This is a genomic window from Streptomyces sp. HNM0575 (assembly GCF_012726265.1).
Lineage (GTDB): Bacteria > Actinomycetota > Actinomycetes > Streptomycetales > Streptomycetaceae > Streptomyces.
On record NZ_JAASAG010000003.1, the window covers coordinates 405208 to 635893 of the forward strand.

A 230686-nucleotide genomic window follows, 5' to 3' on the forward strand; every position below is an offset into this window, starting at 1 on the left:
TCCCGCTGCCCGTCTCCTTGCCCTGGTCCTTGTCCGTCGCGGACTTGCCAGCGGGCTCCGGCTCCTCGTTCATGCCGCAGCCGGCCACGGACAGTGCGCCCGCGACGAGCAGGGCGGTGAGGGCTGTACGGGTTCGGGTTCGACCGGCACGCATCATCTGAGTCCTCTGGTCACGGATCGGGCCCATCACGCTAGGACGCGCCGCCCGGCACCAGTCGGTCTTTAGCGGCAGCTGACTAATCCGCGGCGGGCGACGGCTTCCCACCGGAGTGCGGGCCGAGAGTCAAGCAGCGGCAGGAACGGCGAAGCCCGGTCCCCTGTGCATGCGCTTGCTCGGCTGCATGCCGTGCCCGGCTCGTCCGTGCACTGTGCCCGGCGGCTGCGCGCCGGAATGGACTTCGTGCGCGAGCCGTCTCAACGCCACCCCGACCCCACCCCGACCCCACGCAACGCCTGGGCGCCCCGGCGGTGTTGGGGCCCGACCGGCCGCGGAGAGCGGCGCGCGGCCGGTCACGGCCGCCGCGTATCCGGCCGTGACCGCCCGTCCCCGGCGGTCCGTCCCCGGCCGTTCACTCCATCCGCGTGACCGCCACGGCGCGGGAGGCGGGTTCCCGCGAAACCGGCACACGAGGCGGAGCACGATGCGCCAGACCCTGCCTGCCCCGGACGGGGCCCGGCGCACACCCCGGGCCCCCGAGGGGCAGGCCGCGCCGCACCGCGGCCCGGCGCTCCCCCTCCTGTAGCGCCGGGCCGCCCGGAAGGGACGACGGGGATGGACACCCACTGGCACGCCTTCGGTTACACCGGCCACGAGAGACCCCGCGACGGCGAGGCCCGCGATCCGGAGTCGGCCACACCGCCCATCGAGCTGGACGCATGGTTCGCCAAGCCCCGCTCGATGATGGACGGCACCTTCACCGAAGCCGCCGCGGCGGCGGACTGGCTGGAGCGCGAACTCGACGAGTCCCCGCCACCCGCCGCGGCGCTCCCCGTACGGCTGCACATGCGTCACGCCCGCGACGCCCTGAGCCGTGGCGCCGACGCCTACGTCGGCTACTACACGGCACACGGCGGCTTCCTCGTGCGGGCGCTCCTCGCCTGCCCCCGCCGGGGGCGACGCTGCCCGGCACCCCCGAGGTAGCGGCACGCGGCGGTACCGCCCCGTGCCGGTACCGCCGCGTGCGTCCCGGGGACTCCCGGTCAGTTCCCGGTCACTTCCCGGTCAGCCGAGCTGGCCGGGCTGATAGTCGCCGGCGGGCTGCCGGATGATGACGTTCAGCCGGTTGAAGGCGTTGATGAGGGCGATCTGGGCCACGAGGGCGGTGAGTTGCTCCTCGTCGTAGTGCTTGGCGGCGTTCTCCCAGGCCTCGTCCGTGACGCCGCCCGCCGCGTCCGCGATGCGGGTGCCCTGCTCGGCCAGCTCCAGCGCCGCGCGCTCGGCCTCCGAGAAGACCGTGGCCTCCCGCCACGCGGCGACGAGGTTGAGGCGCACCGAGGTCTCACCGGCGGCTTCGGCGTCCTTGGTGTGCATGTCGGTGCAGAAGCCGCACCCGTTGATCTGACTCGCGCGGAGGTTCACCAGCTCCCGGGTCGAGGCCGGCAGCGGCGACTCCGACACCACCTGGCCCGCGGAGACGAGGTGCTTCAGAAGCTTGCCGGAGATGGGGCTGCCGAAGATGTTCAGACGGGCTTCCATGGTGGGCTCCTCTGCCGTTGTCGGTGGCTTCACACCTACGACGGGACGGCGGGACCCGATGTGACACGGAGGGCTGTGACGTGCGTCTCCCGGCTCGCGCCGAAGGCGGCCGGGTCCGGGAGGGCGCCGGCGCCGCGTTCACATGTCGTCGGGCAGGAGCCGGAAGGCGGAGTGGCCCGTCAAGGGCCGCACCATCCGGAAGTGGCGGCGGTCCAGTGTCAGTAGCGAGTCGGTGTGGTATTCGGCCGCCATCACCATGTTCATCGTGTCGGTCAGCCCGATCTGCGGATACCTGCGCATCGTGACCAGCGCCGTGGACAAGTGCTGCTCGGTCTCCGGGACCCCGTAGCGTCGTACTGCGGTGCGGTCTCGGACGTGCGCCAGCGCGCCTTGCGCTGCCTCCGCGCCGATCCGGGTACTGAGGAGATAGTCGAGTTCGGCGAGTACGAGCGGTGTGACGACCAGATGGGAAGAGGCCGCAACTGCCTTGCGGCATGCCGCATGTTCGGGTGCGCTGCCGTCGAAGTATGCATACAGGCCCGAGGTGTCCGCGATGAGGATCGTCACGCGCCGAACCCTTCCAGGTAACTTCCTCGTCCCGCCGACCAGTCGACGGTGGATCCGCTGTAGAAGACAGGGCCTTCCTCGTCGTCTCCCATGGGGTCGGTCGGGTACGCGGCAACCGTTTCGGTCGTGACCGGCGACAGTGTGGCGACCACTCGTCCGTTCTTGGTCACGGTCACGCGTTCACCGCGCTCGGCCGCGGCGAGGATCCTCGACGCGTTCTGATTGAACTCTCGTGCAGTGGCTTCCATGTAGTACAACTTACTACACGTCTGGAGTGGCCGGTGACCGCTACCGCTCCGGTAGCGCCCTCGCGGGGACGGGCGCCCGACGGTCGGCTCGTGGCACGTTACGAACGGTGCGTTCCGTCTCACGGACCGTCACCGCCGCCAAGCGCTTCCGGGTGCATATATTGCCCCATGAGCCACGAAACGATCACCTTGTCCCTGTGCGGTGACGTGATGCTCGGGCGGGGCGTCGACCAGATCCTGCCGCATCCCGGGGACCGGGAGCTGCGTGAGGCGCACATGCGGGACGCGCGGTCGTACGTCGAGCTCGTGGAGGCGGTGCACGGGCGCATCGGCACCCCGGTCGACTACTCCTGGCCCTGGGGCGAGGCCCTGCGGACGCTGGACGAGGCCGCGCCCGACGCCCGCGTGCTCAACCTCGAGACAAGCGTCACCCGGCACGGCGGCTTCGATCCCGGCAAGGGCGTCAACTACCGCATGAACCCCGCCAACCTCGGCGCTCTCGCCGCCGTGCGCCCCGATGTGTGCGTACTCGCGAACAACCACGTGCTGGACTTCGGCAGGCCCGGTCTCGAAGAGACCCTCGACGCCCTCGCGGCCGCGGGCCTGCGGACGGCCGGTGCCGGGCGGAGCGCCGACGAGGCCCGCAGACCGGCCGTGGTGCCGGTGGACGGCGGGCACCGGCGGGTGCTGGTGCTGTCCCTCGGCACGCCCTCCAGCGGCATCCCCGCCGCCTGGGCGGCGCGACCGGACCGCCCGGGGGTCAACTTCCTGGAACGGCCCGGCCGTTCGGCCGCCGCAGCGATCTCGCACCGCATGCTGGAGTCGCGACGGCCGGGCGACATCGTGGTCGTGTCCGTGCACTGGGGATCCAACTGGGGCTACGGAGTGGCCCGCGACCAGACGGCCTTCGCGCACGCGCTGATCGACGGCGGCGGCGTCGATGTAGTACATGGACACTCCTCGCACCACCCGCGCCCCGTCGAGATCTACCGCGGCAAGCTCGTGCTCTACGGCTGCGGCGACTTCGTCGACGACTACGAGGGCGTCGAGGGATTCGAGGAGTACCGGGACGAACTGCGGCTGCTGTATCTCGCATCGGTCGAGGCGGACTCGGGCAGGCTGGCCGCGCTGCGCATGGTGCCGTTCCGCTCCCGCGGTATGCGGCTGGAGCGAGCGGAAGCCGAGGACACCGAGTGGCTGCGTGCCGTACTCGACCGGATCAGCAGGGAGTTCGGGGTACGGGTGGGGACCGGCGGTGACGGCACGCTGACCGTGCGGACCGCGGAGCGGCTTCGGGACTGACGCCGGGGGCGGCCCGGCCGCCGGGCCTCACGCTCGCCCAGCCGCGACCGGTCCCCGAGCCCGCTCACCACTCCGCGAACGCCCCGTCCCCGTGCCGCCAGAGCGGGTTGTGCCAGCTCTCCGCGGCGCCGTCCGCCGCCCGCACCGCCTTCTCGTCGATCTCGACGCCCAGCCCCGGTCCCGTAGGACGCAGCAGATGCCCCTCGTCGAAGCGGAACACGGAGCGGTCCGCGACGTAGTCGAGCAGCTCCGCGGCCTTGTTGTAGTGGATGCCGACCGACTGCTCCTGGATGAGGAAGTTCGGTGTGACGAAGGCGAGTTGGAGGGACGCGGCGAGCGCCAGCGGGCCCAGCGGGCAGTGCGGTGCGATCGCCACGTCGAAGGTCTCGGCGAGCGTCGCGATGCGCCTGGACTCCGAGATGCCGCCCGCGTGCGACAGGTCCGGCTGGAGCACGGCGATCCCCGCACGGAGCGCGGGCAGCACGTCCGTACGGGAGTAGAGCCGCTCGCCCGTGGCGACCGGCAGCGCCGTCGACTCCGTGACGCGGCCGAGCAGATGCGTGTACTCGGGCAGCACCGGCTCCTCGACGAACATCGGCGCATACGGCTCCAGCACGCCGGCGGCCCTGATCGCGCCCGCGGTCGAGAAGCGGCCGTGGAGGTCGACGGCGAAGTCCCGCCCGGGGCCGAGGACTTCGCGTACCGCCTCCGCCCTCGCCGCCACCTCGTCCAGCTCCGCGACGGTGGGCAACCGGCTCGTCCGGCCCGAGGCGTTCATCTTCACCGCGGTGAAACCGGCCTCCACCTGCGCCGCGACCTGGTCCCGTACCGCCGCGGGCTCGTCGCCGCCCACCCAGCTGTAGGCGCGCGCCCGGTCCCGCACGGGCCCGCCCAGCAGCCGGTGCACGGGAACGCCCAGCGCCTTGCCCGCGATGTCCCACAGCGCCTGGTCGATGCCCGCCACGGCGCTGGAGAGCACCGGACCGCCCCGGTAGAAGGACCCCTTCGTCATCACCTGCCACAGGTCCTCGATGCGCGAGGGGTCGGCACCGACGAGGAACTGGGAGGCGAGTTCGTGCACGGCGGTACGCACGGTCTCCGCGCGGCCCTCCACCACGGGCTCGCCCCAGCCGACGAGCCCGTCGTCCGTCTCGATACGGCAGAAGAGCCAGCGCGGCGGTACGGCGAACGTCTCGACTCGGGTGATCTTCAAGTGGTGCTCCAGGTGGTGCGGTTCGGGACTCGGGCGGCAGCGGCACGGGCTCGCCGGCGCGCGCTCACCCCTTGAGGCTGCCCTCGGTCAGACCGGTCCTCCAGTAGCGCTGGAGGACCAGCATCGCGACGGCCAGCGGTATGACGGAGAGGAAGGCGCCGCCGACGGTGTACTGGACGAGCTGCGGCACCCGGTCGGCGGCGGTCTGCCAGGTGGCGAGGCCCAGGGTGATCGGATACTTGTGGTCGTCGGAGAGCATGACCAGGGGCAGGAAGTAGTTGTTCCAGATGCCCACGAACTGGAAGAGGAAGACCGTCACCAGCGCCGGCGACATCAGCCGCAGCACCAGCTGGAAGAAGATCCGCCCTTCCCGCGCCCCGTCCACGCGTGCCGCCTCCAGCAGCGTGTCGTCGACTGCCGACTCGGCGTAGATCCGCGAGAGATAGACGCCGAACGGGCTGACGACGCCGGGGATCAGCACCGCCCAGTAGGTGTTGGTCAGACCGATCTGGTTGAAGAGCAGATACAGCGGGAGGGCGAGCGCGGTGTGCGGCAGCAGTACGCCCGCGAGCACGGCCTTGAACGCCGCCTCCCGGCCCCGGAAGCGGTACTTGGCGAGCGCGAAGCCCGCGGCGGCGGCCAGCAGGGTGGCGAGCAGCGCCCCGACTCCCGCGTACAGCAGCGAGTTGAGCGCCCACTGGAGATAGATGTGGCCGTCGTAGCTGAGGATCTTGCCGATGTTCGCGAGCAGTTGAGGACTGTCGAACCACAGCCCGTTGCTGCCGTACAGCCGCTCCGTGGACTTGGTGGCGGCGATGATCAGCCAGTAGACGGGCAGCAGGAAGTAGCCGGTGGCGATGGCGAGCACCGCGATCAGCAGGATGCGGCCGGGGCCCGGCAGCCTGCGCGGTGCCGCCGTGGCGGGGGAGGGCGCGGGCAGCGGACGGGCGGCGGGGGCCGCGTCGCTCGTGCCGGTGGTGAGGCTCATCGGCCCCTCCGTTCCTTGCGGGTGACGAGGCTGAGGAACCCGAAGGACAAGGCGCAGGCCACGAGGGCGAGCAGCACGGCCTTCGCAGCGGCCAGATAGACGTTGGCGTTGGCGAACGCGTCGTTGTACGCGCTGAGGTTGGGCGTGAAGCTGGCGGTCACCGCGGGCGAGAGCACCCTCATCACCAGCGGCTCGGCGAACAGCTGCATCGTGCCGATGATGGAGAAGACGCAGGTGAGGACGAGCGCCGGGCGCACCAGCGGGATCTTGATCCGCAGCGCCGTCTGCCAGGGCCCGGCGCCGTCGATGCGTGCCGCCTCGTACAGCTCCTGGGGTATGGACTTCAGCTGGGCGACGATGATCAGCATGTTGTAGCCCGCGAACTCCCAGACGACGATGTTCGCGATGGACCACAGCATGTTGTCGTAGCTGAGGAATTCGGGTGAGGCGCTGCCGAGTGCCTCGGTGATGGGGCTGATGCCCGGCACGTACAGGAAGCCCCACAGGATGGTGGCGATGACGCCGGGGATGCCGTACGGCAGGAAGTACGAGGCACGCAGCAGGCCCGCCCAGCGGCTGGAGAGCTGGTCGAGCAGCAGCGCGAGCACCAGTGCCAGCAGCAGCATCACGGGGACCTGTACGACGCCGAAGAGCAGCACGCGGCCGAAACTCTCGATGAAATCGGCCTGTTGGAGCGCGAGCCCGTAGTTCTCCAGGCCGGCGAAGCCGACGGTGGGCTTGCCGAGGCCGAGCGGCCCGTGCCGTTCGACCTTGAGCAGGCTCTGGTAGACGGCGTAGCCGATGGGGAGGACGAAGGCGAAGACGAAGAGCGCGAGGAAGGGGCCGAGGAAGAACCACGCGGCGCGGTCCGGCCGCGGCGAGCGTGCGCCCTGCGCGTAGGTCCGCGCGGAAGCCCGCGCGGGGGAGGTCCCTTCGGGCGGGGTGCCCGCAGGGGAGGCTCCCGCGGCGTGAACTCCCGGCGAGGGGACCGCGGTTGCGGAGGCGTCCTTTCCGGCCGCACCGGCTCCAGTGGCCATCACGCGCTCCTCGCCTTGAGTCCCTTGGCCTGCAAGTCGTCGACGACACGGCCCTGTACGTCGTTCATGGCGTCCACGAGGCTGCCGTCGCCGGCGGTGGCACGGCCGAAGGCGTCCTTGATGTGCTCGAAGGACTGGATGGTGGTCGGCGCCCACTTCCAGGAGGTGTCGACGTGGCTGTCGGAGTCCTGGAAGACCTCGTTGTAGCGCTGGCCGCCGAAGAACGGGTCCGGCTTGCCCAGCGCGGACTTCTTCAGGTCGATACGGGCGCCCGGCCAGCCGTACCCCGCGGCCACCAGCAGGTCGATGCTCTCCGGGTCGGTGTTGAGCCAGTGCGCGAACTGAAGGGCCTCCGCCGGGTGTCGGGTGCCCTGGAGGATCGCCGTCGACGAGCCGCCCCAGTTGGCGGAGTCCGTCTGCCCGGCCTCCCACTGCGGCAGCGGGGCGACCCGCCACTTGCCCTTGGTGCCGGGGGCGTTGCCGCGCAGCAGGGCGTCGCCCCACTGCGCCGCCGGCCAGCTCACCAACTGGCCCGACTGCACGGCCTTGTACCAGGCGCTCTGCGTGTCCGGCATGACGGCGAGGAGCTCGTCCCGCAGCAACCCGTCCCAGAAATCGGCGACTTCGAGCGACGCCCTGCTGTTGACGTCGACTATCCACGTGTCGCCCTCGGAGCGTATCCACCGCGCGCCGCGCTGCCACGGGAACGCCGCGTACCACATGGCGTTGTTGGGCGGGAACGCGCAGATGCGGGAGCCGTGCTTCTTGATCTTGAGCGCGGCCGTGCGGAACTCGTCCCAGGTGCGCGGGACTTGGATGTCCCAGCGTTCGAAGAGGTCCTTGCGGTAGTAGTACGCCATGGGTCCGGAGCCCTGCGGCACCGCGAAGACGTCCTCGCCGAACACCCCTTGCTTCCACTGCCAGTCGACGTAGGAGCCCTTGAGCTTTTCGGCCCCGTACTCGCTGAGGTTCGTCAGGCCGTTGACGAGCATGAACTCCGGCAGCGCGTAGTACTCGACCTGGGCGAGGTCCGGGGGAGATCCGGCCTTCAGCGCGGAGTGCATCTTCTGGTAGCCGCCCTGGGTGTTGGCGGGCACGATCTGCACCTCGACGTGGATGTCGGGGTGCGTCCTGTTCCACAGGGCGACCGCCTTCTGGAGCGGTACCCACGTCCAGAAGACCAGCCTCGTCTTGCGGCCCTCGGTGCGCGGCGCCTGCTCGGTGAGCCGGGCGGCGCCCGCCGACTCGCCGCACGCGGCGAGGGCCGGGGCCGCGGCTGCCGCGGCGCCCCACGCGAGGACCTTTCTACGGACGGGCATCCGACCTCCTTGTCAGATCTGCCGGCTCCTTCTCGGACCTGCCTGGTTCTCAGCGCTCCAGCAGGGCTCGGCGCTCCGGTACGGTTCAGCGCTCCGGTACGGTTCAGTGCTCCGGTACGGCTCAGCGCTCCAGCACGGCGACGCCGCGCGGCGGCAGCGTCACGGTTGAGACCGGCCCGGAGCCGTCGGGGCCCAGCCGGTCGCGCATCGGCTCGGGCAGCCGGACGACCGCCTCGCCGTCGCCGTGGTTGAGCAGGAACAGAAAGCGGTGCTCGTCGTCCTCGCGCACCGTGGCCTGGACGCGGGCGGGCAGCCCCGGAAGCACGGGCCGCACATCCGCCTCCTCCCGCACGTGGTCCAACAGGCCCCGCAGCGCGGCCGGTTCGAGCCGGGTGCCGATGTACCAGGCCGCACCGGAGCCGTAGGAGTGCCGGGTGACGGCGGGACCTCCCGCCAGTTCGCCGTCGCCGAAGACCGCCACGGTCTCGGCGCCCTCCGTCTCGATGGACTCCGACCACAGGTCGCCGGTGACGCCGGAGCCGGGCACCGCGCCCAGCGGCCCCGCGCCCTGGACGGAGACGCTCGCACCCTCGTCCAGCGGCCAGAACTCCTCCACGCGGAGCCCGAGCAACTGCCGCAGCGGCGCCGGGTATCCGCCGGGATGCACGCGGTCGCACCCGTCGACGATGCCGGAGAAGAACGAGACGACCAGGTGCCCGCCGCCCTCGACGTACTCCTCAAGACGCCGCGCGTCGTCCTCGCCCAGCAGATACAGGTTCGGCACGATCACGAGCCGGTAGCCCGACAGCTCACCCCACGGCGGCAGTACGTCGCAGGCCACGCCCGCCTCGAACAGGGCCCGGTGATGGGCACGGTTGATCTGCGTCTGGTCCAGCGCCGTGGAGGGACGCGAGTCGAGCTCCAGCGCCCACCAGCTGTTCCAGTCCGTCAGCAGTGCCGCGCCGGCGTGCGAGCGGGTGCCCGCGATCTCCGGTACGGAGGCCAACTCCCGGCCCAGCTCGCTCACTTCGCGGAAGATCCGGGTGCCGGTGCCGCCGTGCGGAACCATCGCCGAGTGGAACTTCTCGGCGCCGCCCAGTGACTGACGCCACTGGAAGAACATGATCGCGTCGGCGCCCTGCGCGATCGCCTGCCAGCTCCACAGGCGCATCGCGCCGGGCGGCTTCGGGCTGTTGCGCGGGCGCCAGTTGACGGCACTGGGCGCCTGCTCCAGCAGCAGCCACGGCTGTCCGCCGCGCGCCGAGCGCATCACGTCGAAGCTCAGCGCCGCGCCCTGGTGCGTGTCCGGGTCGTAGGGGTCCTGGTAGAAGTCCAGTGACATCACGTCCTGGTGGCGCGCCCATTCGAAGGCGTCGACGGGCTTGTGATGCGGCATCAGGTTCGTCGTCACGGGCACGCCGGGCGTGACGCGGCGCAGCACCGCCAGTTCCGCGAGATAGCACTGCCGCAGCGCGTCGTCGCTGAAGCGCCAGTAGTCCAGCTGTTGTGAGGGGTTGGCGAAGGTCGGCGCCAGCCGCGGCGGCAGCACCTCGTCGAACGAGCCGTACTGCTGGGACCAGAAGGCCGTGGACCAGGCCTCGTTGAGGGCCTCGACGGTGCCGTAGCGCTCACGCAGCCAGCGCCGGAAGTCGGCGGCCGACTCGTCGCAGAAGCACTGGCGGATGTGGCAGCCGTACTCGTTGCCGACGTGCCACACCTCCAGGGCGGGGTGCTGTGCGTAGCGCGTCGCGAGCCGCTCGACGAGCCGGGTGGCGTACTCGCGGTAGACGGGGCTGGAGGGGCAGTAGTGCTGCCGGCCGCCCGGCCACTTGCGGCGGCCGTCCGCCGTCTCCGGCAGGATCTCCGGGTGCAGCCGCGTCAGCCACGGCGGCGGTGACGCGGTCATCGTCGCCAGGCATACGCGCAGACCGGCCTGCGAGAGATTGTCCAGTACGCGGTCGAACCAGCCGAAGTCGTACTCGCCGGGCCGCGGTTCGACCTTCGCCCACGCGAAGACGCCCGCCGTCACCATGGTGACCCCGGCCTCCTTCATCAGCCGGGTGTCCTCGGCCCACACCTCCTCGGGCCACTGCTCCGGGTAGTAGTCGCCGCCGAAGTGGATCCGCCTGTCCGGCCTGTCTGCCCTCATGCCTGTGCGCACCTTCGGGTCGTCGGTTGCCGTCACATGCCAAGCCATGGTCAATCCATTAATTATGAATTAACGTAAGGGCGGCCCGTGGAGGGGTCAACCCTTCCCGCGCCGGTCCGTGCAGCCGGTCCTCGCGGCCGGTCCGCGCGGCGTCACGTACGGCGGCGTGCGGCGGTTGCGCGGCGCGGCCGGGCACAGCAGCGAGGAGCCCGAGGAGCGGCACGATGACAGGGCCGACGCCAGACCATGACAGCGGCGGACGCCGCGAGCCCGGGGAGTCCCGGGGCTCAACCGGCGGGCGTGACACCGGCGTTGGGGCCGACGGCCGGGTCCCCGCGGGACGCTTCCATGCCCGTACCGCCGTCGTAACCGGCTCCGCCGCCGGCATCGGCGCGGCCACCGCACGCCGCCTCGCCGAGGAGGGCGCCGCCGTCGTGGTCGCCGACGTCGACGAGCGGCACGGCGCACAGGTCGCGGCGCGGATACGCGAGAGCGGCGGCGAGGCCGCCTTCGTGCACGCCGACGTCGCGCGGGAGGACGCCTGGCGGCGCATCGTCGAGGCCGCCCACGCCTACGGGCCGGTCGGCGTGCTGGTGAGCAACGCCGTGAAGGTCGAGATCGCCCCCGCGCACGAGACCACGCCCGAGTCCTGGGAGCGGCAGATCTCCGTCGGACTCACCGCCGCCTACCTCGGTGTACGGGCCTGTCTGGACGATCTGCGCGCCGAGCGCGGAGCGGTGGTGCTCGTCTCCTCCGTGCACGCCCACCGCGGCATCCCGGGCCACCCCGCCTACGCGGCGGCGAAGGGCGGACTGCTGTCGCTCAGCGGCCAGTTGACCGTCGAGTACGGGCCGGAGGTGCGCTTCAACACCGTGCTGCCGGGCCCCGTGCTCACCGGGCTGTGGGACCGGGTGCCCGAGGACGAGCGCGCCGCCAGCGTCGCGGAGACCGCCGCCCGCCGCTTCGGCACGCCGGAAGAGGTCGCCTCGGCCATCGCTTACCTCGCCTCGCCGGAGGCGTCGTATGTGACGGGGGCGAGCCTGCTCGTCGACGGCGGATGGAGCGTCATGAAGTCCTCGGCGTGACAGGGGAGTTCAGAGTCCGGCGGGGGAGCGGGCGGGGGACCGGGGGGCCATACGGGCCGTACCGACCAGGAGAGAGAAGGTTCAGGGCATGTCCGGTTACGCGCGCCGCGGGGTCCACGGCCAGACCGTCGAGGCCATCGCGCACCGGGTGCTCGGCGGCCGCATCGGCGAGGGCGACACGCTCGACCTGGGCGCGCTCCAGGCCGAACTGGGCGTCAGCCTCACGGTGTTGCGCGAATCGCTGAAGGTGCTCGCCGCGAAGGGCATGGTCGACGCCCGCCAGAAGCGGGGCACGTTCGTACGGCCGCGCTCCGACTGGCACTTCCTCGACGCGGACGTGCTGCGCTGGCAGTTCGAGTCCGCGGAGGGACCGGAGGCGGGCGCGGGCAACCCGCTGCTGCGCGACCTCGGCGAGGTGCGCGGCATCGTCGAACCGGCGGCGGTACGGCTGGCGGCGCAGCGCCGTACGGACGACGACCTCGCCGCCCTGGACACGGCACTCGACGCGATGACCCGCGCCTCCGTGGTCGGCGACGAGGCCGTGGACGCCGACCTCGCCTTCCACGGGGCGCTTCTGGCCGCCTCGCACAACGAGATGCTGGAGCGGATGGAGATGGTCATCGCCACGGGTCTCGCCTTCCGCGACCGGCTCGTGCACGCCTCCGGCCACCGCCCGCAGGACCCCGTGCCCAGCCACGGCGCCGTACTCGACGCCGTACGGGCAAGGGACGCGGACGCGGCGGAGAGCACGATGCGGGCCCTGCTCCAGCAGTCGGCCCGCGACCTGGAGGAGATCCACCGCGCGGGCGGGGGGTGAGGGCCGGCGGCGAGGTGGCCGCCCCGGCCTCACCGGGCGGCGCGGCCCGCCGCGTACGCCAAGAACGCCGCCCACTGCCGAGGCTGCACGCACAGCACGGGCCCGGGCAGGGACTTGGAGTCCCGCACGTGCACGGTGCCGCGCAGCGCGGCGACCTCGACGCAGTCGCCGCCACTGGAGCCGCTGTAACTGCTCTTGAACCAGACCGACTTGTCCGTGTCGACGACGTTCCGCTCAGCGTTCATTGCTCCCTGCCAGCTGCTCGATGAACCTCGCGGACTCTCCGGCATGCAGAGCCTGCGACCGCAGCTTGCCATACCGCAGCCCGAAGACGCTCACCTGCGCGGGGTCGCTGACCACGTTGCCGACGCCCTGCGACTCGAAGTAGCCGAAGTGCTGGTGCTCAGCGGTCTCCACCAGGACGATCGGCCCTTCGAGACCGGGGTGGTACCCGTGCTCCGAGGGCATCACCTGGATCTCGACATTGCCCAACCGGCCCTGCTCCAGCAGTTGTTGCAGCTGACGTCGCATGATCTCGCGGCCCCCGACGGGGTTGCGCAGCGCGGCCTCGCCGATGATGAACGCCAGCTCGACCGTCGGGTTCCTCGTCAGGAGGGTCTGTCTGCTCATCCTGGCGTCGACGCTGTATTCGACGGCGTCTTCGGAGAGGCGCGGGCAGTGTCCTTCGAAGAGGGTGCGTGCGTAGCCCTCTGTCTGCAACAACCCGGGGATCATCAACGGATCGTACGAACTGCGGCTCACCGCTTCCATCTCGATCAGGACGAAGTCCCGGAAGAACGCGGGCAGTTTGGCGAAGTCGACTTCGTCCTGGAGGACTTGGAGCGCACCGCCCGCCTCCAGCGCCCGCTCGGCCGCCGCCGTGAAGGGAGCCTTCGCCGGGCGGCGGCCCTGTTCCACCGACGACACGGACTCGGCCGAATAGCTGATGCGGTCGGCCAACTCCTCCTGAGTCAGCCGGGCGTTCTCGCGGAAGAGCTTCAGCAGCTTCCCGTAGCCGACCCAGATCGCGGGCCGGTCGTCGTTCTTCCTGCCGGACTGCTTGCCGTTCGTGCTGCCCATGCGCGCCTCATGTCGTCAACGTCGATGAAAGGACCAACGCCGGTGCGTGCGCGGGGGCACGGTCAGCGGGCCGTACAAGACGGGGCGCCGCTCGTACAGGACCGTACGGGGCCGGTTCAGTACGTTCAGTACGGTGCCGCCGCGCCCGGCACCCCCAGTGCCAGCAGCGCCGCGTCGTCCTCCAGGCCCTCGCCGAACGCGTTCAGCAGCTGTGCCATCGCGGTGACGGTCTCGTCGGCGGGGCAGGGCGCGAGGACGTCGGCGTAGCCGAGCAGCGCGTCGTCGCCGTATCGGTCGCCCGCGGCGGTCGCGGTGTGCGCCTCGGTGAGTCCGTCGGTGTAGAAGAGCAGCGTGTCCCCGGCGTTCAGGCGCACCGTCGTGGTGGCCACCCGCGGCGCGGCGAGCGCGCCGATCAGCTGACCGCCCGGGGTCGGCACATACGTGGCGCTGCCGGAGCCGCGCAGGAGCAGCGCATTGGGGTGCCCGCCGCTGGCCAGCGTGACCTCGAAGCCGCCCCTCTCGGGTGTGAGCAGCCCGAACAGGACCGTGCAGAACCGCGGGTCGTGTTCGTAATCGGCCGTGTTGAGAACGGTGTTGAGGTTGTTGAGCACGGTCACGGGATCCGGGTTGTAGACGGCCGCGGCCCGCAGCGTGTAGCGGGCGAGCGAGGTCAGCACCGCGGCGGGCGCGCCCTTGCCGCACACGTCGCCGATGAACAGTCCCCAGGTGTCCTTGCCGAGGGGGAAGAGGTCGTAGAAGTCTCCGCTGACCTCGTCGGGCGAGGCGATGTGGTAGTAGGCGGTGACTCCGAGGCCGGGAGGCGAGGCCAACGCAGGGGGCACCAGCGTCTGCTGAAGGGTGCTCAGCAGCCGCTGGGAGTGCTCCCGTTCCTGCTCGGCCTTCTCCCTGGAGTGCAGCAGTTCGCTCTCGTAGGCGCGGCGGTCGCGGGCGTCGTTCACGGTCGTACGGATCAGCTGCGGCTGGCCCGCGACGTCCCGCTTGACCACGGAGCTGATCAGCACGGGCAGCCGCGACCCGTCGGCGGTCTTCAACTCCAGTGCGACGCCGCTGACTTCACGCTGGAGGTGGAGCAGCGGCGCGAAGTGGGTCTCGTGGTAGAGCTTGCCGCCGACCGTCAGCAGATCGACGAAGCGCATGCGGTCGACGACCTCGTCACGCGAGCGGCCCAGCCAACTGAGAAGCGTGCGGTTGGCCTTCACGATCAGCCCGTCGATCCGGGTGGAGAGATAGCCGCACGGCGCGTTCTCGTACAGATCCTCGGGGTCCTCCCGCGGTTCGGCGGCCGCGGGCGTCTCCTCCTCCCGCGCGCTGTCCGCGGAAGCACGGCCGTGCTGCCACATCGGCTCATGCGCCCTGCGCTCCGCCCTCCCCGCCCAGTCGGCGCCGGACATCATCGGCCGCCGGACGCGAACTCGGCGATGGCCCGGGCCGTGGTCGCAGGCGAGCTGAGCTGGGGACAGTGGCCCACGGCGTCGAGCGTCACCAACTCGCTGCCGGGGATCGACCTGTGCACGTACGCACCGACCTCCCGCGGCGCGATCACGTCCTGAGCCACCTCGATCACCCGCGTCGGCACGGTCACGCGGCCCAGGTCCGCGCGGTTGTCGGAGAGGAAGGTCGCGCGGGCGAAGACCCTGGCCACCGCCGGGTCGAGCCGGCAGAAGCTGTTGGTCAACTCCTCGGTCAGCTCCGGGCGTTCGGGGTTGCCCATGACGACGGGCGCCAACGACTGCGACCAGCCGAGGTAGTTGCTGTCCAGGGACTCCAGCAGCTCGTCGATGTCCTCGGCGCTGAACCCGCCGCGGTATCCCTCGTCGTCGACGTATCGCGGCGAGGGCGTGAGCAGGATCAGCCTCTCGAAGAGCTCGGGCCGCCACGAGGCGGCCAGTACGGCGATGACGCCGCTCACCGAGTGCCCGACGAGTACGAGCGGCCCGAGGCCGAGTTCGTCGCAGATCGCCAGCAGGTCCTCGGCGTAGGCGTCGAGGGTGGAGTACCTCTGCTCGCTCCATGTGGAGACGTCCGCCTTCCCCGTCCCCACGTGGTCGAAGAGCACGAGTCTGAAGTGCCGGGCCAGTTCGGGTGTCACCAGGCGCCACATGTTCTGGTCGCAGCCGAAGCCGTTCGCGAGCATCATCACCGGCCCGTCCTCGCGGCCGGTGATCACGACATTGTTCCTGGTCACCACATCCATATCGCCTCTATTGTCCCACTTCGCCCTTGTTCGGGCCGGGTCGGAGCGGGGACGGAGAACGGGCGGAGAACGGGCGGAGAACGGGCGCAGGGCCCGGCGGACTCTGCGCCGGGGCATTGCGTCCGGCGCGGGGGAGGGGATATGCATGAGTCATGCATGACGCAAACCGCACGGCCAATCTCCTCGGCGCCACCGCCCTCGCCGTCAGCGACCTGGCCCTCACCGGAGCCACCCGGGCCGCCGGAGTCAGCGCCAGCGGCGCCGCCGCCCTCGTGGTGCTCTCCGCCTCGCCCGGCCTGAGCGTCACCGAACTGGGCCGCCGCGTCGGCCTGTCACAGCCCGCCGCCGCGCGCATGGTCGACTCGCTTCAGTCGGGCGGCCTGGTGGAGCGCCGCCAGGGCCCCGGCCGCTGGGTCTCCGTGAAGGCGACCGCCGCAGGCCGCCGTACGGCGCGGACGATGCTCGCCGCGAGGGGCACACCGCTCAGCGGGATCGTCGAAGCGCTCGACGAGGGGGAGCGGGAGACCCTGGACGCCCTGCTGGAGAAGCTGCTGACGCGCCTGTACGGGGAGGTCGGCGACGCCGACCTGGTCTGCCGGCTGTGCGACCGCGAAGGTTGTGTGCGCGGCGGCGCCGTCTGCCCGGTGGGGCAGGCGGAGCGCGACGAGCGGAGCGAAGGCGGCGACGACGGGCGCCCCGAGCCGGGCGGCGGCTGACGGGTACGCGATGCCCCGCGCCGCGAGCCTGCTGCCCTGTGAGTCTTCTGCCCTGCGACCCCTCGCGCCGCGAACCTCCTGCCTCCGAGCCTTCTGCCCTCCGACTCCTCGCGCCGTGCGGGCCGCCATGTGACGGGAGTTGATCCGGCGTGACGGGCGCTCTGCTCGCGCTCGCCTCGGCCGCCTGCTACGGCGTCGCCGACTTCACCGGCGGGCTCCTCTCGCGCCGTGCCGACTTCGTACTCGTCGCGCTCGCCGGGCAGGCAGGGGGCCTCGCCTTCACCGTGGTGGCCGCCGCGCTGCTCCCGGCGCCCGCGCCCGCGGGCGGCGACCTCGCATGGGGCGCGCTGTCCGGGGCGGGCACCGGCCTCGGCATGCTCTTCCTCTACCGGGGGCTGAGCCGGGGCGCGATGAGCGTCGTCGTGCCGGTCAGCGCCGTGGGAGGCGTGGCCCTTCCCGTACTGGCCGGGGTCGTACTCCTCGGGGACCGGCCGGACCCGCTGTCGTGGCTGGGGATCACGACCGCCGTGCCCGCCCTCTGGCTGGTGTCGCGCAACGGCACGGGCGGCACCGCGTCCCATGCCGCGCGGGGCGCCTCCCTGGACGGGCTGGTCGCCGGTGCCGGCATCGCGCTCCAGTACGTGGCGCTGGCGCAGGCGGGCGAGGGCTCCGGCGTCTGGCCCGTCGCCGCCGGGCGCGTGGCCGCCCTCGCAGTGATCGCCGTGATCGCGCCCGCCGTGCTGCGTTCACCGGGTCCGCGGCGCGGGAGCCCTCGGGGGAGCGGACTGCCGCGGCCGCACGCGGCCGGTGCCGCTGCGACCGGGCTGGTCGCCGCGCTCGCCCTCGTGCTCTACCTCTCGGCCGTACGGGAGCAGATCGTCACCGTCGCCGTCGTGCTCTCCTCCCTCTACCCCGTGATCCCCGTGCTGCTCGGGCTCACGTTGCTGCACGAGCGGCCCGCCCCGCTCCAGACCGTCGGACTGCTCGCCGCCGCCGTGGCCGTCGTGCTGCTGACCGCCGGCTGACCGCACGGGCGGCGGCCCGCTGCCGGTCAGCCGCCGGTCACATCGCCGGTCACATCGCCGGTCACATCGGCGGACGTCGTCCGTAGCCGCCCGGCACCGCCCGCCCACGTGTCGTGCGGCCGTACGAGGGAACCCCGCACCGGAAGCTTGATGCAGCCGACACAGCGTGGCCCGGTGAGATCGGGTCAGCGGGACGGACACCTATGACCAGCGGGTACATGGGTCCCGAGGACTTCGGCAGGGACCCGTTCGGAGACTTCATCGCGCGCTTTCTGGGGGGCGCCGAGTCGCCCGGCGGAAGCGGCAGGCGCCGTGACCCCCGCTACTACGACTTTCTCCGTCTGATGAGCGAACCGGCGAGGGAGCTCGTCTCCGAAGCGGCCTCGTACGCCGCGGAGCACGGCAGCAGCGACCTCGACACCGAGCATCTGCTCCGCGCGGCGCTCACCACCGAACCGACCCGCACGATGATCGACCGGGCCGGTGCGGACGTCGACGCGCTCGCCCGGAACATCGACCGGGAGGTCGGGGACGGCACGCCCCGCAAGTCCATCTCCGTCAGCCCCGCCGTCAAGCGTGCGCTGCTGGACGCCCACGACATCGCCCGTACCAGGGGCGCCTCCTACATCGGCAGCGAGCACGTGCTCATCGCGCTCGCCGCCAACCGCGACTCCACGGCCGGGCAGATCCTCAACGCGGCGCACTTCGACCCGCGTTCGGCCTCCTCGGGCCCCTTCCCCGGCCAGCCCGGCCAGGGCGCACCCGGATACCCGGGCGCGCAGGGCGCGGGAGGCGAGGGTGCTCCCGGCCGCGGACAACAGGGCAAGCCGCCGCGCACCGAGACGCCCAACCTCGACAAGTACGGCACCGATCTGACGGAGATGGCCCGGGACGGCCGCATCGACCCCGTGATCGGCAGGGACGTGGAGATCGAGCAGACCATCGAGATCCTCGCCCGGCGCGGCAAGAACAACCCGGTGCTCATCGGAGAGGCCGGCGTCGGCAAGACCGCGATCGTGGAGGGCCTGGCCCAGCGCATCATGGAGGCCGACGTGCCGGACAACCTGGTCGGGCGCCGCGTCGTCCAGCTCGACGTCTCCGGCGTCGTCGCCGGCACCCGCTACCGGGGCGACTTCGAGGAACGGCTCAACGGCATCATCGACGAAATCCGCGAGCACTCCGAGAAGTTGATCATCTTCATCGACGAGCTGCACAACGTCGTCGGCGCGGGCGGAGGCGGCACCGAAGGCGGCTCCATGGATGCCGGCAACATGCTCAAGCCGCCGCTCTCCCGCGGCGAGCTGCACGTCATCGGCGCCACCACCCTGGAGGAGCACCGCCGGTACATAGAGAAGGACGCGGCGCTCGCGCGGCGCTTCCAGCCCGTGCTCGTACCGGAGCCGAGCGTGCCCGACGCGGTGGAGATCCTGCGCGGACTGCGCGACCGCTACGAGGCGCACCACCAGGTCCGCTACACCGGCGACGCGCTGATCGCCGCCGTCGAACTCTCCGACCGCTATCTCACCGGCCGCTACCTGCCCGACAAGGCCATCGACCTGCTGGACCAGGCCGGCGCCCGCGTACGGCTGCGGAACGCCACCCGCGGCACCGACGTGCGCGCCCTGGAGCGGGAGGCCGAGCAGATCAACCGGGACAAGGACCAGGCCGTCGCCGCCGAGGACTACGAGCGGGCCACGCAGCTGCGCGACCGTCTCGCGGAGGTCGAGAAGGAGATCAGCCGCGACGACCGCAAGCAGCATCCCAACGGCCGGATCGCCGAGGTCACCGTCGAGGACATCGCCGACATCGTCTCCCGCCAGACGGGCATCCCCGTCAGCAACCTCACGCAGGAGGAGAAGGAACGCCTGCTCGGCATGGAGGAGCGGCTGCGCGAGCGCGTCATCGGCCAGGACGAAGCCGTCTCCGCCGTCTCCGACGCCGTGCTGCGCTCCCGCGCCGGGCTCTCCAGCCCGTCCAGGCCCATCGGCAGCTTCCTCTTCCTCGGTCCCACCGGCGTGGGCAAGACCGAACTGGCCCGCGCGCTCGCGGAGTCGCTGTTCGGCACCGACGACCGGATGGTGCGGCTCGACATGAGCGAGTACCAGGAGCGGCACACCGTCAGCAGGCTCGTGGGCGCACCTCCCGGCTACGTCGGACACGAGGACGCCGGGCAGCTCACCGAGACCGTGCGCCGCAACCCGTACTCCCTGCTGCTCCTCGACGAGATCGAGAAGGCCCACGCCGACGTCTTCAACATGCTGCTCCAGGTGCTCGACGACGGGCGGCTGACGGACTCGCAGGGCCGCACCGTCGACTTCACCAACACCGTCGTCGTGATGACCAGCAACCTCGGATCCGAGGCCATCGCGGGACGCGGCGCCGGCATCGGCTTCGGCGGCGGCGACGAGGAGGACGAGGAGGACGCGCGCCGCGAGCGCGTGATGCGTCCGCTGCGCGAGCACTTCAGGCCGGAGTTCCTCAACCGCATCGACGAGATCGTCATCTTCCGCCGGCTCTCCGACGAAGAGCTGCGCACCATCACCGACATGATGCTGGACGAGACCCGGCACCGGGTCCACGCGCAGGACCTGGCCATCGAGTTCGCGCCCGCGGCCATCGACTGGCTCGTGCAGCGCGGCTACCAACCCGAGTACGGGGCACGGCCGTTGCGCCGCACCATCCAGCGCGAGGTGGACAACCAGCTCTCGCGGATGCTGCTCAGCGGCGAACTCAAGCCGCACACCAGGCTGCTGGTCGACGTCGAGTCCGGGGAGCTGGTCTTCCGCACCGACGGCGAGCAGGCCGCCCAGGTCGGAGGGGACACGGGCGGAGGCGGCACGGGCGGTGACGGCTCCGCCTCGGAAGGGTAGTGAACTCCCAGGCACCCGCCGGGCGTTGCACCGCCCGCCCGGGCCGCCGCCCGGTCACCGCCCGGCCCTCCGTCCGGGCTCATGTACGTACGACACGGGTCCCGTCGGGCCCCGCCGAGGAGGCGATGATGCCGCTGACCTTCCGCCGGAGCATCCGGATACTGCCCGGGGTCCGGCTGAACATCAACCGCAGGTCGTGGTCGGTGACCACGGGCGGCGCCTGGGGACCGCGCCGCACGTTCAGCTCCACGGGGCGCCGCACGACCTCGATGGACCTGCCGGGCCCTCTCGGGTACCGGCACACCACCGCCCGCGGCAGCCGTCGGCGCAGCAGGAGCAGCAGCGGGTACGGAGTTGGGGACGGGGGCCGGAGCACCGCGGGCCGCATCCTCGGCCTGCTGGGCAGGCGCGGGCGCGGCTGACGGCTCAGGACCGGCTGACGGCTCAGGGCCGCTGCTTCGCGCCGGGGATCTCGCCGGTCTCGGTGACCGTGCGCACGATCTCGCGCAGCTTGGTGTTCCGGTCCTGCGAGCTCTTCTTCAGCACGGCGAACGCCTGGTCCTCGTCGAGCTTGTAGCGCTCCATGACGATGCCGATGGCTTCGCCGATGTTGTGGCGCGACTCCATCGCGGAGTGCAGCTGCGCGTACGTACGGGCGCTGGAGAAGGCGACGGCCGCGTGCGAGGCGAGCAGCCAGCCGACGTGCTCGGAGCGCTCGGTGAAGGCGTTCGGGACGGAGGAGTAGAGGTCGAGAGCGCCGAGTTCGTCGTCGTCGGTGTAGAGCAGGAAGCCCATCATGGAGCCGACGCCCAGCTTCCGTGCCTCGGGGGCGTAGCGGGGCCAGCGTCTGACCCTCTCGGTCATGTCCGCGACGCGGTAGACCTCCTCCGGCTGGCGGGCGGCGTCGAAGCACGGCCCCTCGCCCAACTCGCCCTGCAACCGGTCCGAGGCCCGCACCACCTGGCTGGTCGTGGCCAGCGTGCTGACCTTCTTGTCCTCCACCGTCATCACGCCCGCCGCCTCACAGCCGGGCACCAGGTCCACCGCGTGCGCCACGACGCTGTCCAGCGTCTTCTGCACCGACCCCTGTGAGAGCAGGTCGCGGGCCATATGGGCCAGGCCTGTGGCGAACTCCTCCAGCTCCTCGTTCGTCACTCCCGTCCCCTTCTCGCTCGTCACCGGCGGACCCTCCCCGGCCGTGCCACGGTACGCCCTGCCCGGGAGCGGCCCCGGCGGGGAGCCGTGCGCTGCTTCCTGCGCTACTTCAGCAGCCGTGACATCCGGCGGTCCGCGAGCGGCTTGCCGCCGGTCTGGCAGGTCGCGCAGTACTGGAGAGAGCTGTCGCTGAACGAGACCTCGCGCACGGTGTCGCCGCACACGGGGCACGGCTGCCCCGTACGCCCGTGCACCCGCAGCCCCGTCTTCTTCTCCGCCTTCAGCTCGCCGGCGGCGAGCCCGCGTGAGCGCTCGACGGCCTCGCGGAGCGTGGTGCGCAGCGCCTCGTAGAGCCCGGTGACCTCCTCCTCGGAGAGCTCACCGGCGATCTTGAACGGTGAGAGGAGGGCGGCGTGCAGGATCTCGTCGGAATAGGCGTTGCCGACGCCCGCGATCACGCTCTGGTCACGCAGCAGCCCCTTGATCCGGTGCCGTTCGCCGCGCAGCAGACCGGCGAAGACCTCCCGTGTGAAGCCGTCCGCGAGCGGGTCGGGGCCGAGCCGTGCCACACCCGGCACCTGGGACGGATCGTGTACGCAGTAGACCGCGAGGCGCTTGCGGGTGCCGGCCTCCGTGAGGTCGAACCCGCCGCCGTCGCCGCCCTGTTCGGGCCCGGCCAGGGACAGCCGCAGCGCCAGCGGGCCCTTGCCCGGGCGGGGCGGCCCCGGCGGCACCGAGTCCCGCCAGCGCAGCCATCCGGCCCTGGCCAGGTGCACGACCAGATGGAGACCGCCGGCCTCCATGTCGAGGAACTTCCCGTGTCGGGAGACACCCGTGAAGACCTGGCCCTCCAGCGCGGACGGCTGCGGCTCGTAGGTCTTGAGGACGCTGACGGCCACCGGCGTCACGCGCTCCACCGAGCGCCCCTTGAGGCGGTCGTCGAGGAAGTCGCGCAGCGCCTCGACCTCGGGCAGTTCCGGCATGTCTCCTCCTGGACTTCCCCGCGCCGTGCGGTGCGGGCCGGCCGGCACCGGCCGATCCGGTCGAGCCGGACCGGCCGGTGCCCGCCCCCGGCGTCAGCCGAACTTGGCGGTCAGGGTGATGGTCGTGCCCGAAAGGGCCTGTGAGACCGGGCAGTTGGCCTTGGCCTCCTCGGCCGCGGCGACGAAGGCGGCCTCGTCGATGCCGGGAACCTCGCCCTGCACGGTGATGTGGATGCCGGTGATCCCGGTGCCGGGCTGGAAGTCCACGTCGGCCTGCGTGCTGAGCCGGGTGGGAGGGGTGCCCGCCGAGTTGAGCCCGTTGGAGAGCGCCATCGAGAAGCAGCTGGAGTGCGCGGCCGCGATCAGCTCCTCGGGGCTCGTCCTCCCGTTGGGCTCCTCGGCGCGCGACGCCCATGTGACCGCCTGCGTGACGATTCCGGACGAGTCGAAGGTGACCTCGCCCGAGCCGTTCTTCAGATCCCCGTGCCACACGGTGTGTGCGGTGCGTGTCGTCGCCATCGTCGTACTCCTCGTCGACTGTCTGTCCTTACCAGTGTGCAGGGTGCGTCAGCTGCCGCGCCCGGCCCCGATCCTCCGTCGGCGGGCGCCGTCGGCGCCGGGGCGACGCGCCGGTGCGGGGCCCGGGCGCGCACGCCGCGCGATGCACTCGTGCGGTGACCCGCTGCGACCGACCGGTGCCCGACAGCGGTCCGTTCACGGTACTGTGCGCCGCGTTACGGGTATCGGAACGAATGAGCGATACGCGACCGGACGGCAGAAGGAGTGCATCGTGATCAAAGGCGTCGACGTCTCGTCGTACCAACCTTCCGACTACAGCACGAAAGGGCTCGACTTCGTCTTCATCAAGATCACGGAAGGCACCTCGTATGTGAACCCGAAATGGGTCGACCAGCGCCAGACCGCTCGTGACGCCGAACTCGTCACCGGCTTCTACCACTTCGGCCGTGCCGGCAGCATGAAGAAGCAGGCCGACTACTTCATGTCGAAGATCAACCTGGTCAAGGGCGACATGCTCGTACTGGACTGGGAGGACTCCGAGGTCACCAACGCCGAGAAGGACGAGTGGATCAAGTACGTACAGAAGGAGCGCCCACACACCAGGGTGCTGCTGTACTGCAACACCAACTTCTGGTTCAACCACGACACCACGTCGTTCGCCGGCGACGGCCTTTGGATAGCGCACTACAACGGCAAGCCGGGCAAGCCCGGGATCGAGCACTCGTGGCGCTTCCACCAGTACACGAACGACCCGATCGACACGAACACGGGACACTTCGACAGCCGTGCCGACTTGCGCAAGTGGACGCACAAGGAGCCCTAGCCGTACGGGAGTCGAGCGGGGAGCCGGGCCGCGGGCCGGCCTTCGCCCCCGCCGGGTCCGGATGAGCCGGGGCCTCTCGGGGCTCCCGCTCACCCGGGCGCGACAGGCGGTGCCGAATGCGGATAACCTCCCGTCATGCCGGAAGCCAACATAAGCCCGCCGACCGACGACGAGACGACCGCACGGGCGGCCGGGGAGTTCGGCGAAGCCGGGGATTCAGCAGACCTCGACAACGCGACCGACGTCGGGAACGCGGCTGACTTCGAGAACGCGACCGATGTCGAGGACGCGACCGACGTTGAGGACGCAGCCCACGTCGACGACGACACCGCCGACGTCGGGGATGCCGAGGACGTGCATGAGGACGCGCACACGGGCCTGACGCCGCGGCAGGCACGCAGGATCCGCATCGTCGTCTCGGGCGTCGTCATGGTGGCGGTGGCCGTCGCCCTCGTCGTGCGGCTGCGCAGCGCACCCTCCGTACTCACCGTCGGCTTCTACGGGATCGCGCTCATCCTCTCGGGCGTCGCCATAGGACTCAGCCGCCGCGGCCGCACCCGGGTCGCAACGGGCGTGCTGGCACTGGGATTTGCGGCGGTGGGCCTGGCCGAATGGCTTCTCGCGTCCGTCGAGTGACCCGATGATCCGGGGTGCGGGCGCCACGGTGCGTAATAGGGTGACCGCATGAGCGACGAGCTGCCCGAGATGCGCGCTTCGGATGCGGAGCGAGAGCGCGTCGCCGAGGTACTGCGCGAGGCGCTGGCCGAGGGCCGGCTCGGCATGGAGGAGTTCCAGGAACGGCTCGACGACACCTACCGGGCCCGCACGCGCGGTGAGTTGGTCCCCCTCGTACGGGATCTGCCGCACTACGAGAGCCAGAACGCCGCCGCGAGCGCGGTGCCTCAGGAGGCGCGGGCGGCGGAGGGCTCCGCGGCTCCGTCACTGCGCAAGAAGCGCCGCTGGGCCGAGCGGATCGGCGGAAGGGCCACGTCACGCTGGGGCGTCGGCATCATGGGCGGGTTCGGGCGCAAGGGGGAGTGGACGGTCCCGCGTGTCTTCACGGGCGTCGGCCTCATGGGCGGCGGCGAACTCGACCTGCGGGACGCCCGGTTCGAGGAACGGGACGTGGTGATCCGCTGCTTCGCGCTGATGGGCGGCTTCAGCGTCACCGTGCCGCCGGGGGTGGGCGTCGAGGTGCGCGGCGTGGGCATCATGGGCGGATTCGACTCCTCAGCCTCCGGACTCGCCGAACCCGAGGCACCGCGAGTGGTGATCACCGGCCTCGCGGTGATGGGCGGCGTCGGAGTCGAGCGGAAGCTCCCGCGCGACGAGAAGCTTCAACTGCGCGCCGAACGACGTGAACGGCGCGAACTGGAGCGCAGGGAAAGGCGGGAGGACCGCCGGGAGAGCCGGGAGCGCAGGCGCGGACACGGCGGCCCGCACGGTCCGCACGGCGAGTACCGCGGAATCGAAAGGCACCACGGAAGCGAGAGGCGCCGCGCGAGCGAAAGGCGTCGCGGGGGCGAAGGGCGCGACGGAGACGACGGGTACGGGGGACGGTCCGGCGGCAAGTCGCTGTAGAGCGGGCCGACCGCCCGCCCGTCACGACCGCAGGACCGTCACAACCGTCAGGACCGCACGTCCGGCAGCCCGTCCCGCCTGTGCCGCTCTCCGCCACGCCGCTGGTGTCACCACCAGGCGGCCGGATCGGCTCCCGGAGCACCGGCCGGCCGTGACCAGTCGGAGGCCGAACCCTCGTAGCCGACCGGCGGCAGCACATAACGCAGCCTCCCCAGCGGGCTGTCCGTCTCCCTCAGCCAGGCAGCCGGGTCGGCCTCGTCGGCGGTGCCGGGCAGGTGTCCGGGGTCCTCGTCATGGGTGCCGGGCCCGGATGTGGCGGCCCGGGTCTGTGCTGCCGGGTCTCCCAGCAGCCAGCCGGCGGTCTGCGCGAGCGCGGCCCGTACGAGCCTGGCGCCGGACCGCCCGCGCCGCTGTTCGGTGAGGGCCCTCATCACGGCGGCGGCGAGCAGATAGCCGGTGCCGTGATCGAGGGCCTGCGCGGGCAGCGCTCCCGGGATCTCCTCGCCCGACTCGTCCCGCCGGCCTTCGAGCAGCGAGATTCCGGTCGCCGCCTGTACGAGGCTGTCGAAACCGCGCCGCCGGTGCCACGGCCCGTAGGCGCCCCACGCGCTGAGCTGGCCGACGATCACTCCGGGCCGCCGGTCGGCGAGCGATTCCGGGGCGAGCCCGAACCGGTCGAGCGCGCCGGGGCGGTAGCCCGTGACGACGACGTCCGCTGCCGACAGCAGCTCCTCGAAGGCCGCCTGCCCGGAGCGGGAGGACAGGTCCAGCAGCGTGGAACGCTTTCCCGAGCCCGTATCGGCGTGCGTATCGGGGTCCTCCGGAAGCTGCGGGGCGTCGATACGGAGCACGTCCGCACCGAAGAGCGCGAGAACCCGGGTGGCGACGGGGCCCGCGAGCACCCGCGTGAGATCCAGTACGCGAACCCCGTGCAGCGGGCCCCGCCCGGCCGGCTCCGGCATCGGGCGCGGCGGGGTCTGGTCCATGCACACCGTGGTCAGCAGTGGGCGCTGCGAGATCTGGGCGCCTTGAGGATGCTCCGCCCATTCCTGCCGGGTGCGGACGGCGATGGCGAGGCCCCCGTTCGCGAGGACCGTCTCCTCGACGTCCGCGGTGTGGCGCCCGCCCAGTTCCGCGGCGACGATCTCCGCGAGCGCGTCGTCGTCGCGGCCGCCATCGGGGACGCCGAGGGCGGAGAGCAGCCGTGCCCGGTGGTGCGGGTAGTTGGCGTGGGTGCGCACCCAGCCGTCCCGCGTGCGCCAGAACCGCGACAGCGGGGAGAACCCCGCCGCTGCGCGCCCGTCCGTTCTCAGCAGACGCTCGCTGGTGAACGCGGCGGCCACCGCCCCGTCGTCCACGCGCACCTGCGGAACGGACGCCGTGCCGTCCCCGTCCCCTTCGGACCGTACGGACGACAGCTCCGCCGCCGCCAGCGAGCACACGGCGACCGATGCGCGGGCCAGCTCCAGCACGGGCAGCCGGGCCGGCAGTCCCGCACCCGATGTGTACGAGATCCGGTCGAGCAGTGCGCCGTCACCGCCGAGCGCGGCCCAGGCGTGCGCGCTGCCGGGCAGCGCGGAAGCGGAACCGGCCGTATCCGCGGGTGCCGGTGCCTCGGGCAGGTCCGCCGCCAGGGCGTCACTGCCGAGGCGGTCCGCCGGGCCGGCGGGGGCTGCTGTACCGACTGCCGTTGGTGAAGATCGTTCCATGACCGGCATTCTGGCACCGGTCCAGTGCTCTCCGGTGGTAACGGAGGCTGAGGTCAGCCGCGCCGCCGCGCACGGCCTGCCGGAGCCACCGGGTCGGAGCCCCGTGGGCGTACGGACTCGCTCGTGCCCTCAGCCGCTTGCCATCGGCGGGGCGGCTGCCAGCACATGCAGCCCTTGGTCGGTGAACTCCTGCCGTGACTCCTCATCCATCCCCGTGTCCGTTATCAGCGTGTCGAAGACGTCCGCGCCGCCGACGCGGGCGAAGCAGCGAAGCCCCAGCTTGGAGGAGTCCGCGACCATCACGGCACGCGCCGCCCGCTCGGCCATCAGCCTGTTCGTCGTCGCCTCGGCCTCGTCGTGGACGGTGCCGCCCCACTGCGTGTCCACGGCGTTCACGCCGATGAAGGCGATGTCCAGGGTGAGTTGGCGGAGCACCGACTCGCTGTAGGGGCCGGTGAGTTCGAACGAGCGGGAGTGCGCGACACCGCCGGTCAGCACGATCTTGATCTGCGGGCGGACCGCCAACTCGTACGCGATGTTGAGGGAGTTGGTGACGATCGTCAGACACGGGTCGGGCCCCGTCTCCGCGAACTCCGGTCTCGTGGCGACAGCGCGGGCGATCTCCGTCGTCGTCGTGCCGCCGCTGAGCCCCACGGCGTCGCCGCGCGCGACCATGCCCGCCGCAGCCTCGGCGACGGCGTGCTTCTGCACGGCGTGGTGCCCCTGCTTGTAGCGGATCGGCAGGTCGTAGGTGACGGAGCTGAGCACCGCGCCGCCGCGGGTACGCGTCAGCAGCTGCTGCTCGGCCAGGGCGTCCATGTCACGGCGCATCGTCGCCACCGACACCTCCAGCGACGTCGCCGCCTCGTCCACATCGAGGCGTCCCCTCTCACCGAGCAGTTCCAGCAGGGCGTTGAGCCTTTCGTGCCTCTTCATGACGCCTCCGCCCCCAGCACCCGCAGCAGCCGCTCGGCCTCCGCCGACACCGCCTCCCTGGCAGGCCCCACGTACTTGCGCGAGTCGATGAGCGACGGGCTGTCCGCCAGCGTCCTGCGCACCTCGCCGGTGAAGACCGACACCAGATGAGTCGAGATGTTGATCTTCGTCATGCCGGCGGCGACGGCGGCGCGCAGCTCCTCGTCCGGCACCCCCGAGGAGCCGTGCAGCACCAGCGGTACTGGGAGGCGCCGCCGCAGGGCCCGGATCAATTCCTTGTCGAGCACCGTCGTGCGCGCCCGCATCGCGTGCGAGGAGCCGACGGCAACCGCCAGCGCGTCCACGCCGGTGGCGTCCACGAAGGCCATCGCCTCACCGGGGTCCGTACGGGCGCCTGGCGCGTGCACCCCGTCCTTTCCGCCCACCTCTCCCAACTCGGCCTCCACATAGGCCTCGTGGGCATGGCACCAGCCCGTCAGCTCGGCCGTGACGGCGACGTTCTCCTCGTACGGCAGCGCGGAGGCGTCGATCATCACCGAGCGGGCCCCAGCTTCGACGCCCTCGCGCAGCAGGCCTGGATCGGTGATGTGGTCCAGGTGCACGGAGACGTCTGCGCCGGAGGACTCGGCCAGGGCGAGAGTGGCGAGCAGCAGGGGCCGCAGACTCCCGTGATACCGGACGCAGTTCTCGCTGATCTGGAGTATGAGCGGTATGCCCGCCCGTTCCGCCGCCGCGACGAGCGCCTCGGCGGTCTCCAGATGCAGCACGTTGAAGGCGGGGGCACCGGCACCGGCCGCCCGCGCCCGGTCGACGACTGACGCGGTGGGGACAAGGGGCATGCTGCGGCCTTTCGTTTGAGCAGAAGCGCGTTTGAGCAGAAGCGTCTTGAACAGAACCCGTGTTGAGTAGCAGGCGCGTTGAGCGGAGGGCATGTCGAGCAGACGACGCGATGAGCGCGGGGTGCGTTGAGGACAGGGCCCGCTGGGGGCACGACCCGTAGAGCACAGGGCTGTTGAGCCGGACGACCTCGGGCGGCGGTGGCCGACGGTCAGGGCGCTTCCAGCATGACCGAACGCGTCAGGCTGCGCGGGGCGTCGGGATCGAGGCCGCGGGCCTGTGCCCGGGCGAGGGCCACGCGCTGCACCAGCACAAGCTCGGCCAGCGGATCGCGCCGCTCGTGATGCACGAACAGGCCGCCGGTGCGGGCCACTTCCGCGGCCAGCCCCTCCGGTGACGGCCCGAACATCCACGTCACGCGCCCGGGGGCGGCGATGGATATGGGACCGTGCCGGTACTCCATGGCCGGATAGGACTCCGTCCACGACTGCGATGCCTCCCGCATCTTCAGCGCCGCCTCATGCGCCAGTCCGACCGTCCAGCCCGCGCCCAGGAACGTGAACTGCTCGGCGTCGACCCACTCCTGCTCCATCTCCGACGTCAGGGCCTCCTCGGCGTCCCTCGCCGCCGCTGCCATGTCGCCCCCGAGGTGGGCGCGCAGCAGAGCGAGCGCACTCGTGGCGAACCGCGTCTGCACCACGGACCGTTCGTCGGCGAACGGCAGGGCGACCGTCTCGTCCGAGAGACCCACCGCCGGGGTGTCCGGATCGCCCACGACGGTCACGGTGGGGATGCGGCCGCGCACCGCCTCCAGCAGGCGCAGCACTTCGGTCGTGGTGCCGGAGCGGGTGAGGGCCAGCACCCGGTCGTAGCCCCGGTCCGCTCCGAGCAGCGCCTCGGACGCCGCGAACGCGTCCGTCACGCCGAGTCCCGCCGCCTCGCGCAGGGCCGCGTACGCCTGAGCCATGAACCACGACGTGCCGCACCCGACGACGGCCACCCGCAGCCCGTGTCCGGGCAGCGCAGCCGCACCGGCGAGCTGCGCAGCCTCGCGCCACGTCTCCGGCTGGCTGCTCAACTCCCGCTCCATGTATGTGGTTTCGCCCATCGGGCCCCTCCCTTTCCGTGCCTCCCCGGCACCGTCGTCGCTCCGCCGTCGCGCCCGCTCGTGCGGCCTGCGAGGCACCGACCGCGACGACGGACGGCCGCGGGACTGATTGCATGAAGCTGCTCGATATCCCCTCGCTGCAATCAGTATCGCGCAGTCGCCGTCAGCCGCGCCATTGCCCGTACGGATGGATCGAGGTGCCCCGTGTTGACGCCCGCCCGGCCCGAGCCTCAACCCCAACCCCAAGTCCAACCCCAACTCCACTCCCGGCCCCGGCCCGACCTCGCCCCGCAGCCCCGAGCGATGGCGCCCGGCCGGGCCCGTTCCCCTGTGGTGGCCTGTGGTTCCCCTGTGGTGCACGCCACGCCGCGGCCGTGCCCCGCGCGGTCCCTCCGGGCTTGTGGAAAGGGCCCGGCCTCCTTAGCATCCCTGGTGTTACATCAGTTGTGTCAAAGTGTCTGGGGACGGCGTGACGACAGCAGCGGCGCGGCGGGACGGGGGTCGCGACGGTCCGCTCCGCGGGGTGCGCGTCGTAGAGCTGGCCGGGATCGGGCCGGGGCCCTTCGCCGGGATGCTGCTCGGCGACCTGGGCGCCGACGTCGTACGCGTCGACCGTCCCGGCGGTGCCGTGCTCGGCATCGACCCCGCCGGCGACATCACCAACCGCAACAAGCGCTCCGTCACCCTCGACCTCAAGGACCCGGCGGGTCTCGCGACCGTGCTCGACCTCGTCGAGCGTGCCGACGTCCTCATCGAGGGCAACCGGCCCGGTGTCGCCGAACGCCTCGGCGTCGGACCCGAGGCGTGCCTCGTGCGCAACCCCTCCCTCGTCTACGGCCGCATGACCGGCTGGGGCCAGGACGGTCCCCTCGCCCAGCGCGCGGGACACGACATCGGCTACATCGCACTCACCGGCGCCCTCGGGATGACCGGCCCCGCCGAGGGCCCGCCGTACGCGGCGGCGAATCTGCTCGGTGACTACGCCGGAGGCTCGCTCTACCTGGTGGTCGGCGTGCTGGCCGCCCTGCACCACGCACGCACCCCGGACGGCCGGGGCCAGGTCGTCGACGCCGCCATCGTGGACGGCACCAGCCATCTCTCCGCCATGATCCACGGCATGCTCGCCGCCGGCTTCTGGCAGGACAAGCGGGGCGCGAACCTGCTCGACGGCGCCGCGCCCTTCTACGGCACCTACGAGACCGCCGACGGCGGACACATGGCGGTGGGCGCCCTGGAGCCGCAGTTCTACCGGGAGTTCGTGCGTCTGCTCGGGCTCGGGGGTCCCGGCGGGGACGGCGACGGCGGCGAGAAGGAGCTGCCCTCCCGTGACGACCCGGCCGCCTGGGGCGAGTTGCGCGCCCTCGTCGCCGAGCGCTTCAAGACCCGTACGAGGGACGAGTGGGACGAGGTCTTCCGCGACTCGGACGCCTGCGTCGCCCCCGTACTGTCCCTCCGGGAGGCACCGGGCCACCCTCATCTCGCCGCACGCGGCACCTTCGTCGAGCACGGCGGCATCACCCAGCCCGCGCCCGCGCCCCGCTTCTCCGCCACCCCCGCAGCCGTCTCGCGTCCGCCCGCGGTGCCCGGTGCCGACTCCGCCGAGGTGGCGCGCGACTGGCAGGTGCCCGCGCTCGCCGAGCCGCCCGCGCGGGGCACCGCCTCCGGCACCGTGTCCGGCACCGCCTCCCCATCTGACTCCGACTCCCGCCCCGACCCCGCCAAGGACAGTGACGCATGAAGATCGCCACGCCCCTCCAGTACGCCGACAACCCCCGCAGCGCCGCCGAAGAGGTCGTGAAGCTGGAGGCCGCCGGTCTCGACGCGGTCTGGGTCGCCGAGGCCTACGGCTTCGACTCGCCCACGGTGATGGGCTACATCGCCGCCCGCACCGAGCGCATGCTCATCGGCGCCGGCATCCTCAACGTCTACTCCCGCACCCCCGCGCTCATCGCCCAGACCGGTGCGGGCCTCGACGTGCTCTCCGAGGGGCGCGCCCTGCTGGGCCTCGGCGCCTCCGGGCCGCAGGTCGTCGAGGGCTGGCACGGCAAGGCGTACGACAAGCCGCTGGGCCGCACCCGCGAGACCGTGGAGCTGTGCCGGCGCATCTGGCGGCGGGAGGTCATCGACCACCACGGCATCACCGACATGCCGTTCCCCGCCGAGAAGGGCGGCAAGCTCGGCAAGCCGCTGAAGTTCCTCAACCGGCCGCAGCGCCCCGAGATCCCGCTCTACATCGCCTCCCTCGGGCCGGCCAACGTCCGCATGACCGCCGAGATCGCCGACGGCTGGCTGCCGCATCTCTTCGTACCCGAGAAGGCGAAGCAGGTATGGGGCGAGGCGCTGGAGGAGGGCACCGCGCGGCGCGACCCCGAGCGCGGCCCCCTGGAGATCTCCGCGGGCACGCTGCTGGCCGTCGGTGAGGACGCGGCGGCCGTACGGGAGCACGTGCGCCCCCTCATCGCGCTCTACATCGGCGGCATGGGGGCCAAGGGGAAGAACTTCTACAACGACGTGGCCCGGGCGTACGGTTACGAGGAGGCGGCCGAGAAGGTGCAGGACCTCTACCTCGCGGGCAAGAAGCGCGAGGCGGAGGCCGCGGTTCCCGCCGAGTTCTGTGAGCTGGTCTCCCTCTGCGGCCCCGAGGGATATGTGCGCGAGCGCATCGAGGCGTTCCGCGAGGCCGGGGTGACGATGCTCAACGTCACGCCCGTCGGGCCCGACCCGGCCAAGCTGATCGAGAAGGTCAAGGGCTGGCTCTGACGCAGGCGCCCGCCGGGCGCTGCGCCCGGCGGGAGAAGAGGCGAGAACCAGGACGCGAGGCTCGAAGGGGAGCACCGACCACATGAAGCGCCAGATCTTCACCGAGGACCACGAAGCGTTCCGGCAGACCGTCCGCACCTTCCTCGCCAAGGAGGTCGAGCCCCACTACGAGCAGTGGGAGAAGGACGGCATCGTCTCCCGCGAGGCCTGGCTGGCCGCCGGTCGCCAGGGGCTCCTCGGGCTCGACGTCCCCGAGGAGTACGGAGGCGGCGGCACCGCCGACTTCCGCTACGCGGCCGTGCTCGCCGAGGAGTTCTCCCGCGCGGGCGTCGCCGGGCTGGCCCTCGGGCTGCACAACGACATCATCGGCCCGTATCTGACCTCCCTCGCCACCGACGAGCAGAAGCGCCGCTGGCTGCCCGGCTTCTGCTCCGGTGAGATCGTCACCGCCATCGCCATGACCGAGCCGGGCGCGGGCTCCGACCTCCAGGGCATCCGCACGACCGCGGAGGACAAGGGCGACCACTGGGTGCTCAACGGCTCCAAGACCTTCATCTCCAACGGCATCCTCGCCGACCTGGTGATCGTCGTGGCCCGTACGAAGCCGGAGGGCGGCGCGAAGGGCCTCAGCCTCCTCGTCGTCGAGCGGGACACACCCGGCTTCGAGCGGGGCCGGAACCTCGACAAGATCGGTCAGAAGTCGCAGGACACGGCCGAGCTGTTCTTCAACGACGTGCGCGTGCCGAAGGAGAACCTGCTCGGCGAGCTGCACGGCGCCTTCCTCCACCTGATGACCAACCTCGCGCAGGAGCGGCTGGCCATCGCCGTAGGGGCCATCGCGGGCGCCGAGGAGATCCTGGAGCAGACGACCCGGTATGTGAAGGAGCGCGAGGCGTTCGGCCGTCCCCTCGCCAGACTCCAGCACGTGCGGTTCGAGATCGCCGAGCTCGCCACGGAGTGCGCCGTCACCCGCGCCTTCCTCGACCGCTGCATCGAGGACCACTCGGCGGGCCAACTGGACGCCGCGCATGCCTCCATGGCGAAGTGGTGGGCGACGGAACTCCAGAAGCGCGTCACCGACCGCTGCCTCCAACTCCACGGCGGCTACGGCTACATGAACGAATTCCCGGTCGCCCGTGCCTACACCGACGGGCGGATCCAGACGATCTACGGCGGCACGACCGAGATCATGAAGGAGATCATCGGCCGCTCGATCCTCGACTGACCGGACCTGCCCCCGACTTGCCCGACCCGTACGCACCGAAAGGCTGACGGTCCATGAGCACCGAAGCGTATATCTACGACGCGATCCGCACCCCGCGCGGCCGCGGCAAGGCCAACGGCGCCCTGCACGGCACCAAGCCCATCGACCTCGTCGTCGGCCTCATCCACGAGATGCGCCGCCGCTTCCCGGACCTGGACCCGGCAGCGGTCGACGACATCGTGCTGGGCGTCGTCAGCCCCCTGGGCGACCAGGGCTCCGACATCGCCAAGACCGCGGCCATCGCCGCCGGACTTCCCGAGACCGTCGCCGGCGTCCAGGAGAACCGCTTCTGTGCCTCGGGCCTGGAGGCGGTCAACCTCGCGGCGGCGAAGGTGCGTTCGGGCTGGGAGGACCTGGTGCTCGCGGGCGGCGTGGAGTCCATGTCCCGGGTGCCGATGGGCTCCGACGGCGGCGCCTGGGCCATGGACCCGATGACGAGCCTCGAGACGGGCTTCGTGCCGCAGGGCATCGGCGCCGACCTGATCGCCACCATCGAGGGCTTCAGCCGCCGCGACGTGGACGAATACGCTGCCCGCTCGCAGGAGTTGGCGACGGAGGCGTGGAAGGACGGGCGCTTCGACCGCTCCGTCGTCCCCGTGGTCGACCGCAACGGTCTGACCGTGCTGGACCGCGACGAGCACATCCGTCCGGGCACCACCGCCGACTCCCTCGCCGGGCTGAAGCCGTCGTTCAAGGACATCGGCGAGATGGGCGGCTTCGACGCGGTGGCGCTTCAGAAGTACCACTGGGTCGAGCAGATCGACCACGTGCATCACGCGGGCAACTCCTCGGGGATCGTGGACGGCAGCGCCCTCGTCGCCGTCGGCAGCGAGGAGACCGGCAAGCGCTACGGGCTGCGGCCCCGCGCCCGCATCCTCTCGGCCGCCGTGTCCGGCGCGGACCCCACGATCATGCTCACCGGTCCCGCGCCCGCCTGCCGCAAGGCCCTCGCCAAGGCCGGTCTGACGGCGGCCGACATGGACCTGGTGGAGATGAACGAGGCCTTCGCCGCCGTCGTGCTGCGCTTCGCCCGCGACTTGGAACTTCCGCTGGAGAAGGTCAACGTCAACGGCGGCGCCATCGCCATGGGCCACCCGCTGGGCGCGACCGGCGCGATGCTGCTGGGCACCGTCGTCGACGAACTGGAGCGCCGCGATCAGCGCTACGGCCTGGTCACCCTGTGCGTCGGCGGAGGCATGGGCAGCGCCACCGTCATCGAACGGCTCTGACGGACCCGGTCTTCGCGGACCCGGTCTTCGCGGACCCGCTTTCGCGGACTCGCCTTCGCGGACCTGTCTTCGCGGAACCGCCTGCGCGGGACCGGCCGTTCAGTGCCGGTCCCGTACGGGCCACGCCGCTCGTGCCACCGCCCCCCGCCTCACGTACGTACGGAGAACACCCACATGCCAGAGTCCACGACCATCCGCTGGGAACAGGACGACACCGGCGTCGTCACCCTCGTACTGGACGACCCGGACCAGTCCGCCAACACGATGAACGCCGCCTTCAAGGAGTCGCTCGGCGTCATCGCCGACCGGCTGGAGCGGGAGAACGAGGCGGGCAACGTCCGCGGCGTCGTCTTCACCTCCGCCAAGAAGACCTTCTTCGCCGGCGGCGACCTCAACGACCTCATCCGCGCACGCCCCGAGGACGCCCAGGACGTCTTCGAGGGAAGCATGCAGATCAAGCGCGACCTGCGCCGCATCGAGACCCTGGGCAAGCCCGTCGTCGCCGCGATCAACGGCGCGGCGCTCGGCGGCGGTCTCGAGATCGCGCTCGCCTGCCACCACCGAGTGGCCCTCGACGCGAAGGGCTCCAAGATCGGCTGTCCCGAAGCCACCCTCGGACTGCTGCCGGCGGGCGGCGGCGTGACCCGCACGGTCCGCCTCCTGGGCATCGCCGACGCGCTGCTGAACGTACTGCTCCAGGGCCAGCAGTACTTCCCCGCGAAGGCCAAGGAGAAGGGCCTCGTACACGAGGTGGTGGACAGCGAGGAGGCGATGCTGGCCGCCGCCCGCGCGTTCATCGACGCCCACCCGGAGTCGGCGCAGCCCTGGGACGTCAAGGGCTACAAGATCCCCGGCGGCACACCCTCGAACCCGAAGTTCGCCGCCAACCTCCCCGCGTTCCCCGCCAACTTGAAGAAGCAGACCGGCGGCGCCCCCTACCCCGCCCAGCACAACATCCTCGCCGCGGCCGTCGAGGGCTCGCAGGTCGACTTCGAGCTCGCCCAGGTCATCGAGGCCCGCTACTTCGTCGAGCTGGTCACCGGGCAGATCTCGAAGAACATGATCCAGGCGTTCTTCTTCGACATGCAGGCCGTCAACGCGGGCCGCAGCCGCCCCAAGGGCATCGAGTCGCGGCCCGTGCGGAAGGTCGCGGTCCTCGGCGCCGGCATGATGGGCGCGGGCATCGCCTACTCGTGCGCGAAGGCCGGCATCGACGTCGTGCTGAAGGACGTTTCGCAGGAGGCCGCCGACAAGGGCAAGGCCTACTCCGAGGGCCTGCTGGAGAAGGCGCTCAAGCGCGGCCGTACGACCGAGGCCAAGCGCGACGAGCTGCTCGCCCGCATCACTCCCACCGCCGACCCGCAGGCGGTCGCGGGCTGCGACGCCGTCATCGAGGCCGTATTCGAGGACCCGGCGCTCAAGCACAAGGTCTTCCAGGAGATCCAGGACATCGTCGAACCGGACGCCCTGCTGTGCTCCAACACCTCCACGCTGCCCATCACCGCCCTCGCCGAAGGCGTCGAGCGCCAGGGCGACTTCATCGGGCTGCACTTCTTCTCACCCGTCGACAAGATGCCGCTGGTGGAGATCATCAAGGGCCGTGCGACGGGGGAGGAGGCGCTGGCACGCGCCTTCGACCTGGTGCAGCAGATCAAGAAGACGCCGATCGTCGTCAACGACTCCCGCGGCTTCTTCACCTCCCGCGTCATCGGCCACTTCATCAACGAGGGCGTCGCCCTCGTCGGCGAGGGCGTGGAGCCCGCGACCGTCGAACAGGCCGCCGCGCAGGCCGGTTACCCGGCGAAGGTGCTCTCCCTCATGGACGAGCTGACCCTCACCCTGCCCCGCAAGATCCGCGAGGAGACCCGGCGCGGACTGGAGGCCGAGGGCGTCGAGTGGCAGCCGCACCCGGCGGACGCCGTCATCGACAGGATGGTCGACGAGTTCGGACGCACGGGACGCAGCGGCGGCGCGGGCTTCTACGACTACGCCGAGGACGGCACGCGCGCCGGTCTCTGGCCGGGCCTGCGCGAGCACTTCACGAAGGAGGGTGCCTCCGGCGAACCCGGCATCCCCTTCGAGGACATGAAGGAGCGAATGCTCTTCGCCGAGGCGCTGGACACCGTGCGCCTCTTCGAGGAGGGCGTGCTGACCTCCGTCGCCGACGCCAACATCGGCTCCATCATGGGCATCGGCTTCCCGCCCTGGACGGGCGGCGTGATCCAGTACATCAACGGCTACGAGGGCGGTACGGGCGGATTCGTCGCCCGCGCCCGCGAGTTGAAGGAGCGCTACGGCGACCGCTTCGACGTGCCGGAGCTGCTCGCGGAGAAGGCCGCCAAGGGCGAGGTCTTCAAGGACTGACGCCTTCGCCCTCGTCGCCGTCGCCGTCGCCGCTGCCGGACCCGTCACCGGCGGCGGAGGAGCGCGGGGCGCGCTCCTCGGAGAACGCGCCCCGCAGCTCCTCCTTCAACGACCGCTGGAAGGCGGTCATCAGGGCCTGCACCACCATCGGCTGCATGTGGGCCGACAGCGACTTCATCCGCTCCACCTGATCCGGATCCGCCTCACGCGCCCGGTACGGCTCCCACACCTCGTCCTTGAAGAGACGGCTCAACTCACGCGCCGCAGCCCGCGCGTGCTCCAGCATCGCCTCCCGCGCCGCGATGATCGTCTTCTGCGACAGCGGTACGTCCAGCAGCCGCACCCCCAGGTGCAGCAGCGCCGGATCGACCAGGAAACGGGCGGGGTCGCCGGTGGACTCCAGCACGCCCATCGCCGTGAGCCGCTCCAGATCGTCGCCGGTCAGCTCGCGGCCCACCCGGCGCTCCATCTCCTCGCGTCCCGCCTCGTCGACGGTGTCGGGCATCCAGGAGGCGACCATGGCGCGGTGGATGGCCAGATCGTGCGGATCGGTGTCCTCCGGCAGGCGGCGCAGATAGCGCTCGATCGCCGCCAGCGTCATGCCCTGGTTCTGAAGCTCCTCGATCAGGGCCAGCCGCGAGAGATGTGCCGGGCCGTAGCGGCCGACCCTGCGGGGCCCGATGGCGGGCGGCGGCAGCAGACCGCGGGTGCTGTAGAAGCGGATCGTACGGACCGTGACGCCCGCCCGCGCGGCGAGCTCGTCCACGGTCAGGCTCTCCATGCCGCCCTGGCCGTTCGGCTGCTGCTGCTCCATGCGCGATTCTCCTGACACCGTCCGGTCGAACTACGTTCAACAGTATTGCTGTCTCACCGGGCATGTACTGCAATGCCCCCGGAGGGGACTCCCGTGCGGGGCCTCCTGCCGCGGGGCCGCCCGCCGGCCCATGACCGGTACGGCCCGTGCACGCACCCAGGAGGCCGCCTTGACCACGACCCCCACGACCCTTCGACTTCCCGGAACCGACCCGGGCCGGCTGACCGTTCAGGCCCTGCTGCTGCGCAACGCCGAGGACCACGGAGACCTGCCCGCACTGTCGTGGCGGGAGAACCGCGACGGCGCCGGCCCCCGCTGGACCACGCTGACATGGGCGGAGGTGCGTGAGCGCGTGGCCCGGCTCGCCGCCGGACTCGCCGCCCTCGGCGCGGGCCGCGGCGACCACGTACTGATGATGATGGGCAACCGCCCCGAGCACTGGCTGACCGATCTCGCGCTCATGCATCTCGGCGCGGTGCCCGTCTCCGTCTACGGCACCGCCGCGCCGGAGCAGGTGGCCCACATCGTGCGGCACAGCCGCGCACGGCTCGCCGTGGTCGAGGGAGCGGCCGGGGTGGCGCTGTGGGAACCGCTCGTGGAGCGCCTCGTGGTGGCCGGGCCGGAGTCCGAAGCGGCGGGACACCTGCCCTGGTCATGGCTTGAACGCCCGTATGACCAGGCGCAGTTCGAAAGCACGTGGCGTGCCGTGCGGGCCGGTGACCCGGTGACCGTCGTCTACACCTCGGGCACCACCGGCGACCCGAAGGGGGTCGTCGTCTCGCACCGCAACGTCGTGCTCAACGCGATCGCACTGGACGCGGTCGTCGAACTGCCCGACCACGTCGAGCACATCTGCTACCTGCCCTTCGCGCACATCGCGGAGCGGATGCTCGGCATCTATCTGCCCGTCTACCGTGCCTCACACGTCCATCTGTGCGCCGACCCGGGCCAAGTGGCCGCGACGGCCGAGGAGTTGCACCCGGCGCAGTTCTTCGGGGTGCCGCGCGTGTGGGAGAAGCTCGCCGCGACCCTGCGGGCCGCGCTCTCCCGGCTTCCCGAGGAGCAGCGCCGCGCCGTCGACGACGCCGGGGACATCGCCCGCGAGTACATCAGCCGGCGCGAGCGGGGGGAGGAGCCCGAACCGGCCCTCGCCTCCGCGTACGAGCGCGTCCGGCGTGAGGTCCTACAGCCGCTGCTGGCGCCGGCCGGCTTCGACCGGCTGGTCTGGACGGGAAGCGCATCGGCACCCATGCCGCAGGAAGTGGTCCGGTTCTGGGCCGGGTTCGGGATCGTGATCATGGACGCGTGGGGTCTCACGGAGACGGTGGGCGCGGCCACCGCCAACGGTCCCGGTGCCTTCCGGCTCGGCTCCGTCGGCAGGCCCATACAGGGCGTCGAGGTGCGTACGGCCGGGGACGGCGAGATCGAGGTGCGCGGTCCCACCGTCTTCGAGGGGTATCTCGGCGCGGACGGCACGGTCGAGCCCGCGGTCGACGACGAGGGCTGGTTCGCCACGGGCGACCTCGGGTGGACCGACGAGGACGGGTTCCTGTGGGTCGCCGACCGCAAGAAGGAGATGATCGTGACCTCGACGGGCGTGAACATCTCGCCCGCCCTGGTCGAGAACACGCTCAAGGAGCACCCGCTCGTCGGGCAGGCGTACGTGCACGGCGACGGCCGGTCGTATCTCGTCGCCCTGCTGGTGCTGGACGCGGAGACGGCTCTTGGGTGGGCGGTCGCGAACGGCGTCGACGCGGGCGGCGCGGCCCCGGCGCGGCTGGCCGCGCATCCCGCGGTCCTCGCCGAGACCGACCGCGCGGTGGCGGCGGCCAACGCCCGCCTGAACCGCACGGAGCAGATCAAGCGCTACCGGCTCCTCGGTGCCGAATGGGGCCCGGAGACGGGCGAGTTGACGCCCTCGCTGAAGGTGCGGCGGTCGGTCGTACGGGAGAAGTACGGGCAGCTCGTCGAGGAGCTGTACGCGGCAGGCGGGCGCGCTCCCGCCGAGGACACGGGCGGCGCAACCGCCGCCGGGGGCACGCCCGTTGACGGTACGGCCCCGGACCGTACGACTGCGGGTTGTACGGCTGCGGACCGTACCGCTGCCGAAGGTACGACCGCCGACCGCGCGGCCGCCGACCGTGCCGTCGCGGACCGTACGACCGCTGAACGGCCGCCCGGAGGCTGACAGTTGCGGCTCCTGCGAGGGAGCGGCAGGCCCCGGCATGCCGCCGGGGCCACGACGTCACCGCCTGCCGCCCACCGCGGAGGTCGGCGTGAAGGTGACGGGCAGCGACTCCAGACCGCGCAGGAAGGGGGAGGGGCGCCACACCAACTCCTCCTCGCCGACGGCCAGATCGACGTCCGGCAGCCGGTCGAGCAGCACCTCGATGCCCGTACGCGCGACGCCCTCGGCGATCTCCTGCGCCGGGTACGGGCAGCGGTGCGAGCCGTGCCCGAAGGAGAAGAAGGCGCTGTTGCCCCCGGTGAAGGAGTGCTGGTCCGGGCGGATCTGGGGGTCGGCGTTGGCGGCGGCGAAGCTGAGGACGAGCAGATCGCCGCCCTGGACGCGGCGGCCGCCGAGCTGTGCGTCGCGCGTGGCCCAGCGCCCGGCGATGTTCTGCGTCGGGGTCTCCTCCCACAGCACCTCGTTCATGGCCTCGCCGACGCTGGCCCGCCCGCCGGCGAGGGAGGCGGCGAAGCGGTCGTCGGTGAGCATCAGGCGCAGCGAGTTGCTGATCCAGTCGGCCGTCGGCTGATGGCCCGAGACGATGTTGACCATCATGTCCTCGAGGATCTCCTCGGAGGAGAACTCGCCCGAGTTGGGATGGGTCTGCATCCGCGTGGCGACGTCCCCGGCGGGCGCGATGGCACGGGAGCGCAGCAGCGAGCCCATCGCCTGCTGGAGGTGCTGTCTGCCCTCCAGCGCGCCCTCGGCGCCGTCGGCGACCGCGTTGATGCTCGGCACGAGCCGGGAGCCGTCGTCGTCGGTGAAGCCGAAGATGCGCGCCAGCACCAGGGCGGGGAGCTGCATGGCGTACTGGCCGACCAGATCGCCCTCGCCGCGTGAGCAGAAGGCGTCGATCAGCTCGTCCGCGTGCTGTTCGGAGTGCTGGCGCAGCTCGAACGGGTCCACTCCGCGCAGCGCGTCGCCGACGAGGGCGGAGCGGCGCTCGTGGCGTTCCCCCACCTCGTAGAGGATCGAGGGCTGGCGGCCCACCATCGGCATCAGCGGCCAGTCCTGCGGAATCCGGTCCCACATGTTCCACACCGACGAATCCCGCGTGTACAGCTCGGGGTTGGCGGTGATCTGGTGCAGTTCGCGGTAGCCCAGCACCAGCCACGCCGGTACGTCGCCGATCAGCGTCACCGGAGCGACCGGCCCGTGCTCCTCGCGCATCTCGCGGTAGAGCCGCCCGCGGTCCCCAGAGATGAAGCCGGGCCCGAACATCGCGACGGCGTCGGGGTGCACGGGGCAGCCGTACGACGGTGCGGCCGTCCGCGCTTCGTCCGGGTCGTCCTTCCCGCCGTCTTCGCCGCCCTCCTCGCCGCCGCTTCCGGGCCCGCCTCCGCCGTCGTACTCGCCGTCGCGCGCGGCGTCCTGGGCGGTGTCCTGGGCGGTGTCCTGCTCGTCGCTGTGCTCGCCGCCGTGCTCGCGGAACTCGTCGTCGAAGGCTGACAGCGGGCGTGGGTCGGTCACTTAGCGCTCTCCCGGGCGGAGGACAGGGTGTACAGGTGGTTGACGAGCGTGATCAGCACTTCCTTGCTGGACTCACGGGAGCGGGCGTCGCAGTCGATCAGCGGGATGCTGTCGGGCAGGTCGAGCGCCTCGCGCACGTCGTCGGCGGAGTGCTCGGGTCCGCCGAAGTCGTTACGGGCCACGATGAACGGCATGCCGTGGTGTTCGAGGCGGTCGATGGCGTACCAGGAGTCGGTGAGTCTGCGGGTGTCCACGAGTACGACCGCGCCGAGCGTGCCCGTGAAGAGCCGGTCCCACAGGAACCAGAAGCGCTCCTGGCCGGGCGCCCCGAACAGATAGAGCACCGTGCGCTCGTCGAGGCTGATGCGTCCGAAGTCGAAGGCGATCGTGGTGGTGGTCTTGGTGGGCACGTCGTCGGCGTCGTCGACGCCCTCGCCCGCCCGCGTCATCGTCTCCTCCGTGTTGAGCGGGCGGATGTCGCTGACGGAGCGGACCATCGTGGTCTTGCCGACACCGAAACCGCCGACGACGACGATCTTGAGGCCGTTGTCGGCGGTGCTGCGCAGCGGCGGGCGGGTTCCGGTGGTCGGGTCAGAGGTTGCGGAGTCCAACGAGCACCTGCTTCAGGATTTCTGGATCGGGGAGTTGATCCGCGGCTGTGGCCGTACGCGGATGCCTGGCGGTTATCCGTCCTGCTGCGTGCAGGTCGCCGAGCAGGATCCGCACGATGCTCACCGGCAGCCCGAGATCCGATGCGATCTCCACGACGGCCGTGGGCGACCGGCAGATCCGCAGGATGGAGGCGTGCTCCGACTGCATCCCGGGGGTCGGCTCGGACTCGCTGACCACCAGCGTCACCAGGTCGAAGGCGTCGGTGCCGGACCGGCTGCGCCCACCCGTGACGGTGTACAGACGGTCCGGGTCGTCGTCCCGGCCCGGCCGTTTCATGCGGGGTCTCTGGTCTCGTCCTGCTGCCTGGGCGGAGTGGTGAGGTACTCGCTCAGCTGCTCGACGAGCTCGTTCATGTTGTGACCGATGAGGCCGACGTCCGAGTCCTCCGTCGCCACGACGGCGAGATGGGCTCCGGAGCCGGCCTCGACGACGAAGAGGATGCCGCCGTAGAACTCGGCCATCGCCTGGCGCACGCCTCCGCTGCCGTTGCCGAACTCCACGGACGCGCCGTGGGAGAGGCTCTGGATGCCGGCGGAGATGGCGGCCAGCTGGTCGGCCTGGTCCATGTCGAGGTCGGAGGAGCTGCACAACTTGAGTCCGTCGCGGGACAGCACGAGGGCGTGGCGTGCCCCCGGTGTCCGCCGCAGCAGACTCTCCAGCAGCCAGTCGAGTTTGCCGTCGGTGATCATTCGCTGTTGTCCTCCGGGCGGGACGAGGAGGGGGAGGGTGACACGGAAGTGGACGCGCCGTCAGGGTCGTCGGGTTTCTGCTCCGCAGCGGCCGAACCGCCCTGCACGGCGCGGCGGAAGGCGCCGAACCGCGATCCCGACTGCTCGGCCGACCTGGCCGGCTCGGGCCCCTTGTCCTTGTCGGACGACGCGCTGCGCTGCTGGGCCGCGGCGAGCGTCTGCCCGCGCCGCCGCTTGGGCAGGCCGCTGGGGCTGGTCTCCGTGGCCGAGGCGTGCTCGGGGGAGGGCTCGGCCGGTCCGTCGGCGGCGGGCCCGGACGGGACGTCCGGCGCGGTGCCCGCGGGGGCTGCCTTCTCCTCGCCGGTCGTGGCGGTGTCCGGGCGCCTGCGCCGGGGCAGGCCGCTCGTCCCCTCCGGGGCGCCTCCGGCCGGCGGGGTGCCCGTGATGCCGAGCGGTTCGGAGGGCCGCGGGCCCGGGGTCGCGGCGGGCGACGGCCGCGGTCCGGAGTCCGTGGCGGAGCCCCTGGACTGGGACGGGATGGGCGTCGGAGCCGAGGACGGCGCCGAGGACCGGGCCGATGAGGGTGCCGGCGACCGGGTCGGTGAGGGCGCCGGTGCCGGGGCCGGAGAGGGCGCCGGGCCCTCGGTCTCCCGCTTCGCCTGCGTGATCAGCGTCTGCGGGATCATCAGCAGCACCCCGGTGCCTCCGTGCGCGGAGGGCCGGAAGGACACCGAGAGGTTGTGCTTGTGGGCCAGCCGTCCCACGACGGCGAGCCCGAGCCGCGTACCGGAGAGGTTCGTCAGGTCCAGCGACTCGGAGGAGACCGCCTGCTGGGCGCGTTCCAGGGCGACTTCGCCCATGACGAGTCCGCCGTCCTCGACGGTGATGATGACGCCGGCGGAGGCCTCTTCGACGTACACGTGCACTTCGGACGTCGGCGGCGAGAAGTTCGCGGCGTTGTCCATGAGTTCGGCGAGCGCGTGCATCACGCCCTCGGCGGCGTGGCCGGCGACGGCCAGCTCGCACGAGGAGTGCAGCCGTATTCGCTGATAGCCGCTGATGCGCCCCATCGCGCCGCGCAGGATGCTCTCCATGACGATGGGCTTGGCCCAGCGCCGCCCGGTGCGTGCGCCCGTCAGCACGGCGATGGAGTCCGCGAGGCGTCCCGTCTGTGCCGTGCGGTGGTCCAAGTGCAGCAGGTCCCCGAGCACTTCCTCGTCCGAGTACTTGTGCTCCAGCTCCCTCAGGTCGGCCGCCATGCTCGTGGCCAGCGCCTGCACGCGGCCGGCGGCGTTGGCGCACGCGGCCATCGCGGCGGCGCGCATGCCCTCGCCGCGGTGCACCTCGTTGGCCAGCGAGTGCAGTACGCGCTGGTGCGTGTTGTTGGCGACCGTCGGTACGGCCGCGAGGGCGGTCTGCGCGGAGGCGCCGGAGCGCAGCCGCTCCACCAGGATCGGGACGATGACGTCGGCGAAGTGCGCGGCGACCGCACGCTCGGCGTCGGCTTCGGCGTTCTGCCGCTCGATCACCGCACGCAGCCCGCGGGCCACGAGGATGGTGCGCGTGGCGACAGCGACCGCGACGCTCAGCAGCACGGCGGCCACACCGCTGCCCCAGGCGATGCCCGGACGCATGGACTGCGGCGCCGAATAGACCGCGATCAGGCAGGCCGGGCCGGTGACGAGCACCGCTATGAGCAGAGCGAGAGCGGTGCCCGTGCCCGCTCTCGGCTTCTCCGGCGGCTGCTCGGCGCCGGGAGCCGGGGCGCCGCTGGCGGAGCGTTTGGGCGGTGAGGAGGTCTCGGGGGTCATCAATCAGGGTCCTTGTGGACAGGTCCGGGCAGGGAGGGCATGAGCCGCGACAGTCCGATCAGCGCCGCACCAATATAGGGGAGTCGGCGATCATTTAAAGCCGCAGGTCGAAAACATTTGATCAATCGCTCACCTACGTCCGGCCGTTCGGATCCCCGGAGTGCGCAGGACGGGCTCCAGTGGCCGAAACTCCCGCATGTGACGCCCCGTTGGACCTCTTCCGTGCCGCCGCGGACCGTGGAGACCCCCGGGACCGCCGCCGCACGTGGTGCCGTTCCTGTCGTATTCCGTTCGAATGCACGAAAACGCCCGCACGCTGCATGCCCTGCCGAAGCGTAGCGGCCGGTTCCGTCGTGCTCAGTCTGGCCATGGAAGCCGCCCGTGGGAAGGGCTTGTCATGTTCCGCGTGACGTTGCCGGGCGCTCTCGTACGCCAAAGCACGGGGCTGTCCGATTCGGTGGCCGAATCGGCCGGACGGTGGCGCAATGCCGGGAAAGAACCGGCGGGTGGAGGCGGCCGGCGGCGGGCGGAGTGGCCATGCGGACGGGCAGCGGCGGTCCGCCGGGAGCATCATGAACGGCGTGAGCAGTACGAGCAGCGGGGGCCGCCGCGACGGCACCGACGACGGGTACGAGGGCGAGCGCGGAGACGGCCACGGAGACGGCCACGGAGGAGGAAACGGGGCCGGTGCGGCCCGCGACGGGCACGTGCGCCACGTCGCCGAGGAGGAGCCGGAGCCCCAACCGCCGCCTCCCGGCGGCATGCTGTGGGACCTCGCGGGCGAGGCGCGGATGCTGCTGACGCTCCCGGCCGCCCTGACGATGCAGGTCGCGCATCCCGCCGTCGGCGCGGGCGTCGACGAGTACTCGGTCTTCCGCACCGACCCGTGGGGCCGTGCCGTGCGCTCGCTTGAGAGCGTGCAGCTGTGGGTGTACGGCGGCGCGGACGCGGCGCGTGAAGGACGGCGGCTGCGGCGCCTGCACCGGGTGATCCAGGGGGTCGACGCGCACGGCCGCGGATACCACGCCCTGGCCCCCGCCAACTACGCCTGGGTGCACGCCACGGGCTTCCCCGTCTACCGGCACGCGCAGCGCTATCTCGGCCGCCGCCCCTACACCGGTGCCGAGGAGCGGCGGCTGTACGCGGAGTGGCTTCAGGTGGGCAGGATCCTCGGACTGCGGGACCGGGACATGCCGCAGACGCTGGAGGAGTTCTGGCCGTACTACCGGCGGGTGCTGTACGAGGAGCTGGAGCGGACCGTCGTCGTCGACGAACTGATCGCACCCGGGGCCGAGGTGCCCCCGCCGGACCGCGGTCCCCGGTACGTGCGCGCGCCCCTGCGGCTGCTGTGGCCCGTGCTGCGGCCCGCGTTCACACGCTTCCGGCGCTTCGTCACCATCGGGTTCATGCCGCCCGACGCCCGTGAAGCCATCGGCCTGCCCTGGACGCGGCGGCAGGAGCGGCGCCTCGTACGTCTGAGTCGGGTGGCGCGCGCCGTGGTGCCGAGACTGCCGGAGCGGCTGCGGTATCTGCCCATCGCGTACGAGGCCCGCAGGCGGTACGGGCAGGAGCGGTTGCGACGTACGCGGGGCTGACGGCCGCGGGCCAGCAGGAGGGGCGTACCGCCGGAGCCGGACGCCGTACCGCCGTACCCGCCGTGGCAGCGGCGGGCGTGCCCGCAACGCGGCGGGATGCGGGTGAATTCGCCGCCGCCCCGGCACCGGAGGCGGCGTGGCGGGAGCGGCCGGGACGGGCTGTCTCGGCACAGTGACCGGCACCGAGTCCCGACAAGGAGCAGCCATGCCCGAGGTAACTGAGAGGTACGAGCCCGGCGTCCCGTGCTGGGTCGATCTGATGGTCCCCGACCAGCAGGCGGCCCTCGACTTCTATAAGGATCTCTTCGGCTGGCAGGGCGAGATCGGACCGCCGGAGAGCGGCGGATACTCGGTCTGCACCCTGCACGACAAGCCCGTCGCGGGCGTGATGGCCACGATGGCCGGCGAGGGGGAGGCCGCGCCGCCGCCGGCGTGGACGATGTATCTGGCGACGGACGACGTCGACGCCGCCGCGCATCGCGTCACCCAGAACGGCGGCACGATGATCGTGGAGCCCGTGGACGTGATGGACCTGGGACGGATGGCGGTCGCCGAGGATCCCACGGGCGCGGTGTTCGGCCTGTGGCAGGCGAAGGACTTCAAGGGCTCGCAGATCGTCAGCGAGCACGGTGCCGTCGTGTGGAGCGAGTTGAACACCTCCGGCCTGGACGAGGCCAAGTCCTTCTACCGCAACCTCGGCATCGAGACCACGCCCATGGAGGGCGCGCCCGGCTACAACGGGCTCGCCGTGGGCGGCCGTACGGTCGGCGGCATGCAGGGCCTGGAGAACTCGCCCCCCGGGACGCCCTCGCACTGGATCACGTACTTCGCCATCGACGACACCGACAGCGCGGTCGACGCGCTGATCAGGAGGGACGGCTCGGTGCTTGTGCCGCCGTACGACATGATGGCGGGCCGGATGGCGGTCGTTCAGGATCCGCAGGGGGCCGTCTTCGCGCTCATCAAGCCCGTGCCGATGCAGAACGCCTGACCGCCTCGGACCCCGGAAACCGGGGACGGCCCAGGGACGGGGACGGGGGACGCAGAACGCGGTACGGGCCCGGAGCGGAATCCGCTCCGGGCCCGTACCGCGTTCGTGCGCTGCACGCGCCGCGAGCACGGAGAGCCGCACCGGTCGGCCGACGGCCCCGGTGCCGCCGCTCAGCGCCGGTGTGCGTGGTGCAGGGTCTGGATCTCCTTCCAGGACTCCGGGCGCTTGTGCACGCTGCCGGCCGCGCCGTTCCGCTCGCCGCCGAGCGCAGCCTTCGAGGGCTTGGAGGTCTTGCGCAGCCAGGTGTCGAAGAGCGAGGAGAGGGGCTTGCCGGAGATCTTCTCCGCGTACTTCTCGAAGTCCCGCACGTGGGCGTTGCCACCGCGGTACTTCGCGGGCCAGCTCTTGAGGATCTTGAAGAAGTCCTTGTCGCCGACCTTGTTCCGCAGGGCCTGGAGGGCCAGCGCGCCACGGTCGTAGACGGCGTCGTGGAACTGGTTCTTCGCGCCGGGGTCGGCCGGCTTGACCTTCCAGAACCCATCGTCCGCGGGGTGCGAGGAGTAGACCTCGTCGGCGAGCTCCTGCGCCGTGCCCTCGCCCTCCTTCTCCGACCACAGCCACGCGGCGTACGACGCGAAGCCTTCGTTCAGCCAGATGTCACGCCACTCGCGCACCGAGACGCTGTCCCCGTACCACTGGTGCGCCAGCTCGTGCACGACGACGGAGACGTTCGAGCCGTCCTCGAAGAAGGCGGGGCTGTAGAAGGGCCGTGTCTGTGTCTCCAGCGCGAAGCCCGCTTCCACGTCGGGGACGTAGCCGCCGACCGACTCGAACGGGTACTTGCCGAAGACGCTCTGGAGCCAGTCGATGACCTCGGCCGTGCGCTCCACGCTCGCGCGCGCGGCGCCGTCCTTCTCGCCGAGGCTCTTGCTGTACGCGTTGAAGACGGGGATGCCGCTGTCGGTACGGCCCTTGGTGACGTCGAACTTCCCGACTGCCAGCGTCGCGAGGTAGGTGGCCTGCGGCTGGCGGGAACGCCATGAGTCGCGGACCCAGCCGTTCGCCGCGGGGTCGTGCGCGAGCTGGTCGCCGTTGCTGACCGTCTTGTAGCCCTTGGGCACGGTGACGCTGATGTCGTACGTCGCCTTGTCGCTGGGGTGGTCGTTGCTCGGGAACCACCACCACGCCGACTCCGGCTCGTTGGCCGCGACCGCTCCGTCGGGGGTGCGCTGCCAGGAGGTGAAGCCGTCCACCTCGACCTTGGAGGGGACGCCGGAGTAGCGCACCACCACGCTGAAGTGCGCGCCCTTCTTGAGGGGTTCGGCGGGTGTGACCTCCAGTTCGTGGGCCCCGGAGACGGCGGTCTTCGCCTTGCGGCCGTCGACCCGCACCTCCTTCACGTCGAGCGCGAAGTCGAGGTTGAAGCGGCTGAGGTCCTGCGTGGCCTTGGCCAGTACGGTGGCCGTGCCGTTCAACTCGTCCGTCTTCGGCTGGTACTTCAGCCCCAGGTCGTAGTGGGAGACGTCGTAGCCGCCGTTGCCGTAGTCCGGGTAGTAGGAGTCCCCGGCCCCCGGAGCGCCCGGCTCGGGGCCGGCACCGGCCGCCGACGCGGGGGCGGCAGTGAGCGCGAGGGCGGTCACCATCGCGCCCGTAACGATGAGTCTTTGACGCACGAGTCCTCCAACTCCTTTGCGACAACGTCGAGATGCGTGATCGACGAGATGTGCGGTCGAGGTGAAGGGTATGTACTCGGCCGGGCACCGGGATCGGATTGGTATGGATCTACATCCGAATGTCATACGCGCGGCATCCGGCGTCGTACGCGGGCTCGTCAGCCGAGCCCTTCGGCGTCCAGCAGCCGTACGGCCTCCAGCGCACACCCCCAGGAGACCGTGACCCCCGCGCCCCCGTGCCCGTAGTTGTGCACGCACAACGCGCCGCCCGGCAGCGTCTCCGCCTCCAGCCGCACCCGCGGACGGTACGGCCGCAGCCCCACCCGCACATCGAGGATCCGGGCCCCGGCGATCCCGGGGTGCACCCGGGCGCAGCGCTCCACGACGGCGCGGGTGACGGCCGGATCGGGCGTGGTGTCCTCCGCGCCGTCGTCGGCGGTGCCGCCGAGCAGCAGGCCGTACGGCTGCGGCAGTACGTACGTGGTCTCGGCCGCGCCCTCCTCGGAGGAGAGGTACCACTCCTCGATGCCCGGGTTCTCCACGACCACCAACTGGCCCCGCACGGGCCGCATTCCGCTGTCCCCGGCGAGCTCGCGGGCGCCGAGCCCGGTGCAGTTGACCACCACCGGGGCCTCGGCCGCCGCCTCCGCGAGAGAGGCGGCCGAGCGCTCCTCGCAGCGGCCGCCCGCCGCCGCCAACCGGCCCCGCAGATAAGGGAGATAGGCCTGCATGTCCGCGATCGGGGTGCGCGGCGGCGAGCCGATCAGGGAAAGCCACTCCGGTGGCACCGTCCCTGACGCGGCGCCCTCCAGCCTGCCGCGCACCAGACGCACCCCGGTCTGCCGCGGCTGCTCGGAGAGCCATGCGAAGTGGCGGAACGAACGCACCGCCCACTCAAGCGCTTTCTCCTGCGGTTCGATGCGGTACGGCCAGCACAGTCCGCCGGAGATCCCCGATGCCGTCTCCCGGTCGGGATCGCGGCTCCACACCCGTACGTCCTTGCCTCGCTCGGCGAGGAGCACGGCGGTCGTCAGCCCGCTCACCCCGCCGCCGACGACGATCACTTCATCCATGGAGCGACGTTAGCGCGGCGCTCCCGGCGGGCAGCGTCCAGCGGGAAGGGATACCTCGCGGGACGCCTGTGCACACTCACCGGCCGCAAAACACTCACGTCCTGCACATTCCTGCGAGGAACCCTTACTCGCCGCACATGCAGCGGGCAGAATCCAGGCCATGTCCCGTGCAGCCGCCACCGAACTCCTCGACATCCTCGAGCCGCTCGCGTACCCGCAGCGCACCAGGCAGATCGCCGCACGCGCGCGAGCCGCCGACGGCGACGAGCTGACGGGGCTTCTGGAAGGCCTGGAGGAGTACGGGATCTACGGCAGGAGAGTCGCCGTGATCGCCGCGTGCGCCGCGCAGGCCACCGTCTATCTCTCCGCCCGGCTCGCCCACCCCGACCCGTACATCCGCGGCCACGCCCAGCGCGCCGCCGCCGCGCGCTCCTCCGGAATCAGCGACGACGCGCTGTGGGTGGCGCTGCACGACGCCCCGTCGGCGGTCAGGGCCCAGCTCTCGCGCACCATCGTCCGCGGCGGGCGCACACAGCTCGCGGACGGACTCGTCGACGCCGTCCGCACCCGCTGGGGCGACGTGGAGGCCGCCCGGCTGCTGCCCGGATGCGGTGCGGAGACCGTGGCCCGGCTGCTGCCCGCTCTCTTCCACGCGGTCACGGCCTGGGGTTCGCTCGCGGCGCGGCACCCGGACGCCCTGCTCGCCGAGGCGGGACGGCAGTTGGAGGACCTGCCGCACGTGCTGCGCGAGCAGTGGTGGCGCCAGTACGGTGCGGGCGTCGCGCGGACCGCGGGCGACCGGCCGCGGCGCGTACTGGACCTGCTGGAGCAGTACCGCGAAGCGGGCCTGCTGGCACCGGAGTTCAGACACCGTCTCGGTCCGCTCGCCGCCGCCGACGCGGGCCGCGCCCTGCGGCTGCTGCTGCGTCCCGCACAGGTCGGCCCGCTTCGCGAACAGGGCCTGCCCGCACCGGTGTTGAGGCGTCTGGTCGATGCCGGACCGCCGGAGCTCGAGGACCTGGGACGGGTGTGCAGCGCGCATCCGGCGCGCTTCGCGGAGCTGCTGCACGCACTGCCGCCCGGGCGGCGCGCGGAGTTCTACGACGCGGTGACCGACGCCGAGGAACGCGCACACGGGGCCCTCCACGAGGACGTGCTCGAAGCACTCCCGCACAGCCGCCGCGAGGAGGAGGCGCGGCGGGTGGCACAGCAGGCGCGCGCACGCGGAGCGCACTGGTCCGGCGTGCTGGAGGCGCTGGCACACCTGCCCGACGAGTCCGCGTACGCGGAGATCACCGCCGCCACGCGGCGCCCCTCGGCCGAGGACCGGGCGTGCGCCTGGCCCCCGCTGGTCCGCCAGGCCGCGTACACAGCGGAGCGGCACGGCGGCAACACCACGGTCATGACGGCCCTCGTCGCCGACATGGCGCGGCTGCGCGACGAGCACGAGTCCGTACGGGCCGCGGCCCTCGGCGCACTCGCGGACGTGCCGGCGCGGCTCTTCGACGACGACGCGGTCGACCACCTCGACCGCGTGGCGGGCGACACGGTACGGGCCTCCGGTTCCACCCACGACAGCCGCGGCGCGCTCGGGCGGCTGGCCCGCTCGGTGCTGCGCGAACACGTCGTCGGCGGCCGGCAGGGCCTCACCGGCTGGGCGCTGCGCACCATCGTGCGCCTGTCAGGCAACACCGACGGCGCCGACCTCGGACGGCTCGACCGCAGACTGCCGCACGGCCAGGAGCACGCCGTACACGAGGCGTTGCGCTACTGGCTGGAGGCCGGCGCCGAGAACGACGACCACGGGCTGACGTTCGCGCTCGCGCGTGCCGTCGGCAGGCGTGCCGTCGGAATGCCGGAGTTGCAGCAACTGCTGTGGCAGGCCGTGCAGTTCGGCACCGAGCCGACCGCACGCACCGCCGTCGACCTGTGGCTGGAGAACCCGGCGACGCGGGACGAGCGGGCCGAGCGGGTGCTCGCGGTGGACGGCTCCGCGGCGCTGCTGCCCAGCGTCTCGCGGACGATCACGATGCGGCGCACCGATCTGCTCGACCCCGTACTGGACGCCACTCCGCCCTACGGCCGCTTCCTCAGCGAGGACAGCCGCAGGCCCCAGCCGCCCGTCGGACCGTGGACCGCGCGCTGGCTGCCCCGCCAGCAGCGCGCCGCCGCGAAGCTGCTGGCGCAGGAGGCCGACGACGACGGCAACGCGATGGACGTGCGGCGCGCGGCCCTGCGGCAGCTGGCGGAGATCCCCGGAGAGGGCGCGCGGGAACTGCGGCTGTGGGCGAACGACCCCGTCGAGGCCGAATCCGAGCTCGCGGACACGGCGCTGGCCGCGACGGTGCGGACCGAACGGCCCGAAGAGGCACTGGCGTTGCTGCTGGAGCACGCCCGCGACGGGCGCGCCCGCGTGGCCGTCCCGGCGCTGGCCCGTGCGTTCCGCTACACCGATCCGTGGCGGCTTTCGGACGTGCTGCACCGCCTGCTGCTGCCCGGGACGCCGGGCAAGCAGGGGACCCAGGGCAGGGCGGGTGAGCCGTCCGGCGCCGGGGGATCCTCCGGGGCGGCGGAACCGCAGGAGACCGCGGGCGACGCCGCCCGGTCGGCACCGGCCGAGTCGGGTCCGGCCGAGTCGGCACCGGCGGAGTCGGTCCCGGCGGATCCGGCCGAGTCGGTCCCGGCGGAGTCGGCACCCGGAGAACCCTCCGCGGACGAGAGCACGGCCGCCTCCGCGACGCTCACCATGCGCAGGGCGGCGGTACGGCTGGCCGCCGGCTGCCTCCCGCTCGCCGAGGCCGCCGAACTCCTGCTGAACGTCTACTCGTTCCCGAACCAGCACCCGGACGTCAAGGCGGCCTGCGTCGTGTGCGCACCCCGCCTGCTGGACGACGACCGCGCGTGGGAGATCGTCGAGTCCGCCGCGGAGGGAGTGCCCACGCTGCGCCACGCGCTGCTGCGCGTACGCCCCCTCGCGCTGCCCGAGCGGCACAGGGAGCGGTACGCGCGGCTGGTCACCGGCCTGTGCCACAACGACGACCGCGGCATCACCGAGGCCGTCTACTGCGCGCTGCCCGACTGGGCGCTGTGGGCACCGGACGCACCGGCCGTGCTCTCCTCGGCCGTCACCGACCTCGGCAACCGCGGCACGTGGCGGCAGGCCGCCGAGGGCCTCGTCGAACTGGTCATCACCCTCCCCGGCACCTGCCGCACCCTCGAACAGGTGCTGTCCGGGCTCATCGCCGCGGACTCCGCGCCCGACACCCCCGACGCGAGCGCGGACCGCGACCGCCCGGCGCGGCGGCGGGTCGAGTACATCGCGCTCACCCTCGGCGAGCAGGCCCGACGGCGGCCTCTCGCCCGCCGCCACGCGGGCCGTACCGGCGTACTCCTCGCCGGATACGAGGAGTTCGTGCCGGTCGCCGCCCGGCTGCTCTGCTCCGCGGTGACCCTGGAGAACGACGCGGAGACCCTCGGCCGCCAGATGCGCGGCATCGCGGGCCTGCACACGGACCGGCCGGGCCTGGCCTGGCGCACGGCCGGAGAGCTGCGCCGCTCGCTTCCCGCGGTCCACCGCCCCGCCGAGACACGGGAGCGCGTGCTGCCCGTGGCTCGCGAACTCGCCGACGAGGGCGGTACGGCGACGGGACTGCTGGCCGTGACGCTGGCCGCGGCGGTCAACCCGTCGGGCGGCTGGCCGGAGCCGTGGCGCGAACTACTGCGCGCCGTACGCCGCCACGAGCAGCCCGACGTACGGGCCGCGGCACTGGACCTGGCGACGGACGCGGGCGAGTGACGGGGCGGGCCGGCCGGCCCGCCCCCGCCCGCTCACCGCTTCTTGTTCTTGCCCTCGCCGTCCAGCAGCCCGGCCCGGCGCAGTGCGTCCGCCATCTCACTGTTGGCCGGGGCGGATTCGCGGCGCTGCTGCCTGCCGCCGCTGCCGCCACTGCCGCCGCCCTGCTTCCGGCCGTCCTGGCGTCCGCCGCCCTGGCGCTGACGGGGCGCACGGTCCGCGCCGCCCTGGCGCCGGCGGCCCTCACCGCGGCCTCCGCCGGACCCCGACGCGCCGCCCGGCCTGGATCCGCCGCCCGATTCGGACCCGGACCCGGAGCCCGACGTGTCGTCGTCCAGCCGCATCGTCAGCGAGATCCGCTTACGCGCCGCGTCGACCTCCCGGACTTTCACCTTGACGATGTCGCCGGGCTTGGCGACGTCCCGCGGGTCCTTCACGAACGTCTTCGACATCGCCGACACGTGCACGAGCCCGTCCTGGTGCACGCCGACGTCGACGAACGCGCCGAACGCCGCCACGTTGGTGACCACGCCCTCCAGGACCATCCCCGCTTCGAGGTCGGTGAGTTTCTCGACGCCTTCCTTGAACTCCGCCGTCCTGAAGGCGGGACGCGGGTCGCGCCCGGGCTTCTCCAGCTCCCGCAGGATGTCCGTGACGGTCGGCAGCCCGAACGTGTCGTCCACGAAGTTCTTCGGGTCGAGCGAGCGCAGCACCGAGGCGTTGCCGATGAGCGTGGGCACGTCGGTGCCCGCGGAGCCGACCATCGTACGGACCAGCGGGTAGGACTCCGGGTGAACGCTGGAGGCGTCCAGCGGGTCCTCGCCGCCGCGGATGCGCAGGAAGCCCGCGCACTGCTCGTACGCCTTCGGACCCAGTCGTGCCACGTCCTTCAGCTCGCGGCGGCTCTTGAACGGGCCGTGGCCGTCGCGGTGCGTCACGATGTTCTCCGCGAGCACGGTGCCGATGCCGGAGACGCGTGAAAGCAGCGGCGCGGACGCGGTGTTGACGTCCACGCCGACGCCGTTGACGCAGTCCTCCACGACGGCGTCCAGGGAGCGCGACAGCTTCACCTCGGACAGGTCGTGCTGGTACTGGCCGACACCGATCGACTTCGGGTCGATCTTGACCAGCTCGGCGAGCGGGTCCTGGAGCCGGCGTGCGATGGAGACGGCGCCGCGCAACGAGACGTCCAGCTCGGGCAGTTCCTGCGAGGCGAACGCCGAGGCCGAGTAGACCGACGCCCCGGCCTCGGAGACCGTCACCTTCGTCAGCTTCAACTCCGGCTGCTTCGCGATCAGTTCACCGGCGAGCTTGTCCGTCTCGCGGGACGCCGTGCCGTTGCCGATCGCGATCAGCTCCACGGAGTGCTCGCGCGCGAGCGCCGCCAGCTTCGCCAGCGACTCCTCCCACTGCTTCTGCGGCGCGTGCGGGTAGACGGTGTCGGTGGCCGCCACCTTGCCCGTGGCGTCGACGACGGCGACCTTCACGCCCGTACGCAGGCCGGGGTCGAGACCGAGCGTCGCACGGGTGCCGGCGGGCGCGGCGAGCAGCAGATCGCGCAGGTTGGAGGCGAAGACCCCGACCGCCTCGTCCTCGGCGGCCGTACGCAGCCGCAGCCGCAGATCCAGGCCGAGCCGGACCAGGATGCGCGTGCGCCACGCCCAGCGAACCGTCTCCGCCAGCCAGCGGTCGGCGGGGCGGCCCTCGTCGCGTACGCCGAAGTGGTGCGCGACTGCGTTCTCGTACGCACTCGGCACGCCCGGAGTCTCCTCGGAGCCGTCCTCCGGCTCCAGCACCAGGTCGAGGACCTCTTCCTTCTCGCCGCGCAGCATGGCCAGCACGCGGTGCGAGGGCAGCTCGGTGAAGGCCTCGGCGTAGTCGAAGTAGTCCTTGAACTTCGCGCCCTGCTCCTCCTTGCCCTCCCGCACCCTGGCGACGAGCCGGCCGCGCAGCCACATGCGTTCACGCAGCTCGCCGATGAGGTCCGCGTCCTCGCTGAAGCGCTCGGCGAGGATCGCGCGGGCGCCCTCCAGCGCGGCGGCCGCGTCGGCGACGCCCTTCTCCTCGTCGGTGAACGCCGCTGCCGCCGCCTCCGGCTCCACGGACGGGTCGCGCAGCAGGCCGTCGGCGAGCGGTTCGAGGCCGGCCTCGCGTGCGATCTGCGCCTTGGTGCGCCGCTTCGGCTTGAACGGCAGATAGATGTCCTCGAGACGGGCCTTCGTCTCGGCCGTCCGGATCTGCTCCTCCAGCTTGGGATCGAGCTTGCCCTGCGACCGTACGGATTCGAGGACAGCCTCGCGCCGCTCCTCCAACTCCCGCAGATAGCGCAGCCGTTCCTCCAGGGAACGCAGCTGCGCGTCGTCGAGCATCTCGGTCGCTTCCTTGCGGTAGCGCGCGATGAACGGCACGGTCGAACCGCCGTCGAGCAGCTCGACGGCGGCCTTGACCTGGCGCTCCCGTACGCCGAGCTCCTCGGCGATCCTGCCTTCGATGGTCGTCGTCACGATGGTTGGTCCGCCTTCTTGGTGCTGGGTGTCCCCGGTGAGCCTGCATTGTGGCAGGTGGCACCTTCGGGCGGAGGCACGGACCGGGGCACGCGCCGACGGGCTTGCGGCGCGTGCCCCGGATACGTGCGTACGTCTCCCCGTCCTTACGCGGGGCGATACGGGGGAGTCGGGAGCTGTCTCAGACCCTGCGGCCCGCCCTCGAGGCACCGCCGAACAGGCGCGCCAGCAGGCGGAAGGGCAGGGTCACCACGGTTGCGATGGCGCCTCCGATCATGCGGAGGCCGTCTGCGATTGCACGGAACATGCGGCCCGGGTGACCGCTGCCTCCAGGACTAAACAGGGCCCCAACGCCCGGCGCGCCGCGCCCTGTTCGCGGTACGCGGTCCCGCGCTGCCCGGTCCGTGCCCGAGCCGGGCTCAGCCCTTGCCGAACAGATCCGCCGGGAAGGCGCCCGCGTTCGAGGCCGAAGCGGCGAAGCCGCCCGCCAGTTCCGTGAGCCGTGCGACGCCCTCCGCACCGAGGTGTTCGTACGGGCCGCTGTCGAGACGGTCGGTGTCGTACTCCAGCTGCTTGCGCAACGCCCCGCCCTCCTCGGTGAGTTCGCCCTCGGAGTCCACGATGCCGCGCTCCCGCAGCCGCTCCAGGGCCGCCGTCCAGTCCTGCTGGTTGTAACCCCGGGTCGACAGGACCCACTTGGGCGCCATGCCGCGTCCGCTCGCGGTGTGGCTGACGAGCGCCTCCAGTGGATCCAGACCGGCCGAGAGCAGCACGGCGATGTGCGCGTCGCCGCGGTGCTCGCGCAGCAGCGTGGCCGCGTGCCAGTAGGCGAGGTGCGGAGCCTCCGGCACGGGCAGGTCGGCGTTGGCGGCGTAGAGCGGGCGCCCGGGGCGGGTGCACGCCTCGGCGGCCTTGAGCGCGAGCCCCGCCGCCTCCGCCATCTCCGGGGAGGCGACGGCCTCTTCGCCGAGCAGCTCGCGCAGCATCGTGTCGACCGCGCGCAGCCGCGCGGCGAGCACCGTCGCGGGAGAGGCGGACTCCCACACCGCGGGCAGGAAGCGCGACACGAGGGAGTGGCTGAAGTTGTAGAAGGTCGCCGTGACGGTGCCGGCGCTCGCGGCGCCGAGCGGCGCGGCACGCCCCGCGAAGTAGACGGCGCTGGGGTCCTCGATGCCGTACGGGGCGAGTTCCTTGCCGAGGGCGGGGGAGAAGTAGACCGCCGAGTGGAGCGGGTTGACCATGTTGTGACAGCGCCGGGCGGCGCGTTCCGGGAGAGACGTCATGGCCACACGTTACCGGGAGGTAATCGAAGTGTCCCGGCTGCTGCCGCGATGGCGCCGGTCCGCCGCCCGTACCGTACCCCGTACCCCGTACCGGCTCACCGTCCGGTCACGGCGCCCAGCGGAAGCGCGGGGCACGCCGCTCCAGGAACGCCGCGGCACCCTCCGCCGCCTCGCCGCTCTCCGCGGCCACCCGCCGCCAGTGCTCGGTGCGGGAGGCGTCGGTGGGCTTGTCCGCGCTGAACTCCTTCGCCGCCGCCTGCGTCAGCTGCGAACGCTCCACCAGCGTGCTTGCGAAGGCGGACACCCGGGCGTCCAGTCCCTCGCCGGGGTGCACCTCGTCCACGAGACCGGTCCGCAGCGCGCGGTCCGCGTCGATCAACTCCCCTGAGAAGAGCAGGTACTTGGCGGTCGCCGGGCCCACGAGCCGCACCAGCCGGCGGGTCGAGGACGGCGGGTAGACGATGCCGAGCTTCGCCGGCGTCACCCCGAACAGCGCGTCCTGTGCGGCGAATCGCAGATCGCACGCCGCCGCCAGCTGAGCGCCGCCTCCCACGCAGTGGCCCCGTACCGCCGCCAGCGTGGGCTTGGGAAAGGTGCTCAGCGCCTCCTCCGCCGCCACCGCCAGCGACTGTGAGGACTCCACGGAATCACGCAGCGTGGCGATGTCGGCGCCCGCGCAGAAGGTGCCCTCCGCGCCCGTGACGACCAGGACCCGTACGGATGAGTCGTCCGAGAGCCCCGCCAGCAGTCCGGGAAGCTCGCGCCACATGGCCTCGGTCATCGCGTTCCGCTTCGCCGGGTTGTGCAGAACGAGGGTGGTGACGCCGCCGGAGTGCCGGGTGAGGAGGCAGGGTTGCGACCCCTGTGACCCCCGCGTCCCCTGCCGCCCGTGCGGTCCGTCCGGCCCGTCCGGTTCCCGTGACGGCGGCATGTGCTCCTGCGGCTGGGCCGGACGCTCCGGCTCCGAGGGGTGTGCTGGCTCCATGTACGGATCGTAACCGGGCACTGGCCATGGCCCACGGGACGGCAGATGCAAGCTCTGTCACACAGCCGTCCCCGGCGTAAGTCTTCTGTCAAATGCCATCGATAAGTGCCGACTTGCGGTCAGTGGGCCGGACCTGGCCGCCGGCATACCAACACTCGATGCACGTACATCTGCAAGAACGCTGCAATGCAAGAACACTCGGAGGAGAGCAGGGGTGGGGGAGATGGAGAGCCACGGGAGTCATCCGCCCGGTCCTGGCAGAAGGTCCACGGTGGCGCTGCCGCCCTACGAGCGGACCGATTCCCGTGTGTGCGAGGGGACTTGGCGCTTCACGGCTCCGGCGCTGGACTCCTCCGTGCCCCGGCTGCGCCATGCCGTACGCGATCTCGTCCGGCGCCAGGGCGTCGTGCCGGACGAGATCCTCCAGAGCCTGCTGCTGATCCTCTCCGAGCTGACCACCAACGCCGTACGTCATGCCGCGCTGCTGTCACCCGAGATCGGGGTGGAGGTGGCGCTGCGGCCCGGACGGCTCCGGGTCTCCGTCGAGGACAGTCACCCCTACCGTCCCAAGGCCCTGGCCGCCGCTCCCGACGAGGAGCACATCGGCGGACGGGGCCTTCTTCTCGTCAAGACGATCACGTCCGAGTCGGGCGGCCTCTGCGACGTCGAACAGACAGGCACGGGAGGGAAGGTGATCTGGGCCGAGCTGCCGCTGCCGTTCGCCGACGGTGCGCTGCCCGCCGCGGTCACCAGCCCCCGGCCCCTGCCGTGATCTCAGCGATCGCGGGCCGAGCCGCGTCGAGCACCGTCATGAACCAGGCGGAGAACGCCCCTTCGGCATGCCGGCGCTTGAGCTCCGCGGCGGTGACGAAGGCCGTCTCCGCGATCTCCTCGGGATCGGGGCGCAGTTCGTCGCGTACGACACCGGCGAAGAGGTGGTTGTACTCCTGCTCCACCAGGCCCGAGCGCGGGTCGGGGTGGTTGTAGCGGACGGTGCCCGCCTCCCGCAGCAGGAACGGCGCCACGCCCAGCTCCTCGCTCACGCGCCGTGCCGCGGCGGCGAACGGCGCCTCGCCCGGGAAGGGATGGCCGCAGCAGGTGTTGGACCACACACCGGGGGAGTGGTACTTGCCGAGCGCCCGGCGCTGGAGCAGCAGCCGGCCCTCGTCGTCGAAGAGGAAGACGGAGAACGCGCGGTGCAGCCGGCCCGGTGCCACATGTGCGGAGAGCTTCTCCGCGGTACCGATCGTGGTCCCGTCCTCGTCGACCAGTTCGAGCATGATCGGTGCCGCTGAGCTGTTCGCCATGTTGATCCTTCTGTCGGGGCTGTCCGGGTCCGTGTGGTCCGCCCTCCGGCGTCCGCCGCGTACCGTCCGCCGGCGGCCTCCGCCGCGTGCGTCGCCGGCCTCCGGCCGACGGTGCGCCCCAGTCTGCCGCAGATCAGTGGCACAACTTCGCTTCGTGAGCCGCATGTCCGCGCGGCTCCAGCTGGAACGTGCAGTGCTCCACGTCGAAGTGGTCGCCGAGGCACAGCTGAAGATCGTGCAGCACCCGCTCGTGCTCCACGGAGCCGAGGGTCGGCTGCGTGACCACCACGTGCGCCGAGAGCACCGGCATGCCCGAAGTGATCGTCCACACATGCAGATCGTGCAGCCCGACCACGCCCTCCACGGCGAGGATGTGCTCGCGTACTTCGGCCATGTCGACGTCCCGGGGAGCGGCCTCCAGCAGCACGTCGACGGCCTCGCGCGCGAGGCGCAGCGTACGCGGAACGATCATCGCCCCGATGATGAGCGAGGCGGCGGGGTCGGCCGCCTGCCAGCCCGTGGTCGCGACGATCACGGCGGAGATCAGCACGGCCAGCGACCCGAGGGCGTCCGCCAGCACCTCCAGGAAGGCACCGCGCACATTGATGCTCTCGCGCTGGCCGCGCAGGAGCAGCGAGAGCGAAATGACGTTCGCCACAAGGCCGATGGCACCGAAGAGCGCCATCAGCGCGCCGTCGGTGTCCGCGGGCTCGATGAAGCGCTCGACCGACTCGAAGAGGACGTAGCCGCCGACTCCCAGCAGCAGCAGGCAGTTGGCGAGCGCGGCGAGGATCTCCGCGCGGGCGAAGCCGAAGGTGCGCCGCTCGCTCGACGGCCGGTTGGCGAAGTGGATGGCGAGCAGCGCCATGCCCAGGCCCAGCGCGTCCGTCGCGACGTGTCCGGCGTCGGCCAGCAGCGCGAGGGAGTCGGCGAGCAGCCCGCCGACGATCTGCGTGACCAGCACGGCGAGCGTGATGAACAGCGCGACGCGGAGCCGCTTGCGGTACGCGGCGGCAGCGGTGCCGCCCGCCGCCGGAGCAGGCCCTCCGTGAGCGTGCCCAGCGCCCATCGCTGCGAGCCTCCGCGTCCTCGGTCCGGTGCGTCACGCGCCTGTCGATCGCAAGTCAACTACGCCGCGGGGACGGGTGCAACGCGACGCTGAACACCGTTGTCATGTGCCGTGACCTGCGATTTCGAATGCGGTTTCCCTTCGGGGCGCGGACGCGGTGCGCGGCGGGCCGCAGGCCCGAGGGGCAGCCGTCAGCGGGCCTCCGGATGGCGAAGGCACCAGCCCTCCCAGGCGGAGGCGATCATGTCGCGCACGCTGTGCCGTGCCGTCCAGCCCAGCTCCTTCTCCGCCAGCGCCGCCGAGGCCACCACGCGTGCCGGGTCGCCGGGCCGCCTCGCGGCCACCTTCGCCGCGGGCTCGCGCCTGCCCGTGATCTCGGCGACGAGGTCCGCCATCTCCCGCACGGACAGGCCCTTGCCCGTACCGATGTTCACCGTCAGGTCCTCGGCCACGGCACCTGAAACGGCACCTGCTGCGACGCCCGCCGTGGCACCTTCCGCGGCACCGCCCGCGGTGCCGTCCCCGGCGGCCGCGCTCCCGGAGAGCCGCCGGGCGGCGGCCAGATGCGCCTCGGCCAGGTCCTGGACGTGGATGTAGTCGCGCACGCAGGTGCCGTCCGGCGTCGGATAGTCGTCACCGAAGATCAACGGCGGCTCTCCGCGCGTGAGGGCGTCGAAGAACATCGGCACGATGTTGAACACCCCGGTGTCCGCCAGCCGCGGCTCGGCGGCACCGGCGACGTTGAAGTAGCGCAGACAGACCGTCGTCAGGCCCTCGGCCCTGCCGGTGGCGCGGACCAGCCACTCACCGGTGAGCTTCGTCTCACCGTAGGGATTCATCGGCACGCACGGGGTCGTCTCCGTGACGAGGTCCACGTCGGGGGTGCCGTATACCGCCGCCGAGGAGGAGAAGACGAAGCGGCGCACGCCCGCGGCGACGACCGCCTCCAGCAGCACCGTCAGCCCGTGCACGTTCTCCCGGTAGTAGCGCAGCGGTTGCTCGACCGACTCGCCGACCTGCTTGCGGGCCGCGAGATGCACCACACCCGTGACCTCGTGCTCGGCGAACGTACGGTCCAGCAGCGCGCGGTCCGGGACCGAGCCCCGCACCAGCAACGGCTCCCGGCCCGGCCCCGGCATCCCCTCCAGCCGCTCCGGCACCCCCGCCGAGAGATCGTCCAGGACGACCACCCGCTCCCCGGCCGCCGCCATCGTCCGCGCCACATGCGCCCCGATGTAGCCCGCCCCACCTGTGATCAACCACGTCATGCGGGAACCCTATCCGCCGCCGCGAAGGGGCCGTACGGCCGCGGAATCCGTTCTGCGGCACGGTGATGGGGCCGGCCCGGCACGGCCCTCCGGCGCGGTCACCCGATCGAGTCCGCGGGACGGGCACGAGGCGCGGTGCCTCCGGGCGCGGAACGCCGCCGGGTGTGCTCCCGTACCGAGCCCGCCCCGCATTTGGCGCTCCGTCCAAGATCGACCATGCTGTGCTGCGGCAGTGCAACGCCCGCCCGGTGAACGCGCGATGAAGGCCCGGCTGTTCGATCCGATAGCCTCTGCCGACGCGCCGCCCGCCGACGAACGGGCCGTGCGCGCCCTGCCCGCTGCCCGGCCGTGCCCCGGCCGGAAGACGCGCTGTGCCAGCGTCCAAGGAGTGAGTTCGACTGTCGACCGCCATCCTCACCGGTCCGCCGGTCGCGGGGTCGCCGCTGGAGGGCGACCTGCGGTCGCTGGGGTTCGACGTGCGCACGGCGGACGGGCCCGCACAGGTCCCCGCGGAGGTGGCCGCCGCTCCCGCCGGCGCACGGATCGCGCTCGTCGACCCGCACTTCGTCGGCCACGTACACGCCCTGCGGCTCGCACTGACCGACCCCCGTTTCGCGGCCGGAGCCGTCACGGGGGCGCTGTCCGTACAGCCGCAGGCGCGCGGCGCGCTCACCCGGGCACTGCACGAGGCGGAGAGCGCGGCGCCCGCCGCCTCCGCGGTCTCCCCGGGCTCCCCGGCAGGCGGTACGGGAGCCGAGACGGCGGCCCGTGCGAACGGCGACGAGGGCGGGGTCGCCGCACCGCCGCGCACGCTGCCCGACGCCGTGGCCGCCGCCCTGGAGGCGGGCGACGTGGCAGTGCACCGTCCCGAACTGGGCCCGCTCGTCGCATCCGTCCCCGCCGACGAGGAGGCCCGCGCCGCGGCGCGCACCGCCGTCGACGGCGTGGACGACGAGGCGGTGCGGCTGCGCAACGCCGTGAAGGCACGGGACGGCTTCTTCACCACCTTCTGCGTCAGCCCCTACTCGCGCTACATCGCCCGCTGGTGCGCACGCCGCGGCCTCACTCCCAACCAGGTCACCACCGCGTCCCTGGTCACCGCCCTGATCGCCGCCGCCTGCGCCGCGACCGGCACCCGCGGCGGCTTCATCGCCGCCGGAGTGCTGCTGATCGCCTCCTTCGTGCTGGACGCGACCGACGGCCAGCTCGCCCGCTACGACCTCCAGTACTCCACCCTCGGCGCGTGGCTCGACGCCACCTTCGACCGCGCCAAGGAGTACGCCTACTACGCGGGTCTCGCCCTCGGCGCCTCCCGCGGCGGCGACGACGTGTGGGGGCTGGCGCTCGGCGCGATGGTGCTCCAGACCGTGCGCCACGTCGTCGACTTCTCCTTCAACGAGGCCAACCACGACGCCGCCGCCAACACCAGCCCCACCGCCGCGCTCTCCAGCCGCCTCGACAGCGTCGGCTGGACGGTCTGGCTGCGCCGCATGATCATCCTGCCGATCGGTGAACGCTGGGCGCTGATCGCGGTGTTGACCGCCTGCACCACTCCCCGCATCACCTTCGTCGTGCTCCTGATCGGATGCGCGCTCGCCACCTGCTACACCACCGCGGGCCGCGTGCTGCGATCCCTCACCAGGAAGGCCCGCCGTACCGACCGCGCCGCACAGGCCCTGGCCGACCTCGCCGACAGCGGACCGCTCGCCGGGAGCTTCGCGGCCCTGACCCGCCGCGCGCACATCCGCTTGCCGGGGTTCGGGCCTCCGGCCGTCGCCCTCCTCGGCACGGCCGTGCTGTTGGCCACCGCGCTGTGGACGCCCCTGGGTAGCGTCTGGACGTGCCTGGCCGCCCTCTTGTACGCCCTGACCTCGGGCATCGCCGTCGCCGCCCAACTGCGGGGCGCACTGGACTGGCTCGCGCCGCCCTTCTTCCGTACCGCGGAATACGTGCTCGTGCTCGTCCTCGCGCTACGCGCGGACCAAGCAGGGGTGAACGGCGCGCTGCCCGCCGCTTTCGGCCTGGTGGCGGCGGTCGCCTACCATCACTACGACACGGTGTACCGCATTCGCGGCGGCACCGGCGCGCCTCCGCACTGGCTTGTACGTGCGACCGGGGGTCACGAAGGACGAGCCCTGGCCGTAACCCTCGCCGCGGCCCTCTGGGCGGCCGGCGACGGCGGCACGGACCGGGCGGGGCCGGGCCAGAGTCCGGTCCAAGGACCGGGCCAAGGTTTCACCATCGCGCTGACCACGCTCGCCGTGGCCATCGCGGCAGTGGTGCTCGTCGAGAGCATCCGCTTCTGGGTGTCCTCCAAAGCACCCGCCGTACACGACGAAACAGGAGAACCCGCATGATCGGCCTCGTGCTGGCCGCCGGCGCCGGACGGCGTCTGCGCCCCTACACCGACACTCTCCCCAAGGCCCTCGTGCCGGTGGGCCCCGAGGGCGACGAGGAGTCCCAGACCGTCCTCGACATCGCCCTCGCCAACTTCGCCGCCGTCGGCCTCACCGACGTCGCCGTCGTCGTCGGCTACCGCAAGGAGGCCGTGTACGAGCGCAAGGAGGCCCTGGAGAAGAAGCACGGGGTCAAGCTCACCCTCGTCGACAACGACAAGGCCGAGGAGTGGAACAACGCCTACTCCCTGTGGTGCGCCCGCGACGTCATCAAGCAGGGCGCGCTGCTCGCCAACGGCGACACCGTCCACCCCGTCTCCGTGGAGAAGACCCTCCTCGACGCCCGCGGCGGCGACCAGAAGATCATCCTCGCCCTCGACACGGTCAAGCACCTCGACGAGGAGGAGATGAAGGTCGTCACCGACCCCGAGAAGGGCGTCCAGCAGATCACCAAGCTGATGGACCCGGCCACCGCCGACGGCGAGTACATCGGTCTCACCCTCATCGAGCCCGAGGCCGCCGAGGAGCTGGCCGACGCCCTGAAGGCCACCTTCGAGCGCGACCCGCAGCTGTACTACGAGGACGGCTACCAGGAGCTGGTCAACCGCGGCTTCAAGGTGGACGTGGCGCCGATCGGCGACGTGCAGTGGGTCGAGATCGACAACCACGACGACCTCGCCAAGGGCCGGGAGATCGCATGCCGGTACTGACCCGCCTCATCCCGTCGCCCGTCGTCGTCGACATCAGCCGCGGCGCCCTGGACGACCTGGCGGGCCTGCTGGCCGATCAGCGGATCTCCTCGAACGGCAAGCTCGCCTTCGCCATCAGCGGTGGTTCGGGCGCGGCTCTGCGTGAGCGCTTCGCCCCCGCCCTTCCCAGTGCCGACTGGTACGAGGTCGGCGGCGGCACCATCGACGACGCCATCAAGCTCGCCGACTCCATGAAGTCCGGGCGCTACGACGCGGTCGTGGGCCTGGGCGGCGGCAAGATCATCGACTGTGCGAAGTTCGCGGCCGCGCGCATCGGACTGCCACTGGTCGCCGTGGCCACCAACCTCAGCCACGACGGCCTGTGTTCGCCGGTCGCCACGCTCGACAACGACGCCGGCCGCGGTTCGTACGGCGTGCCCAACCCGATCGCCGTCGTCATCGACCTCGACGTCATCAGGGAGGCGCCCGCCCGGTTCGTACGCTCCGGGATCGGCGACGCCGTCTCCAACATCTCCGCCGTACGGGACTGGGAGCTCGCCCACACCGTGCGCGGCGAGGACATCGACGGCCTCGCCGCCGCCATGGCCCGTCAGGCGGGAGAGGCGGTGCTGCGCCACCCCGGCGGCGTCGGCGACGACGCGTTCCTCCAAGTCCTCGCCGAGGGCCTGGTGATGACCGGGATCTCCATGTCGGTCGCCGGCGACAGCCGCCCGGCGTCGGGCGCCTGCCACGAGATCAACCACGCCTTCGACCTGCTCTACCCCAAGCGCGCGGCCAGCCACGGCGAACAGTGCGGTCTGGGAGCGGCGTTCGCCACGTTCCTGCGCGGCGACCGGGAGATGTCGATGCTGATGGTCGAGGTGCTCAAGCGCCACGGCCTTCCCGTATTGCCTCACGAAATCGGCTTCGACGAGGACGAGTTCGTGAAAGTGACGGAGTACGCACCGGACACCCGGCCCGGGCGGTACACCATTCTCGAACACCTCGACCTGTCCGCCGACCAGATCAGGGACGCATACCGCGACTATGCACAAGCCATCGGTAGCTGAACTCCGCCCGGTCGTTCACCCCGAGGGCGTGAAGGACCGGCGCAGCGGTGAGCACTGGGCCGGGCGGCTCTACATGCGCGAGATCTCCCTGCGCATGGACCGGCATCTGGTGAACACGCGGGTCACGCCAAACCAGTTGACCTACCTGATGACAGTCGCGGGCGTCCTCGCCGCCCCGGCCCTGCTGGTGCCGGGGGTCGGCGGGGCGGTGCTCGGGGTGGTCGCGGTCCAGCTCTACCTGCTGCTCGACTGCGTGGACGGGGAGCTGGCCCGCTGGAAGCAGCAGTTCTCGCTCGGAGGCGTGTACCTGGACCGGGTCGGCGCCTACCTGTGCGACGCCGCGGTGCTGCTGGGCTTCGGCCTGCGCGCCGCCGACCTGTGGGGCGGTGGCCGGATCGACTGGCTGTGGGCCTTCCTGGGCACGCTCGCCGCGCTCGGCGCCGTACTGATCAAGGCCGAGACCGACCTGGTCGGCGTCGCCCGCCACCAGGGCGGGCTGCCGCCCGTGAAGGAGGCCGCGAGCGAGCCGCGTGCGTCCGGTGTGGCGCTGGCCCGCAAGGCCGCCGCGGCGCTGAAGTTCCACCGGCTGATACTCGGGATCGAGGCCTCGCTGCTGATCCTGGTCCTGGCGGTCGTGGACGAGATCAGAGGGGACCTCTTCTTCACCAGGCTCGGTGTCGCCGTGCTCGCGGGCATCGCCGTCGTGCAGACGCTGCTGCATCTGGTGTCCATCCTCGCCTCCAGCAGGCTCAAGTGACGGAGGGAGCCCTCATGCCGCAGCAGGGCCCGGAGCGTTCCGCGCAGACGCCGAGGCTGGGAGCCGTCGTGCTGACGATGGGCAACCGGCCGGAGGAGCTGCGGGCGCTGCTCGACTCCGTCGCCAAGCAGGACGGCGACCGCATCGAGACCGTCGTGGTCGGTAACGGCGCGCCGCTGCCCGCCTTGCCTGAAGGTGTACGGACGGTCGAGCTTCCGGAAAATCTCGGCATCCCCGGAGGCCGCAACGTCGGCATCGAGGCCTTCGGCCCGTCCGGCGCCGAGGTCGACGCGCTGCTCTTCCTCGACGACGACGGCCTGCTCCCCGAGACGGACACCGCCGAGCTGGTGCGCGAGGCCTTCGCCGCCGCCCCGTCGCTGGGCATCATCAGCTTCCGCATCGCCGACCCCGAAACCGGCGAGACCCAGCGCCGCCACGTGCCCAGGCTGCGCGCCGCGGATCCGCTGCGCTCCTCCCGGGTCACGACGTTCCTGGGCGGCGCCAACGCCGTGCGTACGAAGGTCATCGCCGAAGTCGGCGGCCTGCCCGACGAGTTCTTCTACGCACACGAGGAGACGGACCTGGCCTGGCGGGCCCTGGACGCGGGCTGGTCGATCGACTACCGCGCCGACATGGTGCTGCACCATCCGACCACCGCCCCCAGCAGGCACGCGGTCTACCACCGCATGGTCGCCCGCAACCGGGTCTGGCTGGCCCGCCGCAACCTGCCGGCCCCCCTGATCCCCGTCTATCTCGGTGTCTGGCTGCTCCTCACCCTCGCCCGCCGGCCCTCGCGCCCGGCCCTGCGCGCGTGGCTCGGCGGATTCCGGGAGGGGTGGACCAAACCGTGCGGGGCCCGCAGGCCCATGCGGTGGCGTACGGTGTGGCGCCTGACCCGACTAGGTCGCCCGCCGGTGATCTGACAAGCTCGTCTCCAGCACCACCCTCTCCCTGTTCAGCTGCGCGTGTGAGGACGAAAGTTTCCAACGTGACCGAGACAACGCACGGTGGTGCGGTGGGCGTGAAGCCCCCGCCCACACCGGACGACCGTCTGTCCCCGGCCGAGCTCGCGGCCAAGTACGGCTTGTCGGTGAGCGGGGCGCGCCCCTCGCTGGCGGAGTACGTGAGCCAGTTGTGGGCCCGGCGCCACTTCATCCTCGCCTTCTCCCGGGCGAAGCTCACGGCCCAGTACACCCAGGCGAAACTGGGGCAGCTGTGGCAGGTCGTCACGCCTCTGCTCAACGCCGCGGTCTACTACCTCATCTTCGGGCTGATCATGGGCGGCCGTAAGGGCATCCCGGGCGGTCAGGACAACTACATTCCGTTCCTCGTGACGGGTGTGTTCGTCTTCACCTTCAGCCAGACCTCGGTGCTCAACGGCGTCCGCGCGATCTCCGGCAACCTGGGCCTGGTCCGAGCGCTGCACTTCCCGCGGGCCTCGCTGCCGATCTCCATCTCGCTACAGCAGCTCCAGCAGCTGCTGTACTCGATGATCGTGCTGGTGGTCATCCTCGTGGGCTTCGGGCACTTCCCGGCCTGGTCATGGATCCTGGTCCTGCCGGCTCTGGCCTGCCAGTTCCTGTTCAACACCGGCCTGGCCATGATCATGGCGAGGCTGGGCAGCAAGACCCCGGACCTGGCGCAGCTGATGCCGTTCATCACGCGGACCTGGCTGTACGCGTCGGGCGTGATGTTCTTCCTGCCGTACCAGCTTCAGTCGAAGGCCCACGCCGATCCGTGGCTCGTCGACATGCTCCAGGCGAACCCGGCCGCCGTGTACATGGACCTGATCCGCTTCGCCTTCATCGACGGATACCCGGCCTCGACCCTGCCGCCGCACGTCTGGACGCTGGCCCTCGGCTGGGGCCTGATCTTCGGGATCGGCGGATTTGTTTTCTTCTGGAAGTCGGAGGAGCGTTATGGCCGTGGCTGAGGACACCCAGGAGGAGACGAAGACGGTCCAGCAGCAGGCGGCTCCCGCTCACCAGGAGCCGTGGGTTCCCACCGTCATCGCCGAGGACCTGCACATCGTCTACCGCGTCTACGGCAGCGCGAAGGGCAGGGGCAGCGCGACAGCGGCTCTGAACCGCATCGTGCGCCGCAAGCCGGGCGGCGGCAGCGTCCGCGAGGTGCACGCGGTCAGGGGCGTCAGCTTCACCGCCTACCGCGGCCAGGCCGTCGGCCTCATCGGCTCCAACGGCTCGGGCAAGTCGACGCTGCTGCGCGCCATCGCGGGTCTGCTGCCCGCCGAGAGCGGCCGCGTCTACACCAACGGCCAGCCGTCGCTGCTGGGCGTCAACGCGGCGCTGATGAACGACCTCACCGGCGAGCGGAACGTCGTGCTCGGCGGGCTCGCGATGGGCATGTCCCGCGACGAGGTCGCCGAGCGCTACCAGGGGATCGTCGACTTCTCCGGGATCAACGAGAAGGGCGACTTCATCACGCTCCCGATGCGCACGTACTCCTCCGGTATGTCGGCGCGGCTCCGGTTCTCCATCGCCGCCGCCAAGAACCACGACGTGCTGATGATCGACGAGGCGCTGGCGACGGGCGACAAGAAGTTCCAGCGGCGCTCGGAGCAGCGCGTCCGCGAGCTGCGCGAGGAGGCGGGCACCGTCTTCCTCGTCAGCCACAACAACAAGTCGATCCGCGACACGTGCGAGCGGACGCTGTGGCTGGAGAAGGGCGAGCTGGTCCACGACGGGCCGACCGAGGAAGTGCTCAAGGAGTACGAGAAGTTCACGGGCAAGTAGCGCCCGGCTCCCTCCTCCCCGGACGGCAGCGGCCGGCCGGGACCTCCACGGGTCCCGGCCGGCCGCTTCTCGCGAAGGTGCCGCGTCAGACGCCCGCGCCCGTACGCGGCTGCGCCTCCTCCCGCTCCGCTCCGGCGCCGGCTGCCGCCCCCGGTTCCTCCTCCGGACTCGTACGCGGCGGAACGGCCGACTCCGCGAGCCCCACCCTGCCGTGCAGCCTGCGCAGCACGCGGGGCGCGTACCAGGCACCGCGGCCCAGCAGCCGCATCGCGGCGGGTACGAGCACCCCGCGCACGGCGACCGCGTCGATGAGGATGGCCAGTCCGCTGCCCAGCCCGAACATCTGGAGGAAGCCGATCTCGCCGGTGGCGAAGGCGAAGAAGCTCACCGCCAGCAGCCCCGCCGCCATCGTCACGATGCGCCCGGTGCGCGAGAGCCCGCGTGCCACGGCCGTCGCGTTGTCCGCCCCCGCGTCGTGCAGCTCCTTGATGCGGCTGGTGACGAACACCTCGTAGTCCATGGAGAGTCCGAAGACGATGCAGAACATCAGCACCGTCATCGAGGTGTCCATGGGCATCGCCGTGAAGCCCAGCACCCCGGAGAGATGCCCGTCCTGGAAGATCCACACCATCGCGCCGATGGACGCGGTGAGGCTCACCGTGTTCAGCACCAGCGCACGCAGCGGCTGTACGACGCTGCCCGTGAAGAGGAAGAGCAGCACGAAGGTCGTGCCGACGACCATGCCGATCGCGCCCGGCAGCCGGTCGCCGATCGACGCCTTGGTGTCGACGAGCTGGGCGTCCCTCCCGCCGACCAGCGCCTCACCGCTGCCGGGGGCCTCCAGGGCTCGGATGCCGCGCACCAGGTCCTGGCGCTTCCCGGCATCCGAGCCCGCCTCCGGAACGACGTTCAGCAGCTCCGCGTCCGGCTTGCCCAGCGCGGACTGTGCCCGTCCGGCCGGTGCGGCCCTCCCGTCGGCGTAGACGCCGCTGCTCGCCTCGACACGGGCCACGCCGTCCAGCCGCGAGATCCGTCCCGCGTACTCGTCGAGCCCGTCCCGCGGCACCCCCGCCGTGGTCACGATCTGCACGGACTCGGTCGAACCGCCGGGGAAGTCCCTCGCCAGCGCGGTGCTCACCTGCCTGCTCTGCGCGTCCTCGGGGAGCACGCGCTCGTCCGGCATCCCGAAGCGGGCGCCCAGCAGCGGGCTCGCCGCGAGCAGCAGCACCGCGAGCACGGGCAGCGCCGTGAGCGCCGGGCGGCGCATGGCCGTACGCGCGAGCCGGCCCCACACCGGTGCGTCCGGGCGCCGTACGGCATCGGCCCACGGCAGCCGCCCCTTGTTCACGCGGTGCCCGAGCACCGCCAGCAGCGCCGGTACGAAGATGAGCGCCGCGAGGGCCGCGACGGCGACGACCCCGATTCCGGCGTAGGCGAACGAGCGCAGGAAGAAGGGCGGGAAGAGCAGCAGCGCCGCCAGCGCCGCGACGACCGTGGCCGCGGAGAAGGCGATCGTGCGCCCGGCCGTCGTCACGGTCGTACGCAGCGCGTCCCCGACCTGGTCGCCCGCCGAGAGCCGTTCGCGGAAGCGGCTGACGATCAGCAGTCCGTAGTCGATCCCGAGGCCGAGCCCCAGTGCGGTGGTGAGGTTGACGGCGAAGACCGAGACGTCCGTGACACTGCCGAGCACGAACAGCTCGGCGAAGGTGCCGAGGATCGCGATCAGCCCGATCGCCAGCGGCAGCAGTGCCGCCACGAAGCTGCCGAAGGCGATCACGAGCAGCACGAGCGTGAGCGGCACCGCGATCGACTCCGCGACGGCGAGGTCCGCGGAGACCTGCCCGGAGATGTCGTTGTTGAGGGCCGCGCCGCCGCCCGCCCGCACATGCACCGGTCCGCGGTCACCGCTCCACTTGTCGGTGATCTCCTCGGTGCGGTCGGCGACCTGGCTGCTGTCGCCCTTCACGTGCGCAAGTACGAGCGCCTGCGAGCCGTCCCGTGAGGTGAGCGCCGAGCCGCCCGCGTCCCAGTAGGAGGAGACGTGGGAGAGCTGCGGCGCCTCCCTCAGCTCTTCCGTCAGCTTCTCGCCGGCCTTGCGCACCGGGGCCTGCTTCAGGCTCCCGTCTCCGCTGTCGGCACTCACCAGCAGTACGAGGTTCTGCTCGCCCCCGAACTCGTCGGCGATCAGAGTCCGCGCGCGGCTCGACGGGGCGTCGGGATCCTCGAAGCCGCCCGCCTGGAGCTTGCCGAAGGCGCCGAACCCGACGGCTCCCATGGCCACGACGGCGACGAGGCCGAGTACGAGCAGGGCTCTGGGCCGGCGCAGGGCCAGTTCCGCGATTCTTCGTAGCACTGTATTGCTCCCCCCTGAGGCGTGAACACCGATGTTTACGGCGTAAACTTGGACTCTTGCAGGGGATGTTAATGCTGTCAACATCGAGCAGGATGAAAGCATGGCGGACATGGAGGCGAAGACCGGCGCGAGTGCCGCACGGACCGGAGGGGACGTGCCGGAAGAGGAGCGGCCCGCACGCGGCGCCGGCAGCGGCCGCAAGGGAGGCAAGGGCGCCTACCACCACGGAGACCTGCGCAACGCCCTGATCGGCGCGGCCACCGACCTCGCCCGTGACGGCGGCCCCGAGGCCGTCGTGCTGCGCGCCGCCGCCCGGCGCGTGGGCGTCTCGCCCACGGCCGCCTACCGGCACTTCGCCGGCCAGGCGGAACTGCTCCACGCCGTGAAGGAGTTCGGCCAGGAGCGCCTCGCCGACCGCATGGAGGCGGGCGGCCGTGCCGCTTCCGACGACGGCGACACTCCGGAGGCGGCCGAAGCGCGCATGCGGGCGCTCGGACACGGCTATCTCTCGTTCGCACTGGCCGAACCGGGCCTCTACCGCGTCGCGTTCTGCCGCGATCCGCTCCCGCTGGGTCCGCCGCCAGGCGTCGCCGTCCCCGGAGCTGGCGGGGGAGAGCAGGACGCCGGCCCCGCCTGGGAGTTCCGCTCCTTCGAGATCCTCGTCCGCGCCCTGGACGACCTCGTCGAGCAGGGCCGCATGCCCGCGGAGCGGCGTACGGGAGCGGAAGTCACCGCCTGGGCGACCGTGCACGGACTGGCGATGCTCTGCCTCGACGGACCTCTCGCACAGGCCTCGCCCGAGGAGATCGACGCCGTCGCCGAGCGTGCCTTCGACGTCCTCATCGCGGGATTCACCGCGCCTTCGGCGCCGCCCGCTCCGTCCGCGCGGCACTGAGTACCGCGGGTCCGGCACACGTCCGGAGCCGCCCTCACCGCCGCCCGGCCACGCGTGCCCGAGGCCGCTGTGGGTGACGTCCCGTCGGGTGCGCGATCCCCGTCTCCGCCCGCCTTTTCACGCCTTCCGAAGTGGCCCGTGAGGCCGCCCCGCCGCCGCCGTGCCGGAGCGGCGTGTCCGAAATAGGATGTTTTCGCCCAGCGGTGTAGAAACGGAGATGTGACGGCAATGGCTTCTGGCAGCACGTGGTGAGCGCAGAGGCGGACGCGCATGCGCGTGCCGTCCTCGCCAAGGCCACGCGGGAGAACTTCCCAGTGGCGCCCGGATTCCTGCCGCGCGAATGGCGCTACGACCTGATGGCCGTGTACGGCTACGCCAGGCTCGTCGACGACATCGGCGACGGCGACCTCGCCCCCGGCGGACTCGACGCGCAGTACCTGGGGCTCGGCCCCGGAGAGGAAAGCCGGCCCGGCCCCGACCGCCTCTCGATGCTCGACGCACTGGAGGCCGATCTGCTCGCCCTCTTCGACGACGCCCGTCCCGCGCCCGGCCACCCGCTTCTGCGGGCCCTGGTGCCGACGCTGCGGCGCCGAGATCTGACGCCCGAGCCGTTCCTCGCCCTCATCGAGGCCAACCGCCAGGACCAGAAGGTCCGCCGCTACGCCGACCACGCCGAACTCCTCGGCTACTGCGAGCTGTCCGCGAACCCCGTGGGCCACCTCGTACTGGCCATCACCGGCGCCGCCACCCCCGAGCGCATCCGGTACTCCGACGACGTCTGCACCGCCCTCCAGATCGTCGAGCACCTCCAGGACGTCGCCGAGGACCTCGGCCGCGACCGCATCTACCTTCCCGCCGAGGACATGGCCCGCTTCCACGTCACCGAGTCCGACCTGGCCGCCCCGCGGGCCAACGCCTCGGTCCGCGCCCTGCTGGCCTACGAAGCCGACCGTGCCCGTGCCCTGCTCTCGGCGGGCGACCCCCTCGTGGCCAGCGTCCGCGGCCGTCTACGGCTGCTGCTCGCGGGCTTCACCGGCGGTGGACGCGCAACCCTCCGCGCCATCAGCCGCGCCGGATACGACGTACTCCCAGGACCTCCCCGGGCCACCACGCGCGGGCTGCTGCGCGAGGTGGCCGCAACCCTGCGACGAGAGGGGTGAGCGGACCGTGGACAGAGCCCGGCCCGTACCGTACGTACCGCCGCCGGTGGCAGCCGCGTACGACTACTGCGAGTCCGTCACGGGCCAGCAGGCCCGCAATTTCGCCTACGGCATCCGGCTGCTGCCGAGCGGCAAACGCCGGGCGATGTCCGCGCTCTACGCCTTCTCCCGGCGGGTCGACGACATCGGCGACGGTCCTCTCCCGCGCTCGGTGAAGGTGGCACGGCTGGAGGAGACGCGGGAGCTGCTCGGCCGCATCCGCGACGGCGGGATCGAGCAGGACGACACCGACCCCGTGGCCGTCGCGCTCGCGGACGCCGCGCGCCGGTACCCCGTGCCGATGGACGGGCTCGACGAGCTGATCGACGGCGTCCTGCTGGACGTGCACGGCACCGCCTACGGCAGCTGGGAGGAGCTGGAGGTCTACTGCCGGTGCGTGGCCGGAGCCATCGGCCGTCTCTCGCTCGGCGTCTTCGGCACCCTCCCCGGGGTGAGCGACACCGACCGCGCCTCCGAGTACGCCGACACTCTCGGCCTCGCGCTCCAACTCACCAACATTCTCAGGGACCTTCGGGAAGACGCCGAGCACGGGCGCACGTATCTGCCCGCGGAGGACCTGGAGAAGTTCGGCTGCTCCGCGGACTTCCGCAACGGGCAGGCGCAGCCCGGCAGCGACTTCCGCGGGCTGATGCATCACGAAGTCCAGCGCGCCCGCGCCCTGTTCGCCCGTGGATACCGGCTGCTGCCGTTGCTGGACCGCAGGTCCGGTGCCTGTGTCGCCGCCATGGCCGGGATCTACCAGCGTCTGCTGGAACGTATCGCCGCCGATCCGTACGCGGTGCTGAGCGAGCGCGTGTCCCTGCCGAACCGGCAGAAGGCGTACGTGGCGGTGCGCGGACTCACCGGCATCGACGCCCGGTTCGCCGCGAGGCGGAGCACGCGCACATGACCGGAGGCGAGCGCACCACTCACTCACGCCGCGACGTCCACGGACCCCGCGGCGCCGTCGTGGTCGGCGGCGGCATCGCCGGAACCACCGCAGCGCTCCGGCTGGCCGACGCCGGCGTGCCGACCACCCTCCTGGAGTCGCGCCCGCGCCTCGGCGGCCTCGCTTTCTCCTTCCACCGCGACTCCCCGGCGGGAAGGCTCACCGTCGACAACGGCCAGCATGTGCACCTGCGTTGCTGCACGGCCTACACATGGTTCCTCGAACGGATCGGCGGTGCGGGGCTCGCACCGCTCCAGCGCCGTCTCGACGTGCCGGTGCTCGATGTGGCCCCGGAGAGGCCCCGGTTGGCGAGGCTGCGCCGCAACTCGCTGCCCGTACCGCTGCACTTGGCCTCGGGGCTCGCCTGCTACCGCCACCTGACGGCGGGGGAGCGGAGCCGCGCGGCCCGTGCGGCACTCGCCCTGCGCGGACTCGATCCGGCCGATCCCGCCCTGGACGACGTGGACTTCGCGACCTGGCTGCACGGGCAGGGACAGAGCGACCGCGCGATCCGCGCGCTGTGGGACCTGGTGGGCACCGCGACGCTCAACGCCCGTGCCCCGCATGCCTCGTTGGGCCTCGCCGCGAAGGTCTTCAGAACGGGCCTGCTCTCGGAGCCGGGCGGCGCCGACATCGGCGTCTCACGCGTACCGCTCGGGCATCTGCACGACACCCTCGCCGGCAGGGCGCTGCGGGCGGCCGGGGTCCGCGTCCGGACCCAGGCCCGCGCCCGTGCGGTCACCGCGGCGCCCGGCGGCGGATGGACCGTACACGCCGAGCACGGTCAGGGGTCCGCGGCGCAGCACCGCGAGCACCGTGCCGACGCCGTCGTGCTGGCCGTGCCCCAGCATGAGGCCCACGATCTGCTGCCCGAGGGTGCGCTGCCCGCGCCCGGCAGACTGCTGGAGATCGGCACCGCACCGATCCTCAACCTCCATGTCGTCTACGACCGTCCCGTGCTGCGCCGCCCCTTCTTCGCCGCGCTCGGATCGCCCGTCCAGTGGGTCTTCGACCGTACGGGGCCCGCCGGGCTCGGCCGGGGCCAGTACCTCGCCGTATCGCAGTCGGCCGCGCAGCAGGAGATCGACCGGCCGGTCGCGGCGCTGCGCGAGCGCTATCTCCCGGAACTGGCACGCCTGTTGCCCGCCGCACGCACGGCTCGCGTGCTCGACTTCTTCGTGACCCGGGAGCGCGCCGCCACCTTCGACCCCCGTCCCGGCGTCGGCCGGCTGCGCCCCGCGGCCCGTACCTCGGCGCCCGGTGTCTGCCTCGCCGGAGCTTGGACCGATACTGGCTGGCCCGCGACCATGGAGAGCGCCGTGCGGAGTGGGACGACCGCCGCCCGGGAGGCCCTCACCGCCGTGGGCAGCACGTACGACAATGATCCGGTGCCCGGCACCACACGAAAGGGCGGTGGCATGAGCAGCGCCGATCAAGGCGGCACGTCCGGAGGACCCAGACGGACGGCACAGCACCAACCCCCCACACCAGCACCGCGAGCAGCCGTACCCCCACGAGCGGCACCCAACGCAGAGGAGACCCCGTGACCACGGCGAACCAGCACTCCGTCGTCGACAACGCGAGCGTCAGCGCTCTGCTGGAGCGCGGGCGCAGGCTCGCAACTCCCTTGCTGCGCGCCGCCGTCGACCGGCTCGCACCTCCGATGGACACCGTCGCCGCGTACCACTTCGGGTGGATCGACGAATCCGGCCGCCCCTCCGAGGCGCACGGCGGCAAGGCCGTACGGCCCGCACTCGCGCTGCTCTCGGCCGAGGCGGCGGGCGCCGCACCGGAGACGGGCCTGCCCGGAGCCGTCGCCGTCGAGCTCGTGCACAACTTCTCGTTGCTCCACGACGACCTGATGGACGGCGACGAGCAGCGGCGCCACCGCGACACCGTGTGGAAGGTCCACGGCCCGGCCCAGGCGATCCTCGTCGGCGACGCGCTCTTCGCCCTCGCCAACGAAATACTGCTGGAGCCCGGCACCCCCGAGGCCGGCCGCGCGACCCGGCGCCTGACGCGGGCCACCCGCAGGCTCATCGACGGGCAGGCGCAGGACATCTCCTACGAGCACCGTGAAGAGGTCACGGTCGAGGAGTGCCTGGAGATGGAGGGCAACAAGACCGGCGCGCTGCTGGCCTGTGCCGTCTCCATCGGGGCGGTGCTCGGCGGCGCCGACGACCGCACGGCCGACGCCCTGGAGTCCTACGGCTACCACCTGGGACTCGCCTTCCAGGCCGTCGACGACGTGCTGGGCATCTGGGGCGACCCGGAGGCCACCGGCAAACAGGCCTGGAGCGACCTGCGGCAGCGCAAGAAGTCGCTGCCCGTGGTGGCCGCCCTCGCCTCGCCGGACCCCGCCGCCACGCGGCTCGCCGAACTGATGAGGACCGACGCGAAGAAGAGCCAGGCGGAGTTCGAGGACTTCGACGAGGCCGAGTTCGCCACGCGGGCCGCGCTGATCGAGGAGGCCGGCGGCCGCGAGTGGACCTCGGCGGAGGCACAGCGGCAGCACTCCACCGCACTCGCCGCCCTCGGACCGCTCGACATGCCGGGTCATGTGCGCGATCAGCTGACCGCGCTGGCCGACTTCGTCGTCGTACGACAGCGATGACCATCTGCCCCGGCGTTCGGGCCGTCGCCGGAGCATCCGGAAGGGAATGAGATGACAGCGACGACGGACACCGGCACCGGGGCCACCGCACCCGCCACCGCCACGACACCCCCCACGGACGGCGCCGAGCAAGCGCGAGAGGCCGGCAGCCTGGCCGACCGCGCCGCGCGTGCCGCCGCGCTCGCCTCGGAGCATCTGCTCGACAGACAGGACGCGGCGGGCTGGTGGAAGGGCGACCTGGAGACCAACGTCACCATGGACGCCGAGGACCTGCTGCTGCGCGAGTTCCTCGGCGTCCGCGACGAGACGACCACGCGCGAGGCGGCCCGCCACGTACGTGCACAGCAGCGCGACGACGGCACCTGGGCCACCTTCCACGGCGGGCCGGGGGACCTCTCCACCACGATCGAGGCGTACGTCGCGCTGCGGCTCGCGGGCGACGACCCCCACGCGCCGCACATGGAGCGGGCGTCGGCGTGGGTGCGCGAGCAGGGCGGCGTCGCCTCCAGCCGGGTCTTCACGCGGATCTGGCTGGCGCTCTTCGGCTGGTGGCGCTGGGCGGACCTGCCGGAGATGCCGCCGGAGATGATCTGGTTCCCGAAGTGGTTCCCGCTGAACATCTACGACTTCGGCTGCTGGGCCCGGCAGACGATCGTGCCGCTGACCGTCGTGTGCGCGAAGCGCCCCGTACGGGCGGCGCCGTTCTCCCTCGACGAGCTGCACCGCGACCCCGGGCGCCCCAATCCGCCGCGGCCCATGGCACCGGCGGCAAGCTGGGAGGGCTTCTTCCAGCGCCTGGACCGCACGCTCCACGCATACCGCCGGGTCGCCTCGCGCTCGCTGCGCAGGGCCGCGCTGCGCAGCGCCGCCCGGTGGATCGTCGAGCGGCAGGAGAACGACGGCTGCTGGGGCGGCATCCAGCCGCCCGCCGTCTACTCGCTGATCGCCCTGCGGCTGCTCGGCTACGACCTCGATCACCCGGTGATGCGGGCGGGGTTGGAATCCCTGGACCGGTACACGGTGCGGTATGAGACGGCGGGCGGTGAGGACGGTGGCCAGAAGGCGGAGGGCGGCACGGCGCGCATGGTCGAGGCGTGCCAGTCCCCGGTGTGGGACACCTGCCTGGCCACCATCGCCCTCGCCGACGCCGGGCTTCCGGCGGACCATCCCGCGCTCGTCAAGGCCGCGGACTGGATGCTCGGCGAGCAGGTGCTGCGGCCCGGCGACTGGTCCGTACGCAAGCCTCAACTGCCGCCCGGCGGCTGGGCGTTCGAGTTCGAGAACGACAACTACCCGGACGCCGACGACACCGCGGAGGTCGTGCTCGCGCTGCGCCGCGTACGCCACCACGACCAGGCGCGGGTCGACACCGCCGTGCGCAGGGCCGTGCGCTGGAGCCTGGGCATGCAGTCACGGAGCGGCGCGTGGGGTGCCTTCGACGCCGACAACGACAGCCCCTTCCCCAACCGCCTGCCGTTCTGCGACTTCGGCGAAGTGATCGACCCGCCGTCGGCCGATGTCACCGCGCACATGGTGGAGATGCTCGCGGCCGAGGGCCGCGGCGACGATCCGCGGGTGCGCAGGGCCGTGTCCTGGCTGCTGTCCGAACAGGAGGTCGGCGGCGCCTGGTTCGGCCGCTGGGGCGTCAACTACGTCTACGGAACGGGCTCCGTCGTGCCGGCGCTCGTCGCCGCCGGGCTGCCCGCCTCCCATCCGGCCGTGCGCCGCGCCGTCGGCTGGCTGGAGAGCGTGCAGAACGGCGACGGCGGCTGGGGCGAGGACCTGCGCTCCTACCGCCCCGGGCACGAACGAGAGTGGGCCGGACGCGGCACCTCCACCGCCTCGCAGACCGGCTGGGCGCTGCTCGCCCTGCTCGCCGCGGGGGAGCGGGAGTCCATGGCCGTCGAGCAGGGCGTCAGCTGGCTCGCACGCACGCAGCGGGAGGACGGCTCCTGGGACGAGCCGCACTTCACCGGCACCGGCTTCCCCTGGGACTTCTCCATCAACTACCACCTCTACAGGCAGGTCTTCCCGCTCACCGCGCTCGGCCGGTACCTGTACGGCACGGGCACCGGGCCGCAGGAAGAGAGATGACCGACTCCGGCGACCGCGGCCCGCTGCTGATCGCCTGCGCGCTGGGCATCGAGCGGCTCGCGCTGCGGCGCCTCGGCGTCTCCCCGTACGGGGCGGACGCGGCGGACGGCACCGGGGGCCCGGTCACCGTGCTGCGCACCGGCATGGGTCCCCGCGCCGCGGAACGCGCGGTGGAACGGGCGCTGCGGGACGAGCGCGAGCCGGGCGGCACCGCAGTGGTGGCGACGGGATTCTGCGCCGGGCTCATGCCCGGACTGCACCCCGGCGACCTCGTCGTCGCCGACGAGACACGGGACGCAGCCGGCCGTACGCAGTGCACCGGCACACAGCTGCTTGCCGACGCGCTGCGCCCGTACGGAACCGTTCACGTAGGCCCCCTCGCCGGCTCCGCGCACATCGTGCGCGGTCCCGCGCGGGCCGCCCTGCACGCCGCGACCGCCGCCGTCGCCGCCGACATGGAGTCCGCCGCGACGCTCCGGACCGCCGCACGCACGGGCCCGGCGGGGCGGCAGCGCCCTGTTGCGGCCGTACGGGTGGTGGTCGACGCCCCCGGACATGAACTCATCCGTCCCGGGACACTGCGAGGTGGAATATCGGCATTCCGCGTTCTTCGCGGCGTTATGCCCGCATTCCTCGAATGGCACCGATCCTTGCTGCTCCCCTGGAGGTGAGCGAGTCATGGCCATGCCTCTGCGCCAGACCGTCCGAATCGGCAGCTATCTCTTCCAGCAGAAGCTGCGAGGCCGCGAGAAGTTCCCGCTGATCGTGGAGTTGGAGCCACTGTTCGCATGCAACCTCAAGTGCGAGGGCTGCGGGAAGATCCAGCACCCGGCGGGTGTGCTCAAGCAACGGATGCCGGTAGCGCAGGCGGTGGGGGCCGTTACGGAGTCGGGGGCGCCGATGGTGTCCATCGCGGGCGGGGAGCCGCTGATGCACCCGCAGATCGGGGAGATCGTCCGACAGCTCGTGGCGAAGCGGAAGTACGTCTTCCTCTGCACCAACGCCATGCTGCTGCGCAAGAAGCTGGACGAGTTCACCCCGTCCCGGTACTTCGCCTTCGCCGTGCACATCGACGGGCTGCGGGAGCGGCACGACGAGTCCGTGGCGAAGGAAGGCGTCTTCGACGAGGCCGTCGAGGCGATGAAGGAGGCCAAGCGGCGCGGCTTCCGCGTCACCACCAACTCCACCTTCTTCAACACCGACACCCCGCAGACCGTCATCGAGGTGCTCGACTACCTCAACGACGAGCTGAAGGTGGACGAGATGATGGTCTCGCCCGCCTACGCCTACGAAAAGGCCCCGGACCAGGAGCACTTCCTCGGCGTCGAGCAGACCCGCGAACTCTTCCGCAAGGCCTTCGCCGGCGGCAACCGGCGCCGCTGGCGCCTCAATCACAGCCCGCTCTTCCTCGACTTCCTCGAGGGCAAGGCCGACTTCCCGTGCACCGCGTGGGCCATCCCCAACTACTCCCTCTTCGGCTGGCAGCGGCCCTGCTACCTGATGAGCGACGGCTACGTGCCCACGTACAGGGAGCTGGTCGAGGAGACCGACTGGGAGGCGTACGGACGCGGCCGCGACCCGCGCTGCGCCAACTGCATGGCGCACTGCGGCTACGAGCCCACCGCGGTGCTGGCGACGATGAGTTCGCTCAAGGAGTCGCTGCGCGCGGCACGGGACACCGTGCGCGCCTGAGACGGCCGCCGGACGGCCGCGGCCGCCGGGCCGTACGCCACGGGCCGCACATCGCGGGCCGCAGATCACGACGGGAATCCGACACCGGGAAGGGGGCCGGGGGATGAGCGACTTCGACCTCAAGGAGCTGCTCGCGCAGCGCGCGGCCGAACGGTACGAGCTGCACGCACGCCACCTGAACCACCAGCAGCCGCGGATGCTGCGCACGATCGGCTTCGACAAGGTCTACGAACGGGCCGAAGGCGCCCTCCTGTTCGACGCCGACGGCAACGACTACCTCGACATGCTCGCCGGCTTCGGCGTGATGGGGATCGGGCGTCACCACCCCGTGGTGCGGCAGGCGCTGCACGACGTGCTCGAAGCGCAGCTCGCCGACCTCACCCGCTTCGACTGCCCGCCGCTGCCGGGCCTGCTCGCCGAGCGGCTGCTCGCTCTCGCGCCGGGAATGGAACGGGTCTACTTCGGCAACAGCGGTACCGAAGCTGTCGAGACGGCGCTGAAGTTCGCCCGCTGCGCCACCGGCCGGTCCCGGGTCCTCTACTGCGACCACGCCTTCCACGGGCTCACCGCCGGGTCGCTGTCCGTCAACGGCGAGGCGGCCTTCCGCCGCGGCTTCGGCCCGCTGCTGCCGGACACGGCCGTGCCGCTGGGCGATCTGGCCGCTCTGGAACGGGAGTTGAGGAAGGGAGAGGTCGCGGCGCTCATCGTCGAGCCGATCCAGGGCAAGGGCGTACACGCCGCACCCCCCGGCTATCTGGCGGCGGCCGGTGAACTGCTGCGCCGGCACGGCGCGTTGCTGATCGTGGACGAGGTGCAGACCGGGCTGGGACGCACCGGGGACTTCTTCGCCTACCAGCACGAGCCCGACGTCCGGCCGGACCTGGTGTGCGTGGCCAAGGCCCTCTCGGGCGGCTACGTGCCCGTCGGTGCGACGCTCGGCAAGGAGTGGATCTTCAAGAAGGTCTACTCGTCGATGGACCGGGTGCAGGTCCACTCGGCGAGCTTCGGTGCCAACGCCCAGGCGATGGCCGCCGGTCTGGCGACGCTGGCCGTGCTGGAGAACGAGGACCTCACGGCGAGGGCGCGCCGCACGGGCGAGAACCTGCGCGACCGGCTCGCGGCGCTCGTGGGGGAGTACGAGATGCTGCACGAGGTGCGCGGGCGCGGACTGATGATCGGCATCGAGTTCGGCAAGCCCAAGTCACTCGGGCTGCGCGGCCGTTGGACGATGCTCCAGGCGGCGCGCAAGGGCCTCTTCGCACAGATGGTGGTCGTGCCGCTGCTCCAGCGCCACCGCATCCTCACCCAGGTCTCCGGCGACGAGCTCGAAGTCATCAAGCTCACACCGCCGTTGGTGATCGGCGAGGCCGACGCCGACCGGTTCGTCCGCGCGTTCAAGGAGATCATGGACGAGGCGCACGACGGCGGCGGACTGATGTGGGAGTTCGGGCGCAATCTGATCAGGCACGCCGCGGCGAACCGCTGAGCACGCCGGCCGCGCCCCTGCTCAGCCGTCCCTCAGCCGTCCTCCAGCATCCTCTCCTGAAGGCGCTCACGGGTGGCCCGGTCCAGGCCCAGCCCCTCGGTGAGATACCGCTCGACGCCGCCCCACGTCTCCTCGATGGTGGTCATGGCGGCGGCGAGGTAGGCGGCACGGGCGTCGAAGAGCGGTGAGAGCAGCTCCGCCACCTCGGGAGACACCTCGCCCTTCGCGCCCCGGTGCATCTTGTACCTGCGATGGGGCGAGTTGGAGCGCAGATAGTCGGCCTCGATCGCCTCCTGGTCCACGCCGACGGCCATCAGCGTCACCGCGACCGAGAGACCCGCGCGGTCCTTGCCCGCCGCGCAGTGCATCAGCGCGGGCACGCTGTCCTCCGCGAGCGTGTGCAGGATCCGGCTGTGCTCAGCGGTGCGGTTCTTGATCATCGAGCGGTACGAGGCGATCATGCGGGCCGCGCCCTGCCCGTCCGCGAGCACGGTGCGCAGCTGGTCCAGCTCGCCGTCGCGCACCATCTTCCAGAACTCCGCGCCGTCGGCGGGGTCGGAGAGCGGGATGTTGAGGTTGCGCACGCCCGGCAGCTCCACGTCCGGGCCCTCCAGGGCCTGGTCCGCGGAGTTGCGGAAGTCGAAGACCGTGTGCAGTCCCAGGCCGCCCAGGAACCGGGCGTCCTCCGGGGTCGCGTGCGCGAGATGGCCGCTCCGGAAGAGCACGCCGTGCCGGAGGCGCCGCCCGTCCGCCGTCGGCACTCCGCCGACGTCGCGGAAGTTGCGCACCCCGGTCAACGTGGGTTCGGTGGACTGCTGGCTCACGGATGCTCCTCGTCTGTGCGACGGCGTGCTGCCCGCACCGACGATACGACATGGTCAGGGTGCGGCCGGTGTGCCCGAGTGCGCCCATCACGCACGGTCTCGCGGCGCCCGCCGTGGGTGTCCGTCCGTTTCGTCACTCGTGGTGCCGTGTGTGCCGCGAGGGTCGAATTCAGGCCCCATATCGGGGTTGCGGCCTGAACGCCGCCGGGGGCGACGTGAGGGGCGCTCCGATGCGCATATGCCGGTGTCAGCGAACGGACCCGGTCCTGCATGCATGCGTATGCGCTGTTCGTCCGTATCGGATCACGCGGTGTGCCGGACAGGGGGATTCCGGTTGTGAATCGGTTCATGGGGAACGTGGCGCAGGCCGTCCGCGCGCGGGGCCGTGGTCTTGTGAACTCGCCTGTTCCGTCCGCGAGTTCGCAGCTCATCGGTGATGAATCGGTGAACTCGGTGACGGCCGGGCCGACTTGAGGGGGCTCCGGTCCGGTGTCCGCCGCCCCCGCCGCCGGGTGGCGAGCAAGTGGCTAAGAGTAACTGAGGGGCTGCACAAGGCAGTTACGCTCACCTCGCGTGACCCTGTGACTACGACAGCGATCTTCACTCGTTAGGAGCTGGCGAAGGGTGGCGAATATGTCATCCGCGTCCGTGATGAGTGGTTGTGCGCATTAGCTTGGCCGAGGCGCTGCCAGAGCTGACGTGCCCTGTGCCCGTGCTTCGAAGAAGCCCACCAGCCGACCTTGCGATCAACCGAGGAATCCGATGTCTGAACCCCCGAACCATGCGGTGCATACAGGAAGGGGAAGATCCGGCCCGGCACCGACGTCAGGGCCCCACCCCGGGAACGCCCCGCTTCCGGTCGCAGCTCAGGGGCCCCGCGACTCCGCCACGCAGGCCGCCACGGCAGCGCTCGCAGGGCACGCGGCGGCCGCGGCATCCGCAGCGCCCTCGGCCAACGGTTCCAGGCGACGGCACGGCCGCACTCCCGTACGTCAGAGCCCGGGCGACGCGGCGCTCAGGCTCCGCATGGTGCGCCTGGCCGTCTTCCCCGCGTCCGTCATCGCCGTCGCGGGCGCAGCCGTGGTCGCGTACGTGATGACCGCCGAGGGCAGCATCCGCGCCTCGGGGGCGCCCGCGCGGGGCGACGGCGGGCTCGTGCTCTGGATCGTCCTCGCCGCGGCGCTCTTACTCGTGTGCGGCGTCATCGTCGTCGCCGCGCACTCCGCCACCGTCCAGGCCCGTCGCGCGCTGGAGCGCCAGACCGAGCTGCGCCGCTCCGTGGCACGCGGGCGGTCCGACATCCGCGCCCTGCTGAGCAGCCTCGAACAGGGCGCCCGCCCCCGTCCCCGCCCGCTGCCGGCGCTGCCCGAACCCGACGTGCAGGCAGACGCGTTCGAGCTCCTGGCCCATGAACTCGCCCACGCCCAGCACTCCGCGGAGACCGCCGTCACCGAGGCCGTGGCGCTCGTACGCAGCAACTCCAGCGGCAGCGAGGAGAAGGTCGAGGTCTTCGTCAACCTCGCCCGTCGCCTCCAGTCGCTCGTACACCGCGAGATCGAGCTGCTCGACGAGCTGGAGAACGAGGTCGAGGATCCCGATCTGCTCAAGGGGCTCTTCCACGTCGACCACCTCGCGACCCGAATCCGGCGGCACGCGGAGAACCTCGCCGTGCTGGGCGGTGCCGTCTCCCGCCGCCAGTGGAGCCGCCCGGTCACCATGACCGAGGTGCTGCGCTCGTCCATCGCGGAGGTCGAGCAGTATCCGCGGGTCAAGCTCGTGCCGCCGATCGAGGGCACCCTGCGCGGTCACGCCGTGGCCGACGTGATCCACCTGCTGGCCGAACTCGTCGAGAACGCAACGGTGTTCTCCGCTCCGCAGACCCAAGTGCTGCTCCGTGCGCAGCATGTGACGGCGGGTCTGGCCATCGAGGTCGAGGACCGCGGCCTGGGCATGCCCGCCGCCGAGCAGAACCGTATGAACGCCGTGCTCTCCGACCCCGAGCGCATCGACGTCGGCGAGCTGCTACAGGACGGACGGATCGGGCTGTTCGTGGTCTCGGCGCTCGCCCAGCGGCACGGCATCGTCGTACAGCTTCAGAGCAACATCTACGGGGGCATCCAGGCCGTGCTGGTGCTGCCGCGCGAGGTCCTCGGCGACGAGCCCGCGAGCCCGGTGGAGCAGTCCGGCGCGGCCGTCGCCACCGGTACGGCCGCGGCCCGGAACGGGGCGGCCCGCATGCCGCATGCCCGTACGGAGAGCACCGAGCATCCGCTGCCGGCGGCCCCGGAGGGAGCGCGTCAGCCGCAGCCGCCACTCCAGCCGCAGGCCTCGCTCCACTCGCAGGACCCGCTTCAGTCGCAGGCCTCGCAGGATCCGCTTCAGTCGCAGGAGGGGGCGCATCCGCAGTCCCGGCCCCTGCCGGAGCCGCGGTCCCGGTCCGAGGCGCACGCTCACGCCCAGTCCCAGTCCCAGTCCCAGCTCGGGTCGCGGGCGCAGTCCGGGGCGGACGACTCGACGGCCCCGTCGCCCGCCGCGGCCTCGTACTCCCCGCCGCGGCCCGGCGCGGAGCCCCGCCTCCCGGGGCACTCACGGCGCCAGACGTCCGCGCCCGCTTCCCAGCCCGCAACCGCCGCCGTGAACGGCGAGCGTCCCGAACTGCCGCGGCGCCGGCGCCAGGAGCATCTCGCGCCCGAGCTTCGTGAGGCACCGCCCGCGCGGGGCGGTGAGCCGGGCGGCACCTCCTGGGACGCGACGACGCAGGGCCACGATCCCGGCCTGATGGCCGCCTTCCAGCGCGGTACGAGCCGCGCCGAGGAATCCGACGGCGACGCCGCAGGCCCCGGCCCGGGTCCCGACGCCGGCGCGAGCACAGGCATGAGCACAGGCACGAGCACCGGCAACGAAGCTCCCCACCCCGCCGACTGAGGCCGGGCCGGTGCGTTTTCCGCGATCCTCCGGCCTGCGGCACGGGCGTTCCCACCTGCCCACCGTTGCGGCGGATCAGACGTCCCCGAGCTCGCGGCCGTACGCATTCGCCGCGGGCCTGATTCCGAGATTCCGACGGACCGGTACGGGCACGGCCTCGTCCCGCCCGCTCCGCGGTTCCCGCCCTGAAGGAGAAGAACGCGATCATGGTGAGCGAAGCCCCCATCGGCCACTCGGCAGACCTGTCGTGGCTGTTGACCGGACTCGTACAGCGCGTGCCTCACACGCGCAGTGCGCTCCTGCTGTCCTCCGACGGTCTGGTGAAGGCCGTGCACGGCCTGGAGACCGACACCGCCGACCACATGGCGGCCCTGGCGTCCGGGCTCTACTCGCTCGCACGCAGCGCAGGCGTGCGCCTCGGCGACGGCGGTGACGTGCGCCAGGTCGTCGTGGAGCTCGACACGTCGCTGCTCTTCGTCTCGACGGCGGGCCAGGGCGCCTGCATCGCCGTCCTGGCCGGGCGGGACGCCGACGCCGCCGTGCTCGGATACGAGATGGCGATGCTCGTCAAGAGCGTCCGCCCCTATCTGGGCACGCCCGCACGCCAGCCGGCCGGCCACTGAGGCGCCGGATGAGAAGACGGCAGCCGTCAGAGGTGCCGTTGCTCGACGACGACGCGGGGCGGCTGATCCGCCCGTACACCGTCAGCAACGGACGTACGAAGCCCTCGGCCCAGTTCGACCTGCTGACCATGGTGATGGCCACCGGCGACCGCCCGTACAGCTATCTCGGACCGGACCACAGCCATGTGCTCAAGCTCTGCGGCGGCCCCGTCTCGGTGGCCGAGATCGCCGCGCAGATAGCCCAGCCCGCAGTGGTCACCAAGGTGCTGCTGTCCGACCTGGTGGACTGCGGAGCGATCACTTCGCGTGCTCCGGGACGTGCGCCGCTGGGCAACGACCCGACCGATCGACAACTGCTGGAGGCGGTGCTGGATGGGCTCCGTAGACGACTCTGAGGCGAGCCGTGCCGATCCGTTCCCTGCCGCGCTGAAGATCCTCATCGCCGGCGGCTTCGGCGTCGGCAAGACGACCTTCGTGGGCGCGGTGAGCGAGATCGAGCCGCTCAGTACGGAGGAGCTGCTGACCCAGGTCAGCGCGGCCACCGACAGCCTCGAGGGCGTCGAGGACAAGGCCACCACGACCGTGGCCATGGACTTCGGGCGCATCACGCTCAGCGCCTCGCACATGCTCTATCTCTTCGGCACGCCGGGCCAGGAGCGCTTCTGGTTCATGTGGAACGAGCTGTCCGAGGGCGCGCTGGGCGCCGTGGTGCTCGCCGACACCCGGCGCCTCGAACACTGCTTCGCCGCCGTGGACTTCTTCGAACGGCGCGGGATCACCTTCATCGTCGCGGTGAACGAGTTCGACAACTCCTACCACTACGGGCCCGACGAAGTCCGCGCGGCGATCGACCTCAAACCCGATGTGCCGGTGGTGCTCTGCGACGCCCGGGAGTCCAGATCGGCCACACAGGTTCTCGTCTCCCTTGTCCAGCATCTGATCAACACGAGGAGCTCCCATGGCACCGATGTCGTTTGACCCCACCAGCCATCTGCTGCTGACACCCGAGGACACCGAGGCGCCCAACAGGGTCGTGCGGCTGCGGGAGTTGGGCCTCGGCGAGGCGCCCGTCCCCGAGTTCGACGACTTCGCACGCCATCTCGCGCGGGTCACCGGCGCGCCGTACGCCATGGTGAACTTCATCGACGAGGAGCGTCAGTACTTCGCGGGGCTGTACGCGCCCGGCTCGGACCAGGCGGTCGAGCTGAACCCGGGCTCGGGGGCCGGCGCCGACGCGTCCGTCGGCCGCGTCATGGCCCGCGATCACGGCTACTGCCCCCATGTCATCGTGCGGCGCAAGGCGCTCGTGCTGGAGGACGTGTGCGACTATCCGCGCTTCGCCGGGAATCCGGTGGTCGACGAGATCGGTATCCGCTCCTACCTCGGTGCCCCGCTGATAGACCGCACGGGCATGGCCCTCGGCACCGTGTGCGTGGTCGACCAGGAGCCCAGGCCGTGGGGGCGGCAGGGGCTGGAGACCATCAAGTCGATGGCCGCTGACCTGGTGGAGCAGATCCACCGGCGGGAGCACCAGGGACCCTGAACGGCGGCCGGCCGGCCGCGTATCGGTGAGGTGTCCGTGGTGCTCCCGCGTGCTTCCGCGCTGCCCGCCCTGCCCGCGCTCCTCAGCCCGCGGGCTCCGGCTCCAGCCGCACCAGTTCGCTCAGCCGCTCGGACCAGGAGCCCTTGGCCGTCCCGAGGGCGACCTCCCCGAGCCGAAGCCGCTGGACGTCGGAGGTGCCGGCCGGGGCGAAGATGTGGTGGGCGTCGCGGAGATAGCGCTCGACGGGCCGGTCGGTGAAGAGCCCGCAGGCCGCGTGGATCTCCATGGCGTCCCGCGCGGAGTCCAGGGCGTACTCCACGTTCACGAGCTTGGCGTTCATCAACTCCGCGTCGCACGGCTGCCCTTGGTCGAGCAGGTGCACGGCGTGGTACGCGGCGAGGCGTGCCGTCATCAGGCGGGACTGCATCTGGCCGAGTTTCAGCTTGACGGAACCGAGTTCGCCGAGCGGAGCCCCGTAGCGCCGGCGTTCGGCGCAGAAGGCGGATGTCTCGTCGAGGATCGCCTGGTGAATGCCGAGCGAGACGGCCGTGAGGTTCGCCCGCCCGTACAGGACGCTGGAGGAGTAGGCGACCGCGAGGCCGTCGCCCTCCTCGCCGAGCCGGTTGGCGGCGGGCACGCGGCAGCCGTCGAAGACCAGCTCGCCGAAGCTGAAGCCGTGCAGGCCCATGGCGGGGCGCTGGCGGCCCAGGGAGAAGCCGGGGGTGTCCGACTCCACGAGGAAGGCCGTGAGGCCCTTGGAGCCGGGGCCGGTGCGGACCACGACGCCGTGGAGATCTCCGACGTGTGAGTTGCCGACGTAGACCTTGCTGCCGTTGAGGATGTAGTCGTCGCCGTCCCGCACGGCGGAGGACGTCATTCCGAGTACGTGGCCGCCGGACTCCGGCTCCGTCACGGCTATGGTCGGCAGGCAATCGCCCGAGGCAATTGCAGGCAGCCACGTTTTCTTTTGCTCTTCGTTGCCAAAGTGAATGATCTTGGCAACGCCGAGCTGTGAGGCCTGGACCATGGCGCCCATCGCGCCGCTCACCCTGGACAGTTCCTCGATCACCACCGTCTTGCCGACATGGCCCATGCCCATGCCTCCGTATCCGGGCGGCACGGTGGCGCCGATCCACCCCTGACGTGCGATGAGACGGGACAGGCCCACGGATGCCGCCCGGGTGGCCTCCATGTGTGCTATTCGGGGTTTGACCTCGGTGTTCGCGAACTCCCGGACCGCTGTGCGTAATTCCTCGTGGCTATGGTCCGTGAAGTAGCGTTCCATGACGAGCCCTTCTCCGCGGGTGCCTCCGCTTCCGGTTGGGCGGAGGTCGTGCACCGGCTTCCGACCCGCCCCTGGCATAGGCCGACCGCAATATCCTCCCTCGCGGCGCGGCCAGTTCAAGATCGCTCGCGCCTTTTGGCCGAAACCCTCCCTTTTGCAATCTCAACTGGCTTGTGTGGCAGGGCGGATGGGTCGTGAACGATCGGCACATGCGTGGGGCACCCCGCCAGCGTTACCCACTGGCATAGCATCGTTACCGCCTGCGCTCAGCAAAACAGGCCAATTGGCGGCAACTCGACACGGCCGTTACCGATGAGGATTCGTGGGGATGCGGCGTCCATCGTCGAAGTGTGCTGCGATTTGTACCGGCTGGTGACGCTGTGTACCGGCTGGAAGAGCCCTCGCCGGCGATGCGCCGCCGCCGGGTGCGGCGCACCCGGCGGGAGCACGAAGGCGGGCGTGCGCCGTATATGTCTCCGAGTGCGCTCGCCCCTCCGTGAGAGCCGCGAACTCCCCGGCGAGTAGCGGCGGTACGGCGTGGAGCGGACGGTTCCGGTCCGCGCACGCCGTACGTGCTCTCACTCCCGGAGCGCCGGGTCCCAGGCGCCGGCGCTCCGGCGTCCGAGCCGGGCGACCTTCACGCCGGACGCACCGGACAGTACGGTTACCGTCTGCAAGCGAACCAGCGGATGCGAGGAGGCAGACACCGTGGGCGGCGTACGGCAGGACCACACGACGGCAGCGGACGGCACCCTCCTCGCCACCTACACCTGGCATCCCGACGACGCGGAAGGCGCGGGCAGACTCCCGCGGGCCCTCGTCCAGATCGCCCACGGAGCGGCCGAACACGCCCAGCGCTACGACCGGTTCGCCCGCTTCCTGGGCCGCTTCGGCTACACCGTCGTCGCCTCCGACCACCGCGGCCACGGAGCGACCGCGGAGCACACCGGCGGATACGGGGTGGTCGGCGACAGCGGCTGGCGGGCGACGGTCGACGACCTCAAGGCCGTGGGCGACCGCGTGCGCGCCGAACTCCCCGACGGCACGCCCTTCGTCTTCCTCGGACACAGCATGGGCTCCCAACTGGCCCGTGACTACGTGCAGGAGTACGGGGACGGGGTGGCCGGGCTCATCCTCTCCGGCACCTTCCGCTCCCTGCCCGGCTGCGAGTCCGAGACGGCGATCAGGCAGCTGGAGAAGGAGATCGACAAGGGCGGCAGGGACGCGGTCTCCGACTTCGTGCCGGACCTCTTCAGCTCCTTCAATGACCCGTACACCCACCGCACCGGGTTCGAATGGCTCTCCCGCGACGAGGACGAGGTCGACGTCTACGCGGGCGACGAGCGCTGCGGGTTCGCCTTCAGCGCCGGGCTCTCACTGGACTGGGTGCTCGGCAGCCGTAAGATCAACGACCCGGAGCAGCTGGGACGGATCCCGCGCGACCTTCCCGTGCACATCGCCGTCGGCGACCAGGACCCGTGCAACCAGGGCATGACGCTGGTCTACGAACTCCTGGAGGACTTCCGCTACTTGGGGATGCGGGAGCTCGGCTGGAAGGCGTACGCCGACGCGCGCCACGAGATCCTCAACGAGACGAACCGCGACGAGGTCCACACCGACCTGCTCCAGTGGCTCAACGCGCACGTGTGAGGCGCCGTCAGGCGTGACGCCGGCGCGACGCGCCGGGCACCGGCCGACGCGGCGCGGTGTGCCCCAGCGCGGCGCCGGGCCCGGTGGGCTCACGGCACGACGGCGAAGCCCTGCTGGAACGTGGAGGCCGGGCCGGGGCGGGCGTAGTACCAGCCCTGAGCGGTGTCGCAGCCCAAGTCCCGCAGTTTCGCCGCCTGATGCTCGGTCTCCACGCCCTCCACCGTCACCGCGAGCCCCAGCGCGTGCGCGAGCGTCACGATGCCCTCGACGAAGGTGACGTCGGCCGGGTCGGCGGGATGCTGCTGGAGGCCCTGTGTGAAGGAGCGGTCCAGCTTCAGCGTGGTGGCGGGCAGCCGGCGCAGATTGGCGAGGTTGGAGTAGCCGGTGCCGAAGTCGTCGAGCGCGATCTCCACGCCCAGCTCGGCGAGTTGGCGCAGCGGCTTCAGCTCGTCCTCGTCCGCGCCGATCAGCGCGCTCTCCGTCACCTCCAGGCAGAGTGAGGAGGGCTCCATGCCGGCCGCCTCCAGCACCGCCACCGTGTCCGGCACCAGATCGGGGTGGTGGAGCTGGCGAGGGGAGAGGTTCACGTTCACCCGGAGCGGCCTGGACTCGACGCCGGCCGCGGCATCGGCACCCTGACCCTTGCCCTTCCCCTTGCTCCTGCCCTTCCCCTTGGCCTTCGAGGCGGCGGAGTTGCGCTCCTCGTGCCAGGCGCAGGCCTGCCGTACGGCCTGTTCCATCACCCAGCGGCCCAACGGGACGATGAGACCGGTGTGTTCGGCGAGCGGGATGAACCGGTCGGGGCCGAGCAGGCCGTGCACCGGATGCTTCCAGCGCACCAGGGCCTCCGCGCCGTCGACGTGGCCGTCGCTCATGCGGATCAGCGGCTGGTACTCCAGGAAGAACTCGTCCCGCTCCAGCGCGGAGGGCAGCCGGTTGGTGAGGCTGTGCCGGTCGATGGCGCGTGCGTCGGAGTCGGGGTCCGCCAGCTCGTAGCGGTTGCCGCCGGCGTCCTTGGCCCGGTACATGGTGATGTCGGCGCTGCGCATGACGTCTTCGGGGCGCAGCTCGCCGCTCGGGCCCTCGACGATGCCGATGCTCGCCCGTACCGACAGCTCGCGCCCGTCGACCCCGATGGGCGTCGCCAGGGCGGCCAGCACCTGCCGGGCCAGCTCGGTGACCTCTTCCGGGCCGGACGGGTCGGTGACCAGCGCCGCGAACTCGTCGCCGCCGATACGGGCCACGAGGTGCCCGGAGCCCGCCGTGCAGGACTGGAGGCGTTCGGCGACGGCGATGAGCAGCTGGTCGCCCACGGCGTGGCCGAGGCTGTCGTTGACGGCCTTGAAGCCGTCGATGTCGAGATAGCACAGCCCGAACCGCTTGACCTCGCCCGTCGCGGACAGCAGCCGGTCGAGCCGCTCGGCGAACAGCGTGCGGTTGGGCAGCCCGGTCAGCTCGTCGTGGGTCGCCTCGTAGCGCAGCCGCAGATGCAGCAGCCGGCGTTCGGTGATGTCCTCCAGCAGCGCCAGCTGGTAGCGGGGCTCGCCGTCGGCGTCGCGCAGCAGCGAGACCGTGAGGTTGGTCCACAGCACCGTGCCGTCGGGCCGCTGGTACGGCTTCTCCACACGGAAGTGGTCCCGTTCGCCGCGCACCAACTGCCGGTGCATGCGCCAGACTTGGGGCGCGTCGTCCGGGTGCACCCACTCGTTGACGTTCCGCCGGCGCATCTCCTCCTCGGAGCGGCCGAACATCCGGGCGAGCGCGCCGTTGGCGTCCCGGATGCGGCCGTCCATGTCGGCGATGGAGATGCCGATGGTGGCGCCGTTGAAGACGGCGCGGAAGCGGGTCTCGCTGGCGTGCAGCGCCTCCTCCACGGCGGTCTGCGCGGCGAGCGCGGCCCGGGAGAGGGACTCCTGCTCGCTGAGGGTGCGGTCGCGCAGCGCACGCGTGAAGCCCGCGGCGATGGAGTGCTGGAGGCGGGAGCAGCGGGCCCGTGCCTCGTCGACGTCGAGCGTGCTGCTCTCCGGGTCGCGTCCGTAGAGGACGAGGTAGGAGTCGACGACGCCGAGCAGATGCGGCAGCGCGTCGGGGCTGGTGCAGTGGCCGTCCACGAGGGCGGCGCCCACCTCGCGCCCGACGGCCGGGGTGAAGGGGTGGGCGTGCAGCGCGTCGCAGAGCTGCACGGCCAACGGGTAGAGGTAGTCCTCCAGTTCGGCACGCGTCATCGAGGTCTGCGTGACCGGGTAGACGGCGCGGCTCCAGATGGTCGCGAAGCGCCGTAGTCCGTCCTTCTCTAGCCCTTCGGGCTCGTGCGGCTCCGAACTCACCCGAGGCTTCCCGCCTTGTGGCCCACCCCTGCGTAGCCGCTGAGGAGGAGCGGATCCTCCGACTCGGGCATGTCCTCGGGACGCCAGCGGGCGAGGGGGACCAGGCCCGGGTCGACGAGCTCGAAGCCGTCGAAGAACTGCTTGATCTCGGAGCGGCCGCGCGTGATCAGCGGTGAACTCGTCTGTCTGTACACGTTGCGGACGTCGGCGCCGACGTTGCGCATCGGGCCCTCGTCGGCCGAACTGTGCGACACCACGAGGAGACTGCCGGGCGCCAGGCGGTCGCCGATCTCCCTGACCGTCTTCCAGGGATCGTCCTTGTCCTCGACGAAGTGCAGCAGCGCGACCAGCAGCAGCGCGACGGGACGCTCCAGGTCCAGCAGCCTCTCCACCTCGGCGCTGTAGAGGATGTCCTGCGGGGAGCGGAAGTCGGCCGAGACGACGTCGGCGCGCTCGTCACCGTCGAGCACCGCGCGGCTGTGCGCCACGGCCACGGGGTCGTTGTCGACGTAGACGACGCGGGCGGAGTCGTCGGCCTGCTGGGCCACTTCGTGTACGTTGCCGAACGTCGGTATGCCCGAGCCGATGTCGAGGAACTGGGTGACGCCCTCGCCGATCGCGTAGCGGACGGCCCGGCGCATGAAGGCACGATTCGCCTGGATGATTTTCGGCAGCCCCGGCCAGGCCTCGACGGCCCGCTTCCCGGCTTCCCTGTCCACCTCGAAGTTGTGCGAGCCGCCCAGATAGTAGTCGTACATCCGGGACACGCTCGGCACCGTCAGGTCTATGCCCTGCGGGGCCCAGGCAGGACGTTCCATCTGGCTCTCCAGCTCGTTCAGCTCCACGGCTGCTTGCCGTCGGTCATGAGGCTACTGACAGGTGCGGGGCAGTTGGAAGGAATCGGAGACTCCCGGGCTTGATCTTGCCCCGCCGGTGCGGAGTTTCCGGGGCATAGCACCCTGGCAATTCGCCCCTGGCCGGAAGAGGGCGCCCGAGAACGGGATGAACTGGGCGGCCCTGCCCCTGCGTTGGCTTCCATGGCGTCCGGCGGCGCGGACGCGTCGCACGGATGAATGGCACCGTAACCCTCTTCGGTACGTGAGCGCTCAATAACGGCGGACCTTCTGCGCAAATCACGTACGGGCCGGGCCGTCTCGTGACACGGATCAGCACCGGCAGGACATCGGCGGTCCCCAACTTGGCCTGCCGTCCCGCGGCAACTGGGCCTGCCGCGCCGCGCGTTGGCGGCACCGGGCGGGCGCACCGCCGGCGGCTCCGGGGCGCCTGCCTCCATGGTCGCGCACCGTGCCGCGCACCGTCCCGCGCTCCGGAGCGTCAATCGTTTCCACGGCGCCGGCGGTGGCACCCGGAGCTGACGGGAGGGCGGCGAGTCCGTGTCCCGCCGCGGCCCGCGAGAGGAGGCCGATCATGAACTGCTATGACTGCCTGACACTTCAGGAGACCAACGCGGCGGTGGCGGTGTGCACCCGCTGCGGCGCGGGGCTGTGCCTCGAGCACGCGCACGTGGCGCCGCAGATCGTGCACGAGACCGCGGGCGTGGGCAGGTCCACGCACAGCCCGGACGCGCGCAGGCTGACGTGCGGGGTGTGCCACGAGGCCGAGGTCTGAGCGGGAGATCCGAGCGCTCGGGGCGGTGTGCAGGGGCTTGCGCGGGTGCCGTGGCGCCCGGCCGGTCCGCCGCCCGGCGGCCGTGAGGGCGCGGCCTGGAGGACACTGGAAGTGGCACACCCGATAGCGGGAAGAGGCGAGAGAGATGACGCTTCGCCGTCCCGGACAGCGGGCCGGTACGACGCACACCCCGCGTCCCCCACGCCCCGAGCCGCCGCAGCCCTTCGAGCGCTACTGGTCACGTACGGGCACCGAACCCGTCACGGCCCGTAGTGCGATGGGCGTACGGCTGGTCCTCGCGGTGCTGTTCACCCCGGTGTTCCTCGCCGCGACGGGGCTGTTCTGGTTCTGGATGACGCAGTCGGGGGCCGGAGACGTACCGGGCCCGGACTCGCTGCGCACCCTCACCGCGATCTGCGGAGGACTCGCGCTGTTCGCGGTGACCGATCTGATCGTCCTGCTGAGGCGGAGGCGCAGGCGGAAGCCGCCGCAAGCCTCCTCGTGAGGCGGTGCGCGAACGTTTTCGGCAGACCCACACGGGTACCGCCGGGTGGCATGACGGAGGATGCGGAATGACCGAGGACGAAGGCCACGACCCGGGGGCGGAGCCGGAGGACGAGGGGATCCCGGACCTTCAGGACGGCTCGCCCGAGGCGGAGATGGCCAGCGACCCCCAACGGGCGCCCGTGCCGGGGGACGAGCCCGTGGCCGTCGAGAGTTACGGCACGACCTTCACCGAGCAGGTGGAGGGTGAATCCCTCGACGAGCGCCTGTCGGAGGAGGAGCCCGACGTCGGGGACGAGGAGGCCGAGCAGCTCGCCGACGAGCAGGCGGGACAGCTCAGCGACGACCCGCTGTCGTGGCGGGCGGCCAACCAGGACACCTTCTCCACGGCGTCACCGGCGCAAGGGCTGTCGGGGGAGGAGACAGCCATGCATGTGGCGGAGGACGACGAGCGCGAACTCGGCCTGGATCTGGAGGAGATCGAGTCGGCGGCGGAGGGGCCGGACCACCGGCCCGCCCGTGTGGAAGGGCCGCAGCAGGTCGACCTGGACACCGACGAGGACCAGTAACGGCACTGGGGCCCGCGGGAGTTCGTCCCGCGGGTTCCGCTGTGCGGTGCTCTCGCCGTCGCACTCTCCGCGGGAGCACTCTCCGTTGGGCACTCTTCGCGGGAGCACTCTCCGCGGGTGTCACAGGCGGACGCCGCGCCCCCGCAGATAGCCGAGCGGATCGATGTCCGTGCCGTAGCCGGGGCCCGTACGGATCTCGAAGTGCAGGTGCGGGCCCGTCGCGTTGCCGGTCGAGCCGGAGCGGCCCAGGCGCTGCCCCGGAACGACGTTCTGGCCCGCGCGTACGGAGATCGCCGAAAGGTGCCCGTACTGGCTGTACTTGCCGTCGCGGTGGCGCAGCACCACTTCGTATCCGTACGCGTCGGCCCAGCCCGCCGAGACGACCCTCGCCGCTGAGACGGCCTTCACGGACGTGCCCGTGGGAACGGGGAAGTCCACGCCGGTGTGGTGACCCGAGGACCAACTGCCGCCCGAGGCGCGGTAGGCGGTGCTCGGGGCGACGCCGCTGACGGGCGCGGTCAGCGCGGAGGAGGCGGGTTTGCGTGCGGGGGAGGCGGCCTTGCGCTCCGGCTTCGGCGCGGTCTTCTGTCCTGCCTTCCGCTCCGCCTTCTGGTCCGCCTTCTGGTCCGTCTTCCGGGCGGTCCCGGCCCCTGACTTGGGCCCGGTCTTGGGCCCGGTCTTGGGCCCGGTCTTGGGCCCGGTCTTGGGCCCGGTCTTGGGCCCGGTCTTGGGCCCGGTCTTGGGCCCGGTCTTGGGCCCGGTCTTGGGCCCGGTCTTGGGCGCGGCCTTCGACCCTGACTTGGACCCGGCGCCGTGCTCCCCGCTCCCCTCCGGCCGCGGCTCGTCCGTACGGTGCGTGCCGTCCAGGTGCAGACGCTGACCGGGCAGGATCAGGTCCGGATCGCCGCCGACGGTGCGGCGGTTGCGCTCGTACAGGCCCGGCCAGCCGCCCTCCACATCGTGTTCCTCGGCGATGGCGGAGAGGCTGTCGCCGCCCACGACCTCATAGGTCGTCGCCTTCTTGGAACGGTCCGCCCTCGCCCGTTCCGCTCTCTCCGCGCGCTCGGCCTGCTCGGACTGCTTCGCCTGCCCGAACTGGCCTGCCCCTTCGGCCCGTTCGGCCCGCTCGGCGTCCTCCTTCCGGGCCGTGCGTCCCGCATCCGCCGCCGCCCGCGCCGGGCTCGCCTGTGCCCCTCCGCGTGAAAGCCCCGCCCGGGGACCGCAGTTGGGCCACGCCTTCGGGCCCTGACCAGTGAGCACCTTCTCGGCCACGGCGATCTGCTGGCCCTTCGTCGCGAGGTCCGCACGCGCCGCGTACGCGGTACCGCCGTACGCTTCCCAGGTGCTCTGCGAGAACTGGAGCCCGCCGAAGTAGCCGTTGCCGGTGTTGATCTCCCAGTCGCCGCCGCTCTCGCACGACGCGACCTTCTGCCAAGCGTCCTCGGGGGCGGCGTGCACGAGCTGCGCACCGACCAGGGGTAACGCGACGCCTGCTCCGCCCGCCGTGACCTTGAGCGACGTGCGGGACAGGGCGCCGGTACGGGTACGGCGGTGGCGTCCGCGAGCGGCCATGGCGGGACCTCCGGTCAAATGCGCGCCCCGTCAAGGGAGTTACGGAGCGTCAGTGGGGTTTACGGAGCGCGCCCACGATACGTTCGGCGCCGAAAAGGTCACAAGGGGTCACGAGAAGTCGCACAGAGGCACACAGCGTCGCAACAGCACGGACGGCTCCGGCGAAGAGGGCAGCGAGAGAGTGCCAACGGGGCAGCGGGAGCCGCGGCAGAAGCCGGGCGGGGACGGTCAGGAGCCGAGGTCGCGCTCGCGCACCAGGCGGTTGACGGCCCGGTCGGCGAAGCCCTCCTCCAGATAGACCTCGCACACGAGCGCGCCCGTGCCGGACAGGTCGTGCTCCACCTCGTAGAGGCTGATCTCGGAGCCGTCGGCCAGCAGGAACGCGTGCTCGTAGACGGTGCACCACACCTGCCACTCGTGCGCCAGCACCTGCGGCTTCGGCACGGGCAGGATCTCGTGGCCCCTTGCGCTCTCCAGCAGGCGGGCGACGTCCTCGCCGGGGCGGTCGTCGTTCTCGGCGCGGCGCAGCAGCCGTCGTGCGTGATCGGGGGAGCCGGTCTCGCTGTAGGTGCGGCGGCCGAAGGGATGGTCGGCCGTCAGCAGGAGTTCGACGGGCACCTCGCGGGTGGTGCCGTACCGCCTGCCGCGCGGCCCGCGGGCGGCGGCCCTGTGCGACTGCTGCACCCGGCTCTCGGAGCGGACCAGCGCCTCTTCGCTCTCGTACACCTCGTGCAGGACGCCCTCGCCGCCCGGACCCTCGTCGTAGCTCAGCTCCCACAGCGACAGCAGCTGTCCGTCGGGAAGCAGGAAGACGTGACGGTGGCTGCTGCACCGCAGGCTCGGTGCGGGCGCCTTGCGCTGCCGCCAGCCGTGCAGCTCGACGTGGCACAGCAGCGCCCCGTCGAGGCGGGCGAGGACGGCGTCGGAGACGTCGAAGGGATTCCGGGCACGCGCCAGCAGTTCCCGCACATGCTCAGCAGGCGTCGGAACTGCTTCCATGCCCATGGCGGAGCCCCTCCCCGGCATATACCACCTGACGATCCCCGCAGGCACACACCGTAGTCCGGGGAGCACTCTCACGGGAGAGGATTCGATGGAATTCCGGTGCGGGAAGCGGAACTTCCCTGGCGAGTGCTGTGTAGCTCCTTTGAAGGCGGGTACCGCGCCTCGCACAGCCCCTCGGCAGCGAGAGGAGGCCGCCATGCAGTTCCGTGACCGCCGCGAGGCCGGAAAGGCCCTCGCGGAGAAGCTGAGCGGACGGCGCGAAGACGGACGGCTGCCGGATCCCGTGGTACTGGCCCTGCCGCGCGGCGGAGTCCCCGTGGCCGACGAGATCGCCCGGGTGCTGGGCGCACCGCTCGACGTGGTCGTCGCCCGCAAGATCGGTGCTCCTTTCCAGCCGGAGCTGGGCGTCGGCGCCGTGGCGGGCGACGCGCCCCCCGTCTACGACCCTGTTCTGCTGGGGCAGTTGGGGCTGAGCGAGCACGAACTGGCGCCCACGGCCGAGCGCGAGCAGGCCGAGCTGAAGCGGCGCGAGGAGGCGTACCGGAAGGGCAGGGGTCCGCTGGACCTGGCCGGGCGCTCTGCCGTGCTCGTCGACGACGGGGTCGCCACGGGGTCGACGGCGCGTGCCGCGCTGCGGGCCGTACGCCGGGCCGGTCCGGTGCGCACCGTGCTCGCCGCGCCCGTGTGCTCCCGCGAGGCGCTGGAGCAGCTGTCCGGGGACGCCGACGAGATCGTCTGCGCGTACGTGCCGCCGGCCTTCGGGTCGGTGGGCTTCTGGTACCAGGACTTCCCGCAGTTGAGCGACGAGGAGGTGCTGGACATCCTGCACGTCACCAAGTGACGTCCGCACCAAGTGACGTCCGCACCAAGTGACCTCCGCGCGCGGTGCCGCGGGCCGATTCCGTACCGGCCCGCGGCACCGCGCCTCGTACCCCCGGCTACGGCTTGAACACCACCTTCACCGCACCGTCGGCCTTCTTCTGGAACATCTCGTATGCCTCGGGCGCCTGCGCGAGGGGCAGATGGTGCGTGGCGAAGTCGTCCACCCCGAGCACGTCCTCGTCCGTGAGCAGCGGGAGGATGTCCGGCACCCAGCGCTTGACGTTGGCCTGTCCCATGCGCAGCTGGATCTGCTTGTCGAACAGCGTCATCATCGGCAGCGGGTCGGCGGCGCCGCCGTAGAGGCCGGAGAGCGAGATCGTCCCGCCGCGGCGCACGATGTCGATCGCGTGCTGGAACGCGGCCAGCCGGTCGACTCCGGCCTTCGCGAGGGCCTTCTCGGCGAGCTTGCCGGGCAGCATCCCGCCCACGGACTGCGCGACCTTGCCCGCGACGTTGCCGTGCGCCTCCATGCCGACCGCGTCGATGACGGCGTCGGTGCCCCGGCCGTCGGTCAACTCCCGTACGGCCGCGCCGATGTCGTCGTGCTCGGTGACGTCCAGCACCTCCACTCCGCGGGCGCGCGTCCGTGCCAGCCGCTCGGGAACCAGGTCGATGCCGATGACCTTGCGGGCGCCGCGGTGCAGCGCGATACGGCACGCCATGTCGCCGATCGGGCCGAGCCCGATGACGGCCAGGGTGCCGTCCTTGGGGACGTCGGCGTACTCCACGGCCTGCCAGGCGGTGGGCAGCACGTCGGAGAGGAACAGGAAACGGTCGTCCGCGGGACCCTCGGGGATCTTGACCGGGCCGTACTGGGCCTGCGGTACGCGCAGATACTCGGCCTGCGCGCCGGGCACCGCGCCGTAGAGCTTGGTGTAGCCGAACAGCGGCGCACCCATGCCCTGTTCACGCACCTGGGTCGTCTCGCACTGGGTCTGAAGCCCCTGATCGCACATGAAGCAGGAGCCGCACGCGATCTGGAACGGCACCACCACGCGGTCGCCGGCCTTCAGCCCCTGGACCTTCGTGCCGACCTCCTCGATGACGCCCATGGGCTCGTGTCCGAGGATGTCGCCCGGGGTCATCATCGGTGTCAGCACCTCGTAGAGATGCAGGTCGGAGCCGCACAGGCCGCTCGACGTGATCCGTATGACCGCGTCGGTCGGTTCCTTGACGGCGGGGTCGGGCACCTCCGTGACCTGCACATCCCGCTTGCCCTGCCAGACGGCAGCCTTCATTCGTCATCACCTCCGTCGAAGGGCGCCCGGGTGCCCTTGGCGGCGCGGGCGGACACGTGGGTGAGGGCCGGAAACCCGCTGTCACGCGTGACCCGTGCGGCGACGGGCATCACAGCAGGGTCGGACAGCACGACGGCGGGCGGGAGCCGCAGCAGGAGCGCGGCCCGCGCCGAGTCACGGGGGACGGACGGCCACGCACGTGCGCGCAGCGGGAACGGGGGCGCGCGCACCGGCGTGCCGAGCCTGGGCGTGCCCGGCAGCACGCCCATGCCCAGCAAGACCCGGACGAGCCGGACCGGCCGGCGAGCCGCGGACCACACGAACGAGGAGCAGCGGTGACCACACTGCCCGTCGGTTACGAGTCCTACTGGATGCTGTCCGCGGGGGCCGCCCCCCATACCCCGCTTCCGCCCGGGAGCGTCACGGAAGTTGACGTCGCGGTCGTCGGCGGCGGAGTCGCGGGCCTGTCCGCCGCGTGGGAGCTGGCGCGCGCCGGCCGTGGCGTCGCGGTGCTCGAATCCGACCGCATCGCCGCGGGCGTCACCGGCCACACCACCGGGAAGGTCTCCGCCCTGCACGGCATCGTCTACTCGTATCTGCGCGAGAGACGCGGAACGGAGGACGCCCGGCTCTACGCCGGCTCGCAGCAGCAGGCCATCGACCATCTGGCCGATGTGGCAGGGGAGTTGGGGATCGACTGCGACCTGGAGCGGGTCCCCGCGTACACGTTCACCGAGTCCGAGCACCACGCCGACGAGATACGCGCCGAGGCCGAGGCCGCCCGCGAGGCCGGTCTGCCCGCCTCCTTCGTCACCGAGACGGGACTGCCCTTCCCGGTGCGCGCCGCCGTACGGGTCGAGAACCAGGCCCAGTTCCACCCGCGCAAGTACCTGCTGGCCCTCGCGGAGGATCTGCTGCGCCGCGGCGGCCGCATCCACGAGCGGACCCGCGTGACGGCGCTGGACGAGGGAGAGCCGTGCCGGGTGGTGACCGAGAACGGCGCGGAGGTCGTCGCCCGGGACGTCGTGGTGGCCACCCATTACCCCGTATTCGACCGGGCGTTGATGTTCTCCCGGCTGGAGCCCCGCCGCGAACTGGTCGTCTCCGCGCTGCTGCCCGCCGGGCAGGACCCGCAGGGCGCGTACCTCACTCCGGAACGCGGCACCCGGTCGGTGCGCACCGCGCCCTATCCGTTCGGGGAGGGGAAGCGGCTGCTGATCGTCACCGGTGAGAAGTTCACTCCGGGGACCGCCGGGCAGGGCTCGGTGAGCGCCGGGTACGAGCGGCTGGCGGCGTGGACGTACGAGCGCTTCCCCGACGCCCGCCTCGTCCACCGGTGGGCGACCCAGGACAACGACACCACGGACCGCGTGCCGTACATCGGCGCCTTCCACCCGGCCTCGCAGCACACCTGGGTGGCCACCGGGTTCGGCGGCTGGGGCATGTCCGGCGGCGTGCTCGCCGGGCAGCTGCTCACCGACTGCATCACCGGCCGGCCGCTGCCGCCCTGGGCGAGGCTGTACGAGCCGCGGCGGCTCAGCCCCCGTGAGGCGCCGGCGGTGCTGCGCTTCCAGTCGACGGTCGCGGGACGGTTCGTGGGGGACCGGCTGCGGTCGTCGTACGCCGACTCCGTCGACGAGATCGCTCCGGGGACGGGGGCGATCGTGCGGGTACGGGGGCGGCGCTGTGCCGTGCACCGCACGCCCGAGGGCGAGGTGCGGGCGCTCTCGCCGAGGTGCACTCATCTGGGCTGCCTGGTGCGGTTCAACGACGCGGAGGGCGCGTGGGAGTGCCCCTGCCACGGATCGCGCTTCGACACCGAGGGCAGGGTGATCCAGGGTCCGGCGACGAGACCGCTGGAGCGGCGGGAAGACGTGAGGTAGGGCGTACGGGAGCGGGGCGGAGACGGGGGCCCGGCTGAGGCGGGGGCGGGGCGGGAACGCGAGCGGATCTGCGGGCGGTCCGCGGGCGGACGCGAACCGGAGCGGAGGCGAACCGGAGCGGAGGCGAACCGGAGCGGCCGGGAACGAGGGCGGCCGGGAACGGGAGCGCCTCGTGGACTCCGGCCGCGGACCGCTTGTTCATCTGACCGGGTTAGCCGTGCGGGTGAGCCCGACGTAGCGCCGGGATCGGGCCACGGGCCGTGCCTAGCATGCGGAATCCCACATTCCGCGGAGGTGTACAGGCCCATGTCCTCGTCCTCTTCGTCCCGCCCCACTCGCCCCACTCGCCCCGCTCCGCTCGCCGCGGAGCCGTCGCGTCCGTGCCGGAATCCGTCTCAGCGTCCGCGCCCGCGCCCGCGTGCGCGCCGCATGCTCGCCGTCTCCTGTGCCGTCGTCGCCGCCCTCACCTGCGGGGCAGGTGCCGGGGTGCAGGCACGGCCGGGCGCCGGCGACGTGTCCGCGCCGCCCGGCGGTTCCGACCTCGTGAGCGACGTCTTCGACAAGATCCCCGAGTCCGGCCGCCCCGCACGCGGCCCCGGCGTCAACATCCTCATCGCCGGACTCGACCGGCGGGAGGGCCTGTCGAAGGAGACCAGGGACCGCCTGCACGTGAACGGGCAGCAGTGCGACTGCACCGACGTGCTGATGCTGCTCCACATCTCCGCCGACCGTGACCGCGTGAGCGTGGTCGGCATTCCCCGCGACTCCTATGTGCGCTTCGCGCGCCACCGCGACCACGGGAAGGGCTTCGGAAAGATCACCGGACGCACCACGCGCCACCTCGGCAAGATCAACAGCACATACGCACACGGCGGTCCGGCCCTCACCGTACGCACCGTCGAGCAGGTCACCGGCGTTCGCGTCGACCACTACGCCGAGACCGACTTCGCCGGGTTCGAGAAGGCCGTCGACCGCCTCGGCGGCGCGCAGGTGTGCACGGACGAGCCGCTGGTGGACGAGAACAGCGGCCTGCGGCTGGCGAAGGGCACGCATCTGCTGGAGGGAGACGAGGCGCTGCACTATGTGCGGGCACGGCATGTCGCGCCGCCCGGCGACCTCGGCCGGATGCGCCGTCAGCAGCATGTGCTCGGAGAACTGCTGCGCACACTGACGAGCGACCGCACGGCGAGCCACCCGGCCGAAGTGGTGCGCGCGGCCCTGGCGTTGCGCGGTTCGGTGCGCTGGGACAAGGGCTTCACCATGGAGCGCCTGGCGCGGCTCGCCCGCGAACTGCACGGACTGACGCCGCGGCGCACGGAGTTCGCGACGGTGCCGATCAGCGACTTCGACCACCGTGCGCCCGTATGGGGTTCGACCCTGAGATGGGACGAGCCGCGTGCACGGGGCCTGTTCGCGGATCTGCGTGCGGACCGGCCGGTCACCGGCGACCCCGTGACGGGGCCCGCGCCGGGAGCGACCCCCGTGCCGTACCGGCCCGAGGAGGTCACCGTCCGCGTGGCCGGCAGCGGCGAGACGGCGGCGCGCATCGCACAGGACCTTCGCGACAACGGCTTCAACGTCCTCGGCGCGCGCGGCCGTACGCCCTCCGGACCACGCGCCGGACGTACGGAGATCACCTACGACTCCTACTGGGAGCGCAAGGCGAGCACCATCGCGGCGGCTATGCCCGGTGCCGTGCTGCACGCGGAGAAGGTGGCGGGCACCAAGCACTCGGCGGTCTTCACGGTGCGGCCCGGCACCGAGGGCACCGGCGTCGCCGATGTCGTCTACGACCGCAGCAGCGTCGAAGGCGCGCCGGTGCGGGGCGACCAGCTCGACTGCGACGGCAGCACGCCGCACGACCGGCCTGGGCGGTCGGACAAGTCCTGACCCCTCGGGAAGTCCCGGGAGTCCCGGGAGTCCCGGGAGTCCCGGGAAGTCCACGCGTGCGGACCCGGCGTCCGCACGCGTGGGGGAGGGGAAGGAGAGAGGATCAGAACCAGTCCGGCTCTGCCTCCAGCGTCGTGGTGTCGAGCGAGTCCAGCAGGTCGAACTGCGGCCCTGTACGCGGCAGTTCGTGACGGAAGAAGTACCTGGCCGCCTGCCGCTTGCCCTGGTGGAAGGCGTCCTCCTCGCCGGCCGCGGCCAGGAACTGGCCGAGCCATATCCAGGCGACGACCACATGGCCGACCGCCTCCAGATACACGGTGGCGTTGGCGAGCGCCACGGCCGGGTCGCCCGTGCCCCACACCCTCGCCGTGACCCGGGTGACCCGGTCCCACGACTCCTGGAGGGCGGCGCCGAGTTCGGCCGCCTCGCCCGCGGTGTTCAGCGCCCGCTCCACCGTCTGCCCGATGGTCTCGCCGAGGGCAACGAGACCCGCGCCCTGGTCCATCACCGCCTTGCGGCCCAGCAGATCGAGGGCCTGTATGCCGTGGGTGCCCTCGTGGATGGGGTTGAGACGGTTGTCGCGGTAGTGCTGCTCGACGTCGTACTCGCGGGTGTAGCCGTATCCGCCGTGCACCTGGATCGCAAGGCTGTTGGCCTCCAGGCACCACTGCGAGGGCCAGCTCTTGGCGATCGGAGTCAGCACGTCCAGCAGCAGCCGGGCGTGGTCGCGTTCGTCCTCGCGCTCGGCGGTCTGCTGCTCGTCGACCAGCCGCGAGCAGTACAGCAGCAGTGCGAGCGCGCCCTCGACGTACGACTTCTGAGCGAGCAACATCCGCCGCACGTCGGCGTGTTCGATGATGGGGACCTGCGGAGCGGTGGCGTCCTTGGCGGCGACGGGCCGGCCCTGCGGACGCTCGCGGGCGTACTCCAGTGACTTCAGATAGCCGGTGTAGCCGAGGGCCATCGCTCCGGCCCCGACGCCGATGCGTGCGCCGTTCATCATGTGGAACATGTACTTGAGCCCGCAGTGCGGGAGGCCCACGAGATGGCCGACGGCGCCCGGCGCCCCGTCCGGACTGTGCGCGCCCTCACCGAAGTTGAGCAGGGCGTTGGTCGTGCCCCGGTAGCCCATCTTGTGGTTGAGCCCGGCGGTCACGACGTCGTTGCGCTCGCCGACGGTGCCGTCCGCGCCGACGAGGTGCTTGGGCACGATGAACAGGGAGAGCCCCTTGACTCCGGGCGGTGCGCCGGGAATCCGTGCGAGCACGAGGTGGACGATGTTCTCCGCGAGCTCGTGGTCGCCCGCCGAGATCCACATCTTGCTGCCGAACAGCCGGTATGTGCCGTCCTGTTGGGGTTCCGCACGGGTGGCGACGTCCGCGAGCGAGGAGCCCGCCTGCGGTTCGGACAGGCACATCGTGCCGAAGAAACGGCCGGCCATCATGGGCCGTACGTAGGTGTCGATCTGCTCGCGCGATCCGTGCTCGCACAGGAGCCGGGCGTTGCCGAGGGTGAGGAAGACATAGGCCGACGTCCCGACGTTCGCCGCCTGGAACCAGCTGAAGCACGCGGTGGTCACGAGCTGAGGCAGCTGCATGCCGCCCAGGTCCTCGTCCATGGGCGCGGCGAGCAGATCCGCCTTGGTGAACGCGTCGAGTGCCTGCTTCGCCTCCGGCAGGGTGTGCACGCGCTCACCGTCGAAGTGCGGCTCCTGCTGGTCGTTCTTCTTGTTGTGCGTGGCGAAGTGCCGGGTGGCGATCTGCTCGCTGAGGTCGAGGACCGCGTCGAAGGTCTCGCGGGAGTGCTCGGCGAAGCGCGGGCGCCGGGTCAGTTCCTCCGCGTCCAGCCACTTGTGGAGCAGGAAGTCCAGGTCACGGCGGGAGAGGAGAAGCGACGAGGTGGCCATGTGGCGTGATCCGATCACGGTCGGCGGCGTACGGGCGCATAGCTAAGCGCTTGCTTATCGTGCGCCCGCACGGTGCCGGCTGTCAACGGCTCCCAGGAACCGCCCCGGTCGGCCCTGGGGCCGGCCCCGGGTCAGCCCTGGGAGAGCAGGAAGTCGGCGTCACCGCGCTTCGCGCCGCGTACGAACGTGTCGATCTCCGCGGGGTCGTAGATGAGCGCCGGGCCGTCCGGGTCGCTTGACTGCCTCAGCGCTATGCGGCCGTCGCCGAGCTTCTTGGCCTCCAGGCAGTTGCCGCCGTTCGGGCCGCTCCACGGCTTGTGCCAGCCCTCGGTCCCCAACTCGCGTGAGGGCATGCCGTTGTAGATGTGCTGTGCTGTGTCGCGGCCCATGCGGTCAGAACTCCTCGCGGATCTCACCGAGTATCGCCTCGGTGCGTTGTGCGGGTGCGGCCTGTGCGCCCATGCGGTCCAGTGCCTCCAGGAAGACGGTGGTGTCGCGGCGTTCGTCGTGGTACACGGCGCCGCTGAGACTCTCGGCGTAGACGATGTCGGGCAGCTCCGGAATCTCGAACCGGAAGAGCTGGAACGGCCCGAACATGGCGGGGTGCGGGCCCGAGGTGTACTGGATGAGCTGCACGGTCACGTTCGGCAGGGCGGCACACTCGATGAGCCGGTCGATCTGCTCGCGCATCACGTGGGGTGCGCCGATGTGCCTGCGTACGACCTGCTCCTCCAGCAGCACCCACAGCCGCGGCGCGTCCTTGCGGCGCAGCAGTTCCTGGCGCTCCATGCGCAGGGCGACGCGTCGGCCGAGCTCCTCGTCGCTCGCCCGGGGAAACCCCGTGCGCAGCAGCGCCCGTGCGTAGTCCGCGGTCTGGAGCAGGCCGTGCACGCAGTGCGGCTCGTAGGCGCGGAGCATGCTGGCTTCGCCCTCGAGGCTGATGTAGAGGCTGAACCAGGGCGGCAGTACGTCGCGGAAGCCCTGCCACCAGCCGGGTCTGTTCGCGTCGTCGACCAGTTCCAGAAAGGCGCTGATCTCGCCCTCGGATATGCCGTACGTTTTGAGCAGTTTCTCCACATACGGTGGTTTCAGGCTGACTTCTGCCTTTTCCATGCGCCGCACCGTCGTGGTGTTGACGCTGAGGGCTTCGGCGGCCTCGCCGAAAGAGCATCCGGCGGCTTCGCGCAAGTCGCGCAGGCGGAGGCCGAGGACCATCTGGCCCACTGTCGGTGCGGTGCGGCCGTCAGCCAAGACGCCTCCCTTCCACCGGACTTGCTGCGCTAGAAGTGTGCCATGCGATCAGTGCACCGGCCACATTGTGCTTCCGATTCTGCAATTCGCAGACCGAGTCTTGCCAATTGTCAGGAGCGCGGAGCATAGTGATGTACGTGATACAGCTCATGACCCGCATTGTGCTGCCACTGCACGCTGTCCCCTCCCGCGGGTAGTCGGAAGGCGTCTCCCCACCGTGGCCCTCTCGCGCCCCGCCATACCGCTCACCCCGTCCGGACCGGCCGGGGCTTCCGTGCGTCATGAGGGCTTCGAGCTGCCGGCGCATGCGACGGCCGTCGCGGACGCGAGGGAGAAGGTGCGCGGTCAGGTGCGCAGCTGGGGGCTGCCGGAGGAGCTGGAGCACGCCGCACAGCTGGTCGTCTCGGAGTTCTTCACCAACGCCGTTGTGCACACGGACAGTTGCCGAGTGCGGTGCCGCCTCCAGGTGTGCGAGCGGTGGCTGCGCATAGAGGTCTGCGACGAGGGCGCCGGCCGCGGCGAGGTCCTGCCGCGCAGCGCGGCCCCGGGCGATGTCAACGGCCGGGGGCTCCAGTTGGTGAACGCGGTCGCGAAGACGTGGGGGGTGCGCTCCGAGGAGGCGGACTCGGGGCGCGTCGTGTGGGCGGAGCTGTCCCTTCCCGGGCTGTGACCACTTCCCGGGCTGTAACTGTGGACCGGTGGTGACCGCGAACACCGCGAACCGGCTGCGGCACCGGAACGGGCTGTGACCGCGGAGGCACATCCGTCACCGCTGCAACTGCTGACGCAGCATCCGCTCCTCTTACGAATTTCCTTTCCCTACTGGGCAGTTGAGGTGCTATGCGCCACATCGCCGTGGGATGCTCCACCGTAACGGATCGTGTACGCGGGGGTACGCGTACACCCAGCGAGACGGTGAGGCACGCATGCGCGAAGACGAGGTCGCGGCAGGGCAGGAAGTGGACGTCAACACGCCGAGCGTGGCGCGTATGTACGACTACTACCTGGGCGGCAAGGACAACTACTCGGTGGACCGCCAGGCCGTCGAGGAGCTCGACAAGGTCGTCCCGAGCACCCGGCCGCTGGCGGTCAACAACCGCCGCTTCCTGAGGCGCGCGGTGCGTGTGCTGGCGGAGGAGTACGGCGTACGGCAGTTCCTCGACCACGGGTCAGGCCTGCCCACCCAGGACAACGTGCACCAGGTCGCGCAGCGCGTCGACCGCGAGGCACAGGTGGTGTACGTCGACAACGATCCGATCGTGCTGGCCCACGGGCGCGCGCTGCTGGAGGAGAACGCCGAGACCGCCGTCATCCAGGCGGATCTGCGCGACACCGAGGAGATCTTCGGCCACTCCGAGGTGCGCAGGCTGATCGATCTGTCGAAGCCCGTCGCGGCTCTCTTCGTCTCCGTCATGCACTGCATCCCCGACTCCTCCGACCCCGCCGCCGTGCTGCGCCGGGTCGTCGACCGGCTGCCGTCCGGCAGTTTCCTGGTCATCAATCAGCTGGTGAGCGAGGACAAGGCCACCCGCGACTTCGTCACGGACTTCATGGCCAAGAGCACGGGCGACCGCTGGGGCAGGGTGCGTCAGGCCGAGGAGGTCGAGAGGTACTTCGACGGCCTGGAGGTCCTGGAGCCGGGCCTGGGCGAGATAAACGACTGGCGGCCGGACTCGGAGATCGGACCGCGCCAACTGACCGACGAGTGGTACGAGTTCGGCGGGGTCGCGCGCAAGCCCTGACCCGCCGGGCGGGACCTCGCCCGGAGTGCGGTGCGGCGGAGGCGGTGCTCCGCCGCCCGTCGCCGACGCCGTGGGGCGCCGCCGGTCAGCCGGCCTGCCTCTCGAAGCGGTTCAGCAGCCGTTCCAGGAACTCGACGGTCATCGAAGGCGGTTCGGCGGTGGCGCACAGGCGGTCCATCACCACCATGTAGTTCTCCACCTCTTCGCGCTTCTCCATGTACAGCGAGGAGGTGAGCTGTTCGAGATAGACGATGTCCGGCAGGTCGGGCTCCTGGAACCGGAGTATCGTCACGGGCCCGCCGGCCGCGGCGAGGCCGCCGATCGCGAACGGGGCGATCTGCACGGTGATGTTGGGCTGTTCGGTAGCCCACAGCAACTGTTTGATCTGCTCCCGCATCACGTCCGCGCCGCCGAGGGGGCGTTGCAGCGCCGCTTCGTCCACGACGGCCCAAAGCTTCGGGCCGTGGCGCCTGGTGAGGATCGCCTGCCTGTCCTGGCGCAGCTCGACGCGGCGCTCGATCTCCTCAGTCGAGGCACGCGGATGGCCCAGATGCATGACCGCACGTGCGTAGTCCTCCGTCTGCAACAGGCCGGGCACGAACTGCACTTCGTACATGCGGATGACGGAGGCTGCCTCCTCAAGACCGATGAGCCTGTCGAACCACGGCGACATCACATCGCTGTACTTCTGCCACCAGCCCGGGGTGTTGGCGTGCCGCGCGAGCACCAGATACTCCTCGCGCTGCTCGCGGTCGTCGATCCCGTAGAGCGTGAGCAGGTCGGCGACGTCCCGTTCCTTGCAGCCCACCCGGCCCAGTTCGAGACGGCTGATCTTGGCGTGGGAGCCGCGGATCGCATCCCCTGCCTGCTCCCGGCTGATGCCGCACTCCTCGCGGAGCCTCCGCAGCTGCGTCCCGAGGACGATCCGCAGAATCGTCGGCCCGCCGCGGGGATGGTCGAGGATCCGCCGGACCGACGAGTCGCCTTCCTGCTGTGCTGACATCAGGTCTTACCTGCTCCCGTTTAGTAACGAGTCGAGCGCTCAGTGTCCCACTCGGCGAACGACCCGTACAGTCATGCTCTTTGCACATACCCCGGCCATGTGCTGATGCCATTGTCGGCCCGGACACGGCCGGGGGACCCGTGCCCCCCGCTGTTGTCTCCGGCTGGGAAACCGGTGTGCCGGATCAGCCGTCGGCGGTCAGCAGATCGTCGAAGTCGCCGTCCTTGGCGCCCTGTACGAACGCGGCCATCTCCGAGGGCGTGTAGACCAGCGCGGGGCCGGAGGGATGACGGGAGTTGCGCACCGCGACATGACCGCCCGGCAGGCCGGCCAGCTCGACACAGTTGCCGTTGGGGTTGCTGCGGGCGCTCTTCCGCCAGGTGACGTTCTCGAGGCTGTTCGCCTCGATGCCGTTCTCTATCCGCATATGGCCTCTCCGTCTCAGCTCATCTGACAGACGTACGGGGGGTGTTGGCTCGTACTGTCTCACAGCCGAGCGTTCTTGCATCTGTAATTGCAGATGTACTTGCAGGAGTAAGTGCACGCATGGAGAATGGCCAATCGCAGCGGTACTTGAGCGGTGAACATGCCCTGGTGGCACCGCAGTTCGGCTCGGTCCGGCTCGTCTGTCGCACACTCTGGAGTCCTGGTGACCTCATACGGATTCGAACACCCCGCCGCGGCAGGGCCGGTTGACGACCGGACCTCCGTAGCGGAACTCGAACACTGCGACTGGGACGATCCGTTGACGCGCCTTCTGCTGCTGCTGGAGATCGCCGACCGTCCCGCATGGCTGCGCGAGGTCGCCCGCACCGCCCGGCACGGCGCCGCGGCCCGCCCCTCGGAGGGCTGACACCCGCAGGCCCGCACGGCCCCGCTGTCCCCGCGTTCGCGGACCGTCGACGCGACGGGCGGCACCGTCCCGTTCCTCGTACGCAGGGTCACTCCGGCGTGCCCGAAACCCCGTCATCTCGGGGCGCCCCGCCTTCTCCCGGCGTTCCCGCGAATCCCGCACACTGGGACATACGGACGACCCGACGCGAGGAGAGCCCCCAGATGAATGACCCCTCCGCAGCCCCTGCCGCCGAAGGCCGCGTGGTCGTCGGCGTCGACGGATCGGAACCTTCGCTGCGTGCCCTCGACATGGCCGCCGAGGAGGCGGGCCGGCGGGGAGCGACCCTGGAGCTGGTGTACTCGGCCGGATGGCCGCGCCGTTCGCGTGTCCCCGTGACCGCGGCCGACACCGAGCGCATGCGGGTCGCCGGGGCGGCCGTGCTGGACGACGCGGGCCAGCGCGCCCACGAGCACGTGCCCGGACTGCGCATCGTCGCCCAGGTCCACACGGAGGCGCTCGCCGACGACGTCCTCGTCAAGGCCAGCCGTACGGCGGCTCTGACCGTGGTCGGCACCCGGGGGCACGGCGGCTTCGCCGGGCTGCTCGTCGGCTCCGTCAGCCTCCGGGTCGCCACCCACTGCCAGGGCCCGCTGCTCGTCGTGGGCGACAGCCGCAAGTCCGGGGCCACCGAACGCGGCAGCGTGCTCGTGGGCATGCACACCCAGAGCGACGAACCCGCCCTGCGTTTCGGCTTCGAGGAGTCGGCGCGCAGGGACGCGTCCCTGCGCGTGCTGCACGTCTGGAACCAGCCGCGCATGCCGGGCAGGCTCCAAGTGCCGCCCAACGAGGCGAAGAAGGCGCGTACGGCGGCCGCGGAGCAGGTGAACAAGCTGGTCGATCCCGTGGCCAAGGACCATCCCGGCGTGGAGGTCAGCGCCGAGGAGCAGGGCGGCAGCCCCGCCGCCAGCCTCATCGAGGCCAGCCGGGCCGCCGACGTCCTCGTCACCGCCGTGCACCGGCGCCGTCCCCGCCGCCTCGGCTTGCAGCTGGGGCCCGTGGCGCACGCGGTGCTGCACCACGCGCACTGCCCGGTCGTGCTGGTGCCCACCTCGGTGGGCTGACACCCGCCCCGGCGACGCACGCACCGGGCACGGTCGGCGCGGCAGTGCCCGGCGCCCGCCGCCAGGCGCAGGCACAGGCGTAGGCACAGGCGTAGGCACCCGAGGGGCTGCGTGGGTGCGCCGAGTCCCCTGTGCGTACTGCGACGGCCACCCGGACCGTTTACGAGCAGCGCTCGCGCGCACCCGCAGCACCCCAGCACCCAGCATGTGGAGGCCGACATGACACGTTCCGAGGCGACCGCTTCGACCACCGGCAGCGACCGGACCGACGAGTACGACGTGATCGTGATCGGAGCGGGTCCCGTGGGCGAGAACGTCGCCGAGCGCGCACACGCCGCGGGTCTCAGCGCGGCCCTCGTCGAGAGCGAGCTGGTCGGCGGCGAGTGCTCCTACTGGGCGTGCATGCCCAGCAAGGCGCTGCTGCGTCCCGTGGCCGCGCTCGCCGACGCCCGCCACGTCGGGGGTTCCGCCCAGGCCGTACGTGGCCCGCTCGACGCCGAAGCGGTACTGGCCCGGCGGAACTCCTTCACCTCGGACTGGGAGGACGGCAGCCAGGTCGAGTGGCTGGACTCGGTCGGGTTGGATCTCGTACGCGGGCAGGGCCGCCTGGACGGTCCCCGCCGCGTGAAGGTCGAGACCCCGGACGGCTCGACGCGCACCCTCAGTGCCCGCCATGCCGTCGCCGTCTGCACGGGCAGCCGCGCCGCCCTGCCCGACCTGCCCGGCATCGAGGAGGCGCGGCCGTGGACCAGCCGCGAGGCGACCGCCTCGAAGGAGGTTCCGGGACGCCTCGCCGTCGTCGGCGGGGGAGTGGTCGCCGTCGAGATGGCCACCGCATGGCAGGCGCTCGGCGCCGAGGTGACCGTGCTCGTACGGGGAGACCGGCTGCTGGCCCGCATGGAGCCGTTCGCCGGAGAACTCGTCTCCGAGGCGCTGACGGAGGCCGGTGCCAAGATCCGTACCGGCGTCTCCGTCGAGAGCCTGCGGCGGCCCTCCCCGGACCGTCCCGTGACCCTCACGCTCAGCGACGGCGGCGAGCTGGAGGCCGACGAGGTCCTTTTCGCCACCGGCCGCAGGCCGCGCACCGAGGACCTGGGCCTGGAGACGGTCGGCTGCGAGCCGGGCGACTGGCTGACCGTGGACGACAGCTGCCGGGTGAAGGGCGTGCAGGGCGGCTGGCTGTACGCCGTGGGCGACGCCAACGGACGCGCGCTCCTCACCCACCAGGGCAAGTACCAGGCGCGGATCGCGGGCGCGGCCATGGGCGCGCGGGCCGCGGGCGTCCCGCTGCTGGAGACCGACCCCTGGGGCGCGCACGCCGCGACCGCCGACCACGAAGCCGTGCCCCAGGTCGTCTTCACCGACCCCGAGGCGACGTCCGTGGGGCTCACGGCGGCAGAGGCGGAGCAGCGCGGGCTGCGGGTGCGCGCGGTCGACCTCGACATGGGCGGGGTCGCCGGTGCCGCACTCTTCGCGGACGGCTACCGGGGACGCGCCCGCATGGTCGTCGACCTCGACCGCGAAGTCCTCGTGGGCGTCACCTTCGTGGGGCCGGGAGTCACCGAGCTGCTGCACTCGGCGACCGTCGCCGTCGCCGGCGAGGTGCCGCTGGAGCGGCTGTGGCACGCCGTTCCCTCGTACCCCACGATCAGCGAGGTGTGGCTGCGGCTGCTGGAGGTCTACCGGGGCTGACGTCGCCGGCGACGTCATGCGCCGCCCGCACCGCCTCCGGCTTCCCTGCCTCCCCGCCTGCCGTCCGCCTCCCGTATCCCGCGCTTCCGCGCTCCCGCGCCTCCGCGCCCCCGCGCTGATCCTTCAGAATCGGGCCGACAGGCGCCGGTCCGCCGCGCGCACCGACCTGCCGCGGGCGCTGACGTCCGCCCACGGATCGTGCCGGCGGAGCCGGTCGGCGATGTTGCGCAGGTTCCAGCGGTCGGGGCGCAGCTCCGGGTCGTCCAGCTCCGACCAGGCAACGGGCGTCGCCACGGGTGCCCCCGGCCGTGCACGTACCGAATAGGGCGCCACGGCGGTCTGCGCATAGGCGTTGCGCTGGATGTCGAGATAGACGCGGTCGCCGCGGCCGGCCTTGCGGGCCTCGTCGGTGAGCCGGTCCGGGTGGCGCGAGACGAGCAGCCGGGAGATGCGGCGGGCGAAGGCCCGCACGGTGTCGAAGTCCGACCTCCGGTCCAGGGGAGCGATCACATGCAGTCCGCGCGAGCCCGTCGTCATCAGCTGCGACGGCAGCTCCACCTGCTCCAGCAGCCCGCCCACACACGACGCCGCCCAGCGCACGTCGTCGAAGTCCGCGCCGCCGCTGGGGTCGAGATCGAAGATCAGCAGATCCGGGTTGTCGGGGCGGTCCGTCCTGGACAGCCAGCGGTGCGGGGTGATGCACGCCTGGCCCGCGAGATACACCAGAGTGTCCGCGTTGTCGCAGACCGGATGAAGCACCGTGCCGCCCTCCTTGGGCAGTTCGGCCGTGTGCACCCAGTCCGGGAAGTAGCCCGGGACGTTCTTCTGCATCAGCGGCTTCCCGCCGATGCCGTCCGGATGGCGTTCCATCATCAGCGCACGCCGCCGCAGCCGCGGCACCGCGCGTGGCGCCACCTGCCGGTAGTGGCGGGCGAGTTCGCTCTTGGTGATCCCGTCGTCGGGGAAGAGCACCTTCTCGGGTCTGCTGATCTCGATGTCCTTCACACCGCGACGAGTTGACCGCTCCCAGCTGCGCAAACCGGCCGTCGCCGCGGGCCTGGCGTGCCGTCGCAGCCCGCGCCGGGAGGCCGTTGCGCGTGCGCCGGGGCTTCACCCCGGCCGGCACTGCCGTCTTGCGCGAGGCGCCTCGGCGAAGGAGGCTCGGACTCTCAGGACTTACGCATACGCACCGCTCCGTATCCGACAGGAGGCACCGGATTCCGTGGATGCCGTGCTGAACGAGGACGAAGCAGCCGCGTACGTCGGCGGGATCTGTTTCAAGACGGGTCCGCCCCGCCGGGTCGGTGTGGAGCTGGAATGGCTCATCCGTGACCGGTCCGCGCCGTCCCGCGCCGTGCCCGCCGGCCGGCTGGAGAAGGCGCTCGCCCCCCTGTGGTCCCGTGGTCTGCCCGGCGGCAGCAGACTCACCCGGGAACCGGGCGGGCAGCTCGAAGTCTCCTCACCCCCGGGCGAGACACTCGCCGAGTGCGTCGCCACCACCGCCGCCGACCTGACCGTGCTGCGCAACCGCGTGCGCCACTGCGGCGCACTGCTCTACGGGCGGGGACTCGATCCGTACCTCAGCCCCCCGAGGGTGCTGGAGGATCCCCGCTACCGCGCCATGGAGGCGCACTTCGACCGTTCCGGCCCCTGGGGCCGGATGATGATGCGGGCCACCGCCGCCGTCCAGGTCAGCGTGGACGCCGGTGACGACTCCGACGGGACCACCGGCTACCGCCACCGCTGGCGGCTGGCCCACCGGCTGGGCCCCGTACTGGTGGCCGCGTTCGCCAACTCCCCGCTGTGGCGCTCCCGTCCGACCGGCTGGGTCTCCACCCGGCAGAGCGTGTGGGCGCGCGCCGACCCGGGGCGCACCAGCCCCCCGAGGACGCACAGCGACCCCCGCGAGAGCTGGGCCCGTTACGCGCTCGACGCCGAACTGCTGTGTCTGCGCCGGGATCCGCCCGCGGAGTGGACGGCACCGCCGAGCCTCTCCTTCCGTGAATGGCTGCGCGGTGCCCACCGGGAGCGGCCGCCCACACGCGACGATCTCGACTACCACCTGGGCACGCTCTTTCCGCCGGTGCGCCCGCGCGGCTGGCTGGAGCTGCGGATGATCGACGCCCAGTGCGGCGACGGCTGGATCGCGGCGACCGCCGTCGCGGCGACGCTGCTCGACGATCCGAAGGCCGCCGAGGCCGCGTGGAGCGCTACGGAGGTCCTGGAGCGCGACACGGCGGTGTGGGAGCGGGCCGCACGTGACGGGCCCGCCGATCCGCTGCTCGGGCGGGCCGTACGCGAGTGCGTGGCGGCGGCCGAGTCCGCGCTGTCACGTCAGGACCACGGCGGCCTGATCCACAACTCCGTACTCGAATTCGCGGAGCGCTACTCCGAGCGCGGGCGTTGCCCGGCGCACGACCAGCTGGAGGCGATGCGCGGCTGAGACGGGAGGCCGCAACGGGCCCTGCCGCCCCACCGGTTCGGCGGTCTTGCCCACCGGTTCGGCGGCCCTGCACCGGGTTGTGACCCGGCAAGGCCGGCGGCCTCGGCCGGAACGTTCCGGCCGGGAGCCGCGAGCCGAACGGTCCGGGAGCCGAACGGTCCGGGAGCCGCGACCGGGACACGCGGGGAGTCGTGGTCACCGAGCCGGGCACCCGTACCCGTGCACACCAGGAGAGGAGAGATCCGAACATGTCCGATCACCCAGCCGCGGCGGCCACCACCGCCCACACCGCCGACGCCGCGGCGACCGGCGGCCGTGAGCGTGCGCTTGCCGCGCTGGAGCGCGCACGGCGGCGCACCACGGCCCTCACGGACTGTCTCGACGAGGCCGGACTGACCGCGCAGCACTCCGAGTTGATGTCGCCGCTCGCCTGGGACCTGGCACACGTCGGGAACCAGGAGGACATCTGGCTGGTGCGCGCGGCCGGCGGCATGAGCGGGGTGCGTCCGGATCTCGACTCCGTGTACGACGCGTTCCGGACTCCGCGCGCGGACCGGCCCGCCCTGCCGATGCTCCCGCCCGACGCGGCCCGCGAGTACATCGCACGGGTACGCGCCCGCGCCCTGGAGGTGCTGGCCGGTCCGGTGCCCGACGGCGTGGACCCGGCCCTCTTCGAGGGGGACTTCGTCTTCGGCATGGTCGCCCAGCACGAGCAGCAGCACGACGAGACCATGCTCGCCACGCACCAGCTGCGCCGGGGGCCCGCCGTGCTCGACGCCCCCGATCCGCCCGCGCCCACCTCCAGGGCCGTCGACGAGCGGCACGGCCAAGTCCACGTACCCGGGGGCCCGTTCACGATGGGCACCTCCACCGAGCCCTGGGCGCTGGACAACGAGCGGCCCGCGCACACCATTCATGTGCCGGCCTTCGACCTGGACGAGGTGCCGGTGACGAACGGCGCCTATCAGCGCTTCGTCGAGGACGGCGGCTACCGGGACGAGCGCTGGTGGCATCCCGAGGGCTGGGCGTACGTGCAGCGGACGGGGCTGAGCGCGCCGCTGTTCTGGCGCCGGGACGGCGGGAACTGGGTGCGGCGGCGCTTCGGGTACATCGAGCGCGTGCCGCCCAACGAGCCCGTGATGCACGTGTGCTGGTACGAGGCCGACGCGTACGCACGCTGGGCCGGCCGGCGGCTGCCCACGGAGGCCGAGTGGGAGAAGGCCGCGCGCCACGACCCGGAGACCGGCGAGTCCCGCCGCTATCCGTGGGGGGACTCCGCACCCGACGAGGGCCGCGCCAACCTGGACCAGCGCCACCTGCGTCCCGCGCCCGCCGGCTCCTACCCGGCCGGTGCCGCGCCGTGCGGTGCGCGGCAGCTGATCGGCGACGTGTGGGAGTGGACGTCCTCCGGCTTCACCGCCTACCCCGGCTTCACGGCGTTCCCGTACCGCGAGTACTCCGAGGTCTTCTTCGGTGGCGACTACAAGGTGCTGCGCGGCGGCTCGTTCGGCACCGACCAGGTCGCCTGCCGTGGCACGTTCCGCAACTGGGACCTGCCGGTGCGCCGCCAGATCTTCGCGGGGTTCCGCACCGCCCGCGGCAGCGGGGAAGCGGACTGATGTGCCGCCATCTCGCCTATCTGGGGCCGCCGTCGACGCTGGCCGACGTCGTGCTCGCTCCGCCCAAGGGGCTGTACGAGCAGTCGTGGGCGCCCCGGATGCAGCGGTACGGGACGGTCAACGCCGATGGTTTCGGGCTGGGTTGGTATCCGGAACCCGAGCAGTCGCAGTCGGAGTCTCGGTCGCGGCCGGATACGGAGACGGAGACGGAGCCGGAGCCGGACACGGGGCCGCAGCCCGAGCCCGCGCGCTACCGCCGCGCCGTCCCCGTCTGGGCGGACGTGAACCTGCGCGACCTGACACGCGCCGTACGCAGCACGGCGGTTCTCGCCGCGGTGCGCGACGCCACCGAGGGCACGGCGCAGGACGAGACCGCGGCGGCGCCGTACGCGGACGGGCGGCTGCTCTTCAGCCACAACGGCGCCGTGAGCGACTGGGAGCGCCTCGTCGACGACCTGGGCGCGCAGTTGGAGCCGGCCGCGCTTCTCGCCCTGGAGGCCCGCTGCGACTCGGCGCTGCTGTGGGCCCTGCTCACCCGGCGCATCCGCGACGGGCATCCGGCCGAGGAGGCGCTGGCGTGGCTCGCGGTGCGCGTCGCGGAGATACGCCCGGGCGCCCGGCTCAACTTCCTTCTCACGGACGGCCGCACGATCTGGGCCACCCGCCGCGGCGACACCCTCTGGTACCGCACGGGGCCGGGAAGCGTGCGCGTCGCATCCGAGCCGGACGCCGCGGCGCACGAACCAGAGTCCGCGCACGCCTCCGTCCCCGCGCATCAGGAGGGGAGCACGGCGCCCGAGGCCGAGGCCGAGGCCGAGCCGGGCTGGCAGGAGGTGCCCGAGGACTCGCTGCTCGTGGCCACCGTCTCGTCCGTACGTACCGTCCCGCTGGTCCACGCCGCCGGACGGGCCCCGGACCGCGTGTCCGGAGGCGCCGACGGCATCCACGCAAGGAGAACCTGATGACGGGCCGATTCGAGCTCGACCGCCGTCTGCCCGACGGCTACTTCACCGACGCGCTCCACACCGACGTGCTGAAGGGCCTCACGGGCCGCCCCAAGTCGCTGCCGCCGAAGTGGTTCTACGACGCACGGGGAAGCGAACTCTTCGAAGAGATCACGCGGTTGCCCGAGTACTACCCGACGCGGGCCGAGCACTCGATCCTCGGCGAGCGGTGCGACGAGATCGCCTCGGCCACCGGCGCCCGCACTCTCGTCGAGCTGGGATCCGGCTCGTCCCGGAAGACACGGCTGCTGCTGGACGCCCTGCTGCGGCACGGCACCCTGGAGGCCTACGCCGCGCTCGACGTGAGCGCCGACGCTCTGCGGGAGGCGGGCGGCCGACTGCGCCCGGAATACCCGGAGTTGAAGATCACGGGCTGCGTCACCGACCTGGAGAGCGATCTGGGGCTGCCCTCCGACGCCCCGGGGCCGCGCCTCGTGGCCTTCCTCGGCGGCACCCTCGGCAATCTCGACGGTGACGCGCGGCCCGCCTTCTACGCGGCGCTGCGAAGCGAACTCCGCCCCGGGGACGCCCTGTTGCTCGGAGCGGACCTGGTGAAGGACCCGGCGGTGCTCGTACCGGCGTACGACGACGCGCAGGGCGTGACCGCGGAGTTCGACAAGAACGTACTGCGGGTGCTGAACCGTGAACTGGGCGCCGGATTCGACCCGGACGCCTTCGAGCACGTCGCGGTGTGGAACGCGGACGAGGAACGCATCGAGATGCGGCTGCGCTCGCTGCGCCGGCAGGCGGTCGAAGTGCCCGCGCTGGAGTTGACGGCCGAGTTCGAGGCGGGCGAGGAGATCCTCACGGAGATCGCGGTGAAGTTCCGCCGTGCCCCGCTCACCGCCGAACTGGCCCGCGGCGGCTTCGGGTTGAGGCATTGGTGGACCGACGAGGAGGAGCGCTTCGCACTCCTCCTGGCCGAGCCGGTGCCCGGCCGCTGACCCCCCACCTCCGGCAGCTCCCTCGGTCCGGTGGCCTCCGAGCGCGGCCGGTCAGCCGGTGATGCTCCAGGAGAAGGTCTGGTCGGCCGCGGTGACGGCGGCGAGGACGACGAGGTCCGCGGCGCCGAGCGTCAGCCCGAGTACGGCGCGTCCACGGCGCGTCGTACCGCGCGCCAGCGACAGCCCGGCGAGCACCAGGGCGCACGGGCCGAGCAGGAGATTGAAGACGAGGAGCCCGGCCAGGCCCATCAGGAACGAGGCGACGGCCATGCCGTCGGCGTCCCGCACGCGTGCGGCGAAGGCGGCGCGCGGCGCGCGGTTCTCGCCGGTCACGCCGGGGGCCTCGGTGCCGGAGGCCGCGGCGGGGCCGGTGCCGTTGTCTGCGTCCTGGCCGTGCGGCCGCGAAGTGCCGGGCCGGACAAGGGTGTTGATGGCGTTCATGGGTCAGCTCCCTGCACGGTGGTGCTTGCGCTCACGGACGGCGAAGACCAGCAGCCAGGCGCCGATGGCGGCGGCTGCGGCGAGTGTCGCCGGGAGGGGGATGTGCGCCGCGGTGCCCACCAGGAATCCCAGCAGGAGGAACGCGGCAACGATGAAGAGCATGTGTGGCCTTTCGTTTGAAGGACCGGGTCGTTTGAAGGACCGGGTCGTTTGAAGGACCGAGTTGTTCGGAGGAGGAAGGCCGCGGTGTGCCTCTGCCTCCTCAGGTCTCAGTGAACAAGTGGGATTACAACTGTTCACTGAGAACAGACTACCTTGGCGGAGAGCCGCGAACACCTGTTTACTGAATGACATGAGCCACACCCCTGCACCACCGGAGACCGCCCGCGAGGCCCAGAAGGCAAAGACCCGCCGCGCGTTGCTCGACGCGGGGCTGAGGCTGCTGGAGCACCAGAGCCTCAGCAGCCTCGGACTGCGCGAGGTGACCCGCGTCGTGGGAGTGGCGCCCGCCGCCTTCTACCGTCACTTCAGAGACATGGGCGATCTGGGTGTCGCCCTCGTCGAGGAGTCGCTCGGCAGCCTCCACGGAGTCGTACGGGAGATCCTCGCCGGCCCCGCCGACGAGGACGCCCGCATCGACCGCACCGTCACCGTCATCGCCCGCTACGTGCGCGAGCACCCCATGCACATCCGCTTCGTCGTACGGGAGCGCCACGGCGGCGTCCCGGCCGTACGGGCCGCCATAGGCGAGGAGTTGGACCGTTTCGCGGGCGAGGTGGCGGACGCGCTGACGGCCGACGAGGTCTCCGACGGCTGGAGCGCGCAGGACATGCGGATGCTCGGTGAACTCTTCGTCGACCACATGGTGATGACCGCGTCGGCGTTCCTGGACGCCACGCTCGGCGAGGGCCCGGACGAGACGAGCGTCGCCGGCACGGCACGCCGCCAGCTCCAGCTCATCAGCCTCGGCCGCAGGCACTGGCAGGCCGGAGACTGACCGGCGTGCGGCGTGCGGCGTGCGGCGCGCGGCGTGCGGAGTGCGGCGCCCGGTGCCCGGTGCCCGCGGCGCGACGAGGCGGACGCCGGCGGAGGTGAGTCCCCCCAAGTCGCCCGGTACGGCTGCAAGTCACCCGTAACGGCCGCCGCCCGGAACGGCGGCCGTCCACCCGGTACGGCCGCCCGTCAGCCTCTCGGGGCGGTGCGGAAGGTCTTCACCGCCATGTCGAAGTGCCGCTTCGCCTTGGCCCAGTCGGCGTCCGGCGCCGAGAGGTAGAGGGCGTAGTGCCGCCCGCCCTCCTTGCCGAAGCCGAGGTCGACGGCGTGGTACATCCGGGCACGGCCCTGCCACGTGTACTCCCAGATCGCCGCCTTGCGGCCCTGGTAAGTCGTGGCGTTCATGCGGAGGTTGCGGTAGCCGGGGGACTTCGCCCGTACCTCGGGCTCCAGTTGGCGCCAGTGTTTCAGCGGACTTCCGCCGGCGAAGTCCAGCACGCTGAACTTCAGGTCCGTACGCCGCGTGGGACCGAGGTAGTCGACCTGCTGTCCGCCGGGCGCCGCCTGCCGTAGCCAGCCCTTGGGCACGTCGACCGAGAAGCCGAGTGCGTCCTTGACGCGGTGATAGCCGTCGGCGACGGGCGGACGGGGCGGTGGACGCGTATGCGACGGGCCCCCGGAGTGGGAGGCGGAGGGGCCCGGCTTGCCCGGACCCTGGCCGCCGCCCCGCTCTTGCGTCAGCCACCACGCGCCGCCCGTGACGGCCGCGAGGGCCACCACGGCGAACGCGGCCCAGGCGGCGGCACGCCGGCCGCGCCGCCGCGCGGGCGGAGGGGCGCCGGGCGTGGGCGCGGTCCCCGGCGCGGAAGGCGAAGCCGGGCCGTGTCCGTTCGCCGTTCCCGGCCCCTGCGGGTGGTGAGGCCCCTGCGGGCGGTGGGGATCCTGCGGGCCGTCGGCCATCGGGGGCGGCGAATCCTGCCCGGTGCCTTGCCCCGTCCGCGCCTGCCCACCGGCCTGTCCACCGCCGTGCCCGTTGCCACGCCCGTTCCTGTGCCCGTTCCCGTGTCCATGTCCGTTTTCCGGCCCGCCCCACGGAGGCGCGGACGGCAGCGCCAGCGTGCCGGCGGCGCCCGCCAGCCACTCCGCGGCCTGCTCCAGCGTCAGACGGTCCTGCGCGTCCTTGCGCAGCAGACCGTCGATCAACTCGCCCAGCGCACCGGCCCGTTCCATCGGACGGGGCGGCTCGCTCGCCGTCGCGTACGCCGTCTCCACCCATGTGCTCCTGCGGAACGGCGCGACGCCCTCGACCGCCTCGTAGAGCGTGGCGCCAAGTGCCCACGCGTCCGCCGCGGGCCCGGACTCGCCGCCCTGCATCCGTTCCGGCGCCGCGTAGTTGATGGAGCCGACGAACTCGCCGGTGCGGGTGAGCGTCGTCGTACCGGAGGCGGCGGCGATGCCGAAGTCCGTGAGCACGATGCGCTCTCCGTCCTCCGACAGCAGCACGTTGGCGGGCTTCACATCGCGGTGGAGCACGCCCGCGGCGTGAGCGGCACGCAGCGCCGAGGCCATCGCCGCTCCCGTACGGGCCGCCGCTTCGGGCGCCAACGGCCCGTCCTCACCCAGCACATCGCTCAGGGAACGCGAGCGCACGTACTCCATGACGATGCACGGCAGCCCGTCGTCCTCGACCACGTCGTGCACGACGATGACGCCGGGGTGGCTTATCCGTGCGGCGCTGCGCGCCTCGCGTCGCGTGCGCTCGTACAACCGCGCTCGCTCGTCGTCCTCCAGGTGCGGCGGCACATGCAGCTTCTTCACCGCGACGCGGCGGTCCAGCAGTGCGTCGTCCGCAAGCCACACCGTGCCCATGCCCCCGCGGCCGAGCTGCCGTGAGAGCCGGTACCTCCCCGCCAGCAGCCGGTCCTCGTCGGTCACCTCGAACTCCCGGTCCCCCTCGTACACCCGTTTCAGAGGTGAACCCTAGCCGCCCGCGCCGGAGTTGTGACCGTGGAGTACCAGCGGGGGGCGCAGTACCGGGCCGCGGCGGGGTTCGCAGCCGGCCGGGAGCCGGGCCCGGGACCGGCCCGGCTCCCGGCCGACCTCCGGCCTCTCCTCGGGGTCAGGCCCCGGTGCGCTTCGCTCTGCTCGGCTGCACACGCTTGGGCTCGCCCTTCACCTTCGGGTGCTCGGGCGGATAGGGGAGGTCGCCGAGGCCGTGCTCGCGCTCGTCCCTGTCGGCGAGTTCGAGCACGGCCTCCAGGCGGCACGGGTGGGCGTCCATCTCCGCGTGTACGTCGCCGACTTCGGCGTACCGCAGCGGCATCGTCACCACGTCGAAGTCGTCGGGATGCGCCCGGTCCAGCTCCTCCCAGCGCAGCGGCGCCGACACGGTGGCCCGCTGATTGGGACGTACGGAGTAGGCGCTGGCGATGGTGCGGTCCCGCGCCGTCTGGTTGTAGTCGACGAAGATGCGATCGCCGCGCTCCTCCTTCCACCACGCGGTGGTGACACGGGACGGGTCGCGGCGCTCCAGCTCCCGGCCGACGGCGATGGCCGCACGCCGTACCTGGGCGAAGTTCCACTCGGGGACGATGGGCACGAACACGTGCAGCCCGCGCCCGCCCGATGTCTTCGGCCAGCCCCGCAGCCCCAACTCCTCCAGCAGCGGCCTCAGTTGCTGTGCGGCCCGCACGGCGTCCGCGTAGTCCGTGCCCGGCTGCGGGTCGAGGTCGATGCGCAGCTCGTCGGGGTGGTCGGTGTCGGCGCGGCGCACGGGCCAGGGGTGGAAGGTCAGACAGCCGAGATTCGCCGCCCACAGCACCGCCGCGGGCTCCGTGGGGCAGATCTCGTCGGCGTACCGTCCGCTGGGGAAGCTGATGCGCGCGGTAGGAATCCACTCGGGGAGGTTCTTCGGCGCCCGCTTCTGGAAGAAGGACTCGCCGCCGACACCCTCCGGATAGCGCTCCAGCGTCGTGGGCCGCTCGTGCAGTGCGCGGGCGATGCCGTCCCCGACGCTCAGGTAGTAGCGGGCGACGTCGAGCTTGGTGAGCCCGCGCTCCGGGAAGTAGATCTTGTCCGGGCTGGACAGCCGTACCTGCCGCCCGCCGACCGTCAGCTCCACCGCCTCACCCATGCCGCCACGCTATGCGGGCGTGCGCCGCACCGCCTCCCGACGGCAGGTAAAGCTTCGGGGAGCGGAGAGAACAGGCGCACGCGCCCGCACCCGAATAGAGTTCCGGCATGGACCTGCCGGTGATGCCGCCCGTCAAGCCGATGCTCGCCAAGCTCGCGTCGAAGATCCCGGCGGGCATGCAGTACGAGGCCAAGTGGGACGGCTTCCGCGCCATCGTCTTCCGCGACGGCGACGAGACCGAGATCGGCAGCCGTACGGGCAAGTCCCTCAAGCGCTACTTCCCCGAGCTGGTCACGGCGCTGCTCGCGAACCTGCCGGAGCGCTGCGTGGTGGACGGCGAGATCGTCCTCGCCAGGGACGACCGGCTCGACTTCGACGCCCTCCAGCAGCGCATCCACCCCGCGGACTCACGCGTACGGATGCTCGCGGAGGAGACGCCCGCGTCCTTCGTCGCCTTCGACCTGCTCGCGCTCGGCGACGACTCCCTCCTGGAGACCCCGCTGGGGGAGCGCCGCGACATCCTCGAACGCGCCCTGCGCCCCGCACGCGACCCGGTCTTCGTGGCTCCCGCGACGACCGACATCGAGCTGGCCAGGCAGTGGTTCGACGAGTTCGAGGGCGCCGGCCTCGACGGCCTGGTGGCCAAGGCCCCGAACCTGCCGTACCGGCCGGACGAACGGCTCATGGTGAAGATCAAGCACGAGCGCACCGCGGACTGCGTGCTCGCCGGACTGCGCCCGCACAAGAGCGGCGAGGGCGTCGGCTCGCTGCTGCTCGGCATGTACGACGACTCCGGCACCCTTCAGCACGTCGGCGTGTGCGCCGCGTTCACCATGAACCGCCGCCGCGAGCTGATGGCCGAACTGGAGCCGCTGCGCATGTCCGACCCCGAGCAGCATCCGTGGGCGCGCTGGCAGAGCGAGGAGGCCCATACGCAGAGCCGGATGCCGGGGGCGCCGAGCCGCTGGACCGGCACGAAGGACCTGTCGTGGGTGCCGCTCCGCCCGGAGCGCGTCTGCGAGGTGGCGTACGACCACATGGAAGGCGACCGCTTCCGGCACACGACCCGTTTCCGGCGCTGGCGCACGGACCGCGACCCGCGCGGATGCACCTACGCGCAGCTCGAAGAGCCCGTCAGTTACGACCTGTCCCGCATGCTGACCGAGTCTCCCCGATCCCCCGAGACCGCCTAGCCGCCGACCGGTACCGGTTCGCCCGGCTCCGCCATCTCACCGTTCCCGAGGCCCCCGCGCCCCGGGGTTCCCGGAGTTCCCATAGTTCCCGGATCTCCCAGAGTCCTCTGACCCTCTTCAGCACGTGAGAAGGGAAGACGCATGGGCCACACGATGTTCTGCGGCAGACGCCACCGCCACAGCCACCGCGTTCACAGCACCCGGCACGACCTCGGACTCCTCGCGCTGCGCCTCGGCACCGGAGGCGTGCTCTTCGCGCACGGCACGCAGAAGCTCTTCGGCTGGTTCGGCGGCTACGGCCTGGAAGGGACCGGCAAGGCCATGGAACAGCTCGGCTTCCGGCCCGGGACCCGCGTGGCGCTCGCCTCGGGCCTGGGCGAGGCGGGCGGCGGGACGCTGCTCGCCATGGGCCTGGCGACGCCGGGGGCGGGTGCCGCCGTGGCGGCCGCGATGGCCGGGGCCGCCTCGGTCCATGTGCCGGCAGGCTTCTTCAATGACAAGGGAGGGCTGGAGTTTCCGGCGTTCCTGGGATTCGCCGGTGCGGCCCTGGCCCTCTCCGGTCCGGGCGCCTGGTCGCTCGACCATCTGCTGGGGCACAGGACGAACCGGCCGTGGATGCTGCCCGTGACCTTCGCGGGTGCGGCCGCCGCCGCGGCGTTCGTCATCACCCGGCGCCTGGCCGTCCAGCGGGAGCAGCAGGGAGAGGGCTCCGGGGCGCAGTGACCGCGGCGGCCGGCACAGCCCCGATCCGGCTCAGCCGCGGAGACCGCCCCGGCCGCCTCGCCTCTCAGCCGGGCTGACCCGCCCCGCCGTTCTGGCCGGACTGTTCCTCCGGGGTGCCGGCGGACTCGCGCACCTCGTCCATGTCCAGGCCGCGTGCCTGGCCGATCAGGTCCTCCAGGGCGGCCTCGGGCAGCGCACCCGGCTGGGAGAAGACGACGATGCGGTCCCGCACGATCGTCAGCGTGGGGATCGACTGGACCTCGAACGCCGCGGCCAGCTCCTGCTCGGCCTCGGTGTCCACCTTCGCGAAAGTCAGATCCGAGTGGCGCTCGGCAGCCGCCTCGTAGACCGGCGCGAACTGCCGGCACGGACCGCACCAGTCCGCCCAGAAGTCGATCAGCACGAAGCCGTCGTCCGCGACGACATCGTCGAAGTTGTCCTTGGTGAGCTCCGTGGTGCTCATGTGCTCTCCTGCTGTTGAGGACGGTGTCGGACCGTGAACGGCCCTCGTCGGCCCGACGGGTGTGCTGATGCCGGGAACCCCGGGTCGCGTTCCCACCGTCGCGCGCTGCGTAAACCGCTCGTCCGGCCCCGATGTTCCGCAAGCGCTGTCATCAATCACTCCCGACATCTTGACCGGGAAGAGACAATCGGTAAGGTCTAGACTAATGGCGAGCGTGAACGGGTCCCCCAGCTCGAAGCCGTCAGAAATTCCCCCGCGGCTGGTACTCGCCGCTGGCGGGCGTGCATTCACATCGCCCCGCGTTTCAAGCAGGCCGTCGTCGATGGTGTGCGGCACGCGTGTGCGTGCCCTCCCCTCCTCGCCGCTCGCCGGCGGCCGGACCGTGAAGGAGTTGGCATGCACTTCAAGCGAAAGCTCGCGGCGAGCCTCGGGGCGGGTATCGCTCCGCTACTCGTGCTGACGCTGCCGGCCTCACCGGCCAGCGCGCACGGATACGTCGACTCGCCGCCGAGCAGGCAGGCCCAGTGCGCCGCGGGCACCGTCGAGTGCGGGGACATCAAGTACGAGCCGCAGAGCGTCGAGGGCCCCAAGGGGCTGACGAGTTGCAGCGGCGGCAACCAGAAGTTCTCCGAGCTGGACGACGACAGCAAGGGCTGGACGGTCACGCCGGTCGGCAAGTCCACGGAGTTCAAGTGGCACCTGACGGCCCGTCATTCGACGAGCACCTGGCAGTACTTCGTCGGCGGCTCGAAGGTCGCGGAGTTCGACGACGGAGGCGCGCAGCCCGGCGAGACCGTCACGCACCAGGTCGACTTCGGCGGTCTGAGCGGCAAGCAGAAGGTGCTCGCCGTCTGGAACATCGCCGACACCGCCAACGCGTTCTACGCCTGCATCGACGTGAACATCGGGGGCTGACGGACAGCTGCTTCGTCCGCTCCGCACGCTGCGCCGCCGGAGGTCACCTCCGGCGGCGCCGTCGCGTCCGTGCCCGACCTACCGCGATCCGGTCCGCGACCTGGCGTCTCGTGCCGCGCTCTCCCCGCGCGTGACCAGGGAGAAGGCGGCGTGGGAGACTGTCGGCGAATGTAGTTCAAAAGTGAACTAGTAGTCGCCTGCCGCAGCGCACGAGAGGGTGAGAGTGGTGCAGTTCGGGATCTTCACCGTCGGGGACGTCACGACGGATCCCACCGACGGCCGCACGCCGAGCGAGCACGAGCGGATCAAGTCGATGGTCGCCATCGCGCTGAAGGCCGAGGAGGTCGGACTCGACGTCTTCGCCACCGGCGAGCATCACAACCCGCCGTTCGTGCCGTCGTCGCCGACGACCATGCTCGGGCACATCGCGGCACGCACCGAGCGCCTCGTCCTGTCCACCTCGACGACGCTGATCACCACGAACGACCCGGTGAAGATCGCCGAGGACTTCGCGATGCTCCAGCACCTGGCCGACGGGCGGGTCGACCTGATGCTGGGACGGGGCAACACCGCGCCCGTCTATCCCTGGTTCGGGCAGGACATCCGTCAGGGCATCCCGCTCGCCGTCGAGAACTACGCGCTGCTGCACGCGCTTTGGCGCGAGGACGTCGTCGACTGGGCGGGCCGCTTCCGCACCCCGTTGCAGGGCTTCACCTCCACACCGCGCCCGCTGGACGGTGTGCCACCGTTCGTCTGGCACGGCTCCATCCGCAGCCCCGAGATCGCCGAGCAGGCCGCGTACTACGGCGACGGCTTCTTCGCGAACAACATCTTCTGGCCCAAGGAGCACTTCATGAAGCTCATCGGGCTCTACCGCGAGCGCTTCGCCCACCACGGGCACGGCACCCCGGAGCAGGCGCTCGTCGGCCTCGGCGGCCAGGTGTTCATGCGGAGGAACTCCCAGGACGCCGTACGGGAGTTCAGGCCGTACTTCGACAACGCACCGGTGTACGGGGGCGGGCCCACGCTGGAGGAGTTCACCGAGCAGACGCCGCTGACCGTCGGCAGCCCGCAGGAGGTCGTCGACAAGACGCTCACCTTCCGCGAGTCCTTCGGCGACTACCAGCGGCAGCTGTTCCTCATGGACCACGCCGGGCTGCCGCTGAAGACCGTTCTGGAGCAGCTGGACATGCTCGGGGAGGAGGTCGTGCCCGTGCTGCGCAAGGAGTTCGACGCGCTCCGGGCCCCCGGGGTGCCCGATGCGCCGACGCACGCGTCGCTGCTCGCGCAACGCGGCTGAGGCGCCCGGGAATTGGTTCCGACCAATCCCCGCACGCGCATTGTGAGCCGGGTCACGGAGTGACATGCTCGACGGGCAGTTACCGGGAAGTAGCCCGACCGAGGAGCACCCGTTGAGTAGCACCCACCCCCACACCCCGCCGTCCGCCGCCGGAACACCGGAGGAGGACGGCCAGGCTCCGGCCGCCACCACGGCCACCCCCGCATCCCCGGCACGGGGCCCGAACAGCAGCAGGCGCAACGTACTTCGCGCGGGCGCCGCGCTGACGGGACTCGGCCTGGCGGGCATCACGCCGAGCGCGCAGGCGGCGCGCGCCGCAGGGCCCACGTCCGCCGCCGCGCCGGCGGCCGGCTATCTCGTCGGCCGCGGCGTCTCCGACGCCACCGGCGAGATAGCCGAGGTCGGAATGATGGGCTACGGCCGCATCGACCAGCAGGCACAGGGACTCCATACCCGCCTGCGCGCCCGCGGGTTCGTCTTCGCCGACCGGGAGACGGACGAGCGCGTCCTGCTCGTCGTCGTCGACAGCGCCATGATCTTCGAGAGCGTGCACCAGGCCGTGCTCAAGAGACTCGGCGAGAAGTACGGCGACCTCTACACGCACCGCAACGTGATGATCGCCGCCACCCACACCCACTGCGGGCCCGGCGGCTCCTCGCACCACCTGCTCTACAACCTCACCACGTTCGGCTTCCACAAGAAGACGTTCGAGGCCATGGCGGACGGCATCACCGAGGCCGCCACCCGCGCGCACGAAGACCTCGCGCCCTCCGAACTCACCCTCACCCACGCGGAGTTGAAGAACACCAACGCCAACAGGTCCCGGGAGGCCTTCGAGCGCAACCCGGCGGAGCTGCGGTCCCACTTCCCCGACGCCGTCGACAAGCAGAGCACCCTGCTGCGCATCGAGCGGGACGGCCGCGCGGCGGGAGCCGTCAACTGGTTCCCCGTGCACGGCACGAGCATGTCCGGCGACAACAAGCTGATCAGCGCGGACAACAAGGGGTACGCCGCGTACCACTGGGAGCGGGAGGTCGAGGGCGGGGACTATCTCGCCGACGAGCCGCCCGGCTTCGTCTCCGCGTTCGCTCAGACCAACTCGGGCGACATGTCCCCGAACCTGGATCTCAAACCGCCGACGACGCCCGCCGACTTCGACAGCACCCGCAAGTCCGGTCTGCGGCAGTACGAGGCCGCGGCCGGCCAACTCGACCAGCGCGGCACGAAGATGAGCGGCGGAGTCGACTCCCGGCTCGTCTACATCGACCTCTCCGACGTGACCGTCGACGCGAAGTACACCGGCGACGGCAAGCAGCACAAGACGTCCAAGCCCGCGATCGGCGCGTCGATGGCCGCCGGAAGCCTGGAGGACGGCCCGGCCTTCCCCGGCTTCGACGAGGGCGAGAACCCGCTCTGGGACAAGATCTCGGACTCCGTGATCTACGAGGCGTCACCCGAACTGCGCGAGGCGCAGGCGCCGAAGGGCATCTTCGTGCCGATCGGGGAGATGAACGCGATCTACCCGTGGGTCCAGGAGCAGGTGCCCGTGCAGCTGCTGCGCATCGGACAGCTCTATCTGGTGGGCGTGCCCGGCGAGGTGACGGTGTGCGCGGGCCTGCGGCTGCGCCGTACCGTCGCGGAGACGGTCGGGGCCGACGTGCGGGACGTCCTCGTCGCCGGCTACGCCAACTCCTACTTCCACTACCTCACGACGCCCGACGAGTACGACTCGCAGCAGTACGAGGGCGGAAGCACCCTCTTCGGGCGCTGGCAGCTTCCGGCGATCCAGCAGACGGCGGACCGGCTCGCACGCGCCATGCGGGACGGCGAGAGCCTGCCGATCGGGCCCGTCGCCCCCGACATCTCCGACAAGACGATCTCGCTCCAGCCGGGGATCGTGCTCGACGCGCCGCCCATCTCGCACGAGTTCGGGGACGTGCTCACCGCGCCGCGCGCCAACTACCGGCCGGGGGAGCGGGTGACGGTGGTCTTCGCGGGTGCCCACCCCGGCAACGTGCTGCACCGGAACGGGACTTACCTGCGGATCGAGCAGCACAAGGACGGTGAATGGCGCACCGTCGCCGACGACGGCGACTGGTCGACGACCTTCCACTGGGAGCGGTACGGCGTCGCCGCCTCGAAGGTGACCGTCACCTGGGACATCCCCGACGGGACGGCCTCCGGTGACTACCGGATCACCTACGAGGGCGAAGCGAAACCGGTCGCGGGCGCCCCGAAGGCCATCTCCGGCAACAGCTCCGGATTCACCGTGAGCGGTTGACGGGACGGCCGACGGGACGCCCGCGGGGCGGCCGGACGGCGGTCAGGGCAGCAGCTGCTGCTCCTGTTCCTGCTGCTGCCCGGCCTCCCCGCCGCCGCCGTCGCCGATCTGGGCACCGGTGGCCTTGAGCGCGTCGGTGACCGGCTGGAAGAAGGTCTCACCGCCCTGCGTGCAGTCGCCGCTGCCGCCGGAGGTCAGGCCCACGGCCTTGTCCTCGGAGAACATCGCGCCGCCGCTGTCGCCGGGTTCGGCGCAGACGTCCGTCTGGATCAGGCCGTTGACGACGTCGCCGCCGCCGTAGTTCACCGTGGCGTCGAGGCCGGTGACCTCGCCGTCCGTCACGCCCGAAGTGCTGCCGCTGCGTTGCACCTTCATGCCCACGGCGGCCTCGGCGGCACCGGTGATCTCCTGCGTGCCGCCCTGGCCCGCGCCGAGCGGGTCGAGGTTCACGGCGCTGGGCGCCTCGGCCTGCGGGTCGTCCAGCGTGGCGATGGCGAAGTCGGTCTCCGGGAACTTCGAGTCCTGGATGGTGCCGAGGGCCTGCGCACCGGCCTCGTCGGACGTCCAGCTCTTCGCCTCGTTGCCGCAGTGGCCCGCGGTGAGGAAGCCGGGCTTACCGTCCACCTGGACGTTGAAGCCGAGCGAACAGCGGACGCCGTCTGCGAAGATGGCGTCGCCGCCCGCCACGCCTCCCGCGGCGGCCTGGTCGCTCGCGCCGGCGCCGTTGCCCGCGCCCTGCTCGCCCGCGTCGCTCTGGCTCGCGCCGTTGCCGTTGCCGTTGCCGTTGCGGGAGTTCATGCCCGCACCCGGGTTGCCGTGCAGCCTCTTGAACTCGCCCTTGGAGCGCTTGACCGTCATCATGCCGCTCATGGTGTCGGCGGTCTTGTTCAGCGAGGCCCACTCGCCGCTGTCGACGGTGCTGTCGGCCAGCACGGAGACCTTGTTCGTACGGGGGTTGACGGACCACGCCGTACCGGCCATCGAAGCCCCGCCGGCCAGGGTGTCGCTGACCTTCTTCAGCTCGGCCTTGGAGTTCTGCACCATTCTGGCCTGGGCGCCGCTCTGCTCGACGCGCTTCGCGGTCTCCTCGTCGAGCACGTTCATCACCAGCCGCTTGGACTTGCTGTCGATGAACCAGCCCGCCGTGCCGGACCCGTTGGCGTCCGCGAGCTTCGTCCCCATCGCGGCGGCGGTCTTCGCGCTCATGGTGCGCGGAGCGACCTGCTCCTGCTGCCCCGCGTTCGCGTACGGCAGCACGATGGCAGCTGTCGCCAGTGCCGCGACGCCCGAGCCGGCTATCACGTACGCCCGCGTCTTGTCCTTGCGTCGATGGCTCAACTCACTGACCTCCCTGGGTGGTGGACCGGCGCCTCGTTGCCGGCTCGGCGCAGTGGCACGCCATGGTTTCTCCACAGTTTCTCGCGCATGTGCGTGCGTAGTTGAGAGCGCTCAATGTCCGTGACTTTCCACCGCCGCAGACCCGGAAGCGGTAGGGTCAGCGGGTTCCAGCGGGAACGGGCGGGCAGCCACCGGACCGCACGGGGGAGCGCCTCACAGCGCATCGCATCACACGCCACCACGCCTGAACTGCCCCTATCTCAGGGCCCATTGGGTCACGGGGGCCGGGCGCGACCAGTGATGCACCGGGGAGTACCGTGCTGTCCTCGCACGACATCCGCTCTGCACCACTTCTTCACCTTCAGAGGGAGACCATGACCGCTATACGCCAGAGATGGCACCGCTCCGCCGCCGTCGCCACCGGTGCTGCCGCTCTCCTCGGCACGGGGATGTTCGTCGCTTCTCCCGCCTCGGCGCACACGCCGGGCTGGGAGGCGGACTGCTACACGACGAGCATCCACCTGGAGAACTACAACGACCAGGTCACGAACACCGTCAAGATCACCGCGGGCGATAAGACCCTGGTGGACGAGAAGTTCGGCCGTGCCTTCGACAAGAAGGTCGATCTGCCGAAGCACACCTCGCCGCTCGACCTGCACCTGGTCATCAAGGCCGGTGACGACGACAAGTTCTCCCGCGACGAGCACAAGCAGTCGCCGGTGTGCGAGGAGTCCCCGTCTCCCTCGCCCTCGCCCAGCGACAGCAGCGAAGCCCCGGCGCCGTCCGAGAAGCCCAGCAGCGCCGCGCCCGCTCCCAACGGCGGAGGCGACGACCTCGCCGAGACGGGTGCCTCCAGCGCCACCCCGATGATCGCCGGCGCTGCCGGTGTCGTCCTGGTCGCGGGTGCCGGCCTCGTCGTGGTCGCGCGCAAGCGCCGCTCCGCGCAGGACTGAGCCCGCCCGTAGCGCGCTCTTCACGCACAGCAGGTCGAGGGCCCGTCGGCGAAGTGACCGCCGCCGGGCCCTCGTTGTGCGTACGGAGTACGGACGCGGGTGCCGGACACCGCACCCCGCGGCGCGGTCCGGCACCGCCGCGCCGGATCCGTTCGTCCGGTCCGCCGGATCCGTTCGTCCGGTCCGCCGGATCCGTTCGTCCGGCCCGCGCTCAGTCCACCACGCGCTCGAAGACGGCGGCCAGGCCCTGCCCGCCGCCGATGCACATCGTCTCCAGCCCGTACCGTGCCTGCGTGCGGCGCATGTGGTGCGCCAGCGTCGTGAGGATGCGGGCACCGGTCGCGCCGACCGGGTGGCCCAGTGAGACGCCGGAGCCGCAGACGTTGATCCGTTCCTCGTGGTCCTTCTCCGTCCAGCCCAACTCCCTTGTACAGGCGAGGACTTGAGCGGCGAACGCCTCGTTCAACTCGATCAGGTCCAGGTCGGACGAGGAGAGCCCGGCGCGCTCCAGGGCGGTACGGGTGGCGCCGACCGGGCCGATGCCCATGGTCTTCGCCGGCACGCCCGCGCGCGCGAAGGAGACCAGCCGCACCAGCGGTTCCAGACCGAGGCGTTCGGCTGTGGCGGCGGTGGTGACCAGGCACGCCGCTGCGGCGTCGTTCTGTCCGCTGGCGTTGCCCGCGGTGACCGTCGCCTCCGGGTCGGACTTGCCCATCACCGGGCGCAGCGCGGCCAGTTGCTCCGCCGTGGTGTCCGGCCGCGGGTGCTCGTCGACGGAGACGGTCGTCTCGCCCTTACGGTCCCGCACCGTGACGGGCACGATCTCCTCCGCGAACCAGCCCTCCTCCATCGCGCGGGCGGCACGCTGCTGCGAGCGCAGCGCGAGGGCGTCCTGATCGGCGCGGGAGACGCCGTACTCGCGGCGCAGGTTCTCCGCGGTCTCGATCATGCCGCCGGGTACGGGATGGTGCTCGCCGCCCGCCGTGACACGGCCGCGCGCGAGGGAGTCGTGGAGCTGGAGGCCGGGGCCCTTGATGCCCCAGCGGCCCTCGTGCGTGTAGTACGGCGCCGCGCTCATCACGTCGACGCCGCCCGCGATCACGATCTCGCTGAAGCCGGCCCGTATCTGCATCGCCGCGTCCAGTACCGCCTGGAGGCCGGAGCCGCAGCGCCGGTCGGTCTGGATGCCCGTCACCGTCTCCGGGAGGCCGGCGTCCAGCGCCGCCACGCGCCCGATGGCCGGAGCCTCCGAGCTGGGGTAGGCGTGGCCGAGGATCACCTCGTCGACCTGCGAGCCGTCGACGCCGCTGCGTGCGACGACCTCGGCGATGACGCGTGCCGCCAGCGCGGCGGGCCGCTGTCCGGCCAGGGAGCCGCCGAAGCGCCCGATGGGGGTGCGCAGCGGCCGGCAGACGACGACATCGCTCGGGGACGGCGAAGAGGCAGACATGGGAAGGGCCTTCCTGGCTGACCGGCGCGCGGCTCTCGGGTCTCGGGTCTTGGGCGGTGGGTCTCGGGTCTTCGGTGGTGGCGGGTCCGGCGGTCGCGGAGGGGCGGGCCGTGGGGCCCTGGTCCGTGACGCTGACGTACGTTACGACCCTTCCACCGCGCACTTTTCCGGTCCAATATCCGGTTCGCCTCGCACTGATACGTGCACGCACTCAATCGGCACCGGACTCGGAATCGGCGCCGGACTCGGGATCCGCGCCGGACTCGGGTGCGGGCAGCGCCTCCGCCGCGACCTCCAGGACGCTGTGAAGTGCCGCCGACGGGTTGTCCGTACGCCAGGCCAGCGCCGCCTGAAGCAGCACGGGCGGCCCGGCCAGCGGCCGGTAGACCAGGCCCGTCTGCTGGATGTGCATGCAGGAGGTGAGCGTGAGGGTCACCCCGACGCCCATCGCCACCAGCGCCAGGATCGTGTACGAGTCGGGAGCCTCCTGAACGATCCGCGGGTGGTATCCGGCCCGCTCGCACGTCTCCAGCGTCACGTCGCGCAGGCTGGACCCGGTGCGCGCGGGAAAGCTGACGAACGGCTCCTCCGCGAGGTCGCGTACGTCGATCCGCTCGTGGCGGGCCAGCCGGTGGTCGGAGGGGAGCACGCACACCAGCTCCTCCTCGCCGATCACCCGGTGCTCCACGCCCGGCAGATCCGCGGGCAGCCGTACGAATCCCAGGTCCAGCGAGCCGTCGGCGACGCGCGCCAGCGCACGGTTCGCATAGGTCTGGCCGAGCATCACCAGCTCGATGCCGGGGTGCGCCGCGCGTACGGCACGGGTGAGGCGGGGGAGGCTGGCGTGGCTCGATGCCCCCGCGAAGCCGACGGTGACCCGTCCGTACTCGCCGCGTCCGGCGGCCTTGGCGACACGGGTGGCGATGTCGAGGTCCTCCAGGACGGTGCGCACGGGCTTGAGGAAGGCCTCGCCGGCGCTGGTCAGCCGCACCGAGCGGGTGCTGCGCTCGAAGAGCTGCACGCCGAGCTCCTTCTCCAGCTGCCGGATCTGCTGGCTCAGCGGCGGCTGTGCCATCTGGAGCCGCTTGGCGGCTCGGCCGAAGTGCAGTTCCTCGGCGACGGCGACGAAGGAGGAGAGATACCGCAGTTCCACGTCGGGCAGTGATCCCTTCAGGCGGCCCGGGAGCAGCCTGGCGGCAGGTCCGGGCTCGATTACTTATCAGCTACGCGTCTCAAACTGACCTTAATTCGGTATTGGACGCCAATCAATGGGGGGTGGGAGCGTGGTCCCGGACCCTGCCCCCGCCGGGGCGAGCGAGCCCGGACGAGCCGCACCGAGGAGCTGGCGAGATGGCCGTGGAGAGCGCGACCGGTACGAGCGATGCGCCGCGTACGACGGACAGGACACGTGCGAGCGACAAGACGATGACGATGCGGGAGGCCGTCGCCGCGCACGTACGCGACGGCGACACCGTCTCCCTCGAAGGCTTCACGCACCTCATCCCGACCGCCGCCGGACACGAGATCATCCGCCAGGGCCGCCGGGACCTGACGGTGATCCGCATGACCGCCGACATCGTCGTCGACCAGATGCTCGCCGCGGGGTGTGTCTCCCGGCTGGTCTCCTCCTTCGTCGGCAACTCCTCGGCCGGTTCGCTCGGCGAACTGCGCCGCCGGGTCGAGCACGCGGACCCGGAGCCGCTCGCCTTCGAGGAGTACAGCCACTACGGGATGATCTGCCGCTACATGGCCGGTGCCCAGCGGCTGCCCTTCTATCCGCTGCGCAGCTACGGCGGCAGCGACCTGCCGGACGTCAACCCCGCGCTGCGCAAGGTCACTTCGCCCTATCCCGGTCCGGACGGCGAGCCCGAGGAGATCTACGTCGTGCCGCCCGTCAACCCGGACGTGACGATCGTGCACGCACAGCGCGCCGACCGCTCCGGCAACACCCAGGTGTGGGGCCTGACCGGCGTGCAGGCCGAGGCCGTGTACGCCGCCCGCAAGGCCGTCGTGGTCGTCGAGGAGGTCGTCGAGGACGAGGTCGTACGCTCCGACCCGAACCGCACCCTCATCCCCGCGCACGCCGTGGACGCCGTCGTCGTGTGCCCGCGCGGCGCGCACCCCTCCTTCGCGCAGGGCTACTACGACCGTGACAACGCCTTCTACCGCGCCTGGTCGGGCATCAGCAAGGACAAGGAACGGCTGACCGCGTGGCTCGACGAGTGGGTGCACGGCACCGGTGACCACGCCGAGTACGTGGCCAAGCTCGGCGAGGAGTTCTGGGACGGGCTCGCCGTCGGCGAGGCGATGAGCCTCCCGGTGAACTACGGGCGGCGGCTGTGAGCGGCGGTCGCGCGCGGGCGCCGCGCTCCACACACGTAGCGGGCCGGATGCGCGGCAGTCTCCATTACGTCCGCGGCCTGCCCCGCACAGCCGGCAGCACGGAGGCCGGAAGCCCCGAAGCCGCGACCGTGGAAGCCGAGAGCATGGAAGTGGAAGTGAGCCGCTGATGGCCGCAGAGACCGTGACCTCCTCCGAGCTGCTCTCCGTCGTCGCGTCCCGTGAACTGGCGGGCAGGCACGCGGTGTTCGCCGGTATCGGGCTGCCCACGCTGGCCGCCTCGCTCGCGCATCTCACCGTCGCGCCGGACCTGGAGATCGTCTACGAGTCCGGAGTGTGCGGCGCCCATCCCTCGCATCTCCCGGAGACCATCGCCGACGCCGTGCTCATCACCGGTGCCGAGGCGGTGATACCGATGCCGACGCTCTTCGGATCCGTGCTCCAGGGAGGCCATATCGACGTCGGCTTCCTCGGTGCCGCACAGATCGACAAGTGGGGAAACCTCAACTCGTCCGTCATCGGCGACGACTGGCACCGTCCCAAGACGCGGCTGCCGGGATCGGGCGGCGCGAACGAGGTCATGGCGAACTCCGCCGAGGTCTTCGTCGTCATGCGCCGTCACGACCTGCGCTCCTTCACCGAAGAGCTCGACTTCTGCACCTCCCCGGGCCCCGACCGCGCCCTCGCGGACGGCATCCGGCCGCTGGGAGCCGGAGTCACCCGCGTCATCACGGAGTTGGGCATCCTGGCTCGCGAAGGCGTGGGCGAGGAGCTGAAGCTGGCCGCCCTTCATCCGGGGGTCACCGTCGAGGACGTGAAGGCCAACACGGGCTGGGAGCTGAGGACTTCGGGCGACCTGAGCGTGATCGAGCGGCCCAGCGACGCCGAACTGGCCCTGCTGCGCGAGGATGTGGATCCCGAGCGCGTCTATCTGCGCTGACCGCCGGTGCGGCGCCGCGGAAGGCCGGGAGGCCGGAGAGCCAGGAGGCCGGAGAGCCGGAGGACCGGAAAGCCGGGAGGCACGCGGTGCGGGCGACCGGGGGAGAGGCTGGAGAGGACACGCGCATGCGCATCAGAATCGTCGGTACGGGAGTGATGGGACGCGGCGTCGCCCAGTGGGCGGCCACCGCGGGTCACACCGTCGAACTCGCCGACGCCCGCGAGGAGTCGGTCGCCGAAGCCGTCGGCTTCGTGACGGGCATGCTCGACCGTGCCGTGCAGAAGGGGCGCATGAGCCGGGCCGAGGCCGACGCCGCCCGCGCGCGGCTGGTGCCGCTGACCTCGCCGTTCGCCGCGCCCGAGGACCCGGGCTCCGCTCCGGGCGTCGTGATCGAGGCCGTGAGGGAGGACCTGGAGACCAAGGCCGCCGTCTTCACGGAACTGGAGAAGGTGCTGCCCGCGGCGACCGTCTTCGCCACCAACACCTCCTCCCTCTCCGTCACCGAGATCGGTGCACGCCTCGCCGACCCGTCCCGCCTCGCCGGGCTCCACTTCTTCAACCCCGTACCGCTGATGAAGATCGCGGAGGTCGTGCCGGGAGCGGCGACCCGCGAGGACGTCCCCGGCCTCCTCACCGGCCTCGTCGAGGGGTGCGGGCACCGGGCGGTCACCGTCGCCGACACCCCCGGCTTCCTCGTCAACCACGCGGGCCGCGGCCTGGTCACCGAGGCGCTGGCGCTGCTGGAGGGGTCCGTCGCCGCGCCGGCGGACCTCGACGCCGTCGCACGTGACGTACTCGGCCTGCGCATGGGCCCGTTCGAGCTGATGGACCTCACGGGACTCGACGTCACCGCGTCCGTCATCGACACCGTCTGGCGCGGCTTCCGCCACTCCGAACGGCTGCGGCCCTCGTACCTGACCGCGAACCGCGTGGCCGCCGGACTGTACGGCCGCAAGAGCGGACGCGGCTTCTACCCCTACGGCCCCGACGCGCCCGCGGACGCCGCCGCACCGTCGCCGGCGCCCGGCGGAGGCGACGCCGCCCGCCCGGTGACGGTCGCGGGAGAGGGCCCGTACGCCGACGCCGTGCGCGCGCTGCTCGGTCCACCTCCCGGGACGGAGAGGACGGAGAGGACGGAGACCGGGGCCGGGAACGGCGCGGACACGGCGGACACGGCGGACACGGTGGACGCGGGGCGCGGTCCGGACGCCGAGCCGGTGCTGTTCGTGCCCACCTGGGGCGGCACCGTCGCGGACGCGGTCGCGCGGCAGGGCCTGCCCGCTGCCCGTACCGTCGGCGTCGACCCGCTCTCCGTGGCGGCCGGCCGCCGGTTCGTGCTCGCCGTGACACCGGCCACCAGCGCCGACGTGGTACGGGACGCGGCAGCGGTCCTCGCGGCCCGCGGCGCACCCGTCACCGTCGTACGGGACACCGCGGGCTCCGTCGCGCAGCGTCTGCTCGCGTCGATCGTCTCCGTCGCGGCGTCCATCGCCGAGCGGCACATCGCCTCACCCGGGGACATCGACCTGGCGGTCACCGCCGGTCTGGGCTATCCGTACGGGCCGCTGGCCTGGGGCGAACGGGTGGGCGCCGCCCGGCTGCTGGAGCTCCAGCGGGCGCTGCTCGCCGCCACCGGCGACCCCCGCTACCGGCCCACGCGCTGGATCACCGAGCGCGCACAGCTGGGTCTGCCGCTGACCGCCCCCGACAGTCCGCTCCCCGGCGCCGGGGGCGGCGGCACGGGCAGCACCGACCAGGAGAACTCCCCATGACCACCCGGGACTTCGGGCTCACCGAGACGCAGCGCGACATCCGCGCCATGGCTGCCGACTTCGTCGACGCGGAGATCGCACCGCACGCCCGCGAATGGGACCGCGCCGAGGCCGTCGACCCGGGCGTGGTCCAACGCCTCGGCGAACTGGGCTTCCTGGGCCTGACGCTTCCCGAGCGCTACGGCGGGGTCGAGGCCGACTTCCTCTCCTACGCACTGGTCACCGAGGAGCTGGGGCGCGGCGACTCGGCGGTGCGCGGCATCGTCTCGGTGTCGCTGGGCCTGGTGACCAAGACCATCGCCGCGCACGGCAGCGAAGCCCAACGTGCCGAGTGGATACCGAGGTTGGCGAGCGGTGAGGCCCTGGGGTGCTTCGCGCTGACCGAGCCCGGCACCGGTTCCGACGCGGGTTCGCTCAGCACGCGCGCCACCCGGGACGGCGGCGACTGGATCATCGACGGCGCCAAGATGTTCATCACCAACGGCACGGTCGCCGACGTGGCGCTGACCTTCGCCCGTACCGGCGAGGACGGCATCACCGCGTTCCTCGTGCCCACCGGCGCACCCGGCCTGACCGCCACTCCCGTACACGGCAAGCTGGGCCTGCGCGGTCAGGCCACCGCCGAACTCGCCTTCGAGGGCGTACGGGTGCCGGACTCCGCCCGCCTCGGCGAGACCGGCCGCGGACTGGGCATCGCGCTCGGGGCGCTCTCCCGCGGCCGGGTCTCCGTGGCCGCCGGCGCGGTGGGCCTCGCACAGGGCGCGCTCGACGCGGCGGTCCGATACGCCACGCAGCGCGAGCAGTTCGGCAGGCCGGTCGCGTCCTTCCAGCTCGTACAGGAGCTGCTGGCCGACTCTGAGGTGGACATCCGGGCGGCCCGGCTGCTGACGCATCAGGTGGCGCGGATGGCCGACGCGGGCATGTCGCCGAAGCAGTACGCGACGGATGCGTCCATCGCCAAATACCACGCGAGCGAGGCCGCCGTGCGGGTCTCGAACAATTGCCTGCAAACCTTCGGGGGTTACGGCTTCATAGACGAGTACCCCGCCGGCAAATACCTGCGAGACGCACGGGTGCTCACTCTCTACGAGGGCACCAGCCAGGTCCAGAAACTGATCATCGGCCGTGCTCTGACCGGTCTCGACGCGATGACGTGACAGGCGCCGCCGTGCGCTGCGCTTCCGGCCGGAACACGCGCTGTTTGAAAACGCCCTCGGTGAGAAGGTGTGTCGTCGGCGACCGCGCGCTTAGGGGAGAGCAGTGACCGCGAAAGACGAGATCGACGCCAGCAGGCCCCACCCGGCCCGCGTCTACGACTACTGGCTGAACGGGGAGAGCCACTACGAGGCCGACGCGGTCGCGGCGGAACGGGTCGTGCGGGTGTGGCCCGGAGTCGTGATGGGGGCCCGGCTGAATCGCGAGTTCATGCACAGGGTCACGCGCTGGCTCGTCGGCGAGGCGGGCGTGCGGCAGTTCCTGGACATCGGCACCGGCATACCGACGGAGCCCAACCTCCACCAGGTCGCCCAGGCGATCGCCCCCGAGACCAGGGTCGTCTACTCCGACAACGACCCGATCGTGCTCCGGCACGCGAAGAAGCTGCTGGCCGGCGCCCCGGAGGGCCGTACGGCGTATCTGCACGCCGACTTCACCGAGCCGGGCGCCATCCTCGACGCGCCCGAGCTGCGCGAGACCCTCGACCTGAACCGTCCCGTGGCGCTGTCGCTGATCGCGCTGCTGCACTTCATCACCGACGAGCGGGGCGCGTACGAGATCGTCCGTTCGCTCATGGACGCGCTGCCGTCCGGGAGTTATCTGGTGGTCTCGCACGCCACCGCCGACTTCGATCCGGATCTGCTCACGCGTGTCGCCGAGGCCTACCAGTCGACGGTCGCGGAGGGGCAGATCCGTTCCAGTTCGGAAGTGAACCGGTTCTTCGACGGGTTGGAGCTCGTCGACCCCGGAGTGGTCGTGGCGCACCGCTGGCGGCCCGAGGGCGGCGAGGCGCAGCCGGACATCACGGACGCGGAGTTCCCCGTCTACGGCGGGGTCGCGCGTAAGCCCTGAGCACGAGGGCGCGGCCCGGAAGGGGCCCGCGCATGCTTCGTTCCGCCTGGGGTAACTGCTGGCCAGACAGTACCGAGGCCCTCCGGGGGTGCAAGCAGGTGCAGAACTTTCTGAGCGGAATGGCCGCGAAGACGAAGGCCGCGGTGGGCGGTCAGCAGACCGGCGGCAAGAAGCCGGCGGCGAAGAAGTCCGCCGCGAAGAAGTCCTCGGCCAGGAAGCCCACGGCGAAGAAGCAGTCGTCCGCGAAGGCGGCGTCCGGGAAGGCGTCACCGGGGAGCAAGTCCACGGCTAAGGCGTCCGGCAAGAAGACGTCCGGCAAGGCCGCGAAGAGGCCGGCGGCGAAGAAGTCGGCGGCGAAGAAGGCCGCGACGGTGAAGAGGGCCGTCGCCGGCGGTGCCGACGCGGCCCTCACGGAGCAACGGCTGCCCCTGGTCTGGCGGGTGCTGATCCTGCTGGCGGCGTTCGTCGCGATGGTCGGCTTCGCCGTCGCCCTGTCGAAGGTGACGCTGGCCCCCTCGGCCGCGTCCGAGTCGCTCGTGCACAGCAATCTGCGGCCCGGCGACTCGATCCGCGCCTATCTCGCGCAGCCCGCCATCCAGGACACCCTGAAGCAGCTGGGCGGCAACATCGTGCTCGGCATGCCGTTCGGCGTGCTGCTGCCCGCCCTCGTGCCGCGCACCCGCGGCCTGCTGCGCGTGATGGCGGCGACCGCGCTGGTCATGCTGCTGGTGGAGCTGGTGCAGGGCGCGCTGGTCCAGGGCCGTGCCTTCGACATCGACGACGTCATCCTCAACACCACGGGCGCCATGCTCGGATATCTCATCCTGGGCCGCCGCATCGGCCTCGCCGTGCACCCGCGCCGCCGGCACTGGTGGCAGCGGCCGGCGCTCAGCTCTTCCCGCCGCCGTTCGTGAAGGTGACCGACACCTTCTCGTAGCCCAGCGACCGCAGCAGCTCCTCCAGCATCGACCTCGTGTTCTTCTCCGCCCGCGCGGTCAGATCGCTCTTCTCGGCGGCGGCGCCTATGTGGCGCACGGCCAGCTTGTGCACCTGGCGCTCGTCGTTGGGGTTGTCGGAGAAGAAGTCGCCGAGCCGGTCGAGCAGTCCGCGCTGCTTGGCGACCGCGTACGAGTGCTCCGCGTCCAGCGCGGGCTTCTCCAGCCGGGCGTGGGGGAGCCGTACGGTCGCCTCCGTACGGTCGGAGTTGACCTGCACCGCGTCCTCGCCGACGTTCCCCAGGTCCACGTACGCACCGACCTCGCCCTTGCCGACGAAGAGGGTGCGCTTGCCGCGTACCGCGTCGGGCAGGAACTTCGCGTCCTCGTCCAGGTCGACGACGACCTGGAAGGTGCCTGAGGCCGCCTCGTAACGGCTCATGTCCTGGATCGACTTCAGCAGCACGGGGCCGCTGCGGTCCTTCGTCTCCGTCGCGAAGGGGTTGGCGGTCTTGGGCAGGAGACCGAACATCCCTCCCAGCAGCAGCACGAGGAGGACCAGGACCATGGCCATGGAGACCACGACCCACCACGGCGGACGCTTGCGGAGTTCGGCTTGACGCTTCGGGGCTGACATCTGACCGTCCCTTCGGGCACCGGGGAACCGACACCTTCCGGTTGCCCCCGGTCCGCCGGTTCATGGTCGGCGGTCCGGCGGGCGGTCCCAACTCGCCGTCGGACGGCGGGGGTTGGGGGTTGGCCCTGCTGCCGAGGGGCCCCGGCTCTCCGGGTGGCTCAGCGCAGCGCGAAGGCCCGGTCCACGAAGTCGTTGGCGAAGACGCGGCCGGGGTCCCGTTCGCGCACCAGCTCCCGGAAGTCCGCGGCCCGTTCGTACAGCGACGCGATCCGCTCGGGCTCCACGGCGGTGAGCTTGCCCCAGTGAGGCCGCGCCCCGAGCGGCAGCAGCTGCTCCTCGACGGCCGCCACCACCGGCAGTACGGCCCCGGTGTCCTTGACCCAGGTGAAGTGGAAGGCGACGCAGTCACGCCGGAAGGCGGGGCTGAGCCACAGGTCGTCGGCGGCGACGGTGCGGATCTCGCCGATCTGGAGCACCGGCGCCAGCCGGTCTCCGAGCGAGCGCAGCGCGGCGATCGCCTCGGGCGCGGCCTCGCGGGGCAGCAGCAGCTCCGATTGCAGCTCCTCGCCGTTGCTCGGCGTGAAGTCGGGGCGGAAGTGCGGCAGCCGCTCGTACCAGGGGCCGGGCACCCCGAGCTGCTCGGTGCAGTGCGTGGGCGGAATGCCGGGGATGGGGTGGTGGGCCACATCGGCGGGCGTCTCTCCCCGCCAGCCCTGAGGGCGCACGCTGCCGTCCCGTTCCGTCGTGCGGCGCTTGGTCCACACCCGCGCCTCGCCGCTTCCGTAGTCGGTGAACGCGCTGACGCTGTAGGCGCATCCGAAGATCTCGCCGAAGCGCTCGGCCACCTGCCGGAGCGGAACGCCGGTGAAGATGTGCTGGGAGACCTCGAAGGCCGGCTCCACGCTCAGGGTGAGCCGGGTGACGATGCCCAGTGCGCCGAGTGCGACGACCGCGCCGGGGAAGCGCCGCGGATCGTCGCGGCGGCTGAGCAGGGTCAACTCGCCGTCCGGGCCCACGACTTCCATCGCCGTGACCGCCGCCGCGAGGCACTTCTCCGAGTCGCCCGAGCCGTGTGTGGCGGTGGCGCAGCAGCCCGCGACGGAAATGTGCGGCAGCGAGGCGAGGTTGGCCAGGGCGAGCCCGGAGCGGTGCAGCACCGTGGCGACCTCGCCGTAGCGCATGCCCGCGCCGACGGTGACGGTGGAGGCCGCCTCGTCGACGTCCACGTGCGGCGGCAGTCCGTCGAGCCGCACCAGGTCGCCTTCGGTGTCGGCGACGCGGTTGAACGAGTGGCCGCTGCCCAGCGCACGGACGCGGGACGAGGAGCCGACGAGGTGCTGCAACTCCTCGACGGAGCCGGGACGTTGCATCCCTCGGGCACGGAAGACGGTGTTGCCCGCCCAGTTCCGCGCGGGCGGTCCGGACGTCTGGCTGGTTCGGGGGCCTGATATGGGCATGCGCGTTCCTGGTGGTGAGGTCCGGAGGTCACGGGGACGGGCCGACGAGGACGTCAACGAGCCTGTACGGGGCCGGAATTGATCGGTTGCGCGGTATGTCCCGCTGGGGGAACATTTTCGGCCTCCGGGATTGGCCGGACCACGCCACACAACGTACATTCCTTCCCTTGTGCAACTTGCGCAACAGCCCCGCCCCCGGTGAGCCCGTGGCGGGGACTGGACAGGGGCATGTGCGGGAATGAGGACGGACAGTGCCGTGGAAACCTACCCCTCGCGCAGCGCGAGGAGGAGAGGGCCGGAGCGGACCATGGTCATCGTGGCGAGACCTATGCGGTCACAGCACGGGGAGCTGAGGCATGCGCATCACTGAGATCTCGGGCGGGCTGCCCGACCGCCGCATCCCGGAGAGGCCGGCGGGGCCGGCGGTGCCCCGGCTGGTGCTGGGGGAGCGGTTGCGCAAACTGCGGGAGGCACAGTACATATCCCGCCAGGAGGCCGGTGAGGCCATCAAGGTCTCGGACGTGACGATCGCCAGGCTGGAGCGCGGGCGCTGCGGGTTCCACGAGCGGGACGTCACCGACCTCCTCACCATCTACGGCATCACCGACGAGACCGAGCACGCCACCCTCCAGGCCCTCGCGGAGCAGACGAACGCGTCGGGCTGGTGGCACGCCTACCAGGACCTGGTGCCCGACTGGTTCCACACCTATCTCGGGCTGGAGCAGGCCGCGGGCGTCATCCGCAGCTACGAGGCGCAGTTCGTGCCCGGGCTGCTCCAGACACCCGAGTACGCCCGCGCGGTCATAGCACTCGGCCACGACAGAGCCTCCGAGCACGAGATGAGACGCCGCGTCGAACTGCGGATGCTGCGCCAGCGCATCCTGCGCTCAGCGCGGCCCCCGCACCTGTGGGCCGTCATCGACGAGGCCGCGCTGCGCCGCCCCGTGGGCGGGCCGGAGACCATGCGCGGCCAGCTGGAACACCTCGTGGCCGCGTGCGAACTGCCGCATGTCACCGTCCACGTCATGCCGTTCGCCGCGGGCGGGCACGCCGCCGCCGGCGGACCCGTCACGCTGCTGCGGCTGCCCGAGCGCGAGCTGCCCGACGTGATCTACCTGGAGCAGCTGATCGGCGCGACCTACCCGGCGGAGCGTGAGGAAGTCGAGTACTACCGCCGCGTGATCGACCGCGTGGTGACGGACGCCGCGCCCGCCCGTGAGACCCGGGAGATCCTGCTGGGCATGCGCGACGAGCTCTGAGCCGCGCTCCCCGCATCGTCCCCGCACCGTCCCCGCCTCGTCCCCGTTCCGCGGCCCGCGTGGGCCGCCCCGTACCGCCGAAGCAGGCGCGCCCCATCGTCCGGCCGCGGCACCCTCGCCGCGAGCGCCGAACGCGCACGAATCATGTGGCGCCGCGCGCGCTTATGCCTCCGTGTACGCCTCCGCGCTGCTCAGGAATGTCCGAGCGGCGCCTCGACCGGTCCTGCCGTCGCCGCGGGACGCTCTCCCGCGAGACCGCGCCACCAGGGCGTACCCGGCAGAACGGGCGCCGACGGCTCGAAGCTGCCGCCCGGCAACGGCACGGCCGTGCGCACACCCGCCTCCCCCGCGGCGGCCAGCAGCCGCTCGCCGGGCTCCGCCCACGGATGCGGGGCGAGGTTGAAGGTGCCCCAGTGGATCGGCAGCATCGCACCGCCGGAGCCCGCGAGATCGCGGTGGGCGCGCAGCCCCTCCTCAGGCGTCATGTGGATGTCGGGCCAGAACTCGCTGTACGCACCGATCTGGATCATCGTCGCGTCGAACGGTCCGTACTCCGCTCCGATCTCGGCGAAGCCGGGGAAGTAGCCCGTGTCACCGCTGTGGAAGATCCGGTGCTCGGGGCCCGCGACCGCCCAGGATGCCCACAGCGTGCGCTGCTGATTGCGCAGGCCCCTGCCGCAGAAGTGCCGCGCCGGTGCCGCCGTCAGCCGCAGCCCCGCGATCTCAGCCGACTCGTGCCAGTCCAGCTCGGTGAACCGCTCCGGCGGCACGCCCCACCTCTCCAGGTGCGCGCCCACGCCGAGCGTCACGGCGAACGGCACGTCGCTCGCGGCCAGCCGCCGGATCGTGTGCAGGTCGAGATGGTCGTAGTGGTCGTGGGAGATGACCACGGCGTCGAGCCGTCCGAGCGAGTCGAGCGGCAGCGGAGCGGCGTGCAGCCGCCGCGGCCCGATGAACGAGAACGGCGAGCAGCGCCTTCCCCACACCGGGTCGAACAGCACCCGCCTGCCGTCGATCTCCGCGAGGACGGTGGCGTGCCCGAGCCAGGTCAGCCGCAGCCCCGAGGCGGGCGGCGAGTCCAGCTCCGGGCGCGCGAGCGGGATGGGCCCGCTGGGTCTGCGCCCGTCGCGGCTGAGCAGCGCCCGCAGCAGCTCGCGTCTGCTCCGCACGGCTCTGGGCAACCGCTGCGCCGGCTCCGGGTTGCGGAAGGCGCCGATCGACGCGTCGTAGTTGGGCGACCGCTCGATGCGGGCCAGCCGCTCGCCCGAGGGCTCCGCGCCGAAGGAGAGGGGATTGAAGCCGAGTACGCCGCTCATCGAGGTCTCCCGTATTCGCTGATGTCCGCACCTGCTGCCCGTACGGCCGGGGTGCCGTGCCGGCGCTCGCGGTACGGCCCGTGTCCCGGCCCGCGGGCCCGGCTTCCGGTCCTGTTGCGCCGAGCGGCTCCCGGTGTGCCAGGGCAACGCCGCTCGCTGCCCGGTTTGTTCCCCGGCGATGAGTTCACCGGCGCCGTCCGGTCACCAGAAGAGACCAGCCGAGGGACCGTTACGGGTCCGGGGATCCGCGGGCGGCGCGCCGCAGCTCAAGGGGCCGCCGCGGGCGCGGCAGCCGCCGGAGTCCCGGAAGAGAGGGTGTGCACGGTGACGACGATGATCGATCTGGGACCGCAGGCGCGTGAGGTCAAGGCGCTGCTCGACGGGGTGCGCGAGGACCAGCTGACGGCGCCCACGCCGTGCGAGTCCTATGCCGTACGGGAGCTGCTGGGGCATCTGCTCGACCTGAGCCGCGCCTTCACCGACGCCGCCCGCAAGGACCTGGGAGGCGGGACGGACCACGCCCCGTCCGAGTCGCTGCCGCAGCTGCCGGAGGACTGGCGCAGCCGGCTGCCCGTGCAGCTGGACGAGCTGGCCGCGGCGTGGGGCAGCGAGCCGGCCTGGGAGGGGCAGACCAGGGCGGGCGGCGTCGATCTGCCCGCCGCGCTGGCGGGCGTCGTGGCGGTGAACGAAGTCCTCTTGCACGGCTGGGACTTGGCCCGCGCCACGGGCCAGGACTACCGCGGCGACCCCGGCGCGCTGGAGGCCTCGGTCGGCATGCTCTCCCAGGCGGAACCGGAGCAGCGGGGCTCGATGTTCGGTCCGGCCGTGGAGGTGGGGGCGGGCGCGCCGCTGCTGGAGCGGGCCGTGGCCCTGGCGGGCCGCCGCCCGGACTGGACGCCTCCGGAGGGGTCCACGGTCCGTTAGCCGGTCCGGCAAGTGCTCAAGCGGCGCGGAGCCTCCGTGCCCGGGGACTGATCGGCGGTCTCCTTCGACGGCCAGACCTGGATGCGCATGGTCGAGCCGATGCTGACGGCGGTACGGCAGCCCGTCTACGGCATGGGCAGCAGGGCCGCGGCCCCGCTGCCGGAACGTGCCGACGGCGGCCCCGCACGCACTCAAGCGCGCATCCTCCGGCCGGAGTTGGTGGTACGGGGCTCGACCGCGGCCCCGGCGCACGGCTGACGTGGCGTCGACTACTGCACGCGGCGCATCGTCAGCGCCTGCGGGCCGCGGGCCGCGGGCCGCAGGCGACGGGGACCGGCGGGTGGCCCCGCGGAGGAAGACGGCAGGGGGTTGCCGGGTAAAGACGGGGAGGAGGTGACATGACAAGCGATACGAACGCCCGCATCGGAACCACCCCCCGCATCCCCCGTACCCGTGCCGGCACACCCGTGCTGGCCGGCATCGACATCGGCAGCACCCACTGCAAGGCGCTGCTGTGCACCCCTGACGGCACCGTGCTGGCGCGTGCCCACCGCACCACGCCACGTGAAAGGGACGGACTCGGCCACGACGCCGGGAAGTTGACGGCCGCGGCACTGGACGCGCTCACCGACTGCGTCCGCGCGTCGGGCCGCGTCCCCGACACGATCGGACTGACCGGCATGGCCGAGACCGGCGTACCGCTGGACCGGCACGGCGCACCCATCGGTCCCGTACTCGCATGGAACGATCCGGCGCCCGCGGCACATGCCGAATCGTTGCGCCGCAGCTGCGGCGCGGCCCGACTGCACGCCGCCACAGGCGTGTTGCCCAGTGCGAAGGTTCCCCTCGCGCGCTGGTGCTGGCTGCGCGAGCAGCATCCGGAACGGCTGAACCGCATGCGGCAGTGGGCCGGTGCCGCGGACCTCGTGGCGCGCGCACTGACCGGACGGGTCGGCACCGACGCCACGTTCGCACAGCGCAGCATGGCGTGGGAGCCCGGTACCGAGGGCGACGCACAGGGCCGCTGGAGCGCCAGACTCCTCGCCGAGGCCGGGCTCACCCCCTCCCATATGCCGCATGTGCATCCGCCAGGGCGTCCCGTCGGGGCCGTCACGCGCGGCGTTGCACGGCGTCTCGGGCTGCGTGCGGGCACCCAGGTCGTCGTCGCGGGACACGACCACCTCGTCGGCGCGTGGATCGCGGGCGCACGGCGCGAGGGCCTCGCGGCCGACTCCATGGGCACGGCCGAGGCGGTGCTCACCGTCTCGGCGGCGCCGCCGGACCGTTCCGCGGCGGCGGCCGAGGGGATGTCCTGGGGGCGGCACGCCGGCGGCGAGCACTGGATCACCCTTGCGGGGATGGCCAGTTCGGGGGCGCTGGTGGAGTGGTTCTGCGAGCACTTCCTGGACGCTCCCGGCACCGGCGTTCCCGGGACGGGCACGGGCACCGGGACGGGCACGGGCACCGGGACGGGCACAGGCACCGGCACCGGCACCGGCACCGGCAAGGGTCCCGATCCGGCCGAGGCCGGTGTCGTACGCACCGGCACAGTGAGGGCCGGACGGCCGGCGGCCCGACGGGCCTCGCGGTACGAGGAGTTCGCGCGGCTCGTCGAGGAGTGCGGACGCCGGGTGGCCGGCCGTGCACCGGCGCTGCCCAGCGGGATCACCGTCGAGCCCTATCTCCAGGGGCGCAGCGCCCCGCGCCCCGACTCCGGTGCACGGCTCGCGGTGCACGGCATGGGTCCCCGTCACGGGCCCGCGGATCTGGCGCTCGCGCTGCTGGAGGGTGCCGCGTACCAGGCGCGCTGGATGGCCGACGTACAGGCCGAGTTGACCGGCACGGCGCCCCGGGCCGTGACGCTGCTCGGCGGTTCCACGCGCCAGCGCACCTGGACGGCGCTGAAGGCGGCCGTCACGCCGTGGACCACGGAGATCTGCACCGAACCGGAGGCGCCCGCGCTGGGGGCCGCGGCGTGGGGCGGCGCGGCGATCGGCCTCGACCCGGCAGGCATCCGTCCCGGGAGCACTCCCGTACACGTCAGCGACCGGGCGGCGGCCGCCCATCGCGACGCCTACCGGGAGCGGTTCCTGCCACGGGTCATGGGGCGGGGCGGCGACGGGCGCGAGGACCGTGAAGGCCGTGAAGGCCGTGAAGACCGCGACGACCGGCACAGACGGAGAGCTTCATGAGAGGCGCTGCACGGAGCGCCGCAGGAACCGCCGCACGAATCCCCACCCCGCGAATCCCCCTGCGCAGCACCGCCAGAGGAACCACAGGAGACATCACGAGAAGGAGAGGCTCACGCCCATGAGCGCCGCCACACCACCCGCCCCGCGCGTGCCCGCGTCGCCCCCGCCTCTCGCGGACGGATCACCGGCGCCCGCCGAACCGGCCCGGCCCTCCGGCTGTTTCGCGATGGTCGGCGTGGATCAGCGCGACTCGCTGCGGACCATGCTGGCCGCAGCCGCCTGCCGCGCGGACCGTACGGACGGACCCCGCAGCCCCGGCAGACCCGGAGCCCTAGCAAGACCCGCAAGACCCGCAAGACCCGGTGAACCGGCCGGGGTCGCCCTACCTGCCGGGTCCCACGGGCCCGGGGATGGGGCAGCGGACGCCGTCCCGGTGCTCCCCTCACCGCGCAGCGGCACCGCCCGACTCACCGCCGTCCGCTGAGGAACCTCCCGTCCACGGACCGTCCGCCGGTCTGCCGGACGCCGCCACCCGGGCGGTCCCGGCGGCCCCGGCGGTCGAGCAGCGGCACCCCGGCCGCCCTCCCGGGGCAGGGCCGGGTGCCGGACGGCGCGGGCGCCGCAGTACCGTGGCGGCCCGCCCGCCCACGGGACGGTGCGAACAGGCCTCTCAGCCCGAGCAGTTGAGGTCGGTCTGCCGCATGTGCCCCAGCGGCTCGCCCGTGCCGGCGCGGGAGACGCGCCACAATTGTGACGGTCCCGTGGCGGCCACCTGCCGGCCCGACCGCAGCGTGCCGAGGACCTTGCTTTCCGTGCTGTCGCGGGCATAGCGGGGCGCGTGGTCGTGCACCACCTCGCAGATCGCTCCCGCCTGCGCCGTACCACCGACCGAGGGGATCGTGACGGCGGCCACGGCGAGCGCACAGGGCGCGGCGAGGCGAACTGCCAGTTTCCGCTTCTTCATCCTTCTCCCGTTTTCGGTACGGCCCGGTGCACATCTTCACCTCCATCCTGCCAACTCCACGGCCTTCTCGGCACGTTCGGGGGTGGATTAGGCACTCTGTGCCACCCCGGGCGCGGCTCTCGTGACGGCCAGTGCCGTCGCCATGACCGTCAGTTGAGGGTTCACCTCCGGGCAGCTGGGCAGCGCGGATCCGTCCGCGATCAGCACCCCTCGCACGCCTCGCAGCCACCCCTCGGCATCCGCCGGTGCGGTCTGCGGATCGGCGCCGAGTGCCACCGTCCCGGTCGGGTGGAACGCCGACAGATGGAGCTGGCGTGCCGTCAACTTCCGCAGCAGCTCCCGCAGTTCGTCCTGCGAACGTGCTCTCGGCGCCGACGGGACTCCGGTGAGGACCTCTTCCGCGCCCGCGGCGAAGAGCACCTTGCCCATCGCCTCGACGGCACGCATCAGCCGCCCCGCGTCGCGTCGCGCCAGGTCGTAGCGGAGCAGCGTACGGCGGGCTCCCAGCACCCGGCCCGACGGCAGGTCCGCGATCATCGCGCCCAGGGTGGCGAGCGATCCGGCCCCGTCCAGCTCCCTGCGCAGCTCGCGCCCCACTCCGGGCAGCACGAACGACCCCATGCCGGGCGGTCCCGCGGTGGCCTCGATGAGGATGCCGTCGCCGTGCAGCTCCTCCACGCCCACGCTCTGGAGCACGCCCCGCCAGGCGGTCACCGGCTCGGCGAAGCGGCCCGCGACGCTCGCCGCGGGATGGACGGCGAGGTTGCGGCCGAGCCGCGGATGGCCGCCGAGACCGGAGCGGCGCAGCAGCGGCGGCGAGTACAGCGCTCCCGCGGCGACCACGACGAGCGGGCTGAGGATCTCCAACTCGCTGCCGTCGGGGCGCCGTACGCTCACCCCGCACGCTCGCGGGCCGCCCGGCCGGTCCCGCTCGACGAGCACGCGCTGCGCGTACGCGCCCGTGACGATCCGCGCGCCGGCCGCGCACGCGTCGGGCAGCACCGACAGCTGCACGCTCTGCTTGGCGCCCGTCGGGCAGCCGACGACGCACTGGCAGGAGCCCTTGCAGCCGGTGGCGTTGCGGCGCAGCGGCGCGGCGCGCCAGCCGAGCCGTTCGGCGCCGAGGAGCGCGGTCTTCCCGTTGCGGCCGAGGACGTCGAGCGGGGCGGTGGCGACCTTCACGGTGCGCTCCACCTCGTCGAGGCATTCGCCGAAGGAGTCCACGTCGGCCAGCGCGAGCCCGTACTTCTCGCGCCAGCGGGTCAGCACATGGTCCGGAGTGCGGTAGCACGTACCGGAGTTGACGACCGTCGTGCCGCCGACCGCGCGCCCAACCGGCAGCACGACCGGCGGGTTGCCGAGTGCGACGGTGCCGCCTCCGTCGCGGTACAGCTCTCCGAAGCGGTCGAGCGGTGCGCGGCGGCCGAAGTCCGCCGTGGTGTGGTGTCGGCCCTCCTCCAGCACGACCACGCGCATGCCGGCGCGCGCGAGCGTACGGGCCGCCACGGCGCCGCCCGCTCCGGAGCCGACGACCACCGCGTCGGCCGTCGAACGGTCCGGCCAGTGCGCCGACGGTACGCAGTCCAGCGGCGGATCGACGGGCGCGGCTCCGGGCGTGGATCCGGGCGCGGATCCCGGGGAGTAGGCGGGGGAGAGCGGGGGTTCCTCGTGGAGCATCCGCTCCGTGCCCGCCGCGAGCATGACGGGCACCTTCACCGCGTCCAATACGGGAAGCAGCGACGGCCGGGCCGCGAGCGACGAGAGCACGCTCTCCCGCTCCCGCGGGGTCAGGCCGCGCAGGCGTCGCCCCGTGCGCACGGCGGCATAGGCGTCGACGGCCGCCGCCGCGGCCCGTACACCGGCGCGAGCGGCCGCGGGCATCGTGTCGAGCACGGCGCCGAGACGGCGGGGCACGGCGCCCGGCCACGCCTTGCCGCCGTCGTCGGCGAGGAGCGCGGCGACGAGGCCGCCGAGCGGGTCGTCGAGGCCGTTCGCCTGGGCGTTCACCGGAGCGTTCACCGGTCGCCCACCTCCGCGTGCGCCGTACCGTCCAGGGACCACTCCGCTTCCGTGCGCCACCGCCCCCACCAGCGCTCCAGCACGATCCGCGCGTCCGCCGTCTCGCTGTTGCGGCACACGGCGCCGCTGCCGTCGGGGTCGGTGTAGTCGAGAGCGAGGGTGCGCTGCTCGGGCTGAGTCACCTCGACCCGTATGCGGCGCAGACCGCTGCGTCCGGTCACCGTCCAAGTGGGCAGCGAGACACGGGCCTTGAAGCGCCCCGGGCCCGCCCAGCCGAAGGCGGTGCGCTCGGGCCTGCGCGGCCAGGTGCGCCCGTCCTTGCGCAGCCGCAGGAACACCAGCGGCGGCAGCCTGCGCAGCCCCGGACGCATCGACGTCGCCGCGACGATCTCCAGCACGTCGCCGCCGCCGAGCCCCGCGTGCAGCCAGGCCCAGCGGCGGGCGTTGCCGTGCCCGTAGATGCGGGCGGTCGCTCCGGGCGCACCGTCGAGCCGCAACTCGCCGCCGTCGTAGGCGAACGTGCCCGTGTACGACGCGGCGGGCGCCGGCACGATCTGCGCGGCGGGCAGCAGCTCCCTGCGCCAGGCCCAGCGGGGGAAGGTGAACAGCGGCCCGTCCTGGGCCACTTGGGCCACTTGAGCCGCCTCCGCCCCCTGCGCCCGGGGCCGCTCGTGCGCGGAGCGGTCCAAGTGGCCGGGGCTTCGCGGGTGTTCGGACAGCTCCCAGCGGAACGCGCCCGCCTCTCCCCGCAGCCGCCCCGGCCCGGCCTCGATCCCGTCCGCGGCGAAACCGCGGGCGGACGCACCGGACTTGTACGGCTCGGGCCCGAACCGCGCGTGCTCCACGGGCCCTTCGCCGTCGGCGGGGAAGCGCGCCACCCAGCCGTGCGCGTACGCCTCCGATCCGTCGGCCGGGGCGACGAGTTCGTGGTGCAGCCACAGACCCGTGCGGGTGGCGGGATCGGTGACGGTCGTGTACCAGACCTCGGTACGGCCCGCGGCGCCGTCCCAGCGCGGGGCGAGCTGTGCGGCGGGGTCCTCGGTGCGGGGGAAGCGGAAGCTCCCGAGGAACGGCAGCAGCCGGGTGGCCAGCGGGAAGCGCAGCGTGCCCCGCCCGGCCTCCTCCCGGCCTTCCCTGCCAGGGCCGCCGTCCTCTGCGCCCCTGTCCGCCTGTACGTTCCCGTCCGCCTGTACGTCCCCGTCCGCCTCTGCGTCCGCGTCCCCGTCCGCGAAGAGCGAGAACGGCAGGACCGTCATCGACCTCACCGGGCGCCCGGCGGACATCGACTTCCAGCCGTCGAGGGAGTAACCGCGCCCCTGCGCCGTGAAGTTGACCCGGTAGCGGATGCGGCGCCGCGCGAGCGGCGAGATCTCCATCGTGCCCGTGGCGTCCGCGTCGTCCGCCCAGCCCGCGACGCGCACCCGGCCGGTGATCGCCGCGTCGGTCGTGCGGTGCGGAAGCAGCACGCTCGCCGCCCGTACGGTCAGATCGAGCCGCATCGCCCGCGCCTCACCCTCCCCGTCCAGCCGCACGGAACCGGCCATGACCTCCGAGAACGCGGTGCCCCTGCCGCCCATCAGGCGATCCCGAGCCCGTCGAGCATGATGCGCTCGGTCGCGGCGAGATACGAGTCCGCCGCCTCCCGCGCGGCCTTCGCGTCGCCCGCGCCGACCGACGAGACGACGGGTTCCAGCCGGGCGTGCGCCACCTCCGGATCGAGGAAGGGGCCCACGAGATGGGATCGCATCGGGACGTAGGCGTTGAAGAGGGTGTTGGTCAGCAGCGTGTAGACGCGGTTCCCGGTGGCACGGGCCAGCGCGCGGTGCACCTCGATGTCGGCGAGCTGCACGTCGCCGCCGCCCTCGGCCTCGCCCACGGCCGCCAGCAGCGTCCGCAGCTCCTCGCGCTGCCCGTCGGTGGCCTTCATCGCGGCCCTCTCGGCGATCAACGCGCCTATGCTGCGCCGCACTTCGAAGATCTCGCCGAGCCAGCCCGGACTGTGCCGCACGAGCATCGGCAGCAGGTCGGCGCCGCCGAGACGCGCGAAGTCCCGTACGCGCGTGCCGACTCCGTGGCGTGTCTCCAGCAGCCCTGACTGTATGAGCCTGCCGAAGGCGTGCTTGAGCGTGGTGCGCGTGACGCCGTAGCCGTCGGCCAGCTCACGCTCGGGAGGCAGATAACTCCCCGCGGGATGCGACCCGGTGAGGATCTCCTCGCGGAGTTTGTTCTCCAGTACGTCGACGATCGTCTCGCGGGGCAGCGTCTCCACGAACCGCACCTTCCTCAGTGACTCAGTGGATGAGCCACTGAATCACGTACCGTCCACCGGGACAAGAGTCCGGGCAAGGGTCAGGGGGCAGGCCGGGGAAGCGGGCCCCGCGGGGACGGTGCGCGCTGGACGCCCAACGGAGCCGGGGTTAACGTGCGTTAGCCGATACGCGCGCCTGCCCCGTCTCTTGCCCGTACTCCGAGGAGCCCTCCGTGCCCGAACTGACCGCCCACGAGGTGCTGACCACCACCCGCAGCGTCCGCAAGCGGCTCGATCTGAACCGTCCGGTCGACCCCGCCCTCGTGAGGGAGTGCATCGAGACGGCCCTACAGGCGCCCAGCGGCTCCAACGCGCAGCGCTGGCACTGGCTCGTGCTCACCGACCCGGAGGTGCGCGCGGAGGTGGGCGCCGTCTATCAGAAGGCCTGCCGCGCCTATCTGGACTCGCCCAACGCGGCCGGACGGTTGTACGCCGACGACCCGCGGCGCTCCCGGGTGCAGGCCCGGGTCAACGACAGCGTGGCTCACCTCGCGGACCGCATGGGCGACGTGCCCGTACTCGTGATCCCGTGCCTCCAACTCCCCTCCGGCGAGCTGCCCGAGGGGAACCAGGCGGGCCTTTGGGGATCGGTCCTCCCGGCGGCGTGGAGCTACATGCTCGCCGCCCGCTCCCGTGGTCTCGGCACCGCATGGACCACGCTGCATCTGCGGTACGAGGACGAAGTGGCCCGCGTGCTGGGCCTGCCCGCGAACGTCCGCCAGGCCGCGCTCATCCCCACCGCGCACTACACGGGCGACACCTTCAAGCCCGCACCGCGCGCGCCGCTGTCGGAGGTGCTGCACGAGAACGGCTGGTGAGGAGGCGGGGCACACCTGCGGCGCCCTGACCGGCACCGGGGCCCGAGACGGGGTGCGGCCGTCAAATCGACCTCCGCGGCGACATGGCCGGGTCCATGGGACGGGCCCCTGCCAGCCGGTGGTCCCGAGCGCGCCGAAGTGCGTGCGTCAGCGCTTCGGCCAGTGCCACGGAGGCTGGTCCAACGGGCCCTCACGGCCTGCCACTTCGGTCTGCCCGTACTCGTCCTTGACCAGCTCCGTCGCGTTCACGCCGAAGGGCCGGCCCGCGGAGCGGCGCGCCAGCTCCCCGGCGAGTTCCTTCGCGTGCGTGACCACGACGATCTGAGTCTCCTGAGCGCCGGTGACGATCAAGTCGGCGAGCCGGGGCAGCAGTTCGGGATGGAGGCTGGCCTCCGGCTCGTTCAGCACGAGAAGCGCCGGCGGCCGGGGCGTGAGCAGCGCCGCCGTCCACAGCAGATAGCGCAGGGTGCCGTCCGAGAGCTCGGCGGCGGACAGCGGACGCATCAACCCCGGCTGGTGCAGCCCCAGTTCGAACCGTCCGCTTTGACTGTCGACGCTCAGCCGGCTGCCGGGGAACGCCCCGTCCACCGCCTCCTCCAGCGCCTTCGCGTCCCCCACCTCGCGGATCGTCTGGAGCGCGGCGGCGAGATCCGCGCCGTCGTGCCCGAGCACGGGCGTGCGGGTGCCGACGCGCGCCGCACGCGCCGGTGCCCCGGCGTCCGTTCGTACGTGGTCGTAGAACCGCCAGGACCTGATGCGCTCCCGCAGCCGCAGCAGGTCGGGCGCCAGCCGGGGGTCGGCGAACTCGCTCAGCATGCTGTCGTACGGGCGCAGTTCGCCCGCGGAGCGGTGCCAGCCGCCGTCCGCGGTAAGGGTCCGCACCGCGGGTCCCTTGCGCTCCGAGAGCACCGCCGCCGGGCGCAGCACCGGGCCGGCCCAGGTGGTCTCGGCCTTGATCTCCGGATCGAGGTCGAAGAGCGACCGGGCGGGGACGGGGTGTCCGAAGTCCACGGCGTAGCCGAACTCGTCCCCGGCGAAGCCGAGCCGCAGCCCCACGGGCCCGCTGCGGCCCGCACCCTGAGCGGGATTCTCCGCGCCCGCCCACAGCGTCGAACGCAGCCCGCCGTCCCGGGCCAGCGCGGCGACGGCCTCGCCCCGCGCGGCGTCGGCGAGCAGCCGCAGCGCGCGGTACAGGCTCGACTTGCCGGTGCCGTTGGCTCCGGTGACGACGGTGAGCCTCTCCAGCGGCATGATCAGGCGGCTCAGGGAACGGTAGTTCTCGATGGCGAGGGTGGTGATCATGTGGGGGCTCTCTGCATACGGTTCGGCGGTACGGGCAGGCACCGGCAGTCTGCCCGCGGGGTCTGACACAGGGCGGCACAATGCCGGGAGCGGGCGGCTCTCGTCCGCCGCATCGCCCGGCGTCGACGCGACCGCGAGGGAGCCCAGGTGGACGAACGGCTGACCGCATTCCTCCGCGAGCTGTACCGCGAGGGGCGCGAGCACGACGCGCCGCTGGCGGACCGGCTGTTGCGGCTGCGCAACATGACTCCCGAGGCGAGCGGCCTGATCAGCCTGCTGATCCGGGCGCGGGGAGCCGTCGACGTTCTCGAGATCGGCACCTCGAACGGCTACTCCGCCGTGTGGTTCGCGGACGCGCTCCGTGACACCGGCGGCAGGCTGGTCGGCGTCGAGACGGAGCGTTCACGCGTGGAGGCGGCCCGGCGGAATCTGGAGCGGGCCGGGGTGAGCGACTACGCGGAGATCGTGCACGGCGACGGCGGGGAGGTGCTGGCCCAGGCGCCGGACGCGTCACTGGACCTCGTGGTCCTGGACGCCGAGCGCCCGGCCTACCCCGGCTACTGGCCGGACCTGCGCCGCGTGCTGCGGTCGCACGGCATCGTCGCGGTGGACAACGCCGTGAGTCATGCCGGGCAGATCGCGGAGTTCCGCGGCCTCCTGGAGGAGGACCGGTCGTTCGCCGTCCATCTCCAGGAGGCCGGCGACGGCGTGCTCACCGCCGTGCGGACGGGTACCGGGGCCCAATAGCCCGCCCGCTCCCAGGAGTTGACGCCTGGGCGGGCGGCTTCGGTGTGGAAGGGTAGGCGTGGTTCCGGATGCCGTGCGGGTACGTATGCTGACCGTTCGACAGGTCAGGGGAGCGCCGGGACGATGGTGGGGGACGAGTGAACACCGAGCCGTATGGGACCGGGACGAGGTCCAGGGGTGTGCGGACGCCGTCCGTTCACCTCGCGTCTGGAAGCTGAGCCGCGACGTGCCGGGTGACGAGGTGCATCCGACTCCCTTCTCCGTCACTCTGCGGGTGCTGCTGGGCCTGCTGGGCGCCGGGTCGTTCGGCGCGGGCGTTCTCGCTGTCTTCGTCACGGAGAACGGCACCGGGACCGGTGTGCTGCTGGTCGTCGGCATCGTTCTGCTCGTCGTCGCGCTGCTGGGGAACCGCATCGAGAGCCTCGAGTTCGGCGGGGCCAGGCTCAAGCTCCGGGCTGCCGCCGCGGAGAGGTTCGCGCTGGCGGAGGAGTCCGCACGCCGGGGAGACGACGACGCGGCCGAGCGGCTGCGCGCGGAGGCTCAGGCGCTGCTCGACGCCGCCAGCCCCATCGCGGCCGAATACCGCTCGGTGCGTGGCTCGATGAGTGCGGGCCCGGAGCGCACGCGGCTGATGGGGGCGGTCATGGCCCGCGCCCGCCGGCTCGCCAGGGAGCACTCCTTCGAGCCGGAGGAGGTCCTGCGCTGGTTCCGGGAGGGCAGCGAGGAGAAGCGCGTCACCGCCCTCGCGATGATGCAGGCTCAGCCCCGACTGCGCAGCTTCGAGGCGGCACTGGCCGGGATCGAGCACTCCCGTAGCGCCTTCGAGCAGTTCCACGCGATGACGCTGGCCGCGCAGATGGTCGACGATCTGGACGAGGCACAGCGGCGCAGACTCGTCGAGGCCGTCGAGTCCCAGGGGCGGTGGCGCTTCCGCTTCGACTCCTCGCGCTGGGAGCTGCGGGAGCAGATCGTGAGGCGAGTGGCCGAGCACTCGGACACGCCAAGTCCCTGAGCGGCGCCCGCAGTCGGGCGGCCCCGCCGCCGTGAAGCGGGGCCCGGCCCGCAGGCCGGGCCCCGCACGGAAGGAGGCGTGACGCTCTCTCAGGTCACGGCTCCTTGATCCGCCGGATCACAACTCCTTGATCCGCACGTCCCGGTACGAGATCACGTCCGTGACGCTGTGCACCTGTAGGCCGATGTAGCCCGAGGCGTAGCGGCGGCCGTCGGTGCCGGGGTCGTCGTCGCGGGGCGGCTCGAAGACCTGGCCGCGTCCGTTGTCGAACTCGTTGATCAGCTCTCCGTTCCGGTAGACCGAGTAGTGCTGCCCGACGACCTTGACCTCGTAGTCGTTCCATGTGCCCTTCGGCGTCACGCCCGCGCCGCCCAGGCCCACGCGGTCGAAGCCGTAGACCGAGCCCGTCTTGTACATGTCGCCGTCGGGCTTGTCGAGGATCTGAAGCTCGTGCCCGAACTTGATGGCGACCCACTCGGGCCGCGGCTCCTCCGGGTTGTCGTGCACGTACGGGAAGCGTGCGAAGACACCGGAGTTGGCGTTGCCGTCGCCCGGGGCGTCGTCGCGGAACTGCAACTTCAGCGAGTAGTCGGCGAATTTGCGCTTCGGATACCACAGCATGCCCATGCCTTCGGTCTCCGTGCTGCTGGTCATGCTGCCGTCGCCGTTGAGGGCGAAGGCTCCGCCGCCGACGTGCTGCCAGCGCTCGAAGGACTCCTTCGTCCCGTCGAACAGCTGCTTGTAGCCGGTCTGCTGCCCCGGTTCGCCGATCTCCGAATCCCCCGCCGTACGGTTGATCAGCTCGGCCTCCCGCGAGTCCAGCACCTTCTCCTTCAGCAGGGCGCCGGTGACCTCCGTGACGTGCTTGACGAACAGGGCGTGCGAGGACCAGTCCTTCTCGTCCTCGATCAGTTCGCCGACCGTGCAGCGCCTCTTGGTCATGCGGTTGGGCACGCCCGTGTCGGCGTCGCCGACGAAGACGGTCGCCCGCTCGTCGAACTCCGGGCAGTCCGGGGCGGGTACGCCGCCGCCGGGCACGACGTCGAAGGACTCCGACACGGCCTGCGAGGTGTTGCCCGCCTTGTCGGTCGCGCGGTGGGCCACGCTGTGGTGTCCCGTACGGTCGACGACGACGGGACCGGAGTAGGCGAGGAACGGGCCCCCGTCGAGGGAGTATTCGACCTTGTCCACGCCGGATTCCTCGTCGGTCGCGGTGACGGTCACCGTGGCCCGGCCGATGTAGGCGCCGTCGGAGTCGGTGCCGCCCTCGGTCTTCGCCGTCGTCTCCGGCGGCGTGGTGTCCTCCTCCGGCTGCTCGACGACGGTGAACTCCGCCGACTTGGTCTCTGCGGCGTTGCCGGCCTTGTCCGTCGCCTTGTAGCGGAAGGTGTACGTACCGGGCTCGTGCACCATCACCGGCGCCGTGTACGGCTGGAACTCGCCGTCGCCGAGGGCGTATTGGACCGTGTTGACGCCCGATCCCGCGTCGGAGGCGGTGACGGTGACGGTGGCCATGCCGATGTACGCGCCGTCCGCGTCCTGTTCGCCGTCCACGGTCGCCGACGTCTCCGGCGGTGTGGTGTCGTCCGTCGGCGGCGCCACGACGGTGAACTCGACAGTCTTCTCCTCCGCGACGTTGCCCGCCTTGTCGGTGGCTCTGTAGCGGAAGGTGTGCGCACCCGTCTCGTGCACCATCACCGGCTCGGTGTAGGCCTGGTAGCCGCCGTCGCCGAGCGCGTACTCGACGGCGTTGACGCCCGATCCTGCGTCCGAGGCGGTGACGGTGACGGTGGCCATGCCCACGTACTCGCCGTCGGCGTTCTGGTCCCCGGCGACCTTCGCCGAGGTCTCCGGGGGCGTGGTGTCGTCGCCCCCGCCGCCGTCGGTGACGACCAGGGTGCCCTGCATCTGGGCGTGTCCGGGGATCGTGCAGTGGTACTTGTAGGTCCCCGGGGTGAGGGTGACTTCGACGGAGTGCTTGCCGCCCTGCGCGTCCGAGGGGTTGGCGAGGATGTTCACGTTCACGTCGTCGTTGTAGTCCGGGTCGCCGGTGACGAACGTCAGCGTGTGCGGCATGGACGTGGTGTTGCCCGTCGCCTCGCTGTTCTCGAACTCGATGGTCGCCGGGCCCGCCACAGCCGTCTCCGGCGCCGACGTGTAGTGCGTGATGTCGTCGCCGGCGGTCCACCGCAGCAGCTGCGCGGCCGCGGTGCCGCCGGCGGGCGGCTGCTGACCGTAGGCGGGTGCCGAGGCGAGCCCCACGACCATCAGCAGCGACGCCAGCAGGGCCGTCACCGCGTTGCGTGCCGCCGCCCGGCGCCGGCGCACGGCCCGCGCCGTCGCCGGTGCCGCAGGTGCGAACAGGCTCATCGTGACGCCCCCTTCCCGGTCTTGTCCGCCGCGTCCGCGCCCTTCGCGGTCCGGCCGACCACGTCGCCCGGTGCGGGAGTCGACTCGCCGCCCTCGTAAGTGACGTGCCACAGCGCGGACTTGTCGTCGGAGTTGAAGAAGCCGCGCCCGTAGTCGAGGACGTAGAGCGAACCGTCCGGCGCGAACTTCCAGTCCATCAGGTTGCGGATGCCGTCCTCGCCCACCGGGATGATCTTCCGCAGGCTCTCGGCGTGCGCCGGCAGCGCGCCGGGCTCGTCGCCGTCGGGCATCACCACGGCGTGCCGGGGCTGTTCGGCGTCGTAGAAGTCGCCGACGAACCACTTGCCGTCCCAGTACGCGGGCCATTTGCCCGCTGCGGCAACGGACTTGTCGAAGCGGTAGACCGGGCCGTCCATCGTGGCCTGGCCGCCGCCCTTCAGCCACGGCAGCAGCAGCTTCTGCTCGTCGGTCCGGTAGCTGGGCACCCCGTTCTCGTCGCGCGGATAGTCGGGGCCGCCGCCCTGCGGCGAGTACCAGATGTTGTTGGACCGGGCGGGCGGGATGTTCACCAGCCCGTCGTTGTTGGGGGACTCGTTCTTCAGGTGGTCGCAGTCGTACCAGCCCAGCGGCTTCTCCGGGTCCGGCAGGTTGCGGTCGCGGTAGGGCTGCCTGTTGCCCATGCAGTACGGCCAGCCCTGGTTGCCCGCGCTCGTGATGCGGGCGAACGTGTCGTACTTGGCGGGACCCCAAGTGGTGCTGGGCTCACCGGCGTCGGGCCCGACCCAGCCGGCGTAGAGCACGTCGGTCTTCGGGTCGATGGAGATGCGGGCGGGGTTGCGGACGCCCATCACATAGATCTCGCCGCGCGTCTTGCCGCCGCCCTCGTCGTCCTCCTCGCCGGTGAAGAGGTTGCCCTCGGGCAGGGTGTAGGTCCCGTCGTCCTCCGGGTGGATGCGCAGGATCTTGCCGTTGAGGTTGTTGGTGTTGCCCGCGGTACGGCGCGCGTCCGCGAAGGAGACGCCCTTGAAGGCGGGCTCGGGATTGTTGCCGGAGTAACCGTCGCTGAACTGCGAGGAGTTGTTGTCGCCTGTGGCGATGTAGAGGTTGCGCTTCGAGTCGAAGGCCATGCCGCCGCCCGCGTGGCAGCAACTGTGCACCTGCACCGGCCACTTGAGCAGCACCTTCTCCGAGGACTTGTCCAGCTTCCCCGTCCTGGGGTCCACCGTGAAGCGGGAGACACGGCGCTCGGCCATGTGCTTGTCCCGGTCGAGCCCCGAGTGCGGCGTCCAGTGCAGGTACATCCAGCCGTTGTCGGCGAAGTCCGGGTCGAGGGCGATGCCGAGCAGCCCCTCCTCGACCTTGACGAGCTCGTCGCCGCCGCCCTTGTTGCCGAAGACGGTCAGCGAACCCACGAGCGAGACCTTCTTCGTCGCCGGGTCGTAGACGTGCACCGTGCCCTGGCCCTTGCCGATCTCCGGGTCGGACCAGTCCGTCACCACGGGGTCGTCGGGGCCGCCGCCCCCGCGTCCGATGTAGAAGACCCGGCCGTCGTCGGCCGTGGCCAGGCCGTGCGGCTCGCCGATCTGGTCGTGCTCGCCCGGCTTGTTGGGCGAAGTGACCCGCTCGGCCTTGTAGTTGGAGGTGATGGTGGCCTGGCAGTCGGCGCGTGCGAGACGTGTCGTCCACAGCAGCGCCCCGCGCAGATGCGTACGGAAGTCGGCCTCCTGGAAGCTGTCGGCCGTGCCGCCCATGCCGGTGTAGAAGGAGCGGCCACCGTCGTAGTCACGGCACCAGGAGACCGGGTGGTCCCAGCCCATCGCGCCCTTCCCCGGGTCGTAGCTGCTCTCCCGTACACGCGCCACGGTGTGCACCGAACCGCTGGGATTCTTCTCCCAGTTGAGCCACTTGTCGGGCCGCTTCCACTCCACGGGCAGCGACTCGGTCGCAGGATTGCGGCGGTCGCCGACCTCGACCGTGGCGCGCTGCGCCTTGTCCGGGCCGTCCCCGGCGGGACGCGCGCCCACCAGCCCGGAGAACCACTCGGAGTACGGCTCCGCCGAAGCCGCGCCGTGAATGCCGAGGAAGCCCCCGCCCGCCTCCATGTAGCTCTCCAGGCCCGCCTCCTGGGCGGGGTCGAGCACGTCGCCGCCGCCGGTGAGGAAGACGACCGCGTTGAAGTCGCCGAGCGTCTCGGAGGTGAACACCGACGGATCCGCGGTCGCCGTGATCGTGAAGTGCTCTGCGGCAGGGCCGCTCCTGCCGATCTGCTCGATGGCCTCGATCCCGGCGTCGACGGTGGGCGGCTCCTCGCCGGCCGAGCCGTGGAAGACCAGCACGCGGACGTCCTCACCGCCCGGCGGGGACGAGAGCCGGAGATCCGGCGCGGACGGACCGGGCGGACCCGCGGGCGCCGCCGGGGTGGCACCGAGCAGAGAAGCCGAGACCGCCGCGGCCAGCAGCGCGGTGGTACGGCCCCGCCGCGCCCCGCGCCGGGCGCCGGGCCGTGATCTGCGCAACCCTCGCAAGCGTGAGGGCTTTTGACACGGTTCGAGCCGCATGTCTGATCCACCCCTCTTAAGTCACAGAAACGGGGAAGAAGTTAGACCTCTTTCGGTGGAACGCCAAGAGCTATGACCGCAATTCAACGAACTTTGTCCTTGATATGGATAAACAAGGGCCCATACCGCTACGGTCCTTTGTCGGCCCACCTCGTCCCGCGCCCATCCCTGAACGGCCCTCAACGGCCCCGCTTCCGGCGGCAGTTCGAGGCAGCACCGCAGCACCCCCGCGTGCGCCACGCACGCAACGACCACGCACGCAACGACCACGCACGCCCACGCACCTCACGCAGGCGGTTCAGCCAGTCGCCGAAGGGAGACGAGACCGATGACCGAGACGTCCGGCAGCAGCCTCGCCCGCCGCAGCTTCAGCAGACGCCTCCTCGCGGGCTCGGCGGCGGCGGCCCTCGGTCCGGCCGTGCTGAACGCGACTCCGGCGGCAGCGGCCCCGTCCGGGGCGGAGTCGGCCCCCGGGGCACTCGCGGCCACCGAGGCCCGTGCGTCCGCCGTGCGCCGCGCCGGACCGGGCGGCGAGGTCCGCCACATGAAGCTCTACGCGCAGAAGCTGGCGGACGACCAGATCGGCTACGGCCTGGAGAAGGGCAAGGCCACGATCCCGGGCCCGCTGATCGAACTCGTCGAAGGCGACACCCTCCACGTCGAGTTCGAGAACACCACCGACACCACCGTCAGCCTCCACCCGCACGGCGTGGACTACGACAGGGCCAACGACGGCACCAAGATGAACGGCAGCGTCGTCGAACCCGGCGGCAAGCGCACCTACACCTGGCGCACCCACGCCCCCGGCAAGCGCGAGGACGGCACGTACCGCCCCGGCAGCGCGGGCTACTGGCACTACCACGACCACATCGTCGGCACCGAGCACGGCACCGGCGGAATCCGCGCCGGCCTCTACGGTCCGCTGGTCGTGCGGCGCGAGGGCGACATCCTGCCGGACAGCCAACTCACCGTCGTCTTCAACGACATGACGATCAACAACCAGCCCAAGGGCCCCGACTTCAAGGTCACCGTGGGCGACCGCGTCGAGATCGTCATGATCACGCACGGCGAGTACTACCACACGTTCCACGTGCACGGTCACCGCTGGGCCGACAACCGCACCGGCCTGCTGGAGGGCCCGGACGATCCCAGCCGGATCATCGACAACAAGATCACCGGCCCTGCCGACTCCTTCGGCTTCCAGATCATCGCGGGCGAGGAGGCGGGCGCCGGCGCGTGGATGTACCACTGCCACGTCCAGAGCCACGCCGACATGGGAATGGCCGGACTCCTCCTCGTGGCCAAGCCGGACGGCACGGTCCCGGGCCACGACGGCCACCACTGACGCCCGCCCACGACCGGACGCCGAGCAGCCTGAAAAGGCGGATGTGCGAGGACGGGCCAACCGGCCCTATGACGTGGCCCGTTCGGCGTGCGGTGCGACGTAGACGCGGTAGCCGGGCATGTGGCGCAGCGGCCGCGAGGGCCAGCCGCGCGCCCACGAGGGCGGCTCGTGGTAGCGGGTGGTGACGGCCATCGGCTCGTGGCGCAGCGCGAGCCGCCGCAGCCCCTCGCCGGTGATGTTCATGTCGTGGCCGTTGGACTGGCGTGAGGAGCAGCCCGCGTAGTGGCTCATCGGCACGGCGAGCGGACCGGTCAGCGTGCACGGGGTGCGCAGACCCATCCCGTGCATGGTGTCCGCGGCGGCCGTCAGCTGACGCGTCATCTCGTGATTGCGCTCCAGCACGTTCCCGAGCACCTGGTACTGGACGCCGAAGTGGCTGCCCAGCAGCAGCGCCGGAAGCAGGATCAGCAGCAGCGGCCGCCGTCCGGACGGGCCCTGGGTGAAGACCCGCCGCACGCACTCACCGACGGGCACCGCCAGCAGCGCGTACGACGGCAGCAGGAAGCGGGGCGCCGCGTATCCCATGAGGAAGAGGTAGGGCAGCGCGAGCACCACGGCCGTCACGGTGGCGAGCACTGCGGTGTCCCTGCGGCCCGAGCGCACCGCAGCCGTGATGCCGCCGCCGGCGAGCAGCGGCAGGGCAAACCACCACACCGCGGTCTGCGGCTCCTCCCACGCCATGTGGCACGGGCGGCACAGCATCCGCCCCTGGAGGCTGCGCACATGGTCGCCGATGGCGATGTTCCAGCCCATGCCGCCCTGGATCTCGCTGGCCCGGTGCAGCCGCGCGAAGAGCCCCCCGTACGTCGTGAACGCCTCGACGACCCAGGGTGCGACACCGGCGACCGCGCCCGCGGCCAGGGCGGCGAAGAGCACGGGCCGGCGCCAGGAACGTACGAGCAGAGCCGAGCCGGCGAGCGCGAGCACCAGCCACGCGGCGTCCGGCGGGCGCATCAGCGCCACCACGGCGATCGACACCCCGAGCCCGACGAGGGCGGGGCGGTCGTCCTCGCGGCGCGCGCAGCGCAGGAAGCAGCCCGCCGCGGCCAGCGATCCGAAGGCGCACCACAGGTTCGGCATGGCCTGCGGCCCGTAGTAAAGGCTGATCCACAGGCCCGCGAAGAGGGCGCCTCCCCAGGCGAGTACGGGCGCGGGCACCAGGCGCCGCCAGATCCACAGGACGCCCAGCAGCGTCAGCCCGGACAGCACGGCGAGGAAGACCCGCAGCGCGGTGGTGGAGGAGGTGAACGCGACGACGGGCGCCACCAGATACGAGATGCCGCGGGCACGGGGAGCGCTGAAGAAGGCGGCGGGGTCCTGGGCGTCGACCTGGCTCACATAGACCGTCTCGTCCCAGCCGAGGCCGGAGCCCGGCAGCACGACCAGGATCTGCACCAGGGTGTAGAGAGCCGCGACCGCGCCGAGCTGGAGCAGGGGGTGTCCGGCCGGACCGGTCCCGTACTCGGGGAGGCGTCTGAGGCGGTCGGTGGCTGGTGCGCTCGGACTTGCAGGCAGCACGTACATGGCCGAACCTCGTCCCGCTTGTGAAACCTGTGAAAACCGGCAGAAGCAGTTGGAAAAGATCTGTGGGCGAGATCTATGCGTAACACCAGGTTTGTCGGTTTCGCGGTAATGGTGGCCCCGGCCCGGTCACTCACGGGCCCGGCGCATACGATCACCCGTATGAGCTCCTCAGCACCGGCCGCGCGAATAGCGGTGATCGGCGGCGGAGCGGTCGGCGGCCTCATCGCCGCGTTCGCCCGCGAGGCCGGTCACGACGTCACTCTCTGCCTGCGGGCACCCCTGGAAGAGCTGACCCTGAGCACGGACGGTGAAGTCCTGCGCCCCGCCCTGCACTTCGTCACCGCGCCCGGCCAAGTGGACCGCCACGACTGGGTGTTTTTGACCACCAAGGCGCAGGACACAGAGGGCGCGACCGGCTGGCTGGAGGCGCTCTGCGGCCCCGGCACCGTCGTCGCCGTCGTCCAGAACGGCATCGACCACGCCGAACGCGTCGCGCCGCTGCTGCCGGACGGGGCCGAGGCCCTCCCGGCGCTGGCCTACATGGCCGTCGAACGGGTCGCGCCCGGCCGGATCGTGCACCACTTCTCCAGCGAACTGCACGTCCCGGAGGGCCCGTCGGCGAAGCGCCTCGAAGCGCTCCTCGCGGGGAGCCGCCTCACGGTGCGCAGCGTTACGGACTTCCGTACTGCCGCGTGGCGGAAGCTGTTCACCAACGTCGCCGCCAACCCGCTCACGGCGCTCCTCAAGCAGCGCATGCACATCCTCGACGACGAGGAGATGCGCTCACGTGCGGAGGAGATCCTGACGGAGGCGCTCGCCGTCGCGCAGGCGGAGGGCGCCCGGGTCGGGGAGGACGACGTGCGCCGGGCGCTGCGCGCGAACCTCGCGGTGGGGCCCGACGGCGGCACCTCCACCTTCTACGACCGGCTCGCCGGCCGCCCCATGGAGCACGAGCACATCACCGGCGCGGTGGTCCGCGCGGCCGACCGGCACGGCGTCCCCGTGCCGCTCAACCGGCTGCTGCTGACGATGCTGCGCGCCGCGGACCGCGAGCTGCGGGAGGGCTGACGGGCCGGGCGGGCCGTCCGGCCCGTCAGGCACCGCCGCGGCGGGACGCGCCACCGCCGTCCATCCCCCGCAGCCGCTCCATCTCCCGCCGGTCGCGCTTCGTGGGGCGTCCCGCCCCGCGGTCCCGGTGCCCTGCCGGTGCGACGGTCTCGCGCGGCGGCGGAGGCGGGCTGTGATCGGTGTAGCACTCGACGGCCACCGGCGCGCCGACGCGCTTGCGGATGATGCGGGAGACCACGACCACACGCTCACGCCCGGCCTGCCGTACCCGCACCCGGTCGCCCGTGCGCACCGGATGGGCCGGCTTGACGCGCTCCCCGTTCACCCGGACATGTCCCGCGCGGCATGCGGAGGCCGCCGTCGAGCGGGTCTTGGTGAGCCGTACGGACCAAATCCACACATCGACCCGTACGGTCCCTGCGTCCTCAGCCATGCCCCGACTCTAGAGCCCGCGGGCCGCACCGGTCAGCGGCGGTCAGCGGCGGGCGAGACGGCGCTCCCCGCCCGTGCCCGTCTCGTACTCCAGCTCGTAGTGCCCGAAGATCCCCGGCTCGCCCTCGGCGGGCAGCTCGCCGTCGGTCTCGATCGAGGGCGCGGACCGTACGTCGTTCTTGCCGTACGCGACCCGCACGTACCCCGGTCCGACCGTCGCCCCCTCCAGCGGTACGAACACGAGCTTGCGCCGTGTGGGCATGCCCGTGGTGACGGTCGCGAAGAAGGGCTGGTCGGTGCGCGTATCGACGTAGACGGCCTCCAGCTTCCCGATCTTGCTGCCGCCGGGATCGACCACGTCGTGGTCCCGCCACTCACGGATGTCTCCAGCCTCGAACATCTACGGCCATCCCTCCGCGCCATCGGTCTCCCGGCGGGTGCCGGGCACCGGTCCGTGACCCCAGCGTGCCGCACGGGGCGAGGTTTGGCAGCGGGCGCCCGGGTGGTACCGGGGCGGCGTGGATTCTCACCTCACCCTCCGGGTCGACGGCGAAGCGCGGTCCCTGACCGTCGACAACCGCACCACTCTCCTCGACGCCCTGCGTGACCGGCTGTCCGTCACCTCGCCCAAGAAGGGCTGTGACCACGGACAGTGCGGTGCCTGCACGGTCCTCCTCGACGGGCGGCGGGTGCTGAGCTGCCTGACCTTCGCCGTCGCGCACGACGGGTCCGAAGTGACCACCGCCGAAGGGCTCGTGGGCCCGGACGGCGGGCTCCATCCGCTACAGCGGGCGTTCATCGAGCACGACGGCTTCCAGTGCGGCTACTGCACACCGGGCCAGATCTGCTCGGCCGCCGGCATGCTCGACGAAGCGTCGGCCGGGCACCCCAGCTTCGTCACGCCCGCCGGCGACGGCGCCCGCGTGCACCCGGACGGCGGGCGACGCACCGAAGCACTCGGCGACGACGAGATCCGTGAACGCATGAGCGGCAACCTGTGCCGCTGCGGCGCGTACGTCAACATCGTCGCCGCCGTACGGGAGGTGGCCGCGAGATGATCCCCTTCGACTACGCGCCCGCCTCGGACACCGACAGCGCCGTGGCCACCGTCATGGCCCGGCCCGGGGCGGCGTTCCTCGCCGGCGGCACCAACCTCGTCGACCACATGAAGCTCGGCGTCGCCGAGCCCGACCTCCTCGTCGACGTCACGCGCCTGCCGCTCGACCGGATCGAGGAACTGCCCGACGGGGGCCTGCGCATCGGCGCCACCGTCCGCAACAGCGACCTGGCCGCACATCCGCTGCTGCGCGGCCGCTACCCCGTGCTGTCGGAGGCGCTGCTGGCGGGGGCCTCCGGACAGCTGCGCAACGCGGCGACCACGGCGGGCAATCTGCTCCAGCGCACCCGCTGCGGCTATTTCCAGGACGTCACCACCCCGTGCAACAAGCGCGAACCCGGCACCGGCTGCGCGGCGATCGGCGGCTGGAACCGATACCACGCGGTCCTCGGAGCCTCGGAGCACTGCATCGCGGTGCACCCGTCCGACATGGCCGTGGCCATGAGCGCGCTCGACGCCGTGGTGACCGTGCTCGGCGAGGACGGTGAACGGCGCATCCCGGTACGGGAGTTCCACCGGCTGCCCGGGGACGCCCCCGAACACGACACCGTCATCGCACACGGCGAACTCGTCACGTCCGTCGAACTGCCGCCGCCGCCCGCCGGTGCGCGATCCGGCTACCGGAAGGTGCGCGAGCGGGCGTCGTTCGCCTTCGCTCTCGTCTCCGTCGCGGCCGTCCTCGTCACCGACGGGGAGCGCGTGCGCGACGCGCGCATCGCCTTCGGCGGCCTCGCGCACAAGCCCTGGCGAGCCACGCACGCCGAGGAGGCGCTGCGCGGAGCAGCCCCGACGGAAGAGGCGTTCCGCGAGGCGGCCGACGCCGAACTGCGCCACGCCGAGCCGCTGCCCGACAACGCCTTCAAGATCCCCATGACGCGCAACGCGCTCGCCGTGCTGCTGCGCGACCTCGCCACGGAGGAACGGTCATGAGCAGGACGGACGCCGGCGGAGCGGCACGGGCCTCAGGGGCCACCCGGACCGTGGAGCCCTCGCAGCCGCTGAAACCGCTGGACGTCCGGTCGGTGGGCAGCTCGCCGCAGCGGCTCGACGGCCCCGAGAAGGTCACCGGCACGGCCCCCTACGCGTGGGAGCACCCCCTGCCCTCCCCGCTGTACGTACACCCCCTGCAAGCCGCGGTCGCGCGGGGACGGATCCTGACCATGGACACCGGGGCGGCCGAGGCGCTCGACGGTGTCCTCGCCGTGCTCACCCCCTACAACGCGCCACGGCTCGCCGACACGGACGACGCCGAGCTGGCGGTGCTCCAGTCCGAAGACGTCGCCTTCCGGGGTCAGTTGATCGGTGCCGTCATCGCCGAGACCCCGGAGACGGCAGGGCAGGGCGCCGCAATGGTCGACGTCGAGTACGAACAGCACCCGCACGACACGGAGTTGAGCACCGACCGTACGGACCTCTACCGCCCCGAGGTCGTCAACCCGACGTACGCGAGCGACACCGAGGACGGCGACCCCGAGGCCGCGCTCGCCGCGGCGCCCGTCACCGTCGACGTCGTCTACAGCACGCCCATGGAGCACAATAACCCCATGGAGCCGCACACTTGCGTGGCCGTGTGGGAGCGGTCCGAAGGCCGTGACCCCGGTGGCCCCGACGGCTCGGGGAGTTCCGCGGACTCCGGGCCGCTGCTGACGCTGTACGACTCCACCCAGGGAGCCCACCAGGTCAAGCAGACCCTCGCGCCGCTCTTCGGGCTGCCCGCCGAGAGCGTGCGGGTGATCTCGCCGCACGTCGGCGGCGGCTTCGGCTCGAAGGGAATGCCGCACGCGCACAACGTGCTCGCCGTGCTGGCGGCCAAGGTCTCCGGCGGGCGTCCCGTCAAACTGGCCCTCACGCGGCAGCAGATGTTCTCCCTCGCCGGATACCGCACCCCCACGGTGCAGCGGCTGCGGCTCGGCGCCGACACCGAGGGCCGGCTTACCGCCCTCTGCCACGACGTCGTCGAACAGACCTCCAAGATCAAGGAGTTCGCGGAGCAGACCGGTGTCGCGAGCCGCATGATGTACGCCGCCGACAACCGCAGCACCAGCCACCGGCTGGCCGCGCTCGACGTCCCCGTGCCGTCGTGGATGCGGGCGCCAGGCGAGGCCCCCGGCATGTTCGCCGCCGAGTCCGCCATGGACGAACTCGCCGTCGCCTGCGGCATCGACCCCATCGACCTTCGTGAGCGCAACGATCCCGAGACCGACCCCGAGAGCGGCCGGCCCTGGTCCGGGCGGCACCTCGTGCGCTGCCTGCGCACCGGAGCCGAACGCTTCGGCTGGGACCGGCGGGCCGAGCCCGGCACCCGCCGCGAGGGCGACTGGCTGATCGGCCTGGGCGTCGCGAGCGCCACCTACCCCTCGTACGCCTTCCCCGGATCCGTCGCCGAGATCGAGCGCCGCACGGACGGCGACGGCGCCTCCGGCGGATACGCCGTACGCATCGGCGTGGCCGACATCGGCACCGGGACCTGGACCGCGCTCAGCCAGATCGCCGCGGACGCCCTCAACTGCCCGTTCGGGGAAGTCCACTTGGAGATCGGCGACACCGCTCTGCCGCCCGGCACCGTCGCCGGGGGCTCCTCCGGCATCAACTCCTGGGGCTCTGCGGTCGTCGCCGCGTCCCGGGCCTTCCGGGAGGAGTACGGCGACGATCCCGCTCCGGGCTCCCGCATCCGCGCCGGCATGCCCTCGGATCCCGAACTGTCCGACTACTCCGCGCACTCCTTCGGCGCGCAGTTCGCCGAGGTCCGCGTGCACGCGTACACGGGCGAGGTCCGGGTGGCGCGCATGCTGGGCGTCTTCTCCGCGGGCCGGATCGTCAACCCCCGCACGGCACGGTCCCAGTTCATGGGCGGGATGATCATGGGGATGTCGATGGCGCTGTTCGAGGAGAGCGTCTTCGACCACGGCACGGGCCACGTCGTGAACCACGACTTCGCGCAGTACCACATCCCGGCCTGCGCCGACGTGCTCGACATCGACGCCGTGTGGCTGGACGAACCCGACATGCACGCCAACCCGATGGGCGCCAAGGGCATCGGCGAGATCGGCATCGTCGGCTCGCCCGCCGCCGTCGTGAACGCGGTGCACAACGCCACAGGAATCCGCGTCCGCGACCTGCCGGTCACACCGGACAAGCTTCTCCGGTCCTGATACGGACCGGCTCCGCCCGACACGCACCACGAGGTCCGACCGGTGCGCTCCGGTCACACACGATTCACCCGTGCCGCCCCGTACTCGGCCTGCCTGCGGGTATCTTGCGGAACATGCCCCCGGAACAACCCGCTCCGTCGGAGGCGGAGGCCGCACCGCCGCCACCGTCCGGTTATCAGCTCAAAGCTGTCGTCTTCGACGTCAACGAGACCCTCAGCGACATGACGCCGCTGCGTGCCCGCTTCGAGGAGGTGGGCGCGCCCGCCGATCTCATGACCACCTGGTTCGCCGGGGTGCTGCGCGACGGCTTCGCACTCACCGTCGCCGGCGCCTACGCGGACTTCGCGGACATCGCCCGCGACGGGCTGCGCACGCTGCTCACCGCCCTCGACGGGCGCGGGACGGGCGAGGCCGACGAGGCCGCCGGGCACATCCTGGCCGGCATGAGCGAGCTGCCCGCGCACCCCGACGTGGCGGGCGGCGTCCACGCACTGCGCCGTGCGGGACTCCGGCTGGTGACCATGACCAACGGTTCGCCCGAGCTGACCGACGGGCTGCTCAAACGGGCCGGAGTACGCGACCAGTTCGACGCCCTGCTGAGCGTGAGCGGACCCCGCTGCTGGAAGCCGGCGCCCGAGGCGTACCGGTACGCGGTGCGAAGGGCGGGCGTACGGCCGGGGGAGGCGCTGCTGATCGCCGTGCACCCGTGGGACATAGACGGGGCGCAGCGCGCCGGGCTCGCCGGGGCGTGGCTGCGTCGCGGCACGGCCCACTACCCGGAGACCATGTCGCGCCCCAAGTGGATCGCGGAGGATCTCGAGGAGCTGGCCGAGAGCATCGCGGCGCGCGCCAACGGCAACGGCAACGGCAGCGGCAGCGGCAGCGGCAACGGCCACAGCAACGGCAACGGCAACGGTCACGCCTGACCGCCGCGGCCTGGCCGTACGCTCCGGCTCCGGTCCGCTTCTGCCCGCCCCGTCCGCTCCCGCATGGGAACCGGTGCGGGCCGCGGGCACCTCTTGACACGCAGATCCGTTGCTGGATTACTGGACCGCGCCGGGGGTCTGACCGAATGGTCGGTCGGCGGAGCGCGAGTACGAGAGCAGAGCGTGGAACGCATGACGCAAGCCATGAGCGACGGTGCGGCACAGACCATGTTCGCCGCGGACCAGGCGTCACGGGCCCTGGGCATCACGTTGCTGGAGGCCCGTGACGGTGCCGCGAAGCTGCGGATGACGGTGACCGCGGAGATGGTCAACGGCCACGGCACCGCACACGGCGGCTATCTCTTCCTCTTCGCCGACACCGCCTTCGCCTGCGCCTGCAACAGCCATGGGCCGGTCACCGTGGCCGCCGGGGCCGACATCTCCTTCGTCAGGCCCGCGCGGGAAGGCGATACGCTCACCGCGCTCGCCGAGGAGCGCACCACCTACGGCCGCAGCGGGATCTACGACGTCACGGTCCTGCGCGAGTCAGGCCCCGACGGCCGCCCCGGCGGGGACGGTCACCGCGACGGTGACGGCGCCTCCGGCGGCGAGGTCATAGCCGAATTCCGCGGCCGCAGCCGCACCGTGGGCCGTGTGGAGGGTTCCCCATGACGATGAGCGAGACCCCGCCCGCCGCGGGCACCGGCCGCGCCACCGCCGGCGCCACCGGCGAGCCGCTGCCCGCGGAGCTGCTGGACGACGGCGAGCGCATGGACTCCGGGGAGCTGCGCGCCCTTCAGCTCACGAGGCTGCGCCGGACGCTGCGTACCGCATACGACGAAGTCGAGCTGTACAGAAGGAAGTTCGACGACGCAGGCGTGCGCCCCGAGGACTGCCGCACCCTGGAGGACCTCGCCCGCTTCCCCTTCACCACCAAGGCCGACCTGCACGAGACCTATCCCTTCGGGATGTTCGCCGTGCCGATGTCCGAGGTGCGGCGCGTCCACGCCTCCAGCGGCACCACCGGCCGTCCCACCGTGGTGGGTTACACGGAGAACGACATCTCGATGTGGGCCGACATGGTCGCCCGCTCCATCCGCGCCGCCGGTGGCCGTCCCGGGCACAAGGTCCATGTCGCCTACGGATACGGCCTGTTCACGGGCGGTCTCGGCGCGCACTACGGGGCGGAGCGCGCCGGCTGCACCGTCATACCCGTCTCCGGAGGCATGACCGCCCGGCAGGTCCAGCTCATCCAGGACTTCGAACCCGAGATCATCATGGTCACCCCGTCCTACATGCTCACGCTGCTGGACGAGTTCGAACGGCAGGGCGTCGACCCGCGGAGCACCTCGCTGCGCACGGGCATCTTCGGCGCGGAGCCGTGGACGGAGGAGATGCGCGCCGAGATCGAGGAGCGGCTCGGCATCCACGCCGTCGACATCTACGGGCTGTCCGAGGTGATCGGGCCCGGTGTCGCCCAGGAGTGCGTGGAGACCAAGGACGGACTGCACATCTGGGAGGACCAGTTCTACCCGGAGATCGTCGACCCCATAACCGACGAGGTCCAACGCCCCGGCGACGAAGGCGAGTTGCTCTTCACCTCCCTCAACAAGGAGGCCATGCCGGTCATCCGGTACCGCACGCGCGACCTGACGCGGCTGCTGCCCGGCACCGCACGCCCCGCCTTCCGCCGCATGGAGAAGGTCACCAGGCGCTGCGACGACATGATCATCCTGCGCGGGGTCAACATCTTCCCCAGCCAGGTCGAGGAGATCCTGCTGCGAACGCCGGGGCTGGCGCCCCACTTCCAGCTGCGCCTGAGCACGCGCGGCCGGCTGGACCACATGACGGTGCGCGTCGAGGCGCGGCCCGGGACGGCCGCCGGACAGCGCCAGGACGCCGCTTCGTCGGTGGCCGCATCCGTCAAGGAGGGCGTCGGGCTGAGCGTAGAGGTGGAGGTCGTCGAGCCGGACACGCTGGAGCGTTCGGTCGGCAAGATCCGCCGGGTCGTCGACGAGCGCTCAGGGCGCTGACGGCGCTTCCGACGCCGGACCCGCTCCCGACCCCGATCCCTGACCCGGACCGGGGCCCGGGTCGCCGCGGTCGTCCGCGGCGCCGAAGTTCCGCGTCGTGAACTGCGGGTTGGCGATGAGGAATCCGCCGTCCACGGGATACGACTGGCCGGTGGTGTAGCCCGCGGCGTCCGAGGCGAGCCAGGCGATGAGGGAGGCGACCTCGCGCGGGTCGCCGGGGCGGCCCACGGGCAGCGCCGGACGTTGCAGCGAGTGGACGTCGGCGCCTTCGAGGCCGGACATCCTGGTGGCGATCAGCCCGGGCGCCACCGCGTTCACGGTGATTCCGTACTCGGCGAGCTCCAGCGCCATCGTCTTCGTCAGCCCGCCCAGGCCGTGCTTCGCCGTGTTGTACGAGGCCGACGACGGCAGCGGCGTGTGCTCGTGCACGGACGTTACGTTGACGATGCGTCCGCCGCCGCCCTGGGCGATCATGCGCCGGGCGGCGCGCTGGCCCAGCAGGAACGGACCCTCCAGATCGACTCGCAGCACGTGCCGGAAGTCCTCGTAGGACGTCTCGATGAACGGGGACGCGCGGTTGTCTCCCGCGGCGTTGACGAGAACGTCCAGCCGGCCGAAGGCGTCCGCGAACCGGTCGATCACCGTCGCCGGTCCCGGCAGCCGTGTCAGATCGAGGTGCTGCACCTCCGCGCGGCGTCCGTGCTCCCGTACCAGCTCCGCCGTGCGACGGCCCTGCGCCTCGTCCACGAACCAGGTCACGCCGACGTCGAAGCCGTCACGGGCGAGCGCGACGGCCGTGGCCCTGCCGATGCCCGATTCCGAGCCGGTGACGACGGCCGCCCTGGTCGCGGGCGCGTCTGAGACGGTGGAGTCGCCGCGGCCGGCACGGGCGCCGGTGCTGTCCTGGTCCATGGTGAGCTGCTCCTCCTCTGTAGGGGCCCTACGGTCCGCTTACGGAGTTCCGTACGCACTCTCCGCGGACTCTTCGCGGACGCCGGCGCGGAACGCGGAACACCCGTGGCGGGCCCGGTGGGTCCAGGGTGCCCACTGGCACTGCGGCAAGGCATCGGCACGCGCCACACGGGCACCTGCACCACGACACGGACGAGAGGAGACACGGACACATGAGGGTGGGAATCGGCATCCCGAACACGGTGCCCGGCACCGACGGGCCCCTGATGCTGGACTGGGCGCGGCGCGCGGAGGAGCGGGGCTTCGCCTTCGTCTCCACCATCGGCCGTGTCGGCTACCCGTCGTACGACTCGCTGACGTCGCTCGCCGCCGTCGCTGGCGCGACGTCCCGGATCGGGCTGCTGACCAACGCCGTGCTGGGGCCCACATATCCGGACGCGGTGCTCGCCAAGATCACCATGACGCTCGCTCAGCTCTCCGGCGACCGGCTCACGCTGGGACTCGGCGTGGGCGCCCGTGAGTCCGACTACCTGCCGTCCGACAAGGACTTCACCGGGCGAGGCGCCGCCTTCGACCGGCAGCTGGAATTCCTCGACCGGGCCTGGCGCGGCGAACCCGTGGCCGACGGCGACGCCCCCGGTGAGCGCCGTGCCGTCGCACCGCCGCCCGGTGCCAGGGTCCAGCTGCTGATCGGCGGGCACAGCGCGCGGGCCGTGCGACGGACGGCCCGCTGGGCGGACGGCTGGACCGGCGCCGGAGGAGGGCCCGCCCGAGCCGAGCCCGTGGTGCGGCGCGTACGGAAGGCCTGGGACGACGCGGGCCGCACCGGCGAGCCGCGGCTGCTGGGCCTCGCCTACTTCAGCGCGCAGGACCGCTTCGCGGACAGCTCCGATGCGTATCTGCGCTCGTACTACGCCTACGCGGGAGCGCACGCGGACGTCATCGCGGACGGAGCGGTGCGCACACCGGCACGTATCCGGGGCATCGTCGACGAGTTCGAGTCGGTCGGGATGAACGAGATCACCTTCACCCCGACCGTCGCGGACGTGAATGAGGTCGACAGGCTCGCCGATCTCGTGCTGTGAGATCCGCGCGGCCCGCGCGGCCCGCGCGGAAGAGGCGTGCGGGCGGCCGGAAGCCCGGCCTTCCGGGCCTCCGGCCGCCCAGGTCGTCCGGGGCCTCCGGGGCTTTCGGGACCCGGGTGCGGCTCGGGGCTTCCGGGAGTGGGCCCGGCTCGCGGTCTTCCGGACCCTTTCCGGGCGTCAGGCGGCGGACTCCAGGTCCAGCAGGAGTCGCTTGGCGTCCGCTCCGCCCGCGTAGCGGCCCGCCGAGCCGTCGGAGCGCACGACCCGGTGGCAGGGGACGACGACGGGCAGCGGATTGGTCGCGCAGGCGGTGCCCACGGCGCGCATGGCCCGCGGGCTGCCCGCCGCGGCGGCGACCTGGGCGTAGCTCTCGGTGCGGCCGTAGCCGATGCCGGGGAGGTGAGCGATCACCTCGCGACGGAACCCCTTGGTCAGCCGCAGGTCCAGGTCGAGTTCGAAGTGCGTGCGCCGCCCCTCGAAGTACTCCTCGATCTGCCGCGCGGCCGCGTCCAGCCGTGCGGGCGCACGCAGGACCCGCGGGCTGACGCGTTCGGCGAGAGCGGCGAGTGCGGCGTCGTGGTCCTGCACCTCGTATGCGACACGGACCAGGCCCTGACCGGTGGCGGCCAGCAGCAGCGATCCGACGGGCGTCTCCAGGGTGCGGTAGGCGACGTCCAGCAGCCCGTCGCGCTCCGCGGCGTCGACGAGCCGGGCGTGCAGACGCCGCTCCGCCTCGGGGTCGCCCGTGGGCAGCGCCGCGAACACCGGCTCCTCCCGCGGGTCCTGGCCGGGTGCGGTGTCGTGCGCGGTGTCGTGTGCGGGGCCGTGCGCGGGGATCGTCATCGCTTCTCGCCTCTCTGCTCGGTACGGAGCCTCTGCTCTTGAGGGCCCTTTTCGCGGCCCTCTTCCCGGCACCGGTCGCGGTCCGGCCCTTCGGCGCGGCCTCGCCCTCCGGTACGGATGTGAAGGCTTCTGCGCAGGGACTTGATGCCGTCGGCCGCAGCTCTTCGCGCGGCGTCCGTGCTGCCGCCCGTGATGGCGGCGATCTCCTTGTAGGGCAGCCCGGCCAGGTGGTGGTAGGCGACCGCGGCACGCTGACGCTGCGGCAGCGCCTTCAGCGCGCTCCACAATTCGCCGTCGCCGTCCCACTCCGCGGCCGTGGTGTCGCCGCCGGTGTGCGGGACCGGCTCCGGGACCTCGGGCACGGCGACCGGACGGCGTGCGCCGGCCCGTACCGCGTCGATCGCCTTGCGGTGCGCGATCGTCACCAGCCACGCCTCGACGTCCGCGTCGTCCGGCAGTCTCGGATATGCCTTCAGCGCCGCCAGGAACGTCTCCGACCACGCGTCCTCCGCGTCGGACGGTCCGACGACCGCCCGGCACACGCGCAGCACCACCGGGCCGTAGTCGGCCACGATCTGCTCGAAAGGTCTCAGGGGCACGGTTCGGGATCCGTTCGGAATCAGAAGAGGCGGCCCGTGCGCGTCACCGAATCCGCCCCCTCCAGCTCCAGCAGCAGCCGCTTGCGCTCCAGGCCGCCGGCGTAGCCGGTCAGGGAACCGTCGGCGCCCACGACGCGGTGGCAGGGCACGATCACGGAGAGCGGATTGCGGCCGTTGGCGGCGCCCACGGCCTGTGCGAGCGCCGGGTCGCCCAGCTCGCGTGCGAGGAGGCCGTACGAGCGGGTCTCGCCGTACGGGATCTCCCTCAGCAGCCGCCACACGCTCTGCTGGAAGGGCTCGCCGCGCGGGGCGAGCGGCAGATCGAACCGCCGCCGCTCGCCGGCGAAGTACTCCCGGAGCTGCCGCTCCGCCTCGTCGAAGCCGGTGGGGTCGCGCGGGCCGATGGCGCCGGGGGAGGGGCCGCGCAGATGGTTCTCGAAGTAGACGCCGGTCAGGGCTTCGCCGTCGGCGACGAGCGTGAGGACGCCGAGGGGCGAGTCGACGACCGTGTGCCGGAGCGTGCCGGTGACCGGCGTGACCGGGGTGACTGGGATGACCGGCGTGACCGGCGTGGGCCGGGTGGCTTCGGTGGATCCCTCGGCCCCGGTGCCGCCGGTGCCCCGGCTGTGTGCGTTCGCTGTCATGGCCCCGCTCCCTTCGTGCCGCGTGGCCGATTGTTCCGTCCACACAAGGAAGACGTTCGCGGAGCCCCGTACGTGAGACCGGGAACGGAGAAATCTTCACGGGGGGAGGAGGACGGAAGGAGGACGGGGAGATCGTCTTACGGACCGCCTGCGACCGCGGGCCCGGGCGGCGCGCGGGCCTTCAGCGGTCGCCGTCCCCTTCGTCCTCCGCGGCCACCTGCTTCAGCGTCCGGCCGGTCTGGGCGGAGCGTGCCCGCTGCGGATCGGGCGTGCGTCCCTCGCGCACCGCGCGCTCGTCGTCCTGCTTCACCAGCAGCCAGGCCTCGCGGCCGTCGCCGTCCCCGCCACCGCGGAACCGGGTCAGCGCGTAGCCGCCGCGGAGCTTCGCACCGTCCAGCCAGAACGTGGCGTGACCGCGGCGCAGGGCTTCGGGAAAGTCCTCCGACAGCGGCCGGTACGTGCCCTCGTCCCAGACGATCACCGTGCCCGCCCCGTACTCGCCGGAGGCGATGACGCCCTCGAACTCCCGGTATTCCAGCGGATGGTCCTCCGTGGGCATCGCCAGCCGCTTCTCGCGCGGATCGGGCGACGGGCCCTTCGGCACGGACCAGGACTTCAGCACGCCCTCGGCCTCCAGCCTGAAGTCGAAGTGCATGGTGCTGGCGTCGTGGATCTGCACGACGAAGCGGGCGGTGCCGTCCCCGGAGGGCGCCCCCTTCCCGCGCGGCTCCGTGGTCTTGCCGAAGTGGCGCTTGTCGCGGTACCGCTTCAGGGCGTCCGGCCGTCCGGCGCCTGCCGCGCCCACGGCCGCCTCGGCACGGCCCACGCTCTTCCGGCTCTTCCCGCTCCTCCCGGGCTTCCCGCTCCTCCCGGGCTTCGCGTCCTTCCCGTCCTTCCCTGCCTTCGCGGCGCTCGTGCTCTCCGCCTTCGTGTTCTTCTTCGCGGTCTTCTGCGTGCGCGTGCTCTTGCGGGTCTTCTCGCTCACCGCTTCTCCCTCCGGGGACACGGATCCTTCCGGGGATACGGATCTCTCCGGGGATACGGATCTCTCCGGGGACACGGATCCCTCCGGCGGTACGGACACCGCGACGGGTGCCCGCGAGCGGCATTCCCAGTACCCGTACGGGAAGAGCGCGGCGCCGCCGGGCGCTGTAGTGGACGGCGTCATTACGGGTACCTCCGGCCCTCCGGAGAGTCACCGGCGCACGCACGACCGCGAGACGCGAACCGAAGGGAAGCAACCACCGTGAAATTCGGCGTATCGACCTTCATCACCGATCAGGGAATCGCTCCCGACGCCCTGGGCCGCGCCGTCGAGGAGCGCGGCTTGGACTCGCTGCTGATCGCCGAACACACGCACATCCCCGTCGAGCGCCGCTCCCCGTACCCCGGAGGTGGTGACCTGCCGGAGATCTACTACCGCACCCTCGACCCCTTCGTGGCGCTGAGCGCTGCCGCCTCGGTCACCGAGCGGCTGCTGCTGGGCACGGGCATCGCGCTCGTGGCGCAGCGGGACCCGATCATCACGGCGAAGGAAGTGGCGTCGCTCGACCTGATCTCCGGCGGGCGCGCGGTCTTCGGGATCGGCGTCGGCTGGAACCGAGAGGAGATGGAGAACCACGGCACCGACCCGTCGACCCGCGGGCGCCTGGTGAACGAGCGGCTGCGTGCGATCCGTGAGCTGTGGACCGCCGAAAAGGCCGAATTCCACGGGGAGTTCGTCGACTTCGATCCCGTGTACTCGTGGCCGAAGCCCGTGCAGCGCCCGCATCCGCCCATCTGGATCGGCGGCGGCGAGGGCGCCTTCGACCGGGTCGCCTCCATCGGCGACGTATGGCTCGCCAACCGGACCACGCCCGAAGTGCTGGGACCGCAGATCGAGCGGATGCGCCGTACCGCGGGACGCGATGTGCCGGTGACCCTCTACGCGGCCCCGGACGACCCCGCCTCGATCGAGGAGTACGCGGAGATCGGCGTGGAGCGTCTGCTGCTCTACCTGCCGACGCGGCCCGAGAGCGAGACGCTGGAGCGGCTCGACCGGCTGGCCGCCGTGGCCGGCCGCTTCAGCTGAGCCGGCGGTCACCGTGCCGAAGATGACGGGCGACGAGGCGCGCGAACGCTTCGACCGCGCGCGGTCCGCCACCCTGGCCACCGCCGACGCGGCGGGGCGCCCGCACCTCGTGCCCGTCACCTTCGCTGTCGGGTCTCCGCCGGTTCCGGACGACGGAGGGCGCGACGTGCTCGTATTCGCGGTCGACCACAAACCGAAGCGCTCCCAGCGGCTGAGGCGGCTGGCCAACATCCGCGCCAACCCCGCCGTGAGCCTCCTCGTCGACGCATACGACGAGGACTGGGAGCGGCTGTGGTGGGCGCGCGCCGACGGCACGGGGCGCGTACTGCCGCCGCCGGCACGCTCGCCCCTCGCGGCGCGCTATGTGGAACTGCTCGCACGCAGATACAGCCGGCAGTACGGTCCGAGGCCGCCGCAAGGGCCGGTGGTGGAGATCGCCGTGCAGCGCTGGACGGGGTGGCGCGCGACCTGACGGCCCCAGCCGGTAGCTGCCATTCCGGTTCTGGGCCCCGCCGTTCCCGCGGCTCTCCGAACGTGCAACGATCCGCCTCATGGCGACAGTGAGTGAACTCCTCCCCAGGGACGCCGTGCGGCTGGACGCCCCGGCGACGGACTGGCGCGAGGCGGTACGGCTCGCGGGCGAGCTGATGGTGCGGACGGGTACGAGCACCGACGACTACACCGCGGAGATGATCCGGAACGTCGAGGAGAACGGTCCGTACATCGTCATCGCACCCGGATTCGCCCTCGCCCACGCCCGTCCCTCACCCGCGGTCCGGCGCACCGGGCTGTCCTGGGTGCGGCTCGCGGAGCCCGTGGAGTTCGGACACGAGTCGAACGACCCGGTGGACCTCGTCGTCGGCCTGGCCGCCGAGGACCAGCAGGCCCACCAGAGCGCGCTCGCCGGACTGGCACGGCTGCTGGCCGATCCCGGGACCGAGCGGGCGCTGAAGGAGGCCGCCACACCGGAGGCGCTGCTCGCCGTGCTGGCGGGCGACGGCGAGAGCGCGGACACCCCGGTCTCCCCGGAAGGCGCGCGAACCCCGGGAGACGCGGACGGCGCGGATTCGGGCGCGGGCGGCGGGAGTTCGGGCACCGTCGGCTCCGCGGACCGCGAGAGCGCGGACGGCCAGAGCGCGGGCGCCGCCGCGGCCCCACGCAGCGGCGCCGACGTGCACAAGATCCTCACCGTGTGCGGCAACGGCCTCGGTACGAGCCTGTTCCTGAAGAGCACCCTGGAGCAGGTTCTCCAGCGGTGGGGCTGGACCCCCCACGTCACCGTGGAGGCCACCGACACCGTCTCGGCGAAGGGCAAGGCCTCCGAGGCGGTCGCCGTCTTCACCTCACGCGAGATCGCCGCCGCCCTGGCGGAGATGACCGTCCCGGTACGCGTCATCGAGGACTTCACCAGCACCGCCGAGGTCGACGGCGCCCTCCGCGACATCTACGACGTCTGACGACGGGAAGGGAGCAGGCGGCACATGGGCCCGCTCATCTCCACCGCCGAGTTTCTCGTCAACGAGATCCTCAGCCAGCCTCCGTATCTGATCGGCCTGATCACCGCGGTCGGTCTGATCGCGCTGAAGAAGCCGGGCGGACAGGTCGTCGGCGGCGCCATCAAGGCGACCCTCGGCTTTCTGCTGATCAACGCGGGCGCGGGCCTCGTCGTCGACTCCCTGGCGCCGCTCGGTGAGATGATCCAGGGCTCGACCGGCGCCCACGGGGTGATCCCGACCAACGAGGCGATCGTCGGCATCGCGCAGGAGCAGTTCGGCGCGCGCGTGGCCTGGCTGATGATCACCGGCTTCGCGCTGAGCCTGCTGCTGGCCCGCTTCACGCCGCTCAGGTACGTCTTCCTGACCGGCCATCACATCCTGTTCATGGCCACGCTGCTCACGATCGTGCTGGCCACGGCCGGTCTGTCGTCCGTGGTCGTGGTCGCCGTCGGCGGCGTGCTGCTGGGCATCATGCTCGTCTCCATGCCCGCCTTCGCACACCCGTGGACGAAGCGCGTCACCGGCAACAACAGCATCGCCATAGGGCACTTCGGCACCGCGGGCTATGTCACCGCCGGCGCCGCCGGGCAGCTCGTGGGGCGGCGCAGCCGCAGCACCGAGGAGATGAACCTGCCCGAGGGGCTGCGCTTCCTGCGTGACTCGATGGTCGCGACCGCCCTGTCCATGCTGCTGATCTACGTGGTGATGGCACTCGTGCACCTGGCGAAGTCGGGCCAGAAGACGGCGTTCAAGGCGTTCGCGGCCGGCGGGGGAGAGGCCGCCACGGACGTCGGCGGCTATGTGATGAGCGCCGTGATGCAGGGCCTCCAGTTCGGCATCTCCGTGGCCGTCATCCTCTTCGGCGTGCGTACGATCCTCGGCGAACTCGTCCCCGCCTTCCAGGGGATCGCCGCGAAGGTCGTTCCCGGCGCGGTGCCGTCGCTGGACGCGCCGATGGTCTTCCCGTACGCACAGAACGCCGTGCTCATCGGCTTCGTCGCCAGCTTCACCGGGGGCCTGGTCTCGCTGGGGCTGCTCACCGCCGTCTTCGGCCCGGCCTTCGGGCTCGCGCTCGTACTGCCGGGCCTCGTGCCGCACTTCTTCACCGGCGGCGCCGCCGGGGTCTACGGCAACGCGACGGGCGGCAGGCGCGGCGCGGTCGTCGGCGCCTTTCTCAACGGCGTGCTGATCACGTTCCTGCCGGCGCTGCTGCTGAAGGTGCTGGGGGCCTTCGGCGAGGAGAACACGACCTTCGGGGACGCGGACTTCGGCTGGTTCGGCACCGTCATCGGCAACGCCGCGAAGGCGGGCGGTATCGCGGGCGTCGTGCTGATGCTGCTGACGGGCGCCGTCGTGCTGGGCGGCGCGGTGCTGATGCAGAAGCGGGTGGTGGACCGCGGATGGGATCCGGGTGCCCGTCGCGACGCCCTGCTGCCGCCGCAGCAGGACGAGGCGGACGAGCCCGCGGCGGACGGTGCCGCCGCGAAGATTCCGGCCCAGGCCCCGGGCGGTTCCGGTTCCGGGGGCGGCCCGAAGGGCGCCGCCAAGATCGCCCCGCCGCGCGGCGCTCCCGCCCCGCCGCCACCGCCGGCGAACGGCGGATGACCTGAACGACCACGGCCCTGAACGACCACGGCCCTGAACGACCACGGCCCTGAACGGCTGTGGCCCGTACGGAAGTTCAGACGCGCCGCCTACGGCGGTTCACGTCCGGGTTCACACCGCCGTGGCCAGCCCGCGGCGCGCAGCCGCAGCCGCTCCCGCGGAGACCCCGGAGGCTCCGGACGTCCCGGAGGCCGCGGCGAGGCTGTCGATCAGCTTGCCGACGGTCTCGGTGACGCCCTCCGCCGCCTCCGCGGCGACGACCCCGGCGCCCTCCGCCTCCGGCGAGACGTGCTTGTCGAGCACGAACCAGCCGCGCAGCACGTTGTCCGTGCCGAGCGAGGTGAGGACGGGCCGCAGCGCGTAGTCGATCGCCAGCACGTGCGCGGTGCTGCCGCCGGTCGCCAGCGGCAGCACCGTCTTGCCGGCGAGGGCGAACTGCGGCAGCAGGTCGAGCAGCGTCTTCAGCAGCCCGCTGTAGGCGGCCTTGTAGACGGGCGTGCCGACGACGAGCGCGTCCGCCCAGTCGACGGCCTCGACGACCTCCCGTATCGCGGGATGGCCGGTGTCGCCCGCGAGCAGCGGTTCGGGAGGCAGGTCGCGTACGGCGACGTGCCGCACCTCGTGGCTCTCGGCGGCGAGGATCCGGCCGACGTGCCGGACCAGGGACGAGGTTCGCGAACGGGCGGACGGACTGCCGGAGACGGTAAGGACGTTGGGCATCGGGATTCTCTCCTTGCCTGCCGGGGCGGTGGGTTCAGGGGCGAGCGGCGGTGAGGGCGGGGGCGCGGGCGGGCGCGGCCGCCTGCGAGCAGCGGCAGCCGGGCGCACGGCCCCGTACCGTCAGCCGGACACGGCCGTGGACTCCCCACGCTGCGCCGGGCTCGTGCCGTCGGCCGGTTCCGGTTCCGTACGGGGGCCGCCGCCGGTGACGACGTACAGGTCCCGCTCCCGCAGCCGCGACGTGGCCCACATGCTCACCAGCGCGGTGAGCGCGAGATAGCCGCAGGCGGCCCAGGGCGTGCCGCCGCCGAGTGCGAGCAGCGCCGTCATGATCAGCGGGGTGATGCCGGAGGCGAAGATGCCTGACATCTGGTAGACGAACGACATGCCGGTGTAGCGCACCTGCGTCGCGAACAGCGCGGCGAACAGGGTGCCTTGGGCACCGTAGAAGTACGCGTGCACCAGGCCCAGCGTCACCACCAGCACGGCCGCGAAGCCCCACGGCCCGCCGACGCCGAACACCCAGAACGCGGGGAAGACGGACAGCGCGAAGAGGCCCATGCCCACGAAGTAGACGCGCCGGGCCCCCTGCCGGTCGGTGAGTTCGCCGGAGACCGGTATCGCCACGGCCATCACGATCGCCGCGACCGTGACGGACAGCAGCACCGAACTGCGGTCCAGCTTCAGCGTGCCGGTCGCGTAGGTGATCGCGAAGACCCCCCACGTGTTGAACGCCGCGCCCTCGCCCCAGCGCGCCAGCATGCCCAGCAACGCATGGCGGCGTGAGGGCCGTTCGCGCAGCAGCTCCACCAACGGGGCCGACTGCGGCAGCTGTTGGATCTCCCGTAGCTCACGGAAGGCGGGCGTCTCGTCGATCTTCAGCCGAATCGTGAGACCGACCGCGACGAGCACCAGCGAGACCAGGAAGGCCACGCGCCACCCGTAGCTGAGGAACGCCTCGTCGCTGAGCACGTTGTTGAGCAACGCGAACGCGCCGGTGCCCAGGGCGAGTCCGAGCGCCAGCCCGACCTGCGGATAGCTGCCGAAGCGGCCCTTGCGGCCCTTCGGCCCGTACTCCACCGCCAGCAGCACCGCGCCGGCCCATTCGCCGCCGAGGGCGATTCCCTGCGCGACGCGCAGCACCAGCAGCAGCGCCGGAGCGAGGATGCCGACCTGCTCGTACGTCGGCAGCGCACCGATCAGGGCGGTCGAGACGCCCATCAGGCCCATCGTGAACGCGAGGGTGCGTTTGCGCCCGATGCGGTCGCCGATGTGCCCGAAGAGCAGACCCCCGACGGGGCGGGCGAGAAAGCCGACGGCGAAGGTCGCGAACGACAGCATCGTGCCGACCGTGCCGTTGGTCGTGGGAAAGAACAGCTCACCGAAGACGAGGCCGGCGGCGGTGCTGTAGAGGAAGAAGTCGTACCACTCGACCGTCGTGCCCAGCAGGCTGGAGAGCACGACCGTCCTGAGCTTGCGGGGCTGCGTGGGTGCCGGGGCCTCCGGCCGCACGGCGCTCACCGGCCCGCGAACGGGACGATGCCCGCCTCGGCCGAACGGACGCCGTCCGGGTGCCGCCACAGGCCGCGCCGCTCCAGCAGGGGCAGCACGCCCTCGCCGAACCAGTAGGCCTCCTCAAGGTGCGGCACCCCGGAGAGGATGAACTCCTTGATGCCGAGGCGGTGATACTCCTCGATGAGGTCGGCGACCTCCGAATGGCTGCCCACGAGTGCGGTGCCCGCGCCGCCGCGTACCAGCCCGACACCCGCCCAGAGGTTGGGATAGATCTCCAGCTGGTCGCTGGTGCCGCTGCCGTGCAGCTCCCGCATCCGCCGCTGGCCCTCCGACTCGCTTGTGGCCAGGCCCTGTTGGACGGCCTTGACTCGTTCGGGGTCCATGCCCGCCAGCAGACGCTCCGCCTCGGCCCACGCCTGCGCGGAGGTGTCGCGGCTGATGGTGTGCAGCCGGATTCCGAAGCGCACGTCGCGTCCCTGCGCCTCGGCGAGGGAACGGACCCAGTCGATCTTCTGCTTCACCTGCTGCGGAGGTTCGCCCCAGGTCAGATACACGTCCGTGTAGCGGGCGGCGACTTCGCCCGCGGCGGGGGAGGAGCCGCCGAAGTAGATACTCGGCGCGGGCTCCGGCAGCCGGTTGAGCCGGGCGCCCTCGACGTGCAGATGCTCGCCCTCGTGGTCGACCTGCTCGCCGGTCCACAGGCGCCGCACGATGTCCAGGAACTCCCCGGTGCGCGCGTAGCGTTCGTCCTTGCCGAGGAAGTCGCCGTAGGCGCGCTGCTCCGCGGATTCGCCGCCGGTGACGACGTTCAGCAGCAGCCTGCCGTGCGACTGGCGCTGGTACGTCGCGGCCATGTGCGCGGAGAGCGTCGGGGAGATCTGCCCGGGCCGGAAGGCCACGAGGAACTTCAGCCGCTCGGTGACCTGCGTGAGCATCGCGGTGGTGATCCAGGCGTCCTCGCACCACGCGCCGGTCGGGGTGAGCGCGCCCGTGAAGCCCAACTGCTCGGCGGTACGGGCGATCTGGCCGAGGTATTCGACGGACGCCGGCCGGTCGCCGCCGGCGGTGCCGGGCGTGGAGCCGTGACCGCCGCCGACGATGTGGCGGCTGTCGCCCGTCGTCGGCAGGAACCAGTGCAAGGTCAGCGGCGACGACTGCGACGACTGCGACGACGGCGACGATTGCGACGGGGACGCGGACGTCGCGGACTGTGCGGATTGCGCGGACGTCGCGGAGGGTTCGGAGGACACGGAGACTCCAAGGGGAGGAAGGGGATTCGGCAGTGCGGCGGACCGCCGGCGGCCGCTGCCCCCGCGGCCACGGTCCGTGCCCTGCCGCGGACCAGCCACGGCGGGGCCCGGCCGGTCACCGGCTGCGGGAGTACGGCTCGTTACGGCCCGGACGGCTTCAGGCCCGACCGGCTTCCCGCGTACGGCCCGCGAGGTCCGCACGGGGGCCGCACCCCCGCATCCGGAGCCGGGCGCGCAGTACGCGACCCGGTCAACGCACGGGAGATCAGGGGGCGTCGAGGCGCGAGATGCCGGCAGCGCGGAGCCTGTCGCGAAGCGGACGGGAGACGGCAGGCCGGAACGCCCGCCGGAGAATCAGCTGTGACAAGTCGCGCTGGACTGGCGGCAAAGATCGACGTGGAGGCGTTCCACGAGGAGTCCTGCGGCAGCTGTCATGTTCCGCATTCTGTGCGAGCCTGCCTGCCCGATTCAACCCCTACCGGCCCAGGTTTCAGCAGGTGAGACGGACGGGCATGTGCGCGGGGCCTGCCGTGCGGGCCCCGGCGGTGCCGGGACGCGACCGTCTCAGGCGCTGTCCAGGACGCCCTTCGCCGCCTTGAGTTGCAGCTCTTCGAGGGTCTTGCCCTGTCCGTGCGCACGGCGCAGCAGCTCCGCGAGCCGCTCGTCGTCGAGCACCGCCGACGGCGGCCCTTCCAGAGCGCTCAGCGCCTGCCACATCATCCGCTTGCCCTCGACTCCCAGGCGCAGCGCCTCCAGTTCGACGACGCTGCTCAGCGGTGCGCGGCGCAGCAGGAAGCCGTTGGACTTGACCCTGCCCGCCTTCTCCAGCAGCCATCCGGCGCCGATCCTGTAGCGGCGTACGGGCACCCCAAGGTCGCGCATCATGCGCAGCAGGGCGGTCCGGTCCTGGGCGATCTCGTCGGCGACGCGGACGAGCGCCGCCCCGGCCGGTGACGTGGCGTGCTGCCTCGCGATGCGGCGGGCGAGTTCGGTGCCGACCGTGGCCCCGAGGAGATGGTCGTTGAGGTAGACGGACAGCGGCGCCCTCAGCGGTCCGGCGGCGGCACGGCCCGTTCCGGCGTGACCGGCCGCCCTGTTCGCGGTGTCACCGCTGTTCGTGCTGTTCGTGCTCTTCGCGTTCTTCGCGTTCTTCGGGTCCGGGCTGTTCGCGGAGTGGGTCATCGATGGCTCCCGTGGGGTGCGGAAGGACCTTCGTCGGGTCCACGGGCGCGGGTGGCGATCCGCCTCCGGCGCGTGCGGCCGGCCGGCTCCCGCGCGTACAGCCGGAAGGTGCGCAGCTGCCTCCAGGCTCGCACCGGCCCTCCCGCTGTCAATCCGCGTGCGCCGCCGTGCCCGCGGCCCTACGACCGCACCGCGAGGCCCCGCGCCGCCGTCCGCGGCCGCCACCTGCGGTGATCCGTCCAGGTGCGGCTTGCTCCGTTCGGAGGGCAGGTCCGTTTGATGATCGGTGCGGGCTCCGGTGAAGTGGTCGTAGTGGAGGTTTCTGACGTTCCACCGCGCCGGGCCTCCCGCTCCGGATTGCCTCGCGAGACGGGAAGACCATGACCGACACCGCTCCCATCAGCACCCCCTTCACCGCCGAGTCCACCGCCGAGGAGGTCATCGACGGCATCGACCTGACCGGACGGCGGGCCGTCGTCACCGGCGGCGCCTCCGGCATCGGCGCGGAGACGGCCCGCGTGCTGGCCGGCGCGGGAGCGCAGGTGACGCTCGCCGTGCGGGACGTACGGGAGGGCAGGCGCAGGGCCGCGGAGCTCGCCGCCGCCACGGGCAACGAGGAGATCCGCGTCGCCCCGATCGACCTGTCCGACCGCAAGTCGGTCGCGGGATTCCTGGCCGCGTGGGACGGTCCGCTGAACATCCTGGTCAACAACGCCGGCGTCATGGCGTCGCCCGAGGTTCGTACGCCGGAGGGCTGGGAGCTTCACTTCACCACCAACCACCTCGGCCACTTCGCGCTCTCCGTGGGGCTGCACCGGGCGCTGGCGGCGGCCGGCGGAGCGCGGGTGGTGTCGGTCGCCTCGGGTGCGCACAAGCACTCGCCGGTCGTCTTCGAGGACATCCACTTCCGTTCCCGTCCCTACGACCCGTGGGCGGCGTACGCGCAGTCGAAGACCGCGAACGCGCTCTTCGCCGTCGAGGCGTGGGAGCGCTGGGAGAGCGACGGCATCGCCGTCAACTCCCTCACCCCCGGTGCCGTACGCACACGGTTGCAGCGCCACGTCGGCGGGGACGGGACCGAGCGCGGGCACGCCGCGTCGGGCGGCACGGACGGCGCCGGCGGCCGGCCCGGGTGGCGGACGCCGGGTCAGGGCGCCGCCACATCGGTGCTTCTCGCGACCTCCTCGCTGCTGGAGGGCGTCGGCGGGCGCTACTTCGAGGACTGCAACGAGGCGCCGCTCGACGAGGACGGATCCGGCCGCGGCGTGGCGCCGCACGCCGTCGACCCGGAGGCGGCCGCGCGCCTGTGGCAGATCTCCGTCGAGACCCTGACGGCCTGAGGGCGACTGCCCGCCACCGCCGCGGCACTCGCCCGCCACCGCCGCGGCGCTCCGCCGACGCCGCCCGGCCTGCGTCTTCATTGGGCGCACCTGCGGAATCCGCAGCATGCGGCTGTCGGCACAAGCCGTACTTCTTCGCCGATGCCCCGAATCCGGTTGTGTCCATCGGGTGAAGAAGTCCGGTCGGGAAGGTTGTCGACGAGGAGGGCGGCAGCAGGATGTGCCTGCTTCGGGCCGGTGGCGCCCGGAGCACGTACACCCCCCACCAAGAGGAGCGGAATGTCTTTGACGTCCCTCAGCCGGCGGGCACGCATCTCGCTGGCAGCCACGGCGGCCGGCAGTGCCGCCGTGCTGGGCTTCGCGGTGCTGCCGTCGTCCGCGACGGCGACTCCCGTCGAGAAGCCCGCCGCGTCCGCGGCGAAGAGCGAGAAGTCGGCCAAGGCCGATGCGATCACACGGGCCCAGATGCTGGAGCGCGCGGCCACCTGGCTGACTGCGAACAACGGCGCGCAGGTTCCCTACAGCCAGACCGACGTCTGGTCGGACGGATACCGGCAGGACTGCTCCGGCTACGTCTCGATGACGCTGGGCCTGTGGAAGTCCGGTCCGAACACCGTCGAGCTGGCGAGCAACCGGGACCTGACCACCCCGATCAACCTGGGTGACCTCAAGCCCGGCGACCTGCTCATCGACGCCGACGGCTCCAACACCACGCGCCACGTGGTGATCTTCGAGAAGTGGACCGACGACTCGCACACCGCCTACTCGGCCTTCGAGCAGCGCGGCGGTCACGGCACGGACCACCGGAACCTCGACTACGGTCTGTCGTCCGGCAGCGAGTACAAGCCCTACCGTCCGAACAACCTCACGGACTGAGGGCTGCGAGAGCCCCAACGAGGGCCGCTCACCGGCCCGTTCGGCACGACGGAGCGCTCCCGGCCCCTTGCGGGCCGGGAGCGTTTCGCGTCACGGGAGCCTTCGCGTCACGGGAGCCCTCGTCTCACGGGTGCGCGGCCGCGGCCGGTGTCCTCTCCGCCCGGACTCCGCTCACTCCTTGACCGCGCCGGCGTTCGCCCCGCGGATGAAGTAGCGCTGGAAGCAGAAGAAGAGCACCGCCACCGGGATCGTGGACAGCAGGGCGGCGCCCAGCTTCAGGGGGTACTGCGTGCCTTGGCCCAGGCCGCCGGAGACGAAGCGCGCCAGCCCGGTCGTGAGCGTCTCGTAGTCGCTGGACTGGGTGGCCACCAGGAAGTGGGTGAACTCGTTCCAGGAGCCCTGGAACGACAGCAGCGTCACGGTGATCAGCGCGGGCCGCGACATCGGAAGCACCACGTACCAGAAGATCCGGCCGACGCCCGCGCCGTCGATCCGCGCCGCTTCCTCCACCTCTCTCGGGATGGACTCGAAGAACTGCTTCATGATGAAGATGCCCGCCGCGTCGAAGAGCAGCGGCACGATCATCCCGGTGTAAGTGTCGAAGATCCCGAGGGTGTTGAGCACCAGGAACTTCGGGATCAGCAGCACCACGGGCGGCACAGCCATCACGGCGACCACGAACGCGACCAGCAGCGCACGGCCGCGGAAGCGCAGCCGGGCCAACGCGTACCCGGCCGCCGAGTCGAACAGCACCCGGCCCAGGGTCACCACGACCGTCACCAGCGTGCTGTTGCCCAGCCACCGCAGGAACGGCACGCCCGGGCCGTTGCCGCCGGAACCCGTCAGCTGCTCGAAGACCGCCGTCGTCGGCGCCGTCGGCAGCAGCGACAGCGGATGCGAGGCGGCATCCGGGTCGCTCTTGAAGCTCGTCGCCAGCTGCACCAGGAACGGCAGCGCGTACAGCACGGCGAAGGCGAGCAGCAGCGCGTAGCCCGTGAGCCGGGCCGGGCGGGGGAAGCGCGCCAGCACCGGCCGCTCGTCGGCCGCGGCCGTCTTCTCAGTCGTGCGCACGGTGCGTCTCCTTCCCCTCGCCGGCCGCCCGTTCCGTCCCGGGGCCGGTCACGGGTCCTGTCACGGCACCGGGCACGGCGCCGGTCCCGGGTCCCGTCACCGCACCGGGCACGGACCGCTGCAAGGCCGTCGTCGCCAACCGCCGCCGCAGCCGCCCCCGTTCGCCGCGTTCACGCAGCAGGAAGCGCTGGACTCCCGTCATCAGCAGCACGATCGCCAGCAGGATGAAGGAGATGGCCGCGCCCTGGCCGAAGTCGGCGTTGTCGAATCCGTAGGAGTACGAGAGAAAGGCGGGCGTCAGCGTGGTGTTGGCCGGGTCGCCCTGCCCGAGCACGTACACCTGGTCGAAGACCTGCCATGTGGCGATCAGGCCCAGCGTCGTCACCAGGAACAGCACCGGACGCAGCGCCGGCAGCAGCACGTGCCGCAGGATGTGCCTGCGCGAGGCGCCGTCCAGGGCCGCCGCCTCCTCCAGCTCGCGGGGGACGTTCTGGAGCGCCGCGAGGAAGATGAGCATGAACGTGCCCGAAGTCGTCCATACGGCAAGGAGGATGAGGGTGCACATGGCCACCGACGGCCCGGCCAGCCACTCCGAGTACGGCAGGCCCATCATCCGGTGGTCGGCGAGGAAGCCGCCCGGCTTGCCCTGGGTGATGCCCAGCGCATCGAGCAGCACCCACAGCACGCCCCGCGAGTCCTGGAACCAGTTGGGCCCCTTGATCCCGATCCAGCCCAGCAGCCGGTTGACGGCGCCGCTGCCCTGGAAGAGGAAGAGGAAGACCGTGCACACCGCGATGGAGCTGGTGACGGACGGGAAGTAGAAGGTGGTCCGCAGCATGCTGCGGCCGCGCAGCATCCGCTGGTTGACCACGATGGCCAGCGTGAGCGAGAGCGCGGTCTGAAGCGGCACCGTCAGCAGCACGTAGTAGGCGTTGTTCCGCAGCGACGTCGCGAGCAGCGTGCGCGCGAGCCCGTCCTCGGCGAGCAGGCTGCGGTAGTTGTCCAGCCCGACGAAGTCGGCGTCCGGCGTGAACGGGTTGGACTGCCCGTTCCAGTTCAGGAGGCTGACCCACGCGGCCATCAGGATCGGCAGCGCCATGAAGAGGCCGAGGCCCACGACCACGGGGCTCACGAACAGCCAGCCCCAAAGCCCTTCACGTCCACGGGTCGTACGGGATCGGGAGCGCCCGGGAAGGCCGGGGCGGCCGGGCCGCCGCTTCGCGGGCGGCGGCGCCGGGCGCTCGGTGAGGGTGGTCGGCATGCGAGGTCAGTCGCCCTTCTTGATGGCCTGTTCGCCGTTGCGCTGAAGCGTGGAGAGGATCTCGGCGGGCGAGCCCGTACGCAGCGACTGGAGGTCGGCGTTGAACTGGTCGAGGACCTTGGTGAACCCGGGAATCGTCACCGGGCGCTGCGAGTAGGAGTTGCCCTCCACCCACGCCTTGGACTCCGGGTGCTGCTCGGCGAAGGTCTTCATGATGCTGTCCCGGGACGGCATGACCCCGACCGCGTCGGAGGAGGCCAACTGCTCCTTCTTCGAGGTGAGATGGCGGATCATGTCGACGGCCGCCTCGTGGTGCGTGCTCTCCTTCGCCACGCCCCAGCAGTTGCTGAAGGCCAGGGTGCCCTTGCCGGCCGGGCCCGCGGGCAGCGGAAGGATCTTGTACTTGACGTCGGGGAAGTCCGCCTTCATCGCGCCGGCCAGCCAGTTGCCCTCGATGATCATGGCTGCCCTGCCCTTGCCGAGCGCCTCGCCCGCCCAGCCGGTGTCCACCTGCTTGGCGAACTTCATCGAGCCGGAGCGCAGCATCTTCCGCGCGAACGAAAGGCCCTCGGCGTTCTTCCCGTCGTCGGCGGTCATCTTCGACTCGTCGGAGTTCGTTATCCAGCCGCCGGCCTGCTTCATGAACACACCGAGACGCTGGTACTCGTTGGTCGTCACCAGCCCCGTGGTCTTGCCCGTGGTCAGCTTGCCGGCCGTCTTCTCCAGCTCGTCCCAGGTGCGGGGGTAGTCCTTCGAAGTCAGCCCGGCCTTCTTCCACTTCTCGGTGTTGACCGCCAGGCCGAGCGTCGAGGAGTCCTTCGGCAGGCATACGAGCTTGCCGTCGTAGGTGAACGCCTTGCGCAGCTGCGGAGCGAAGTCGTCGGCGTCGGGGATCTTGTCGCCGTACGCGTACAGCGAGCCGCCCTTGGCGTAGTTGGCGAACTGGTCGGAGTTGACGTAGAAGGCGTCCGGCGGATTGTTGCCCGCGAAGGCCTGTGCCAGCTGCTGGTCCATGTCCTTGGCGAGTTGCAGCGTGACCTTGTTCCCGGACTTCTTCTCCCAGGCCGCGGTCGCCTTCTTCACGGCCTTGGTCTCGGCGTCACCGGAGGTGGCGATCAGCACGCGCAGGGACTGGCGCTTGCCGGTGTCCTGCTCGGGTCCGTTCTTGCTCTTGTCGAACCCGGACGAACAGGCGGTCGCGGTGGTGGCCAGCACCGCGAGCGCGGTGACAGCCACTGTGGAGCGACGGAACATTCGGGCCTCCTGAGGGAGTCGATGCGTGGATTCATGAAATTCTGGATTCGTGAACTCCCGTGGACTGCGGGGGAGTTCGAGGTGGTTCGTGCCGTGCGCGGGGCCGGTTCGTCCGGTGGCCTCGCGGGAGCCTCGGTGGTTGAGCGGGTTGCATGGGGCCGGGGGCGGAGCGCCGCGGTGGCGTCCGCGGGGATCAGCCGGAGGCGGCGCCGAGCGACGCCCGTACGACGAGAGCGGGCGGCAGCAGCACCCGTTCGGGAGGTTTCGCAGGATCGGCCATGCGGGCCAGCAGCATCCGCATCGCCTCCCGTCCGACGTCGCCGAGCGGCTGCGCCACGCTCGCGAGGCCGGGGGAGAGGAGCGGAGCGACCGAGGAGTCGTCGAAGCCGACCACGGACACCTCGCGCCCGGGGGTGCCTCCCGCGTCGTCGACGGCGCGGTAGCAGCCCAGCGCGAGGGTGTCGCTGGCGGCCACGACCGCGGTGACGCCCGTGGTGAGCAGCGGCTTCACGGCGCGTGCGGCTGTGACCACGTCGTCGACGCTCTCCGCGCGCAGCCCGGGTCCGTCCAGACCGTGCGCGCGCAGCGCCCGCTGCCACCCCTCGGCGCGGTCGTCGCCGGAACCGGAGCCCGGCGGCCAGCCGAGGAAGCCGATCCGCTCGTGCCCCTCCGCGACCAGCCGCTCCACGGCCGCCTCGGTGCCCGCCGCGCCGTCGACGTCGACCCAGTCGCCGATCTTCTGCTCGGACCACATCCGGCCGAACGCGACGAAGGGGATGCCGCGTTCGTGCAGCCATGCCTGGCGCGGATCGCCGTACGCCGTGTTGCTCAGCACGAACGCGTCGACGCCGTGCTCGCCCAGCAGCTCTTCATAGGCGGCGAGTTCGCGCTGCCCGGATCCCGCGGCGAACAGCAGCAGCCGGTAGCCGGCGGCGTCCGCCGTCTCCGACAGCGCGTGCAGGAAGCGGTCGAGCACCATGTTGCCGGGGCCCGCGGGCTCTATCCCGAAGCCGATGAGCCTGCTGGCGCGCGTGCGCAGCGAACGGGCCGCGCGGTGCGGCCGGTAGCCCATCTCGTCCACGGCGCGGCGGACGCGTTCCAGGGTCTCGGGGCGCAGCAGGTCGGGGGTGTTGAGCGCGTTGGAGACCGTCTGCGTGGAGACGCCGGCCCGCCGGGCGACCATCGCCATGGTGACCGTGCCGGAGCCGGAGCCGGAGCCGGAGCCGGAGCCGGAACCGGAACCGGAACCGGAACCGGAACCGGAGTTGGAGCCCGGGCCGGAGTTGGAGCCCGGGCCCGAGCCGGAGCCGGGGCCCGTTCCCGCGCCCGTGGCGGCACCCGCATCCGTGTCCTGGCCGGATGCGGGCGGCGATGGATCGGAGCGAGGCGGCATGACGGAAAGGCTCCCCGGGACGATACGGACGAACGGCGGCGGATCGGATGATCTCCCCCTGTAAAAAGGGCAATTCGCGCCCTTGACCTCTTTGCTAGGGTCTTTTTTGATCGATCCAATGGCTGAGAGGTTGCGCCCACGTGGAGACGACTGTCAAGACTCATGACGGCACAGGCGGCACGAGCGCACCCGCCGCACCGGCTGAACTCCAGCCGTTCCTGCACGACGCCTGCATCACGCTCTGCGCCCCGAGCATGGCGGTCTCCCGCCCGGACGGTCAGATCAGTGAGGGCCCGGACGGCTTCTACCACGGCGACCGCCGTGCCCTGTCCATGCTCGTCGCCTTCGCCGAGGACGTGCCCAACGCGTCCATCAGCGGCGGCCCGGACTCCGCCGACCGCGCCTCGTTCCGTACGGTGCTGCGCGGACTGGCCGAGCACAGCCCGGACCCCGCGGTCACCCTGGAGCGCCGCCGCGTCGTGGAGCCGGGCCGGTCGGTGGAGACGCTCACCCTGCACAACGCGGGTCTGACCTCCGTGCACATACGGCTGACGCTGCGCGCCGCCAGCGACCTCGCCTCGCTGGAGGCGATCAAGTCGGGCCGCCCGGTGCCCGACGTGGCCCCGCGGATCGAGCCGGACGGACTGACCTGGAGCGACGGCGAGTTCACGGCGCGGCTCGCATGCACGCCCGCACCCGACGGCGCCGAACTCGGCCCCGCCGAGGCCGCCGAGCTGCGCTACGGCGTCGAACTCGGCCCCGCCGAGGCCGCCGAGCTGCGCTACGGCGTCGAACTCGGCCCGGGCGAGCGCTGGCAGGCCACGCTGCGCTGCACCGTCGACGACGCCAAGGGTGACGCCTTCAGCCCGGCCGCACCCGCCGCACGCGAAGCGCTCGCGGCCGGTGCGGCGCTCACCACCGCGGACCACGCGCTCGACCACTGGTTCGCCCGGTCGTGCTCGGACCTCGGATCGCTGCTGCTCGCCGACCCGTTGGAGCGCGGCGACACCTTCCTCGCGGCCGGCGCCCCCTGGTTCCTCACCCTCTTCGGACGGGACTCGATCTGGGCGGCCCGCATGCTGCTGCCGCTCGGCACCTCGCTCGCCGCCGGCACGCTGCGCACCCTCGCACGCCGCCAGGGCACGGCCGTCGACCCGGCCACGGAGGAGCAGCCCGGCAAGATCCTCCACGAGATCCGCCGCGACGGGCTGCACTTCGGGGACGGCCTGTCCGTACCGCCCTGCTACTACGGCACGGTCGACGCGACCCCGCTGTGGGTGACTCTGCTGTACGAGGCCTGGTGCTGGGGCATGCCGCCCGAGGACGTCGAACTCCTCCTGCCGCACGCGGAGTCGGCGCTGGCCTGGATGGACGAGTACGGCGACGCCGACGGCGACGGATTCCTCGAATACGTCGACAGCACCGGGCGCGGGCTGGCCAACCAGGGCTGGAAGGACTCCGGCGACGCCGTGCGCCGCCGCGACGGCAGCCTCGCCGAACCGCCCGTCGCGCTCTGCGAGGTGCAGGCATACGCACACGAAGCAGCCCTGTCCGCCGCGCGGTTGCTGAGGCACTTCGGGCGCCCCGGCGCGGACCGCTGGGAGGAGTGGGCGCACCGGCTGAAGCTCCGCTTCCGTGAGCGCTTCTGGGTGGAGGACGCCGCCGGGCCCTACCCGGCCATCGCGCTGGGACGCGACAAACAGCCCCTGGACGCGCTCACTTCGAACATCGGCCATCTGCTGGGCACGGGACTGCTCGACGAGGAGGAGAGCCGCCTCGTCGCCGAGCGCCTGGCCGGCCCGGACCTCGACAGCGGCTTCGGGCTGCGCACGCTCGCGGCGGATTCCGGCGGATTCAGCCCCCTCGGCTATCACATCGGCACCGTCTGGCCGCACGACACGGCCATCGCCGTCCAGGGGCTCGCACGCGAGGGGCACCACGCCGCCGCGGCCTCCCTGTCGGCCGGTCTCGTGAGGGCGGCGGCGGCTTTCGACGGGCGGCTGCCCGAGCTGTTCGCCGGGCACGGCTCCGGGACGGACACCAGGCCCGCTCCGTACCCGGCGGCCTGCCGCCCGCAGGCGTGGGCCGCCGCCTCGGCGGTGACGGTGCTTCAGTCGGTGCTGGGACTGCGGGCCGACGCTCCGGGCGGGCGTCTCACGGTACGGCCCGGCACGGCCGCCGGGTATCTGCCGCTGCGGGCGAGCGGACTGCGGCTGGGGGAGCGGGAGTTCGAGGTCGCGGTGGACGCGGAGGGCACACCGCGGGTCACGGGGCTCCCCGGGGAGTCGGTGACGGTGGAGGCGGCACCGGAGCGGTAGCGGGGGCTTGGGCCCGCGGTCAGCGCCCCTCGCGCAGCAGCGTGGCCACGTGCGCCAGCGCCAGGGCGTATCCGTGCGCCCCGGCGCCGCAGATCACGGCGTCGGCGACGGCGGAGACATAGCTGTGGTGGCGGAACGCCTCCCGCTTGTGGATGTTGGACAGATGCACCTCGACGACGGGCATGGGCGCGGCTCCCGGGCCGCCCGGTGCGGCGGAGGCGACGCCCGCCAGCGCGTCCCGCAGCGCCACCGAAGTGTGGCTGTATCCCGCCGGGTTGATGACGATCGCGCGGTGTGCGGTCCGCGCCTCGTGCACGGCGTCGATGAGCACGCCCTCGTGGTTGCTCTGCCGGCAGTCCGCGCGCAGACCGTGCGCCTTCGCCGTACTACGGCACAGCTCCTCGATCGTCTCCAGGCTGTCGCTGCCGTAGATCCCGGGCTCCCGCAGGCCGAGCAGATTCAGGTTCGGGCCGTTGAGCACGAGCACGGGGATGTCGTCGGAGTGCGGCGTGGGCATCTGTCGCTTCTTCCCTCAATGTACGAACCGGTCCGTCGGTTATACCAAGCCCAGATGCCGAGCTCGCATACCGAGCCCGCACGACCGGCAGGGCAGGTGCGGCTGCGCCCGTTCCGTTCAGATCTTGTTCCCGCCCGGCCCGAGCCTTCGCACCTCGTGCTCCAACTCCGCTATGCGGTCGGAGAGTTCGGACGCATCGGCGGTCTCGCGCTCGCGCAGCATCATCTCGATCTGCACGAGCCTCTCCGTGATCGCCGCGAGCTGTTCCGCGCCGCCCCTGCCGGATCCCATGCCCTCCTGCTGACCGCCGGCGGACCAGGTGCCCTCCAGCGGCCCCTCCGCCGCCGCGCCGCCCCCGGAGCCGCGGGGTGAGTGCTCGGCCACCAGGAGACGGCGCAACTGCTCGGCCTGGACGGCCAGTTGCCTGTTCTTGCGGTCCAGGTCGAGGAACACGTTGACCTTCGTACGCAGCACCCACGGATCGATGGGCTTGGAGAGGAAGTCCGCGGCGCCCAGCGCGTATCCGCGGTACGCGTAGTCCGCGTCGACGTCGGTGCCGGTCAGCAGGATGATCGGCACGTCCTTGGTCTGGTCGAGACGTTTGATGTTGCTCGCGGTCTCGAAGCCGTCCATCCCCGGCATCAGCACGTCCAGCAGCACGACCGCGAAGTCCTGGCGGAGCATCGCCTTCAGCGCGTCCTCCCCGGAGCGCGCGGTCACCAACTGCTGGTCCAGAGGCCCGAGTACGGCCTCCAGCGCGACGAGGTTCTCCTCCATGTCGTCGACGATGAGGATGCTCGACCTGTCGGGTGCCGGAGCGCTGCTCATCCCGTCCGCCCCGGAGGTTCGGCGCCCCTGACGTCGCCGGGCGGTGCGCTGTGGTGCTCGCGCCCTCCGGCGCCGTCGGGCGGTGCGGTGCCGTGCGACCCGTCTGTCTCCGGCCGGTACGGTGCCGGATCGCCGGTGGCCGTGGACCCCGTGCCGTCCGTTCCGGGCGCCCGGTCGCCCGCGGGTCCCGGTCCCGCGCTGTCACGCGCGGGTGCCGCGCCGTCGCCGGCGGGCCCGGCCCCGTCGCCGCCGCGGGTGAGCAGGTCGTACATGGACTGGAGCAGCTCGTCCAGATCGACCGGCTTGGCGACGTACACGTCGGCGCCGCTGTCGAGCGCCTTCTGGCTGTCGCCGGACATGGCCTTCGCCGTCAGCGCGATGACGGGGAGACCGGCCAGGCGTGGCGTCTGCCGGATGGTCTGGATCGCCTCGTAGCCGTTCATCTCCGGCATCATGATGTCCATCAGGACCATCGACACCTCGGGGGAGCGGTCCAGTACGTCCAGGCCCTCGCGGCCGTTCTCGGCGTACTTCACGGAGACGCCCACGCGGCCCAGTACGTGAGTGAGCGCGAAGACGTTGCGGATGTCGTCGTCGACGATGAGCACGTGCGTTCCCGACAGCACCTGGCCCCGTGGTCCGCCGAGCCACTGTTTGAGCTGGGTCGTCTCGGGCCACGCGTCGTGCGCCTCGTCGGTGCGCGGCTCGGTGCCCGCGGTCCGCTCCGGACCCACGGGCTCGACCTGCGGCGAGGCCGAGGGCGCCGTGGGCGCGGGAGCCGCTTCGGACGGCTCGGGCCAGGCGGCGGCCGTGGTCCCGGTGGTGGGCGCAGGCCGCTCGGCGGCGGGGCGCTCCGGGGGTGCGCCGGGTTCCGCGGGTGCGGGGGGCTCCGGGGCCGCTGCGGGCTCCGTCGGCGCGGCCGGTGCCGCGGGTTCCGCCGCAGCGCCGGGCTCCGGCGCCGTCGCGGCGCCGGCCGGGCCGAGCGGTTCCGCCTCGGGCAGTGCCGCGGGCGGCGGCGCCGACGAAATCGCGGCGTCGCCCTCCGACCGGCGGCTGCCGACGCTGGGAGTAGTGGCCCCGGCTCCCGGTTCGGCGGCAGGCGCGCTGCCCGGGTAGACGGCGGGGACGTAGAGCGTGAACCGGGAGCCCACGCCCTCCTCGCTCTCGACGTCGATGCGCCCGCCGAGCAGGCCCGCGATCTCCCGGCTGATCGACAGCCCGAGACCGGTACCGCCGTACCGGCGGCTCGTGGTGCCGTCCGACTGCTGGAACGCCTCGAAGATCACCGCCAGCTTCTCCTGCGGGATGCCGCTGCCGGTGTCCTTCACGGAGAAGCCGATCACCGATTCGGCGTCGCGCAGCGTCGGTTCGCTGAACTCGCGGCCCATGGTGCGCTCCACGCGCAGCTCGATGCCGCCGGCGGAGGTGAACTTCACCGCGTTGGACAGCAGGTTGCGCAGCACCTGCTGGATGCGCTGCTCGTCGGAGTACAGCTCGCGCGGCACGTTCTCGCCGACCGCGATCTCGAACGCCAGCCCGCGGTCTATGGTCATCGGCCGGAACGTTGCGTGCACGTAGTCGAGCAGCTTCGTCAGCGGCAGCCTCCGCGGCCGTACGTCCATCCGCCCGGCCTCGACCTTCGACAGGTCCAGGATGTCGTTGATCAGCTGGAGCAGATCGGAGCCGGAGCGGTAGATGGTGGTGGCGAAGTCGACCTCCTGCTCGGAGAGGCGTCCGTCGGGGTTGTCGGCGAGCAGCCGCGCCAGGATCAGCAGCGAGTTCAGCGGCGTGCGCAGCTCGTGCGACATGTTCGCCAGGAACTCCGACTTGTACTGGGACGAGGTCGCGAGCAGCGCCGCCTTCTCCTCCAGCTCGGCGTTGGTGCGCTGGAGCTCGTCCGAGCGCTGGCGCAGCTCCTTCGTCAGCCGCTGGGACTCCGAAAGCAGTACCTCCGTACGGGCGTTGGCCAGGATGGTGTTGATGGAGACGCCGATGGTGTGCACGAACTGGTCGATGAACGTCAGGTAGATCTCGTTGAACTTGCTGAACGAGGCGACCTCGATCACGCCCAGCGCCCTGTCCTCGAAGAGGATCGGCAGGATGAGGATGTTCGCCGCGGGCGCGGATCCCAGCCCGGATTCGACCCGCACGTACTCCGAGGGCGCGTCCTCGATGAGGATGCGCTTCTTCTCCGCGACCGCCTGGGCGATCAGCCCGCGCAGCGGGGAGCCCGGCGCACCGGGCGCATCGTCGCCGCTGGTGCCGTAGCCGGCGATGAACTCCAGCTCCTCGCCCGGCTTTCCGCCCGAGCCGACCAGGAAGAACGCCCCTGCCTGGGCGTTCACCAGCGGTGTCAGCTCCCGCAGGATCAGGTCGGCGACCTCCACCAGGTCGCGCTGGCCCTGCATCAGCCCGGCGATGCGCGTGAGGTTGGACTCCAGCCAGTCCTTCGTACGGGTGGTCTCGCGCAGGTTGGCCACCATCACGTTGATGTTGTCCTTCAGCTCGGCGACCTCGCCACGCGCGTCCACCGAGATGGAGCGGGACATGTCGCCCTGCGTGACGGCGCTGGCGACCTCGGCGATCGCGCGCACCTGCGTGGTCAGGTTCAGGGCGAGTTCGTTGACGCTGGTCGTCAGGCCCTTCCAGGTGCCGTAGACGCCCTCGACCCGGGCCTGTCCGCCCAACTGGCCCTCGCTGCCCACCTCGCGTGCGACGCGGGTGACCTCGGAGGAGAAGGACGAGAGCGTGTCGACCATGGTGTTGAGGGTCGTCTTCAGCTCCAGAAACTCCCCGCGTGCGTCGACGTCGATCTTCTTGGAGAGGTCTCCGTTGGCGACTGCCGTGGCGACCTGCGCGATGTTGCGCACCTGTGAAGTCAGGTTCGTCGTCATGAAGTTGACGTTGTCGGTGAGGTCCTTCCACACGCCCGAGACGCCGTGCACCTGGGCCCGGCCGCCCAGGTTGCCCTCGGTGCCCACCTCGCGGGAGACCCGGGTGACCTCGTCGGAGAAGGCCCGCAGCTGGCGGACCATGGTGTTGACGGTGTCCTTGAGTTCCAGGATCTCCCCGCGTGCGTCGACGTCGATCTTCTTGGAGAGGTCTCCGTTGGCGACTGCCGTGGTCACCTGGGCGATGCTGCGCACCTGTGAAGTCAGGTTCAGCGCCATGGAGTTGACGCTGTCGGTGAGGTCCTCCCACACGCCGGACACTCCCCGCACCTGTGCCTGCCGGCCGAGGTTGCCCTCGGTGCCGACTTCGCGTGCGACGCGGGTGACCTCGTCGGCGAAGTCCGAGAGCTGGTCGACCATCGTGTTGAGCGTGGTCTTCAGCTGGAGGATCTCGCCCTTGGCGTCCACGGTGATCTTCTGGCTGAGATCGCCTCCGGCGACTGCCGTGGCGACCTGGGCGATGCTGCGCACCTGTGAAGTCAGGTTGGAGGCCATGAGGTTGACGTTGTCGGTGAGGTCCCGCCACACCCCGTAGACGTCCCGTACCTCGGCCTGTCCGCCGAGGTTGCCTTCGGTGCCGACTTCGCGTGCGACGCGGGTGACCTCGTCGGCGAAGGCGGAGAGCTGGTCGACCGTCGAGTTGACGGTGCCCATCAGCTGGAGGATCTCGCCCTTGGCGTCGACGGTGATCTTCTGGCTGAGATCGCCCTGCGCGACGGCGGCGGATACCTGGGCGATGTTGCGCACCTGTGAAGTCAGGTTGGAGGCCATGAGGTTGACGTTGTCGGTGAGGTCCCGCCACGCCCCCGAGAGCCCCCGTACCTCGGCCTGCCCGCCGAGGTTGCCTTCGGTGCCGACTTCGCGTGCGACGCGGGTGACCTCGTCGGCGAAGGCGGAGAGCTGGTCGACCATCGTGTTCACGGTGAGCTTCAGCTCCAGCAGCTCGCCCGAAGTCTCGACCATCACCTTCTGCGTCAGGTCCCCGCGGGCCACCGCCGTGGTGACGCCGGCGATGTCGCGGACCTGTCCGGTGAGGCGCTCGGCCATGTTGTTGATCGCTTCGGTGACCCGGCGCCAGTCGCCGGAGAGCTCCCCCACGTCCGCCCGGCCGCCGAGATTGCCCTCGGTCCCCACCTCGCGGGCGACCCTCGTGACCTCTCCGGTGAACATGGACAGCCGGTCCACGAGACATGTCAGGCCGCTGTCCAGCCGCCCGAGGTCGCCGGAGTACGCATGCTTGCCGTCGTACCGCTCGATGTGCTGGGTGAGGTCGCCGTCCGCGACCGACTCCAGTACGCGCGTCGTCTTCGTCAGCGGTGTCACGAGGGCGTCGATGAGCTGGTTCGCCTCGTCGACGTTGGTCGCCCACGACCCCTGGCCGGGGCTGGCGGACATCCGCTCGTCCAGCCGGCCCTCCTTCGCGACTTCCTGCCGGATCCGTCGCAGCTCGGAGGCGAGGTGCTCGTTGCGCGCGGCTATCTGGTCGAAAGCCCCGGCGATCTCGCCGAGGACTCCCTCGCCTCCGGCGGGCGCGCGCACCGAGAAGTCGCCGTCACTCAGCGACCGCATGGCGCCCAGCAGCGGACGCAGCTCGGCCTCGCGTACCGACCGGCCCTGGGGGTCCTCCATGGCATCCCATCCCAAGCATCCTGGATGTGTAGCTTTATCCTATTGTAGAGGCTTTATCGCTGAACATCCGAGTCAGGAGAGGCTTGTGCGACTGCCGTCCGCCGGCCTGAGCGATCCCGCGTCGCGGAGGGCCCTGCCCACCAGTCAGCTCGCACCTTCCACCGCTCGTGCCCTCGTGCGCTCGGAGATCGAGAAGTGGGCGCGCGCGAGCACGACGCCGGGGCCGCTGGTCTCACGGCTGATCGAGGACGCCGAGCTCCTTGTGAGCGAACTGGCCACGAACGCGCTCATGCACGCCGGCACCCAGATCGAGGTCGCCTGCGGAGTCGAGACGGCGCCCTCGGGCGACGCCGCGGACTCCGAGGGCCCGGGCGCGAGCCCGGACGGAGACGCGGGTGCGGACGGGGACCCGGAACGCGGGCCCGTCGACGTCACCGCGGTCCTGGTCGAGGTCGTCGACCGGCAGCCCACCGGAAGGGTCAGCGGCGACTCCTCCGCGCGGCGCGGCGGCCGCGGCCTCGGCCTCCAGATCGTGGGGGCGCTGTGCGAGTCCTGGGGGGTCACCTACCGGCGTACGGAGAAGGTCGTCTGGTTCCGGCTGGCCGTCTCCGAGCTGGTGCCCAGGCCGGCCGGTTCGCTCAGCGAGGCCATGCACCGAGAGCTCGAGGCCGCGGAGATCTTCTCCTCCTCGTCGCACGCCGACCGCCGCCGCAGCGCGGAGTGGGCCGACCGCGGCGGCGCCTTCCTGGCCGAGGCCAGCGAACTGCTCTCCGGGCAGCTCGACGAGGACATGGTCGCCGCGCTGGCCGGGCAGCTGCTCGTGCCGAGGCTGGCCGACTGGGTCGCCGTGTGGCTGACCACCGAGGCCGGAGCGATGCGCCTGTCCCGGGTCTGGCACGTCGACGAACGCAGGGTCGACGCGCTCCGCTTCGCCCTCGAACCGGATCCGCCGCCGGCGAGCCTGCGCACCGTGGGCATCCCCTGGCCGTGGCCGGAGAGCGCGGACGAGTACGGGCGCGGCGGTTCGGCGCTGGCGTTCTCGCTGGTCGCGGGCGGCACCTGCCTGGGATCGCTGGTGATCGGCCGGGCCGGTCCCACGGAGATGACCGGCTCCGTGGCCCGCACCGTCGAGGACGTGGCGCGGCGGGTGGCACAGGCGGTGGTCACGGCACGTCAGTACACCCGCCAGACCAGCATCAGCCGGGCGCTCCAGCGCCGGCAGCTGCCGCCGTCGCTGGCCAGCCTGCCCGGCGTCGAGACCGCGATCGTCTACGAGCCGCACGCCATGGGGCAGACCGTCGGCGGCGACTTCTACGACCTCTTCCCGATGGGCGACAACCGCTGGTCCTTCCTCCTCGGCGACGTCCAGGGCAAGGACCCCGAGGCCATGTCCGTCACCGGGCTGACCCGGCACCTGGTGCGGCTGCTCGCCCGCGAGGGGCACGGCGTGGAGTCCGTACTGAGCAGGCTGAACGCCGCGATGGCGGAGGAGGGCGCCGAGGCCGTGGCCGTCGGCGGGGAGAGCGCGCAGCCCCGGTTCCTGAGCCTCGTCTACGGGGAGCTGCTGCCCGACGCGCGGGCGGGCGGCGCGCACTGCACCATCGCGAGCGCCGGGCACCCGCCGCCGCTGAAGCTGTCCCCGAGGGGCGACGTGACGGCGGTCGTGGAGTCGCAGATGCTGCTCGGCATCGACGCGGGCACCGACTTCACCGCGTTCGACTTCGATCTTTCACCGGGCGAGACGCTGCTGTGCGTCACCGACGGCGTGACCGAACGGCGCAGCGGGCAGCGGCAGTTGGACGACGACGACGGCCTGGCGGAGATCCTCGCGGGCTGTGTGGGCATGGGCGCGATGGGAGTGGCCGAACGCGTACGGCAGGCGGCACACGACTTCGGTCCGGACCCGGTGGAGGACGACCTGGCGATCCTGGTGCTGCACGCCGTGGGCGGCTGAGCGTCAGGGGATGATGCCCGCGCGGCGCGCCGCCACCACCGTCTCCAGCCGGGTGTGGGTGCCCAGCTTCCGCATGGCGGAGCGCAGATACGCCTTGACGGTCTCCGGCTTGAGCCCCGTACGGGTGGCCACCGCGGCATTGGTGCCGCCGCCCGCGACGCAGGAGACCACGTCCACCTCGCGCGGGGTGAGCAGCGGGCCCGCCTTCGGCAAGGGCTGCTTGCGCTCATGGCCGGGGCCGCACGCGGAGGCCAGCCGGTAGCAGGCGCCGAGCAGTTCCCGGCGCAGCTCGCCCTCCGGCAACCGGTTTGCGAGGGTGCGCAGTTCGGCGTGTGCCTCTCGCACCTCCTCCCATGCGCGCGGGTCGCCGACGGGCGTCTGCTGAGCCTCCATCAGCCGCTGCGCCTCCTCGCGTACGGCGAGGGTCTGCTCCAGTTCCCGTACGGCGTCGGCGGCGGTGTCCAGCGCGCGGTCGCCGAGCGCCAGCGACTCGCGCAGCGCCGCGTACACCACGCCCCGCACCCGGCGGCGCACCACCACGGGCACCGCCAGCACGGAGCGCAGACCTTCCGCCGCGACCGCGGCGTCGTACTCGTGGCTGATCACGCGCGAGGAGCGGTAGTCGGTGACGGAGGCGGGCCTGGCGAGAGCGACGCACTTGCCGCCGAGTCCGTTGCCCGGTGCGATGGCCAGGCCGCGCAGCGCCTGCGTCGTCGTACCGGTCAACTCCGTGATGCGGAATCCGCGGCCCTCTCCGGTCATCCCCGCGAAGGCCACCGGGATCTCCGTCTTCCGGCGAAGCCTGGCCAGGGCGGCGCGTATCGCCCCGGATTCGGCCGGATCCGTCATGGCTGTCCCCTCTCGCGTTCTCCGCACGACGTCACCCCCTTTCGGGGGTGGTGAGGCGCAGATCACTCCCAGACGATGCTAAAGCCATGGCACGAGGAGGAGGAGGTCCCGGTGACCGGAGAATCGACGGCGCTCTCGTATGCGAGCGGGACCGCCACCACGCCGCTGCTGGGCGAGACGATCGGCAGCAATCTGGACCGGACCGCGGCCGCGCACCCCGACCGTGAGGCCCTCGTCGACGTACGCGACGGCAGGCGCTGGACGTATGCGCAGTTCGTGGCGGACGTCGACCAGCTCGCGCGCGGACTGCTGGCGCGCGGCATCGGCAAGGGCGACCGGGTGGGGATCTGGGCCGTCAACTGTCCGGAGTGGCTGCTGGTGCAGTACGCGACGGCGCGCATCGGCGCGGTGATGGTCAACATCAACCCCGCATACCGTACGCATGAACTGGCCTATGTACTGCGTCAGTCGGGCGTGCGACTCCTCATCGCGTCCACCGAGTACAAGACGAGCGACTACCGGGCCATGGCGCGGGAAGTGGCCGGAGAATGCCCCCAGTTGCTGGAGACCGTCCACATCGGCACCCCGTACTGGGAGGTGCTGACCAACGCGGGCGCTGAGATCACCGAGGACCAACTCCGCGCCGCACACGCCGTGCTGAGCTGTGACGACCCGGTGAACATCCAGTACACCTCGGGTACGACGGGCTTCCCCAAGGGTGCGACGCTCTCACACCACAACATCCTCAACAACGGTTATTTCGTGGGGGAGTTGCTGGGCTACACCGAGCAGGACAGGGTGTGTCTGCCGGTGCCCTTCTACCATTGCTTCGGCATGGTGATGGGCAACCTCGCCGCCACCAGCCACGGCGCCTGCGTCGTCATCCCGGCTCCCAGCTTCGAACCGGCCGCTTCGCTGAAGGCCGTCCAGGACGAGCGCTGCACCTCGCTGTACGGGGTGCCCACGATGTTCATCGCTGAGCTGGGGCTGCCCGACTTCCCCTCCTACGACCTGAGTTCGCTCCGTACCGGGATCATGGCCGGGTCGCCGTGCCCCGTGGAGGTCATGAAGCGCGTCGTGTCCGAGATGCACATGGACGAGGTCGCCATCTGCTACGGCATGACCGAGACGTCCCCGGTCTCCACCCAGACCCGCACGGACGACGACGTGGAGCGCCGCACCGAGACCGTCGGCCGGGTGCTGCCGCATCTGGAGGTCAAGGTCGTCGACCCGGGCAGCGGCGTGACGGTGCCCCGCGGCGAGCCAGGCGAACTGTGCACGCGCGGCTACTCGGTGATGCTCGGCTACTGGGAGGACGAGGAGCAGACCGCCCAGGTCATCGACCCGAGTCGCTGGATGCACACCGGCGACCTCGCCGTGATGCGCGAGGACGGCTACGTCGCCATCACGGGACGCATCAAGGACATGATCATCCGCGGGGGCGAGAACGTCTATCCGCGGGAGATCGAGGAGTTCCTCTACACCCATCCCAAGATCTCCGACGTACAGGTCGTGGGGGTGCCGGACGAGCGCTTCGGCGAGGAGATCCTGGCGTGCGTCATCCCGAACGACCACGGCGATCCCCCCGGGCAGGAGGAGGTCGCCGCGTACTGCGAGGGGCGGCTCGCGCACTACAAGATCCCCCGCTATCTGCGCGTCATGACGGAGTTCCCGATGACGGTCAGCGGCAAGGTCCGCAAGGTCGAGCTGCGCCGGCAGGCGATGGAGGAGACCGACGCGGCGCCGGGGCTGCTGCTGTAGCCGCGCCGTTCCCGGAGCGCCGCGCCGTTCCGGGAGCAGGGAGGGTCTGCCGGGGCGCCGGCGGATCAGTGCAGGCTCTCGGCGACCCCGAGGTCCAGCAGGGCACGGTCGGTGCCGCGGTCCGCGATCAGGCAGAGCCCAACGGGCAGGCCGCCCGCGGTCATCCGCGGCAGCACCAGGCACGGCAGCCCCGCCCCGGACGCCAGGCACGTCAGCTGGAGTGCCGCGCTCCGTACGGCGTCGCGCTCGGCGGTTCCGGACTCCCGCGCGGGCGCGGGCCCGGGCGCGGCGGGCAGCAGCAGCACCGTGCCGGGGGCCAGTGCCGCGCGAAGGGAGCGGGCGGTGGCCCGTACGGACTCCCTTGCCTGCTCCACCCGTTCCGCGGCGACCCCGGACGCCCAGGTGAAACGGCGCTCGATGTCCGGACCGAGGGCGCCGGGGTGTGCCGAGACCCATGCGCCGTCGCTCTCCCACACCTGCGCGGCCTGTGCGGCGGAGAAGGCTTCCGCGCGCTCCGCCGGGTCGCCGCCGAAGGCGAACTCCTCCCTGTGCAGCCCGAGTCGTCCGGCCAGCCCGGCCGCGGCGGAGCCGAAGGCCTCCCGCACCTCGGGGGTGGCGGGAGCGAGCAGGTCCGGTGCCACGAGCGCGGTGTGAAAGGAGCCGGGGGCCTCGCCGGGGCTCCGTTCGGGAGCCCGGCCGGGATCCTGGCCGGGACCCTGCGCGCGGCCGGTGTCCTTGCCCGTCGTCGTGCCGCCCGCCGCGGGCAGCAGCACGTCGCCCAGGCGTGCCAGCGTCGCGGCGTCCCGCGCGAGCCAGGCGACGGTGTCGAAGTCGGGGGAGAGCGGCAGCATTCCCGTGACGGGGACCGCGCCGTGCGTGGGACGCATCCCGTACAGGCCGCAGTACGAGGACGGCACCCGGATCGACCCGGCCGTGTCGGTGCCGAGACCGGCGTCGGCCTCACGCAGCGCCACGGCGGAGGCCGGGCCGCTGGAGGAGCCGCCCGGAATGCGGCCCGGGGCCTGCGGGTTGGGCGGGGTGCCGTAGTGGGCGTTCGTGCCGTCGAGGCTGTAGGTCAGCTCGTCGGTCTGGGCGATGCCGGTGATCTCGGCGCCCGCGTCGAGGAGGGCTTCGACCGCCCAGGCGTGCGTGCCCTCCGGTTCCGCTTCGGCGAGCCACTCGGGGTTGCCGGCGCCCACGCGCATGCCCGCGACCGCGAACACGTCCTTCACGGCGAGGCGCAGACCGCTCAGCGGTCCGGTGCCGGACGGGGCCACGAGCGGGGCGCCACGCTCCCGCCACACCGCCTTCTGCGAGTTGAGTCCGTACGTGGGTGGCGTCGACATGGGGCCTCCGCGGGCAGCCGGTCGAGAGAGCGGGGAATCGGGAGCGGGGAATCGGGAGACGGGAACCGGGGATCGGGATTCCGGAGGGGAGACGGGAGGAGAGGGCGGGGGAGACGGATGAGATGTACCCGGTCATCGCGCCCGCCGGACATCCGGCGCGTTCCGCCGTCTCACCGGCCGAAGAGCGGCTCCAGCCTGGCGGCGGTCTCAGACAGCGCACCGCGCAGCGCCAGCACTTCCTCCCGCGCCACCACGAACGTGACGGTCGAGATGCTGACCGCGCCGACGACCTGGTGACCGGCGGCGCGCACGGGCACAGCGACGCATCTGACGTTGGCCTCGTTCTCCTCCTCGTCCAGCGCGTACCCCTCCTCCCGTACCTGCGCCAGCTCCGCCTCCAGCCCGGCACGGGTGGTGATCGTCGCGGGCGTACGGCGCTCCAGGCCGGTGCGCTCGACCAGGCCGTCCAGGCTCTGCGCGTCCAGCCCGGACAGGACGCACTTCCCGATCGCCGTCGAGTGCAGCGGCTGGTACATGCCCACCCGCGAGGCCATCGCGAACGGCTGGTCGCCCTCGACCTTGTGCGTGTAGACGATGCGGTCGCCGCTGCGCACGCCGACGTGGACGGTCTGGCGCACCTCCTTCTGGAGCTCGACGAGCACGCGCTCGATGCTCTCGCCGCTGCCGGAACCGGTGACGGCGGCGCCCAGCGCGCGCACCGCGGGACCTATGCCGTAGCTGCCGCCCTCGTGCGCGACAGCCCAGCCCTCCTCGGTCAGTACGCGCAGCAGCCGGTGCGCGGTCGGCTTCGACAGCCCCGCGGAGGCGGCGAGCCGCGCGAGCGGCACCGGTGCCTGGGAGGAGCAGAGCACGTCGATCAGCCGGAGCAGCCGCCGCGGGCCGGCTCCGTCGCCGCTGCGGGCGCGGCCCCTGTGGCCGTCGCCGCCGGGGCCGCCGTCTCCGCCGCCGGGCGAGTCACGTGAGGTCGGGTCGGTCGGAGTCATTGACACCACCAGGCACTCTCCATAGGTTGCGGCAGGATTCTAGTTCCCGGAATTCCATTCCGCGAGACGGAAAACCGGGGTGCCGTCGATGTGGCCGGCACGTGAGGAGGCCTTATGACTGCGCAGGCAGAAGTGCGACACCTCTCGGACGTCGCCGCCAGACACGTACTGGCCAAGCACGGCACCGACACGGGCCGCCGCACCGGGTGGCTGATGATCTCCACGATCCTGATCGAGGCGTGGGACCTGTACGCGATCTCCTTCCTCCTGCTCTTCGTCAAGGAGGACCTGCACCCCAGCGCGAGCATGCTCGGCCTGGCTTCGGCCGCCGTACAGCTGGGAGCGCTCATCGGCGCGGTGTGCGGGGGCTGGTTCGCCGACCGGTTCGGGCGCCGCAAGGTCTTCATCACCACGATGGTGCTGTTCGTGATCCTCGCGCTGGCCCAGGGGTTCGCGAACAGCATGTGGGAGCTGGTGATCATCCGGTTCCTGCTGGGGCTTCCGCTGGGCAGCGACATCTCCACCGGCTACACGTACATCATGGAGACGATGCCCAAGGGCAAGCGGGAAGTGATGGGCAACCGCTGGCAGGGCATGTTCGGCCTCGGCGAGATCGCCGCGATCGCCGTCATCACCGCGATGTACCTCGGCGGCATGGATCACAGCCTGCTGTGGCGGGTCGGCCTCGCGCTGGGCGCCGTGCCCGCGCTCGTCCTCCTCATCGGGCGCCTCGATGTACCGGACACCGCGCTGTGGCTCATCCAGCGCGGCAAGTTCAAGCAGGCCAAGACCGTCGCGAAGAAGATGTTCGACGACGATCTGCCGATGCTGCCCGACGAGGACTTCGCCATGGAGCGCCCGCGCACCCGTGACTTCCTCGCGGGCATCCGCAGGGACCCCGTGCGCAGGCGGGCCAGCATCTTCGCCTGGATATCGAACGCGATGCAGGGCGCGGAGTTCGCCGCCTTCGCGTTCTATCTGCCGGTGATCCTCGTGCTCACCGGTGTGTCCGGCATCGGGGCCACCAACTTCATCACCGGGGCGATCTACGTCCTCGCCACCGTGAGCGGCTTCGTCGCCCCCGCCGTCACGCCCAAGCTGGGCCACCGCGGCATCGCCCGCTGGGGATTCGGCATGTCCTTCGTCTCGCTGCTGCTGGCCGCCCTCTTCCTCCACCTCGACTGGAAGGTGCTGGTGCCGTTCGCCGCGGCGGGTCTGATGTGGGGTCACTACTGGGCGGCCTCCAACGGCATGACCATCGCCTCGATGGTCGCGCCGAGCCGCTACAAGGCGACGGCCTCCGGCTTCGGCTACGTCTTCGTGAAGCTCGCGGCCTTCGTGACGATCTTCCTCTTCCCGGTGCTGTTCGAGAACCTCGGTGTGCCGCTGGCCACCGTCATCGTCTCGGTGCTGTCGCTGACCGGCTATCTCGCGGCGACGTACGTGCTGCCCGAGGTGTACGGATATGTCGAGCAGGAGGACGAGGACGCGGGCGGGAAGGACGCCGGGAAGGACGCCGGGAACGAAGGCGGGGCCGCGGGCGGAGGCTCCGGCGGTGCCAGCGGCGGCGCCAAGTCCCTCGCGGAGGAGGGTTCTTGAGCGCACACGGCGGTGTGCCCCGCATCGTGCACCTGGGCCTGGGCAATTTCCACCGTGCCCACCAGGCGCCGTACACCGAGGACGCGGCGGGCCGCGGCGACCCCTGGGAGATCACAGGGGTCGCCGGCACCACCCGCGGTGTCGTCGAGGCGCTGCACCGTCAGCGGATGCGCTACAGCGTCGTCACCCTCGCGCCGGGCAGCACCCGTGTACGCCAAGTCGCAAGCATCACCGACGCGTTCGTGGCGGCCGACGAACCGATGCGGCCCGTACGGGAGATCGCCGATCCGCGGACCCGGATCGTCTCCCTGACGGTCACGGAGAAGGGCTACGACATCAGCCCCCACACCGGACGTCTCGACCTGGATGCCCCGCACATACGGGCCGACCTGGAAGGGGGAGCCCCGCCGCGCAGCACCGTCGGCCGTCTCGCCGCCGGACTGCTGCGCCGGGTACTCGGCCCCGGCGCCCCCGTCACCGTGCTCAGCTGCGACAACATCACCGCCAACGGCGAAACCCTGCACGGGCTCGTGCGTGACTTCGCCGAGGCCATGCCGGGGCGCGACGGCGGTGAACTCCTCGCGTTCCTCCAGGAGTCGGTGACCTTCCCGGACACCATGGTCGACCGGATCGTGCCGGCCACGACGGACTTCCACCGGGGGCTGGCGGCCGAGGCGGGACACCGGGACGAGGTGCCCGTCCCCGCGGAGCCGTTCTCGATGTGGGTGATGCGCGACCGGTTCGCCGCGGGACGTCCCGCCTGGGAGGAGGCGGGCGCCGTGATGACGGACCGGGTGCACGACTACGAGACCGTCAAGGTCCGCCTGCTGAACGGCAGTCACTCCCTCCTGGCCTACCTCGGGCTGCTCACCGGGCGAGCCCTGATCGCGGACGCCGCCGCAGACCCCGGGCTCGGGCGTGCGGTGCGGCGCCTCGGCGACGAGTACGAGCCCACGCTCGGCCTTCCCGAGGGCTTCGACGTCGCCGCCTACCGCGCGGAGCTGGACGTACGCTTCGCCAACCGGCGGCTCGCGCACCGCACTTCACAGGTCGGTGCGGACGGTTCGCTCAAGCTCGCCCAGCGCGTGCCGGACGCCGCGCTGTGGCATCTGGACCGGGGCCGGGTACCGGCGGCGCTGGCGCTCACCGTCGCTGCGTGGCTGTGCTGCGCCGCATATCCGGAGCGGCTGGACGCGGATCGTACGGGAGTGCCCGCCGACCCCGGCGGTGAGCGGATACGCGCGCTGGCCGCCCGGTCCGGGGCGGCGGGCGGCAGCGGCGGCGGCAGTGCGCGGAGAGCGCGGCGCCTGGCCCACGCCTCGCTGGCCGACGAGGCGGTGCTGGGGCAACGGCTCGGCGAGCGCGGCGAGTTCACGGACACGGTGGCCGCGCTGCTGGAGACGCTGGAGACCGGGGGAGTGACGGCGGCGGTACGGGCGGTCTGCGAAGCCCCGTACGGGCAGGGGCCGTTGGAGCCCGGCGGGCCGAACGGGCCCGGAGAGAGCGGCGGTTCGCGGAAGACGGAGGCCCGGGAGTAGCGCCACCTCCGTCGGGAGCGAGCCCGGCGGCGAGCAGGCATCAGGCAGCAGGCGGCTTCGAGCAGCAAGGCAGCAGCCAGCTACGGACAGCAGCAAGACTCGGACAGCAGCAAGGCAGAGGAAGAGGCGGCAGGAAGGAGGCGTGCGGTGCGGGCCGTTGTCGTGCACGGTGCGGGCGATCTGCGCGTCGAGGAGCGCGCCGCTCCCCGCCCGCAGCCCGGCGAGGTGCTCCTCGCGATGACCCACGGCGGCGTCTGCGGCTCGGATCTGCACTACTACCGCGAGGGCGCGGTGGGTTCCTTCGCCCTGCGCGAGCCGCTGGTGCTCGGCCACGAGGTCGTGGGAAGGGTCGCCGAGGACCCCGCCGGGCGGTTTGCACCAGGCACACCCGTCGCCGTGCATCCGGGCACCTCGTGCCGTACGTGCCAGGAGTGCCGTCAGGGCTATCCCCAAGTCTGCCGCGAGGCGCGCTACTTGGGCTCCGCGGCGACGTTCCCCCACACCCAGGGCGGCTTCACCGGGCAACTGGCCGTCCCCGCCGGGCGCTTGCACGCGCTGCCCGGTGAACTCCCCCTCTCCAGAGCCGTGCTGGCCGAACCCCTCGCCGTCGCCCTGCACGCCCTGCGGCGCGCGGGCGGGGTGGCCGGGGCGCGGGTCCTCGTCAACGGCGCCGGGCCGATCGGGGCGCTGACCGCGGGTGCCGCCCGTGCGGGAGGCGCCGAGGAGGTGTGGGCGAGCGACATCCTGGAGCCGCAGCTGCGCATCGCCGGGCTCGCGGGGGCGGGCACGACCGTGCGGATCGGCGAGGACACGCTTCCGCCCGAGCACTTCGACGTGGTGATCGAGGCGTCCGGTGCGCCCGCGGCACCAGCCACGGTGATGGGCTCGGTGCGCAGACGCGGAGTGATCGTCCAGGTGGGATCAGCGCCCGCTGAGCCGGTGCGCGTGCCCTTCGGGCCCGTCGTGGCCAAGGAGATCGCGCTGCGCGGCACCTTCCGCTTCGAGAACGAACTGGACGCCGCCATCGCGATGCTGGCCTCCTCCGGCCGTCTGGAGGCGGTCGTCACCCGTACCTTCCCGCTGAGTGACGCGGTCGAGGCGATGGAGACCGCCGCCGACCCGGACGTCCCCGGGAAGGTGGTCCTCCTCCTCGACGGGGAAGACCCTTCCGCTTCCGGTACGGGCGGCGCCGCCGCAACCGGAACCAGAGGGCCCGCCGCCGCAGCCCCGGCTCCCGGGGGAAGTACGGGCGCGGGCCCGGACAGCACGACCGGCACCACACGGAGAGCAGCACCATGACCCGACTCGAACGGCGAATCCCGCGCCCCCGCGACCTCGCCCCCCTGCTGCGGCTGAAGACCCGGCCCAGGAGCGCCGTGGAGCGCAGGCTCGCGAACGCCCACACCATCTGGGATCTGCGCCGCATCGCCCGGCGCCGCACGCCGGCGGGCCCGTTCGACTACACCGACGGCGCCGCGGACGGCGAGGTCGGGGTGCGCCGTGCCCGGGAGGCCTTCGAGGACCTGGAGTTCCGGCCCGGCGTGCTGCGCGACGTCGAGCACGCCGACACTTCCACGACCGTGCTCGGAGGACGTTCCGCGCTGCCCTTCGGCCTGGCCCCCACCGGCTTCACGCGCATGATGCACTCCGCGGGCGAACGTGCCGTCGTGGCCGCCGCCGAGCAGGCCGGCATCCCGTACGCGCTGTCCACCGTCGGCACCACGTCGATCGAGCAGGTCGCCGAGACGGCGCCCGCGGCACGCAAGTGGTTCCAGCTGTATCTGTGGAGGGACCGCGACCTCTCCCGGGAGCTGGTCGCCAACGCCAAGGCCGCCGGATACGAGGCGCTCATCGTCACCGTCGACGTTCCCGTGAACGGCAACCGCCTGCGCGACCTGCGCAACGGCATGACGATCCCGCCTCAGCTGACGCTCAGGACGTTCCTCGACGCCTCCTACCGCTGGGAGTGGTGGCTGAACTTCCTGACCACCGAGCCGTACACGTTCGCCTTCGACAAGGACGGCCACGGCGCGCTCACCGAACTCGTCAGCAAGCTCTACGACCCGACCGTCACCTTCGACGACCTGGAGTGGATACGCGAGGTGTGGGACGGCCCGATCATGGTCAAGGGCATCCAGACCGTGGCCGACGCCCGGGCCGTCATGGACCACGGCGCGGACGGCGTGATCGTCTCCAACCACGGCGGGCGCCAGCTGGACCGGGCGCCGGTGCCGCTGCATCTGCTTCCCCGCATCGCCGAGGCGGTGGGGGAGCGCGGCACCGTCATGCTGGACACCGGGATCACGAACGGCGGCGACATCGTGGCCGCGCTGGCCCTGGGCGCCGACTTCGCGCTCGTCGGCCGCGCGTATCTCTACGGGCTGATGGCCGGCGGCGAGGCGGGCGTGGCGCGCGCGATCGCCATCCTCGCCGCCGAGACCGAGCGCACCATGAAGCTGCTCGGCGTCACCTCCGTCGGCGAACTCGGCCCGGACCACGTGCGGTTGATGACCAGGCGCGTCCCGGTCGCGGGAGACGGGAAGGGCTGAGGCGGCGGCGTCGCGGGGCGCCGTCCCGGTACGGGCCGGGACCGCTCCCTGTGCCGCTCCGGGTACCGCCTCCGCGAGCCCCACCCGGGGCTGGTGGCGGCCGTCCATCTGTGGAAGCGTGATCGCGGCGCTGCCGACGGGCAGCCCGTCGCACACGTCGCACCCACCGCATCAGCCGCACGCGCCGCACCCCGCGCGCCCGCACCGGCCGCGGAGCGCGCAGCACCGCGCCTCCGTCCGCGGTGCCGTGCCGGCACGCACCGCACCGCACCAGAGGAGCAGACCCCTTCATGGACACCCCCGCCCACGCCGCCGTCCGCGTGCTGCCGACGGAGACGACCGGCGACACGGCCGAGCGCGAGGCCACGGTGGCCCTCCTTCCCGTCGGCAGCTACGAACAGCACGGGCCGTACCTGCCGCTGTCCACGGACACGCTCATCGCATGCTCCGTGGCGGAGCGGGTCGCAGCCTCGTACCGGGTGCAGCCGCTGCCGCCGCTGACGGTCTCCTGCTCCCAGGAGCACGCGAGCTGGCCGGGGACGGTCAGCATCACCGCGGCCACCCTCGGCGCCGTCGTACGGGACATCGCGCACTCGCTGCGCCGCTCCGGGGTGGACAAGCTGGTCCTGGTCAACGGCCACGGCGGCAACTACGTGCTGCGGAACGTCGTGCAGGAGGCCACCGCCGAGGGGCACCGCATGGCGCTCTTCCCCGTGGCCGCCGACTGGGAGGAGGCCGCGGCGAAGGCCGGGGTGGAGACGCCCGCACGCAGCGACATGCACGCCGGCGAGCTGGAGACCTCGATCCTGCTGCACACCCGCCCCGACTGCATACGTGAGGGCTACGACACCGCCGACCACATCAGCGACGACCGGCGGCATCTGCACGCGCTCGGGCTCGGCCCGTACACCGAGTCGGGAGTCGTCGGCAGACCCTCGCTGGCCACGGCACGCAAGGGCGACGACGTGCTCACCGCGCTCGCCGCCGCATTCGCCGGCCACCTTCGCGTACTGGAGTCCCGGTGACGACGTCGGACCGGCACGCAACGGCGGCCGCCAGGGCCGAAGCCGGAGCCGAAGCCGGAGCCGGAACCGGCCCGGCCGACGGGACAGGGACGCTCGACGGCGAGGCGGCCTGGGAACTGCTGCTGCCCGTGCGCACCCCCGCGGACGCCGCCGGGGCCGGGCTCGTACGGGGCGAGGACGGAGCGTGGCGCTGGAGCCGGGCCGCCTCGGCCGAGGCGCAGACCCTCGCCTCCCTCTACACCCCGCTCTGCCTCGCCGGCGCCGACGTGGGGTTCGCCCAGCTCGGCCAGAGCATCGACGGCTTCATCGCCACCCGCACCGGCCACTCCAACTACGTCACGGGCGAAGAGGACCGGCTCCACCTGCACCGGCTGCGTGCCCTGTCGGACGCCGTGCTCGTCGGCGCGGGCACCACGGTCGCCGACGATCCGCAGCTGACGGTGCGCGCCTGCGCCGGCGCCAGCCCCGTGCGCGTCGTGCTCGACCCGAGCGGCCGAGCCGGCCGGGACAGGCCGGACGCGAAGGTCTTCACCGACGGGCGGGCGAGGACGCTGCGCCTCGTCGGACAGGACGCGGGAGCGGGTGACGGCGCCGCCGGCCGGGCCCGTGACCGCGGCGAGGAGACCGTCGAACTCCCGCGCGGCGACGCCGGGTTCGAGCCGCGGCTAATACTGGAGACCCTCGCCCGCCGCGGCCTTCGCCGGATACTTGTGGAGGGCGGCGGCGCGACGGTGTCCGGGTTCCTCCGCGCGGAAGTGCTGCACCGGCTGTACGTCACGGTCGCGCCGGTCCTCCTCGGAGACGGCGTACCCGGGCTCCGCTTCCCAGGGCCCGTACGGATGGGGGAGGCCCTGTGGCCCCGGGCCCGTTCCTTCCGCCTCGGCACGGACATGCTCTTCGAACTCGACCTCCGGCACCTCGCGAGCGGCCCCGCGCCCGCGTGAACGCCGGGCCGCCGGCAGCCGGTACGCCAGTACGGCCGCTCCCGGCAGGCTGGAGAGCAGCGCCAGCGCACCGTAGACGACGGCGGAGGCCAGCCCCTGGGTCGCGCCCAGCCCGGCGGCGCCGAACGCGAGCGCGCACATGCCCTCGCGCGGGCCCCACCCGCCGATGTTGACCGGCAGCGCCATCACGAGCAGCGCCATCAGCAGCGGCGCCACCAGTGCGCTGACCGGCGCCGAGGAGCCCGCGACGCGTGCCGAGGTGACGAACAGCCCCAGATGCCCGCAGAGGGCGAGTACGGAGAAGACCAGCACCGGCGGCCAGGTGTCGCGCGCGAAGAGCCCAGCACGTGCGTCGACGAGGAAGACCCCCAGGTCGCGGCGCCACTTCGCGGCGCGCCCGCCCCGTCCGGCGAGCACCGCCACGGCGACCGCGGCCACCGCGAGCAGCACCAGACCGGCGGTGGCGAGCGGCACTTCGAGTGCGCCAAGCACCGGCAGCGGCGGGGTGGCGACGACGAGCACCACGACGCCCGCGGCCACGATCACGGCCTGGCCCGCGGTGCGTTCCAGCACCACGGCCCGTACGCCGCGTCCGACGTCGCCGGCGTCGCGGCCGTTGCGCACCGCCCGGTGCACGTCGCCCAGCACGCCCGAGGGCAGCGTCGCGTTGAGGAAGAGCGCCTGGTAGTAGTCGGCGACCGCCGTACGCAGCCGCAGCGGTATCCCGAGCTTCCGCGATACGACACACCAGCGCCACGCGCTGAGAACCGTGGCGGGAACGCTGAAGGCGAACGTCAGCAGGACCGCCTGGGCGTCTATCCGGCCGAGCGCCCCCAGCAGCGTGGACGTTCCGAGCCGGTGGACCACCACGCCCAGGATGAGCAGGGCCGCCGGCATGCGCAGCCGGCGCCAGACCGCGCCGCCCTTCGTACGGCCGCGCCCGGGGCGGGACTTCGCGGGGTCCGCGGGGTCCGCGGGCTCGTCCGTACGGTCTCCGGTGGGGTCCTCGGGGCCGGTGCGGTTCTCGGGGCCGGTGGGGTCATCGGGGTCGGGGAGGTCTGCCGTACGGCCGTCCGTACGCTCCGCCGTGCGGCCGGTCATGCCGGAACAGTCCCCGCCGGGTCTCCGGGCAGCGCCAGCAGATCGCGGTGGTGGACCACGGCCCGCAGCTCGCCCGCGTCGCAGGCGTCGAGTCTGCGCCGCAGATAGTCCTCGCTCGCCGCCTCCAGCGACGGCTCCTGCGCACACGCCGCCGCCACCCAGCCCAGCAGCCACTGCGCCGTCAGCGCGCGGTCGTCGGGGCCGAGCCGCCACGGGCTGGGGCGGGTGCGGACCGTGGCGCCGTTGCGTTCGAAGGCGGCCGTCGCGGCGTCGACCGCGTCCGGGCCGAGCAGCCGGCGACCGCCGTCGGTGCGCCGCTGGTGTGCGTTGAAGGCCGCGTTGAACTTCTCGTCCAGCGGATCGGCCGGACCGATCTCGACTCGGCCCTCCACCGAGAGCGCCAGCAGCACCGCGCAGCCCGCCTCGGCGCAGGCCGCCGCGAGCGCCTCCATCTCGTCCGCCGTGAGCAGATCGAGCAGCGCGGACGCCGTCACCAGGGAGGTGCCGGCCAGGTCGTCTCCGGTGAGCCGGGTGATGTCCCGCTGCTGCGGGATCACTTCGAGGGGGCTGCCGTCGGCGGCCTCGCGCGGCATGCGGGCGGCGATGTTCTCCAGCAGCGCCGGATCGCGGTCGTACATGAACCAGCTCTGCGGCCCGGGCAGCCGGGAGGCCAGCCAGCGCCCCATCGAGCCCGTACCGCACCCCAGGTCCCGGACCGTCAGCCCGCCGGACGCGGCGGCCCCCGCGAGGAAGCCGACGAGGGGATCGAGAAGCTGCTCCGCGCGGGCGCGGACGTCCGCGTCCTCACGCAGCGCGAGCCACTCGGGGGCGTAGCGGGGCGAGCCGACAGTGTTCAAGCGCTACTCCGTTATTCGAGCCGGAGACGCTCCAGCACCCCGGCCAGCTGACGAGAGCTTTCGGCCCAACCCTGCAACCCGGTCCGGCGCCCGTGTGCGGATGTTGTCAGATGCGAACGAATTCCTGGATCCGTGAGCCAAGTGTGCAGCGCAGCCGCTAGAGCTGCGGTGTTTCCAGGTGGCACCAGAATGCCCGGAATGGTCCCGTCGGGTGCCGTGCCCACGGTGTACGGGACGGCACCGGCCTCCGTCGCGAGCACGGGGACACCGCGGGCGAGCGCCTCGGTGAGCACCATGCCGTAGGTCTCCGTGTGTGAGGGGAGCACGAGCAGGTCCGCGGCGTCGTACGCCGCGGCCAGGGCGTCGCCCTCCAGCGCGCCGGTGAGGTGCACGCGCCCGTCCAGTCCGCTCTCCTCGATGCGGCGGCGCAGCAGCCGTACGTAGTGAGGTGCGCGGTCCAGCGGACCCGTCAGCTCACACGTCCACTCCACGGCGGGGTCCAGGGTGGGGTCCAGGGTGGAGAGGGCCTCGACGAGCACGTCCTGCCCCTTGCGCGGTGTGACCGCGGCGACGCACAGCAGTCGCGAGGCGCCGTCGGTGCCGCGTGCGAGCGGCGCCGGGTCGGTGCCCGGGAGCACGGAGTGGACGCGCGTCGCGTCCAGCCCGTGCCGCGCGGCCACTTCGCGGGCCGCCCAGTCGCTGGTGACGACGACTGCGGCGGCGGAGTGCAGGGCCTGCCGCTCCAGCCGTCCCAGCTCCGCCGCCTCGGCCGGGGCGAGGCCCGTCTCGTCCGCGAGCGGCAGGTGCACCAGCACCGCGAGACGCAGCCGGCGGGCCTGGGGCACGACGACGTCCGGGACGCCGCACGCCACGAGTCCGTCGATCAGCACCACCGCACCGTCCGGCAACTCGCGGAGCACGGCGGCCAGTTCGGCGCGTGCCGGCTCAGAGGGACGCGGCCAGGTGCCGGCGACCGCCGTCTCCCGCACCGCCGTGCCCGCCGCGTCCAACTCGCGGCAGATCCTGCGGTCGTAGGCGTTGCCGCCGCTGACGGAGCGCGGATCGTCCACGTCCCCGGGCACGATCACATGGACGGGTGGCGCGGACGCGCCGGAGGCGGCGTCCGCACCGCTCACAGCGGTCGCTCGTAACCGGCCCACGCGACATGCGATTCGTGCAGCGTCACCGAGATTCCCTCCAGGCCGCGGGCGCCCTCGCCGAGCGCGCCCGCGTGGACGCGCTCGGCGATTCGGTCGGCGACGACCCTCGCCAGCATCTCCGTGGAGGTGTTGACCCCGGCGAAGTCGGGCTCGTCGTCGAGGTTGCGGTAGTTGAGGTCCGACAGGACCGCGTTGAGCTCCCCGGTGGCGGCGCCGATGTCCACGACGATGCCGTCGGCGTCGAGTTCGCGGCGCCGGAAGGTGGCGTCGACGACGAACGTCGCTCCGTGCAGGCGCTGTGCCGGGCCGAAGACGTCACCGCGGAAGCTGTGGGCGATCATCATGTGGTCACGGACGGTGATGCTGTACATCGGCTCACTTTCCTTTTGCGTTGCCCCTGCGGGCGGTCGGTGTTGCGCGGCGGCTCGTCGGGCTCGCCTGCCGGGCGCGGGAAGCTGATTCGGCTCAGCCGGCCCGGGAGCCCTCGGCGCCCGGGGCCTCCGCGGAAGCGTCGTCGTCGGTGATGTCGTCGTAGGTGATGAGGTGGCACAGCGCGGGCAGTTCGCCGGCGGCGATGCGCGGCATCACCTCCGGCAGCTCGCCGAACCGCGACTCCCCGGTGATCAGTGTCTCCAGTGCGGGATCGGCGAGCAGTTCCAGTGCGAGCGCCATCCGGTCGGCGAACGTACGGCGGGTACGGCGCGCGGGCGGCAGCGCCCCGACCTGGCTGCTGCGCAGCACCAGACGCCGCGAGTGGAAGGCCTCGCCCAGCGGGACGCCGACCTTCCGGTCCCCGTACCAGCTGAGTTCGATGATCTCCGCGTCGGCCGCGGCCAGTTCCAGTGACCGCGCGAGGCCCTCCTGCGACGTGCTCGCGTGCACGACGGTGTCGCACTCGCCGGCGGCCTGGCCGGGCAGGGCGAAGGGGACGCCCAGCGCCTCGGCGACGGCCGCCCGCGCCGGGTCGGAGTCGACCAACTCCACGCGCACGGCGGGGAATCGGGACAGCACGGAGGCCACGCAGCAGCCGACCATTCCCGCGCCGACGACCGCGATGCGGTCGCCCAGCGCCGGGGCCGCGTCCCACACGGCGTTCACCGCGGTCTCCACCGTCCCGGCGAGCACGGCACGCCTCGCGGGCACCGCCTCCGGTACCGGCGTCACGGCGTCCGCGGGCACCACGTACCGGGTCTGGTGGGGGTAGAGGCAGAAGACGGTGCGGCCCACCAGGCCCGGGTCGCCGGCCTCTTCGACGACGCCCGCATTGAGATAGCCGTACTTCACCGGACCCGGGAAATCGCCCTCCTGAAAGGGCGCGCGCATCACGTCGTGCTGGCTTTCGGGCACGCGGCCGTCGAAGACGAGCGTTTCCGTTCCGCGGCTTACGCCCGAATAAAGCGTGCGGACGAGGACTTCGCCCGGCCCGGGAGAGCGCAGGGCAAGGGACCGAATCTCGCCGGAACCGGGGGAGCGCAGCCAGTAGGCGAGAGCAGTGCGCTCCATCTATGTGTCCTCCAGGTATTGCGACAACTGCTAAGCCTTCACATCTCAGCGGCCACTCGTACCATAATCAGCCCCCTTCGACTCCGCCATATGCACCAGGAGGCGTGATGAGCAGCCAGCACAGGCAGGTCAGGCGGGCCACGGACCAGTTGAAACTCCAGACGGCGATCGGAATGGCCGGGCAGCTGCTGCTCCTGGGAATCCTGTGGGGAGTGACCGGGCTCGGGCCGGTGGGCTGGGTGATCGGGGTGGCGTGCGGCGCGAGCCTGTGCGCACTCCTGCTGCGGTCGGGGAAGCCGGCCCTCGGACCGGCGGATCTCGTCACGTTGAGCAGAGCGGTACTCGCCGGGGGCACCGCGGCGCTCGTCGCGGACCAGGGGCGGGACGCCTCCCTCGTCGTGGTCGCCGTCGTGGCCAGCTCGGCGCTGGTGCTCGACGCCGTGGACGGGCTGGTGGCGAGGCGGACCAGGACGGCCTCCGCGCTCGGTGCGCGCTTCGACATGGAGACCGACGCGTTCCTGATACTCGTGCTCAGCGCGTTCGTCGGCCTCTTCGTGGGCATGTGGGTGCTGGCCATCGGCGCGATCCGGTACGTCTTCGTCGCCGCGCAGCAGGTGCTGCCGTGGCTGCGGGGGCCGCTGCCGCCGAGCCGCGCGCGCAAGACCGTCGCGGCGGTGCAGGGGATCGCTCTGGTTGTGGCCGGATCCGGACTGGTGCCGGGACCGGTCGCGGTATTCGTTGCGGGAGGTGCGCTCGCGGCGCTCGTGTGGTCCTTCGGGCGCGACATCGCCTGGCTGTGGCACGTACGCACGCTGCCGGTGATCGCCGAAGGCGCCCTGGAACTCGCGGTGGTGAAACCGGGCGGAGGCTCGCCCGCGCCCGGCGGTAACGGGGGCTGAGCGAGATGACGAGCGGCGAAATGCCCGGTAAACGGCACATTCCCACCGGCTCCGTGCAATCAATTCCACGTACACGCAAGCCGGTTGTGGATTCTCCTAAAAAAACCGATGCGGAGTTGGCCGCCGGGTATGCTCGGCGCATGGCGTACCAGGAAGTCTCTGTGAACGGCTCCCCGCGGCAAACCGCCGCTGTCGAGAGGGTGGTGGAGGTCCGGCTGCCCACGGTCCATGGAGAATTCCGGGCCATCGGATACATGGACACCCGCACCAACCAAGAGCAAGTCGCGCTCGTGCACGGCGAGATTGCGGACGGCGCACTCACGCGCGTGCATTCGGAGTGCCTCACCGGCGAGGTCTTCGGCTCCACCCACTGCGAGTGCGGTGACCAGCTGGGCACGGCGATGCGGATGATGGTCGCGGACGGTTCCGGGATCCTCATCTACATACAGGGGCACGAAGGCCGGGGAATCGGCCTGCTCGCGAAGCTCAAGGCGTTGCAGCTCCAGCAGGCCGAAGGCCTCGACACGGTCGAGGCCAACCTGGCGCTCGGTCTTCCCGTCGACGCCCGTGAGTACACGGTGGCGGTGGAAATTCTCAACGACCTCGGCGTGGAGTCCGTACGTCTCCTGTCGAACAATCCGAGAAAGCGCGACGCTCTCGAAGCGAACGGCATAAGAATCGCCGAACGCATTCCGCTGCTGATCCCGCCGAACAAGGAGAACCACCAGTATCTCCTCGCGAAGCGGAAGCGTCTCGACCACAGCCTCCCGCATCTCGACGGACTGCTCGGCTGAGTCCGGCGCCGGCTGAGTCCGGCACCGGGCCCGGCGGTTCAGCCCGGTAGGGGCGCGGCCTCGTCTTCCGGCTCTCCGGGAGGCGACTCCAGCAGTCCCTCCACGGCCGCTGCGCTCCAGTGCCCGGCGGCTCCGCGCCGCGAGGCGAGATACGCGGCTATGCGCGCGGCGGGCCAGCCGTGCGATTCGGCCAGCCCCGAGGCGAGATGCCGGAGATAGACCGCGGCCGGGGGATTGCCCGGCACGCCGTCGCGCCCCCAGGGAGCGGTGAAGGTCAGCACGGGACGGTCCTCGACGGTGCCCGCGCACACCAGCGTCTCGTAGCGCCCGCCGCCCACCTCGCACCTGCCCGAGGTCAGCACCTCCCGCAGATCGAGATCCGTGCCCGGTTCCCGGTGCATCTCCTGCGCGGCGATGTCGGAGAACTGCCCGGCCGTCACCAGCCACGCGCGTGCGGCCGTGTGCCCCTCGGCATCGGGGTCGTAGAAGGCCGAACCGCCCGTCCACACCGGGGACTCCATGGCGAAGTAGAGCTCGCCGGGAAGCATGACCGGCAGAGCGCGCTCCGGCGGGCGCGGATCGCGGCAGCCGGGCTGCGCCTTGCGGCCGCCCTCGGGCCGCCCGCCGGTGAGATAGCAACTCAGCCGGGACCGGTGCATGTTGGACCCGAAGGCCGCATACCACACCTGCCGGGGCGCGGTGAACTCGCGCTGCTGCGGAGGCAGTCGGCGTCGGACGATCACTGAGTGCTCCGGGGTAGGGGTCGCGTACGTGAGGCACGGGTACTGCACCGGCGCAGGCCGGGCCGTCGGACCCTGGATGGGCCGCTGGTGTGCCTACCCCCGTCGCCGGACCGGCGAACAGTGTGTCTCGTCACCCCCGGTCACGGACTCCCGCTGCGCGCGCGCCCGTGACCGCCGCCCGATGGCCGGAGAACATGCATGCCCGCGGCTCAAAGTGACTAGTATCACCGGGAGTTGGTAACGAGACCGATGCAGACGGTGACCGAGGAGCCGCGATGGACGAGACGCCCGTGTGGATGCATGCGGAGGCACAGACTCCCGTGGATCTTCAGGTGGACAGACCGCACGGCGCCCGCATCTACGACTTCCTCCTCGGCGGCAAGACCAACTACGCGGCCGACCGCGAGCAGGCCGAGAAAGTGATCGCCAGCATCCCGTCGGCCGCGGAGAGCGCCAGGGAGAACAGGGCGTTCGTCCACCGGGTGGTGCGCCATCTCGTACGGGAGCACGGCATCCGCCAGTTCCTGGACGTCGGCACCGGCATCCCCACGTCGCCCAATCTGCACGAGGTCGCGCAGTCCGTGGACCCGACGGCGCGGGTCGTCTACGCCGACAACGACCCCATCGTGCTGACGCATTCGCGTGCGCTGCACATCAGTTCAGCGGAGGGCGCCACGGCCTACATCGAGGCCGACGCGACCGATCCCGACGGCATCCTGGACTCCCGCGTCTTCCGGGACACCCTCGATCCGGAGCAGCCCGTCGCGATCACCCTCTGCCTCCTGTTGCACTGGCTGCCGGAGACCTACGACGCGTACGGCATGGTGCGCAGGCTCCTCGACGCCGTGCCCGCGGGGAGCGCACTGGTGATCACGCACGCCACCAAGGACTTCGACGAGCGGGTCGGGAAGATCGAAGAGGACTTCGAAGACACCGGCTCGTCGGTGCGCACCCGTACCAAGGCGCAGGTCGGGCGCTTCTTCGACGGGCTCGACCTGGTGCCGCCAGGCCTGGTGGCACCGCAGCGCTGGCGGCCCGAGGACGTGGAGATCGAGGCGGGCAACAGCGGCGCGGTCGGCGACGGTCACGTGCCCATCTGGTCCGGCGTCGGTCTGAAGCCGGGAGCCTGACCCGGGCCCGGGGTCTCATCCGGGCCCGGACGCCGGGGTGTTCGGTCCGGCCTCAGCCGGGGTCGCGCGGGTCGAAGGAGCCGGGGTCGACCGTCAGGGGCTCGGGGAAGGCCGC

Annotated in this window: 199 protein-coding genes and 4 pseudogenes (2 of these 203 running past the window's edge); 105 read left to right on the forward strand and 98 right to left on the reverse strand. The window is 71.9% G+C overall.

The genetic code is table 11. From position 1 onward, the window contains the following. Positions 1-154 carry the start of a redoxin family protein gene (locus HCC61_RS09735; RefSeq protein ID WP_169134893.1) on the reverse strand. 503 nt of this gene lie to the left of the window's left edge, so 154 of the gene's 657 nt are visible here — the first part of the coding sequence; the start codon lies at positions 152-154; the stop codon falls past the left edge of the window. Positions 155-772: 618 nt separating this feature from the next. On the opposite strand from HCC61_RS09735, the gene HCC61_RS09740 reads away from it, so the two are divergent. After that, on the forward strand, positions 773-1141 hold the full coding sequence (locus tag HCC61_RS09740; RefSeq protein WP_169134894.1) for a hypothetical protein: 369 nt from the start codon (positions 773-775) through the stop codon (positions 1139-1141). Positions 1142-1222: 81 nt separating this feature from the next. Here HCC61_RS09740 and HCC61_RS09745 read toward each other — a convergent pair whose 3' ends face one another. The 3 genes from HCC61_RS09745 to HCC61_RS09755 all read right to left on the reverse strand — a co-directional run bounded on the left by HCC61_RS09745 (position 1223) and on the right by HCC61_RS09755 (position 2511). Then, complete coding sequence (locus tag HCC61_RS09745; RefSeq protein ID WP_169134895.1) at positions 1223-1696, reverse strand: carboxymuconolactone decarboxylase family protein; 474 nt, start codon at positions 1694-1696, stop codon at positions 1223-1225. A gap of 138 nt (positions 1697-1834) precedes the next feature. Next, complete coding sequence (locus HCC61_RS09750; RefSeq protein WP_346777109.1) at positions 1835-2263, reverse strand: PIN domain-containing protein; 429 nt, start codon at positions 2261-2263, stop codon at positions 1835-1837. After that, the gene (locus tag HCC61_RS09755; RefSeq protein ID WP_169134896.1) at positions 2260-2511 is read right to left on the reverse strand and encodes a type II toxin-antitoxin system prevent-host-death family antitoxin; all 252 of its coding nucleotides are present in this window, start codon (positions 2509-2511) and stop codon (positions 2260-2262) included. Before HCC61_RS09755 ends, HCC61_RS09750 begins: the two co-directional genes overlap by 4 nt. A gap of 168 nt (positions 2512-2679) precedes the next feature. On the opposite strand from HCC61_RS09755, the gene HCC61_RS09760 reads away from it, so the two are divergent. After that, a complete protein-coding gene (locus tag HCC61_RS09760) occupies positions 2680-3813 on the forward strand; it encodes a CapA family protein (RefSeq protein ID WP_169134897.1) in 1134 nt (377 codons plus the stop codon). A 64-nt stretch (positions 3814-3877) separates the two neighbouring features. On the opposite strand, the gene dgoD is transcribed toward HCC61_RS09760, so the two are convergent. From dgoD to HCC61_RS09785, 5 genes are all read right to left on the reverse strand, one after another. Then, positions 3878-5026 carry a galactonate dehydratase gene (gene dgoD, locus HCC61_RS09765; RefSeq protein WP_169134898.1) on the reverse strand — a complete coding sequence of 383 codons (1149 nt, stop codon included), beginning with the start codon at positions 5024-5026 and terminating at the stop codon, positions 3878-3880. Between the two features lie 64 nt (positions 5027-5090). Continuing rightward, positions 5091-6014: a carbohydrate ABC transporter permease gene (locus HCC61_RS09770; RefSeq protein WP_169134899.1), complete on the reverse strand. Its 924-nt coding sequence runs from the start codon at positions 6012-6014 to the stop codon at positions 5091-5093. Next, the gene (locus HCC61_RS09775; protein WP_169134900.1) at positions 6011-7051 is read right to left on the reverse strand and encodes a sugar ABC transporter permease; all 1041 of its coding nucleotides are present in this window, start codon (positions 7049-7051) and stop codon (positions 6011-6013) included. Before HCC61_RS09775 ends, HCC61_RS09770 begins: the two co-directional genes overlap by 4 nt. After that, positions 7051-8370 carry an extracellular solute-binding protein gene (locus HCC61_RS09780; RefSeq protein WP_169134901.1) on the reverse strand — a complete coding sequence of 440 codons (1320 nt, stop codon included), beginning with the start codon at positions 8368-8370 and terminating at the stop codon, positions 7051-7053. Before HCC61_RS09780 ends, HCC61_RS09775 begins: the two co-directional genes overlap by 1 nt. A 121-nt stretch (positions 8371-8491) precedes the next feature. Further along, on the reverse strand, positions 8492-10519 hold the full coding sequence (locus HCC61_RS09785) for a beta-galactosidase (RefSeq protein ID WP_169134902.1): 2028 nt from the start codon (positions 10517-10519) through the stop codon (positions 8492-8494). 224 nt (positions 10520-10743) lie between these two features. Here HCC61_RS09785 and HCC61_RS09790 point away from each other — a divergent pair, with 224 nt between their 5' ends. Next, complete coding sequence (locus HCC61_RS09790) at positions 10744-11604, forward strand: SDR family NAD(P)-dependent oxidoreductase (protein WP_169134903.1); 861 nt, start codon at positions 10744-10746, stop codon at positions 11602-11604. An 88-nt stretch (positions 11605-11692) separates the two neighbouring features. Beyond that, complete coding sequence (locus tag HCC61_RS09795) at positions 11693-12421, forward strand: FCD domain-containing protein (RefSeq protein WP_169134904.1); 729 nt, start codon at positions 11693-11695, stop codon at positions 12419-12421. A gap of 29 nt (positions 12422-12450) precedes the next feature. Here HCC61_RS09795 and HCC61_RS09800 read toward each other — a convergent pair whose 3' ends face one another. From HCC61_RS09800 to HCC61_RS09815, 4 genes are all read right to left on the reverse strand, one after another. Next, a complete protein-coding gene (locus HCC61_RS09800) occupies positions 12451-12666 on the reverse strand; it encodes a DUF397 domain-containing protein (protein ID WP_169134905.1) in 216 nt (71 codons plus the stop codon). Continuing rightward, positions 12656-13501 (reverse strand): helix-turn-helix transcriptional regulator, encoded by an 846-nt coding sequence (locus tag HCC61_RS09805; protein WP_169134906.1) that lies wholly within the window; start codon positions 13499-13501, stop codon positions 12656-12658. Before HCC61_RS09805 ends, HCC61_RS09800 begins: the two co-directional genes overlap by 11 nt. A gap of 125 nt (positions 13502-13626) precedes the next feature. After that, the gene (locus tag HCC61_RS09810; protein WP_240968737.1) at positions 13627-14913 is read right to left on the reverse strand and encodes a SpoIIE family protein phosphatase; all 1287 of its coding nucleotides are present in this window, start codon (positions 14911-14913) and stop codon (positions 13627-13629) included. After that, a complete protein-coding gene (locus HCC61_RS09815; RefSeq protein WP_169134907.1) occupies positions 14913-15716 on the reverse strand; it encodes an alpha/beta hydrolase in 804 nt (267 codons plus the stop codon). Before HCC61_RS09815 ends, HCC61_RS09810 begins: the two co-directional genes overlap by 1 nt. Positions 15717-15868: 152 nt before the next feature. Between HCC61_RS09815 and HCC61_RS09820 the strand changes: the two genes are divergently transcribed. The 4 genes and pseudogenes from HCC61_RS09820 to HCC61_RS30600 form a co-directional block, all read left to right on the forward strand. Beyond that, a complete protein-coding gene (locus HCC61_RS09820) occupies positions 15869-16432 on the forward strand; it encodes a MarR family transcriptional regulator (protein ID WP_169134908.1) in 564 nt (187 codons plus the stop codon). A 149-nt stretch (positions 16433-16581) separates the two neighbouring features. Further along, positions 16582-17457 (forward strand): EamA family transporter, encoded by an 876-nt coding sequence (locus HCC61_RS09825; RefSeq protein WP_346777110.1) that lies wholly within the window; start codon positions 16582-16584, stop codon positions 17455-17457. A 203-nt stretch (positions 17458-17660) separates the two neighbouring features. Next, positions 17661-20327, forward strand: coding sequence for an ATP-dependent Clp protease ATP-binding subunit (locus HCC61_RS09830; RefSeq protein ID WP_169134909.1), 2667 nt, complete (start codon positions 17661-17663; stop codon positions 20325-20327). Positions 20328-20455: 128 nt separating this feature from the next. Beyond that, a pseudogene (locus tag HCC61_RS30600) lies at positions 20456-20635 on the forward strand (DUF4236 domain-containing protein); the annotation flags it as partial. A gap of 136 nt (positions 20636-20771) precedes the next feature. On the opposite strand, the gene HCC61_RS09840 reads toward HCC61_RS30600, so the two are convergent. The 3 genes from HCC61_RS09840 to HCC61_RS09850 all read right to left on the reverse strand — a co-directional run bounded on the left by HCC61_RS09840 (position 20772) and on the right by HCC61_RS09850 (position 22984). Continuing rightward, positions 20772-21506, reverse strand: coding sequence for a GAF and ANTAR domain-containing protein (locus HCC61_RS09840; RefSeq protein ID WP_346777111.1), 735 nt, complete (start codon positions 21504-21506; stop codon positions 20772-20774). Positions 21507-21586: 80 nt separating this feature from the next. Further along, the gene (locus HCC61_RS09845) at positions 21587-22465 is read right to left on the reverse strand and encodes an Fpg/Nei family DNA glycosylase (protein ID WP_169134911.1); all 879 of its coding nucleotides are present in this window, start codon (positions 22463-22465) and stop codon (positions 21587-21589) included. A gap of 93 nt (positions 22466-22558) precedes the next feature. Continuing rightward, entirely contained in the window at positions 22559-22984 is a 426-nt protein-coding gene (locus HCC61_RS09850; protein ID WP_169134912.1) for an OsmC family peroxiredoxin, read from the reverse strand. A 271-nt stretch (positions 22985-23255) separates the two neighbouring features. On the opposite strand from HCC61_RS09850, the gene HCC61_RS09855 reads away from it, so the two are divergent. The 3 genes from HCC61_RS09855 to HCC61_RS09865 all read left to right on the forward strand — a co-directional run bounded on the left by HCC61_RS09855 (position 23256) and on the right by HCC61_RS09865 (position 25388). Further along, the gene (locus HCC61_RS09855) at positions 23256-23807 is read left to right on the forward strand and encodes a GH25 family lysozyme (RefSeq protein ID WP_169134913.1); all 552 of its coding nucleotides are present in this window, start codon (positions 23256-23258) and stop codon (positions 23805-23807) included. Positions 23808-23942: 135 nt separating this feature from the next. Beyond that, entirely contained in the window at positions 23943-24443 is a 501-nt protein-coding gene (locus HCC61_RS30605) for a hypothetical protein (protein ID WP_240968740.1), read from the forward strand. A gap of 48 nt (positions 24444-24491) precedes the next feature. Further along, on the forward strand, positions 24492-25388 hold the full coding sequence (locus HCC61_RS09865) for a DUF1707 domain-containing protein (protein WP_169134914.1): 897 nt from the start codon (positions 24492-24494) through the stop codon (positions 25386-25388). Between the two features lie 107 nt (positions 25389-25495). Here HCC61_RS09865 and HCC61_RS09870 read toward each other — a convergent pair whose 3' ends face one another. The 4 genes from HCC61_RS09870 to HCC61_RS09885 form a co-directional block, all read right to left on the reverse strand. Then, positions 25496-27097, reverse strand: a complete 1602-nt coding sequence (locus tag HCC61_RS09870; protein WP_169134915.1) for a CoA transferase — start codon at positions 27095-27097, stop codon at positions 25496-25498. Between the two features lie 129 nt (positions 27098-27226). Then, positions 27227-28033, reverse strand: a complete 807-nt coding sequence (locus HCC61_RS09875) for a DeoR/GlpR family DNA-binding transcription regulator (protein WP_169134916.1) — start codon at positions 28031-28033, stop codon at positions 27227-27229. Further along, on the reverse strand, positions 28030-28872 hold the full coding sequence (locus tag HCC61_RS09880) for a class II fructose-bisphosphate aldolase (RefSeq protein ID WP_169134917.1): 843 nt from the start codon (positions 28870-28872) through the stop codon (positions 28030-28032). Before HCC61_RS09880 ends, HCC61_RS09875 begins: the two co-directional genes overlap by 4 nt. A 209-nt stretch (positions 28873-29081) precedes the next feature. Next, on the reverse strand, positions 29082-29978 hold the full coding sequence (locus HCC61_RS09885) for a sugar isomerase (RefSeq protein WP_169134918.1): 897 nt from the start codon (positions 29976-29978) through the stop codon (positions 29082-29084). Positions 29979-30501: 523 nt separating this feature from the next. Here HCC61_RS09885 and HCC61_RS09890 point away from each other — a divergent pair. The 5 genes from HCC61_RS09890 (at position 30502) to HCC61_RS09910 (ending at position 37595) form a co-directional block, all read left to right on the forward strand. Beyond that, positions 30502-31716: a CaiB/BaiF CoA-transferase family protein gene (locus HCC61_RS09890; protein WP_169134919.1), complete on the forward strand. Its 1215-nt coding sequence runs from the start codon at positions 30502-30504 to the stop codon at positions 31714-31716. After that, positions 31713-32738, forward strand: coding sequence for an LLM class F420-dependent oxidoreductase (locus HCC61_RS09895; RefSeq protein ID WP_169134920.1), 1026 nt, complete (start codon positions 31713-31715; stop codon positions 32736-32738). Before HCC61_RS09890 ends, HCC61_RS09895 begins: the two co-directional genes overlap by 4 nt. Before the next feature lie 82 nt (positions 32739-32820). Continuing rightward, positions 32821-33963: an acyl-CoA dehydrogenase family protein gene (locus tag HCC61_RS09900; protein ID WP_169134921.1), complete on the forward strand. Its 1143-nt coding sequence runs from the start codon at positions 32821-32823 to the stop codon at positions 33961-33963. Between the two features lie 53 nt (positions 33964-34016). Continuing rightward, positions 34017-35231, forward strand: coding sequence for an acetyl-CoA C-acetyltransferase (locus tag HCC61_RS09905; RefSeq protein WP_169134922.1), 1215 nt, complete (start codon positions 34017-34019; stop codon positions 35229-35231). A gap of 174 nt (positions 35232-35405) precedes the next feature. Further along, entirely contained in the window at positions 35406-37595 is a 2190-nt protein-coding gene (locus tag HCC61_RS09910; RefSeq protein ID WP_169134923.1) for a 3-hydroxyacyl-CoA dehydrogenase NAD-binding domain-containing protein, read from the forward strand. Here HCC61_RS09910 and HCC61_RS09915 read toward each other — a convergent pair. Further along, complete coding sequence (locus HCC61_RS09915) at positions 37585-38409, reverse strand: MerR family transcriptional regulator (RefSeq protein ID WP_206322294.1); 825 nt, start codon at positions 38407-38409, stop codon at positions 37585-37587. The genes HCC61_RS09910 and HCC61_RS09915 overlap by 11 nt on opposite strands. Before the next feature lie 169 nt (positions 38410-38578). Here HCC61_RS09915 and HCC61_RS09920 point away from each other — a divergent pair, with 169 nt between their 5' ends. Further along, positions 38579-40597, forward strand: coding sequence for an AMP-dependent synthetase/ligase (locus HCC61_RS09920; RefSeq protein ID WP_240968741.1), 2019 nt, complete (start codon positions 38579-38581; stop codon positions 40595-40597). 57 nt (positions 40598-40654) lie between these two features. Here the strand turns inward: HCC61_RS09920 and HCC61_RS09925 are convergent, their stop codons facing one another. From HCC61_RS09925 to HCC61_RS09945, 5 genes are all read right to left on the reverse strand, one after another. Next, on the reverse strand, positions 40655-41860 hold the full coding sequence (locus HCC61_RS09925; protein ID WP_206322340.1) for a cytochrome P450: 1206 nt from the start codon (positions 41858-41860) through the stop codon (positions 40655-40657). A 245-nt stretch (positions 41861-42105) separates the two neighbouring features. Beyond that, positions 42106-42720, reverse strand: coding sequence for an ATP/GTP-binding protein (locus HCC61_RS09930; RefSeq protein ID WP_169134925.1), 615 nt, complete (start codon positions 42718-42720; stop codon positions 42106-42108). Beyond that, positions 42701-43057, reverse strand: coding sequence for a DUF742 domain-containing protein (locus HCC61_RS09935; protein WP_169134926.1), 357 nt, complete (start codon positions 43055-43057; stop codon positions 42701-42703). The genes HCC61_RS09930 and HCC61_RS09935 overlap by 20 nt, the downstream gene beginning before the upstream one ends. Continuing rightward, positions 43054-43470 (reverse strand): roadblock/LC7 domain-containing protein, encoded by a 417-nt coding sequence (locus HCC61_RS09940; RefSeq protein ID WP_169134927.1) that lies wholly within the window; start codon positions 43468-43470, stop codon positions 43054-43056. The genes HCC61_RS09935 and HCC61_RS09940 overlap by 4 nt, the downstream gene beginning before the upstream one ends. Continuing rightward, positions 43467-45281 carry an ATP-binding protein gene (locus HCC61_RS09945; protein ID WP_169134928.1) on the reverse strand — a complete coding sequence of 605 codons (1815 nt, stop codon included), beginning with the start codon at positions 45279-45281 and terminating at the stop codon, positions 43467-43469. Before HCC61_RS09945 ends, HCC61_RS09940 begins: the two co-directional genes overlap by 4 nt. Before the next feature lie 761 nt (positions 45282-46042). On the opposite strand from HCC61_RS09945, the gene HCC61_RS09950 reads away from it, so the two are divergent. Together HCC61_RS09950 and HCC61_RS09955 are read left to right on the forward strand one after the other, a co-directional pair. Continuing rightward, positions 46043-46876 (forward strand): oxygenase MpaB family protein, encoded by an 834-nt coding sequence (locus HCC61_RS09950; protein ID WP_169135235.1) that lies wholly within the window; start codon positions 46043-46045, stop codon positions 46874-46876. Between the two features lie 205 nt (positions 46877-47081). Beyond that, on the forward strand, positions 47082-47867 hold the full coding sequence (locus tag HCC61_RS09955) for a VOC family protein (protein ID WP_169134929.1): 786 nt from the start codon (positions 47082-47084) through the stop codon (positions 47865-47867). Positions 47868-48037: 170 nt separating this feature from the next. Here the strand turns inward: HCC61_RS09955 and HCC61_RS09960 are convergent, their stop codons facing one another. Beyond that, positions 48038-49540 (reverse strand): M1 family metallopeptidase, encoded by a 1503-nt coding sequence (locus tag HCC61_RS09960; protein WP_169134930.1) that lies wholly within the window; start codon positions 49538-49540, stop codon positions 48038-48040. Between the two features lie 158 nt (positions 49541-49698). Then, complete coding sequence (locus HCC61_RS09965; RefSeq protein WP_169134931.1) at positions 49699-50613, reverse strand: FAD-dependent oxidoreductase; 915 nt, start codon at positions 50611-50613, stop codon at positions 49699-49701. A gap of 160 nt (positions 50614-50773) precedes the next feature. Between HCC61_RS09965 and HCC61_RS09970 the strand changes: the two genes are divergently transcribed. Further along, positions 50774-54409, forward strand: a complete 3636-nt coding sequence (locus HCC61_RS09970) for a hypothetical protein (RefSeq protein WP_169134932.1) — start codon at positions 50774-50776, stop codon at positions 54407-54409. 32 nt (positions 54410-54441) lie between these two features. Here the strand turns inward: HCC61_RS09970 and HCC61_RS09975 are convergent, their stop codons facing one another. From HCC61_RS09975 to HCC61_RS09985, 4 genes are all read right to left on the reverse strand, one after another. Next, entirely contained in the window at positions 54442-56910 is a 2469-nt protein-coding gene (locus tag HCC61_RS09975; RefSeq protein ID WP_169134933.1) for a Tex family protein, read from the reverse strand. A 181-nt stretch (positions 56911-57091) separates the two neighbouring features. After that, positions 57092-57217, reverse strand: coding sequence for an LPFR motif small protein (locus HCC61_RS31195; protein WP_258396212.1), 126 nt, complete (start codon positions 57215-57217; stop codon positions 57092-57094). Between the two features lie 112 nt (positions 57218-57329). Beyond that, positions 57330-58193: a hypothetical protein gene (locus tag HCC61_RS09980; RefSeq protein ID WP_169134934.1), complete on the reverse strand. Its 864-nt coding sequence runs from the start codon at positions 58191-58193 to the stop codon at positions 57330-57332. Between the two features lie 106 nt (positions 58194-58299). Next, complete coding sequence (locus HCC61_RS09985) at positions 58300-59178, reverse strand: enoyl-CoA hydratase/isomerase family protein (RefSeq protein ID WP_240968745.1); 879 nt, start codon at positions 59176-59178, stop codon at positions 58300-58302. A gap of 223 nt (positions 59179-59401) precedes the next feature. On the opposite strand from HCC61_RS09985, the gene HCC61_RS09990 reads away from it, so the two are divergent. After that, positions 59402-59950, forward strand: a complete 549-nt coding sequence (locus tag HCC61_RS09990) for an ATP-binding protein (protein WP_169135237.1) — start codon at positions 59402-59404, stop codon at positions 59948-59950. Here HCC61_RS09990 and idi read toward each other — a convergent pair. From idi to galE, 3 genes are all read right to left on the reverse strand, one after another. Further along, complete coding sequence (gene idi, locus HCC61_RS09995; protein WP_169134935.1) at positions 59925-60485, reverse strand: isopentenyl-diphosphate Delta-isomerase; 561 nt, start codon at positions 60483-60485, stop codon at positions 59925-59927. The genes HCC61_RS09990 and idi overlap by 26 nt on opposite strands. 133 nt (positions 60486-60618) lie before the next feature. Next, the gene (locus HCC61_RS10000; protein ID WP_169134936.1) at positions 60619-61554 is read right to left on the reverse strand and encodes a cation diffusion facilitator family transporter; all 936 of its coding nucleotides are present in this window, start codon (positions 61552-61554) and stop codon (positions 60619-60621) included. Between the two features lie 191 nt (positions 61555-61745). Continuing rightward, positions 61746-62822, reverse strand: a complete 1077-nt coding sequence (gene galE / locus HCC61_RS10005) for a UDP-glucose 4-epimerase GalE (protein WP_169134937.1) — start codon at positions 62820-62822, stop codon at positions 61746-61748. Between the two features lie 398 nt (positions 62823-63220). Here galE and HCC61_RS10010 point away from each other — a divergent pair, with 398 nt between their 5' ends. The 7 genes from HCC61_RS10010 to HCC61_RS10040 all read left to right on the forward strand — a co-directional run bounded on the left by HCC61_RS10010 (position 63221) and on the right by HCC61_RS10040 (position 70487). Further along, positions 63221-65179: a DUF5941 domain-containing protein gene (locus HCC61_RS10010; protein WP_169135238.1), complete on the forward strand. Its 1959-nt coding sequence runs from the start codon at positions 63221-63223 to the stop codon at positions 65177-65179. Then, positions 65176-65928, forward strand: coding sequence for a phosphocholine cytidylyltransferase family protein (locus HCC61_RS10015; RefSeq protein ID WP_169134938.1), 753 nt, complete (start codon positions 65176-65178; stop codon positions 65926-65928). Before HCC61_RS10010 ends, HCC61_RS10015 begins: the two co-directional genes overlap by 4 nt. After that, positions 65916-66977 carry an iron-containing alcohol dehydrogenase family protein gene (locus tag HCC61_RS10020; RefSeq protein ID WP_169134939.1) on the forward strand — a complete coding sequence of 354 codons (1062 nt, stop codon included), beginning with the start codon at positions 65916-65918 and terminating at the stop codon, positions 66975-66977. The genes HCC61_RS10015 and HCC61_RS10020 overlap by 13 nt, the downstream gene beginning before the upstream one ends. Then, positions 66955-67734, forward strand: coding sequence for a CDP-alcohol phosphatidyltransferase family protein (locus tag HCC61_RS10025; protein WP_169134940.1), 780 nt, complete (start codon positions 66955-66957; stop codon positions 67732-67734). Before HCC61_RS10020 ends, HCC61_RS10025 begins: the two co-directional genes overlap by 23 nt. Before the next feature lie 14 nt (positions 67735-67748). Then, positions 67749-68657 carry a glycosyltransferase gene (locus HCC61_RS10030; protein ID WP_169134941.1) on the forward strand — a complete coding sequence of 303 codons (909 nt, stop codon included), beginning with the start codon at positions 67749-67751 and terminating at the stop codon, positions 68655-68657. 65 nt (positions 68658-68722) lie between these two features. Further along, entirely contained in the window at positions 68723-69667 is a 945-nt protein-coding gene (locus tag HCC61_RS10035) for an ABC transporter permease (RefSeq protein WP_169134942.1), read from the forward strand. Then, a complete protein-coding gene (locus HCC61_RS10040; RefSeq protein WP_169134943.1) occupies positions 69654-70487 on the forward strand; it encodes an ABC transporter ATP-binding protein in 834 nt (277 codons plus the stop codon). The genes HCC61_RS10035 and HCC61_RS10040 overlap by 14 nt, the downstream gene beginning before the upstream one ends. 85 nt (positions 70488-70572) lie before the next feature. Here HCC61_RS10040 and HCC61_RS10045 read toward each other — a convergent pair whose 3' ends face one another. Continuing rightward, positions 70573-72840 carry an MMPL family transporter gene (locus tag HCC61_RS10045; protein WP_169134944.1) on the reverse strand — a complete coding sequence of 756 codons (2268 nt, stop codon included), beginning with the start codon at positions 72838-72840 and terminating at the stop codon, positions 70573-70575. A gap of 100 nt (positions 72841-72940) precedes the next feature. On the opposite strand from HCC61_RS10045, the gene HCC61_RS10050 reads away from it, so the two are divergent. The 9 genes from HCC61_RS10050 to HCC61_RS10090 all read left to right on the forward strand — a co-directional run bounded on the left by HCC61_RS10050 (position 72941) and on the right by HCC61_RS10090 (position 83769). Further along, complete coding sequence (locus HCC61_RS10050; protein WP_240968746.1) at positions 72941-73735, forward strand: TetR/AcrR family transcriptional regulator; 795 nt, start codon at positions 72941-72943, stop codon at positions 73733-73735. 248 nt (positions 73736-73983) lie between these two features. Continuing rightward, a complete protein-coding gene (hpnC, locus tag HCC61_RS10055) occupies positions 73984-74895 on the forward strand; it encodes a squalene synthase HpnC (RefSeq protein ID WP_346777112.1) in 912 nt (303 codons plus the stop codon). 7 nt (positions 74896-74902) lie between these two features. Next, positions 74903-75844, forward strand: a complete 942-nt coding sequence (hpnD, locus tag HCC61_RS10060; protein ID WP_169134946.1) for a presqualene diphosphate synthase HpnD — start codon at positions 74903-74905, stop codon at positions 75842-75844. Further along, complete coding sequence (gene hpnE, locus HCC61_RS10065) at positions 75841-77430, forward strand: hydroxysqualene dehydroxylase HpnE (protein ID WP_169134947.1); 1590 nt, start codon at positions 75841-75843, stop codon at positions 77428-77430. Before hpnD ends, hpnE begins: the two co-directional genes overlap by 4 nt. After that, positions 77427-78497, forward strand: a complete 1071-nt coding sequence (locus tag HCC61_RS10070; protein WP_169134948.1) for a polyprenyl synthetase family protein — start codon at positions 77427-77429, stop codon at positions 78495-78497. Before hpnE ends, HCC61_RS10070 begins: the two co-directional genes overlap by 4 nt. Positions 78498-78548: 51 nt before the next feature. After that, the gene (gene shc, locus HCC61_RS10075; RefSeq protein ID WP_169134949.1) at positions 78549-80591 is read left to right on the forward strand and encodes a squalene--hopene cyclase; all 2043 of its coding nucleotides are present in this window, start codon (positions 78549-78551) and stop codon (positions 80589-80591) included. Next, positions 80588-81262, forward strand: coding sequence for a 1-hydroxy-2-methyl-2-butenyl 4-diphosphate reductase (locus tag HCC61_RS10080; RefSeq protein ID WP_169134950.1), 675 nt, complete (start codon positions 80588-80590; stop codon positions 81260-81262). Before shc ends, HCC61_RS10080 begins: the two co-directional genes overlap by 4 nt. 7 nt (positions 81263-81269) lie before the next feature. After that, positions 81270-82283, forward strand: coding sequence for an adenosyl-hopene transferase HpnH (gene hpnH / locus HCC61_RS10085; RefSeq protein WP_169134951.1), 1014 nt, complete (start codon positions 81270-81272; stop codon positions 82281-82283). Between the two features lie 103 nt (positions 82284-82386). Beyond that, positions 82387-83769, forward strand: a complete 1383-nt coding sequence (locus tag HCC61_RS10090) for an aspartate aminotransferase family protein (protein WP_169134952.1) — start codon at positions 82387-82389, stop codon at positions 83767-83769. Positions 83770-83801: 32 nt separating this feature from the next. Here HCC61_RS10090 and HCC61_RS10095 read toward each other — a convergent pair whose 3' ends face one another. Further along, positions 83802-84593, reverse strand: coding sequence for a tyrosine-protein phosphatase (locus HCC61_RS10095; protein WP_169134953.1), 792 nt, complete (start codon positions 84591-84593; stop codon positions 83802-83804). 1026 nt (positions 84594-85619) lie between these two features. On the opposite strand from HCC61_RS10095, the gene HCC61_RS10100 reads away from it, so the two are divergent. The 5 genes from HCC61_RS10100 (at position 85620) to HCC61_RS10120 (ending at position 89684) form a co-directional block, all read left to right on the forward strand. Beyond that, a complete protein-coding gene (locus HCC61_RS10100) occupies positions 85620-87518 on the forward strand; it encodes an ATP-binding protein (protein ID WP_240968749.1) in 1899 nt (632 codons plus the stop codon). A 206-nt stretch (positions 87519-87724) separates the two neighbouring features. Further along, a complete protein-coding gene (locus tag HCC61_RS10105) occupies positions 87725-88141 on the forward strand; it encodes a roadblock/LC7 domain-containing protein (protein WP_169134954.1) in 417 nt (138 codons plus the stop codon). An 8-nt stretch (positions 88142-88149) separates the two neighbouring features. After that, positions 88150-88536, forward strand: a complete 387-nt coding sequence (locus HCC61_RS10110; RefSeq protein ID WP_169134955.1) for a DUF742 domain-containing protein — start codon at positions 88150-88152, stop codon at positions 88534-88536. Then, positions 88514-89119: an ATP/GTP-binding protein gene (locus HCC61_RS10115; protein ID WP_169134956.1), complete on the forward strand. Its 606-nt coding sequence runs from the start codon at positions 88514-88516 to the stop codon at positions 89117-89119. Before HCC61_RS10110 ends, HCC61_RS10115 begins: the two co-directional genes overlap by 23 nt. Further along, a complete protein-coding gene (locus HCC61_RS10120) occupies positions 89109-89684 on the forward strand; it encodes a GAF domain-containing protein (RefSeq protein WP_169135241.1) in 576 nt (191 codons plus the stop codon). The genes HCC61_RS10115 and HCC61_RS10120 overlap by 11 nt, the downstream gene beginning before the upstream one ends. Positions 89685-89766: 82 nt before the next feature. On the opposite strand, the gene HCC61_RS10125 is transcribed toward HCC61_RS10120, so the two are convergent. Continuing rightward, positions 89767-90969 carry an acyl-CoA dehydrogenase family protein gene (locus tag HCC61_RS10125; protein WP_169134957.1) on the reverse strand — a complete coding sequence of 401 codons (1203 nt, stop codon included), beginning with the start codon at positions 90967-90969 and terminating at the stop codon, positions 89767-89769. A 708-nt stretch (positions 90970-91677) separates the two neighbouring features. Here HCC61_RS10125 and HCC61_RS10130 point away from each other — a divergent pair. Beyond that, entirely contained in the window at positions 91678-92619 is a 942-nt protein-coding gene (locus HCC61_RS10130) for an alpha/beta hydrolase (protein WP_169134958.1), read from the forward strand. Positions 92620-92708: 89 nt separating this feature from the next. Here HCC61_RS10130 and HCC61_RS10135 read toward each other — a convergent pair whose 3' ends face one another. Further along, the gene (locus HCC61_RS10135) at positions 92709-94946 is read right to left on the reverse strand and encodes an EAL domain-containing protein (RefSeq protein ID WP_169134959.1); all 2238 of its coding nucleotides are present in this window, start codon (positions 94944-94946) and stop codon (positions 92709-92711) included. After that, positions 94943-95764, reverse strand: coding sequence for an SAM-dependent methyltransferase (locus tag HCC61_RS10140; RefSeq protein ID WP_169135242.1), 822 nt, complete (start codon positions 95762-95764; stop codon positions 94943-94945). Before HCC61_RS10140 ends, HCC61_RS10135 begins: the two co-directional genes overlap by 4 nt. A gap of 610 nt (positions 95765-96374) precedes the next feature. On the opposite strand from HCC61_RS10140, the gene HCC61_RS10145 reads away from it, so the two are divergent. From HCC61_RS10145 to HCC61_RS10155, 3 genes are all read left to right on the forward strand, one after another. Then, a complete protein-coding gene (locus HCC61_RS10145; protein WP_169134960.1) occupies positions 96375-96575 on the forward strand; it encodes a DUF2180 family protein in 201 nt (66 codons plus the stop codon). A gap of 145 nt (positions 96576-96720) precedes the next feature. Next, complete coding sequence (locus HCC61_RS30615; RefSeq protein ID WP_240968752.1) at positions 96721-97080, forward strand: DUF6343 family protein; 360 nt, start codon at positions 96721-96723, stop codon at positions 97078-97080. Positions 97081-97147: 67 nt separating this feature from the next. Then, positions 97148-97648, forward strand: coding sequence for a hypothetical protein (locus tag HCC61_RS10155; protein ID WP_206322295.1), 501 nt, complete (start codon positions 97148-97150; stop codon positions 97646-97648). Positions 97649-97768: 120 nt separating this feature from the next. On the opposite strand, the gene HCC61_RS10160 is transcribed toward HCC61_RS10155, so the two are convergent. Together HCC61_RS10160 and HCC61_RS10165 are read right to left on the reverse strand one after the other, a co-directional pair. Beyond that, on the reverse strand, positions 97769-99220 hold the full coding sequence (locus HCC61_RS10160) for a transglycosylase family protein (protein ID WP_169134961.1): 1452 nt from the start codon (positions 99218-99220) through the stop codon (positions 97769-97771). A gap of 228 nt (positions 99221-99448) precedes the next feature. Next, positions 99449-100225, reverse strand: coding sequence for a DUF6227 family protein (locus tag HCC61_RS10165; RefSeq protein ID WP_169134962.1), 777 nt, complete (start codon positions 100223-100225; stop codon positions 99449-99451). A 196-nt stretch (positions 100226-100421) separates the two neighbouring features. Between HCC61_RS10165 and HCC61_RS10170 the strand changes: the two genes are divergently transcribed. Then, a complete protein-coding gene (locus HCC61_RS10170; protein ID WP_169134963.1) occupies positions 100422-101066 on the forward strand; it encodes a phosphoribosyltransferase family protein in 645 nt (214 codons plus the stop codon). 97 nt (positions 101067-101163) lie between these two features. On the opposite strand, the gene HCC61_RS10175 is transcribed toward HCC61_RS10170, so the two are convergent. Both HCC61_RS10175 and HCC61_RS10180 read right to left on the reverse strand, forming a co-directional pair. Then, positions 101164-102345: a zinc-dependent alcohol dehydrogenase gene (locus HCC61_RS10175; RefSeq protein ID WP_169134964.1), complete on the reverse strand. Its 1182-nt coding sequence runs from the start codon at positions 102343-102345 to the stop codon at positions 101164-101166. Then, entirely contained in the window at positions 102342-102614 is a 273-nt protein-coding gene (locus tag HCC61_RS10180; RefSeq protein ID WP_169134965.1) for a hypothetical protein, read from the reverse strand. Before HCC61_RS10180 ends, HCC61_RS10175 begins: the two co-directional genes overlap by 4 nt. A gap of 66 nt (positions 102615-102680) precedes the next feature. Between HCC61_RS10180 and HCC61_RS10185 the strand changes: the two genes are divergently transcribed. Both HCC61_RS10185 and HCC61_RS10190 read left to right on the forward strand, forming a co-directional pair. Then, on the forward strand, positions 102681-104228 hold the full coding sequence (locus HCC61_RS10185) for an FAD-dependent oxidoreductase (protein ID WP_169134966.1): 1548 nt from the start codon (positions 102681-102683) through the stop codon (positions 104226-104228). Between the two features lie 429 nt (positions 104229-104657). Continuing rightward, positions 104658-106118, forward strand: a complete 1461-nt coding sequence (locus tag HCC61_RS10190; RefSeq protein WP_240968754.1) for an LCP family protein — start codon at positions 104658-104660, stop codon at positions 106116-106118. A gap of 103 nt (positions 106119-106221) precedes the next feature. On the opposite strand, the gene HCC61_RS10195 is transcribed toward HCC61_RS10190, so the two are convergent. The 3 genes from HCC61_RS10195 to HCC61_RS10205 form a co-directional block, all read right to left on the reverse strand. Further along, entirely contained in the window at positions 106222-108042 is a 1821-nt protein-coding gene (locus HCC61_RS10195) for an acyl-CoA dehydrogenase (protein ID WP_346777113.1), read from the reverse strand. 113 nt (positions 108043-108155) lie between these two features. Next, entirely contained in the window at positions 108156-108413 is a 258-nt protein-coding gene (locus tag HCC61_RS10200; protein WP_169134968.1) for a DUF397 domain-containing protein, read from the reverse strand. Positions 108414-108417: 4 nt separating this feature from the next. Beyond that, entirely contained in the window at positions 108418-109275 is an 858-nt protein-coding gene (locus HCC61_RS10205) for a helix-turn-helix transcriptional regulator (protein WP_169134969.1), read from the reverse strand. A gap of 217 nt (positions 109276-109492) precedes the next feature. On the opposite strand from HCC61_RS10205, the gene HCC61_RS10210 reads away from it, so the two are divergent. Next, positions 109493-109945, forward strand: a complete 453-nt coding sequence (locus tag HCC61_RS10210) for an ATP-binding protein (RefSeq protein WP_346777114.1) — start codon at positions 109493-109495, stop codon at positions 109943-109945. Between the two features lie 256 nt (positions 109946-110201). Continuing rightward, a complete protein-coding gene (locus HCC61_RS10215) occupies positions 110202-111017 on the forward strand; it encodes an SAM-dependent methyltransferase (protein ID WP_169134970.1) in 816 nt (271 codons plus the stop codon). Positions 111018-111102: 85 nt separating this feature from the next. Here the strand turns inward: HCC61_RS10215 and HCC61_RS10220 are convergent, their stop codons facing one another. Both HCC61_RS10220 and HCC61_RS10225 read right to left on the reverse strand, forming a co-directional pair. Continuing rightward, positions 111103-112020, reverse strand: a complete 918-nt coding sequence (locus HCC61_RS10220; RefSeq protein ID WP_169134971.1) for a helix-turn-helix transcriptional regulator — start codon at positions 112018-112020, stop codon at positions 111103-111105. A gap of 184 nt (positions 112021-112204) precedes the next feature. Further along, the gene (locus HCC61_RS10225) at positions 112205-112447 is read right to left on the reverse strand and encodes a DUF397 domain-containing protein (RefSeq protein ID WP_169134972.1); all 243 of its coding nucleotides are present in this window, start codon (positions 112445-112447) and stop codon (positions 112205-112207) included. Between the two features lie 222 nt (positions 112448-112669). Between HCC61_RS10225 and HCC61_RS10230 the strand changes: the two genes are divergently transcribed. The 3 genes from HCC61_RS10230 (at position 112670) to HCC61_RS10240 (ending at position 115668) form a co-directional block, all read left to right on the forward strand. Continuing rightward, positions 112670-112873, forward strand: a complete 204-nt coding sequence (locus HCC61_RS10230) for a hypothetical protein (RefSeq protein ID WP_169134973.1) — start codon at positions 112670-112672, stop codon at positions 112871-112873. A gap of 203 nt (positions 112874-113076) precedes the next feature. Continuing rightward, the gene (locus HCC61_RS10235) at positions 113077-113976 is read left to right on the forward strand and encodes a universal stress protein (protein WP_169134974.1); all 900 of its coding nucleotides are present in this window, start codon (positions 113077-113079) and stop codon (positions 113974-113976) included. Between the two features lie 219 nt (positions 113977-114195). After that, positions 114196-115668 (forward strand): NAD(P)/FAD-dependent oxidoreductase, encoded by a 1473-nt coding sequence (locus HCC61_RS10240; protein WP_169134975.1) that lies wholly within the window; start codon positions 114196-114198, stop codon positions 115666-115668. A 123-nt stretch (positions 115669-115791) separates the two neighbouring features. On the opposite strand, the gene ligD (HCC61_RS10245) is transcribed toward HCC61_RS10240, so the two are convergent. Further along, positions 115792-116673: a non-homologous end-joining DNA ligase gene (ligD, locus tag HCC61_RS10245; RefSeq protein ID WP_346777115.1), complete on the reverse strand. Its 882-nt coding sequence runs from the start codon at positions 116671-116673 to the stop codon at positions 115792-115794. 217 nt (positions 116674-116890) lie between these two features. On the opposite strand from ligD (HCC61_RS10245), the gene egtA reads away from it, so the two are divergent. The 4 genes from egtA to egtD all read left to right on the forward strand — a co-directional run bounded on the left by egtA (position 116891) and on the right by egtD (position 121678). Beyond that, the gene (egtA, locus tag HCC61_RS10250; RefSeq protein ID WP_346777116.1) at positions 116891-118111 is read left to right on the forward strand and encodes an ergothioneine biosynthesis glutamate--cysteine ligase EgtA; all 1221 of its coding nucleotides are present in this window, start codon (positions 116891-116893) and stop codon (positions 118109-118111) included. A 248-nt stretch (positions 118112-118359) separates the two neighbouring features. Then, positions 118360-119730 (forward strand): ergothioneine biosynthesis protein EgtB, encoded by a 1371-nt coding sequence (gene egtB / locus HCC61_RS10255; RefSeq protein WP_169134978.1) that lies wholly within the window; start codon positions 118360-118362, stop codon positions 119728-119730. Continuing rightward, positions 119730-120692, forward strand: coding sequence for a class II glutamine amidotransferase (locus HCC61_RS10260; RefSeq protein ID WP_169134979.1), 963 nt, complete (start codon positions 119730-119732; stop codon positions 120690-120692). Before egtB ends, HCC61_RS10260 begins: the two co-directional genes overlap by 1 nt. After that, positions 120692-121678 (forward strand): L-histidine N(alpha)-methyltransferase, encoded by a 987-nt coding sequence (gene egtD, locus HCC61_RS10265; protein ID WP_169134980.1) that lies wholly within the window; start codon positions 120692-120694, stop codon positions 121676-121678. The genes HCC61_RS10260 and egtD overlap by 1 nt, the downstream gene beginning before the upstream one ends. A gap of 51 nt (positions 121679-121729) precedes the next feature. On the opposite strand, the gene HCC61_RS30620 is transcribed toward egtD, so the two are convergent. Both HCC61_RS30620 and HCC61_RS10275 read right to left on the reverse strand, forming a co-directional pair. Next, the gene (locus tag HCC61_RS30620; protein ID WP_240968756.1) at positions 121730-122119 is read right to left on the reverse strand and encodes a hypothetical protein; all 390 of its coding nucleotides are present in this window, start codon (positions 122117-122119) and stop codon (positions 121730-121732) included. Between the two features lie 3 nt (positions 122120-122122). After that, complete coding sequence (locus HCC61_RS10275; RefSeq protein ID WP_169134981.1) at positions 122123-122281, reverse strand: hypothetical protein; 159 nt, start codon at positions 122279-122281, stop codon at positions 122123-122125. Positions 122282-122471: 190 nt separating this feature from the next. Between HCC61_RS10275 and HCC61_RS10280 the strand changes: the two genes are divergently transcribed. After that, complete coding sequence (locus HCC61_RS10280) at positions 122472-123116, forward strand: TetR family transcriptional regulator (RefSeq protein WP_169134982.1); 645 nt, start codon at positions 122472-122474, stop codon at positions 123114-123116. 185 nt (positions 123117-123301) lie between these two features. On the opposite strand, the gene HCC61_RS10285 is transcribed toward HCC61_RS10280, so the two are convergent. After that, positions 123302-125074 carry a serine/threonine-protein kinase gene (locus HCC61_RS10285; protein ID WP_346777117.1) on the reverse strand — a complete coding sequence of 591 codons (1773 nt, stop codon included), beginning with the start codon at positions 125072-125074 and terminating at the stop codon, positions 123302-123304. Between the two features lie 157 nt (positions 125075-125231). Next, entirely contained in the window at positions 125232-126245 is a 1014-nt protein-coding gene (gene ligD / locus HCC61_RS10290) for a non-homologous end-joining DNA ligase (protein WP_169134984.1), read from the reverse strand. Positions 126246-126352: 107 nt separating this feature from the next. On the opposite strand from ligD (HCC61_RS10290), the gene HCC61_RS10295 reads away from it, so the two are divergent. Continuing rightward, the gene (locus tag HCC61_RS10295; RefSeq protein ID WP_169134985.1) at positions 126353-127438 is read left to right on the forward strand and encodes an ATP-dependent DNA ligase; all 1086 of its coding nucleotides are present in this window, start codon (positions 126353-126355) and stop codon (positions 127436-127438) included. 141 nt (positions 127439-127579) lie between these two features. Continuing rightward, entirely contained in the window at positions 127580-128161 is a 582-nt protein-coding gene (locus HCC61_RS10300) for a DoxX family protein (RefSeq protein WP_240968757.1), read from the forward strand. Between the two features lie 64 nt (positions 128162-128225). Here HCC61_RS10300 and trxA read toward each other — a convergent pair whose 3' ends face one another. Continuing rightward, entirely contained in the window at positions 128226-128624 is a 399-nt protein-coding gene (gene trxA, locus HCC61_RS10305; RefSeq protein WP_169134986.1) for a thioredoxin, read from the reverse strand. Between the two features lie 396 nt (positions 128625-129020). Here trxA and HCC61_RS10310 point away from each other — a divergent pair, with 396 nt between their 5' ends. The 3 genes from HCC61_RS10310 (at position 129021) to HCC61_RS10320 (ending at position 133120) form a co-directional block, all read left to right on the forward strand. Beyond that, positions 129021-129539 (forward strand): lytic polysaccharide monooxygenase auxiliary activity family 9 protein, encoded by a 519-nt coding sequence (locus tag HCC61_RS10310; protein ID WP_169134987.1) that lies wholly within the window; start codon positions 129021-129023, stop codon positions 129537-129539. Positions 129540-129765: 226 nt separating this feature from the next. After that, positions 129766-130839, forward strand: coding sequence for an LLM class flavin-dependent oxidoreductase (locus tag HCC61_RS10315; RefSeq protein ID WP_169134988.1), 1074 nt, complete (start codon positions 129766-129768; stop codon positions 130837-130839). A gap of 112 nt (positions 130840-130951) precedes the next feature. Beyond that, complete coding sequence (locus tag HCC61_RS10320; RefSeq protein ID WP_240968758.1) at positions 130952-133120, forward strand: neutral/alkaline ceramidase; 2169 nt, start codon at positions 130952-130954, stop codon at positions 133118-133120. 42 nt (positions 133121-133162) lie between these two features. Here HCC61_RS10320 and HCC61_RS10325 read toward each other — a convergent pair whose 3' ends face one another. Continuing rightward, positions 133163-134458, reverse strand: a complete 1296-nt coding sequence (locus HCC61_RS10325) for a S1 family peptidase (protein WP_240968759.1) — start codon at positions 134456-134458, stop codon at positions 133163-133165. Between the two features lie 374 nt (positions 134459-134832). Between HCC61_RS10325 and HCC61_RS10330 the strand changes: the two genes are divergently transcribed. Further along, positions 134833-135411 (forward strand): LPXTG cell wall anchor domain-containing protein, encoded by a 579-nt coding sequence (locus HCC61_RS10330; RefSeq protein WP_169134989.1) that lies wholly within the window; start codon positions 134833-134835, stop codon positions 135409-135411. 211 nt (positions 135412-135622) lie between these two features. Here the strand turns inward: HCC61_RS10330 and HCC61_RS10335 are convergent, their stop codons facing one another. Continuing rightward, the gene (locus HCC61_RS10335) at positions 135623-136861 is read right to left on the reverse strand and encodes an acetyl-CoA C-acetyltransferase (RefSeq protein ID WP_169134990.1); all 1239 of its coding nucleotides are present in this window, start codon (positions 136859-136861) and stop codon (positions 135623-135625) included. 211 nt (positions 136862-137072) lie between these two features. Continuing rightward, entirely contained in the window at positions 137073-138014 is a 942-nt protein-coding gene (locus HCC61_RS10340) for a LysR family transcriptional regulator (RefSeq protein WP_169134991.1), read from the reverse strand. A 272-nt stretch (positions 138015-138286) separates the two neighbouring features. Here HCC61_RS10340 and HCC61_RS10345 point away from each other — a divergent pair, with 272 nt between their 5' ends. From HCC61_RS10345 to HCC61_RS30625, 6 genes are all read left to right on the forward strand, one after another. Next, positions 138287-139204 carry a CoA transferase subunit A gene (locus HCC61_RS10345; RefSeq protein WP_169135250.1) on the forward strand — a complete coding sequence of 306 codons (918 nt, stop codon included), beginning with the start codon at positions 138287-138289 and terminating at the stop codon, positions 139202-139204. Between the two features lie 166 nt (positions 139205-139370). After that, on the forward strand, positions 139371-140141 hold the full coding sequence (locus HCC61_RS10350) for a CoA-transferase (RefSeq protein WP_169134992.1): 771 nt from the start codon (positions 139371-139373) through the stop codon (positions 140139-140141). A gap of 125 nt (positions 140142-140266) precedes the next feature. Beyond that, on the forward strand, positions 140267-141913 hold the full coding sequence (locus HCC61_RS10355; RefSeq protein ID WP_169134993.1) for a 3-hydroxyacyl-CoA dehydrogenase NAD-binding domain-containing protein: 1647 nt from the start codon (positions 140267-140269) through the stop codon (positions 141911-141913). Continuing rightward, positions 141910-143070, forward strand: a complete 1161-nt coding sequence (locus HCC61_RS10360; protein ID WP_169134994.1) for an acyl-CoA dehydrogenase family protein — start codon at positions 141910-141912, stop codon at positions 143068-143070. Before HCC61_RS10355 ends, HCC61_RS10360 begins: the two co-directional genes overlap by 4 nt. Positions 143071-143173: 103 nt before the next feature. Continuing rightward, positions 143174-143980, forward strand: a complete 807-nt coding sequence (locus HCC61_RS10365) for an SAM-dependent methyltransferase (protein ID WP_169134995.1) — start codon at positions 143174-143176, stop codon at positions 143978-143980. Positions 143981-144402: 422 nt separating this feature from the next. Further along, positions 144403-144894 (forward strand): VanZ family protein, encoded by a 492-nt coding sequence (locus tag HCC61_RS30625; RefSeq protein ID WP_240968894.1) that lies wholly within the window; start codon positions 144403-144405, stop codon positions 144892-144894. Here the strand turns inward: HCC61_RS30625 and HCC61_RS10375 are convergent. Then, on the reverse strand, positions 144869-145552 hold the full coding sequence (locus tag HCC61_RS10375; protein WP_169134996.1) for a DUF4230 domain-containing protein: 684 nt from the start codon (positions 145550-145552) through the stop codon (positions 144869-144871). The genes HCC61_RS30625 and HCC61_RS10375 overlap by 26 nt on opposite strands. Before the next feature lie 158 nt (positions 145553-145710). Then, positions 145711-147009 carry an FAD-binding protein gene (locus HCC61_RS10380; protein ID WP_169134997.1) on the reverse strand — a complete coding sequence of 433 codons (1299 nt, stop codon included), beginning with the start codon at positions 147007-147009 and terminating at the stop codon, positions 145711-145713. 356 nt (positions 147010-147365) lie between these two features. On the opposite strand from HCC61_RS10380, the gene HCC61_RS10385 reads away from it, so the two are divergent. Further along, on the forward strand, positions 147366-148268 hold the full coding sequence (locus HCC61_RS10385) for a helix-turn-helix transcriptional regulator (protein WP_169134998.1): 903 nt from the start codon (positions 147366-147368) through the stop codon (positions 148266-148268). Between the two features lie 191 nt (positions 148269-148459). Here the strand turns inward: HCC61_RS10385 and HCC61_RS10390 are convergent, their stop codons facing one another. Continuing rightward, positions 148460-149584, reverse strand: coding sequence for an MBL fold metallo-hydrolase (locus HCC61_RS10390; RefSeq protein WP_169134999.1), 1125 nt, complete (start codon positions 149582-149584; stop codon positions 148460-148462). 333 nt (positions 149585-149917) lie between these two features. Between HCC61_RS10390 and HCC61_RS10395 the strand changes: the two genes are divergently transcribed. The 3 genes and pseudogenes from HCC61_RS10395 to HCC61_RS10405 all read left to right on the forward strand — a co-directional run bounded on the left by HCC61_RS10395 (position 149918) and on the right by HCC61_RS10405 (position 152700). Continuing rightward, positions 149918-150508, forward strand: a complete 591-nt coding sequence (locus tag HCC61_RS10395) for a TIGR03086 family metal-binding protein (RefSeq protein WP_169135252.1) — start codon at positions 149918-149920, stop codon at positions 150506-150508. A gap of 69 nt (positions 150509-150577) precedes the next feature. After that, positions 150578-150766 (forward strand): annotated as a pseudogene (locus tag HCC61_RS10400) (substrate-binding domain-containing protein); the annotation flags it as partial. A gap of 140 nt (positions 150767-150906) precedes the next feature. Then, entirely contained in the window at positions 150907-152700 is a 1794-nt protein-coding gene (locus HCC61_RS10405; RefSeq protein ID WP_169135001.1) for an FGGY family carbohydrate kinase, read from the forward strand. A gap of 670 nt (positions 152701-153370) precedes the next feature. Here the strand turns inward: HCC61_RS10405 and HCC61_RS10410 are convergent. The 4 genes from HCC61_RS10410 to HCC61_RS10425 all read right to left on the reverse strand — a co-directional run bounded on the left by HCC61_RS10410 (position 153371) and on the right by HCC61_RS10425 (position 157952). Beyond that, positions 153371-153664 (reverse strand): hypothetical protein, encoded by a 294-nt coding sequence (locus HCC61_RS10410; protein ID WP_169135002.1) that lies wholly within the window; start codon positions 153662-153664, stop codon positions 153371-153373. An 87-nt stretch (positions 153665-153751) separates the two neighbouring features. Next, entirely contained in the window at positions 153752-155683 is a 1932-nt protein-coding gene (locus tag HCC61_RS10415; protein WP_346777118.1) for a GMC family oxidoreductase, read from the reverse strand. Beyond that, positions 155680-157260, reverse strand: a complete 1581-nt coding sequence (locus HCC61_RS10420) for a hypothetical protein (RefSeq protein ID WP_240968760.1) — start codon at positions 157258-157260, stop codon at positions 155680-155682. Before HCC61_RS10420 ends, HCC61_RS10415 begins: the two co-directional genes overlap by 4 nt. Beyond that, positions 157260-157952: an FCD domain-containing protein gene (locus HCC61_RS10425; protein ID WP_169135003.1), complete on the reverse strand. Its 693-nt coding sequence runs from the start codon at positions 157950-157952 to the stop codon at positions 157260-157262. The genes HCC61_RS10420 and HCC61_RS10425 overlap by 1 nt, the downstream gene beginning before the upstream one ends. 212 nt (positions 157953-158164) lie before the next feature. Between HCC61_RS10425 and HCC61_RS10430 the strand changes: the two genes are divergently transcribed. Continuing rightward, positions 158165-158809, forward strand: a complete 645-nt coding sequence (locus tag HCC61_RS10430) for a nitroreductase family protein (protein WP_346777119.1) — start codon at positions 158165-158167, stop codon at positions 158807-158809. Positions 158810-158956: 147 nt separating this feature from the next. Here HCC61_RS10430 and HCC61_RS10435 read toward each other — a convergent pair whose 3' ends face one another. Continuing rightward, complete coding sequence (locus HCC61_RS10435; RefSeq protein ID WP_169135004.1) at positions 158957-160111, reverse strand: AAA family ATPase; 1155 nt, start codon at positions 160109-160111, stop codon at positions 158957-158959. 147 nt (positions 160112-160258) lie between these two features. Between HCC61_RS10435 and HCC61_RS10440 the strand changes: the two genes are divergently transcribed. Both HCC61_RS10440 and HCC61_RS10445 read left to right on the forward strand, forming a co-directional pair. Beyond that, on the forward strand, positions 160259-160858 hold the full coding sequence (locus HCC61_RS10440) for a class I SAM-dependent methyltransferase (protein WP_169135005.1): 600 nt from the start codon (positions 160259-160261) through the stop codon (positions 160856-160858). Between the two features lie 241 nt (positions 160859-161099). Continuing rightward, a complete protein-coding gene (locus HCC61_RS10445) occupies positions 161100-161870 on the forward strand; it encodes a hypothetical protein (RefSeq protein WP_169135006.1) in 771 nt (256 codons plus the stop codon). Positions 161871-161987: 117 nt separating this feature from the next. On the opposite strand, the gene HCC61_RS10450 is transcribed toward HCC61_RS10445, so the two are convergent. Then, positions 161988-164138 (reverse strand): family 16 glycoside hydrolase, encoded by a 2151-nt coding sequence (locus HCC61_RS10450; protein WP_240968901.1) that lies wholly within the window; start codon positions 164136-164138, stop codon positions 161988-161990. Positions 164139-164236: 98 nt separating this feature from the next. After that, positions 164237-166699, reverse strand: coding sequence for a ThuA domain-containing protein (locus HCC61_RS10455; protein ID WP_169135256.1), 2463 nt, complete (start codon positions 166697-166699; stop codon positions 164237-164239). Between the two features lie 427 nt (positions 166700-167126). Between HCC61_RS10455 and HCC61_RS10460 the strand changes: the two genes are divergently transcribed. Continuing rightward, positions 167127-168143: a multicopper oxidase domain-containing protein gene (locus tag HCC61_RS10460; protein WP_169135008.1), complete on the forward strand. Its 1017-nt coding sequence runs from the start codon at positions 167127-167129 to the stop codon at positions 168141-168143. 66 nt (positions 168144-168209) lie between these two features. On the opposite strand, the gene HCC61_RS10465 is transcribed toward HCC61_RS10460, so the two are convergent. Continuing rightward, positions 168210-169727 carry a hypothetical protein gene (locus HCC61_RS10465; RefSeq protein WP_240968763.1) on the reverse strand — a complete coding sequence of 506 codons (1518 nt, stop codon included), beginning with the start codon at positions 169725-169727 and terminating at the stop codon, positions 168210-168212. Between the two features lie 159 nt (positions 169728-169886). Between HCC61_RS10465 and HCC61_RS10470 the strand changes: the two genes are divergently transcribed. Then, positions 169887-170795, forward strand: a complete 909-nt coding sequence (locus HCC61_RS10470; protein WP_169135009.1) for a 2-dehydropantoate 2-reductase — start codon at positions 169887-169889, stop codon at positions 170793-170795. Between the two features lie 25 nt (positions 170796-170820). On the opposite strand, the pseudogene HCC61_RS10475 reads toward HCC61_RS10470, so the two are convergent. Both HCC61_RS10475 and HCC61_RS10480 read right to left on the reverse strand, forming a co-directional pair. Then, positions 170821-171210 (reverse strand): annotated as a pseudogene (locus tag HCC61_RS10475) (RNA-binding S4 domain-containing protein); the annotation flags it as partial. A 60-nt stretch (positions 171211-171270) separates the two neighbouring features. Continuing rightward, a complete protein-coding gene (locus tag HCC61_RS10480) occupies positions 171271-171627 on the reverse strand; it encodes a PRC-barrel domain-containing protein (RefSeq protein ID WP_169135011.1) in 357 nt (118 codons plus the stop codon). A gap of 118 nt (positions 171628-171745) precedes the next feature. On the opposite strand from HCC61_RS10480, the gene HCC61_RS10485 reads away from it, so the two are divergent. The 6 genes from HCC61_RS10485 to paaK all read left to right on the forward strand — a co-directional run bounded on the left by HCC61_RS10485 (position 171746) and on the right by paaK (position 178455). Beyond that, positions 171746-172285, forward strand: a complete 540-nt coding sequence (locus HCC61_RS10485) for a 2Fe-2S iron-sulfur cluster-binding protein (protein ID WP_169135012.1) — start codon at positions 171746-171748, stop codon at positions 172283-172285. Further along, positions 172282-173274 carry a xanthine dehydrogenase family protein subunit M gene (locus HCC61_RS10490; RefSeq protein WP_169135013.1) on the forward strand — a complete coding sequence of 331 codons (993 nt, stop codon included), beginning with the start codon at positions 172282-172284 and terminating at the stop codon, positions 173272-173274. The genes HCC61_RS10485 and HCC61_RS10490 overlap by 4 nt, the downstream gene beginning before the upstream one ends. Then, the gene (locus HCC61_RS10495; protein WP_169135014.1) at positions 173271-175496 is read left to right on the forward strand and encodes a xanthine dehydrogenase family protein molybdopterin-binding subunit; all 2226 of its coding nucleotides are present in this window, start codon (positions 173271-173273) and stop codon (positions 175494-175496) included. Before HCC61_RS10490 ends, HCC61_RS10495 begins: the two co-directional genes overlap by 4 nt. A 113-nt stretch (positions 175497-175609) precedes the next feature. Beyond that, entirely contained in the window at positions 175610-176422 is an 813-nt protein-coding gene (locus HCC61_RS10500) for a haloacid dehalogenase type II (RefSeq protein WP_169135015.1), read from the forward strand. 192 nt (positions 176423-176614) lie between these two features. Continuing rightward, entirely contained in the window at positions 176615-177094 is a 480-nt protein-coding gene (gene paaI, locus HCC61_RS10505) for a hydroxyphenylacetyl-CoA thioesterase PaaI (protein ID WP_169135016.1), read from the forward strand. Positions 177095-177096: 2 nt separating this feature from the next. Then, the gene (gene paaK / locus HCC61_RS10510) at positions 177097-178455 is read left to right on the forward strand and encodes a phenylacetate--CoA ligase PaaK (RefSeq protein ID WP_169135258.1); all 1359 of its coding nucleotides are present in this window, start codon (positions 177097-177099) and stop codon (positions 178453-178455) included. Here paaK and HCC61_RS10515 read toward each other — a convergent pair. Beyond that, the gene (locus HCC61_RS10515; protein ID WP_169135017.1) at positions 178444-179367 is read right to left on the reverse strand and encodes an SDR family oxidoreductase; all 924 of its coding nucleotides are present in this window, start codon (positions 179365-179367) and stop codon (positions 178444-178446) included. The genes paaK and HCC61_RS10515 overlap by 12 nt on opposite strands. Before the next feature lie 212 nt (positions 179368-179579). Between HCC61_RS10515 and HCC61_RS10520 the strand changes: the two genes are divergently transcribed. Beyond that, a complete protein-coding gene (locus HCC61_RS10520) occupies positions 179580-180452 on the forward strand; it encodes an LLM class flavin-dependent oxidoreductase (RefSeq protein ID WP_169135018.1) in 873 nt (290 codons plus the stop codon). Between the two features lie 177 nt (positions 180453-180629). Here the strand turns inward: HCC61_RS10520 and HCC61_RS10525 are convergent, their stop codons facing one another. The 4 genes from HCC61_RS10525 to HCC61_RS30630 form a co-directional block, all read right to left on the reverse strand. Then, entirely contained in the window at positions 180630-181295 is a 666-nt protein-coding gene (locus tag HCC61_RS10525) for a methylated-DNA--[protein]-cysteine S-methyltransferase (protein WP_169135019.1), read from the reverse strand. Next, entirely contained in the window at positions 181292-181894 is a 603-nt protein-coding gene (locus HCC61_RS10530; protein ID WP_169135020.1) for a sigma-70 family RNA polymerase sigma factor, read from the reverse strand. Before HCC61_RS10530 ends, HCC61_RS10525 begins: the two co-directional genes overlap by 4 nt. A 20-nt stretch (positions 181895-181914) precedes the next feature. Further along, entirely contained in the window at positions 181915-182538 is a 624-nt protein-coding gene (locus tag HCC61_RS10535) for a methylated-DNA--[protein]-cysteine S-methyltransferase (protein ID WP_169135021.1), read from the reverse strand. A 181-nt stretch (positions 182539-182719) separates the two neighbouring features. Then, complete coding sequence (locus HCC61_RS30630; RefSeq protein WP_169135259.1) at positions 182720-183343, reverse strand: DNA polymerase ligase N-terminal domain-containing protein; 624 nt, start codon at positions 183341-183343, stop codon at positions 182720-182722. A 441-nt stretch (positions 183344-183784) separates the two neighbouring features. Between HCC61_RS30630 and HCC61_RS10545 the strand changes: the two genes are divergently transcribed. From HCC61_RS10545 to HCC61_RS10560, 4 genes are all read left to right on the forward strand, one after another. Further along, positions 183785-184609 (forward strand): LLM class F420-dependent oxidoreductase, encoded by an 825-nt coding sequence (locus HCC61_RS10545; RefSeq protein WP_169135022.1) that lies wholly within the window; start codon positions 183785-183787, stop codon positions 184607-184609. A 13-nt stretch (positions 184610-184622) separates the two neighbouring features. After that, a complete protein-coding gene (locus tag HCC61_RS10550) occupies positions 184623-185081 on the forward strand; it encodes a TIGR03668 family PPOX class F420-dependent oxidoreductase (RefSeq protein ID WP_169135023.1) in 459 nt (152 codons plus the stop codon). Positions 185082-185160: 79 nt separating this feature from the next. Then, on the forward strand, positions 185161-186066 hold the full coding sequence (locus HCC61_RS10555; RefSeq protein WP_169135024.1) for a PTS sugar transporter subunit IIA: 906 nt from the start codon (positions 185161-185163) through the stop codon (positions 186064-186066). Between the two features lie 24 nt (positions 186067-186090). Beyond that, positions 186091-187710: a PTS ascorbate transporter subunit IIC gene (locus tag HCC61_RS10560; RefSeq protein WP_169135025.1), complete on the forward strand. Its 1620-nt coding sequence runs from the start codon at positions 186091-186093 to the stop codon at positions 187708-187710. 111 nt (positions 187711-187821) lie between these two features. Here HCC61_RS10560 and ssuE read toward each other — a convergent pair whose 3' ends face one another. From ssuE to HCC61_RS10580, 5 genes are all read right to left on the reverse strand, one after another. Continuing rightward, positions 187822-188430, reverse strand: a complete 609-nt coding sequence (ssuE, locus tag HCC61_RS10565; RefSeq protein ID WP_169135026.1) for an NADPH-dependent FMN reductase — start codon at positions 188428-188430, stop codon at positions 187822-187824. Positions 188431-188550: 120 nt separating this feature from the next. Next, positions 188551-189951, reverse strand: a complete 1401-nt coding sequence (locus HCC61_RS10570; RefSeq protein ID WP_169135027.1) for an MFS transporter — start codon at positions 189949-189951, stop codon at positions 188551-188553. Then, positions 189948-191090 carry an LLM class flavin-dependent oxidoreductase gene (locus HCC61_RS10575; protein WP_206322361.1) on the reverse strand — a complete coding sequence of 381 codons (1143 nt, stop codon included), beginning with the start codon at positions 191088-191090 and terminating at the stop codon, positions 189948-189950. The genes HCC61_RS10570 and HCC61_RS10575 overlap by 4 nt, the downstream gene beginning before the upstream one ends. A gap of 459 nt (positions 191091-191549) precedes the next feature. Further along, positions 191550-191639, reverse strand: a complete 90-nt coding sequence (locus HCC61_RS31475) for a putative leader peptide (RefSeq protein WP_346777120.1) — start codon at positions 191637-191639, stop codon at positions 191550-191552. Positions 191640-191759: 120 nt separating this feature from the next. Beyond that, positions 191760-192377 (reverse strand): hypothetical protein, encoded by a 618-nt coding sequence (locus tag HCC61_RS10580; RefSeq protein WP_240968766.1) that lies wholly within the window; start codon positions 192375-192377, stop codon positions 191760-191762. A gap of 380 nt (positions 192378-192757) precedes the next feature. On the opposite strand from HCC61_RS10580, the gene HCC61_RS10585 reads away from it, so the two are divergent. Then, the gene (locus tag HCC61_RS10585) at positions 192758-193717 is read left to right on the forward strand and encodes an SDR family NAD(P)-dependent oxidoreductase (RefSeq protein ID WP_169135029.1); all 960 of its coding nucleotides are present in this window, start codon (positions 192758-192760) and stop codon (positions 193715-193717) included. 279 nt (positions 193718-193996) lie between these two features. Continuing rightward, on the forward strand, positions 193997-194593 hold the full coding sequence (locus HCC61_RS10590; RefSeq protein WP_169135030.1) for a hypothetical protein: 597 nt from the start codon (positions 193997-193999) through the stop codon (positions 194591-194593). A gap of 171 nt (positions 194594-194764) precedes the next feature. Here the strand turns inward: HCC61_RS10590 and HCC61_RS10595 are convergent, their stop codons facing one another. The 4 genes from HCC61_RS10595 to HCC61_RS10610 all read right to left on the reverse strand — a co-directional run bounded on the left by HCC61_RS10595 (position 194765) and on the right by HCC61_RS10610 (position 199572). Then, positions 194765-195664, reverse strand: a complete 900-nt coding sequence (locus HCC61_RS10595) for a carbohydrate ABC transporter permease (RefSeq protein ID WP_346777121.1) — start codon at positions 195662-195664, stop codon at positions 194765-194767. Continuing rightward, positions 195651-196925, reverse strand: a complete 1275-nt coding sequence (locus tag HCC61_RS10600; RefSeq protein WP_169135031.1) for a sugar ABC transporter permease — start codon at positions 196923-196925, stop codon at positions 195651-195653. The genes HCC61_RS10595 and HCC61_RS10600 overlap by 14 nt, the downstream gene beginning before the upstream one ends. A 6-nt stretch (positions 196926-196931) precedes the next feature. Then, on the reverse strand, positions 196932-198179 hold the full coding sequence (locus HCC61_RS10605) for an extracellular solute-binding protein (protein ID WP_169135032.1): 1248 nt from the start codon (positions 198177-198179) through the stop codon (positions 196932-196934). Between the two features lie 193 nt (positions 198180-198372). Then, positions 198373-199572 carry a LacI family DNA-binding transcriptional regulator gene (locus HCC61_RS10610; protein WP_346777122.1) on the reverse strand — a complete coding sequence of 400 codons (1200 nt, stop codon included), beginning with the start codon at positions 199570-199572 and terminating at the stop codon, positions 198373-198375. Between the two features lie 140 nt (positions 199573-199712). On the opposite strand from HCC61_RS10610, the gene HCC61_RS10615 reads away from it, so the two are divergent. Beyond that, on the forward strand, positions 199713-201890 hold the full coding sequence (locus HCC61_RS10615; RefSeq protein WP_346777123.1) for a glycogen debranching N-terminal domain-containing protein: 2178 nt from the start codon (positions 199713-199715) through the stop codon (positions 201888-201890). A gap of 19 nt (positions 201891-201909) precedes the next feature. Here the strand turns inward: HCC61_RS10615 and aroQ are convergent, their stop codons facing one another. The 3 genes from aroQ to HCC61_RS10630 all read right to left on the reverse strand — a co-directional run bounded on the left by aroQ (position 201910) and on the right by HCC61_RS10630 (position 207815). After that, positions 201910-202407, reverse strand: coding sequence for a type II 3-dehydroquinate dehydratase (aroQ, locus tag HCC61_RS10620; RefSeq protein WP_169135034.1), 498 nt, complete (start codon positions 202405-202407; stop codon positions 201910-201912). A gap of 117 nt (positions 202408-202524) precedes the next feature. Next, complete coding sequence (locus tag HCC61_RS10625; protein ID WP_169135035.1) at positions 202525-203235, reverse strand: response regulator; 711 nt, start codon at positions 203233-203235, stop codon at positions 202525-202527. Further along, positions 203232-207815 (reverse strand): HAMP domain-containing protein, encoded by a 4584-nt coding sequence (locus HCC61_RS10630; RefSeq protein WP_240968768.1) that lies wholly within the window; start codon positions 207813-207815, stop codon positions 203232-203234. The genes HCC61_RS10625 and HCC61_RS10630 overlap by 4 nt, the downstream gene beginning before the upstream one ends. Positions 207816-207900: 85 nt before the next feature. Here HCC61_RS10630 and HCC61_RS10635 point away from each other — a divergent pair, with 85 nt between their 5' ends. Then, positions 207901-209769, forward strand: a complete 1869-nt coding sequence (locus HCC61_RS10635) for an ATP-binding SpoIIE family protein phosphatase (RefSeq protein WP_346777124.1) — start codon at positions 207901-207903, stop codon at positions 209767-209769. 3 nt (positions 209770-209772) lie between these two features. Here the strand turns inward: HCC61_RS10635 and HCC61_RS10640 are convergent, their stop codons facing one another. Beyond that, positions 209773-210618, reverse strand: coding sequence for a helix-turn-helix transcriptional regulator (locus HCC61_RS10640; RefSeq protein WP_169135037.1), 846 nt, complete (start codon positions 210616-210618; stop codon positions 209773-209775). Positions 210619-210729: 111 nt separating this feature from the next. On the opposite strand from HCC61_RS10640, the gene HCC61_RS10645 reads away from it, so the two are divergent. Continuing rightward, positions 210730-212379, forward strand: a complete 1650-nt coding sequence (locus tag HCC61_RS10645) for an AMP-binding protein (protein ID WP_346777125.1) — start codon at positions 210730-210732, stop codon at positions 212377-212379. A 65-nt stretch (positions 212380-212444) separates the two neighbouring features. Here the strand turns inward: HCC61_RS10645 and HCC61_RS10650 are convergent, their stop codons facing one another. Together HCC61_RS10650 and HCC61_RS10655 are read right to left on the reverse strand one after the other, a co-directional pair. Then, positions 212445-213725 carry an amidase family protein gene (locus HCC61_RS10650; RefSeq protein ID WP_169135039.1) on the reverse strand — a complete coding sequence of 427 codons (1281 nt, stop codon included), beginning with the start codon at positions 213723-213725 and terminating at the stop codon, positions 212445-212447. A gap of 170 nt (positions 213726-213895) precedes the next feature. Beyond that, positions 213896-214729 carry an IclR family transcriptional regulator gene (locus tag HCC61_RS10655; protein ID WP_206322300.1) on the reverse strand — a complete coding sequence of 278 codons (834 nt, stop codon included), beginning with the start codon at positions 214727-214729 and terminating at the stop codon, positions 213896-213898. Between the two features lie 114 nt (positions 214730-214843). Here HCC61_RS10655 and HCC61_RS10660 point away from each other — a divergent pair, with 114 nt between their 5' ends. The 6 genes from HCC61_RS10660 to HCC61_RS10685 all read left to right on the forward strand — a co-directional run bounded on the left by HCC61_RS10660 (position 214844) and on the right by HCC61_RS10685 (position 222384). After that, positions 214844-216328 carry an MFS transporter gene (locus HCC61_RS10660; protein WP_169135041.1) on the forward strand — a complete coding sequence of 495 codons (1485 nt, stop codon included), beginning with the start codon at positions 214844-214846 and terminating at the stop codon, positions 216326-216328. Then, positions 216325-217866 carry a mannitol dehydrogenase family protein gene (locus HCC61_RS10665; protein WP_169135042.1) on the forward strand — a complete coding sequence of 514 codons (1542 nt, stop codon included), beginning with the start codon at positions 216325-216327 and terminating at the stop codon, positions 217864-217866. The genes HCC61_RS10660 and HCC61_RS10665 overlap by 4 nt, the downstream gene beginning before the upstream one ends. Positions 217867-218013: 147 nt before the next feature. Next, a complete protein-coding gene (locus tag HCC61_RS10670; protein ID WP_169135043.1) occupies positions 218014-219165 on the forward strand; it encodes an L-idonate 5-dehydrogenase in 1152 nt (383 codons plus the stop codon). Beyond that, positions 219162-220415, forward strand: a complete 1254-nt coding sequence (locus tag HCC61_RS10675) for an alpha-hydroxy acid oxidase (RefSeq protein ID WP_169135044.1) — start codon at positions 219162-219164, stop codon at positions 220413-220415. Before HCC61_RS10670 ends, HCC61_RS10675 begins: the two co-directional genes overlap by 4 nt. A 290-nt stretch (positions 220416-220705) precedes the next feature. Further along, positions 220706-221440, forward strand: a complete 735-nt coding sequence (locus HCC61_RS10680) for a creatininase family protein (RefSeq protein WP_169135045.1) — start codon at positions 220706-220708, stop codon at positions 221438-221440. Positions 221441-221706: 266 nt separating this feature from the next. After that, positions 221707-222384: a RibD family protein gene (locus HCC61_RS10685; RefSeq protein WP_346777140.1), complete on the forward strand. Its 678-nt coding sequence runs from the start codon at positions 221707-221709 to the stop codon at positions 222382-222384. 105 nt (positions 222385-222489) lie between these two features. Here HCC61_RS10685 and HCC61_RS30635 read toward each other — a convergent pair. The 5 genes and pseudogenes from HCC61_RS30635 to HCC61_RS10710 form a co-directional block, all read right to left on the reverse strand. Further along, positions 222490-223485 (reverse strand): annotated as a pseudogene (locus HCC61_RS30635) (lysylphosphatidylglycerol synthase transmembrane domain-containing protein); the annotation flags it as partial. Continuing rightward, positions 223482-224342: a class I SAM-dependent methyltransferase gene (locus HCC61_RS10695; protein ID WP_169135047.1), complete on the reverse strand. Its 861-nt coding sequence runs from the start codon at positions 224340-224342 to the stop codon at positions 223482-223484. The pseudogene HCC61_RS30635 and the gene HCC61_RS10695, both read right to left, overlap by 4 nt. An 11-nt stretch (positions 224343-224353) precedes the next feature. Then, the gene (locus tag HCC61_RS10700; protein WP_346777126.1) at positions 224354-225478 is read right to left on the reverse strand and encodes a glycosyltransferase family 4 protein; all 1125 of its coding nucleotides are present in this window, start codon (positions 225476-225478) and stop codon (positions 224354-224356) included. Continuing rightward, on the reverse strand, positions 225475-225873 hold the full coding sequence (locus tag HCC61_RS10705; RefSeq protein ID WP_169135049.1) for a 6-carboxytetrahydropterin synthase: 399 nt from the start codon (positions 225871-225873) through the stop codon (positions 225475-225477). Before HCC61_RS10705 ends, HCC61_RS10700 begins: the two co-directional genes overlap by 4 nt. Before the next feature lie 94 nt (positions 225874-225967). Beyond that, positions 225968-227005, reverse strand: a complete 1038-nt coding sequence (locus HCC61_RS10710; RefSeq protein WP_169135050.1) for a zinc-binding alcohol dehydrogenase — start codon at positions 227003-227005, stop codon at positions 225968-225970. A gap of 107 nt (positions 227006-227112) precedes the next feature. Here HCC61_RS10710 and HCC61_RS10715 point away from each other — a divergent pair, with 107 nt between their 5' ends. Together HCC61_RS10715 and ribA are read left to right on the forward strand one after the other, a co-directional pair. Beyond that, entirely contained in the window at positions 227113-227904 is a 792-nt protein-coding gene (locus tag HCC61_RS10715) for a CDP-alcohol phosphatidyltransferase family protein (protein ID WP_206322301.1), read from the forward strand. 140 nt (positions 227905-228044) lie between these two features. Continuing rightward, on the forward strand, positions 228045-228698 hold the full coding sequence (ribA, locus tag HCC61_RS10720) for a GTP cyclohydrolase II (RefSeq protein WP_169135051.1): 654 nt from the start codon (positions 228045-228047) through the stop codon (positions 228696-228698). A gap of 38 nt (positions 228699-228736) precedes the next feature. Here the strand turns inward: ribA and HCC61_RS10725 are convergent, their stop codons facing one another. Further along, the gene (locus HCC61_RS10725) at positions 228737-229441 is read right to left on the reverse strand and encodes a histone deacetylase (RefSeq protein ID WP_346777127.1); all 705 of its coding nucleotides are present in this window, start codon (positions 229439-229441) and stop codon (positions 228737-228739) included. A 275-nt stretch (positions 229442-229716) separates the two neighbouring features. Between HCC61_RS10725 and HCC61_RS10730 the strand changes: the two genes are divergently transcribed. Further along, the gene (locus tag HCC61_RS10730; RefSeq protein ID WP_169135052.1) at positions 229717-230571 is read left to right on the forward strand and encodes an SAM-dependent methyltransferase; all 855 of its coding nucleotides are present in this window, start codon (positions 229717-229719) and stop codon (positions 230569-230571) included. 52 nt (positions 230572-230623) lie between these two features. On the opposite strand, the gene HCC61_RS10735 is transcribed toward HCC61_RS10730, so the two are convergent. Then, positions 230624-230686: the end of a phytase gene (locus HCC61_RS10735; protein ID WP_346777128.1), read on the reverse strand. The gene runs 1335 nt beyond the window's last position; the window shows 63 of its 1398 coding nt (coding positions 1336-1398); the start codon falls outside the window, past its right edge; the stop codon is at positions 230624-230626.

Coding starts and splice junctions, on each gene's coding strand:
- HCC61_RS10140 (WP_169135242.1), bottom strand. CDS start 95,764: ATGGAACGTCCTGCCTGGGCCCCGCAGGGCATAGACCTGACGGTGCCG.
- HCC61_RS10585 (WP_169135029.1), top strand. CDS start 192,758: ATGACCGACACCGCTCCCATCAGCACCCCCTTCACCGCCGAGTCCACC.
- HCC61_RS09850 (WP_169134912.1), bottom strand. CDS start 22,984: ATGGCGACGACACGCACCGCACACACCGTGTGGCACGGGGATCTGAAG.
- HCC61_RS10115 (WP_169134956.1), top strand. CDS start 88,514: ATGGGCTCCGTAGACGACTCTGAGGCGAGCCGTGCCGATCCGTTCCCT.
- HCC61_RS10200 (WP_169134968.1), bottom strand. CDS start 108,413: ATGGGCCGCGACACAGCACAGCACATCTACAACGGCATGCCCTCACGC.
- HCC61_RS10625 (WP_169135035.1), bottom strand. CDS start 203,235: ATGAGCAGCGCTCCGGCACCCGACAGGTCGAGCATCCTCATCGTCGAC.
- HCC61_RS10110 (WP_169134955.1), top strand. CDS start 88,150: ATGAGAAGACGGCAGCCGTCAGAGGTGCCGTTGCTCGACGACGACGCG.
- HCC61_RS09885 (WP_169134918.1), bottom strand. CDS start 29,978: ATGGGCGAAACCACATACATGGAGCGGGAGTTGAGCAGCCAGCCGGAG.
- HCC61_RS09955 (WP_169134929.1), top strand. CDS start 47,082: ATGCCCGAGGTAACTGAGAGGTACGAGCCCGGCGTCCCGTGCTGGGTC.
- HCC61_RS10120 (WP_169135241.1), top strand. CDS start 89,109: ATGTCGTTTGACCCCACCAGCCATCTGCTGCTGACACCCGAGGACACC.
- HCC61_RS09755 (WP_169134896.1), bottom strand. CDS start 2,511: ATGGAAGCCACTGCACGAGAGTTCAATCAGAACGCGTCGAGGATCCTC.
- HCC61_RS31195 (WP_258396212.1), bottom strand. CDS start 57,217: ATGTTCCGTGCAATCGCAGACGGCCTCCGCATGATCGGAGGCGCCATC.
- HCC61_RS09805 (WP_169134906.1), bottom strand. CDS start 13,501: ATGGGCAGCACGAACGGCAAGCAGTCCGGCAGGAAGAACGACGACCGG.
- HCC61_RS09925 (WP_206322340.1), bottom strand. CDS start 41,860: ATGTTCGGGCCCGGCTTCATCTCTGGGGACCGCGGGCGGCTCTACCGC.
- HCC61_RS09900 (WP_169134921.1), top strand. CDS start 32,821: ATGAAGCGCCAGATCTTCACCGAGGACCACGAAGCGTTCCGGCAGACC.
- HCC61_RS09795 (WP_169134904.1), top strand. CDS start 11,693: ATGTCCGGTTACGCGCGCCGCGGGGTCCACGGCCAGACCGTCGAGGCC.
- HCC61_RS10040 (WP_169134943.1), top strand. CDS start 69,654: ATGGCCGTGGCTGAGGACACCCAGGAGGAGACGAAGACGGTCCAGCAG.
- HCC61_RS10090 (WP_169134952.1), top strand. CDS start 82,387: ATGAGCGACTTCGACCTCAAGGAGCTGCTCGCGCAGCGCGCGGCCGAA.
- HCC61_RS10515 (WP_169135017.1), bottom strand. CDS start 179,367: ATGGACCAGGACAGCACCGGCGCCCGTGCCGGCCGCGGCGACTCCACC.
- shc (WP_169134949.1), top strand. CDS start 78,549: ATGACAGCGACGACGGACACCGGCACCGGGGCCACCGCACCCGCCACC.
- HCC61_RS09760 (WP_169134897.1), top strand. CDS start 2,680: ATGAGCCACGAAACGATCACCTTGTCCCTGTGCGGTGACGTGATGCTC.
- HCC61_RS10495 (WP_169135014.1), top strand. CDS start 173,271: ATGAGCAGGACGGACGCCGGCGGAGCGGCACGGGCCTCAGGGGCCACC.
- HCC61_RS10220 (WP_169134971.1), bottom strand. CDS start 112,020: ATGTCAGCACAGCAGGAAGGCGACTCGTCGGTCCGGCGGATCCTCGAC.
- HCC61_RS10015 (WP_169134938.1), top strand. CDS start 65,176: ATGATCGGCCTCGTGCTGGCCGCCGGCGCCGGACGGCGTCTGCGCCCC.
- HCC61_RS10335 (WP_169134990.1), bottom strand. CDS start 136,861: ATGTCTGCCTCTTCGCCGTCCCCGAGCGATGTCGTCGTCTGCCGGCCG.
- HCC61_RS10535 (WP_169135021.1), bottom strand. CDS start 182,538: ATGACAGCGAACGCACACAGCCGGGGCACCGGCGGCACCGGGGCCGAG.
- HCC61_RS09950 (WP_169135235.1), top strand. CDS start 46,043: ATGCTGTGGGACCTCGCGGGCGAGGCGCGGATGCTGCTGACGCTCCCG.
- HCC61_RS09935 (WP_169134926.1), bottom strand. CDS start 43,057: ATGAAACGGCCGGGCCGGGACGACGACCCGGACCGTCTGTACACCGTC.
- HCC61_RS10500 (WP_169135015.1), top strand. CDS start 175,610: ATGCCCCCGGAACAACCCGCTCCGTCGGAGGCGGAGGCCGCACCGCCG.
- HCC61_RS10420 (WP_240968760.1), bottom strand. CDS start 157,260: ATGGGCGGCAGGGGCACCGCGTTCTCGGAGGTCATGGCCGGTTCCGTG.
- HCC61_RS31475 (WP_346777120.1), bottom strand. CDS start 191,639: ATGCGGAACATGACAGCTGCCGCAGGACTCCTCGTGGAACGCCTCCAC.
- HCC61_RS09845 (WP_169134911.1), bottom strand. CDS start 22,465: ATGCCGGAACTGCCCGAGGTCGAGGCGCTGCGCGACTTCCTCGACGAC.
- HCC61_RS09810 (WP_240968737.1), bottom strand. CDS start 14,913: ATGTCCGGCGCCGACTGGGCGGGGAGGGCGGAGCGCAGGGCGCATGAG.
- HCC61_RS10390 (WP_169134999.1), bottom strand. CDS start 149,584: ATGAGCGGCGTACTCGGCTTCAATCCCCTCTCCTTCGGCGCGGAGCCC.
- HCC61_RS10165 (WP_169134962.1), bottom strand. CDS start 100,225: ATGGGCATGGAAGCAGTTCCGACGCCTGCTGAGCATGTGCGGGAACTG.
- HCC61_RS10730 (WP_169135052.1), top strand. CDS start 229,717: ATGGACGAGACGCCCGTGTGGATGCATGCGGAGGCACAGACTCCCGTG.
- HCC61_RS10125 (WP_169134957.1), bottom strand. CDS start 90,969: ATGGAACGCTACTTCACGGACCATAGCCACGAGGAATTACGCACAGCG.
- ligD (WP_169134984.1), bottom strand. CDS start 126,245: ATGGGTGAGGCGGTGGAGCTGACGGTCGGCGGGCGGCAGGTACGGCTG.
- HCC61_RS09965 (WP_169134931.1), bottom strand. CDS start 50,613: ATGGATGAAGTGATCGTCGTCGGCGGCGGGGTGAGCGGGCTGACGACC.
- HCC61_RS09970 (WP_169134932.1), top strand. CDS start 50,774: ATGTCCCGTGCAGCCGCCACCGAACTCCTCGACATCCTCGAGCCGCTC.
- HCC61_RS09940 (WP_169134927.1), bottom strand. CDS start 43,470: ATGATCACCGACGGCAAACTCGACTGGCTGCTGGAGAGTCTGCTGCGG.
- trxA (WP_169134986.1), bottom strand. CDS start 128,624: ATGAGCACCACGGAGCTCACCAAGGACAACTTCGACGATGTCGTCGCG.
- HCC61_RS09830 (WP_169134909.1), top strand. CDS start 17,661: ATGACCAGCGGGTACATGGGTCCCGAGGACTTCGGCAGGGACCCGTTC.
- HCC61_RS10050 (WP_240968746.1), top strand. CDS start 72,941: ATGGCGGACATGGAGGCGAAGACCGGCGCGAGTGCCGCACGGACCGGA.
- HCC61_RS09990 (WP_169135237.1), top strand. CDS start 59,402: ATGGAGAGCCACGGGAGTCATCCGCCCGGTCCTGGCAGAAGGTCCACG.
- HCC61_RS10300 (WP_240968757.1), top strand. CDS start 127,580: ATGGGCCACACGATGTTCTGCGGCAGACGCCACCGCCACAGCCACCGC.
- HCC61_RS10470 (WP_169135009.1), top strand. CDS start 169,887: ATGAGCTCCTCAGCACCGGCCGCGCGAATAGCGGTGATCGGCGGCGGA.
- HCC61_RS09910 (WP_169134923.1), top strand. CDS start 35,406: ATGCCAGAGTCCACGACCATCCGCTGGGAACAGGACGACACCGGCGTC.
- HCC61_RS10630 (WP_240968768.1), bottom strand. CDS start 207,815: ATGGAGGACCCCCAGGGCCGGTCGGTACGCGAGGCCGAGCTGCGTCCG.
- HCC61_RS10190 (WP_240968754.1), top strand. CDS start 104,658: ATGCTCGCCGTCTCCTGTGCCGTCGTCGCCGCCCTCACCTGCGGGGCA.
- HCC61_RS10215 (WP_169134970.1), top strand. CDS start 110,202: ATGCGCGAAGACGAGGTCGCGGCAGGGCAGGAAGTGGACGTCAACACG.
- HCC61_RS10680 (WP_169135045.1), top strand. CDS start 220,706: ATGGACACCCCCGCCCACGCCGCCGTCCGCGTGCTGCCGACGGAGACG.
- HCC61_RS09740 (WP_169134894.1), top strand. CDS start 773: ATGGACACCCACTGGCACGCCTTCGGTTACACCGGCCACGAGAGACCC.
- idi (WP_169134935.1), bottom strand. CDS start 60,485: ATGGCGAACAGCTCAGCGGCACCGATCATGCTCGAACTGGTCGACGAG.
- HCC61_RS10355 (WP_169134993.1), top strand. CDS start 140,267: ATGCGCATCAGAATCGTCGGTACGGGAGTGATGGGACGCGGCGTCGCC.
- HCC61_RS10660 (WP_169135041.1), top strand. CDS start 214,844: ATGACTGCGCAGGCAGAAGTGCGACACCTCTCGGACGTCGCCGCCAGA.
- HCC61_RS10435 (WP_169135004.1), bottom strand. CDS start 160,111: ATGATCACCACCCTCGCCATCGAGAACTACCGTTCCCTGAGCCGCCTG.
- egtB (WP_169134978.1), top strand. CDS start 118,360: ATGTCCGATCACCCAGCCGCGGCGGCCACCACCGCCCACACCGCCGAC.
- galE (WP_169134937.1), bottom strand. CDS start 62,822: ATGACGTGGTTGATCACAGGTGGGGCGGGCTACATCGGGGCGCATGTG.
- HCC61_RS10480 (WP_169135011.1), bottom strand. CDS start 171,627: ATGTTCGAGGCTGGAGACATCCGTGAGTGGCGGGACCACGACGTGGTC.
- HCC61_RS10650 (WP_169135039.1), bottom strand. CDS start 213,725: ATGTCGACGCCACCCACGTACGGACTCAACTCGCAGAAGGCGGTGTGG.
- HCC61_RS30615 (WP_240968752.1), top strand. CDS start 96,721: ATGACGCTTCGCCGTCCCGGACAGCGGGCCGGTACGACGCACACCCCG.
- HCC61_RS10590 (WP_169135030.1), top strand. CDS start 193,997: ATGTCTTTGACGTCCCTCAGCCGGCGGGCACGCATCTCGCTGGCAGCC.
- HCC61_RS09865 (WP_169134914.1), top strand. CDS start 24,492: ATGAGCGACGAGCTGCCCGAGATGCGCGCTTCGGATGCGGAGCGAGAG.
- HCC61_RS09895 (WP_169134920.1), top strand. CDS start 31,713: ATGAAGATCGCCACGCCCCTCCAGTACGCCGACAACCCCCGCAGCGCC.
- HCC61_RS10030 (WP_169134941.1), top strand. CDS start 67,749: ATGCCGCAGCAGGGCCCGGAGCGTTCCGCGCAGACGCCGAGGCTGGGA.
- HCC61_RS10020 (WP_169134939.1), top strand. CDS start 65,916: ATGCCGGTACTGACCCGCCTCATCCCGTCGCCCGTCGTCGTCGACATC.
- HCC61_RS10410 (WP_169135002.1), bottom strand. CDS start 153,664: ATGAAGAAGCGGAAACTGGCAGTTCGCCTCGCCGCGCCCTGTGCGCTC.
- HCC61_RS30620 (WP_240968756.1), bottom strand. CDS start 122,119: ATGAACGCCATCAACACCCTTGTCCGGCCCGGCACTTCGCGGCCGCAC.
- HCC61_RS09875 (WP_169134916.1), bottom strand. CDS start 28,033: ATGAAGAGGCACGAAAGGCTCAACGCCCTGCTGGAACTGCTCGGTGAG.
- HCC61_RS09815 (WP_169134907.1), bottom strand. CDS start 15,716: ATGGATGTGGTGACCAGGAACAATGTCGTGATCACCGGCCGCGAGGAC.
- paaK (WP_169135258.1), top strand. CDS start 177,097: ATGAGCGAGACCCCGCCCGCCGCGGGCACCGGCCGCGCCACCGCCGGC.
- HCC61_RS10155 (WP_206322295.1), top strand. CDS start 97,148: ATGACCGAGGACGAAGGCCACGACCCGGGGGCGGAGCCGGAGGACGAG.
- HCC61_RS10225 (WP_169134972.1), bottom strand. CDS start 112,447: ATGCGGATAGAGAACGGCATCGAGGCGAACAGCCTCGAGAACGTCACC.
- HCC61_RS10525 (WP_169135019.1), bottom strand. CDS start 181,295: ATGACGATCCCCGCGCACGGCCCCGCACACGACACCGCGCACGACACC.
- HCC61_RS10345 (WP_169135250.1), top strand. CDS start 138,287: ATGACGATGCGGGAGGCCGTCGCCGCGCACGTACGCGACGGCGACACC.
- HCC61_RS30605 (WP_240968740.1), top strand. CDS start 23,943: ATGCCGGAAGCCAACATAAGCCCGCCGACCGACGACGAGACGACCGCA.
- HCC61_RS09785 (WP_169134902.1), bottom strand. CDS start 10,519: ATGAGGGCAGACAGGCCGGACAGGCGGATCCACTTCGGCGGCGACTAC.
- HCC61_RS10080 (WP_169134950.1), top strand. CDS start 80,588: ATGACCGACTCCGGCGACCGCGGCCCGCTGCTGATCGCCTGCGCGCTG.
- HCC61_RS10395 (WP_169135252.1), top strand. CDS start 149,918: ATGATCGATCTGGGACCGCAGGCGCGTGAGGTCAAGGCGCTGCTCGAC.
- HCC61_RS09770 (WP_169134899.1), bottom strand. CDS start 6,014: ATGAGCCTCACCACCGGCACGAGCGACGCGGCCCCCGCCGCCCGTCCG.
- HCC61_RS10375 (WP_169134996.1), bottom strand. CDS start 145,552: ATGTCAGCCCCGAAGCGTCAAGCCGAACTCCGCAAGCGTCCGCCGTGG.
- HCC61_RS10600 (WP_169135031.1), bottom strand. CDS start 196,925: ATGCCGACCACCCTCACCGAGCGCCCGGCGCCGCCGCCCGCGAAGCGG.
- hpnE (WP_169134947.1), top strand. CDS start 75,841: ATGACCGGAGGCGAGCGCACCACTCACTCACGCCGCGACGTCCACGGA.
- ribA (WP_169135051.1), top strand. CDS start 228,045: ATGGCGTACCAGGAAGTCTCTGTGAACGGCTCCCCGCGGCAAACCGCC.
- HCC61_RS10460 (WP_169135008.1), top strand. CDS start 167,127: ATGACCGAGACGTCCGGCAGCAGCCTCGCCCGCCGCAGCTTCAGCAGA.
- aroQ (WP_169135034.1), bottom strand. CDS start 202,407: ATGCCCACGCCGCACTCCGACGACATCCCCGTGCTCGTGCTCAACGGC.
- HCC61_RS09775 (WP_169134900.1), bottom strand. CDS start 7,051: ATGGCCACTGGAGCCGGTGCGGCCGGAAAGGACGCCTCCGCAACCGCG.
- HCC61_RS09880 (WP_169134917.1), bottom strand. CDS start 28,872: ATGCCCCTTGTCCCCACCGCGTCAGTCGTCGACCGGGCGCGGGCGGCC.
- HCC61_RS09945 (WP_169134928.1), bottom strand. CDS start 45,281: ATGACCCCCGAGACCTCCTCACCGCCCAAACGCTCCGCCAGCGGCGCC.
- HCC61_RS10560 (WP_169135025.1), top strand. CDS start 186,091: ATGGGCCCGCTCATCTCCACCGCCGAGTTTCTCGTCAACGAGATCCTC.
- HCC61_RS10605 (WP_169135032.1), bottom strand. CDS start 198,179: ATGTTCCGTCGCTCCACAGTGGCTGTCACCGCGCTCGCGGTGCTGGCC.
- HCC61_RS10105 (WP_169134954.1), top strand. CDS start 87,725: ATGGTGAGCGAAGCCCCCATCGGCCACTCGGCAGACCTGTCGTGGCTG.
- HCC61_RS09985 (WP_240968745.1), bottom strand. CDS start 59,178: ATGGAGCCAGCACACCCCTCGGAGCCGGAGCGTCCGGCCCAGCCGCAG.
- HCC61_RS10610 (WP_346777122.1), bottom strand. CDS start 199,572: ATGCCGCCTCGCTCCGATCCATCGCCGCCCGCATCCGGCCAGGACACG.
- HCC61_RS10145 (WP_169134960.1), top strand. CDS start 96,375: ATGAACTGCTATGACTGCCTGACACTTCAGGAGACCAACGCGGCGGTG.
- HCC61_RS10180 (WP_169134965.1), bottom strand. CDS start 102,614: ATGGGCGTGCTGCCGGGCACGCCCAGGCTCGGCACGCCGGTGCGCGCG.
- HCC61_RS09820 (WP_169134908.1), top strand. CDS start 15,869: ATGCATGACGCAAACCGCACGGCCAATCTCCTCGGCGCCACCGCCCTC.
- HCC61_RS10520 (WP_169135018.1), top strand. CDS start 179,580: ATGAGGGTGGGAATCGGCATCCCGAACACGGTGCCCGGCACCGACGGG.
- egtD (WP_169134980.1), top strand. CDS start 120,692: ATGACGGGCCGATTCGAGCTCGACCGCCGTCTGCCCGACGGCTACTTC.
- HCC61_RS10330 (WP_169134989.1), top strand. CDS start 134,833: ATGACCGCTATACGCCAGAGATGGCACCGCTCCGCCGCCGTCGCCACC.
- HCC61_RS09790 (WP_169134903.1), top strand. CDS start 10,744: ATGACAGGGCCGACGCCAGACCATGACAGCGGCGGACGCCGCGAGCCC.
- HCC61_RS10715 (WP_206322301.1), top strand. CDS start 227,113: ATGAGCAGCCAGCACAGGCAGGTCAGGCGGGCCACGGACCAGTTGAAA.
- paaI (WP_169135016.1), top strand. CDS start 176,615: ATGACGCAAGCCATGAGCGACGGTGCGGCACAGACCATGTTCGCCGCG.
- ssuE (WP_169135026.1), bottom strand. CDS start 188,430: ATGCCCAACGTCCTTACCGTCTCCGGCAGTCCGTCCGCCCGTTCGCGA.
- HCC61_RS10405 (WP_169135001.1), top strand. CDS start 150,907: ATGACAAGCGATACGAACGCCCGCATCGGAACCACCCCCCGCATCCCC.
- HCC61_RS10025 (WP_169134940.1), top strand. CDS start 66,955: ATGCACAAGCCATCGGTAGCTGAACTCCGCCCGGTCGTTCACCCCGAG.
- HCC61_RS09980 (WP_169134934.1), bottom strand. CDS start 58,193: ATGACGTCTCTCCCGGAACGCGCCGCCCGGCGCTGTCACAACATGGTC.
- HCC61_RS10465 (WP_240968763.1), bottom strand. CDS start 169,727: ATGTACGTGCTGCCTGCAAGTCCGAGCGCACCAGCCACCGACCGCCTC.
- HCC61_RS10170 (WP_169134963.1), top strand. CDS start 100,422: ATGCAGTTCCGTGACCGCCGCGAGGCCGGAAAGGCCCTCGCGGAGAAG.
- HCC61_RS10640 (WP_169135037.1), bottom strand. CDS start 210,618: ATGACGGATCCGGCCGAATCCGGGGCGATACGCGCCGCCCTGGCCAGG.
- HCC61_RS10450 (WP_240968901.1), bottom strand. CDS start 164,138: ATGGTCGTGGGGCTCGCCTCGGCACCCGCCTACGGTCAGCAGCCGCCC.
- HCC61_RS10310 (WP_169134987.1), top strand. CDS start 129,021: ATGCACTTCAAGCGAAAGCTCGCGGCGAGCCTCGGGGCGGGTATCGCT.
- HCC61_RS10260 (WP_169134979.1), top strand. CDS start 119,730: ATGTGCCGCCATCTCGCCTATCTGGGGCCGCCGTCGACGCTGGCCGAC.
- HCC61_RS10710 (WP_169135050.1), bottom strand. CDS start 227,005: ATGGAGCGCACTGCTCTCGCCTACTGGCTGCGCTCCCCCGGTTCCGGC.
- HCC61_RS10580 (WP_240968766.1), bottom strand. CDS start 192,377: ATGACCCACTCCGCGAACAGCCCGGACCCGAAGAACGCGAAGAACGCG.
- HCC61_RS10000 (WP_169134936.1), bottom strand. CDS start 61,554: ATGGGCGCTGGGCACGCTCACGGAGGGCCTGCTCCGGCGGCGGGCGGC.
- HCC61_RS10490 (WP_169135013.1), top strand. CDS start 172,282: ATGATCCCCTTCGACTACGCGCCCGCCTCGGACACCGACAGCGCCGTG.
- HCC61_RS10235 (WP_169134974.1), top strand. CDS start 113,077: ATGAATGACCCCTCCGCAGCCCCTGCCGCCGAAGGCCGCGTGGTCGTC.
- HCC61_RS10555 (WP_169135024.1), top strand. CDS start 185,161: ATGGCGACAGTGAGTGAACTCCTCCCCAGGGACGCCGTGCGGCTGGAC.
- HCC61_RS09915 (WP_206322294.1), bottom strand. CDS start 38,409: ATGGAGCAGCAGCAGCCGAACGGCCAGGGCGGCATGGAGAGCCTGACC.
- HCC61_RS10100 (WP_240968749.1), top strand. CDS start 85,620: ATGGTGCGCCTGGCCGTCTTCCCCGCGTCCGTCATCGCCGTCGCGGGC.
- HCC61_RS10175 (WP_169134964.1), bottom strand. CDS start 102,345: ATGAAGGCTGCCGTCTGGCAGGGCAAGCGGGATGTGCAGGTCACGGAG.
- HCC61_RS09905 (WP_169134922.1), top strand. CDS start 34,017: ATGAGCACCGAAGCGTATATCTACGACGCGATCCGCACCCCGCGCGGC.
- HCC61_RS10655 (WP_206322300.1), bottom strand. CDS start 214,729: ATGACTCCGACCGACCCGACCTCACGTGACTCGCCCGGCGGCGGAGAC.
- HCC61_RS10675 (WP_169135044.1), top strand. CDS start 219,162: ATGACCCGACTCGAACGGCGAATCCCGCGCCCCCGCGACCTCGCCCCC.
- HCC61_RS09745 (WP_169134895.1), bottom strand. CDS start 1,696: ATGGAAGCCCGTCTGAACATCTTCGGCAGCCCCATCTCCGGCAAGCTT.
- HCC61_RS10380 (WP_169134997.1), bottom strand. CDS start 147,009: ATGCCCATATCAGGCCCCCGAACCAGCCAGACGTCCGGACCGCCCGCG.
- HCC61_RS09800 (WP_169134905.1), bottom strand. CDS start 12,666: ATGAACGCTGAGCGGAACGTCGTCGACACGGACAAGTCGGTCTGGTTC.
- hpnH (WP_169134951.1), top strand. CDS start 81,270: ATGGCCATGCCTCTGCGCCAGACCGTCCGAATCGGCAGCTATCTCTTC.
- HCC61_RS10360 (WP_169134994.1), top strand. CDS start 141,910: ATGACCACCCGGGACTTCGGGCTCACCGAGACGCAGCGCGACATCCGC.
- HCC61_RS10280 (WP_169134982.1), top strand. CDS start 122,472: ATGAGCCACACCCCTGCACCACCGGAGACCGCCCGCGAGGCCCAGAAG.
- HCC61_RS10240 (WP_169134975.1), top strand. CDS start 114,196: ATGACACGTTCCGAGGCGACCGCTTCGACCACCGGCAGCGACCGGACC.
- HCC61_RS10705 (WP_169135049.1), bottom strand. CDS start 225,873: ATGTACAGCATCACCGTCCGTGACCACATGATGATCGCCCACAGCTTC.
- HCC61_RS09870 (WP_169134915.1), bottom strand. CDS start 27,097: ATGGAACGATCTTCACCAACGGCAGTCGGTACAGCAGCCCCCGCCGGC.
- HCC61_RS10160 (WP_169134961.1), bottom strand. CDS start 99,220: ATGGCCGCTCGCGGACGCCACCGCCGTACCCGTACCGGCGCCCTGTCC.
- HCC61_RS10385 (WP_169134998.1), top strand. CDS start 147,366: ATGCGCATCACTGAGATCTCGGGCGGGCTGCCCGACCGCCGCATCCCG.
- HCC61_RS10295 (WP_169134985.1), top strand. CDS start 126,353: ATGGACCTGCCGGTGATGCCGCCCGTCAAGCCGATGCTCGCCAAGCTC.
- HCC61_RS09780 (WP_169134901.1), bottom strand. CDS start 8,370: ATGCCCGTCCGTAGAAAGGTCCTCGCGTGGGGCGCCGCGGCAGCCGCG.
- HCC61_RS10275 (WP_169134981.1), bottom strand. CDS start 122,281: ATGCTCTTCATCGTTGCCGCGTTCCTCCTGCTGGGATTCCTGGTGGGC.
- HCC61_RS10350 (WP_169134992.1), top strand. CDS start 139,371: ATGGCCGCAGAGACCGTGACCTCCTCCGAGCTGCTCTCCGTCGTCGCG.